Here is a 229133-nt window from a genome sequence, read left to right as displayed (position 1 = left end):
GGCCACGGAGACCCCGGTACGCCTCCTCACCGACGAGACCTGGCTCGCCACGGCGGCGGAGAGGAGTGGGATCCCCCTGCGCGCCCTGACCGCCTACGCAGGCACGGCTTTGCTCATATCGTCCGTCGATCCCGATTGTCGTCTCGATTGGGCGACCCTGGCCGGCATCGGTTACGTCGAGAGCCGTCATGGCACGATCGACGGCGGCGAACTGGGCGAGGACGGTCGCCCGACCGAGCCGATATACGGCCCTCGCCTGGATGGCACGCGATTCGACACGGTCCCCGACAACGATGGCGGAGCGCTCGACGGCGACGCGGAGGTCGACCGGGCGATGGGTCCGCTCCAGATCATCCCGACGACCTGGATGCTGTGGGCGTCGAGCGGCTGGGACCCGCAGAACGTGGACCAGCAGGCGGTGACGGCGGCGCGCTACCTCTGCGACGCTGGTGGTGATCTCTCGACCGAGTCGGGTTGGCGGGCGGCGATCGCCGCCTACAATCCGGCCCCAAGCTACGCGGGGAAGGTCGCGGAGGCGGCGTCCCGCTACGCGGCGGAAGCGGCATGATCCGCGCCGTACCGATTTCCGATCCGCCGGTCGCGCGGGTATCCTTGCTGAGCGCCTCCGGTTGTGACTACGCGGTCGGGTGCGCCATGGCGAGTTACCCTAGCGGCCAAAGGGATCTGACTGTAAATCAGACGGCGTAGCCTTCGGGGGTTCGAATCCCTCACTCGCCACAGAGGTGACGCCCCGACATCAACCGATGTGCGGGGCGTTCCGTGTACCGGGGCGTTTCGCTCGGTAGGCCCTCGCCCTCAGCCCTGCGCCTCCCGCCCCGGGAATCCGGCTAGCGAGAGCGGCGCTCGCCCGTTGCCGTCGCGGTCGAGCTGCTGCCCCGCGCGTCATGCTGCCAGTCCGGCGCGTTCCCTCGGCCGCGCGACGCGTTCGCCGTGTCGACGAATCCCCGGGGTCGCCCGGCCCTGGGCTCCAAGACCGCGAATCGTGCCGTCCTCGGCGAGCATCGTGGGCAGGATGCCGTGGTAGAGATTGCAGCGCAGGACTGACCGGTCCGTGCCCGAGCGGCGGATCGCGTCCTCGGTCGCCGCGTGGTCGCGGGCGAGCGCGAAGACCGCCCCGGGGGCAGCGCCGGCCGCACTCGGCTTTGGCGACCCCGGTGAGGGCGATCGGGCGCTCACCTCGCCACGACGGGACCGATGCCTAGGCTGGTGCCATGAGCGATCACGCCCCTCTCCTCGCCATTGCCCGATCGATCGCCATCGAGGCGGCACAGCTCGCCCGTCAGCGGCGGCAGGATGGAGTCGAGATCGCCGCGCTGAAGTCCTCTCCCGAGGACGTGGTGACGGCCGCTGATCGCGAGGTCGAGCAGCTCATCCGCCGTCGTCTCGCCCGGGCGCGGCCGGATGACGGATTCCTCGGAGAGGAGTCGGGATCTAGCGGAGGGACGAGCGGCCTCACCTGGGTGGTCGACCCGATCGACGGCACCGTCAACTACCTCTACGGCATCCCGTCCTATGCGGTCAGCATCGCCGTGGTCGAGGGCGAGCCTGATCCGGCCACATGGACGGCGCTCGCCGGTGCGGTGGTCAATGGCGCGACGGGCGAGGTCACCACGGCGAGCCGTGGCGGAGGCGCGGAGCGGGACGGCGTCGCGGTGCGGGTCGTCGCGCCGACCTCGCTCTCGCTCGCGCTCCTCGGCACCGGGTTCGGCTACGACGCAGGCCGCCGAATGCGGCAGGGTGCGGTGGTGCAGGAGCTGCTCGGCTCGGTGCGTGACATCCGTCGCATCGGCTCCGCGGCCCTCGACCTGTGCTCGGTGGCGACGGGGCAGCTGAACGCTTACTACGAACGAGGGCTGAACCCCTGGGACCTGGCCGCGGGGGCCCTGGTCGCCCAGGAGGCGGGGGCTCGAGTGGCGGGGCTGGACGGTGCGCCGTTCGGATCCGGTCTGCTCATCGCTGCACCGGATCCGCTGTTCGGCGAGCTGGAGGATGTGCTGCGCCGACTGCGCGCGGACGAGGTGTAACCGCTCTCCGCCGTCGGGCTACGCAACGCTCCTGCGTGAGGACTCCCCTCGGCGCAGTTCCGCACCGCGGATCGCCGAGCGGCGGGCGATGAACGCGCCTGTCGGGGCCGGGCTCTGGCCGGAGAGCGGTCGTCATGGTTATCCTTTATGCATTCGTGATGTTCGCACAGGTTGCACTCACGGACCCGCGCGGCGTGTCCTCTCCGGAGGGCCGCTCGTCCCCTGCCCCCGACGAAAGATCTCGATTTCGTGAGCCCCGATTCGCCTGCCTCCGCTGCCTCCGCATCGACCCCCGGCGAATCGACTCCACCGCTGTCCCGCCGCGAAATCCGCGAGCGAGAGCGCGCCCTGGCCCTCGCGGCCGACGTGTCGCTGTCGAGCATGTCCAGCGGCGGCCTCAGTGCCCCCACACCAGATCAGCTGCGCGAGGCCGAGCGCCGAGTCGCCTCCGTCCGCAGTGCCCCAGCACCCGTGTCCGCCCCGCGCTCGGCCCCGCTCCGCCCCGTGCGCCGTGCCAGGATCGGTGGACTCGCCGCGCTCTCGTTCGTCGCAGCCATCGTGGCGGCGACCTCATTGCCGGCCACGTCGCTGCTGACCGCGGAGGACGTGCAGGCTCAGAGCCTGACCGTCCCGTTCGGTGCCGATTCTCGACGCGGCGCGCAGTCGTTCGTGGCGGGTGAGGTCAGCGCCGCGACGATCGCCCGCGACGGCTTCGGCGTGCACGAGCGTAAAACCCAGACCAACGTGGCCGACATTGTCCGTACCTCCGACGCCGGCTTCACGAACGACCCGAACGCCTCGATCCAGTGGCCCTTCGCGGTGGGCGTGCCGGTGGGGGACCGCTTCGGTTACCGCAACTGCGCGGGTTGTTCGGTCAATCACGGCGGGACGGACTTCAACCCGGGCGACGGTTCGCCCATTCAGGCCATTGCCGACGGCGTGGTGCGCACGGTGATCGACGGCGAGGGCTCGCTCGGCGTTCACGTGATCGTCGACCACGAGATCGACGGGCAGCTCGTCTCCAGCGTCTACGCACACATGCAGCACGGCACGGCGGCCGTGAACGAGGGCGACCCGGTCAAGGTCGGCCAGCTGCTCGGCCTGGTGGGTACAACCGGCATGTCGACCGGACCGCACCTGCACTTCGAGATCCGCTTGGATGGCGTGACGAAGGTCGACTCGTACCTCTGGCTGCAGGCCAACGCCGGGCGCTGAACCCTGACGCAGGGCTACCCCGCGCGCCTGCAGATCGAACGCTCGGGCTACTCCGTGCGCAACCAGACCGTCGTATCCGCGGGCAGCGCCGGCTCGTGCAGCCCCTCGGACGAGAGCACCACGAAACCGACGGGCAGCTCGACCGGGGCGTCACCGAGGTTCGCGATCACCGTGACGCCGCCGTTCCGGAAGGCCACCACGTCCTCCGGATAGCCCTGAAGCCACTCGACGTGGCCCGAGCCCAGGTCCTCCGCTCGGCGCACCGCGAGCAGGGAGCGGTAGAGCTCGAGCGTCGAGCCCGCGACTCCTCGCTGGCGGTCGCGAGCGAGTGGCGCCCAGTCGCTGGGCTGCGGCAGCCAGGAGTCACCAGTGCCACTGAAACCGTACGCGGGCGCATCGGCCTCCCACGGAATCGGCACTCGGCAGCCATCGCGGCCGTAGCGCTCGCCGCCGGTGCGGAACCAGGTCGGATCCTGACGCGCCGAGTCGGGCAGGTCGATCGCCTCGGGCAGTCCGAGCTCCTCACCCTGATAGACGTAGGCGGAGCCGGGGAGCGCGAGCATCAGCGCGGTGGCCGCGCGGGCGCGGCGGAGGCCCAGCGCCGGGTCGGGCAGCCCGGGCGAGCGAGGGCCGATGCCGTAGCCCTGCGGGTTGTCGGCGGTGAGCGCGAGGCGACTGGCGTGGCGCACGACGTCGTGGTTGGACAGCACCCAGGTCGAGGGGGCACCGACTGCGGCGAAGGCCTCGACGGAGGAGTCGATGATGTCGCGGAGGGCGCGCGCGCTCCACGGGGTCTCGAGGTAGGCGAAGTTGAAGGCCTGGTGCATCTCGTCGGGGCGCACCCAGCGGGCGAGCTTCGAGAGCGGCTGCACCCACGCCTCGGCGCAGAGCACCCGGTCGTCCGGGTACTCGGCGAGCAGAGAGTGCCAGTCCCGGTAGATCTCGTGGACGCCGTCCTGCGCCCAGTAGGGTGCGGTGACGGGTTCGTCCCCATCGGCCGGCGCCACTGCGCCCATCGAGCCGCTGTCCGTAGGCGGCGTGTAGTCGGGCAGCCCCTCGGCCTTGATCATTCCGTGCGCCACGTCGACGCGGAAGCCGTCGACTCCCCGGTCGAGCCAGAAACGCAGGACTCCGCGGAAGCGTTCGCGCACCCACTCGTTCGTCCAGTCGAAGTCGGGCTGCGAGGTGTCGAAGAGGTGCAGGTACCACTGGCCGGCGTTCCCCTCGGATTCCGTGACACGGGTCCACGCCGGGCCGCCGAAGACCGACTCCCAGTTGTTCGGGGGTAGCTCTCCCGACTCGCCGCGTCCATCGCGGAACAGGTAGCGCCCCCGCTCGGCGCTTCCCGCGGGAGACGCGAGCGCCTCCTGGAACCAGCGGTGAGCGCTGGAGGAGTGATTGGGGACGAGGTCGACGATGATCCGGATGCCCAGGGCGTGTGCGCGGGCGAGCATGGCGTCGAAGTCGGCCAGGGTGCCGAAGAGTGGATCGACGTCGCAGTAGTCGGCGACGTCGTAGCCGGCGTCCTTCTGCGGAGAGGTCATAAAGGGCGAGAGCCAGATTGCGTCGACGCCCAGCTCGGCGAGACTCTCGAGCCGCGACGTGATGCCGGGCAGGTCGCCGATGCCGTCGCCGTCCGCGTCCGCGAAGGAGCGCGGGTAGATCTGGTAGATGACGGCGGTGCGCCACCACTCGGATCCCCGGTGGTGTTCGGCCTGGGAGGAGGGGCCGGGGACGTTCTCGGGCGCGCCGGAGAGGGCGGAGTCCAGGGTCATGGTGCTCAGTTTATCGGGCACCGCCGACGGGCCGCTGGCGTCCCCTCCGCTGTCCCGTACAGTCGATGGGTGATGGAGGAGACGCCGGATGAGGCCCGGGCGCGGCGCCGCCGGGCGCTGCTCTGGGTGGTGCCGTTGCTGGTGCTGCTCGTCGTCGGCCTGATCGCGGCCACGCTCGCGATCGGCGGTGTCGCCCTGCGCGGTCTGACCGGAGCGGCGCTCGTGCAGCTCGTCCTCGCTGCCTAGGCGGTCGCGGTCGGGCCGTCCTCATCCTCGGGCGGCGGCGAGGAGGAGGTCCGCGCCCGCTCCTCGGATGCGTGCCCTGTCTCGGGGCCGGTCGCGCGGGCCTGCTCGTCGGCGCGGCTGACCGCCTCCGCGAGCTCGTCGGCGACCAGGTACCCCGGCGAGACGGCCTCGGCCCGGTAGGCAGCGCGGCCGACCATGTGCGCCGAGACGGGCACGGTCAGCAGCTGAAAGCCGATCACCAGCACGATCGTCCCCGCGGCGGCGAAGCCGGGGTTCCGGATGGCGACCGCGAGCATCACGCAGATCAGGCCGAGCACCTGCGGCTTGGTGCCCGCGTGCATCCGCGAGAGCAGGTCGTCGAAGCGCATGAGCCCGATCGCCGCGACGAGCGAGAGCAGGGCGCCAACCAGTAGGAGCACCGCGGTGAGCACGTCGAAGAACAGGTCCATGTCAGTCCTCCTCGCGGTTGGCCATGAATTTGGCGACGCTGATCGAGCCGAAGACGGCGAAGAGCGCGAGTCCGAGCGCGACGGGCAGGGTCCGCGCATGGTGATTGACGGCCATCTCGGCGCCGATCCCGCAGATGATCGTCGCGACAAGCACGTCGGCGGCGACCACGCGGTCGAGCACCGAGGGCCCGCGGAGGATGCGCACGAGCGCGAGCAGGCACGCGGCACCGAATACGGGCACCAGGATCCAGAACAGCCAGTCGATCACCGGACCGCCCCCGCCCCGGCCTCGAGCGGCCGGCTCACCCGCTGCACATCCTCGCGGGAGCCAATAGCGCGGACGATGCGCGCCTCCGTCCGCAGCACCGTGCGGCGAACCTCCTCGATCCGCTCGCCCTCGTCGTGGGTCACGCCGAGCACGTGCAGGTAGAGCACGTTCAGCTGCGGGTCGACGTCGATCACGAGGGAACCGGGCACGAGCGAGACGGCCTCGGTCGTCCACACCAGCATCCCCTCGGAGCGGCTGCGCAGGTGCACGGCGACGATGGCGTTGTGCACCGGGACCGGCAGCGTCAGGATCTGCCAGGACACGCGCACCGAGGCCACCGCGATGTCGGCCAGCAGGCGCAGGAGGAAGAGGAGCACGAACCACGGATTGATGCGGTTCGAGAACTCGACCGGCGGCAGGTAGAACACCCGCGTGATCAGCAGGGCGATCAGCAAGCCGGTGACGATCGACAGCACCGAGACGTCGTCCCAGAGCAGCACCCAGATGCCGACGAGGGTCGCGAACATCGCGACGCGGTTCCAAATGTCGACGCGGCGGCGGGGGCTCATCGCGGCCCCTCCTCTCCGAAGGACGACTCGCGGTAAACGGTCGCAATGTAGGTCGCGGGATCGGCGACCGCGTTCGCGGCGTGCTCACTCGCGTCGTAGAGCGGTCCGGCGCCGATGGTGAGTACAACTCCGACCACGACCATGCCCGCGGTGGCGAGCACCATCATCGGCGGCGAGTGACGGGTGCGGATGCTGCCCGTGTCGTGCGGGTCCTCCTGCAGCTGGTCGATCAGGGGGGACTCGTAGCCGGGCACCTCCTCCTGGCGGCGCCAGAAGACCATGTTCCAGACGCGGGCGACCGCGTAGAGCGTCAGTAGCGAGGTCACGGCCCCGGCGGCGATGACGGCCCAGATCAGCCAGGACGGCTGGTCGACGGCCGACTCCGTGCCGGCGACGAAAAGCCCCACCTTGCCGAGGAAGCCGGTGAACGGCGGGATACCGCCGAGGTTCATCGCGGGGATGAAGTAGAGCAGCGCGAGCAGCGGCGAGGCCTTCAGCAGCCCACCCAGGCGCAGGATCGACGTGGTGCCGCCGACCCGCTCGATCAGACCGGTCGCGAGGAACAGCGTCGTCTGCACCGTGATGTGGTGGATGACATAGAAGATCGTCGCGGCGTAACCGGCCGGGGTGCCCACCGCGATCCCGAACACCATGTAGCCGATGTGCGAGACCAGTGTGAAGGACAGCATCCGCTTGATGTCGGCCTGCGCGACCGCGCCGAGGATGCCGACGATCAGTGTCAGGAGCGCCACCACCAGCAGGACGTCGCTCAGCCTGCCGCCTGGGAAGAGCAGAGTCTCGGTGCGGATCAGCGCATACACGCCGACCTTCGTGAGCAGCCCGGCGAAGACCGCGGTGACGGGAGCGGGAGCCGTGGGGTACGAGTCCGGGAGCCAGAACGACAGCGGGAACACGGCCGCCTTGATCCCGAAGCCCAGCAAGAGCACCACGTGCAGGACCAGCTGCACGTCGGCGGGGAGCTCGGCGATCCGGATCGAGAGCTGCGCCATGTTGACGGTGCCGGTCGCCCCGTAGAGCAGGCCGATTGCCGAGAGGAAGAACACGCTCGAGACCAGGCTGACGACCACATAGGTCGTGCCGGCTCGGATGCGCGGCGCAGTGCCGCCCAGGGTAATGAGCACGTAGCTCGCGGCGAGCAGGATCTCGAAGCCGACGTAGAGGTTGAACAGATCGCCCGCGACGAAGGCGTTGAGGATGCCCGCCGAGAGGATCAGGTAGGTCGGATGGAAGATCGTCACCGGCGTTTCGCGGTTGCCGTCGACCAGGCCTTGGCCGACGGAGAAGAGCAGGACGCCCAGCAGCGTGATCGAGGTGATCACGAGCATCAGGGCGGCGAGCGGATCGACGACGAGCACGATGCCCCACGGCGGCTCCCAGCCGCCCACGTAGACGGCGTTGCCGCCTCCGTCGCCGGTGAGGACGAGAACGAGCATCACCGAGGAGATCACCAGCACAGTGGAGAGCGTGACGATGTTCACCGTGATCTGCGCGCGCCGGTGGCGGCCGAGGATCAGCGCGACGGCCGCTCCCAGGAGGGGGAGGGTGACGACGAGCGGGATCAGGGCGTTCATCGGTCCTCCTTCCTGTCATCGGTCATGGCGCTCTCCCCGTGCTTGGCGGCGGTGCCCTCGTCGCTGGATTCGAGCAGCACGTCGAGCGCCCGGTCATCGGCGGTCGTCTGCGCCGAGATGCCCGCCGCGTCCTCGCGGACGGAGGCGTCGGTCTCGTCGTCCTCCACCTGGTCGGCGTTGGCGAGGCGCCAGCGCCGGTAGATCATCGCGAGGAGGAAGGCGGACACTCCGAAGGTGATGACGATCGCCGTCAGGATCAGCGCCTGCGGCAGCGGGTCGGCCATCTCGGCGGCGATCTGCTCGTAGGAGCGGCCGTCGTCGGAGACGAACGGCGCGATGCCTGAGCGGCCGGCCATCAGCAGGATGAGGATGTTGGTCGCGTTCCCGACGAGCAGGAACCCGATCAGGATCCGGGTGAGGCTGCGCTCAAGCATCTGGTAGACGCCCGCGGCGTACAGCACCGCCATCACGACGACGAGGACGAGGGTGATGCTCACGTGCCGTCCCCCCGGCCTGGTCCGCCGATGACGGTGGAGCCCGTGGGGAGTGTGGTCTCGAGTCCGTCGACGGTGCCCTGGCCGGGGCCGGGGGTGCTGTCCGTCGAGTGCGTCACGCCGTCGCCCGAGGGGGAGCCCTGCTCGGCCTCCTCGCCGTGACGGTCCACCTCGCCGCCGAGGCTGCGGAGGATGTCCAGGGCGAGGCCGATCACGATCAGGTACACCCCGATATCGAAGAGGGTGGATGTGCCGAGGTGGAGCTCGCCGAGCACCGGCACCTCGAGGTCGAGCCAGCTCGACTCCAGCACCTCGAGGCCGAAGGCGAGGGAGGAGACAGCGGTACCGACGGCGAAGAAGAGGCCGAGCCCGAGCACCTTGCCGGCGTCGATCGGAGCGGCTTCGCCGAGTTCGAAGCGGCCGCCGGCGAGGTAGCGCGCGACGAGGGCGAGGCCGGCGAGCAGTCCGCCCGCGAAGCCTCCGCCCGGGGTGTTGTGGCCGGTGAAGAGCAGGTAGACCGAGACGATCATCGCGGGGTGGAACAGCAAGCGCACCAGCACCTCGAGCACGATCGAGCGGTTCTCGGGGCGGAGCGTGCGTCCCGCGACGAGCCAGGAGCCGCGGTCGCCCTCTCGCTCGGAGTCGTCGGAGGAGGCGGTCAGGTCCATCGCGCGATCGCGGCGGTCGCCCGCGCCCTGCGCCTCGAGGCGGGGTGCACCTCCGGCTCTGCTGGAGAGGAAGATCAGGCTCGCGACTCCGGTAGCGACGACGACCAGCACCGAGATCTCGCCCATCGTGTCCCAGGCGCGGATGTCGACCAGCAGGACGTTGACGATGTTGCGGCCCTTGCCCTCCTCGTAGGCGAGCCGGGGCAGCTCCGCCGAGATCGGCGTCGCGGTCCGGGCTCCGAGGGCGATCGTGGCGGCGAGAGCCATCACCGCTCCGACCGCGATGCCGATGACGGCACGCAGCCGCTTGCGCATCGGCTGGTGCTTCGCGGCGATACGGGTGGGGAGGCGGCGCAGCACGAGGACGAAGACCACCAGCGTCACCGTCTCGATCAGCGCCTGGGTGAGGGCGAGGTCGGGGGCGCCCTGCAGGGCGAAGAGGGCGACCATCCCGTAGCCGGTGGCCCCGGCAAGCAGCACGGCGGCGACGCGGTTGCGCGCGATCGCGCAGAGGAGCGCCGCGAGGATCATCACGGCCGCGACCGCGAGCTGTCCCGGGCTGTCCCAGAAGACGAGATCGCCGGGCCAGGTGCGGTTCAGGGCAGCCGCACCGCCGACGCCGAGTACGAAGACCGCGAAGATCACCGTGAGGTAGCGGGGGAGCGATCCGCGCTGCACGGACTCGGTGACCGTGCTGGCGACGCGGTCGAGCCAGCGGACCGTGGCCCAGTAGCCCTCGGCGGAGTCGATCCGGTTGGGCAGCATCGACTGGGCACGCGCGACGGCGACGCGCTTGGCGAAGAGGAGGAGGCCGACCGCGATCACGAGGGCGCTCAGACCCAGCGCGGGCTCGAAGCCGTGCCAGAGCGCGAGGTGGTAGCCGCCGTGGTCCGAGGCCTCCGCCGCGGCTGCGAGTCGCGGGTCCGCGTCGGGCGCCGCGGACGGGAGGGTGTCGGCGGAGACGGCCACGAGCGGGTCGAGCACGGAGGCGGCGAGCCCGCCGATCACGCTGGCGGCGGCGAGCAGCACGGAAGCGGCGGTGAAGGTCCACGGCTCGGCGTGCAGGTGCGTGTCCTCGAGGCCCTTCTTGCGGGCGAAAGCACCCCAGAACAAGCGGGCCGAGTAGGCGACGGTGAGGATCGAGCCGAGCACGAGGCCCACGAGCGCGACCCACGCCCAGAACGAGCCCTGCTCGATCGCCGAGATCAGGCTGGTGAACACCGCTTCCTTGGCGACGAATCCCAGCAGCGGCGCGATGCCGGCCATCGAGAGCACACCGATCAGCGCGGCCGCGGCGAGGACGGGCGCCTGTCGGCCGAGACCGCTGAGCTTGCGGAGGTCGCGCGTGCCGGCGCGATGATCGATGATCCCGACGGTGAGGAAGAGTAGCGCCTTGAAGAGCGCGTGGGCGATCAGGAGCGTCAGACCGGCCAGCGCCGCGTCGCGCGAGCCGAAACCCACGGCGACGGTGAGGAAGCCGAGCTGGCTGACGGTGCCGTACGCGAGCACGAGCTTGAGGTCGTACTGGCGGAGCGAGCGCCAGCCGCCGACGAGCATGGTCCAGACGCCGACGCTGACCACCACCGGCAGCCAGACGGAGTCGTCGGCGAAGCCCGGCGCGAGGCGCGCAACGAGGTAGATCCCCGCCTTCACCATCGCGGCCGCGTGCAGGTAGGCGCTGACCGGCGTCGGGGCGGCCATCGCGGCCGGCAGCCAGAAGTGGAAGGGGACCAGCGCCGACTTCGAGAACGCGCCCAGCAGCACGAGCACCAGCGCCGTCGACACGATCGGCCCGGAGGGAGCCGCGGCGACGATCCCGGAGAGGCTGGTGGTACCGGCCTGCACGATCAGGATCACGATGCCGACCAGCATCGCCAGGCCACCGAGTGTCGTCACCAGCAGCGCCTGAAGTCCGGCACCCCGGCTCTCTTTGCGCCCGCTGTAGTGGCCGATCAGGAGGTAGGAGAGAACGCTCGTCGCCTCCCAGAAGACGAAGAGGATGATCACGTCGTCGGCCGTGACGAGGCCGTACATCACTCCGGCGAACGCAGACAGGAGCGCCGCGAAGCGCCCGAGCGAGGGCTCGTCGCGGCTGAAGTACGACGCGCAGTACGCCAGGACGAGGGCGCCGACTCCGCTGACCACGAGGGCGAGGACGATCGAGAGCGCGTCGAGCCGGAAGGAGAGCGCGATGTCGAGAGCGGGAATCCACGGCACCGTCTCGCGGATCTCACCGCCGTCGAGGATTGTGGGGAGCGCGGTCGCGGTGGCGACGAAGCTGCCGGCCGGAACGAGCGCCAGCGCATAGAAGGTCGTCGGGCCGAAGCGATCCACCAGCCAGGGTGTGACGACGGCCAGCACGAACGAGATCACCAGGATGAGGAGCATCACATGTTCCTCCCACGGTTCACCCAGCGCATTCGTGGACCAAGAATAACGGAGGGCGTTCCGGCGGAAGCTGAGTGCGGGAAGGCTTGACCAGAGCCGTCGCGATCGGAGCGGGCCCTAGCGTGGGGGCATGGCCCGCTCCCTCCTGCCCGACCAGCTCTGCCGTCTCCGCGTCTATGACCTCGCGACCGCAGAGCCGAGGACCGTCTTCGAGTCCGACTCGGTCCTGGTCGAGGCGCCGAACTGGACTCCGGACGGGGCGGCGCTGATCGTGAACGGCGACGGCCGCCTCTTTCGGCTGCCGCTCGAGGGCCCGGCCGAGCTCGAACCGATTCCGCTCGCCGGGGTGCCGGCCGAGCTCAACAACGACCACGTGCTCGCTCCGTCCGGAGGCGTCGCGTACGTTTCAGCACGCGACGGGCACCTCTACGCGGTGCAGCTCGACGGCTCCGCTCCCGCCCGGCGTCTGACGACCGCGCGCGAGGGCGTCCGCTTCAAGCACTACCTGCACGGCATCTCGCCGGACGGAGCGACGCTCGCGGTGATCGGCGGCGGTGACGCCTCCGGCGGATGGCGGACTGACGTTTACACGATGTCGGCCGGCGGCGGCGCCCTCACCGCGCTGACCGACGACGCCTCCGCCGACGACGGGGTCGACGTCTCAGCCGACGGACACACCCTCGTGTTCACCTCCGAGCGGGCAGGAGGAGGCGCGCAACTCTTCCGCATCGGCCTCGACGGTTCCGGCCTCACGCGGCTGGTCGAGTCGGCCACCGTCGACTGGTTCCCTCACGAGTCACCGGACGGCGCTCACCTGCTCTACCTCTCCTACCCGGCGGGCACGACGGGACACCCGGAGAACGTCGACGTCGAGCTGCGGCTGCTCGAGCTGGAGGCCCGCGAGACCCGAGAGCCCGGGCGCGTGCTCCAGCGCCTCCACGGCGGGCAGGGCACGACTAACGTCTCCGGATGGGCGCCCGACTCCACCCGCTTCGCCTACGCCGACTACCCGCGGCGCTGAGAGCCTGAGTCCTTCCCGCGCATGCGCGGGAGGGGGATCGATCGAGGCTCGCGGCGGGTCTTGAATCACAGAATGACCATCGACAGCGCAGCATCCTCCTCCCTCACCCGCGCACCGCTCGGCGACTCCGGCATCGACGTGTTCCCGCTCTCGCTCGGCGGCAATGTCTTCGGCTGGACGGCGGGCCGGCAGACCTCCTTCGACGTCCTCGACGGCTACACGGCCGCCGGCGGCGACTTCATCGACACCGCCGACTCCTACTCCGCGTGGGTGCCCGGTAACAGGGGCGGCGAGTCCGAGACGATCATCGGCGAGTGGCTGTCGCAGCGCTCGGGCTCCCGCGACGACGTGGTGATCGCGACGAAAGTGGGTCGGCACCCGCAGTTCACCGGTCTCGCTCCCGATACTGTGCGCGCGGCCGCCCGCGCCTCCCTTGAGCGGCTCGGCACCGACCGGATCGATCTCTACTACGCCCACTTCGACGATGCAGCCGTGCCGATGGCCGACATCGCCGCCGTCTTCTCGGAGCTCGTCGACCAGGGCCTGATCCGCGCGATCGGAGTGTCGAACCTCAGCGCCGAGCGCATCGCCGAGTGGCTGCGCGTCGCGGGCGAGGAGGGGCTGCATAAGCCCGTCGCCCTGCAGCCGCACTACAACCTCGTCGAGCGGGGGATCGAGGCGGACCTGCTGCCGCTCGCGCGCGAAGCGGGGCTGGCCGTCGTCCCCTATTACGCCCTCGCCTCCGGATTCCTGACCGGCAAGTACCGCGACGGCTCGACCCCTGACGGTCCACGGGCCGATGGCGCCGCCCGTTACCTGGACGGCCGCGGCCGGCGGGTGCTCGCGGCCCTCGATGCGACGGCGGAGGCGCACGGAGCCGAGGTGGCGACGGTCGCGCTCGCGTGGCTCCGCTCGCAGTCCGGCGTCGTCGCTCCGATCGCGAGCGCCCGCGTGATGGAGCAGCTGCCCGCGCTGGTCGCCTCGGCGTCCCTCGAACTGAGCACCGAGGAGCTTGCGGCCCTCGACGAGGCGAGCCGAGCGTAGAGTCCGGCCGGTGACCGCGGGGGCAGGCCTCCCGCGGTCAGCGACGCTCCGCGGAGGTGCTAGGGTCTAACGGTGCCAAATCGCGGGCACGCCCCGAAAGAGGCTGTTCGGCCCGCAGGTGCGCCCCCTTAGCTCATTGGTAGAGCACTTCCTTGGTAAGGAAGAGGTAGTGGGTCCGATTCCCACAGGGGGCTCCGTTCCCCGCAGGCCAGGCCTGCGAAGAACGCGCGGCGGGGTAGCTCAGGTGGTTAGAGCACACGGCTCATAATCGTGGTGTCGCGGGTTCAAGTCCCGCTCCCGCTACAGCGAGAAGGCCCCGGTTCACGCGTCGAGCCGGGGCCTTCTCCGTTGCGCTGTCTCACGCTCTGACATCGGCGCCGCAGTGCTCGCCCTGTCCTGCGGTTCGAGTGAGGATCGAGGTCGATGATGCGCACGCCGTTGAGTTCGAGAAAAGTGATGCTGGCCACCCAGGCAGTACGCTTGTTCGCGTCGAGGAAGGCATGTGCCTGCGTGATGCCGTGGAGAAGGACGCTGGCCTGCTTGTAGACCGTCGCATGCAAGAACGTCGCTCCGAAGGAAGCCTGAGGTCGCGGGACCGCGGCCTCGAGCTTGCCCCGGTCGATCAGAGCCGCGCCATCTCTGTCGCCGTGCAGCGCGATGACCTGATCGACCGTGAGGAACAGGGTCACTTGTTCGCGAGCAGCGCGAGACCTTCCTTCCAGCGGTCGATCACGCTCCGGGCGAGAGAGCCTGTCTCGTCGGTGTCGGCGTTCTCGACGTGGGCCCGCCGCTCAGGCACGTCGCCGCCTTTGATCGCCCTGCTCGAAGAGAAGTCGAGCATGGTGTTGCGCTTCACAATCCGTTGAGACGGCTCGTCTACATCGAGGCCGCGACGTGCGTCGATCCAGGGTGCATCGACATGCGTGAGCTCGACCAGTTCTTCATAGCCCCGGTGCCCGTAGAAGTCGAGCACCGAATCCAGCGTCGCTCGGACGTCGTCGTTCACTTCCACGCGGGCGGGCAGGGACGCGTAACGGTTCTCTCGGAAAACCGATCGAACGACGGGCCCTTTCGGCCAGGCCTCGAACTCCTCGTCGAAGATCGGTCCACCGGTCCACGCCAGATGCCAGGCCTGCGCGAAGTAGACCAGTTTCTGGATTTTCATGCTGTCCCCACGGGGGACGTTCGCAGCGTTGGCGACGTAGGCGGCGACATCGATCGCGGTGGTCATGATCTCGGTTCCCCTCCTCCACCCGGTTCTTGGCTGACCTCGGATGCTGGAGTGGCCGCGCTCGATGCGAGGGGACCTGCTGCAACGAAGTCGATCGGATCACCTTATCGGCGGAACGACGAGTAGGGGCCGGCTGTGCGCTGATCGACAGCTCGTGGCACGCGCCCTCGCGGTGCTGCACGTCCAGAGCTGTGGCCGGTTCACGCTCGGCATCTGAGCGTCGTGTCGCTCTCCTCGGCGCTCGGGAGTGTCGGATCTCACAGCCACCCGTTCCGCTCCGCGATGCCGGCCCGCTCCAGTACCTCGCCGATCGGCCGGGTGTCGGCGAAGAAGCTCGCGGTCAGCTCGAGAGTCTCGCGCACGGTGAGGTCCTTGATCAGGCCCCCGGTCTGCAGGACTGCCGAGACGAGTCCGTGCGCGATCGCGGTGCGCGGCGCCCGCCCGAAGACGCGGACCTCGCCCGCGTCCGGGATCGAGAGGCCCAGGAGCATGTCGATGGTCGTGGTCTTGCCCGCGCCGTTCGGGCCGAGGAAGGCGACGATCTCCCCGGGTCGGACGGTGAGGTCCACCCCGGCGACGGCGGCGACGGAGCCAAAGCTCTTGGTGAGGGCGGTCGCCTGGAGGGCGAGGTCGGTCGAGGTCATGTCCTCAGCCTGCTGAGACGCCCGCCCGCGTGCCTCGGCCTTCCGTCACCACTGAGCCATGACATCCGTCACCCCCAGCGGCGACCGCTGAGCCTGACGCGCCTTCTTGAGCGGCGACCGCTCAGCGCGTATCGTTTCGCTTTGCGCCACTGCCTCGTGTGTCGCTGGATGGAAAGGTCGATGATGCCTGCAGCCCCCCGGTTCTCCGGTGTCCTCTTCGGAGCCGCGTACTACGTGGAGTACCAGCCGGAGGGCGTGCTCGAGCGGGATCTGGATCTCATGGCGGAGGCGGGCTTCACCGTCATTCGCGTGGGTGAGTCCGTCTGGTCGACGTGGGAGCCGCGTGAGGGCGTGTTCGACCTCGACTGGCTCGAACCGGTCCTCGACGCCGCCCACGCCCGGGGGATCAGCGTCATCCTCGGCACCCCGACCTACGCGATTCCGCCGTGGCTGCAGCGCCTGCACCCCGAGATCGCCGCCGAGTCCCGGACCGGAGTCCGGATGGGGTGGGGCGCCCGGCAGGAGATGGACCAGAGCCACCCCGCCTACCGGTTCTACGCCGACCGGATCGCGCGGAAAGTCGTCGCGCGGTACGCCGACCATCCGGCGATCATCGGGTACCAGGTCGACAACGAGCCCGGGAATCACCTGCCCCATAACGAGCACACCTTCCAGCGCTTCGTCGGCTGGCTGCGTGAGCGCTACGGCACCGTCGAGGACCTCAATCGCGAGTGGGGCCTTGTCTACTGGTCGCACCGCCTGTCCGACTGGGCGGATCTGTGGCGGCCCGACGGCAACCTGATGCCCCAGTACCAGCTGGAGTGGCGTCGTTTCCAGAGCACGCTGGCCAACGAGCTGATCGCCTGGCAGGCCGACCTCGTCCGGGAGTACGCGAGGGAGGACCAGTTCGTCACGACCTGCATCGCGTACTCCCAGGCGCAGATTTCGGACGACGAGATCGTCGCTCCGCTCGATGTCGTCGCCGGCAATCCCTACTACAAGATGCAGGGCGACCTCGATGCGACCGCCGAGGTCCCTCGCGAGAGGCCGTGGTGGGGGACCGGCGTGTGGGCCCTGTTCGAGTGGGGCGACCGCGCGTTCTCCTCCGCCCAGACGCAGTACCTCGTGACCGAGACGAACGCGCAGTCCATCAATGGCTCGTGGACGAACCATCCGCCGTACCCGGGCCAGATCAAGCAGGCTGCGCTCGCCCTGCTCGCCCGAGGAGGCCGGATGATCGAGTACTGGCACTGGCACACGCTGCACTTCGGAATCGAGACCTATTGGGGCGGGGTGCTCCCTCACAGTCAGCAACCGGGCAGGATCTACCGCGAGGTCGCCGATCTCGGCGCGACGCTGAAGGCACTCGGCCCGGCGCTGGACGAGTACGAGCCCGATGCCGACGTCCTGATGCTCTATTCCACTGACACGAAGTGGTCGTTCGAGTTCACCCCGCCGCTGGCGCGGGCCGACGGATCCCCGGACTCGCGCGCCTACCTGACGATCTTCGACGCGTTCTACCGCGGGCTCTTCGAGGCCGGCGCGCAGATCCGGGTTCAGCATCTGCGCCAGTTCGTCGCGTCCGACATCACCGAGCTCGTGCGACGCTACCCCGTGCTCATCGCCCCGGCCGTCTACGTCGCCGATGACGCGATGCTCGAGCACCTCCGGGCCTACGCGGAGGCGGGTGGCCACCTCGTCCTCGGCATCCGGACCGGCTACGCCGACGAGCTGGCCCGTGCGCGCCTCGCGGTCGCCCCGGCATTCCTGACCGACGCCGCCGGCGTTCACTACGACGAGTACTCCAACATCGATGCGCCGATGATGGTGCACGCGGAGGGCGACCTGGCGCTGGAGGAGGGGGCCGCGGGGACGGAGTGGGTCGACGTGCTGGAGGTCGACGACGCCGACGTCCTGCTCCGGTACGAGCCGACGGAGCTCGAGGCGGACGCGGCGGTGACCACCCATGCCTTCGGTGCGGGCCGGGTCTCCTCCGTCGGCACCGTGCCCAACCCCGCGCTCGGCCGCAGCATCGGCCGCTGGCTCGTGCCGGACACACAGAAGTCGCAGTGGCACGCGGGCGACTCGGTCAGCGTCAGCACGGGGACGACCGGACACTCGCGGGTCGTCTTCCTGTCCAACTGGTCCGCGGCTGCGACGTCAGTCACGACGCCGGCGCCCGCGAGAGACCTCGTGACCGGAGCGACGTACGCCGCGGGCGACTCGGTGCCGCTCGACCGCCGAGGTGCCGCCGTGCTCGAGATCGCGCTCGATGCGACCGAGTAGGACGCGTTCCGGAGCGCGATAGGCGGGAGCGGCCAGCGAAGTGGCGCCGGATCGGATGATCCGGCGCCACTTCGCTCCCTGGCTCAGCGACCGCCGAAAGCACCGGCTCCGATCGCGGCGACGAGCTGCTTCTGCGCGATTGCGACGACGATGACCACCGGAATGATCGTGAGCACGCAGCCCGCCATGAGGAGTTGCCACTGCGTACCGGTCTGACCCGAGAAGCCTGCGAGACCGATCGGGATCGTCCACTTCTCCGAGCTGTTCAGGATGATGAGCGGCCACAGGAAGCTGTTCCAGCTCCCGAGGAAGGAGAAGATCGCCAACACCGAGAGCGCTGGGCGGACCAGAGGCATGATGACACTGACGAGGATCCGCCCGGTCGAGGCTCCGTCGATCTTCGCCGCCTCCTCGAGCTCGGCGGGGATCTGCAGCATGAATTGCCGCAGAAGGAAGGTGCCGTAGGCCCCGAACAGACCCGGAAGGATGAGTGCCGTCCACGTGTCCACGAGCCCGACGGAGTCGAATCCCAGGTAGAGCGGGATCACCGCGATCTCGATGGGCAGTGTCAGCGTGATGATGAACAGGAGGAACAGAGCGTCGCGCCCGGGGAAGCGCAGACGCGAGAAGGCGAAAGCGGTGAGCGTCGCGATGACGACGCTCAGAGCTGTCGAGATCAGCGCGACGGTCAGGCTGTTCAGCAGGAGACGACCGAAGTCGACCTCCACCCACGCGTCGACGAAGTTCGACCAGAGGACCTCCGAGCCGATGAACTCGATCTGTTGCCCGAACACCTCGTTCGCCGGCTTCAGCGCGGTGAAAAAGGTCCAGAGGAGAGGGAAGGAGAAGATCAGCGCTACGGCCCAGGCGAGCGCTGTGTTGGCTGCGAAGGCCCACGGACGCAGCCGCCTCCGGCGGGTCGCCGGAGCCGGAGCCGAAGCCGAAGCCGGAGCCGCGGTCGAGAGGACGGTCCTCACACCGATCGAGGCCGGACTAGTCATAGTGCACCCACTTCTTTTGACCCCAGAGCTGGACGAGTGTGAAGACGGCGATGATGGCGAACAGCACGGTGGCGATCGCCGAGGCGTAGCCGAGCTGGTCGTAGGTGAAGGCCGTCCGGTAGAGGTAGAGCATGATTGTCGTGGTGCTGTTGCCTGGTCCGCCGCCGGTGATCACGTACGACTGAGCGAACGTCTGCCAGGCGCCGATGACCGTCAGCACTGTGGTGAAGAACAGCGCCGGACTGATCAGCGGCAGATTGATCGAGAACAGTCGCCGGATCGGCCCTGCCCCATCAATGCGGGACGCGGCCAGCACGTCCGGGCTCACCGAGTCGAGGCCGGCTCCGATGATGATCATGTTGTAGCCGAACGACTGCCAGAGCGAGACCATGATGACTGTCGCAAGGGCCCAGTTCCCGTCGCTGAGCCACGGGACGGGTCCGATGCCGACAGCGCCGAGCATGCCGTTCACCGCACCGTCCCGCTGCAGGATCAGCCGGAATACCGCGGCGTTCGCGACCATCGGGGACAGCGCCGGGATCAGGAAGACGACCCGGAGCCAGCTGCTCCCCGCCAGCCTCGTCTTGAGCCACAGGGCGATCCCGAGCGAGATCGCGATATTGAGCGGCGTATAGACGACGACGAAGACGGTCGTCACCACGATGCTGGCGATGAACTGCTGGTCATTGACGAGGCGCACGAAGTTCTCGAGGCCCGTCAGGTGCGTTCCGCCGAGCAGCGTGGAATCTGAGAACCCCAGGACCAGCGACGCGATCATCGGGATCACGATGAAGATCAGCAATCCGAGCAGTCCCGGGAGCACGAAGATCCAGCCGACCCACGCGGGTGAGCCGCCGGAGGGGCGTCGCCCCCGTGCGACCGGCACGGGGGCGACCTGACTCGGACTGTTCGAGCCGGAGTCCTGGAGACCTGCGGTGGTCACTGGCTCAGACCCGAGGCGACCTGCTGGAGAACCTCCTGCGCGCTGGCCTTGCCCGAGAAGGCGTCGGACTCGTACTGGGTCATCAGCGTGTTGAGCTGGCTGAGTTTGGCCGGTGTCGGCGTCGCGAAGGAGTTGTCCAGCAGCTGCTTCACGACGGCAGCCGTCTGCTCCGAGCCGATCGCCTCCGCCCAGGCGTCGAGGCTGTCGGGGCGGGCGACCACGGTCGCGCGTGACGTGGCCACGCTCTGCATCGCCTCGGCGCTGGTGATCGCCTTGATCGCCGAGAATGCCGCCGCCTTGTCGCCGCAGGTCTTCGTGATCGCGAATCCGGTGCCACCGACGTAGCCCCTCGAGTTCCCGTCGTCGCTCGGCACTGTGGCGACCCCGACAACGTCTTCGCCGAGGACCTCCTGCTCGTGCGGGAGGTCCCAGAGACCGTTCATGCTCATGGCGGCCTGACCGGTGCTGAAGGCGTCGATGTCCGGGAAGCTGCCGCCGGATGCCTCGAGCGGCTTGGCCACTCCCTGCTCGGCAGCCAGATCGACGTACCACTGGAAGCGCTTCACGAGGTCGGCGTTCTCCAGGTCGGCGACGCTGTCGTCCGAGACGTAGTTCTCTCCATTCGCGGACATCAGGGAGGTCACCGGGGTGATGCCCTGTCCGAGGGCGAAGCCCCAGACACCGTCCTTGGTGGTCGCCTTCGCGGCGGCCAGGAAGTCGTCAGACGTCCAGTCCAGCGCCGGATCCGGGACCCCGGCGGCCGCGAACAGTTCCTTGTTGTAGTAGACGACCTGGGGCGCCGCATCGTAGGGGATCGCATAGACCTCGCCGTCGACACTCAGCTGCTGGATCATGGCCGAGTTGTAGTCGTCGAAGTCCACTCCCGCGGCTTCGGCCAGATCGGCCAGAGGCTCGAGCCCGGCGACGTACGGGTCGACCTGGCCGTTCTGCAGCGTGACGATGCACGGCGCGTCGCGTCCCCGGATCACGGTCGGCAGCTTGGTGTAGAAGTCGCCGATCGGAGGGCCGGAGAACGTGACGGAGACCGACGGGTCCGCCGCCTCGCCGGCGTCGACGTAGGCGGACCACTGGTCTTGGTCGCTCTGCCCGCCGATCCAGGTGCCCATCTTCACCGTCGTGCCGTCCATGCCGGAGACGCCGGATCCGCTGGATCCCGCGGAGCAGCCCGCCAGGAGTGCGGCGGCCGCTCCCGCGGCCACGAGTGCGGCACCGCCGCGTCGGGCAGCGCTCCGCGTCGGGCGGATTGATCTGTGTGACTGCATGTGCTCTCCTTTGAGACGTGTGACCGATCGGACGGGGGATGCCGCGGCGACCCGACTCCCTCTGCTGACCAGAGGAGTCCGACTCAACCCGCGCATCGCAGAACGAAACGTTACGCTTTGGTTGAAGCGATGTTAGGCCGGTCCTGCGGGGTCGTCAAGCGACAGCCGCGGCACAGGACGCGCGGACCCGTGACTGCTCGTGGGATCCTGTTCGAGATCCCGACGTCAGCGACCGCGGGCGCACTGCACAGGATCCGCAACGGATCGGAAGTCTCCGGAGGAGGTGGTTCGCCATGGCGAGCTACAAGGACATCCAACGCGAGACCGGCCTCTCGCTGGCAACGATCTCGAAGTACTTCAATGGCGGGACCCTGCGGGAGGCCAATCGGACGGCGATCCAGGCCTCGGTCGAGGCTCTGGACTTCCGCCCGAACGCGTTCGCCGCGGGCCTGCGCCGTCAGCGGTCCCGTATCGTCGGTGTCCTCCTACCGGCGCTGGACAATGAGTTCCACCTGCACATCATCGCCGGAGTGGAGGAAGCGCTGCGGAGCGAGGGCATGAGCGTGATCGTCGCGTCCAGTCCTCGCGCCGAGGACGATGCGGTGGGGCTGTTGCTCAGTCGAATGGTCGACGGAATCATCGCCGTCCCGTCCGCACACGACGTGGAGCCTCTCGAGGAGGCCACCAGGAGGATCCCGGTCGTCATGATCGACTGGGAGGCGCGGCTCGACGCCGACGGCGTGTTCCTGGACAACCATCGCGCCGGCGCGATCGCTGCCCGCCACCTCCTCGATCACGGCCATCGACGCCTCGGGCTCATCGGCGGCGACCGCTCCGTCTCGACGATGCGTCTGCGCGCCGACGGCTTCATCGCCGAGACCGAGACCGTGGGAGCGGCCGGCGACGCCGTCTCAGTGGCCGTCACCGAGGGTCCTCTCTCGGTGGAGACGGGTCACTCGTCCGCGGTGCGGCTTCTGACGGCCCGCCCGCGTCCGACGGCCCTGTTCTGCTCGAACTCCGAGCTGACGCTCGGCGCTCTGATTGCGATCAACGAGTCGGGGCTGCGGCTCGGCGACGACATCTCCGTCATCGGGTTCGACCTGGTCGACGTCGCTCAGACGACGATCCCCCGGCTGACGATCATCGAGCAGCCCACGCGGGCGATCGCCGCGCACGCCGCGCAGCTCCTCGGGCGCCGGCTGAGCCAGGACCGGGTGCAGGACGAGAACCGGGTCGTCGAGCTGCTGCCGCCGCGCCTGCTGCCAGGAGGATCGGTCTCACGACTGCACTTCCGGCCGCACGCGGGCGCCTGACGACCGCCGTGCGGGCCGACCGTTGATCCGTGGATGACCGGCGATCCCGGTCTCGACGACGAGTCCGGCATCCGGTGAGCGCGCCGGATCGGCGCACGAGCGCTTCCTCATGCCCCCGACCGGGGCATCCGCCGTCGCGGACCCCCGAGGGAGCCGCCAGGGTCCGCGACCGCGCCTCGGCGGTCTGCGAAACGTTTCGCAAACACCGGGGAAAGGCTCAGACCGAGGAAAGGCTCAGACCGAGGAAAGGCTCAGACCGCGTCGCTCGCGAAGAGCACGTCGTCGGAGGCGACCAGGTCCTCGAGCGTCAGCAGGCGGTCGAGGTCGTGGCCCGCGGCCAGGGCGTTCGAGCGCTCGGCCGCGGTCTGCGGGGCGAGGCGCCCCTCCATTACGCCGCCGAGGGCGCGGACGGCGCACGCGGCGACCACTCCCTCCGGAGTACCGCCGATGCCGAGGACGAGGTCGACGCGTCCTGCGGGATCCGCCGCCTCGATCGCGACCGACACGTCACCCTCGCCGCGCAGCTCGAGCGCGACTCCGGCTCCGCGCAGCGCAGCGATCAGCCCGGCGTGCCGCGGCTTGTCGAGCACGACGACGACCAGCTCGGTCACCCGCTTCCCGAGTGCCGCTGCCAGGCGTGCGCAGTTCTCGGCCGGTGCGAGGTCGAGCGAAACAGCGCCCCGCCCAGCGTGCGAGCAGACCAGCTTGTCCATGTAGAACACGTCGCGCGGGTTGAACATCGTGCCGCGCGGGGCGAGCGCGATCACGCTCACGGAGCCGGGCAGTCCCTCCGCCGTGAGCCGGGTGCCGTCGAGCGGATCCACGGCCACGTCACAGGAGGGAGCGGCGGCGCGGCCGAGGCGCTCGCCGTTCGCCAGCATCGGCGCCTCGTCCTTCTCGCCCTCGCCGATCACCACGACCCCGTCGAACGGCGCCTCGGCCAGTACTGCGCGCATCGCCGCCACCGAGGCCGCGTCCGCCGCCAGCTTGTCGCCGCGGCCGAACCAGCCGCGCGCCGCCTCCGCCGCCGCGCGCACACTGGCCGCCACCGCCACCTGCAGCTCGTCCGAGTAGGCCGGGGACGCGATCAGTCGCACCTCGCTCATGCGCGGGCGGGCTGCGCCGTTGCGGTGCGGACCAGCCGCTCCAGGGTGCGCAGGCCGTCAGAGGAGAGCACCGACTCCAGGTGCCCCTGCACCGAGGCGACGTGCTCGCCGCGCAGAGCGTTCACGACGCCCGTCTCGGGATCGACCGAGACCTCGAGCCCCAACCGGGGCGTGCGCGCGACGCCGGGGGCGATGGAGGAGAAGGTGTTGTAGTAGCCGATCGCCGCGTCCTCGCCGAACACGTCCACCGCCAGCCGCACGCCCTGCCGGGGCGCGGGCAGCGGCTCGACCGGGAGCCCGGCCAGGAGCGACAGCATCTGGTGGCTGAGGCAGACGGCGAGCATCGGCCGCTTCGCGTCGAGGCGCGCGGTCATCAACTCGCGCAGGTGCGCGATCCGCGGTTCGGAGTCGTCACGCGGATCGCCGGGGCCGGGGCCGAAGACGACGAGGTCGTCGCTCAGCACGTCGGTGACCTCCGACCAGCGCTCGACTCGGGCCTCCATCCCGAGGTGGCGCAGCTGGTGGGCGAGCATCGTCGTGAACTGGTCCTCGTTGTCGACGATCAGCGCGGTGTGCCCGGTGAGACCGGCGATGTGCTCGGGCGCCTGCGGCCGCAGCCAGAACGAGGCGAGCCGCTCGTTGCGCGCCTCGAGCGCCTCCTGCACGCCCGGCTGCGCGTTCAGGTCGATCGCCGGCGGCACGTCGCGGTGCGGCAGCAGGCCCAGGGCGGACAGCACGCCGGACGCCTTCGCGCGCGTCTCGGAGACCTCGCCCTCGGGAGTGGAGTGGCGCACCAGGGTGGCACCGGCGGGCACGGTGAGGCGGCCGTCGGGGCGGAGATAGGCGGTGCGGATCAGGATGGGCGCATCGACCGTGTAGCCGTGCTCCTCCGGTTCGAAGAGGGCGAGCACGCCGGAGTAGTAGCCGCGCGGCTCCTTCTCGTACTCGGCAATCACGGCGCAGGCGTTCTCCATCGGCGAGCCGGTGACGGTGGGCGCGAACATCGTCAACCGCAGCACCTCCCGCACGTCGAGACCGGTCCGACCCTCGAGCAGGTATTCGGTGTGGCTGAGCCGCGACATCTGCTTGAGGAACGGGCCGAGGATGCGGCCGCCCTCCGGGCAGACCGCGCTCATCATCTTCATCTCCTCGTCCACCACCATGAAGAGCTCCTCGCTCTCCTTCACATCGGCGAGGAACGCGAGCACCTCCTCCCCGGTGGGCCCTGCGGCGGGGTGGCGGAAGGTGCCGCTGATCGGGTTCATCATGGCGACGCCGTCCCGCACCGAGACATGGCGCTCGGGCGTTGCACCCACGGCGGTGACCGTCTGCGCGCCGTCGACACCGGGAGTGTGGATCGCGAAGGTCCAGTACGCGCCCGACTCGTCGGTGAGCAGGCGGCGGAACCACGCCAGCACGGCCTCGATCGGGGGAGCGTCGGTCTGTGCGACGAAGGCGCGGCTGATCACGAAGTTGGCACCCTCGCCACGTCCGATCTCGTGCTCGATCACCCGCCGGACGATGTCGGCGTACTCGTCGTCCGGTACGTCGAAGCCCCGCTCCTGCACCGGAATCTCCCGCTCGGGCAGCAGGCGCAACACGTCCGCGAGCGGCACGCTCTCGCGCTCGCGCACCACGAGGTTGCGCAGCGGTGCTCCGTCGTCCTTCGCCGCGAAGCCGCGCTCGCGTACCTGCCGATACGGCACCAGGGTCAGCACGTCGTCGCCGTCGAGCGGGATGTCGGCCAGGCCCTCGACGTCGAGCACATCACCGGTGAATACGTCGACGGCGTCGCGGCCCTGGCGGAGGACGACCGCGAACGGCAGGGAGCCGTCGGAGGCGAGGATGCGGGAGAGGAGCGAGGTCATCGTGGTCCTTGAATCGGGTCGTGCCCCACCCGGGCCCTGACAAGCAGAACGACCGCCCGGAGGAGGCGGTCGCGTGCGAGGGGGTCTGCGCGTCGGTCCGCCTAGAAGGCGGGCCACCTGGGGCTTCGGATCGACGTGTGCACGCAGGGAGTCTAGGGGACGGCCGGGCGGCGGCCAAGCGGTGTCAGGCGGCCGGCCGCTCGGTCGTCTCGCCCCGCAGGGTCCGGAGCAGGAGGGTCGCGCCGGCCGTCGCGGCAGGAGTGGCGATGACCGCGCCTCCGGGGATGAGGAAAGCCAGGTACACGGCGATGCCAAATCCCAGCGCGACGGCACGGTGCTCGCGGAGGAGGCGCCGACGCTCTGCGAGGGAGAGGCCCCGGGCGTCGCCCGCGAACCCGGTGAGCTCGAGCGCGAGCGCCCGCCCGCCGACCAGGGCGCCGGCGACCAGGCCGACGATTGAGCCCACGACCGGCACCAGGCCGAGCAGCACCAGCACCACGCCGATCCCGAGCGAAGTGGCCACCAGCACGGCGGAGTCGCGCAGCGCGCGGCCGATCCCCTGCCAGAAGCCGCTCTCGTGCTCGTCGGGTACCCCGCCGAGGTCGTCCTCGACCCGACGCCAGATCCGCTCGTAGAAGGGATCACCGACCAGCAGAGTCACCGCAGCGAACAGGACCACCCCGAGGGCGATGACCGCGCCCACCACCGCGATCGAGAGCAGCAGGCGGACGGTGGACGCCGTCGCCTCCTCCCAGCCGTCGGCGAACGGGGTGAGCGCGATCACCGTGTCCTGCACCCGTGTGAGCACCAGCAGCAGCACGCCGACGAAGAGCAGCCCGACGATCAGCGGCGGAATCGCGCCGAGGAGCATCGCCCGCGGTGAGCGGACCCAGGTGCGGAATCCGCGCAGGAAGAGGCGGGCACCGAGGCCGAGATCGCGGAGGACGCTCATCCCCCGATCCTCGCAGGTCGGCTCGAATCGGCCCGAACCCCCGGACCCGCTCCACCGCTCGGACCCGCTTGACCGCTCAGGTCCGCTCGCGGGGAGGCCGACGAGCGAGGCCACGTCACGGCCGCTTGGGCGATGCGCAGGGTGATTCCTCGGTTCCTGTTCAGAACGAAGGAAGGATTTCGTCGAGGGTGCCCGGGTCGGCGAGAACCGGGCGGTGCGAGCGGATTCTTCCTGCGTTGGAAACGGATCAGACGGTCGAGCCGCCGCTGTCGTGCTCGAGGTCCTCGTCGAGGTAGGCGATCAGCGCGCCGCGGATGCCGAGGGTGGCGATGATGAAGGTCAGCCCGCCCAGGAGTACGGCGAGCCGGGTGTCGATCCGCTCGACGGTCTCGATCGGGTCGGTGATCAGCTCGCCGAACACCGGGACGGGCGCTGCGGCGGTGATAACGGTGAGCAGCGAGAAGAAAAGAGGAAGCGGATCGGGAGTCCGAGCAGGTTCCCCCGCTTCAGCGCGCCGTAGCGAGCGGGCGCACGGCGTGGTCGCCGCGGGCGCGACGACCGCGATCGCGACCTGGGTGATCGGGCACCGCTGAGGCCCCGACGACGGTTCGCGCCGAAATCCGAGAGGCACCATTTTGGTGTGGGATCCTGTCATCGCTCCTCCACAGCGTGCGCTGGACCGTCTCCTGTCCACACCCCGGGCGTGATCGGGGGTTGGCGGGACCTCGATGTCGGTACCGCCTGGTGGGCTGGTCTCCTCGACCAAGGGGTGCGGAACGTGGAGGAACGGATGGACGGCAGGAACGACCAGGGGTGCCCGCGCTGGTGCGCGGGCGAGCACGACGAGATGGTCGCGGTGGGGGAGCGGCTGCACCGCTCGGTGGCGCGCTCGCTCCCCGTGGTGCTCTGGGCGGGCGGAGGTGGGGCCGCGGCCGGGACGGTGCACCTGTCGCTGTGCCGCCCCGGGGCGTCCGGCGAGGACCGGCTCCGCCTCGAGGCCGACGGAATCGGCGAGGTCGACCTCGACCTCAGCGCGGGGGCGAGACTGGCCGGCGCGGTGCTGCGGCTACTCGAGGCTCTGTGAGGAGCGCGGCGGGTCGGGTGGCAGGAGATCCATCAGGTCGACCTCCAGTGCCTCGCAGAGGGCGAGCAGCGTGTGCAGTGTCGGATTCGCGGGTGACCCCGGCTTCGACTCGCCCTTCTCGAACTTTTGGTAGGTGTAGCCCGCGAGCCCCGCCGCGTGGGCGATCTTCTCCTGGCTGGCACCCTTGGCGATGCGGGCCCGGTGCATGTTGGTGCCGAGCTCGCGGGCGTACGTCGCCCAGTCGCGCTCTGGTGTGGGTGTCGACATGTCCGCCAGCTTCGAAGAAGTTCGGCCATCGGTCAGCCATACTCGGGTGGGAAATTGGCGGTGGCCATACTCGAATGCCTCTCGGGGCCGTCTCAGGGTGGTCTCAGGGCGGCCCCAGGGCCGTCTCCGGGGCCGCGGGGGGCACCGCGACGGCAGCGCCTAGTATGGCCGGGTGCCAGTGAACCCCGAACTCGTTGGGCGCGTCTTCGCGCCCACGGAGCCCTATCAGGTGGGGCGGGAGAAGGTGCGGGAGTTCGCCCGCGCCGTCTCCGCGACCTCCCGCCTGCACCACGACGTCGAGGCCGCCCGCGCCGCCGGGCACCCCGACCTCGTCGCTCCGCCCACCTTCGCCGTCGTCGTGCAGGAGTACACGCTCGCCCAGCTGCTCGCCGAGCCCGACGGCGGGATCGACTTCCGCCGCGTGGTCCACGGCGATCAGCGATTCACCCTCTCCCGGCCCGTTGTCGCGGGCGATGAGCTGACGGCGACCCTCTCGGTCGCGAGCATCAAGACGCTCGGAGCGCACTCGATGGTGACCACCGAATCGCGGATGGTCGACGCGGGCGGCGAGCACGTCGTCACCGCGATCTCCACCCTCGTGGTCAGGGGTGACGAATGAGCACAGCGCTCCCCACCCTCGACGGAGTGAGCGTCGGCGAGATCGTCGCCGAGGGCCGCTTCCCGATCGACCGCGGCACGCTGGTGCGTTACGCCGGCGCCTCGGGTGACTTCAACCCCATCCACTACCGCGACGACGTCGCCGCCGAGGTGGGCCTGCCGGGCGTCCTCGCGCACGGCATGCTCACGATGGGGACAGCGGTGCAGGTCGTCGTCGACTGGGTCGGCGACCCCGGACGTGTTCTCGACTATCAGGTGCGCTTCACCCGCCCCGTCGTGGTCGATCCCCGAGAGGGCGTCGCGATCGACGTCGTCGCCAAGGTCGGCGTCCTGAACGCCGAGGAGGGCTGGGCCCGCGTCGACCTCACCGTCTCGGTCGAGGGCCAGTCCGTTCTCGGCAAGGCCCAGGCGCGGGTCCGACTCGCGTGAGCTCCGCGCCGCACCTCTCCGCCCTCACCACCCTCCGCGTCGGCGGCCCCGCCGGACGCCTGGTCGAGCCGACCACCGAGCACGAGCTGATCGACACTCTCGTGGCCCTGTGGTCCGGCGACGAGCCGTGGCTGCTGCTGGGCGGCGGCTCCAACCTCCTCGTCGGCGACGACGGAGTCGAGGGTACGGTCGTGCGCGTGCGCACCAGCGGGATCGAGCGGCTCCCCTCGGAGGAGCCGGGGCGCGTGCTCGTGCGGGTGCAGGCGGGCGAGTCGTGGGACGGTCTCGTCGCGACGACCGTCGAGCGCGGTTGGGCGGGCATGGAGGCTCTCAGCGGCATCCCCGGCACGGTCGGAGCGTCGCCGGTGCAGAACATCGGCGCGTACGGCCAGGAACTCTCCGACACCCTGGTCGCCGTGGACTTCCTCGACGAGGGCGCCCGCGAGCCGGTGCGCCTGACGGCGGAGGAGCTGCAGTTCGCCTACCGCACCTCGGCGATCAAGCAGGGCCGTCGAGGCGCGGTGCTGGCGGTCGAGTTCGCGCTCCAGGAGGTCGGCGCCGCCGGCGACGGTACCCCGGTCGCGTACGGGCAGCTGGCGTCGGCGCTCGGAGTCCCGCTCGGTGCGCGGGTGCCGCTCGCGCGCGTCCGCGAGACGGTTCTCGCGTTGCGGGCGGGCAAGGGCATGGTGCTCGATCCTGACGATCCGGACACCACGAGTGCCGGCTCCTTCTTCACCAACCCCCTCGTCACGAGTGCGTTCGCGGACGGCCTACCGCTCACGGCGCCACGCTGGCCGGTCGAGCCGACGGCGCAAGCCCCCGTCATCACCCCGCTCGCGGCGGTCGAGGCGGGAGCGCCCGTCGGCCTCCCCGTGCCTCCCCGTGCCAGCGGGCTCGTCAAGCTCAGCGCCGCGTGGCTGATCGAGCACGCCGGCGTCTCCCGCGGATTCGCCCTGCCCGGCTCGCGCGCCGCCGTGTCGAGCAAGCACACACTTGCGCTGACTAATCGGGGCGGAGCGACAGCCGAGCAGATCGCGGAGCTCGCCCGTTATGTGCAGGGCCGGGTCCTCGCCGAGTTCGGCGTGCTGCTGCACCCCGAGCCCGTGGTCGTGGGCACCTCCGTCTGAGCCGTGCGGCGTCCCGCGGCCTCAGCTGTCGCGGCGGATCCAGCGGAAGCCGAAGCGGCAGGCGATCAGTCCGACCACGAGCCAGATCCCGAGCACCAGGGCGACGCCCCCGAGATCCCAGGAACCGTTCACCTCCGCCTCCTCGAATCCGCTCGGCAGGAACACGGCACGCATGCCCTGAGCGATCCACTTCAGCGGGAAGACGCTCGCGGTGTTCTGCAGCCAGTCGGGCAACGTCGTGAACGACAGGTACGACCCCGAAATGAACTGCAGCACGAGCAGCGGCGGCACGATCACGGCCGTCGCGCTCTTGCCGGAGCGCGGCAGGGCCGAAACGGCGATGCCCAGGATCGCGGACGTTGCGACTCCGGCCAGATAAACCCAGGCGAAGGTTGCCCAGCGTCCACCATCAGTGGGCAGCTCGACCGAAGACGGTCGCAGCGACGACGAGGAGCAGCACCGTCTGCGCGAGGCTCGTGACGAGGACCTGGCCGAACTTGCCGAGGAAGTAGCTGAACACCGGCAGAGGTGCTCCGGCGAGGCGCTTGAGGGTGCCGTCGCTGCGCTCCACCGCGATGTCGACTCCGAGGTTCTGCACTCCCGAGAGCAGGATCCCGGCAGCCGCGAGTCCCGGCACGTAGTACTCGGCCATCGGGATGCCTGGATCCTGCGGATTCGCCTGCATCACCGCGTTGTCGCCGAATGCCACCGAGAAGATCGTCAGGAGCAGCACGGGGAAGAGGAAGGTGAAGAAGACCTGGTCCGGGGCGCGGAAGTAGGAGCGGACCTCGTAGCGGGCTCGCGCGAGTCCGAGGCGGATCGTGCGCCCAGGTCCGGTCGGGAGCGTGCGGGGGCGGGTGGCGACGGCGCTCACGCGGGCTCTCCGATCAGGTCGACCGCGTCACGGTCTTCGCGGATGAGGTCGAGGTAGATGTCCTCCAGGCTGGGGCGGAGGACCTCGAGGGCCGCCGGCTCCCCGATCCGCGTGTGCAGCTCGGCAACTGTTCGTGCCGGCTCCGTTGTGCGCACACGCTGGAGCACCCCGTTCTCCTGCCACTGCACGATCGGGATGCGCGCCTCGTCCCCTCCGATCGCGCTCATCGGCCCAAGAGCCAGCAGGCGCCCGCCGGAGATCACGGCGGCACGATCGCCCAGGCGGGCCGCCTCGTCGAGGTAGTGCGTGGTCAGCAGGATCGTTGTGCCCTCGCTCTTGAGCAGGGCGATGAGGTCCCAGAAGGAGTGGCGTGCCTCGGGGTCGAAGCCGGTGGTCGGCTCGTCCAGGAACACCAGTTCGGGGCGGCCGATGATGCCGAGGGCGACGTCCACGCGACGGCGCTGACCCCCCGAGAGGCGTCCGATGCGCGAGCGCGCCTTCGCCGTCAGCCCGACCGCCTCGATGGTCGCGTCGACATCGCGCGGCCGCGGGTAGAGGCTCGCGAAGTGGGCGATCTGCTCGCGAACCGTCGCGTTGCCCGACTCGCCGCTGGACTGGAGGACGATGCCCAGCCGCGCCTTCCACGCGAGATCGCCGTGGTGCGGATCGACGCCGAGTACCGAGACCTCGCCGCCCGAGCGGTCGCGATAGCCCTCGAGGATCTCGATCGTCGTCGACTTGCCGGCGCCGTTCGGACCGAGCAGAGCGAAGGTCTCGCCGCGGTGGATGTCGAAAGAGACTCCCGCGACCGCTGGGGCGCCGCCGTAGTCCTTCCGCAGATCGCGGACTCGGACGGCGTGGTCTTCGCTCATCTCCACAGCGTGCCCTGTCGCACCCCTCCGGCGACAGTGATCCCCGATTTCCGCCCCCTTCTTGCCCTCTCCGCCCCGAGATGCCAGGCCCCCGTCACCTGTCAGAGGAGCGTTCGGCCGACCGCGGCCGATCGACGACGCGGGAGGAGATCGGCTAATCGGTACGAAACAGCTTCTGCAGCCTGTGCACGCCCTCGAGGAGCGCGTCGTCGCCGAGGGCGTAGGACAGGCGGAGGTAGCCGCTCGGTCCGAAGGCTTCGCCGGGGACGGTGGCGACCTCGGCCTGCTCGAGGATGAGGTCGGCGAGCTCAAGGGAGGTCGTGGGCGTGGTGCCGTTCCAGGTGCGGTTCAGCAGTCCGTTCACGTCGGGGTAGACATAGAACGCGCCGCCGGGGGTGGGGCAGTCGATGCCGTCGATGGCGTTCAGTTCGGCGACGATGGTGCGTCGGCGGCGGTCGAAGGCGAGGCGCATCTCCTCGGCCGGCTCCTGTGGCCCGGTGAGGGCGGCGATGGCCGCGCGCTGGGAGATGTTCGAGACGTTGCTCGAGAGGTGCGATTGCAGGTTCGCGGCGCCCTTGATCGCGTCGGCCGGGCCGACCATCCATCCGACGCGCCAGCCCGTCATCGCGTAGGTCTTCGCGACTCCGTTCACCAGGATCGTGCGGTCGCGCAGAGCCGGCACCGCCTCGACGATCGAGGTCGCGCGCTCGAGTGGGCTCGCGTCGTCCTGGTCGCCGGTCGCGTAGACGAGGTTCTGGTAGATCTCGTCGGCGATGATCCAGAGGCCGTGCGCCTCGGCCCATTCGCCGATCTCCCGGGTCTGCTCGGCCGAAGAGACGGCTCCGGTCGGGTTGGCGGGGGACACGAACAGGAGGACCTTCGTGCGCTCGGTGCGCGCGGCCTCCAGCTGCTCGACCGTCACGAGGTAGCCCTGGTCGGCGCCCGCGAACACGTCCACCTGCACGCCGCCGGCGAGCTTGATCGCCTCGGGGTAGGTGGTCCAGTAGGGGGCGGGCACCAGGACCTCGTCGCCGTCGTCAAGGAGGGTCTGAAACGCCTGATAGACGGCCTGCTTGCCGCCATTGGTGACCACCACCTGCGACGGGTCGACGGCCCATCCGGAGTCGCGCGCCGTCTTCTCAGCGATGGCTTCGCGGAGGTCCGGGAGCCCCGCGGCGGGCGTGTAGCGATAGTTCCGCGGGTCGAGCACGGCGGCCGAGGCGGCCTCGACGATGTGCTCGGGAGTGAGGAAGTCGGGCTCGCCTGCGGCGTAGGACACGACCGGGCGGCCCTGGGCCTGGAGGGCCTTCGCTTTAGCGTCGACCTTCAGGGTGGCGGACTCGGCGATGGCGGAGATGCGGGTGGAAATGCGCGTGGTGGAGGACACGACGGCCAGCGTATCCTGCGCGCGCACGAGCCCTAGAGGCGCCCCGCGGCTCGGCTGGACACGCCTTGCGGGTCCACGTACACTCATCCGAGGTAGTCGATCTCTGCCTCCATCCGCAGCGCCCTCGAGGGTCGCGGCGGGTCGGGCGGCGGGTCGGTCTCCTCCTCGGATGCTCGCAACGGCATCCATAGGGCGGTGGCTCAATTGGTAGAGCAGCGGTCTCCAAAACCGCAGGTTGCAGGTTCGAGCCCTGTCCGCCCTGCACATCGATGCCCGTCGCACGCGGTCCCCGCGACGTTGCGGTCATCGGTCCAGGGCCGCTCATGACGGGCGGCCGGCCACACCGGAGGTTCCGGTGCGGGAAAGGTGCGTGCAGGTGGCCGGGAAAGCAGTCGACGAGCCGAGCGAGGACGTCGTCGCGATCGCGAATCAGCAGCGAGCAGCGCGGCGCAATCCGTTCGCGCGCATCGCCCTCTTCATTCGGCAGGTCATCGCCGAGCTGAAGAAGGTCGTGACGCCCACCCGCAAGGAGCTGGGCAACTACGTCGTGGTCGTGCTGATTTTCGTGGTCATCATGATGGCGCTGGTGTCCTTCCTCGACTGGGTGTTCGCCCTGGCCGTGACTTACGTGTTCGGCACACCCGCCGCCTGACCCGAGAGCATCCGGGCCGCGCGAGCGGAGGGTGCCGGCGACAGCGGGACGCGCCCGAGAGGTGCGACCGATCGATCGAGAGAGAGTTGTGACGAGTGTCTGACAGAAACCGCGACGACGTCGACTGGGCGACGGCTGCCGAGCAGTCGTCCGAGGTCGAGGAGGAGCAGGAGGGCGACACGCAGTCGCAGGCCGAGGACGCCGTCGAGCCCGCCGAGCAGGGTGCGCTGAGCATCGTCGACGAGAACGAGTCCGAGGCCGACCTCGCCTCCGATCTTGAGGCAGCGCTGGATGCGATCGGCCCGGTTGAGGACCCCGAGGCGGACTCCGCCGTCGACGAGGCCTCGCACATCGATACCGTCGAGGAGGCCGAAGCGGCCCTCGAGGCGGTCGAGGACGAGGCCGAGGTTGCTGCCGAGGACGCCGAGTCCGCAGGTGAAGACCTGGCAGACATCGACCCGTACGAGGCCTTCCGCACCGAACTGCGCGGCAAGCCGGGCAAGTGGTACGTCATCCACTCTTACGCCGGCTTCGAGAAGCGCGTGAAGTCCAACATCGAGAACCGGAAGGTCTCGCTCGAGGCTGAGGATTACATCTTCGAGGTCCAGGTCCCGATGGAGGACGTGGTCGAGATCAAGAACGGCCAGCGGAAGATGGTCACCCGCGTGCGCATCCCCGGCTATGTGCTGGTGCGTATGGACCTCAACGAGGACTCGTGGTCGGTCGTTCGCCACACTCCCGGCGTGACCGGCTTCGTGGGCAATGCCCACAATCCGACCCCGCTGCGCTTCGAGGAGGCGTTCACGATGCTGAAGAGCCTCGTGGAGATCAAGGATGTCGCCCCCTCGAAGAGCACCGGCGCCAAGGGCCAGAAGCAGGCGCAGCGCGTGCTTCCGGCCGAGGTCGATTTCGAGATCGGCGAGACCATCACCATCAAGGAGGGCTCGTTCGCGGGTCTTCCCGGATCGATCAGCGAGATCAAGCCCGAGAGCGGCAAGCTCACCGTGCTCGTCTCGCTGTTCGAGCGCGAGACCCCGGTCGAGCTGTCGTTCGACCAGGTCACCAAGCTCTGACGCTCTGCCCGCACGCCGGGTGAACGCCCCCTCCGCAGTGACGGAGGGGGCTTTCACCGTTCCGCGCGCGGTCGCCGTGGGTCGATGCGGTAGCCGTGGGTCTCCGTGGTAACCCTTGTTCGATGTGCCGGGGATTCTCGCGGGGGAGCGCTCTCCTCCACTGAGCCATCCGCCGATGGTCGAGATCTCCTGCAGATCGCACACCTCCCTGCACATCGGACGGGTCCCTGCGGAGGGGACGCTCGGCGACGGACGGGCTGGTGTAAGCTCGGACGGGTTTTCGTGTCGGCGCCCCATCAGTGCGTGCGCCGGACGACCCTCCTCCACCGCGATCCGGCACCGTCGGATGCGCGGGAGAGCGGTCGGGAGCCCCCGACTGCTCGAACCCTGAGAAAAGGAATCAGAATGGCCCCCAAGAAGAAGGTCACCGGCCTGATCAAGCTCCAGATCAAGGCCGGCGCGGCGAACCCCGCGCCCCCGATCGGTCCGGCGCTCGGTCAGCACGGCGTCAACATCATGGAGTTCTGCAAGGCGTACAACGCGCAGACCGAGTCGCAGCGCGGCAACGTCATCCCCGTGGAGATCACCGTCTACGAGGACCGCTCGTTCACCTTCGTGCTGAAGACCCCGCCCGCGGCGGAGCTCATCAAGAAGGCAGCCGGCGTCGCCAAGGGTTCCTCGACCCCGCACACCGTGAAGGTCGCGAAGCTCACCCAGGCCCAGGTCCGCGAGATCGCCGAGGCGAAGCAGGTCGACCTGAACGCCAACGACATCGAGGCAGCGGCCAAGATCATCGCCGGCACCGCCCGCTCGATGGGCATCACGGTCGAGTAGCGCATCGCGCTACTCCACGGCGGCAGCCGCGCGCTTATAAGCGCGCCTCCGCAGCGGCAGACCGTGAGTCGTGACGGCGACCCCTCGATGGGATCGCAGCACACCACCAGAACTCCATCACCCCCGTGGGAGAGCCCGCCAGGCTCTAGAACCACATTCTCGTTTCAAGGAGAAACAACATGGCACAGAAGTCGAAGGCCTACCGGGCCGCCGCGGCCAAGCTCGAAGAGGGCAAGTTCTACAGCCCCGACGAAGCTGTCGCGCTCGCCCGCGAGACCGGTTCCGCCAAGTTCAACAGCACCGTCGAGGTCGCCCTCAAGCTCGGTGTCGACCCGCGCAAGGCCGACCAGATGGTCCGCGGCACGGTCATCCTGCCGCACGGCACGGGCAAGACCGCCCGCGTCATCGTGTTCGCGACCGGCCCGGCCGCCGAGGCCGCGCTGGCCGCCGGTGCCGACGAGGTCGGTGGCGCCGAGCTCATCGAGAAGGTCGCGGGCGGATACACCTCCTTCGACTCCGCCGTCTCAACCCCGGAGCTCATGGGCCAGGTCGGTCGTCTCGGAAAGGTGCTCGGCCCCCGCGGCCTCATGCCCAACCCCAAGACCGGCACCGTGACCCCGGACGTGGCCCGGGCCGTAACCGAGATCAAGGGCGGAAAGATCGAGTTCCGCGTCGACAAGCACGCTAACGTGCACCTCGTCGTGGGCAAGGCCGCGTTCACTGAGGAGCAGCTCCAGGAGAACTTCACGACGGCTCTCGACGAGATCCTTCGCCTGAAGCCGTCCTCCTCGAAGGGCCGCTACATCCAGAAGGCCGCCGTCTCGACGACCTTCGGCCCCGGCATCCCGCTGGACGTCAACGTCCTGGCCTGAGCCGAGCGCACGCGCTCACGTGAGGAGGGGGTCCGCTTCGGCGGGCCCCCTCCTTCGTCGTCCCGGCATACTGGACCCGTGATCCGCCGCTCCGCTCCGCCACGCCGCCCGTGACCGTCCGCCGGGCTTCTCCCGCCGACGCCGCCGCCCTAGCCGAGCTGGCCGCGGCGACGTTCCCGCTGGCCTGCCCGCCCCACACCACCGAGGAGGCGAAGGCCGAGTTCGTGCGCACGGTCCTCTCGGTCGAGCGCTTCCGCGACCACCTCGCGGACCCGCTCCGCTCACTTCTTGTCGACGACGAGTCCGGCGCGCTGACCGGTTACGCGATGCTGGTGCGCGGGGAGCCCACCGACGCCGACGTCGTCGCGGCGATCCGGCTGCGTCCCACCGTCGAGCTCAGCAAGTTCTATCTCCTCCCCGGCAGGCACGGCTCCGGAGCGGCGGCCGCCCTGATGGCCGCGAGCCTCGAGGAGGCGCAGGCGCACGGGGCCGCGGGCGTGTGGCTCGGCGTCAACGAGGAGAACGCCCGCGCCCAGCGCTTCTACGCGAAGCACGGCTTCGATGTCGTCGGCCGCAAGCGCTTCCTCGTCGGCGACCGCCTCGAGGACGACGACGTCCTCGAGCGCCCCCTCCCCACTCCGCGAGATGCCGCTGAGGGACGCGGCACGCCGGGCGGGGCGTACCGAAGTGGCATCTCGCGGCGGGGAGGACGGGCGGTCAGCACTCGGAGACGGTGAGGACGATCTTGCCGCGGGTGTGCCCTGTCTCGAGTTGCTCGTGCGCCTCGCAGGCGCGGGCGAGCGGGAAGACGCGGTCGATGAAGACCCGCACGTCCCCCGACTCCAGCAGCCGGGACACCACGCCGAGGGTCGCTCCATCGGGCGCGACGCGGTAGGTGGAGGCGCGCACTCCCGCCTCCGCTGATTCCTCGAAGAACCCGGGCCAGCTTCCGGTCGGCGCGTTCACGATCAGGCCCCCGGGCCGCAGGACCGTCAGCGAACGAGAGCCGGTGTCGTCGTGCACATTGCCGACGAGGTCGATCACCACGTCGACTCCGGACAGCAGTTCGTCGAAGCGCTCGGTCGTATGGTCGATCACCTGCGCGGCGCCGAGTTCGCTCAGCCAGTGCACGTTGCGAGTGGATCCCGTCGCGATCACTGAGGCGCCGAAGTACGCGGCGAACTGCACGGCGAAGTGGCCGACACCGCCGGAGCCGGCGTGGATCAGGATCCGCTGACCCTCGTGCGCCTTCGCGAGCTCGACCACCATCCCCCACGCGGTGAGGGCGGCGAGCGGGACACCGGCCGCCTCGACGTGCGAGAGCGTGGACGGCTTCCGCGCGAGCGAGACGCTGGGCACGCTGACGTACTCGGCGTAGGAGCCGGAGTAACGGGGCACCATCACGAAGCCGTACACCTCGTCGCCCGGCCGCAGCGGATGCGCCGGGTAGGGGCTCGCGACGACGACGCCGGAGAAGTCGTGCCCGAGCACGGCCGGATAGGAGGCGATCTGAGCGGCGACCCCCTGCCCGGCCCGTGTCTTCGCGTCGAGAGGATTCACGCCGGCAGCGACCACCTTCACGAGGAACTCCGCGTTGATGGCGGAGGGGGTCGACACAGTCGCGAGGTGCAGAGCGGACGCGTCGCCCGGCGCGTCGATCACCGCTGCCGTCATCGAGTCGGGGAGGACCTCCTCCTCCGGGATCTCGCCGATCGCAAGACCGTGTCCGAGCGCGCTGGTGTGCATCGTCGCCTTCCGTGTCACTGAGGCGTACGGGTGGAGCAGGGCCGAGGACGGCGCCCCCGATTCCCCGCATCCGACGCCGTGACCAGTCAACCGAGGCAATGAGTCGGTGCTGTTACGGGGGTGTCACCCTCAGGAGAAGATTGCCGAGCGGGGACGCGGCGCCCGATCTGGCACGATGAGGGAATGCGACGCCGACGTTCCCTCCTCCTCGGCGGCGCGCTCCTGGTTCTGGCGGGACTCGCGGTCCTCCTGGCGGCACGGATCAGCATCGGCACCAGCCGCTGGGTCTACGTCAGCGAGATGGGCGCACCGGATCTGCCGACGGCCGGAGCCTTCGAGGCCGCCCTGCTGCTCGTCGCGGCGGGCGGCGCGCTGATCGGTGCGGGAGCGTGGCCGGTGCGCGCACGGCTGCTGCCCGCCCTCCGCCCGGCCGGTGCGATCCTCCTGGCCGCTGCCTGCTTCGCGCTCGCCTCGCAGGTGACCTGCACGGCCGGCTGCCCGCTCCCGGTCGGCCCCGCGTTCCGCTGGCAGGATCTGGTCCACACTTCTGCGGCGGTGCTCGGCTTCGCGGCGGCGTGCGCGGCGATGCTCCAGCTGGCGACGGTGCGGGGGCGCCCGGTGCTCGCGCGGCTCTCGCTCGCGGCCGGGATCTCAGTGGCGGTCGTCGCCGGGACGGGCGGGATTCTGTCGCTGCTGCGTGTCTGGCTGCGGCTGGGTGGGACGCTCGAGTTCGTGGCGACGGCGATCGCGGTGCTGTGGCTCGCGTCCGTCGGCCTGGTGCTCGCTCTCGAGGACGTCAGCGTCGAGCGAGCCAGTCGCGCACGTGCCCGCGGATCCGGTCCTGCTGGGCTGCGAGGCCCGCATCGCGCGACGGCACCCGCTCGCAGTTCGCGTCCGGAAGACCTCTAGCCCATGCCTGCGCGACCTCGACCGGATGGACGGGGTCGCGGTCGGCCGCAATGACCAGGGTGCGCGCAATCACCTCGCCCAGCTCCGCGGAGTCTCGGTAGGCGGCGTTCCGCGGGATCTCGGCGAGGCGGACCGCGCGCTCCGCGGCCTGCGGCGAGCGGAACTGCTGCGTCAGCGCCTCCGCGGACGCGGGGGACACCGCGGCGGCACGCGCGAACAGGCCCGATGCGCGGAACATCCGCTCGCCGCGCTTCGCGCCGTGGTCGTGCAGCAGTTGCGCGATGACGGGGAACACCGTGAGGTTCTCGGGCAGCGGCTCGGACGTGAACGCGGGGCGCACGAAGACGGCGCGGTCGATCGGCAGCACCCGGCGCACGGCCAGGCGCAGGGCGATCGCGGCGCCCATCGAGATGCCGAGCACTGTGAGCGGCTTGTGCGCGGCTCCGGCCCGCACGACCTCCTCGGTCACCTCGTCGGCCAGCGTCTCGAGGGCGAAGTCGCCGGCCGCGCCGAGGAGGTCGGACGCGCCGTGGGCGCGGATGTCCGGCGCGATGACCTCGCTCCCGGCGGGTAGGGCCGAGCGCAGCAGCCCCAGCGGCTGAGAGCGGTCGCCGCCCAGGCCGTGCAGGAGGAGGACCGTCACCGCGCGCGCGTCCGCTCGTGCAGCTCGGCCATCAGCATCCCGGCCAGGCGCACCAGCATGTGGATCTCGTCCTCGTCGCGGTCGACCCAGCGGGCGTTCGGCTCGCCCTCGATCGGCACGAAGTCGCGGTGCTGCTCCCAGACGACGAGTGTGCGCTCGGCCCCGAGCACGTACTGCTGCCAGAACACCTGCCGCAGGTAGTGGCGCGGAATGCTGCGCCACGGCTTCGTCGTGGTCTTGATCTCGCAGAGTTCCAGCCGGCCGTCGTCGCGCAGGCCGATGCCGTCGGGGGTCGCGAGGTGGCGTCGCTCCTGGCTGGCGTGGAAGAGGGTGCTGCTCGGTTCGATCGCGTGCTCGCTGCGCACCCAGGCCGCGATCTCGGGTTCGCGGGCGCGGCCGTGCTCGGTGAAGGCGTTGCCGCCGAATCCGGTGCCGTAGAGCTTGTCGAGCGCGGCCTTGCCGATGGCGGCGGGGGAGGAGAGGCGGGCGACGTCGGTGGCGGTGATGCCGCGCGAGCGGGCGCGGAGCCAGGCGATGCGGTCCGAGGAGTCGGCGACGACCCTCCGGAGATGCGGGGGCTCGGCGTCCGTGAAAACGGGCTGCGTCTCCCAGGGGAAGGAGAGCTGCAGGTCGGGCACCGATTCATTGTCTGCTCCCTGCGGCGCCCGGTCGAATCGGCACGCCGACCGGGGGACCTCTCGTGCGGATCGATCGGCGCGCAGCGACGGGTCAGGCGGCGAGGAAGGCGTCGACGTGCGTGGGGGAGAGCAGGTGGCGCCGCACCATCAGGGCGGCGCCGCGCACGCCTCCGCCCTGGGCCGCGGCCTGCACGATGTCGAGCGAGCGGGTCGCCAGCGGCAGGGAGCGGCGGTAGACCACCTCGCGCACGCCGGCGAGGACCTCGTGACTGGCCTGGGCGATGCTGCCGCCGACGACGATGACGGAGGGATTGAGCAGGTTCACGCAGGTGGCGAGTACTTCGCCGATGTCGCGACCGGCCGCGCGGGTGAGCTCGACGGTGGTCGGGTCCCCGTCGGTCAGCAGGGTGACGACGTCGGAGGTGCTGGCGGCGTCGATCCCGGCGTCGGCGAGTCGCCGGGCGATCGCCGAGCCACTCGCGATCGCCTCCAGGTCGGCTTCGCCGCGGTCGCCGGGGACCTGCACGTGCCCGAGGTCGCCCGCGGCCCCGAGGGCTCCGCGTTGCAGAGCGCCGCCGCTCACGATCCCTGCGCCGATGCCGGTGGACACCTTCACGTAGAGGAGATCGTCGACATCGGCGTAGTGGTCCGCGTGCTCGCCGAGGGCCAGCAGGTTCACATCGTTGTCAACCAGGACGGGTACCGGCAGACGGCGTGCGACGAACTCGGGGATGTCGAAGCGGTCCCAGCCGGGCATGATCGGCGGCTTTACGGGGCGTCCGGTAGCGTGCTCGACCGGGCCCGGGACGCCGACGCCGACTCCGGCGAGCGGGCCGGCCTCGGCGGTGTGCTCGGGCAGGGCGGCGGCGACGTCGAGGGCATGGCCGAGGACAGCGAGGGGTCCGTCGGCGATCGCGATGATCTCGCGGCGGCGGGCGAGGACCGTGCCGTCGAGGTCGGTGAGGGCGATGACGGCGTGGGCGGCGCCGAGGTCGATCGCGAGGAGACTGCGCGCCCGGGCGTCGAAGGCGACGCGGGCCGCGGGGCGGCCTCCGGAGGATGGGGCGTCGTCCTGCCGGGCGATGAGGCCGGAGGCGGTCAGCACGTCGAGCTGGGCCGAGACGGCCGCGCGGGGCAGGCCTGTCTCGGCGACGACGTCGGCCCGTGTCCGGGGCGCCCCGTCGGCCAGCAGGAGCAGCAGCTCACCGACCGCGCTGACGGTGGTGCGGCGGCGCGGGGACATGGCCAGAGTTAACCACAGCGCCCCTCCTTCTGTGCGGTGGAGGCGCGACTTGGCGGTCCTTACGGCCGAGTTTTGCTTGTCCATGAGCAAAAGTCCGCGTAGGGTTCGAGATACACCTCTCACCGTCGATCAGGAGCCCCACCGGTGGCCACACGCCCAGACCTTTCTGTTCAGCTGTACTCGGTGCGCGAGCCGCTCGCGGCCGATCTGCCGGCCACCCTCGACCGGCTCGCGGGGATCGGCTTCACCACGGTCGAACTCTTCGGGTTCGTCGATCTGGCCGACGCCTACCGCGCGGCGCTTCCGGCCAGCGGACTGCGCGCTCCGAGCGCTCACGCGCGCCTCCTCGGCCCGCAGGGGGACGCCACCGTTGACGAGATCCTTGACGCAGCCGCGGCCCTCGGCGTCGAGACCGTGATCGACCCCTTCGTCGATCCGACCCGCTGGAGCACCGCCGACGAGGTCGCACGCATTGCCGACGAGCTCAACGCGCTGGTCGACTCCGCCGCCACCCGCGGCCTGGTGCTCGGCTACCACAACCACGCCTTCGAGTTCGAGAACCGGATCGACGGCCGCAGCGCCTTCGAGCACCTCGCCGGCCTCCTCGACCCGCGCATGGTGCTCGAACTCGACACCTATTGGGCGGCGGTCGGTGGCGACGACCCGGTCGAGGTGCTCGGCCGGCTCGGTGACCAGGTGCGCTTCCTGCACGTGAAGGATGGGCCGGTCTCGGCCGACATTCAGGAGCAAGTGCCCGCGGGCGAGGGCGCGATGGACGTCCCGGCGATCCTCGCCGCCGCTCCGCAGGCCCTGCCCGTGCTCGAATTCGACGCGTACGCCGGCGACATCTTCGAGGGCCTCGAGTCGGCCCACCGCTACGTCTCGGGGCTGGGCGCATGAGCGGCACCGGCCGCGTGGGCGTCGGCGTCATCGGCGCCGGGAACATCAGCACCGAATACCTCAGGAACCTCACCGTCTTCCCGGACCTCGAGGTTCTCGTCGTCGCCGACATCGATCTCGAGCGCGCGAAGGCCCAGGCCGAGGCGTTCGGCGTCCCCGCCTCCGGCAGCGTCGAGGACCTCCTCGCGCACGAGGGCATCGAGATCGTGGTGAATCTCACGATTCCCGCCGCTCACGTCGAGGTCGCGCGCCGTGTGGTCGAGGCGGGCAAGCACGTCTGGACCGAGAAGCCCTTCTCGCTCGACCGCGTCAGCGGAACCGAGCTGCTCGCCCTGGCGGAGGAGAAGGGGCTGCGCGTCGCGAGCGCTCCCGACACCTTCCTCGGCGCGGGCCTGCAGACGGCGCAGCGCATCATCGAGAGCGGAGCGATCGGCACGCCGCTCTCGGCCCTCACCCTCTTTCAGGGCCCCGGCCCGGAGTCCTGGCACCCGAACCCGGAGTTCTTCTTCGCCGAGGGCGGCGGGCCGCTGCTGGACATGGGCCCGTACTACATCACCACGCTCGTGCAGAACCTCGGCCCGGTCGAGAGCGTCACCGCCGTCTCGTCCCAGGCCCGCGCGAACCGCGTCATCGGCTCCGGCGCGAAGGAGGGCACCGAGTTCCCGGTGACCGTCCCCACGCACATCGGCGGGCTGCTCCGCTTCGAATCCGGAGCGTCCGCCCAGGGCGTGTGGAGCTTCGAGTCGAGCCTGCCGCGCACCGGCTTCGTCGAGATCAACGGCTCCGAGGGCACCCTCGTCCTCCCCGACCCGAACATGCACGACGGCGATCTCATGCTGCACCGGCGCGGGTCCGCCGAGCCGGAGCGCATCGCGGCGATCGGCTCGACCGCCTCCCGCGGCGCTGGCGTGCTCGAGCTCGCCCGCGCGATCCGGGCCGACCGCCCAGAAGCCGCCTCCGGAGGCTTGGCCTACCACGTCACCGACGTGATGCTCTCGCTCCTCGAGGCCGCCGACACCGGCGAGAAGATCCTCGTCGCCAGCACCGCGACTCCCCGCCCCGCCCTCCCCGAGAGCTGGGACCCGACCGAAGCGACCCTCTCCTGATGCCCGCGCCTCTGCGTGTCGGGGTGCTCGGCGGCGGTTTCATGGCGGCCGTGCACAGCCGCGCGGCCCGAAGTGCCGGAGCGGTGCTCGCCGGCGTCGCCTCCTCCAGCCCCGAAAAAGGCGAGCGGGCGGCGGCCGAGCTCGGCATCGAGCGCGCCTACCCGGACGCCCGGGCCCTGATCGAGGACGACAGCATCGACCTCGTGCACGTCTGCACGCCCAACGCCACGCACGCCGCGCTCGCGCTCGCCGCGATCGAGGCGGGCAAGCACGTGGTCTGCGAAAAGCCGCTCGCCGCGACCGTGCGGGAGGCGGAGGCGCTCGCCGCAGCCGCCTCCGCCGCAGGAGTCGTCGCGACCGTTCCGTTCGCCTACCGTTTCCACCCGATGGTGCGGGAGGCCCGCGCCCGCGTCGCGGCCGGCGAGACCGGTCGGCTTGTCACCGTCCGCGGGAGCTACCTGCAGGACTGGCTGCTGGGCGCCTCCGACGACAACTGGCGCGTGGACCCGGCCGCCGGCGGCCGCTCGCGCGCCTTCGGCGACATCGGCTCGCACCTGGTCGACCTGCTCGAATTCGTCACCGGCGAGCGGATCGACTCGCTCGCCGCGATCACGAGTACCGTGCACGCCGAGCGCGGCGGTCGCCCGGTCACCACTGAGGACGTGGCCGGCGCGATCGTCCGGCTCGAGGGCGGCGCGGTCGGCACGCTGCTCGTCTCGCAGGTCACCGCTGGGCACCGCAACGAGCTGGTGCTCGAGGTCTCGGGGCTGGAGGAGTCGCTGCGCTTCGAGCAGGAACTGCCCGAGACGCTGTGGGTCGGCCGGCGCGACAGCGCCGTCCTGGTGCCGCGCGATGCGTCGATCCTCGCGCCCGACGCGGCACGGCTCTCGATCGTGCCCAGCGGACATCCGATGGGCTACCAGGACGCCTTCACGGCCTTCGCCCGCGACACCTACGCCGCCGTGGCGGGCGCCGACGTGGAGGGTCTGCCGACCTTCGCCGACGGCCTCCGCGCGGCGCGCATCACCGACGCCGTGCTCGACGCGGCCGAGACGGGCGCCTGGGTGAGCGTTCCCGCCGGCGACGACAGGACGGAAATCGCCGCATGAGCAAGGAAAAGAAGACCTAGGCTGCCACCCATCCGGTAGCCCCCGCCCTCCCCTCGCGGCGGGAGGGGGCTAGGCGGTGGACTTGGCGGCGCGCTCGGACGTGAGGCGCGCCTGCTCGCGGCGGACCTCGGCGTAGCGGTTCTGCTCGACGCGCAGCCACTCGGGGACCTCGTCGAGCAGGGCCTGGATCTCGGGAGTGGTCAGGGCATCGGTCACGCCACCGCGGGCCAGGCCCGAGATCGAGACGTTCAACCGGGAGGCGATGACGGAGCGGGGGTGCGGCCCCTCCTCGCGCAGCTGCACGAGCCAGGCGGGCGGGTTCGCAACGAGCTCGTCGTACTGCTCGCGCGTGATCGCCGACTCCTGGAACTCCTCCGGGGTCGCGGGCAGGTAGACCTGCAGCTTCTTCGCCGCGGTCGCAGCCTTCATCGTCTGTGTCGCCTTGGCCATTCGGCAACCCTACCGGCGCGGCCCGCAGCACCTACCCTGAGGGCATGAGCGAGCAGCCCGAGACCGACGACCCGCAGGCTGCTCCCGAGGCGCAGGAGTGGCCCGACGGGGGGTCGGGCGCCGGCCCCTCCCTCGCCGTCGCCCTCGTGCCCGGCGTCACCCCCACCACATGGACCCGCGTCTGGGGGCAGCGCCGCAGCGATCTACCGCTGCGGATCACCGTCGTCGCCGAGCGCGAGCAGGAGGAGGCGCTGCTGGATGGCCGCGCGCAGCTCTCCTTCATCCGCGGCGAGGTCTCCTCCGCCGCACTCAGCTCGATCCACCTCTACGACGAGCAGCCCGTCGCCGTTCTCGGCCGCGAGCACGCTCTGGCGGCCGCGGAGGAGCTCGACGTCGCCGAGCTGGCCGGCGAGCACCTCCTCCAGGAGCCGGCGAACGTGCCCGAGTGGGCGGTGATCGCCGAGGAGGTCGCCGACGGCTCGCGGCGCCCGCTGCCGCGTATGGCCGGCCTCGACGACGCGGTCGAGCAGGTCGCGGCCGGAGTGGGCGTGCTGATCGTCCCGCAGTCGGTGGCGCGCGTGCACAGCCGCAAGGACGTGACCGTCGTCCCGGTGACCGGTGTCGCTCCCTCCAGCGTGCGGCTCGCCTGGGTGACCGAGGACAAGAGCGACGACGTCGAGGACTTCATCGGCGTGGTCCGCGGCCGCAGCGCGAACACCACCCGTGGCACCGCCGCGACCCCGAAGGTCGAGTCCCGCGCGAAGGCGGCGAAGGCACGAGCGCGGGAGGCGCGTGAGAAGGCCGAGAGGGCCGGAGGCGGTCGGAAGAAGCCGGCCCGGCCGAAGACGCCGGCGCCTGCGGTGCGGCGCACCCGCAAGCCCCGTGGCCGCTGAGCCGGTCTGGTCGCTCCGACCGGCACTCCCGGAGGACGCCGACATGATCGCGGAGCTGCGTGCGGTCGTGATGCGGCCGTCTCTCGAGACCCTCGGCCGTGACGACGCGCACCGCGTTCGGCACCGCTTCCTCGACGGCTACCGCCCCGAACTCACCCGCGTGATCGAGCTCGACGGCGCGTTCGCCGGGAGCATCGCGGCGCGCGTCGAGGCTGACGCGGTCTGGATCGAGCACTTCTACCTCGCCCCGCAAGCGCAGGGCCGCGGGGTCGGCGGTGCCGTGCTCCGGCGTGTGATGCGGGAGGAGGCGCGGCCGGGCCTGCCCTTCCGTCTCGACGTTCTCAAGCGCAGCGACGCCCGTCGCCTCTACGAGCGGCACGGCTTCCGCTTCGAGCGCGCGCTGGAGTGGGACGACATCCTGACGGCGCCGCCCGCGTCGACGCCCCCTCCGGAGCGATGACCGCGGCGGCCGTCGGCTCCTGCGTGCTGCTGACCCAGCGCGACGGACGACGTGGCGGAGCTGCACAGCTCGGAGTCCGGTTCCTCGGCCCTCTCGCCCCGGGCCCGGGGTTAGGGTTCCGTCATGCCCACGAGCGATGAGACCTGGACCCTGGCCGAGCACGACGTACCGGTGTACCGCAGCGGAGAGGGCGGCCGAGCGCTGATCCTGATCCACGAGGTGTGGGGCGTCGACGGGCATATCCGCTCGGTCGCTGACCGGTACGCGGCCGAGGGCTACAGCGTGGTCGCGCCGGAGCTGCTGGCCGAGAGCGGCCTGCTCGAGCAGCTCGACGAGGAGCAGCGCGCCGACTACGACCACCCGGTGCGGCGCTTGCCCCGCCAGGTCGAGCTGCGCACCTTCTTCGCCCCCGTTTTCACTCCGGAGCACGCAACGCGCACCGTCGCGATCCTCCGCGCCCTCGTCGAGCGGCTGCTGCGGCAGGAGGGCGCGACGAGCGTCTGTGTCACCGGCTTCTGCTACGGCGGCACCTTCTCCTGGGCGCTCGCGCTCGCTGAGCCCCGACTGGCCGCGGCCGTGCCGTTCTACGGTCATGTCACCGCCTCCGCGGAGGAGCTCGGCGCGTTGCAGGTGCCCGTGCTGGCATTCCTGGGCGACCGGGACGCTCCGCTCGTTGAGCAGGTCCCTCACATCCGGGAAGCCACCGAGGGCAAGGACGTCGAGGTCGTCGTCTACCCGGGAGCCGGCCACGCCTTCTTCAACGACGCGAACGAGCAGACCTACCAGGCGGAGGCGGCGACCGACGCGTGGCCGCGCGCGCTCGCGTTCCTGGGGGCGCACACGAGCTGAGCGAGCTGCGGGAAGCGGCCGGGGCAGCATCCGGGCAGGTCGCCTCCCGCGCTCGCTCGTCGGCCAGGTGCAGGCGGCCCTTCCCGGGCGGCGTCCGCGGTCGTAGGCTCGCGCTCATCCGCAACGGAAGGGCCGACGATGACCGCGACGAGAGAGACCGCCGCCCCACCCGAGCTCAAGCGGGTGCTCGGCCCGAAGTTGCTGCTGCTGTTCGTGGTCGGCGACATCCTCGGCACCGGGATCTACGCCCTCACCGGGCAGGTCGCGGCCGAGGTGGGCGGGGCCGCGTGGCTCCCCTTCGTGATCGCATTCGTCGTCGCCACCGTGACTGCCTGCTCCTACCTCGAGCTGGTGACGAAGTACCCGCAGGCGGCAGGGGCGGCCCTCTACGCGCACAAGGCGTTCGGAATCCACTTCGTCACCTTCCTGGTGTGCTTCACCGTGATGGCGAGCGGGATCACGTCGGCCTCCGCTGCGTCGGGAGCGTTCGCGAGTAACTTCGCGATCGGCTTCGGACTCGGCGACGGCGCGGGGACGCGGCTGAGCATCGCGCTGATTTTCATGGCCTGCATCGCGCTGGTCAACCTGCGCGGCGTCGCCGAGAGCGTCGGGCTGAACGTCGTGCTCACCCTGATCGAGCTCTCGGGACTGCTGCTGGTGATTGTCGTCTGCTTCTTCGCGGTCTTCGGAGGGCAAGCCGACTTCTCGCGGGTGGTCGCGTTCGAGGCGCCGGAAGACAAGTCGCTGCTGCTCGCTGTGAGCACCGCGACCTCGCTCGCCTTCTTCGCGATGGTCGGCTTCGAGGACTCGGTGAACATGGCGGAGGAGACCAAGGAGCCCAGCCGCATCTTCCCCCGGGTGATGCTCACCGGCCTGGGCATCACCGCCGTGGTCTACGTGCTGGTGTCCACGCTCGCCGTGGCGATCGTGCCGGTGGGGGAGCTGGCCGGCAACGACACTCCGCTCGTCACCGTGGTCGAGGCGGCAGCGCCCGACTTTCCGATCTCGACGCTCCTGCCCTTCATCTCGCTCTTCGCCGTGGCGAACAGTGCGCTGATCAACATGATGATGGCCAGCCGTCTGCTCTACGGGATGAGCCGCCAGGGCGTGCTGCCGCCGTTCCTGCAGAACGTGCTGCGCGGACGCAGGACACCCTGGGCCGCGATCCTCTTCACCACCGTGATCGCGCTGCTGCTCACCGCCTACGTGTCCCGCGACCCCGCCGACCCCATCGCCGTGCTCCTGGGAGGGACCACGTCGCTGCTCCTGCTCGCCGTGTTCGCGATCGTCAACGTTGCGGTGCTGGTGCTGCGGCGCCAGCCGGTGGAGCACCGTCACTTCCGGACCCCCACCGTGCTGCCGGTACTCGGCGCGATCGCCTGCATCTACCTGGTGCTGCCGATCACGTCCGGGCGCGACACGGCCCAGTACGGGATCGCGGGGGTGCTGCTCGTGATCGGCGTGCTGCTCTGGGTGGCGACCTTCATCGACCGCCGGGTCCGCGGGTATGCGCGGACCGCGGCGATCGACCCGGAGGAGCTCAACGCCGATCCGGAGTGAGAGGGGCGGATCGGCTTCCGCTGCTCCCCTTTCCGAGCGTCGACCGACGGTGGGGAAGCTGGCGGGTGAGCACCAGCACGATCAGGACGATGGTGAAGGCGATCCAGGATCCGGCGCCGAGCGGACCTGCGAGGATCGGGTCGACGGATTCCCCCTGTGCGGCAAAGAGGGTGACAAGCCCGCCGGCCGCGTTGAGTGCGCCGTGAGCGAAGACCGCTGGCCACAGCGATTCGCTCCTTATCCGAAGCCACCCGACAAGCACGCCGATCAGGGTTGTCGCAACGATCATCAGACCGACGCCGACGACGTTCGCTTCGCCGAAGTTGTAGCCCAGCAGGATGATCGGTGCGTGCCAAGCGCCCCACAGCACACCGGTCATGATGAGTGCAGGCCAGGTGCCGAGGGGCAGCAGTGCGGGAAGCAACCAGCCACGCCATCCGACCTCCTCCCCGAAGGCGAGTACCGAGTTCACTGCGGTACCAATCGGGATACTGAGGAGTTGCAGTGTCGCGATCGCCCACACCGGCACGGGAAGCGGTCCCCCAGTGGCGGCTTCCAGGGCAGCGCTGAATCCTGACAAATGGACGATATCGAGTGTGACGAAGCCCAGTGCTGCGGCGAGTCCGATCCCTGCAAGGAGGATGACGGGGACGAGGAGCGCGGCCAGGGCCGTGAATCCGATTGTTCGTTTCAGCGGATACAGTGGCCAGATCCCGAGTCGCCGCAGCACCGCGCCGGTCGCATGCTGTCGTTGCAGGAACACGACCGTCAGCGTCGCGACAAGGGGTGTGAACATCATCGCTGGCACGAGCACTGTGGTGAGCTCCGATGACAGTCCGCTTCCCGTGATCCACAGCGGGAGCGCCACCGCCCAGGCCAGTCCGAATGCGACCAGCACGAAGACCGCGATGGTCGGCCAGGAGGCGGCGGTGGACTCTGCTGTTCCTCCTCGCTGCACAGTCCGTGAACCAGCAGTCATCGAGCACCCATCCGAGCGTGGATGAGGTCGGCGACGCGCTCCGGGTGACGGCACTGCACCACGTACTCCCGATTGCCGCGAGTACGCAGGAGGAGAGCAGGGCGATTCCCGAGGATCAACCCGGTCGCGTTCGCCCTCCAGCTCAGCTCGATGTGATCGGTGACATCGATGCGAACTGTCGCGGTGGTGAGCACCAGTCCGACGGCGAGCATCGTGAGGGTGGCTGGCACTGCGCCTATCGCATCAACGAGAACGACTGCGAGGGCGACCATACCGCCGAAACTCAGCAGGAGAAACGCTCCCAGTACCTTCATCCAGACGGGGCCCTTTAATCGATCCGTCACGCTGGTAGCTCCTCTACTGTGTGTAAACGCTGTCCAGACATCCGGAGTCGACCACGGCCAGCCCAGTGCGGGCGCGGCGACAAGGCCGGGCAAGTGCTCCTGGATTCAGTCCTGATTTTCAGGCGCTGACGAAGAGTCACGACGCGACGTTGGCACGATGACTACTCTCGTGAGAGTGGTTCTGCGAGGCAGGCGGCATGCGATCACCTCGACCGCTAGAATTGTCAGCTTCTGTATCGTCGAGAGACAAGGGGATCGTGTCGTGATCTTCCGCCGATGTGAGGGTGGCGTGGACGTGATTCATGAGCGGATTCACCTGCTTCAGGCCTCCCCCGAAGGTTGACTATGGATGTAGTGGTCGAGGAGTAAGCCGACCTGATCGTCAAGTCCTCGCTTCACCAGCTCTCTCGGAGTTATTCCGAGAGAAAAGCCTTTTGAGTTCAACGGCTGTACCGACGGCGATAGGAGATCGACGTTTCACGCTTCCTTTCCCGGGTACGCTAGCAATCCACGGACCGGCAGTACAAGCTCGTTCTACCCCCAGCCAGGGTGTAGTGCTGATGTCCACCAGCTCTGTGTCGTGTCCGATACGGATTCTCCGGAGTGTCTCCGCTTCGTCGAGCAGATGCTTGGCGACTCCTTGAGGTCCTACTACTCAGCGCGAGAGGAATGGTGTCGGGTTTCTGATACTCATCTCGCTCACGTCGCTCCGTTTCGCCACGTCTGCGGCAGAACGCCGTCCGTCGCAGACAAGCGCGGGAGCGCTCACGGTCTCGGTGCTGGTGACGGCACTCGCCGCAGATCCGCCGACGGCGCATCGGGAGCCCACAGCGACGGCATCACAGAGTCATAGCTCGTCCATAGGAAACTCCCGATACTGGAGCTATGAGCACCCCGGCACCCTCGAAGCATCTCGCCCCCGCGCAGCGCACCCGCCTCAAGCGCGCCGACGGGACTCCGATCCGCGTTCTCGTCGTCGACGACGAGAGCACCCTCACCGACCTGCTCCAGATGGCGCTGCGCTACGAGGGCTGGGAGGTGCGCACCGCCGCCGAGGGCCGCGCCGCGATCACGATCACCCGCGAGTTCCGGCCGGACGTGATCGTGCTCGACGTGATGCTCCCGGACATCGACGGCCTCCAGGTGCTCCAGCGGGTGCGCGCCGACGGCAGCGAGACTCCCGTGCTCTTCCTCACCGCCAAGGACGCCCTCGACGACCGAATCGCGGGGCTGACCGCGGGCGGCGATGACTACGTGACCAAGCCCTTCTCGCTCGAGGAGCTGGTGGCCCGAATGCGCGGCCTCATCCGCCGGAGCACCCTGCTCGCGAACGACGCCGACGACCCCGAGGTCGTGATCGGTGATCTGGTGCTGAACGAGGACAGCCACGAGGTGCGCCGAGGCGGCGACGAGATCGAGCTGACCGCCACCGAGTTCGAACTGCTGCGCTTCCTGATGCGCAACCCTCGTCGCGTTCTCAGCAAGACACAGATCCTCGACCGCGTCTGGTCGTACGACTTCGGCGGCAAGTCGAGCGTGGTCGAGATCTACATCTCGTACCTGCGCAAGAAGGTCGACGCGGGCCGCTCGCCGATGATTCACACCGTCCGCGGCGCTGGCTATCTGTTGAAGCCCGCCGACCAGTGAGTCTCGGAGGCCGCCCCACGCTCGGCGACTTCGCGACCCGATCCGCACTCCGCCGCTCCCGCGGCAGCCTGCGCGCGCCGTGGACGCTGAGGCGGCGGATGGTCGTCGCCGTGGTCGCGCTCGTCGCGGTGACGGCAGGTGTCGTGGGGGCGGTCAGCGTGCTCTCGGCGCGCTCGATCCTCTACGGAAGTACGGACACGTCGCTGAACCAGTCGCTCAAGCGCCTCCAGGACTTCGACGGACCGAGCGGATTCGGCGGGCTCAGCGTGATCAACCGGGCAACGACCTGCCCGAGCGCAGCCTTCGGTAGCGGCCCGAGCCAGAACCTCAGCACGATCACCGCCGTCCGGGACTCCGACGGCTCCTTCATCGGCGCCTATGTCGACGCCGACGGAGTCTGCAGGCAGTTTTCGGACACCGCCGATTCCGTGCTCGCGGCGGCGGTCGCCGCGGCGGGCGACGAGGTGACGATCGAGTTGCCCGGCAGCCTCGGTACCTACCGCGTGCGCGCGGCGGTGATCGACGGCTCCATCGTCGTCGTCGGTGTCCCGTTGGGCGAGGTGGCCGAGACGCTCGCCTCCCTCGCCTGGGTGGTCGTGGTGGTGGTGCTGCTCGCGATGCTGCTGGTCGCCCTGGTCGCGACCGCGATCATCCGCGTGGCTCTGCGACCGCTGGAGCGGGTGGAGGCGACGGCGACACGGGTCGCCGAGCTGCCGCTCGATCGCGGCGATGTCGAGCTCGTCGAGCGGGTGCCGGAGGAGGACGCCGACATCCGCACCGAGGTCGGCCGCGTGGGCGCCGCCTTCAACCGCATGCTCGACCATGTCACCGGGGCGTTGGAGTCGCGGCAGGCGAGCGAGAACAAGGTCCGGCAGTTCGTGGCCGACGCGTCGCACGAGCTGCGGACCCCCCTCGCCGCAATCCGCGGTTACGCGGAGCTGCCCCGCCGCGGCGGCACTGAGCTGTCGGAGTCGGCCGCCTACTCCCTCGACCGGATCGAATCGGCCGCCACCCGGATGACCTCACTGGTCGAGGATCTCCTCCTGCTCGCCCGCCTCGACGAGGGCCGCGCTCTCGAAAAGGAGCCCGTCGACCTGACCCTGCTCATGATCGAGGCGCTCTCGGACGCCCATGCCGCCGGCCCCGACCACGAGTGGGACCTCGAGCTCCCCGAGCAGCCGATCGAGATCCGCGGCGATGGTTTCCGACTGCACCAGGTGGTCGCTAATCTGCTGCGCAATGCGACGGTGCACACACCTCCCGGAACGCGCGTGGTGGCGGCCCTCGCCGAGGAGATGTCGGACGGGCGGCCGATCGCGGTGGTGACGGTCACCGACTCCGGCCCAGGGATCGCCCCGGATCTGATGCCGGTGCTGTTCGAGCGGTTCGCCCGCGGCGACTCCTCGCGGGCGCGCACTACCGGATCGACGGGGCTGGGACTTGCGATCGTGGCGGCGGTCGTCGACGCCCACGGCGGGCGCGTGCTCGTCACGTCCGAGCCGGGGCACACGAGCTTCCGGGTGGAGCTGCCGGCGGGCTGAGCACGCGCGCGATGTGCAGGACGCTGTGCGCTGTGCAGGGGACCGTGCGCTGTGCAGGGGACCGTGCGATCTGCAGGACTGTGTGCGATCTTCAGGGCATCCGGGCCGGACGCCCCATCCTGCGAGCAAACCGTCTGCGAACGCAGCCCATCCCCTGCGAATCGCACCGTCCCCTGCGAATCGCACCATCCCCTGCGAATCGCACCATCCCCTGCGAATCGCACAGACCCCTGCAAAGCACGCAAAACCCTGCACATCGGACGGAGGCCGGCGGCAGCCGCCCTCAGACGGAGACGCCCAGCCGACGGCGCGCGTCGTCGAGCGTGCGCACCACGGCGACCACCTCGTCGAGCGGGTGCAGCGGCGACTCCGTGCGCCCCTCCGACACGTACTGCGCGACGTGCAGCGCCTCCCACGCCAGGCCCTGCCCACCCTGGAGCGGGGACTCGTCCGTCCACGATCCGCTCTCGGAGCCGCGGGTGAGCGTCACGCCGCTGGGCATCCAGAACGACGGGTGCACATCGATCCGGCCCGCCCGGCCCGCAACGCTCGCCGCATGGCGGGTATCCGCAAGCACGGTCGACGTTGCCACCGACTGCACGCCATGCGCGTGGCTGCCGACGATCGTCGCGGTCGCGTCGACGCCGGTCGACGTCAGGCTCCCGGCGACGACGGTGCTCTGCGGGGTGCCCGCGACCATCGAGACGAAGGAGGAGGCGTAGACGCCGACGTCGAGCAGGCCGCCGCCGGCCAGCGCCGGGTCGAAGATGCGGCTGGCGGGGTCGAAGTCGAAGGCCGCACCGAAGTCGGCTGTCACCACGGCGGGTGCGCCGACCGCCCCGTCCGCGAGCAGCTGCCGCACCACGTCCATGTGCGGCAGGTACCGCATCCACATCGCCTCCATCGCGAACACGCCCGCGTCGCGCGCGGCGTGCACGATCATCTCGGCCTCGCCAGGAGTCGGCGCGAACGGCTTCTCAACCAGGACGTGCTTCCCCGCGGCGATCGCGAGCAGCGCCTGACGGGCGTGCTCCGAGTGCGGCGAGGCGACGTAGACGACGTCCACCTCCGGATCCTCGACCACGGCCTGGTAGCCGGCGGAGGCCCGCTCGATCCCGAACCGACTCGCGAACCGCTCTGCCCGCTCGAGCGAGCGGGAACCGACCGCGACCACGCGCTGCCGGGTGTGCTTCTGCAGCGCCTCGACGAACGAGCCGGCGATCGAGCCGGGGGCGATCACCCCCCAGCGCAGGACGGGGGAGTCGAGGAGGGAGGGGAGTCGGGGTTCGGGGAGCGTTAGTGCCATGCGTTCACGCTAGGGCCCCGGCCCGGACGGGGAGTGCGCGGGGGGCCCTCTAGGGCGTGACGGCACGCGCAGTTGCGGGCGGAGGAGGTCGTCATGCCCGAGTGGTACACCCTGGGCGTCGTCGCCCTCGCGATCGTCGTGGTCGTCGTCTCCATCGTGCGGTTCCGGTTCAATCCGGTGCTGGCGCTGGCCGTCGGCGCCGCCGCGATCGGCCTGCTGACCGGGCTCGGGCCCGTCGACACCGTCTCGACGATGACCACCGGCTTTGGCGAGAGCTTCCTCGGCCAGTCCGTTCGCGGCGCCCTCACATCGGTGACCGTCGGCGTCTCCCTCGCCTCCGTCCTCGCCCTCGCCGCCCCCCTCCTCCGCTCCCTCTTCCTCAAACCCCCTCGCGAGATGCCACTTGGGTACGCGACACGCCGGGCGAGGCGTACTCAAGTGGCATCTCGCGAAGGCAACTCAGCCGACATGTGACGGAAACATGACACCTCTATCTTCCTGAGAGGGTTCACATCCGATTCGGAGGTCCAGACGCCGACGGGGGCCCGATCCGTTCCGTCACGCCTCGACAAGGGAAGAACTCCGCTTGAGATCTCGAACCGCCTTCGCCTCCGGATGCGCCGCGCTCGCGCTCGCCACCGGTGGCCTGTTGGTCGCCCCGCCGGCGACCGCGACAACCGCAGCCCCCGCCGACTACACCCGCGTGGACCTCGTGCGTCCGCCGTCCGCCCCGATCACCGTGCCGACCAGCTACCCGCAGCAGACTCCGCTGACCGAGGTTCCCGTCGACCCGACCGACGCCTCACTCCTGCGCGGAGTCACTCCCTACGACGCCATCGCGCCGCAGCTGAACGCGCTCGCCGCCCGCTCCGACCGCGTCTCGACCCAGGTCGTCGGGAAATCCGGCCTCGGCCGCGACATCTACCTGGTGACCGTTACCGCCGCGGAGACCGAGGCGGAGACGGCCCAGCAGACCCAGTGGCGGGACCGGCTCAAGTACGAGCCTGCCGCCGCGGCCGCCGACGCCGAGTTGATGGCCGACTACAAGGTCCCGGTGTGGTTCAACGGCAATATCCACGGCAACGAGTGGGAGGGCAGCGACGCGATCCTCGAGTACATCGAGGGCGTCGCCACCGCCGAGGACCCCGCGACCGAGGCGCTGCTGGAGGGCAACCGTCTCTACTTCACCGTCACCAACAACCCCGACGGCCGGGCCCTCGGCCAGCGCGCCGTCGCGGCCGGCTACGACCCCAACCGCGACATGATCACCGGAGCGACCAGCGAGGCGGCCGTGATCCGCGACCTCTCCAGCGTCCTCCAGCCCACGTACTTCATCGATATCCACGGCTACACCGGGATCCTGCAGGTCGAGCCCTGCGGCCCGCCGCACGGCGAGAACTACGAGTACGACCTGTTCCTCCCGCACGCCTACGCGACCGCGCTCGAGATCGAGCGCCGCGTGGTCGAAGCCGACGTGCCGGGCAACACCTACCTCGCCGAGGACGGCAGCGCCACCGCCGAGAACACCGGCACGATCCTGATCCCCTACCGCGACATCCGCGCGGGCTGGGACGACTGGCCGCCCATCTTCGCCCCGCAGTACGTCGCCTTCCAGGGCGCGATCACCAACACGGTGGAGTTGCCGCTCGGCCGCACGGCGAACGAGACCCCGGAGGAGGTCGCCCAGGGGCAGGCCAACGCGGACATCGACGTCGAGGTCGCCGGGATCGTCATGGACGCCTCCGTGGACTACATCGAAGCCAACCGCGACGCCCTGCTCAGCAACCAGGTCGCGATCTTCGAACGCGGTGCGACCGGCGCTCCGGCCGTCGAGATCCCGGCCGACGTCTCCGCGGCCGACCTGCCAGCGGGCACGCCGACCGAGTGGACCGAGATCTGGGACGAGACTGACGTCTACACGACCGAGTACCCGCGCGCCTACGTCATCCCCGTCGACGGCACGCAGCGCTCCGTCTCGGACGCCGAGACCCTCGTCGCGCAGCTCCTCGCCCACGGCGTCGAGGTCTCGCGGACCACGGCCGCGACGAGCGTCGGAGGAGTGTCCTACCCCGCGGGCACCTACCTGGTCGACATGCACCAGTCGGTGCGGGGCCTCGCCAACGTCCTCCTTGCCGACGGCAGCGACATCTCGAGCCGCGTGCCCGAGATGTACGACGTCTCGGCCTGGAGCCTGTCGCTCCTCTGGGGTGCCGACGTGCACGCGATCGGATCGACCAGCGACCCGCTCCCGGTCGTCGGCCTGGAGCCGGTGACCGCGATCGCGCCGACCGGCTCCGTCCCCGCGGGCGCCGACTACCTGGCCTTCGAGCCGCGCGGAGTCCTGGAGTACCAGGCACTCAACGCGCTGCTGGCCGACGGAGTCGCAGTCGAGCAGTTCGAGGACGGGACCGTCGCCCTCCGCGCCGATGCTGCGGGACTCACCGCCGCCGAGGCAGCCGCCGCCGTCTTCGGCGTCGACTTCACCGCGACCACCGCCGACCGCGTGCGCGCCGAGGACGGGAAGGCGCTCGACGCCCTCCGCGTCGCCTACTCCGGCACGAACGAGGACCGGGACGCACTGGCCAAGCTCGGTTTCGCCGACGCGGTCGCCGTCGATCCGGACGCGCTCAGCACGGGCACCGCCACCCTTGAGGGCGCCGACGTGCTCTACGTCGGACGCGCCCTCTCCTTCACCCCGGAGCAGGCCGCGGGCCGCGCCGTCGTCGAGGAGTTCCTCGCGGGCGGCGGCGATGTGGTCGGTCGCGGCGGTGCAGGAGCGGCGTTCGTCGCCGACTTCGGCCTCGCGACACTCACCGCGCAGACCGGCACTCGCGGCTCCAACGGCATCGTCTCGGTCGAGACGCCCGCCGGCGGAGTCCTCGGCGACTACCCCCAGGACACCGCGTTCGTCTCGCCGGCGCTGTGGTTCGCCGGCTTCGACGACTCGGTCGCCGTCGAGCAGAGCTATTCCGCTGAGGGCACGTTCGTCGCCGGGCACTGGGTCGACTCCGAGGGGCAGTCGCGGAGTGACGCGGCTGGGCAAGCCTCGGCCGTCTCGTTCTCGACGGAGTCGGGCACCGAGGGTTTCCTCTTCGGCACCTCGCCGGTGTTCCGCAACCATCCGGTCGGGGCGTTCAGCGACATCGCCCGGGCGTTGCTCGCCGTGGCGCCGGAGGGAGCGGCCGTCGAGCTGCCGGGGGCCGCGGAGCCCACGCCGACACCGACGCCGGAGCCGACCCTGACTCATTCGCCGGAGCCGACCGGTTCGCCGGAGCCGACCGCGACTCCCGAGCCCTCCATGTCTCCCGAGCCCTCCATGTCCCCCGAGCCCACGGCGACGCCGGAGCCCACGGTCGGTCCTGAGCCGACCACGGCCCCCGACCCGACCGCTACGGCCGCGCCGATCCCCGCGCCGACCGGACCCGGCGGACTCCCCTCCACCGGAGTGGAGACGGGCTCCTGGCTGCTGCTCTCGGGAGGTGCTCTCGCCGTCGGCATCGGCTCGCTCCTGATTGCCCGTCGCCGCCGCCGCGAGGACCAGGAGGCCTAGCCTTCACCGCGGGGAGGGAGCGGGCGCTGGCCGCCCGGTCCCTCCCCGTCCCTTTGTCCCGCACCGCCACCAGGAGGACCGATGCCGTCCCGCTCCACCCGCACCGCAGGGATCATCGTCGCCGCCCTCGGACTCGTCGCCGTCGTCCTCGCGATCGTGCTGCTCCTGCGGCCCGCCGACGACGGAGCCCCGTCCGTAGGCACCGCGTCCGCCGGCATCGCCTCCGAAGCGCCCGCCGCCGCTCCCGCCTCCACCGCCCCGACCTCCACCGCGGCCTCCGACGGATCCGCCGCCCCGGGTTCGACGCCCGCCATGTCGCCGTCCGCCGTGGCCCCGGCAGCCGGATCCGCCCCCGCATCTCCCGCCATCGTCACCTTCGCCGCCGCTCCCGCCTCCGTCGACTGCGACGGCGACCGCACCGCCACCGTCCCGCTGTCCCTGTCCTGGGAGACGAGCGGAGGTGCCTCGGCTCGCCTCGCCGTCGGCACTACCGACGCGACGGGCGGCGACCCCGTCGACCTCGCCGAGACCGACTACACCGCCGTCACCGCCGACTGCCGCGACTCCGAGACCCTGATCACCCTCGCCGTCCGCGCCCCCGACGGCACCACTGCCCAGCGCACCCTCGTCCTCCCCACCTCCTGACCCGCCCCGTCCTCGCCCCCTCGCGAGATGCCACTCCTGACGTCGACACGCCGGCGAGGCCGGTCATAAGTGGCATCTCGCGGAGGGCCCGCGAGGCCGGGTCCGGGAAGGCGATCGCGCGGCATCTCCCGACGCGAAGAGCCCCGGCGCGGCAGAATGGGCGCGATGACTTCCACACTCCCTTCCCTCGGCCTGCTCCTCGATGTCGACGGGCCCATCGCCAGCCCCGTCACACGCAGGATCTCGGTCCCCGAGATCGCCGACGACCTCGTCGCGCTCGCGAACGCCGGCATTCCGATCGTCTTCAACACGGGCCGCTCCGATGCGTTCCTGCGCGAGCGGGTGCTGCCCGCGCTCCTCGAGCGCGGCGTCTCGGCCCAGGCGCGCATCGTCTGCATCTGCGAGAAGGGCGCGGTCTGGTTCACCGTCGACTACCGCGGCACCTCGGAGCCGATCGTCGATGAGTCGCTGGCGATCCCCGCGCCGGTCGTCCGCGACCTCGAGCGGATGATCCGCTCCGACTACGACGATCTGGTCTTCTTCGATGAGACGAAGCGCGCCATGGTCTCCGCGGAGCAGCTGGTGGACCTGTCCAACGAGGACTACCTCGAGCGTCAGCTCGTCTTCGACGCCGATGCGCTGCAGATCATGACCGCCGCGGGCCTCGGAGTCGAACGCCGCGGCATCCGCTACCCGAACGAGGAGGGCACGGTCGACTTCCGGATCGACCCGACCGTCATCTCGACCGACATCGAGTCGAACCGCCTCGGCAAAGACCTCGGCGCCCAGCGCGCCGTCGAGCTGCTCGGCGCGACCGGCGCGATCCCGCAGCGCTGGCGCACCGTCGGCGATTCCCGGAGCGACTACGCGATGGCCGACTGGCTGTTCGAGCACGCCTACGACGTCGCCCACGTCGACGTACGGCCGGCGGAGGGTGTGCCCGAGAAGCCCTATCCGGTGATCGTCGTCGATGGAGTCGTGAACGACGCGGCCGGTGCCGCGGTGCTCCGTCGCTGGACCGAGCTCGTCGCCGACGAGACCACGCCCGAGGTCGGCGGCGGAATCTCGCTCCACTCGCGCGGCTGATCCGCCACCCCTCGCCGCCCACGGCAGGGGCCGTTAGCGTGCGAGCATGAGAATCGCAGTCACCGGTGGATCCGGCAAGCTCGGCCGCAGCGTCGTCACCCGCCTCCGCGCCTCCGGGCACGACGTGTTCACCCTCGACCGCGCGGGGGATCGCGGCGAGGGCTTCATCCGTATCGATATCGCCGATTGCGGTCAGGTCGTAGACGCCCTGCAGGCCGTCGGCGACCGGTACGACGGGATCGACGCGCTCGTGCACCTCGCCGCGATCCCCGCGCCAGGTCTGGTCCCCAACGTCGCCACCTTCCACAACAACATGATCGCGACGTTCAACGTGCTCCACGGAGCGATCCGCGCCGGCATCCGCAACGTCGTCTCCGCGTCCAGCGAGACCGTCCTCGGCCTGCCGTTCGACGTGCCGCCGCCCTACATCCCCGTCGATGAGCAGTACCCGGCGCGTCCGGAGTCGGTTTACTCGCTGACCAAGCACCTCGAGGAGCAGATGGCGATCGAGCTGTGCCGCTGGCACGCGGACCTGAAGATCACTGGTCTGCGCTTCTCGAACGTGATGGATGAGGCCGACTACGCCGAGTTCGCGTCCTTCGACTCCGATGCCACCCTGCGCAAGTGGAATCTGTGGGGGTATATCGACGGCCGCGACGGGGCGCAGGCGGTCGAGAAGGCGCTGCTGGCCGAGACGACCGGCTTCGACCGCTTCATCATCGCCGCGGCCGACACGGTGATGTCGCGCCCCAATGCGGAGCTCGTGGCTGAGGTCTTCCCCGGCGTCGAGTTGCGCGGTGACCTCGGGACGAACGACACCCTGCTCTCGATCGACCATGCTCGCGAGGTGCTCGGTTACGCCCCCGAGCACTCCTGGCGCGACTCCCGCCAGCCCTGATCATCCGGCTCGCAAAAACACGTCCGGCTCGCAGAATCCGTGGATTCCTGCGAGCCGGACGTCGTTCCGCGAGCCGGAGAATCAGCTCGGGATCATGTTGAAGGTGTCAGGGTCGGGCCCGGTGCGGTGGCCGCGGTCCAGCGCCGTGATGTCGGTCATCGCCTCGTCGTCGAGCTCGAAGTCGAAGAGCGCGAAGTTCTCCTCCACCCGCGTACGGGTGACCGACTTCGGGAAGACGATGTCGCCGCGCTGGATGTGCCAGCGGAGCACGACCTGCGCCGGGCTGCGGTCGACGTTGCGCGCGATGCGGGTGATGGTGTCGTCCTCCAGCACGAGGCCCTGCGCGATCGGCGACCAGGCCTCGGTCGCGATGCCGTGCTCGATGCCGTAGGCGCGGAGCTCCTGCTGCACGAGGTAGGGGTGCACCTCGATCTGGTTCACGGCCGGAACGATGGTTGCCTCGGCGCGGAGTCGGTTGAGGTGGTTGGTCTGGAAGTTGGAGACACCGATCGCCTTCGCCTTGCCGCTGCGGTAGATCTCCTCCATCGCCTTCCAGGTCTCGAGGTAGTCCCCCACGTTCGGCAGCGGCCAGTGGATGAGGAAGAGGTCGACGTAGTCGAACTGCAGCTCGCCGAGGGTGGTGTCGATCGCGGCGAGCGCGTCCTCGCGGGCGTGGAAGCCGTTGTTGAGTTTGCTGGTCACGAAGACCTCGGAGCGGTCGAGGCCGGAGGCGCGCACAGCCTCGCCGACGCCCGCTTCGTTGCCGTACATCTCGGCCGTGTCGATGTGGCGGTAGCCGACCTCGAGGGCCGTCAGGGTTGCATCCTTGGTCTCGGCGGGATCGATTTGGAACACGCCGAAGCCCAGCTGCGGGATCTCCACGCCGTTGTTCAGAGTGCTGGTGGGGACCGTTACGGTGTCGTCGCTCATCAGCGAATACGTCCTTTCGTCGGGGCGAGGGCGCCGTAAAGCCGCGCCATCGTGCCTCCAGTCCACCCCCCACTGCTCCCGGCATCAACCCCTTGCGGAGGCATCCCTCGCCGGGAGGGACGGCGAAGGCCCCCGGCACACAGTGCCGAGGGCCTTGGGGGAGCGCGGGTTATGCGCGGGACTTGCGGCCGGTGATCGCACCGTAGATGAGGAGGACGACGATCGCACCCACGACGGAGACGATGATGCTCACGATGTTGATGCCGTTCACGGCGTCCTGGATACCGAACAGGGTGCTGAGGAAGCCGCCGAGCAGCGCGCCCACGATGCCGAGGACGATCGTGATGATCCATCCGCCGCCCTGCTTGCCCGGGAGGATGAGCTTGGCGAGTGCCCCGGCGATGAGGCCGAGGATGATCCAGCTGATAATGCCCATGATGTTTCTCCTTCATGTCGTGCTCGGTCGGCCGTTCCGATGCGAGCGACGACGCCGGTGGACCGACGTCTTCTGAGTCGTGGAAGCGGTGGTCAGCGGAGGCGGCGCTGCACCTTGTCGCGGGCCTTGCTCGCGATGGCGGTGAGCTGCTTGGCCTCGCGCTTCGAGGTCTTCTTGAGCTTCTTGCGCGTCTTCTTCGTGGCCGGGTCGTTCCACACACCGAGTGCGAGATGGCGCAGCTCTTCGTAGCGGCCGCGGCCGGCGCGGGCGCCGAACACGTAGGCGGCGAAGGCGACCAGTGCCAGCAGGACGAGGCGGGGATTCATGCGGTGACCCTTCCATCGGAGAGCACAGGGCCGTGCTCGACACCTATTTGACTCTCCTGCGCAATCCGTGACAAACCGAGGCCCGACCATTGACAGGGCCCCCCTGCATCGTGTTCCGCGTGCGCGTGTAGCCGGTTCAGCCGCAGGCCGAAGACGTCTCGGCTGCGAAGCGAGCGTGGAGGTAGCGGCCGTAGCCGCCCTCGACTCGGTTGTCGCGGCGACCGGAGGTGACGACCTCCCCGCGGTCTGTCGCTCCGACCCGCGCGCCGCTCGCACGCAGTCGTTCGACGAGCAGGACGTCCTCGTGCAGGGGCTCCTGCCCGAACCCGCCCGCGGCCAGGTACGCGCTCGCTCGGACGCCGAGGTTCGCCCCGTGGATGCTACCGATCGACTCCTCCCGCGCCCGGACCTCGCGCCAGCGCGCGTAGGCCGCGGGGGAGAGATCGGCCAGATCGGGCCGGACCGTGCCGAGTAACGCGTCGTGGCGGCGGGCGTGCTCGACGTGGGCGGCCAGCCAGTCGCGGGGCACAACCGTGTCGGCGTCGGTGTTGGCGATCCAGACCTGCTCGGCGGGCGCGGTGACGGAGGCGAGGGCATGAGCGATCCCTGCGGAGCGGGCGGCGCCGACTCCGCAGCGAGAAAGCTCCAGCACGTCCGCCCCGGCGGAGCGAGCGCGCTGAACGGTCGCGTCCGAGCAGCCGTCCGCCGCGACGACGAGACGCACCCCGATGCCGGGCGCCCCGTCCGCGAGGTGGGTCGTGCTCGCCTGCACCGAAGCGATCAGCTCACCGATCCGCGCTTCCTCGTCGCGCGCGGGCACGACGACCAGCACCTGCTCGAGCCGGCTCACACCAGCCCCGTCCTGCGGGCGACCGAGCGGGAGTCTCGGGCGTGCACCTCGAGGACGACGTCCTCTTCCTCGTGCCGAGCGAGGCGGTGCAGGCCCAGCGCGGCCACCGCGGCCTGCACCGCATCGCCGTCGAGCGCGAGCCCGCCGATCGGATGCCGCCAGTGCACGGTGACCAGCTCACCGGCGGGGGCGAGGGCGTCACGGATGCTGCGCAGCACGTCGGGGAGCGCGTCGCCGAGGTAGTAGCCGACCTCCGAGAGCACGACCAGGTCGAACGGACCCGCCGGGACCCCGCGGGTGATGTCGTGGCGCTCGACCCGCACGTGCTCGAGCGGAGCGAGGCGACGGGCGGCGCGCTCGACGGCGGCGGCCGAGACGTCGATCGCGAGCAGGCGGTCGGCCCGGCCCGCCAGTGCCTCGGCCAGGACGCCGATCGAGGCGCCGATCTCGAGCACCGAGGCGTAGCGCTGCTCCGGCAGGCTCGCGAGCGTCAGCGCGCGCTTGCGCTGCTCGTACCAGCGGCTGGTGTAGCCCCACGGGTCCTCGTGCCGCGCGTAGAGCTCGTCGAAGTAGCTCACGTGATCCTCACCAGTAGGTCGTCGCCGGCGAAGGTGCGCAGGAAAAGCGGATGCAGAACTGCTGCGGTCCCATCGGGCGCGGGGCGCGTCTGGCTGGGGTAGCGGGAGCGGGCCCGGCGAGTGCGCTCGAGCAGCTCGTCGTCGAGGCGGAGGCGCACCAGGGCGTCCCACGGCACCTCCGGGTCCTCCGGCACGGCCCAGTGCCACAGCCAGATCGGTGCGGCGAGCAGCGGATGACCGAGCTCGTGCGCGATGTCCGCGCAGACCTCGCCGAGGATCCGGTGGTCGCGGTGCCCGTCGCCGGTCCAGGTCGAGAGCAGCAGCACGGAGCCGGGTGTTCCGCTCGCGCGCTCGCGCACCTCCCGGGCGATGCACTCGCGGTGCTCCGGAGTCGCCGAGTCCGGCACCTCGAGGAACGCGAGCCCGATATCCGGGCCGAGTTCCGCCAGCGCCGCGCGGGCCTCCCGGCGGCGCTCGGCGGCGAGGCCCGCGTCGCGGTCGCCGTGCGCCGCGGCCCCGTCGGTCGCGATGAGGACGTCGACTGCGAGGCCGAGCCGACGGGCCAGCGCGATCGTCCCGCCGCAGCCGAGGGTCTCGTCGTCGGCGTGCGCGACGACGACCAGCACTCGTCCGATTTCCTCGGGCAGGGTCAGCTCGGGGAGGCGGTCCCGTCGGCCGTCCGCGCTCCAGTGCTCGAGAGGTGTGCCCTCGAGTCGTCCGTCGAAGGGCCGGCTCACCAGTCGGCCGCCTCGCCCGAGGCGAGCACGGCGCGACCGAGGGCGGCGTCGTCGCGCTCGGCGTGGTGCTGGCGGACGTACAGCGCGAGGTCGGCGACGCGCTTGGCGTGCTCGGCGTCGAGGGCGAGCGGCGCCGGGCCGAGGGCACGCCCTGCGCGCAGCAGGATCTCCTCCACGGCCCCGGCGACGCTCGCGCGCACGCGCTTGGCGAGCAGTGAGCCCCGGGCGCCGTCGGCCTCTCCCGCGTCGATCAGCGCCGCCGCTTCATCCAGCGCTCGGCGTGCCGCCGAGAGCGCCGTGTCGATCGCACCGAGGTGCGCCAGGAGGTGCGGGTCCTCGCGCCGGGCTGCGGCGACGGTGGCGGCGACTCCGAGCGCTCCGCCGTGCCAGCAGGCGGCGACGCCGATCCCGCCCCAGGCGAAGCCGGGCCGCGAGAGGTACCAGCCGGCGGCTCCCACGGGTATCGCGCGGGCGCCGCAGAAGCGGACCGGGCCGCTGGGCACCTCCGTCAGACCGCGCGCGTGCCAGGCGCCCGCCTCCGGAACGGTGCTTTCGTCGCGTAACGCCACGGCGAAGAGCCGGCGTTCCCCGGAGGCGTCGCCCACGTGCGCCGTCACGAGCGCGGCGTCGAGGCGGTCGGCCAGCGAGCACCACGGCTTCAGGCCGTCGAGGAGCCAGTTCCCGCCGCTCCCGCGCGCGACGAGCGGATCCGCGCCGCCCTCGGCCGCGAAGACCCCCCCAGGTCGCGTCCGCGGAGACGCCGAGGTCTGCGGGAGCGAGCCCTGCCTCGCCGAGAATCGCGAGAGCGTCGAGGTGCGGCTCGACGGTGCGGGCGACGCCGAGATCGTGCCGGGCCAGGCGTCGCAGCAGATCGTGCAGCTCGGCGGTGCGCCCGGTGCCGGGGCGGGGAGCGTCATCGCCGAACCCCCGCGCGTACGCGAGCGCGCTGTTCACGTCGTGCGGGAGAGAAGGAGAGGGGTGCGGATCCATCGCCTTCGAATTTACGCAGTCGATCGGGTTGCGTCCGGCGATTGTCCCCGATCCGAGGGAATGCTAGGCGTTAGAAGTCGAGGTCGTTGATCCGGTGCAGAAGGGAGGCGAAGAGTTCGACCTCGCAGAGGTCCCAGTTGCGCAGTTCCTCGTGCATCAGTGCCTGGTTGGAGCTGCGGATCTCGCGCAGGCGCTCGGCGGTCGCGGGCGTCACCGACAGAATCGTGGCGCGGCCGTCCCGCGGGTCCGGCGTGCGCGCCAGCAGGCCCAGGCGGTCCAGCGCCGTGATCTGGCGGCTGAGTGCGGATTTGTCCATCTCGAGCAGCTCAGCCAGCACGCCCGAGTGCACGGGTCCGCGGCGCTCGAGCGCTGACAGCGTCTTGTAGCCCAGCGGCGTCAGCTCGGAGTGGAGCCGCTCGGCGCAGGAGCGCATCGACGCGCGCACGCGGTTGAACAGGGTGCTGAGCTCGCCCTCGACCGAGGCGATCGCGGAGTCGACGGTACGGGCGGAATCGGGAGACGGACCGGTCATGCCTCCAGCATCCCGGACGACCGGCCTCCGCCTCGACTTGCGCCCGCGCGCCGCACTGTCGTATTCTTCCCGGAGCCAAAGACCGCCGGTTTCCGGTGTGCGCACGAGCAGGGCCCAGGCCTCGCGGATCGCCACCGGACGAAGGATTCGCGAAGCGAATGGCCCGCGCAGGTGCAAGAGTTCCGTTCCGCCTCACCGCGATCCCGAAGCTCCGTGCCCCTGTGCCGGAGCTTTTTTCTTTGCCTGCCTTCGGGCTACCGGCACGAGAATTCACAGGAGTAGCCATGGCGAACAAGGAAGCCTCGGTTGCCGAACTCACGGAGAAGTTCCAGAGCTCGACGGCCGTTCTGCTGACCGAGTACCGCGGTCTCACTGTTGCTCAGCTCAAGACGCTGCGCAAGGACATCAGTGAGCACGCAACCTACGCCGTGGTGAAGAACACGCTGACCAAGATCGCGGCGAACAACGCCGGTATCTCGTCCTTCGACGACGAGCTCGCTGGCCCCTCGGCCATCGCGTTCGTGCACGGCGACCCTGTCGCCGTCGCGAAGTCGCTGCGTGCCTTCGCCAAGGCAAACCCTCTCCTCGTGGTCAAGGGCGGTTACTTCGACGGTAACCCGCTGACCGCAGAAGAGGTGGGCAAGCTCGCCGACCTCGAGTCCCGCGAAGTTCTGCTCGGCAAGCTCGCCGGCGCCTTCAAGGCCTCGCTGTTCGGCGCCGCATATCTGTTCAACGCTCCGCTCTCGAAGGCCGTTCGCACGGTCGAGGCGCTGCGCGAGAAGCAGGAGTCCGCGAGCTGACGTCTTCCCTGTCGGGGAAGCAGTGCGCGCGCGGTTCGTAGACAAAGAAAAACAAGGAGAAAAATCATGGCAAAGCTCACGCAGGACGAGCTCATCGAGGCCTTCAAGGAGCTCACGCTCATCGAGCTCTCGGAGTTCGTCAAGAAGTTCGAAGAGGTCTTCGAGGTCACCGCAGCGGCGCCCGTCGCCGTTGCCGGTGCAGCCGGACCGGCCGCCCCCGCCGAAGAGGTTGAGGAGCAGACGGAGTTCGACGTCGTGCTCGAGGGCGCCGGCGAGAAGAAGATCCAGGTCATCAAGGAGGTGCGCGCCCTCACCAGCCTCGGCCTCGGTGAGGCGAAGGCGCTCGTCGACGGCGCCCCCAAGGCGGTCCTCGAGGCCGTCAACAAGGAGGCCGCCGAGAAGGCCAAGGCTCAGCTCGAGGCCGCCGGCGCGACCGTCACCGTCAAGTAAGTTCCTTCTCCCGTCGCGGGTACCGGCTCCGGTCGGCCGCCTGCCAGGGTGACGCAGGTCCGCCTGTAGGCGCAGGGCGCCGTCTCTATCGGAGGCGGCGCCTTGCGCCATTCCCGGTCGTCGAATCCCCCGCGCCTTTAGGATCGAAGCGTGACTGCTCCCGATCTGCTCGCTGGGCTCCCCGCCCGCGACGTCCCGCCCAGCGAGGTCTCGCTCAGCGAACTGCTGAGCGACTTCGTCTCGGTGACGCACCGGATCACCCGCCTAGCCGCTCAGGCGACCGGCAACCAGGAGTCGCAGGCTGTGTGGCGCACGCTGTCGGTGCTGCTCTCGATGGGTCCGATGCGTCTGGGCGAGTTGGCCTCGCAGAGCCGCGTCTCGCAGCCCACGATGACCAAGATCGTGAAGAACCTCGTCGAGACCGGCTGGCTCGATCGGATCGCGGATCCTGTCGACGCGCGCGCGTGGCAGATCCGCCTCGCTCCCACCGGAGCCGATGCGCTGACTGCGTGGCGCACCGACCTCGGCGACGCGCTCACGCCAATCTTCTCCGATCTCACCCCGGAAGACCGCCGCGTCCTCGAGCGAGCCGTAGAGATCATGCACGATCGACTCGTCGTCGGTCCCCGCGACTGACGCCCCTCCCGCCCCAGTCCTCCGCGCGCCAGACTGGGCGGGTGCAGATGCGACTCGAGCTCGTCCCCCTTCCCGTCAACGACGTCGACCGCGCGGTGGCCTTCTAGCACGGAGGTCCTCGGCTTCCACCTCGACCACGACGTGCGGCCCTCCGAGGCGATGCGCGTCGTGCAGCTCACCCCTCCCGGCTCGGCCTGCTCGATCATGGTCGGCAGCGGGATGGGGCCCGGGCCCGAGGAGGGCCTCGTCCGCTCGCTGCACCTGGTCGTCGACGATATCGCTGTCGTCCGCGCGGAGCTGGCCGGCCGCTCGCTCGAGGTCAGCGAGATCCAGGATCTCGGCGGTGTGAGGTACGCGTACTTCGCCGACCCGGACGGCAACACCTGGGCGCTCCAGGAGATCGGGAGCAGGACGCCGCCCGCGTGAGGTCAGACCTCGGGCCAGCGAACCCGCACGTCGACGTCGGGGTGCTTGCTCAGCCACGCTGCGATGAAGGGGCAGCGCGGGACGACTGTGTCGCCCGCCACCGTGATCGCGGTGACCGCCGCGCGCGCGAGGATGCTGCCCAGCCCCTGGCCCTCCCAGGCGTCGTCGACGACGGTGTGGGTCAGCACTACCTCGTCGCCCCGCCGGGTGTAGGCGGCGAAGCCGGCCGGAGTGCCGTCGACCTCGATCACGAAGCGGGACTGCTCGGGGTCGTCGCGGACGTGGGGGGAGCCGGAGTCGGTGTCGCTCATGCTCCGATTCTCGCTCCCCGCGGCGCCGACGTGCTCGTTCGGACCACCAGCGAGGCGGGGATGAGCGTGTGCCGAGCCGGGGGAGGAGCCTCGCCGCGGCCGAGGGCAGCCAGCGCGTCGAGCACGAGGGCGACCGCGAGCTCGCCCTGCTGGCACGGATCCTGTCGGATCGAGCTGAGCCCGAAGAGCTCGGCGAGGGGGTGATCGTCGATCCCGATGACCGACACGTCCTCGGGCACCGAGAGCCCGAGCTCCCGCGCCGCGAGGATGATCCCGATCGCTATTTCGTCGGAGGCGGCGAAGATGGCGGTCGGCCGGGTCCGCGGATCGCCCAGGACCTGGCGACCCGCGCGGTGTCCGCCCGGGATGTCGAAGGTGGTGTGCACCACGTCCTGCGCGCCCGGCTCGAGTCCGGCGGCGGCCAGCGCTCGGCGGAAGCCGTCGCGGCGCTGGGTGTGCACGTGGAAGTCCGTCTCCTCCTCCGCGAGCCCGCCGATGTGGACGACCCGCTCGTGGCCGAGCGAGAGCAGGTGCTCCGTCGCGAGCCGAGACGCGGCGATGTCGTCGATGCTGAAGGTGGGGATGCCGGGAAGTTCGCCGCCGATGCCGACGATGGGCTTGCCCAGGGCGAGCAGCGCCTCCGTCTCGTGCGGCGAAATCTCGAGGGTGACAGCGACGATCGCGTCGACACGCTTGCGGACGAGGTAGTACTCGAACACGCTCCGGCGGGCGTCGAGGTGTTTATCAATGTTGTAGAGCAGGAGGTCGTAGCCTGCGGCGAGTAGCGCGCGTTCGATCCCCTCGATGATCCCAGCGAAGAACCATTGGTTGATGATCGGGATGATCACGGCGATGTTGTTGCTCCGGCCTGTCACCAGGCTCGAGGCATTGGCCGAGACGACGTAGCCCAGGCTTGTGGCGGCCCGCTCGACGCGCTGCTTCGTCCCGGCCGAGACGTAGCCGCGGCCGCTGAGCGCGCGCGAGACCGTCGCTTTCGATACTCCTGCGAGCTCGGCCACCTCTTCGATGCCTGGCACGACGTTCCTCCCGACCGTCCGGCGTCGGTGCTGGAAACGGTTCCAGGAAGTTATACCCCGAGCGCGGGCTGGGCGTCGCGCCGAGAGAGATGTCCAGCTCCGCGGGATGCCGAGATCGCCGTTCTGACGTCGAATCGTTATCTCAGAGAGCGCTCTATCGTTGATGTTGTGCTTTCATCGATTGTGTGGAAAGGTTTCCCTCCGTGGGAGACCACCCCCACGAAACCGGTGATTCGCGCGGAGTTCCTCCGGGCGTCGCCATCACCAGTACCCGAGTCGACGCGGCACACGCTTCGAGCCGCCACAGCCCCCCGATCCCGTCGGCGGGGAGCGGCCCCCTCGGCTGGTCCACCACTCAATGAGGAGGAAGTATGCGGTCATCCCTGCACCGCCGTATCACCGTCCCGGTCGCCGTTCTGGCAGCGGTCGGCATCGCACTCGCGGGCTGCTCCAGCAGCAGTGACCCCAACGACCCGAACGCCGGCGGCGGCAGCTCGGCCGGCACGGTCGGCACCGCCGACGGCGTCGTCAATGTCTACGGCACCATCAACGGCGACGAGGCCACCCTTCTCGAGCAGTCCTGGGCGGACTGGGAGAAGGAGAACAACATCGAGATCAAGTACACGGGCGACAAGGAGTTCGAGAAGCAGATCGGCATCAAGGTCCAGGGTGGCGACACCCCCGATCTCGCGATCTTCCCCCAGCCGGGCCTGCTCGCCGACACCGTCGCCTCGGGCAAGGTGCAGAAGCTCCCCGAGGGCGCGCTCGCCAATGTTAAAGAGAACTGGTCCGAGGACTGGCAGAAGTACGGGCAGGTCGACGGTACCCAGTACGGTGCTCCGCTGATGGCATCGGTCAAGGGCTACATCTGGTATTCGCCGGCCAAGTTCAAGGAGTGGGGCGTCTCCGTCCCCACGACCTGGGCCGAGATGCAGGCGCTCGGCAAGACGATCGCCGAGAAGACCGGCGGCCCCTCCTGGTGCGCAGGCTTCAACTCCGGTGAGGCCTCGGGCTGGCCCGGAACCGACTGGATCGAGGACGCCGTCCTCCGCGAGGCCGGCCCGGACACGTACGACTCCTGGGTCGCCGGTGACACACAGTTCACCGACCCCGCGATCAAGTCTGCGTTCGACTCCGTCGGCTCGATCCTCCTCGACCCGACTCTCGTCAATGCCGGCTACGGCGACGTGAAGTCGATCAACTCCACCGCATTCGGCGACGTCGCGCAGAACATGGCCAACGGCACCTGTGCGCTGACCCACCAGGCCTCGTTCTTCGAGGGCTTCCTCACCTCCGCGGGCGCCAAGGTGGCCGAGGACGGCGACGTGTGGGCCTTCCTCACCCCGCCGGTCAACGCCGACGACGCCCAGGCTGTCACCGGCGGCGGCGAGATGGTGGCCGCCTTCTCGAACGACGCCGACACCGCCAAGGTGCAGGAGTACCTCTCGAGCGCCGACTGGGCCAACAGCCGTGTCAAGCTCGGCGGCGTCATCTCCGCGAACAAGGGTCTCGACCCGGCCAACGCGGGCAGCGACGTCCTGAAGGACTCCATCGCGATCCTGCAGAACCCGGACACCACGTTCCGCTTCGACGCGTCCGACCTCATGCCGAAGGCCGTCGGCTCGGACAGCTTCTTCAAGGGAATCGTCGACTGGATCGACGGCACGAGCACCGACCAGGCGCTCGAGGAGATCCAGGCCGGCTACACCTCCTAGCAGCGGAGCAGAGCCGCCGCTCCCGAGTGGCGGTTCTGCTGTGACGGCCCGGTCCCCGAGATCCACGGATCCCGGGGACCGGGCCCCTCCTGAGTCCAGAGTCGCACTCGAAAGGGCGTCCATGTCCCCCATCACTGTCTCGGGGTTCTTCCAATGGCTGGCGGGGCTCCCGCCGCTGGCGCAGATCCCGCTCATCCTCCTGGCCTTCGCGGCTGTGGTGGCGTTGATCCTCTTCTTCGTCGAGATCGCGCCCCGTCGCGGCACCGGCTACACGATCCTCCGGCTCGCGGTCACCGTGCTCCTGCCGGTGGTGCTCCTGCTGGTCTTCGGCCTGTATAACTCCGTCCTCTGGGTCGCGGTCGTCGCAGCCGTCGTCGGCGGTGCGCTGTTCCTCCTCGATTTCCGGTCCCGCAAAGGCGCGGGCTACGGACTGCAACTCATCGCCTTCATGGCGCCGGCCGCCTTCTTCATCCTGATCGGCCTGATCTACCCGACGATCACCACCGCGATGAACGCCTTCATGAAGAATGACGGGTCCGGATTCGCCGGCATCGATAACTTCATCTGGGTCTTCACCAGCCCCGATGGCCTCACCGCCTTCCTCAACACGGTGGTCTGGGTGCTCCTGGCCCCGATCACTGCGACCGCTATCGGCCTCGCCTACGCCGTCTTCATCGACAAGAGCCGCGGCGAGAAGTTCTTCAAGCTGCTGGTTTTCATGCCGATGGCGATCTCGTTCGTCGGCGCATCGATCATCTTCAAGTTCTTCTACGACGTGCGCCAGGGCGAGCAGATCGGTGTGCTCAACGGCATCCTCACCGCCTTCGGTGCCCCGCCGGTCGACTGGCTGGGACTCGAGCCGTGGAACACGCTGTTCCTCGTCATCGTGCTGATCTGGACCCAGGCCGGCTTCGCGATGACCGTGCTCTCCGCCGCGATCAAGGGCGTTCCGTCCGAGCAGCTCGAAGCAGCCTCACTCGACGGCACCAGCGCCTGGCAGTCCTTCTGGAACGTCACCGTTCCGGGCATCCGCTCGTCGATCGTGGTCGTTCTCACGACGATCTCGATCGCGTCGCTGAAGGTCTTCGACATCGTCTCGGCGATGACCGGCGGCCGCTCCGACACCACGGTCCTCGCCTTCGAGATGGTCCGACAGTTCCAGCTCGGCGCCCGCAGCGGCTACAGCGCGGCCCTCGCCGTCATCCTGTTCCTGCTGGTGCTCCCGATCGTCGTCTACAACGCCCGCCAGCTCGCTAAGCAGAGGGAGATCCGATGAGCGTCACGCCCACTCCGATTCAAGTCCCGGTCGACCGCACCACCGAACGCGCGCTCGCCCGCGGCGAATCGAGGATCGAGGCGGCCAGCGGCAAGGTCAAGAAGGCGACCACATCCCGCGGAGCCACGCTCGCCGCGCTGATCATCGCCGTCATCTGGACTGTCCCGACCCTCGGCCTGTTCATCTCGTCGTTCCGCCCCGCGAACGACATCAAGACGACCGGCTGGTGGACGATCTTCGCCAACCCCGGCTTCACGCTCGACAACTACGCGAATGCCCTCAACTCGGGCGACAGCCTGACGCTGGGCAAGGCGTTCGTGAACTCGCTCGTCATCACGCTGCCCGCGGCTCTGATCCCGATCACGATCGCGAGCCTCGCGGCCTACGCGTTCGCCTGGATCGACTTCAAGGGCCGCAACACGCTCTTCGTGCTCGTCTTCTCGCTCCAGATCGTGCCGATTCAAATGGCACTCGTGCCGCTGCTCCAACTGTTCTCGGACGGCCTGCGCATCGGCGGGCTCTATATCCTCCCCGGTCTCGGAGTGAACGGGTTGGACGGCTCCTACGCCAAAGTGTGGATTGCGCACACGATCTTCGCCCTCCCGCTCGCGATCTTCATGCTCCACAACTTTATTTCCGAGATCCCGGGCGAAGTGATCGAAGCGGCCCGCGTGGACGGCGCCGGCCACGGGCAAATCTTCTTCCGCATCGTGCTGCCGCTCGCCGTTCCCGCGATCGCCTCCTTCGGAATCTTCCAGTTCCTCTGGGTCTGGAACGACCTGCTGGTCGCGACTGTCTTCACCTCCGGACAGGGATTGCCCATTACGAAGGCGCTGCAAGATCTCACCGGCTCCTACGGCCAGTCGTGGGAATTGCTGACCGCCGGGGCGTTCATCTCGATCATCGTGCCGCTCATCGTGTTCTTCTCTCTCCAGAGGTTCTTTGTCCGCGGCCTCCTCGCCGGCGCCACCAAGGGCTGACGGCCCGCGGGGGTGCCGTGGGCGGCGTTGTCGTCGTCGGCGGTAGCTCCGCTACAGCTCTCCTCCTCCGCCTTGCCCACGTCGCCCCCGCGGGCCGTCGGTAGTGCATGGAGGGGTGGGGTGCACGAACGAAGGCTCGGGTTCTGCTGCGCAGGGCCCGGGCCTTCGTTGTGTGGTGGCGCCTGTCGCGGCCGCCAAGAGAGGGGAGGGGTTCCTCCGGTGGTCGAGTAGGCGCGGGACGCGGTGTATCGAGACGCGGCGGCTGAGCGGGCGGGCGGGAGGGCTTGCACGACTTCGCCGTGGGCGGAAGCCTCGGACCGCGGCAACCAGCGGCGTTAGGGTCAAGCAGTGAGCAGGATGGGTGACGTCGCGGCAGGCGGCGGGATGCGCGGCGGGGCGCGCGGCGGGAGGATCTCGAGGAGCGACCCGGACAGTCAGCGCGAGATCAACGCGGCGGCACCCCGGGTGGACGACCTGCTCCGACGCATCGCGGGACTCTTCCGCGACCACCGGCCGAAGCTGACGCTCACCGTGATCCTCGTCCTAGCCGGTGCGTCCCTCACGGTCGTGCCGCCGCTGCTGACCCAGCTCGCCTTCGACCGCGGTCTCTTCCCGCCCGATGGACGTCCCCACCTCCCCGTGCTGCTCGAACTGGTCGGCGTGATGGTGCTGGTCTGGGCGCTCTCGGCGATCCTCGGCGTCTGGCAGACCTACCTCACCGCAACCGTCGGCAACACGGTCATGGGCGAGCTGCGCATCCGCCTCTTCCGCCATCTTCAGGCGATGGAACTCGGCTTCTTCACCCGCACCCGGACCGGCGTCATCCAGTCCCGCCTCGCCAACGACGTGGGCGGTGTGGCCACTGTGCTCACCAACACGGTCTCGAGCGTGCTCGGCAACACGGTGACGGTCATCGCGGCGGTCGTCGCGATGCTCCTCCTCTCCTGGCAGATGACGATCGTCGCCCTGGTCCTCACTCCGGTGCTCGTCATCGCCCAGCGCCGCGTCGGCCAGGTACGCGCCCGCATTGCGACCAAGACGCAGGAGTCGCTGTCCGAAATGACGGCGATCACGCAGGAGACGCTGAGCGTCTCGGGCATCCTGCTGGCCAAGAGCTTCGGCCGTCAGGAGTCTGAGGTGATGCGCTACGCCGACGAGAACGGCCGGCAGATCCAGCTACAGGTGCGCCAGCAGATGTCCGGCCAGTGGTTCTTCGCGATGGTGCAGATCTTCCTCTCGGTCATCCCCGTGATCGTCTATCTCGCCGCCGCCTGGCTGATCCTCGGCGGCACGACCGTCACCGCCGGGACCGTCGTCGCTTTCACCACCGTGCAGGCACGCCTGATGTGGCCGCTCCTGGGCCTGATGCGCGTTGCGCTCGACTTGCAGACGGCGGGCGCCCTCTTCGCCCGCATCTTCGAGTACCTCGACCTGCGCCCCGCGATCAGCGACCGACCGGACGCCCGCGACGTCGCCGGCCAGCTCGGCCGGGTCGAGCTGGATGACGTGGTCTTCCGCTATCCCGACCAGGCCGAGGACGCGCGGCCGACCCTCGACCACGTTTCTGTCTCGATCGAGCCGGGCGAATTCGTCGCCTTCGTCGGCCCCTCCGGCGCGGGCAAGACCACGATCTCGTACCTCGTCCCGCGCCTGTACGACGTGGCTGGCGGAGTGGTGCGCTTCGCCGGGACCGACGTGCGCGCGCTCCGGCAGGAGTCGCTCGTCTCCCACATCGGCATCGTCAGCCAGGAGACCTACCTGTTCCACGCGACGATCGCCGACAACCTCCGCTACGCGCGCCCCGACGCGACGCAGGAGGAGCTGGAGGCGGCCGCCCGCGCCGCGAACATCCACGCGACAATCATGTCCTTCCCCGACGGCTACGACACTCTGGTCGGCGAGCGCGGCTACCGGCTCTCCGGAGGCGAGAAGCAGCGCCTCGCCATCGCGCGCGTGCTTGTCAAGGACCCGGCGGTCCTCATCCTCGACGAGGCGACCAGCGCGCTGGACACCGTCTCTGAGCGGATCGTGCAGACCGCCCTCGACGACGCGGCTCGCGGCCGGACTACCATCGCGATCGCCCACCGGCTCTCGACGATCGTCGGAGCCGACGTCATCCACGTGGTCGAGGGCGGCCGTATCGTCGAGTCGGGCAGTCATCGCGACCTGCTCGGCCTCGGCGGGCTCTACGCCTCGCTCTACGCGCAGCAGACGGAGTCGTCCCTGCAGGGTTGAGCGTCCTGCGCCGTCGCCGGTCGGCCTACTCGCAGGCCACGCCGTCGCCGTCGCGGTCGAGCTTGCGGCTGTAGCCGGGGTCGCCCGTGCGGATCGGTGCGGCGCCCGCCGCGCGAACCGCGCCGCAGTTCGCGTACGACACGGAGCCGCCCCCATTGGGTACTGCGGCGGGCGCGGCGGCGGCTGGAGCGGCGGCGGATGTGGCGGCGGCGGATTTGGCTGCTGACTCCAGCTCGGCGATCCGGGCGTCGCGGCTCGCAAGGGTTGTGGTGGATGTGGCGGCCTCGGCGGTCATCGTGTCGACCTTCTGCTGCAGGCCGGCTGCTGACGCCTCGGCGGCGCTGCGCTTCGCGTCGACCTCGGCGAGCGCATCGGTCTGCTCCTCGAGTGAGTCTTCGGCACTCGACAGCTGCTGCTGCACGGCGGCAAGCTGCTCCTCGAGCTCGGTCGTGTCGGAGGCGCCGCTCGCGCCGCCCATCGCTGTGCCGACGAGGAGGGCGCCGACGCACGCCCACACCAGGGCCACGAGCGGAACCCGGCGGTGCTGACGGTCCCGCCTCCGCATCTTCGCCTTCACGGGCGGAAGGGGCGGCGGCCAGACGGTGGCGGACGGGCTGGGGTCGGTCATGGGGTACTCCTCGCGGCGGTCGAGCGCCCCTGATACTGGGGGCGATTGAAGCATCCAACCGTCAGCTGTCGGTCACAGCAAGGTGGTTCCACTCAGCCCGGGCCGATCCCGTCAGCGCAGGGGACTGTCGACGCGCACAACGTCAGCTGAGAGCACTCCTCATCCACGATGGTGGATGAGGACGGCTCTCAGCTGACGTTATGCGCGACGGAGGTGGTCACTCCGCCGGACGGTCGGCGAGCATCTGCTCCATCAGTGAGATCTCGGCCTCCTGAGCCGTGACAACGGAGGAGGCGAAGTCGGTCGCGACGGCGACGCGACTGCGCGCGAGAAGAGCATCCGCCATGTCGATCGCGCCGCGGTGATGGGCGATCATCAGTTCGAGGAACATCCGGTCGAAGCCGCGACCCGAGGCGTTGCTGAGAGACGCTATCTGGTCGGGGGTGGCAAGGCCCGGCATGTTGGCAGGCACGACGCCGTCCTCGGTGCCCATCCCCATCGACGAGTGCGCGTCGGCGGCACCAGCCAGGGTCGGTCGGCCCATCCAGGTCATCGACGGCTCGGGAGCGGCCTGCGGCAGGCCCCACGCGTTCAGCCAGCCGAAGAGCTGCCCGGCCTGCTGCTGCTGGGTGAGCAGGATGTCCTTCGAGACCGTCAGGACGTCGTCATCGGTGCTGCGCTCCTGGGCGATCATCGCCAGCTCGGCGCCCTGCAGGTGATGCACCTGCATGTCGCGCGCGAAGCCTGCCTCCGCGCTCGTGCTGGAGGGCGTCGCCGCAGAGGCGAACGGGGCGAGCGCGCCGAAGAGGTACCCGCCGGCCGCGCCGAGGAGCAGAGCGACCACGGCGACCGCGGCGACGAGGATCCGACCCCTACTGCTTGCCGGGCGCATCGATCCCTCCGGTGCAGGGGGCGCCGGGCTCGGGGGCGCTCGAGGATTGCCAGAAGCGCTCGACGAAGGCGTCGAGGCGCGGGTCGTCGGGGGAGTCGAGGGCGACCTGGGCGTCCCAGGCGCTCAGGACGATCGGGGAGTCGAGGCCCTCGTAGGGGGAGACGACGGAGTAGGTGTCCGGCATGGCGGCGATCAGCGCGTCGACCTCGCTCTGTGGCAGCTCGGGGTCGTATGTGGCCCAGACCGCGCCGTGCTCGAGATCGTGGACCGCGTTCTCGTTCGGGACGGGCTGGTCGTAGACGCCGCAGTTCATCCACACGGCATTGTGGGGTCCGGCGGCCGGCGGGGTTTGCGGGTACTCGACGGCGCCGGCGACGTGGGTCGCGTCGTTCTCGAAGGTCTGCAGGCCGTCGATCTGGCGAGCCTCGACGATCTGCTGGTTGCCGAAGACGGTGACCGCGACGATCCCGCCGACCGCGAGAACGGCCAGGGCCGAGAGTGACCAGATCCAGATGCGGGAGCCGCGCTTGCGGCGATCCTGCTCTCGCTTGTAGGCCTCGAGCTTTTCCTGTCGGGCGCGATTCTTGGCGGACATCGTGTCTTTGGGCACGGCGGCGTCTCTCGTTCTGAGGGTGGAAGGCGCCTGGTGGCGGGCGCAGGCGCCTGAGAGGCGCTCTCAGAGGATAACGAGACAGGCTTCGGATCGGATCACTGCGAGCCGTGGGAAGCCGGGCCGCCCGCTCCCCGATCGGCACGGACGATCGGGGGTGGGTCAGGGCGCGAAAGTGAGCCAGAGCAGCAGGCCGTTCAACACGATGAGGAAGACGGCGGCCAGGGCGGCGGCGAGGGTGGTGAACCAGCGGTTCGTCTGGTCGCCCATCAGCCGTCGGTCGCGGGTGAGGATCACGAGCGGCACCAGCGCGAAGGGGATACCGAACGAGAGCACCACCTGGCTCAGCACCAGTGCGCGCGTCGGATCGAAGCCGATCGCGAGTACGAGCAGCGCCGGGATCAGGGTCACCAGCCGGCGGGCGACCAGCGGCACCCGCACCCGCAACAGCCCGTGCATGATCTCGGCACCGGCGTAGGCGCCGACCGAGGTCGAGGCGAGACCGGAGGCGAGCAGGCCGACCGCGAACAGGGTCGCGACCACGGGTCCGAGCGCCGCGCCGATGGCTGCGTGCGCGCCCTCGAGACTGTCCGTCCCGGCGACGCCGGCGAGGGAGTGGGCGGCGAGGAGGAGGATCGCGAGGTTCACGGTGCCGGCGATGGCGAGCGCGATGGTGACGTCGATCCGCGTGGCGACGAGGATCCTCCGGCGGGCTCCGACGCCCTCGACGTGGCCGAAGCGATCGCGGGCGAGCGCGGAGTGCGCGTAGATCGCGTGCGGCATCACGGTCGCACCGAGGATGGAGGCCGCCAGCAGCACCGACTCCGAGCCCTCGAACCGCGGTACAAGACCGGCGACGGTGGCGCCCGCGTCCGGCGGATCGACGACGACGCCGACCGTGAAGCCGACCGCGATCAGTACCATCAGCCCCGTGATCACCCGCTCGAACGGCTGCGCCCCGCCCCGTGTCTGCACGAGCAGCAGCACCAGCGAGACCGCGCCGGTGACCAGCCCACCGGCGAGCAGCGGCAGTCCGAAGAGCAGGTTCAGCGCAATCGCTCCGCCGATCACCTCGGCGAGGTCGGTCGCCATCGCGACGGTCTCGGCCTGCAGCCAGTAGGCCCGGCGTCCCCAGCGGCCGCGGAGCCGGTCGCCGAGCAGCTCCGGCAGGCTGCGGCCGGTCATCAGGCCGAGCTTCGCCGAGAGGTACTGGATGAGCCACGCCATCAGGTTGCCCAGCACCACCACCCAGACCAGGAGGTAGCCGAATCGGGCGCCCGCCGTCATATTGCTGGCCACGTTCCCCGGGTCGAGGTAGGCGACTCCGGCGACCAGCGCCGGACCGAGCAGGCGGAGGAGAGGGATGTCGCCCGGACGCCGCGGCGGTGCGGCGATCGGTGAGGTCATTCGGGGTCCGTTCCGGGTCGACGGCGGCGCTCGCGGACCCCCACGATAGGGCACGGACACGGCGCGCGGCACTCCCTCCCGCGACCTCACCGAGAGCATGCACCGACCCCGTCACACGCCCCGACCCGGTTGGTACGCTGGCGAAATGACCCTGGACCGCGCTTTGCCCGCACGTCCGGACACCGGGATGGCCTACGCCGATTCGGTGCTCGACCTCATCGGCGACACTCCGCTGGTCAAGCTCGGCCCGGTCGCTGCCGGCGTGCAGGCCACGGTGCTGGTGAAGGTCGAGTACCTCAACCCCGGCGGCTCGTCGAAGGACCGCATCGCGACCCGCATCATCGACGCCGCCGAGCGTGACGGACTGCTGAAGCCGGGCGGCACGATTGTGGAGCCGACCAGTGGCAACACCGGGATCGGGCTCGCCCTGGTCGCTCAGCAGCGCGGCTACCGCTGCGTCTTCGTGCTGCCGGACAAAGTGGGGGAGGACAAGCGCAGCGTCCTCACCGCCTACGGAGCGGAGATCGTCGTCACGCCGACGGCCGTCGCTCCGGAGGATCCCGCCTCCTATTACTCCGTCTCTGACCGCCTCGCCCGCGAAATCCCCGGCGCCTTCAAGCCCAACCAGTACGCCAACCTCAACGGGCCGCTCAGCCACTACGAGACCACAGGACCCGAGATCTGGCGGGACACCGCCGGTCGGCTCACCCACTTCGTCGCCGGAGTCGGCACGGGCGGGACCATCAGCGGGGTCGGGCGCTACCTCAAGGAGGTGTCGGAGGGCCGCGTGCAGATCATCGGCGCCGACCCGGAGGGCTCGGTCTACTCGGGCGGCGGCGGGCGGCCCTACCTCACCGAGGGCGTCGGCGAGGACTTCTGGCCCAGCGCCTACGACCCGAGCGTCGTCGACCGGATCATCGCCTCCAGCGACGCTGAGTCGTTCGCGATGACCCGCCGCCTCGCCCGCGAGGAGGGCCTGCTCGTGGGCGGATCGAGCGGGCTCGCCGTCTCGGTGGCGCTCAAGGCCGCCGCCGAGCTCGGCCCCGAGGACGTGGTCGTCGTGCTGCTGCCGGACGGCGGACGCGGCTACCTCGGCAAGATCTTCAACGACCGGTGGATGCGCTCCTACGGTTTCCTCGAGATGCGCGACGAGGGCACCGTCCGCGATGTGCTCCGCGCCCGGGCGGCGAGCAGCCAGGCCGAGCTGCCTGCGCTCGTGCACGCGCATCCCACCGACACCGTCCGCGACGCGATCGGCATCATGACCGAGTACGGAGTGTCGCAGCTGCCGGTGCTGACCGCCGAGCCGCCCGTCGTGATGGGCGAGGTCGTCGGAGCGGTGGACGAGCGCGAGCTTCTCGACCGCGTCTTCACCGGCTCCGCCTCGATGAACGACCCGCTCGGCGAGTGCGTCGGCGACGCGCTCGCGCTGATCGGACTGGGCGAGAGTATCGTCGCCGCCCGCGCGGCGCTCAGCGAGCGCAGCGCCCTCCTCGTCACCGACGAGGGCAAACCCGTCGCGGTCATCACCCGCCAGGACCTCCTCACCTACGCCACGGCCTGACGGCCGTCGACCTCGCACCTCCGACCCAGGGAGACCGCTCAATGCCCAAGAAGCAGCACTTCGACACCCGCGCTATTCACGCTGGCCAGGAGTTCGATCCGACCACCGGCGCGGTCGTGCCGCCCGTCTACCTCACCTCGACGTTCGTTCAGGACGGCATCGGCGGGCTCCGTGGCGGCTACGAGTACGCCCGCTCGGCGAATCCGACCCGCGACTCCCTGCAGGAGCTGATCGCCTCGCTCGAGGGCGCCGACGTCGCCTACTCCTTCTCCTCCGGACTCGCCGCCGAGGACACCCTGCTGCGCGCCGCGCTCGCTCCCGGCGACCACGTGGTCCTGGGCAACGACGCCTACGGCGGCAGCCACCGCCTGATCGACCGGGTGCACAGCGCCTGGGGCGTGCGCAACACGGCCGTCGACATGGCGAACCTGCGCGAGGTGCAGCGAGCGATCGTCCCCGGCGAGACCAAGATGCTCTGGGTCGAGACTCCGTCGAACCCGCTGATGACGATCAGCGACATCGCCGAACTCGCCGATCTTGCCCACGCGCACGACCTGATCGTCGTCGTCGACAACACCTTCGCCTCCTCCGCTCTGCAGCAGCCGCTGGCGCTCGGTGCCGACGTGGTCGTGCACTCGACCACGAAGTACCTCGGCGGCCACTCGGACGTCGTCGGCGGCGCGCTCGCGCTGCGCTCCGGGCCGCTCGCCGAGAAGATCGCGTTTCTGCAGTTCGCGGTCGGAGCGATCTCCGGCCCGATGGACGCGTGGCTCACGGTCCGCGGCATCAAGACTCTCGGGGTGCGGATGGAGCGCCACTCGAGGAACGCGCAGGCGGTCGCCGAGTTCCTGGTGGAGCACCCGGCGGTGACGGCCGTGCACTACCCGGGTCTGCCGGGTCACCCGGGCCACGAGCTGGCGAAGCGCCAGATGTCGCGATTCGGCGGGATGCTCTCGCTCGAGCTCGGCACCCCGCGTGCGGCTCGGAAGTTCGCGGAGTCGACCGAGCTGTTCCAGCTGGCCGAGTCGCTCGGCGGTGTCGAGTCGCTGATCGGCTACCCGAGCGAGATGACGCACGCGTCGGTCAAGGGCACGCCGCTGGAGGTCTCGGAGTCGCTGGTGCGGCTCTCGGTGGGCCTGGAGGACTCGTCCGACCTGATCGCCGACCTGGCGGCGGCGCTGCCGAAGAAGTAGGGCACGACGTCTCGGTGCTGCGCTCGGTTCCGCCACTGACAGGATCGAGCGCAGCACCTCTCCGCGCCACTGCCACCGCTTTGAGCGGCTTCGGGACCGTCCCCGTGCGGGCCTCCGTTGTCGTCGATGAGCTCTGACGGAGATCTGCCGCTCAGGGTGCTCCGGCTAGCCTGGACTGATGCATCCCGCTCTCGCCGCCATCGGTCGGCGCGTCCGCCCCCGCACGCGCCTGGCCGCGCTGGGCCGTCGAGTCCGCCCCCGCGCGCACCTGAGCGGAGTGGCCCGGGTCCGGTACTCCGTCCAGCAGCGCCTCGCGGAGCGTCGCGCCGCCGCGGTCGCCGCCCGGCCGATCGACCACCCGTCGCCCGCCCTCCGCCTCGAGCTGCTGCTCCTCTCGCTCGCCAACCGCTTCTCGCGCCGCTCCGCGGTCGATCCGGCCGGCGAGGTCGTCGTGACGATGACCACTCACGGCGAGAGGCTGCAGCGCGTGCACGTGGCGCTCGAGTCGATCGCCCGCGGTCAGGCCCGGCCCGCGCGCCTGGTGCTCTGGCTGGACGACCCGGCCCTGCACGCCGACCTGCCCGCGCCGCTGCGCCGCCTGCGCCGCCGCGGTGTCGAGATCCGCCTGGTCGACGGTTACCGCGTGCACACGAAGTACTACCCGCACCTGCTCTCCGGCCGGGCGGGCGAGCGCGACCTCGTCACCTCCGACGACGACATCGTCTACCCGCGCACCTGGCTCCGTGGCTTGCTCGACGCTCGCTCCCGCTACCCCCGCGAGACCGTGCTCTGCTATCGCGCCCACCGAGTGGGCGTCGTCGACGGTGCCGTCGCGCCCTACACGAGCTGGACGCCGGTCGCCGACACCCTTGCCGCGACCGACGTCTTCGGCACCTCCGTCTCGGGTCAGCTGCTCCCCAGCGCCCTGCTCGGCGAGATCGCGGCGCACGGCGACGCGTTCCGCGAGATCGCTCCGGACGCCGACGACATCTGGCTGCACGTGCGCGCCGTCGACGCCGGCTACCGGATCGCGCAGATCGAGCCGCGCGCCCAGCTGTTCCCGTTCGTGCCGCGCACCCAGCAGTCGGGGCTCTACCTCGTCAACTACTGGGACGGGGGCAACGACCGCCAGGTCCGCGCCGCGTACACCCCGGAGGTGACCGCGGTGATCGCGGCCGATGCCGCAGCACGGGAGGTCGGGGCCTGATGCGCCTGCTGTTCGTGAGCAACCTGTACCCCCCGCAGGTGCTCGGCGGCTACGAGATGACCTGCGCGCGAGTAGCCGAGGCGATGGCTTCCCGCGGCCACACCGTGCGGGTGCTGACCACGCCGACCTATCTTCCTCCTGAGCCCTCGGGAGTGGAGCTGCACCGCACGCTGAGCCTGCGCACCTACTTCCCGCTGCCGCGGACCGGCGGTGAGGTCGCCCAGCTGATGCACCACGAGAGCGCCGTCTCGCGCTTCGAGAACACCCGGATCCTGCTGGAGGAGCTGCGCGAGTTCGCGCCGACGCACGTGGTCGCGTTCAACCTGCTCGGCCTCGGTGGCCTCGCGCTGATCGACCTGCTGCGCACGGTCGAGGCACCGTGGATGTGGAACCTGGGCGACCGCATCCCGAACGCCCTGGTCGACGGGCTGTCCGAGCGCGTGCTCGCGGTCTACGGCGCTCAGGCCCCCGACCACTTCGACCGCGGCGAGATCGTCGCCGTCAGCCGATCGCTCGTCGACTCGATCGAGGCCGGCGGCCTGAGGCTGGGCGAGGTCGAGGTGATCGGTCGCGGAGTGAGCGTACCGAGCGACTCCGCCGAGCCGAGGCACTACCGCGAGGGCGGGATCACGAGGTTCACCTTCGCCGCGTCACTCGGCGAGCACAAGGGCGTCGGGTTGGTACTGGAGGCGGCCGCGGCGCTCGCGGAGGAGACGCGCGACTTCCGCGTCGACCTCTACGGCGACGGCGATGTGGCCTGCTGGAGCGCGCGGGCGGCGGAGGCGGGCCTGGCTGGTGTGGTCGAGTTCCACGGAGCGACACCGCACGCCGAGGTGCTCGCCGCACACGGGCGCGCCGACGCCTTCCTCTTCCCCACCTGGGCGGGCGAGGCGTTCGGCGTCGCGCCGGTCGAAGCCGCAGCCGCGGGCGCCGTTCCGATCGTGACGGCGGCCAGCGGAGTCGCGGAGTTCCTCATCGACGGCGTCGACTGCATCAAGATCACCCGCTCCGCACCTGCCCTCCTCGCGGCGATGCGCGACGTCACGACCGGGGCGATCGACCTCGAGGCGCTCGGCCGCCGCGGCCGGGAGGCGGCCCGCGGACCGCTCTCGTTCGAGCGTTCGGTCGAGCTCATCGAGGCCTCGCTCGAGCGCCGCTTCCGGCCGGGCCTCGCGGAGCGCGTCGCCGACACCACTCTCGAGGCAGACATCATGGACAAGGATCAGCGGGCGATGGACGTGCTCCACCGCCGCTTCTCCGGACGGGATACCGACGATGACCAGTGACCACGACTTCCTCCAGGACCCGGCCGCCGCGCCGACCCGGTTCGGACGCGGCGGCCTCGCCCTCCGCGACGCTGTGTACCGGCTGGTCTCGCCCTGGTTCGAGCAGGCGCGGCTGCGCACGGAGGAGTTGCGCGGCGAGACCGCGGCCCTGCGCGATGAGGTGGCCGGGCTGCGCGGCGAGGCAGCCGGGCTCCGCGGCGAGGCGGCCGGGCTGCGCGGCGAGCTGGACGCCGCCCGGGCCGAGACAGAAGCGTTGGGCGAGGAAGCTGCGGGGCTGCGCGCGGGGCTCGACGAGCTCAGTGCGGTCGTGGCCGAGCTCCGCGGCTCGATCGCGGAAGGGCAGGACCGGGCGGCGGAGTCCGAGGCCGTGGTCGCGGAGCGCGCAGCGGGCCTCGAGGAGCGCGTGCGCGGATCGGAACTGGAGCTGCGGGCTGTGGCGCGACGGTTGGCGGAGGCGCTCGACGGAGCGTGAGGCGGAGCTGCGGGCCGTGACCCGGCGACGGGCGCGGGCGCTCGATCGGGTGTAGCCGCGACGGTTTGCACGTAATTTGTTGGCGTGTTATGACGATTGACGAGCAGTTTCTCACGCTGATAGAAGCGCAAAGGTCCTGGTCTAGCCGGGTTTCCCTCGCCTGAGCGGCGTCTCTCGCGTATGCGGCGTTTCGCGCCGGGACAGGCGACGACCTCTCGACTTCTGCTTTCCTCGGATTCGTCAACAGACCATCCGGAAGGAACCTCCCTGAATGACCTCACCCCCTCTCTTTCCTCCCATCGTCGGATCGCTGCTGCTCGCCGCCTCCTCGGTCGTAGCGGTCGGCGTCGCTCCGGCGAATGCTACTGAGCAGACCAAGTTCTGCCGTGATGGGCGATACTGCGCTTGGGAGGACGACAAGAAGCAGGGGCAGATCTTCAATAACGTCGTGACAATGAGCTATGTCGGTCACTCGTGGAACGACCGAACTTCGAGCATCACGGCGGACGAATGATGCGTGCTCGTATCCTCCCGCTCGGGTGCGCGCTGCTCCTGCTCAGTGGATGCTCGTCCGGCGCAGATGACGGTGTGCATAAGCCGTCGTCGATCGAGTTCGTGCCGAATGCCGCTGTGCTCGAGGAGGCGACGGAGACGGTGCAGGAGCCGCTGGACGAGTACGGACCGAACGCGCACGAGCGGCAGCTGCTCGAACGGGGGTCGGACCTGCTCGCAGAGGACTGCGTTCGCGCGGCCGGTTACGACGTGAGTTTCCCGAACGTGCTCGACTATCCGCCCTCCACCATGTGGTCGCTGAAGTATTTCGGCGTGTGGACGAAGGCGAGGGCGCTGCAAGGAGGTCTCGGGATGGCGCCAAGTGCGCTCGCCGAGGCACGTCAGCACAACGAGGCCTTGTACTCCGATAAGACGCATCGCGCGATTTTACAGTGCGTCGGCGTCGACAGCAGAAGCGAGGAGATCGCGTCGCTGAGCTACCGGACGCCCGAGGAGTCGATTCACGAGCGGGGTCGGAAGGCGACCTGGAGCTGGGCGAGCGACGACCCCATCTGGGCGCACGCCCAGTCCGAGTTCGGCGCCTGCCTGTCCGGGAAGGGCTATGCCTTGGACGAGCAGCGGGCGGTGACCTCTCCGAAGATCGCCGATGCTGCGGACAGTGAGGCGGGTACCCGTGCTGCGCTGGATCAGGTGGAGTGCTTGTCGTCGACGGGTGCGGCGCAGACGTTCGTGGATGTGGTCGCCGCATATCAGGTGGCATTCATCGCCGAGAATGAGGCGGCGCTGGTGGAGGACAAGAAGGAGACGGATAAGCGGGTCGCGTTCGCGGAGAAGGTGATCAGTGAGCACGGCGGACACTGACGAAGGCCCGACGCTCCGACTCCGTCCCCGCCCCTGGGTGATCGTCGTTGTGCTGGTCCCCGTGATCGGCGCGATGGCGGCCGCCTTCCTCCTGGGGCAGGCGTTGCGTGCCCCCGACGCGACCGCCTTCGGCAACGCGCAGCGGACGCTGACGACGACGGGCACGGTCGAGAAGCGCACGCTGCCGCTTCCGTCGGCGCTCGGCACGGTCGGCGGCAGCACGGCCGTCAGCGTCCAGGCCGTCGCCCCCTCCGGGGCGGCGGCCGCGCAGATCACGGCGGCGCCGCTCGGCGTGGGCTCGGCCGTGGTCGACGGCGCACTCCTGTTCGCCGTAGCGGAGCGGCCCGTGTTCGCCCTGGCGATCGACGGACCGCACTATCGGGATCTCGCCCAGGGCGACGAGGGCGAGGACGTCCTCGCCCTCAATGGCGCACTCGCCGGCCTCGGCTACGCGGCGGATTCGGAGGAGGACACCTACGACTCCGCGACCGTCGCCTCCCTGGCGGCCTTCTACGAGGACCGCGGCTACCGGGCGCAGCGCGGGCCCGACGTGGTCTCGGCGGCTCCCGCCTCAGCGCTCCCCTCGGCAGCGCCGAGCGGGACGCAGCCGACGCCGGCCCCCACCACCACCGTGCTCGGCCCGCGCGGCGGCCGCCTGCCGTTCAGTGAGATCGTCGACCTGGACCGGTCGGACTTCACCGTCGCCACCGCGCCGTCCCTCTACTCCGTGATCCCTGGCGACGGCACGGTCATGACCTGGACGGTGCCGCCCGACCGCGTCATCGCCCGGGTCGACGTCGCCTCCGCCGACTCCCTCGCGGTCGGCGCTGCCGCGTCCATCGTCGATCCCGCCTCCACCAAGCACGCGACCGGGACGATCGAGAGCATCGGGCCATTCAAGCCCGCGGTCGACAAGTCGGCTCCCGGGCACGACGTCACCGTCCTCGTCTCGGCCGAGACGCGGACCTCCCTCGCTGCCGGGTCATCCGTCACCGTGACCTTCGGCGACCGCGGCGCCGAGCGGATCGCCGTTCCGGCCACCGCACTGCGGCAGGACGGCGCCACGAGCTTCGTGGACGTCGACCGGCCGGACGGCCGCCAGCGGGTCGACATCGAGGTCCGCGTAGTCGCGGACGGCTGGGCGCTGCTCGACGGCGAGCCCGCGCTCTCGGTCGGCGATACCGTCGTGATCGGCTGACCGGTGCCTGTCCTCGAATGCTCCGGAGTCGAGCGCCGCTTCGACGTGAACAACCACCCCCTGCGCGGGGTCGACCTCGTCGTGCACCGCGGTGAGTTCGTCGCCATCACCGGACCCTCGGGATCCGGGAAGTCCACGCTCCTGAACATCCTCGGCCTACTCGACCGCCCGAGCGAGGGCCGCTTCCTCGTCGATGGGATCGACACGGCGGTGATGGCGGACCGGCAGCGTGACGAGCTCCGCGCTCGGCGGTTCGGCTTCGTCTTCCAGGACGCCCACCTGCTGCCGGGCCGCACCGCCGCCCAGAACATCGCGGTCGGTGCCCATGCGGGGCGGATCGACGAAGACGCGATGACGGAGCGGATCACCGAGGCTCTCGCCGCGGTCGGGCTCGCTCATAAGGCGAACGCGCGCGTCGACCTGCTCTCGGGAGGAGAGCGTCAGCGCGTGGCGATCGCTCGCGCTCTGGTCCACCGGCCGAGCGTCCTCCTGCTCGACGAGCCGACGGGGAGCCTCGACGAGGAAACCGGCGACCGCATCGTCGGCCTCCTCGAGACGCTGCGCGAGGGCGGCCTCGCGCTCGTGGTCGTCACCCACGATACGAGGCTGGCCGCTCGGGCCGATCGGAACCTGGCCATGCGGCGTGGACGCCTCGAGGGTCCGGACGCATTAGCGGACGAGAGCGCCGCCGCCTCCCCGCCTCCTGCTCCATCACGCGATGCGCGTCGGCACCGCGTGCGCGCTCTGATCGCGGACACCGTGCTGGGCTTGCTCGCCGCACCTGCACGAGCGCTGGTCGCGGTCGCGATCGTCGCGATCGGGGCGGGCGGCTTCGTCGCCGCCGACGCGCTCGCCGTGACGGCTGCGCGCCAGGTCGATGACACGGTCCGGAGTGCTGCCGGCGACCTCGTGCGGCTGACGTCGAGCGGAGCGAGCGGGGACGTGACCGAAGAAGACGCTGAGCGCCTTGCGGGCGTCGAGGGCGTCCTGCACGTCGGGCTGCGCTGGGACGTCGCGGGTCTTCGCGCGCCGGTCCAGCGGGCTCCGGAGGCGGTGCTCGACCCCAGCGCCGAGAACGTCTCCGTCGTCGCCCTCGGGGCCGACGCGGTGGGAGCCCTGGGAATCACGACGGAGCCGGCGTCGGCTGGTGGGCTGCTCTCGGCTCCGGAGCCGGTCTCCGGTCGGATCGCTCTCGTCGGAGCGGAGGCGGCGGAGCGGCTCGGCATCGTTCCGGGGGCCGAGGGAGCCACCCTCTCGATAGGGGGCAGATCCTTCAGCGTCGTGGGCGCCATCACCGCTGTCGGCCCGGCCGCTGCCGACCTGAGCCGGGCGATCGTCATCGGCCGGGAGGCGGTCACCATGATCTCGACGGGAACCCAGCCGGGAATACTCCTGGCCTCGACCGAACCAGGGCTGGCCAGGGCGGTCGCGGACATCGCTCCCACGGCTCTGGATCCGGCTGTTCCGACCACCTTCCACGCTGAGACGACCGCCGATCTCACGCAGCTGCGCAGCAGGATCAACGCTCAGCTCGAGCAACTGGTCCGGACGACGGGGACAGTGCTGCTGGTCCTGGCAGGGCTTGGTGCATTCGCTACCGCGTGGAGCGGAGTCAGCTCGCGGAGGGCCGAGATCGGTCTTCGCCGGGCACTCGGAGCATCTCGCACCGCGATCGGCGCTCTCTTCGTCCTCGAGAGCGCGATGACGGGACTCCTCGGCGGCGCTCTCGGCACCGCGCTCGGGATCGGGGTCGTCCTCGCGATTTCGACGGGGCAGGGCTGGTCTCCCGTCGTCACGGTGGCGGTCCTCTGGCAGGGACCGCTGCTGGGAGCGCTGGTCGGGGGAGTCGCGGCGAGCGTGCCTGCCGCAAGATCGGCGGCCGTCGATCCGGCTCGGGAGCTGCGCAGCTGATCGTCCGCCTCCTGCCACACTGGGCGGATGAGCGCGCTCCGGGTGGTCGTCGCGCCGGACTCGTTCAAGGGGTCCGCGAGTGCGGTCGAGGTCGCGCGGGCGCTCGCCGAGGGGTGGAGCGCCGAGCGTCCGGGCGACGAGGTCGTCCTCGCGCCGATGGCCGATGGCGGAGAGGGCACGGTCGAGGCCTTCGGGCTGGCTGTGTCGGGAGCGCAGCGGCACTCGACCGTCGTTCCCGGCCCCGATGACCGCCCGGTCAACGCCGACTGGCTGCTGCTGCCGAACGGCGCCGCCGTGGTCGAGCTCGCGTCCGCGAGCGGAATCAGCCTGCTCGATCCCCTCCGCCCACTCACCGCCCACACCCGCGGCTTCGGACGAGCGATCGCCGCCGCGCTCGATGAAGGAGCGCACTCGCTGCTGCTCGCGATCGGCGGCAGCGCCTCGACCGACGGTGGCGTCGGCGCCCTGCGCGAGCTCGGCGCCCGCTTCACCACCCTCTCCGGTCACGACCTCGGCGACGGAGGTGGGGCACTGATGGAGCTCACCGGCGTTGACCTGCGCGGGCTCCGGCCGCTGCCGCTCGGGGGCGCCGTCGTGCTCAGCGACGTCACGGCTCCGCTGCTCGGCGACTCTGGAGCGGCTCGCGTCTTCGGGCCGCAGAAGGGGGCAGGGCCCGAGGATGTGCTTCGGCTCGACGGCGGCCTCCGGCATCTCGCGGCGCACCTCGACGCCGACCCGGACGCGCCGGGAGCCGGAGCGGCGGGCGGCACCGGATTCGGGCTGCTCGCCTGGGGTGCGCGGCTGGCCCCTGGCGCCGACGCTGTCGGACGGGCCGTCGGGCTTCCGGCGCTCCTCACCGGCGCCGACGTCGTGATCACGGGGGAGGGGCGCTTCGACGCCCAGTCCGCGGCGGGCAAGGTTCCCTCCTACGTCCTCGGACTCGCGGAGGCGGCCGGTGCGCGGGCGCTGCTCGTCGCCGGCGCGATCACCGCACCGACCACCGGCTTCTCCGCGGCAGGGTCGCTGACGGAGGCTGCCGGCTCGGCCTCCGCGGCGCTCGCAGACCCGGTCCGGTTCCTCGGCGCCGTCGCCAGGGTGTGGGCTGCGCGCCTGCTCTGACTTCCCATCGGTGTCGGTGGTCGGGCGTACTCTCCGGGCATGCCGACACGCCGCACGGCGTTGTACCCAGGGAACGGATCTGTCTCATCCACAGCTGTGGATGGTTCGTCCCGATCCGCGTCCTTGCGCGGTTCCACGGGCTCCGGCCTGTGGATGAACGGGGGAGGAACCGGTGGATAACTACACGGCTGTAACTACTACGTCTAGTGGGCTGACGCCGGGCCCCCCACTATATGTAGTATTGACGAACGGGTCGGAGCGAGAGCTCCACCGGCCCCCTGAACCTCCTCCTGCTCCTCCCACCACCTCCTCCCCGACCCCGCCCGAACCCCGGGCCACCGGCCGCGGAGCGGCACCGGAACACTCCCCTCCGAAAGGCGACACACATGGCTGTGACGGTCTACACCAAGCCCTCCTGCGTCCAGTGCACGGCGACGTACCGCGCCCTCGACAGCAAGGGCATCGACTACGAGGTGTTCGACCTCTCCGTCGACGAGAAGGCCCTCGAGGCCGTGAAGGCCCTCGGCTACCTTCAGGCGCCGGTCGTCATCACGGACGATGATCACTGGTCCGGCTTCCGCCCCGACAAGATCGCGACCCTCTAAGGCGCACGGGCGGCGATTCGCGGCGTTGTCGGCGGGCGCCGTAGCGCCGCTACGGCTTCCTTCTCCGCGTTGCGACTCACCACCCGTGCACCTCAGAGGGGGGTCGGCGGGAAGCGGATGAACGAGGGAGGGCGGATGAGCGGGCTGGTGTACTTCTCGAGTAGTTCGGGGAACACGCACCGGTTCGTCGAGAAGCTCGGGCGGCCGGCGCAGCGGATTCCGCTCCACGCCCGGCGGGACGGAGCGGCGCTCGACACCCTCCACGTTTCTGAGCCCTACGTGCTCGTCCTCCCCACTTACGGCGGCGGCAACGGCGCAGGCGCGGTCCCCAAGCAGGTCATCCGGTTCCTCAACGATCCGTGCAATCGCTCCCTGATCCGAGGGGTCATCGGCGCCGGCAACACGAATTTCGGCGAGGCGTACTGCCTCGCCGGGGACATCATCGCCCGCAAATGCGCGGTACCGCACCTCTACCGCTTCGAAGTATTCGGAACACCCGACGACGTCCGCGCCGTCGATGAAGGATTGGACTCGTTTTGGACGCAGCAGTGATCGACGCTCCCCGCGACGCCGCACAGATGGACTACCACTCGCTCAACGCGATGCTGAACCTGTACGGCCCGGATGGAGAGATCCAGTTCGAGAAGGACCGCGAGGCCGCTCGCGAGTTTTTTCTGCAGCACGTCAACCAGAACACCGTGTTCTTCCACACGCTCAAGGAGCGACTCGACTACCTGGTCGAGAAGGAGTACTACGAGCAGGCCGTGCTCGATCAGTATTCGTTCGAGTTCATCCAGCAGCTCAACGACCTCGCGTACTCGAAGAAGTTCCGCTTCGCGACCTTCCTCGGTGCGTTCAAGTACTACACCTCCTACACGCTGAAGACCTTCGACGGGAAGCGCTACCTCGAACGCTTCGAGGACCGCGTCGTGATGACCGCTCTCGGCCTCGCGCAGGGCGACGAGACGCTCGCGACCGCCCTCGTCGAGGAGATCGTCGCCGGCCGCTTCCAGCCCGCGACACCCACCTTCCTCAACACCGGTAAGGCTCAGCGCGGCGAACTCGTCTCGTGCTTCCTGCTCCGCATCGAAGACAACATGGAGTCGATCGCCCGCGGTATCAATTCCGCGCTCCAGCTCTCCAAGCGCGGCGGCGGCGTCGCCCTCTCGCTCTCGAACATCCGCGAGGCCGGTGCCCCGATCAAGCAGATCGAGAACCAGTCCTCGGGCATCATCCCCGTGATGAAGCTCCTCGAGGACAGCTTCAGCTACGCCAACCAGCTCGGAGCGCGCCAGGGCGCGGGAGCTGTCTACCTCTCGGCGCACCACCCCGACATCCTCCGCTTCCTCGACACCAAGCGCGAGAACGCCGACGAGAAGATCCGCATCAAGACGCTCTCCCTCGGCGTCGTCGTGCCCGACATTACGTTCGAACTCGCGAAGAACAACGAGGACATGTACCTCTTCTCGCCCTATGACGTCGAGCGCGTCTACGGCATCCCCTTCGGCGACATCTCCCTCTCGGAGAAGTACCGCGAGATGGTCGACGACCCGCGCATCAAGAAGAGCAAGATCTCGGCGCGCGAGTTCTTCCAGACCATTGCCGAGATCCAGTTCGAGTCGGGCTACCCCTACATCGTGTTCGAGGACACGGTGAACCGGGCGAACCCGATCAAGGGCCGGATCAACATGTCCAACCTCTGCTCCGAGATCCTGCAGGTGAACACTCCGACGACCTACAACGAGGACCTCTCCTACGCGCAGGTCGGTAAGGACATCTCCTGCAACCTCGGCTCGCTGAACATCGCGCTGACGATGGACTCGCCCGACTTCGGCCGCACCATCGAGACCGCGATCCGCGGCCTCACCTCGGTGTCCGACCAGTCGCACATCGCCTCGGTCCGCTCGATCGAGGACGGAAATGACAAGTCGCATGCCATCGGCCTCGGCCAGATGAACCTGCACGGCTACCTCGCCCGCGAGCGGATCCACTACGGATCCGAGGAGGGCATCGACTTCACCAACATCTACTTCTACTCGGTGCTGTTCCACGCCCTGCGCGCCTCCAACACCCTCTCGATCGAGCGCGGCACCACCTTCGAGGGGTTCGCGGACTCGACGTACGCCTCGGGCGCGTTCTTCGACACCTACACCGAGAAGGAGTGGGCGCCGGCCACCGAGCGCGTCGCCCGCCTCTTCGCCGACGCGGGCATCGCCGTCCCCACCCAGGACGACTGGCGTGCGCTCAAGGCCTCCGTCATGGAGCACGGCATCTACAACCAGAACCTGCAGGCCGTTCCGCCGACCGGATCGATCTCGTACATCAACAACTCGACGTCCTCGATCCACCCGATCGCGTCGAAGATCGAGATCCGCAAGGAGGGCAAGCTCGGCCGCGTCTACTACCCGGCGCCGTTCATGACGAACGACAACCTGGAGTACTACCAGGACGCGTACGAGATCGGCTACGAAAAGATCATCGACACCTATGCCGCGGCGACGCAGCACGTCGACCAGGGCCTCTCGCTCACCCTCTTCTTCAAGGACACCGCGACCACCCGCGACGTCAACCGCGCCCAGATCTACGCCTGGCGCAAGGGCATCAAGACGATCTACTACATCCGCATCCGCCAGCTGGCACTCGAGGGCACCGAACTCGACCAGTGTGTCTCATGCATGCTGTAGAGCCCTCTCTCACCCGCATCACCCATCCGCAGTAGCGAGAAGGAATCATGACTCCCCCCGAGAAGCTCAAGCTCGTCGACTCCGTCCAGGCCATCAACTGGAACCGGATCCAGGACGACAAGGACGTCGAGGTGTGGAACCGCCTCACGAGCAACTTCTGGCTGCCCGAGAAGGTTCCGCTCTCCAACGACATCCAGTCGTGGAACACGTTGACCCACGAGGAGCAGCAGCTCACCATGCGCGTGTTCACCGGGCTCACCCTTCTCGACACCGTGCAGGGCACCGTCGGCGCGGTCTCGCTGATCCCGGACGCCATCACCCAGCACGAGGAGGCTGTCTACACGAACATCGCGTTCATGGAGTCGGTGCACGCCAAGTCGTACTCCTCGGTGTTCTCGACCTTGTCGAACACCCAGGACATCGACGAGGCCTTCCGCTGGTCGATGGAGAACCCGAACCTGCAGAAAAAAGCGTCCATCGTGATGGACTACTACCGCGGCGACGACCCGTTGAAGCGGAAGGTCGCCTCTACGCTGCTGGAGTCGTTCCTCTTCTACTCGGGCTTCTACCTGCCGATGTACTGGTCCTCGCGCGCCAAGCTCACCAACACGGCCGACCTCATCCGCCTGATCATTCGCGATGAGGCAGTGCACGGGTATTACATCGGCTACAAGTTCCAGAAGGGACTCGAGCGGGTCGACCAGGCCAAGCGCGACGAGATCAAGGACTACACGTTCTCGCTGCTCTACGAGCTCTACGACAACGAGGCGCAGTACACGCAGGACCTCTACGACCAGCTCGGCCTGACCGAGGACGTCAAGAAGTTCCTGCACTACAACGCCAACAAGGCGCTGATGAACCTCGGCTACGAGCCAATGTTCCCCAAGCAGGCGACCGACGTGAACCCGGCGATCCTGTCGGCCCTCTCGCCCAACGCGGACGAGAACCACGACTTCTTCTCGGGCTCCGGCTCCTCCTACGTCATCGGCAAGGCCGTGACCACCGAGGACGAGGACTGGGATTTCTAGGCGCCGACACTTCGTCCGGTCCTCCGCGGCGAACGGCCCTTCCCCTCGCGGGTGAGGGGCCGTTCCTCGTTCCCGAGGACGGCGGCGAGACGGTCAGCCGTCGAGGAGCGCTGCTCGGATCGTGTGGAGCAGCGCCGGGGCGTGCACGGTCACGGTTGTCCACAACCGCTCGTTGTCGAGGGCGGCGTAGTTGTGGGCGGCGATGTTCCGCGTGGCTCGCAGTCCTTCGACCGCGTCGCCGGGCAGCTGCGCGACGACGGCGGCGGGCAGATCGCGGTGCACGAACTCGGCGAGAGTGATCAGGGCGAGCGCGCCGATGTCCCTGCTGTCCGACACAGGGCGGATGAACTCATCCTCGCCGTCGCGCGCGGCACGATCGAGGCGGGAGAGAAGCCGATCCGCCTCGAGGATCAGCCGGGAGCGCTTGTCGGTGTCCTCGGCGGGGCGTCGGGGGCGGGCGGTGAAGCGGTCCTGCGTCGTCCCTCCCTCGTCCGGCCCGGTCACAGCGGGACCGCCTCGCGGCGGATCGCCGCCACGATGTCGTCGTCCGCGCTGTCGATCACGACGTCCACCGGGAAACCGAGGAGCGCCTCGGCTCGACCGCGGAACGCGGCCAGTCGGAGGAAGTCGACAGAGGGATCCGCCGCGACGAGCAGATCGATGTCGCTCCGCTCGTCGTCCGAGCCCCGGGCCGCCGATCCGAACACCCGGACATCGCTGAGGCCGTGCTCTGCGGCGAGTTGGCGGACGTCGTTGGCGAGGTACTCCAGAGCGATCGACGGGCGGAGTCGGGCGGCTCGGAGGAGCCGCTCGAACAGCTCCGGGCTCGGACGGCGTGCGCCGGCTTCGATCGCGGCGATGTTCGGCTGACGCAGGCCGGCGGCGGCGGCGAGTGCCGTCTGGGACATCGAGACGTCCTCTCGGGCGCGCCTGAGGACTGCGCCGAGGGGGAGTTGGTCGAGGATCACGACCGCATCATATCGTCGTGGTATGTCGGAGAGGCAGGCGCATCACCATCCGCGGGAAGCCGTTCAGCACCGACGTCGTGTCGGCTGCCTCCGTGAAGCCGGCGCGTTCGAACAGCGCACGAGTGCCGACGTACGCCATCGTGAGATCGACCTTCGCGCCCGCGTTGTCGACGGGGTACCCCTCCACTGCCGGAGCTCCGTGCGCCCGGGCGAACTCGACCGCCCCCTCGAGCAGCGGATGCGAGATGCCGCGCCCGCGGAAGCCCGGGCGAACGCGGATGCACCAGACAGTCCAGACGTCGAGGTCATCGACGTGCGGGATCTTCCGGTTCGTCGAGTAACTCGTGTCAGCCCGCCGGTGCACGGCCGCCCAGCCGACTACGTCGTCGCCGTCGTAGGCGAGGGCGCCTGGCGGCGGATCCTCCGCGACGAGCGCGCGCACTCGCTCGCCGCGGGCCGGACGGAGTAGTGCGCGGTTCTCGGCGAAGGAGCGGAGGCGGTAGCTCAGACACCAGCACACGCTCGCGTCCGGGCGCTTGGGGCCGACGACCGCGGCGACATCGGCGAAGACGGAGGCGCGGCGGACCTCGATCGGCATGGTGGCAGCCTGCCACCGGCCAGCAAGGGCGGCAAGGCGTGCACAACGCAGGAAGGATCGCTCCCGCGCCCGTGCTGACCGGCCTGAGTCGCGCCTCTGCTCGCATCCATCCTGCGTTGTGAACCGGATGGCCTCGCCGATTCACCACTCCGCCCGATGAATTGCACCAGCGCCCCCTGTTGGACGCCGCCCGGTCGTGGCGCCTACCGTGGACGAGGTATCCAACGAAGGAGCACTCCCTGTGAAGCACGTCCCCCTCGGCAACTCCGGTGTCGATTCCCCGAACGTCGTCCTCGGCCTCATGCGCATCCCCGAGATGAGCGACGAAGCGATCCGCGGACTGGTCGGCGCCGCCCGCGACTCCGGCATCGACTTCTTCGATCACGCCGACGTGTACGGCGGCGAGCTGCACCGCTGCGAGGAGCGTTTCGCCGAGGCGATGCCGCTCACGCCCTCGGAGCGCGAGCAGGTCGTCCTGCAGACTAAGGCCGGCATCGTCCCGGACGGCCCGTACTTCGACTTCTCGTACGAGCACCTGATCGCCTCGGTCGAGGGCTCGCTGAAGGCGCTGCGCACCGACTACATCGACGTCCTCCTCCTGCACCGGCCCGACGCCCTCGTTGAGCCCGACGAGGTGGCCCGCGCGTTCGACGAGCTGCAGGCCTCCGGCAAGGTGAAGCACTTCGGCGTCTCGAACCAGACGCCCTACCAGATCGAGCTGCTGAAGAAGTCGCTGAACCAGCCGATCGTGGCGAACCAGCTGCAGCTCTCGATCACTCACGCGCCGCTGATCGCGCAGGGCGTTGCGTCCAACATGGTCGGTGAGGACCAGTCGGTGATGCGCGACGCCGGCATCCTCGACTACTGCCGCCTGAACGACATCACCGTCCAGGCTTGGTCTCCGTTCCAAGCCGGCTTCTTCACCGGTGTCTTCCTCGACAACCCGGCCTACCCCGAGCTGAACGCCGCGATCGATCGCCTCGCCGGGAAGTACGACGTCCCCGCGATCGCCATAGCCACCGCCTGGATCACCCGCCACCCCGCGGGCATGCAGGTCGTGCTCGGCACCACGAACGAGCAGCGCGTGCGCGATGCGGCTCTCGGCTCCGATTTGCCGCTCACGCGGCCGGAGTGGTACGGGCTGTTCCGCGCGGCGGGCTACCTCGTCCCCTAGAGCTCCCACCCCGGAGAAATGCGCGTCGGCGCAGAGAGGCACGGACCCCCAGGTCCGTGCCTCTTCCCGTTCCCGCGAGATGCCACTTCGGTACGCCCGCCGCCGCGTGTCGTGTACCGAAGTGGCATCTCGCGGGGGGAGGGGCGGGAATAGGAACGGCACCCCTGCGTTGGACTTGAGCGTAACCGACTCAACTTCCCCAGGAGGACTGGTGCCCGACAACGACAGTGAGGCCGGACCGAGCTCGTTCGACGACTTCCTCGCCCGCTACCTCGATGGTGAGCGCGCCCGCGCGGCGCGGTCGATCGACCTCAGCCGATTCCTCACCGCCCGTACCCGCAGCATCCTGCAGTCCGCAGGACGCTTCGCACTCGAGCGCGGCCAGACCGAGCTCGACGCCCTGCACGTGCTCCGCGTGATCATCGACGACGAGACCGTCTCCCAGGCCGTGCGCCGCATCGGCATCGACCCCGCCGCCATCGCCACCGCCGCGGAGGCGCGCCTCCCGCAGGCCGACGACGCTTACGCCTCGCAGAACGCGGCGACCATCACGCCCAGCGCACAGCGTGCGCTGTTCCACGCCTACCAGGTCGCCCGGTCCAGCGGATCGACCTACATCGAGCCCGAACACCTCTTCTTCGCGCTCGTGCTCGGCCAGGACGCCCCCGCCGGGCAGGTCCTCGCCCGCGCCGGCGTCACGGCCGAAGCCCTCACCCAGGGCATGCGCGAGGCCGACGTGCAGCAGCAGGAGGCGCCACAGCCCGCCTCCGACACTCCGATGCTCGACACGTTCGGCACCGACCTCACCGCTCTCGCCCGCGAGGACCGGCTCGACCCGGTGATCGGGCGCGCTGACGAGATCGAGCAGACCGTCGAGATTCTGAGCCGCCGCACCAAGAACAACCCGGTGCTGGTCGGCGAGGCCGGCGTCGGCAAGACCGCGATCGTTGAGGGCCTGGCCCGCGCGATCGTGGCGGAGGAGGTCCCCGAGCAGTTGCGCGGCAAGCGCGTGATCTCGCTCGACCTTCCCGGCATGCTGGCCGGCACCCGCTACCGCGGCGACTTCGAGGAGCGCCTCACCGGCACGATGAACGAGATCGCGGCGCACGCCAGCGAGCTGATCGTCTTCATCGACGAGATCCACACCGTCGTCGGTGCGGGCGGCGGTGGCGAGGGCGGCATGGACGCGGGCAACATCCTCAAGCCCCGGCTGGCCCGCGGCGAACTGCACCTGGTCGGCGCGACGACGCTGAAGGAGTATCGCACCATCGAGAAGGACCCGGCCCTGGAGCGGCGCTTCCAGCCGGTCCGCGTCGGCGAGCCCGGCATCGAGGACGCGGTCGCGATCCTGCACGGCCTCCGCCCTGCCTACGAGGAGCACCACCGCGTGCGCTTCACGGACGAGGCCCTCCGCGCCTCCGTCGAGCTCTCGGCCCGGTACCTCACGGACCGCGTGCTGCCCGACAAGGCGATCGACCTGATCGACCAGGCCGGCGCGCGCCTCCGCCTGAAGCTGGGCGCGGGTGTCGACACCGGGGCGCTGCTCGAGCGTCTGGCGACGCTGGAGGTCGAGAAGAACGCGGCCGTCTCGGCCGAGCACTACGAGGAGGCGTCTCGTGTCCGCGACGAGATCACCGCAGTGCAGGCGGAGCTCGAGGCGGCCACCGGCAGTGCCCCCGCGGAGGCGGTCGTCGGCGAGAGCGACATCGCGGCGGTCATCGCTCGTGCCACCGGAATCCCGGTGTCGCGGCTGACGGAGGGGGAGCGTGAGCGCCTCGCGCACCTCGAGTCGGAGCTGCACCAGCGCGTCATCGGCCAGGACGACGCGGTCGCCGCGGTCGCCCGCGCCGTCCGCCGCAGTCGCACCGGACTCGGTGACTCCTCGCGGCCCGTCGGTTCGTTCCTCTTCCTCGGACCCACCGGCGTGGGTAAGACGGAGCTGGCGCGCACCCTCGCGGGCTCGCTCTTCGCCGACGAGCAGTCGGTGATCCGCTTCGACATGAGCGAGTTCGGCGAGCGGCACACGGTCTCGCGACTGGTCGGCGCCCCTCCCGGATACGTCGGCTACGACGAGGCAGGGCAGCTCACCGAGCGCGTGCGCCGGAACCCGTACTCGGTGGTCCTCTTCGACGAGATCGAGAAGGCGCACCCGGACGTGTTCAACCTGCTGCTGCAGGTCCTCGACGACGGCCGCCTGACCGACGGGCAGGGCCGCACGGTCGACTTCCGCAACACGGTCATCATCATGACGTCGAACCTCGGCTCGGAGTTCCTGGCCTCGCGATCGGGTGCGCTCGGCTTCGTCGCGCAGAGCGACGCGTCGGCTGAGGGCTTCGCATCGGAGAAGGACCTGCGCGATCGCGTGATGGGCCGACTCCGCGAGGCGATGCGCCCCGAGTTCCTGAACCGGATCGACGAGATCGTGCTGTTCCGCCGCCTCGGCCGCGAGCAGTTGCGGGAGATCGTGGGCACCGTGCTCGACACCACGCGCACACGTCTCGCTCCCCGTGAGGTCACGCTCGAGGTGACGGAGGCGGCCGTCGACTGGCTCGCCGAGAACGGCTACGAGCCGCAATACGGCGCCCGGCCCCTCCGCCGGCTCGTGCAGCGCTCGGTCGACGACCGGATCGCCGACCTCTTCGTCAGCGGCGAAGTGGCCGATGGAGGCGCACTCCGCGTCGACGCCATCGCCGGCGAACTCCTGGTGACCTCGGCCGCCTCCCTCCCGCTGCCCGCATAACCGCCGCCGCCCCCGCCGTCCGCGCCTCGCGAGATGCCACTTGGGACCGCTTCGCCCGGCGTGTCGCCTACCCAAGTGGCATCTCGCGGAGGGGGAGGGATGCGACCGAGGGGAGGAGCGCGGGTTGCCAGGGGGAGCCGGGCGGGATAGACACGGGAGCACGAGAACCGGAGGCACGATGTCACACCCGCGTTACTACGACCCCGTGGGCAAGGCGGTCCGGGCGCTGCTCGTGCTGAGCCTGGTCTGCTTCGGCCTGGCGGTGGGCTTGTTCGCCCTCGACATCGTCATGCCCGGCACGATGACGGACACGCGGCGGCCCTACGCCGAGGCCAGCGGGGCGCTCGCGTCGTTCGGGGTCCTGGCGCTGATCGTCTACTTCGCGACGGTCGCGATCGTCGGAGCGATCCGGGGTCGCGGCTAGTAGCGCCCTCCTCGGCTCGCAGAAACGCGTCCGGCTCGCGGGATCCGAGGATCTGCGCGTGCCGGACGCGTTTTCACGAGCCGAAGGTGTGGGTCAGGGGCACTTCTTCGCGCTGATCGTCACCCTGAGGGTGGCGTCGGCTGCGACGGGGGAGCCGCCCGACGGCTCCTGCCCGGTGACCTGTCCGGCGTCTGGTGCCTTCGGGTCCTCGGCGCAGGCGAGCGTGATCTTCGTGAAGCCGGCGGCTCCGAACGCGTTCTTCGCCGCCTCCAGACCCTGGCCCGTCACGGTCGGCACCGTCTTCTGGTTGCCGGAGCTCGTGAACACGGTGATCGCGGATCCCGGCGCCGCGCTGCCGGACGGGGTCGCGCGGGTGACCGTGCCGGCCGCCGCGTCGCTCGCCTCGGAGCCGCCCTCAATCAGGCCGAATCCTGCGGAGTCCAGCTTCGCCTTCGCGTCGGCGACGCTGAGTCCCGCCACATCGGGGACGGACGCCTTAGGCTCCATCTGGAGCGAGCCGTCAGCCTTCGGGAACGCATCGCCGCCATACTTGGCGTCGGCCACCTGCATATAGGGCATCCAGATGCGGTGGCGGGCGCGCGCCACGGGGCCGGAGGGGAACGTGACGTTCCGCTGGTTGACGAAACCATTGACGTTCACGACGCCGACGACGGTCGCGACCTTCGTGCTCGCGCCGCTCATCCACGTCGCAAGCGCGTTGTCGGTCGTTCCGGTCTTGCCGATCAGGGGAGTGCCGTCGCGAGGGTTGCTCTCTGTGGTCGTTCCCCCGTCGAAGGTGGATTGGAGAGCGACCGCTGCGGTGGCGGCGACGTTCGGTTCGATCGCCTGGCGGCAGTTGTTGCCCGGGACTGGCAGCGAGGTCTCGCTCGAATCAACGATCTTGTCGATCGCGATCGGGTCGCAGACGGTCCCGCCCGCGGCGATGCCGGCGAAGGCCGACGCCATCGTGAGCGGAGCGATCTCCTCGGTGCCGAGGACCGCGGATCCGTTCTCGCCGAGGGTCTCGCCGTTGGCGCGGTGCACGCCGAACGACTCGGCCGTGCCCTTGATGGAGCAGAGGTCGAGCTTCTTCGCCATCGCGACGAAGCCGGTGTTCTCGGAGTTCTTCGTGTTGAACGCCGCCGTCCAGAATCCGCCGTTGCCGCCCTCGTCGTTCTTCGGTGACCAGCCCCGAGCGGACCAGGTGCCGTCGGCATTGCAGCTGTCCTCGAAGGTGCCCCAGTCGGAGCGGACGCGAGCGTCCACGGTCTCGTTGAGGCTGTGCCCCTCCTTGAGCCACTCCATCAGCGTGAAGATCTTGTAGGTGGATCCGGGCTGGAATCCGGCGGAGCCGCCGTAGGCGAAGTCGGTGTTGTAGTTGACGCTCGTCGCACTCCGATCCTCCGCCAGCACCTCCGGGTCCTGGGAGTAGGTCTTGTTCTGCGCCATCGAGAGCACGCGGCCGGAGCCGGGCTGCACGCTCACGACTACCGCTCCGACGTCGAAGTTCGACATCGTGCGCGGGACCTGCGCGTCGAGGTTCTTCTGCGCCGCGTTCTGCAGGTCCAGGTCGAGGCTCGTGTACACGTCGAGGCCGCCGCGGCGGAAGTTGCTCCAGCGGGTGTCCTCGTCAGCGCCGAAGATCTCGTTGTTCTTCAGCACGTTGGTGACGTAGTCGCAGAAGAAGCCCGCGTTGCCGGCGGTCGAGCATCCGGTGCTGGGCTGGGTGATACGAGGCTCGATCGCCGTCGCGACGGCGCTGTCGTGGTCCGCCTGCGAGATCTTCCCCTCGTTGAGCATCTTGCCGATGATGTAGTCGCGGCGGTCCTTGTTGCGGGCGTAGCCGTTCGCCGCGCCGTTGTCGGCGTTGTCGGGCTGGTCGATCCTCAGGACGGACGGATTGTTGACGATCGCGATCAGGCTCGCGGCCTGAGCGATCGAGAGGTTCGCGGCCGTCGTGTCGTAGTAGTAGTTCGCGGCGGACTCGAGACCGTAGGTGGTTCCTCCGAAGAACGCGATGTTGAGGTAGCCCTGGAGGATCTGGTCCTTCGTGTACTGCTTCTCGAGGCCGATGGCGAGCTTCATCTCGCGGAGCTTGCGCTCGGGCGAGGTTCGGGTGGCCTCGTCGATCGCGGCGGCACGCTCGCCGTCGTCCGTGATGTTGCGGACGGCCTTCTCGACGAGCACGTTCTTGACGTACTGCTGGGTGATCGAGGATCCGCCCTGCACGTCGTTGCCGAGCACGTAGGTCTGCGCGACGGCGCGGAGGGTGCCGGGGAGGTCGACCCCCCGGTGATCGTAGAAGCGGGGGTCCTCCCCCGAGACGGCGGCGTCGCGGGCGGCCTGCGCGATCTGGTCGAGCGGCACCTCGACCCGGTTCTCGACGTAGAAGGAGGCGAGCAGCTGCGACGACCCGTCCGATCGGGTCGCGTAGATGTTGCTCTTCTCGGAGAGCTTGTCGACCTCGAGGTAGTCGGGGAGGCCGGCGAAGACGCCGATCGACTGGTTCGCTGCGACTCCCGCGAGTGCCACCGCGGGGGTGACGGTGGCGGTCACGAGGACTCCGGCCACGACGCTCATGCCCAGGAAGCCGGCGATCGCTTTGATCACGCTTCCGGTGGTCCTTCTTTCGGACGCCACACTTTCTCCTTCGCGAATCCCCCCGGATACTGCGACGACCGCGGCCGACGCCCTGACCGCTTTCTGCGGCAGGTCAATCTCGACAGACTAACCCGAGAGCCCCGGAAGACGAAGGCCCGACCGGGCGCCGGAGGGCCGGGAGGAGACGCCGGAGGGCCGGAAAAGGACACTGGAGGCCCGCAGACACGCCGATCGGGATCCGGGGAGTGCGTTCTCCTAGGCCGTCCGCATGGCGAGCGCCTCCTCTGATCCCCGCCCGACCGACGGGACGGCACCGCAGACCGTGCCGGCCCCGCAGCAGCGCGCTGCCGCTACAGCGCCCACGGGCGCCCTGTCTGACGCGCTCGGCTTCCTCGCGTTCATCGCAATCCCTTTCCTGCGCCTACCCGCCGCCCGAGCTCAGGCTCCGACGGGCCAGACGTAGTCGAGCCCCGACGGTGTATCGGGGAACAGCGGCGCGTAGTGCTCCTCGTCCTTCGTGAGGAGTTGGGAGCGGTGGGAGCGGTGCAGGCGCTCGTCGCCGAACCACGGCGGGAGCGGGTAGTCGCCGGCCAGGTAGGCGGCGAGGTCCTCCGGCACGGCCGCGAGCGCGTCCTGCGTCTTCGCGAGGCAGGTGTCGACGAAGCCGCGCCGTGCCCACTCGGCGCAGGTCTCGCGTTGGTAAGCCATCAGCGCGGGGCGGTACCCCCGCCACATCCGCGTGACGGGGTGGTTCTGCCAGCCGTACCCGGGCACGGTCAACGCCCGCATCACCTGCAGCGTCTCGACGCGCTGCTTCCCCAGCCGCTTGCTGTCGAGGGCGCGGAGGCTGCGGTGGAGGTCGGGGTAGGGGAGGAAGGTCTGCACGTCTCCCAGTCAACAGCCGTCCGTTCCCCTCCGGCCACCCTCCCGTCACGCCGATGTCGCCCGCCGCGCGTAACGTCCGGGCCATGACCGGACTCCCTCTTCTCGCTACCGACGACGTGCAGCTGCGCTGGGCGCGGCCCGAAGTCCTCGACTCCGCTCGGCACCGGATGCTGCGCCTGCTCACCCTGGCCGAGCGCCTGCGCTACGAGGCGACAGGGCGGCGCGAGGTCCGCGACAGCTTCCTCCTGGGCCGGGTGCTCGTGCGCGAGCTCGCCGCGGAGACGCTCGGGATCGATCCGCTGGCGGTCGCGGTGGACGCGCGCTGCGAGCGCTGCTCCGGCCCGCACGGGCGCCCGGTGCTCCGCGGGGACCACCGGGGCCTGAAGCGGATGCGGATCAGTATCGCGCACTGCGAGGGCGCGGTTGTGGCGGCCCTGGCGAGGGGACGCGATGTCGGGATCGACGCGGCGCGCACCCGGAGCGTCCGCGACCGGGTGACCGCGGGCGTGACGACGGCGGAGCAAGTGCTCGCCGATCTGCGCGCGCAAGCGGTCGCGAAGGCTGACGGGCGCGGCACCTCGAGCGTCGAGCCCGTGCGCTTCCGCACCCGCGAGGGCGCCACGGAGGCGTGGATCGAGGGATCGAGCCGCTACTTCGCGGTCTCGGAGCCGGCGGTGCACTCGGCGCTCGTCGTGGCAGTGGCGCTCGCCCAGGAGTGAGTGCGGGGCGCGGCGTGCGATCGAGGTGACCGGCGAGAGGCTGAGACACGCGTCCCGGCGGCTCCGCCACGTCTTTTCTCCCGGGCGAGGTCGTCGAAAGCCGTTCTGTCGTCCGGAGCCGTTCTGTCGTCCGGCCGTGAGACTGGCGTAGGCTAGCTCCGTTAGCGAGCGCTAGGAGGCGCGATGACCCTCGCAGTCAACGATCACGGACGCAGCTCGAGCCTGGCCGCGCTCGAGGAGCTGCTCGCCGGTGCTGCCGACCGGGTGCCCGGGCTCTCGCGTCTCACCGCGGCCCTGCGTCGCGTCGAGAGTTCTGGAGCGGATGTTCTGAAGCTGATCGAGGGTATCGCCGACGCGGCGACGGCGGCGCCGCGGGCGACCTCGGGCATTGCGACGCGGGAGCAGGAGGCGGCGCTCCGAGCGGCGGGATCGTTCGTTGGAGAGATGCCGCCGCTTGAAGAGCGTGCTTCCATACGGTCGCAAGCGGCGTGGGCCGGCCTTCGCGGGCGGTCGCTCAGCACCTCCGACGTCGCCGCTCTTCTGCAGGTGAGCACGAGCCGCGTCAGGCAGCGAGCGGCCGATCACACTCTGTACGCATTTCCAGGGCAGACCCCGCACCGCTTCCCGGAGTTCCAGTTCACGCAGTCCGATGAACTTCCCGGCTGGACCGAGCTTGCGCGGAGGATACCGGACGATGCGCACCCTCTCGCCGTGTTCCGCATCGTCACCGAGCCCTCGGAGGAGCTGTTGCTCGAGGGCGGGCCGGTCAGTCCGCGCGACTGGCTCGCGAGCGGCGGCGACTCGGCGAAAGCCGTCGAGGTGCTCACGAACGGCTTCCTACTTCCGTGAGCGAGCGGCTGCCGGACCCCGACCGGTCCAGGTTTCCCGCTCTCTCCGTCGGCCACGTGCGGCGTCTCGGAACCGACGTGACCGTCGGCCGGATTTACCCACGCGGAGGCCCGCACCCGATCGACTGGAATCGGTTCCGGTCGTTCGGGCCGACCGGGTCGCGGTTCGACCACCACCCTCTTCCGCAGGGGCACCATCCCGATCACGGCGTCATGTACGTGGCCCCCACGCTCCCGGACGCCCGCGGTCGGCAGATGCCCGCCCTGCGCACGGCTCTCGTCGAGTGCTTCCGCGATCGCGGAGTCATCGAGCGCTCGAAGGACGACCCCTACTTCGTCACGATGCGGCCTCGGCGCGCACTGTCCCTGCTCGATCTCGCGGACTCGAGCTGGATCACCCTCGCCGGGGGCAACGCCGCGATCTCCAGCGGTTCCCGGGGGGCAGCGCGGAAGTGGGCCGTGGCCGTCTACGAGACCTATCCGGACATCGACGGCCTTCTCTACGCCTCCTCCAACCTGCCCGCCGCCCGGTCGATCTCGCTGTGGGAGCGCGCAGCAGACGCTCTGCCGCCTCGTCCCGACTTCCACGAGCCGCTGTCGCATGCCGTCCTCGATGCAGCGCTCGAGAGCTTCGCGAGAGAGACCGGGCTCGACCTCGTTCCCTGAGAGACGGAAGCCGCAGGTTCGGTAAAGCAGGAGCCGGCGCCGCGGTCAGCGCGGGGCCCGCAGTGAGCCGAGTGGGCCCCCGTGCAGCGGCTCCGTCTTTCAGCGGACGCGGGCGGTGCGGTCGGGAGCTAGCGTGACGTGCAGGCGGTGCGGGGTTTTGAGGAACACGATGTCCCCACATCCCCCTTCCTTAGGGGGCTTAACTGTGGTTGCAAGAAGCTGGAGGTTCGGTTAATATCAACGCACGGTGTATGCGGAATCCTCATTATCCGACCTCGATCACATGATCGACCGACCCAACCGGGGCGAGTAAGCAAAACCCACGAAAAAGGAGGTGATCGAATGAATAAAGACATGGATCTCGACATCGAGCTGATCGCAGATGCTTCGGAACTCGTCGCACTGGCGAACATCAGCTGACGATTCCGAATCAGCGGGGCGGACGCTTACGTCCGCCCCGCATCATACTCACTACCGCGCGGGGCGATCATGGCGCTAATCCAGAGCACAAACCTGACCGTCCGATGGGATAACGGGAAAGCGGTTCTAAGCAATCACGGAACGAGAGACCGACTCGCTGTCACGGGTGACGTCCTAGCCCTTATCAACCGGCTTGCGAGGCCTGTTGACTTCGAAGCCCTCCTCGCCGAGTATCCCGAAGACAATCGACTCGCCATCAAGAGTCTCCTTGATGTTCTTCTCAAGTTCGGATTCGTAGAAGAGACAACCACCGCCAATCAGACAAGAAGTAAATGGGCCGAAGCGTTCGGCCCCGATGCCCTCGCATTTCATCACGCCACTCTAGACGTCGGATTTGTCGCCTTCCGCTCAGAAAGAGCTTCCGACATTACCCAGAATTTCGGGCAGCGCGAACAGCCCGCTCGAGTCAAGAGCTACCCGGAAGCTGCGCGTCTTTATCTCCCCCGGCTCCGACCCCCGCTATCAATGCAAATCGATGAAGCATTTGCAAAGCGACGAACCCATAGAGATTTCAGCGGAAGCCCGGTGAGTCTAAGCGATCTCGCTACCATTCTCGAACGCTCCTTCGGCGTCACGGGATTTCAGGATACCGGACCACTGGGGACGCAACTTGTTAAAGTGAGCCCTGCCGGCGGATCTCGGCATGACGTGGAAGCTTATGTTCTCGCGTTCAATGAGGCTTATGCAAAATTGGTTTTTTGCCGAGTGAAAAAGATGAGTCCGCGGACGGCGTTGAAGGCATCTCGGAAGGTGCGCAGTGGCCGCCGGTAGTCGGTGTGGAATATCCGCCAGGTCTTGATGCTAGCAATTGTTCTCTCGATCACGTAGCGGTGGGTGTTCACGAAGCGATTGTGGTGTTTGGCGTAATTTGGCAGATGTTCTTCGCTTGGCCTCTTCTTTATTGGTGTGACCATTCCGGTGCCTTGATAGCCTTTGTCGGCCAGCGTGTTCGAGAGGTTAACGGTGTCGGCCAACCCGGTTTCTCGAAACGCGTGGGCATCGTGATGCTTGCCCGCGATCGGATCCGAAATGTGGATCAACCGACCGGAGAGATCGGCGAGGACCTGGCAGTTGTGCCCCGTGGTCATGTGTTTCCCGGAGTACAGCTCTGGCGCGTCCGACCAGGACCAGCACGGCAGGAGCGTGCCGTCGATGACGGCCGTTGTCCCGCGGAGCGCGGCCTCGACGTCCGGTTGCTCGTCGTCTATCACGACATTGAGCATCGCCTCAACCGACGCGATCGTTCGCGACACGGTCGACTGACTGACACCGACCACATCAGCGATCAACTGCTCGGTCACATTCTGGCGATAATAGAGAAGAGTGACCCGCAATGCTCCCTCGAGGGAAAGTCTGCGCGGACGTCCTCGCCGCCGACGCCACATGAACTCGTTCTCGATCCGTTCGGCGAGGATCGCGTAGTGCTCGGCCGTCATTCCCGTAGTAGACTGTGTGCGCACCGGCTGGTTCCTTTGCGAAGAGTTTCTGTTAAAGGCTGCTCTTCAATCAAAGCGGATTAGCCGGTGTTATTCGTGACCGACACGCGCAAATCCATCTCGATCAATCGTATTTTGCATAAGCCTCTTTGTCCCGAACACTTGGTTGCCGAAGCGACGTGGTGTCGTTCCTGACCCCCGGAGGTCGAGTTCAAGGATTCGCGCCCCATCTGGACAGTACCGAAGTTTTTGTCATCCAGCTTTATGGGCAGAAGAAATGGAGCGTTTGGGAAACCATCATCCCGCGCCCCTCGGCCGGCTACGCGCTAGATCCGCAAACATTGAGGCTTATGCAAAATTGGTTTTTTGCCGAGTGAAAAAGATGAGTCCGCGGACGGCGTTGAAGGCATCTCGGAAGGTGCGCAGTGGCCGCCGGTAGTCGGTGTGGAATATCCGCCAGGTCTTGATGCTAGCAATTGTTCTCTCGATCACGTAGCGGTGGGTGTTCACGAAGCGATTGTGGTGTTTGGCGTAATTTGGCAGATGTTCTTCGCTTGGCCTCTTCTTTATTGGTGTGACCATTCCGGTGCCTTGATAGCCTTTGTCGGCCAGCGTGTTCGAGAGGTTAACGGTGTCGGCCAACCCGGTTTCTCGAAACGCGTGGGCATCGTGATGCTTGCCCGCGATCGGATCCGAAATGTGGATCAACCGACCGGAGAGATCGGCGAGGACCTGGCAGTTGTGCCCCGTGGTCATGTGTTTCCCGGAGTACAGCTCTGGCGCGTCCGACCAGGACCAGCACGGCAGGAGCGTGCCGTCGATGACGGCCGTTGTCCCGCGGAGCGCGGCCTCGACGTCCGGTTGCTCGTCGTCTATCACGACATTGAGCATCGCCTCAACCGACGCGATCGTTCGCGACACGGTCGACTGACTGACACCGACCACATCAGCGATCAACTGCTCGGTCACATTCTGGCGATAATAGAGAAGAGTGACCCGCAATGCTCCCTCGAGGGAAAGTCTGCGCGGACGTCCTCGCCGCCGACGCCACATGAACTCGTTCTCGATCCGTTCGGCGAGGATCGCGTAGTGCTCGGCCGTCATTCCCGTAGTAGACTGTGTGCGCACCGGCTGGTTCCTTTGCGAAGAGTTTCTGTTAGAGGCTGCTCTTCAATCAAAGCGGATTAGCCGGTGTTATTCGTGACCGACACGCGCAAATCCATCTCGATCAATCGTATTTTGCATAAGCCTCATTGGGTGAGCCGACGATGGAATTCGTTATGAATCCAGGCGATGTATTATACCTTCCCTGGGGCACCCCGCATGTCGCGTCATCAGTCGACCAGATGTCGTTTCATCTCTCTGTTACTACTAAGCCGCGCTCGCTCTCCGAACTTCTTCAAGACATAGTGAAAGATGTTACCGAAGGCGATGAATCGTTCTCCGAACAGCCGACGCTAAACGAATCACGGGCCCACGACGTGACCGAAGTGCTCAGTCGCGCCGTCCAGCGGCTTGTGCTCAAGCTCGATTCTTTAGATCTATCGACGATGTCGAAGCGAGCGATCGTCACTGCCTCGAATCAGATCGGTACAGGACACATCAATTTCTTTGAGGCTATGGCGGAGTCCGAAGCTTCCCTCGGCGAATTGACCAGTCTAGTGAGAGCCGAAGGGCAGGCCGCCCTTGTCATTGAAGATGCTCGGGACGGCAAGGTAGACGTAAAAGTGGGCCTTCGCACTTTTCGCATGGACGACCGTGCGATTCCTGCTCTTCAAATCCTTCAACGAGATCCCGTCATCACCGTGGCGGAGTTGAGTGCCCATGTTGGCGATTCTGCGGCGGTGGCGCTTGTCCAAACGCTACTCCGAGTCGGATATCTGAAGTCAGTCCGCCCCTGAGTTGACGTCAGACGCCTCACCTTCAGCACCCGTGGCTCGCAGTGTCGTTTTCATAATCTACTTGATGGCGAGACTGATCTCGATTGCGGGGGCGGCAGCAACCACACTTGTCGTTCCCGTGATCGTCTACACCGCTACCAACTCCGCTGCCATCACTGGCCTTGTCGCAGGAATCGGCGGAGTGAGTTATTTCGCTTTTGGCATACCTGTCGGCCACATAGTCGATCGCTGGCCGCGCGGACCCGTCCTTGTCATATGCAATCTTTTTCGGGGGCTAGTTTTAGCCACAATACCGCTCGCTATCCTTCTTGACGGCTTCAGCCTTCCTCTTCTCGTTACAGGTCTGGTCGCGACCAATGTCTTGTTTGTCGCAACCGATGCCGCGAACGCGGGAGCTCTGTGGACGATCGTAGGAGTGAAACAATTGCAGCGGGCAAACGCACTGGTCTCGGGATCTGCTGCACTAGTGGAGATCGCGGCGCCTTTGGCTGCAGGAATAGCCCTCGGAAGGATAAGCGCCGAAGACGTCTTCTTCGTAGAAGCCTTCGCCATGGTGGGCTCCGCATTCTTGCTCTGGTCTATTCGTGGCCGTCTCGACCCTGCAACGAGGGAGCCGAGGGAAAAGCTGACTTGGCCAGCCGTCTTTTCCGGCTTTGTCTTTGTATGGAAGACTCGCCTAGTAACGCAGACAACGGCAGCAGCGTTATTTTTCGCTCTCTCAGAAGGCCTCATCCTCGGACAACTCATCGTGTTGATCTCAGTGCGTTATGGACCCGAACAGGGCGCTTCGGTCGTTGCTCAGGTTTATACAGCGATCGCTCTAGGGTCGGTCCTCGGGTCTTGGGTTCTTACGAAAGTTCAGTTCGCTCGGAACTCGGCGTTCATCTGTTCAGCTGCTTTCTTACTTGCGGCTATCTGTTTGGTAGGCGTGGTTTTGGCAACGTCGCAATTAACGCTGATTGTGTTCATGGGGGTGTGGGCAGTTCCTTTTGTGGTCGTCTTTGTCGGCGCTGCCTCCTTGCGTCAGAGTCTTGCGGAGGATCGTCTACAGGGACGGGTGGCTATTGCCGGAAGACTGCTCACTCTTGGGATCGGAATTCCTATAGGGGATGGAATTGGTGGATTGGTCTCCGAGTTAGTTTCTGTCAACTTAGCCTATATGGTTGCCGTTGCGCTTTCTGTTAGCGCGAGCGTGGTATTCGCAGTTCTGCATGTGAGAATCTTGGCTCGTGAGCGATTCGTCAATGAATAGGCTCCCATCCGGAGTGCGGTGTCCTCCTTGTCGTATATCTATATCGGCAGAATCGGTATTGTCCCCCTGGCACAGGCCCGCTTTCCGTCAGCGAGACACGGATTCTTCCAACCGTATGGTCGTCGACAACTTCTGCTAGCAAAAGAGAGTGCAGTGTGTCGACGAGCCCGCGAAGTGGGAGAATATCGCAATGCGACAGCGTGCGGCTACTCATGAAAAGCATTGTGCCATTTTATCTCGCCGCGGTCCACTGTAGCGGGAAAAAATGGCACAATGCTTTCGGCCCGTCGTGATGCGAGCGATCTCTGTGCGAGCGTCTCTTGCTCATGGCCCCACCCCCACCACAATCAGCTCGCTTACGGAGTTATCTCGTCGCCTGGGGCGATTGCCGGGAAGGGCCCGATCCCGAGCAAAAAGCGGAGGATCCCGTCGGTCGGTACGCGCAGGGCGGGGCCCGACCCCAGCTCCCACTCGGCGTCGGTCGGAGCGAGGGTTCGCCCGCGGACGGCGGCGCGGATCGCGAGCGGTGCGCGCTGCAGGCGGTCCAGCGCCACGGCCCCGGTGACGCGAGATGAGAGCGGGACCGGCGCGGGAGAAAGGGCGAGCTCGACACGGACGACCTCGACCAGCTCGGCGACCGATCGGGGCCCCTCGCCCGAGCGGCGAGCGGTGGCGAGAGCGGCCAGGGCCGACGCGAGATCGGCGGGCGGGGGAGGGGTGGCGGCCTCGCGGGCGCCCATCCGCGTCGCGAGGCGCTGGCCGGTGCTGCTCGAGAGCCGCACGATGAGGTCTCCGAGCAGGGCGTCCCGAGAGACGCGACTGGCCACCTCTCCCTCCGCAGTGGAGGGGGAGGGGGCCAGGACGGCGAGGCGGTCGAGCCTCTCGGCGACGAGGGGGCGCCAGTCGTTGCTGACACCAGTCTCGTCGACCGAGAGCCCCGTGCTCAGCGGCAGGAACCGCGACCAATCGGGCACGACCGCAGGGCCTAGCGTCCGCCCGAGCGGCGCTTGTTGTAGACGTCGAAGGCGACCGCGAGCAGGAGCACGAGGCCCTTGACCGCCTGCTGCCACTCGATGCCGATACCCATGATCGACATGCCGTTGTTGAGGACGCCGATGATCAGACCACCGATGATCGCACCGCCGATGGTGCCGACGCCGCCCTGGACGGCCGCACCGCCGATGAACGCGGCTGAAATGGCCTCGAGCTCGAAGCCGTCGCCAGCCTTCGGTCCGGCGAGGTTGAGCCGCGCGGTGAAGACGAGCCCGGCCAGCGCCGCCAGAACACCCATGTTGACGAACAGCCAGAACGTGACGTTGCGGGTCTTGATGCCCGAGAGCTCCGCGGCGTGCAGGTTGCCGCCGATGGCGTAGACGTGACGGCCGAACACCGAGCGGTTCATGACCACGCCGTAGATCAGGACGAGCACGGCGAGCACGATCAGGGTGACCGGGATGCCCTTGAAGGTGGCCAGCGCGAACGAGAAGGCGCCGATCACGACGGCGACCAGGACGAGCTTGGTGACGAACCAGGCCCCCGGCTCGACGCTCTGCGCGTACTTCTGCCGGCCGCGGCGGGTGCGCACGGACTGCACGGTGAAGGCGACGATCGCGAGCGCGCCGATGACGAGCGACAGCGGGTCGAGCTCGGTCTCGCCGAAGAGATCGGTGAGGAAGCCGTTGCCCAGCGCGCGGTACTCGGTGGGGAAGGAGCCGATGTTCGCGTTGCCCAGGACGACGAGCGCCAGACCGCGGAAGATCAGCATGCCCGCCAGCGTCACGATGAACGCCGGGATCCCGACGTACGCAATCCAGAAGCCCTGCCACGCTCCGACGGCCGCGCCGATCAAGAGGGAGAGGACGATCGACAGCCACCACGGGAGACCCATGGTGACCGCGAAGACGCCCGAGATCGCTCCGACGAACGCCGCGACCGAGCCGACCGAGAGGTCGATGTGCCCGGCGACGATCACCATCACCATGCCGATGGCGAGGATCAGAATGTAGCCGTTCTGCACGATCAGGTTGGAGATGTTCTGCGGGCGGAGCAGAATACCGCCGGTCATCACCTCGAACAGCAGCACCACCACGATCAGGGCGATGAAGATGCCGTTCTTGCCGAGGTCGCCCAGCACGTGGCTGAGGCGCTTGGTGAAGGCGTTCTCCGTGGGCTTCACCTGCGCTCCCGCCGCGGTGGACGGTTCGTTCTGCAGATCGGTCATCGTTGCTTCTCCTGAGTCATGAGGGTGAGGACCGCCTCGGGCGTCGCCTCGGCGATGGGCAGCTCGCCCGTGATCCGGCCCTCCGACAGCGCGTAGACGCGGTCGCAGATGCCGAGCAGTTCCGGCAGCTCGGAGGAGATGACGATGATCCCCTTACCCTGCGCCGCGAGCCGGTTGATGATGGTGTAGATCTCGTACTTCGCTCCCACGTCGATGCCGCGGGTGGGTTCGTCGAGGATGAGGACGTCCGGGTCGGAGTAGATCCACTTCGACAAGACGACCTTCTGCTGGTTACCGCCGGAGAGCTTCCCGGTCTTGGCGAGCACGGTCGGCGACTTGATGTTCATGCTGCCGCGATACTCGTTGGCGACCTCGAATTCGCGGTTGTCGTCGACCAGTCCGCCGCGGGCCACCTTGTCGAGCGAGGCGAGCGAGATGTTTCGCTTGATGTCGTCGATCAGGTTGAGGCCGTAGTGCTTGCGATCCTCGGTGGCGTAGGCGAGGCCGTGGGCGATCGCCTCCGAGACGTTACGGATCTTGATCTCTTTGCCGGCTTTGAAGACCTGACCCGAGATGCGGCTGCCGTAGGAGCGGCCGAAGAGGCTCATTGCGAACTCGGTGCGCCCGGCGCCCATGAGGCCCGCGATGCCGACGATCTCGCCGCGGTGCACGGTCAGGTTGACCTTGTCGACCATGACGCGGTTCGGGTCCTGAGGGTGGTGGGCCGTCCAGTCGACCACGCGCAGGATTTCCTCACCGATGTGCGGAGTGTGGTCCGGGTAACGATGGTCGAGGTCGCGGCCGACCATGTCCTTGATAATGCGGTCCTCGGTGACGTCGTCGTGCGCGATCGTCTCAATGGTCTTGCCGTCACGGATGACCGTGACGGTGTCCGCGATCTTCTTGATCTCGTTCAGCTTGTGGCTGATGATGATCGACGTGATTCCCTGCTCCTTGAGGTGCAGGATCAGGTCGAGCAGGTGGTCCGAGTCCTCGTCGTTCAGGGCCGCAGTGGGCTCATCGAGGATGAGCAGCTTGACCCGCTTGGAGAGCGCCTTCGCGATCTCGACGAGTTGCTGCTTTCCGACTCCGATGTCGAGGATCTTGGTGGTCGGGTTCTCGCGCAGACCGACCCGGGCCAGCAGCGATGCGGCCTCCTGGTTGGTCTTGTTCCAGTCGATCAGACCGCCGAAACCGCGCACCTCATTGCCGAGGAAGATGTTCTCCGCGATGGAGAGATAGGGGCTGAGCGCCAGCTCCTGGTGAATGATGACGATGCCCTTCGCCTCCGAGTCGCGGATGCTGGCGAACTGCATCACCTCGTCCTCGAAGACGATGTCGCCCTCGTAGGTGCCGTGCGGGTACACGCCCGACAGGACCTTCATCAGCGTCGACTTACCGGCGCCGTTTTCCCCGCAGATTGCGTGGACTTCGCCGCGCTGTGCGTTGAGCGTGACGTCCTGGAGCGCCTTTACGCCCGGGAACGTCTTGGTGATGCCGCGCATCTCGAGGATGTTCGTAGTCACGCCGCCTCCCTTCCTTCGTAGAGCCGGGCCCCCTCTCGGAGGCCCGGCGCAAGTGTGCTCGTCACCGCAGGTGACGCGAGTTCAGACCGTTTCCGTCCCCGGAACCGTCCCCGCGGTTCTCAGCGGGGTGAGCTGAAAGGCGGAGAAGGGAGCGATACCGGAGGTATCGCGACCGACGACAACGCCGCAGATCGCCCCGCTGAGGGCCGCGTTCGGATCAGCCGTTGACTTCGGCGTCGGTGTAGTAGCCGCCATCGACGAGGACGGACTGGATCTGGTCCTTGGTGACGATGACCGGGTCGAGCAGGAAGGACGGGACGACCTTCTTGCCGTTGTCGTAGGTGTCGGTGTCGTTGACCTCGGGCTCCGTGCCCTCGAGGACGGCCTGGGCCATCGTCACGGCCTCCTTGGCGAGTTCGCGGGTGTCCTTGTAGATGGTCGCGTACTGCTCACCGGCGATGATCGCCTTGACGGAGTCGAGCTCGGCGTCCTGACCGGTGATGATCGGGAAGTCGGAGCCGACGGTGTAGCCGGCGTCGGTCAGAGCCGAGATGATGCCGCGGCTGAGGCCGTCGTAGGGCGAGAGGACGCCCTGGACCTTGGAGCCGTCGGAGTACGTCTTGGTGAGGATGTCCTCCATGCGGCTCTGGGCGACCTCGCCGTCCCAGCGAAGAGTGGCGACGGTGTTGAAGTCGGTCTCGCCGGACTTGACCACGAGGGTCTTGTCGTCGATGTACGGCTTCAGAGTGTCCATTGCGCCGTTGAAGAAGAAGGTGGCGTTGTTGTCGTCGGGGCTTCCGGCGAACAGCTCGACGTTGAAGGGTCCGGCGGGGGCGGCGGCGGCCTTCGCGCCGGTGAGGTCGGTCAGACCGAGGCCCGCGAGGAGCGAGGTGGCCTGCTGGACACCCACCTTGTAGTTGTCGAAGGTGGCGTAGTAGTCCACATTCTCGGAGTCGCGGATGAGGCGGTCGTAGGCGATGACGGGGATGTCGTTGGCCTTGGCCTCTTCGAGGACGCTTGTGAGCGTGGTGCCGTCGATCGACGCGACGATCAGGGCCTTGGCGCCCTTGGTGATCATGTTCTCGAGCTGCGAGACCTGAGTGGGGATGTCGTCCTCGGCGTACTGCAGGTCGACCTGGTAACCGGCCTCCTCGAGCTGCGACTTGACGTTGTTGCCGTCAGCGATCCAGCGCTCGGACGACTTGGTCGGCATCGCGACGCCGACGAGGCCGCCGTCACCGGATCCCGAGCCCGAGCCGCCACCGGTTCCGGAGGAGCAGGCGGCGAGAGAAAGGATCATCGCTCCGCCGGCGATACCGGCGATGAGAGCGCGCTTCATTGTGGTCACTGTGATTCCTTCGTCATTGAATGCAGTGGATGCAGGGCCGCCCTCGGAATCGGGGCGGAGATGTGATGCCATGTGAGCGATCACATTGCGTCATGCTAGCCCCGCCGGTGCCCTTCGTGTCAACGCTGACGTCTCGACTCGGTAACGGGCGCGGGGCTCGCCGATCAGGCGCGAGCGGCGCGGGCGCTGACCGAGCGGGGAACGGCCGTGGACCCGCGCACGACCAGCTGCGGCGCGATGGGCGCGCCCGCCTCCGGCCGCCCGCCCTCGATCAGGCTGAGCAGGGCGGCCACGCACCGACGTCCCAGTTCGACGAAGTCCTGGCGGACGCTGGTCAACGGCGGCCAGTAGAACGCCGCCTCCGGGATGTCGTCGAAGCCGATCACGCTGACGTCTTCGGGGACGCGGACGCCGCGCTCGTGGAACGCGCTCATCAGCCCGAGCGCCATCTGATCATTGCCGGCGAAGACCGCGGTGAAGTCGATGAAGCGCGAGAGCTCCAGGCCCACGCGGTGCCCGCGCTCGGCACTCCAGTCGCCCAGGATCGGCGGGCGCAGCGGGACAGAGCGGTGATCGAGTTCGGCGAGGTAGCCGCGCATCCGCGCCTCCGCTTCGATCCAGTCCTGCGGTCCAGCGAGGTGCACGATCTCGGTGTGTCCGAGGTCGATCAGGTGGCCGGTGGCGATGCGGGCGCCCGCCATCTGGTCGACGTAGAGTGCGTCGTCGCGGTCGTCCTCGCTCGTCTGCAGGGTCACGTGCGGGATACGCAGCGCAACTCCGGACAGGATGTCGAACACCCGGATCTGCGGGGCCACGACCACGAGTCCTTCGACGGCCTGGTTGAGCAGGTGGCGGATTCCCGCCTGGATGGACGCGCCGTCCGTGCCGTCGACGTTCGCCGTGACGACCAGGTATCCGGCGTCGCGCGACGCGACTTCGATGGCTTGGATGCTCGACGCGGGGCCGTACTGCAGACTCTGCGACGAGAGCACCCCGATCGTGCGGGTGCGGCTGGTGACCAGCGCCCGCGCGGCGAGGTTGGGGCGGTAGTCGAGTTCGGCCATCACGTCGAGCACGCGCTTCTTGGTCTCGGCGCGCAGGCTGGGATGGTCGTTCAGGACGCGGGAGACCGTCTGGTGCGAGACCCCGGCGGCGCGGGCGACGTCGTAGATGCTCGGCGCCCGCGACGCGGGCTTGTCTTCCGGCATCGGGGCACCGCGGCTCTCTGTGATCGGCGCCTCCGACGCTGGACCGGGGCGCCCTCGCGGGCGACTCGCCCGTCCGCGGGCGCGTGTGAGCACACTTTACGTGCCTCCGAGCGAGGCCGATATAACGAAGAATCCTCGGTCTGCGGCGCGCCAATTGCTCGAGGTCCCGGGCGGGTCAGCTCTCGAGAGCGTGCCGCACCGCATCGTCCACGATGTGGCTGACGTGAGTGTCGGCGACGGAGTAGTGCGCCTCGCGGCCGACTCGCTCGACCGCGACCAGACCGGCGGCCCGGAGGGTACGCAGATGCTGCGAGACGAGGGGCTGCGAGAGCCCGGTGCTCTCGGCGAGGTGCCCGACCGTCGATGGTTCGGCCGCGAGCGCCCGTAAGAGGCGCAGTCGTGAGGACGAGGAGAGCACCTTGAACAGCTCGGCGGCTGGTTCGAGGTCCTCGGTCATCTGCACATCCAATCAGACGTGCAGGCGATCGGCCGGTCAGCACGGAGCCTCTGCCCTGCCGCATGTGCACCTGTGGAGTGGGTATCGGCCAGGCCGACTTCGGCGTGGGCGCGAACCAGCAGTCGAGCACGGCACTGTCCTCGGGAAACATGGCGTCCGTTCCTGGCGAGAGCTAGCCGACCGTGACCGCAGCGGCGGACGGGCGGGTGCCCTGCCGCATCCAGACGAAGAAGCCGACCAGGGTGAACGCGCCGTAGAAGACGTACATCAGCCCGGATGCGTAGTAGCCGGCCGAGAACAGCAGCGGCACGCCGACCAGGTCGACCGCCACCCAGATGAGCCAGAACTCGACCCAGCCCTTGGCCATTCCGTAGGTGGCGAGGACGGAGCCGACGAAGATCCACGCGTCGCTCCAGACCGGCTCGTAGGAGCCGAGCGCGCGGAACACGGGCGTCAGCACCGCGATGCCGCCGACCATGCCGAGCACCAGCAGGCCGCGTGTGCGCCAGGACGCCCAGCGCGGCTCGATGAGGGTCGCGGAGTCGTCCGGGCGGTGCGTCCACCGGTACCAGCCGTAGATGCTGACCAGGATGAACATCACCTGCCGCCCGGCCTGGCCGAGCAGGGTGACGGGGTTCGGCGTGCCGAACAGGGCACCCATGAAGACCGTGAACAGCAGCACGTTGCCGACCAGGCCGACGGGCCAGGCCCAGACCTTCCTCCGCATCCCGCCAAGAGCGCTGAGCAGCCCGAAGACGTTACCGATGACCTCCCGCCAGAGCACGGTCTGATCGCCGAGGACGATCTGCGCGTCGAACAGCCAGTGCACGAGGTCCACGAGGCCTTCTTCCTGAGTCGGGGTGCCGGGTGGTGCAACCCTGCCCCAGGCCGGGCCATTCCCGGTACGGGCGGATGCGGACACCGCGCGCCGACCCTGAAAGCGCGGGCCGCAGCGAGAACGCGACAGGCGTCCTCTCTCCTCGCCAGGAGCGAGCGTGCCGACGTCGTTGTTCTCACTTCTGCCCAGAAGTGAGAGTAAGGAAAGCCATGTTCTCACTTCTGGCTGCAAGTGAGAGTAAGAACTACCCTTGTTCTCATGAGCGAATGGCCGCCCGTGCACTACGAGACCTTAGCCTGGGCGTCGAAGACGCCCCGCGAACTCCTCACGCGACGACAGTGGGAGGCCAGCAGGGGCGAGTACCAAGCGGCTGTCCCGCCCTTGCTCGCGGAGGTCCCGGTCGAGATCAGTCCGGCCGTCGTCGCCGAGGCGGCGGACGCATCGGCGCTGCTCACTCGGTTCGACGCAGAGGTCGGGTTCTCTCTGCTCCCGTTCGCCTCCATCCTGCTCCGCAGCGAATCGGCGTCGTCCTCGCAGATCGAGAACCTCACCAGCGGTGCGCGGGCGATCGCGGAGACTGAGATCGGGGAGCGGGACAGCGGCAACGCGTCCCTCATCGTCCGCAACGTCCGCGCCCTGCAGGCGGCCCTCGCACTCGCGGACCGCCTCGACTCTCGAAGCGTGATCGACCTGCACGCCGCGCTGCTGGCCGATCACCGCCCCGAACTGACCGGCCGCTACCGGGACGAGCAGGTCTGGATCGGCGGATCCGGCGTCAGCCCCCACGGGGCTGCCTTCGTCCCTCCTCGGCATGAGCGGGTGGAGTCGGCGATCGAGGACCTGATCGCGTTCGTCGCCCGCACGGACGTCCCCGCCCTGACGCACGCCGCACTCGCCCACGCGCAGTTCGAGACCATCCACCCGTTCCCCGACGGCAACGGCAGGACCGGCCGCGCCCTCGTCCAGGCGATGCTCCGGGCAGCGCGCCTGACGACGACGCTGACCATCCCCATCTCCGCCGGTCTCCTGCACGATGTGGACGCCTACTACGCAGCGCTCGGCGCCTACCGTGAGGGCGACGCCGACGCCATGGTTCTCGCCTTCAGTGCCGCCTCGGTTTTCGCTGTCGGCAACGGTCGCGTCCTCGTCGCCGACCTCGAGGAGGTCCGTGCGGGGTGGATCGACCGGATCGGAGGCCTGCGCCCGCATCACTCGGCCAGGCGTGTCGCGGACCTCGCGCTCGAGCAGCCCGTGCTGTCCTCGACCCTGGTGGCCGAGCGGCTTGGGATCTCCGCAGCGGGGACTTACCGCGCTCTGGATGCACTCACCGAGGTCGGCGTCCTGCGCACTGCGAACTCGTACCGGCGGAACCGGCTCTGGATCGCCGACGACGTCATCCGGGCGCTGGACGCCTTCGCCGACCGTGCGGCCCGGCGCTCGCGACGAGGCTGACGCCCAGCAGCACCGCGGCGACCGTAGGCTGGCAAGATGACGTCCCGGGTGCGACTCCTGCTGGCCTCCTCGCACCCCGGGCCGACCGTGACCGTCACCGTGCTGGCGACCGTGATCGCCTCAGCGTCCGGGCATCCGCTCGGGCTGGTCGTGCTGGTGGCGCTCGCCGTGCTGCTCGGGCAGCTCTCGATCGGGCTGGCGAACGACTGGATCGACGCCGACCGCGATCGGGCGGTGGGGCGCACCGACAAGCCGGTCGCGCAGGGGTTGATCGGCGTGGGCACGGTCCGCGGGGCTGCCCTGGGTACCGCAGCGGCGGCCGTGCTGGTCTCGCTGCTGCTGGGGCCGGTCGCCGCGATCGCTCACCTGGTGCTGGTCGCCGCGGGGTGGGCCTACGATGCGGGGCTCAAGCGCACGCTCTGGTCGGTCGCTCCGTTCGTGGTCGCCTTCGGGCTGCTGCCGGTGGTCGCGGTCGCGGCGGGCGACGGAGGACTCCCTGCCTGGTGGGCGATGGCGACCGGAGCGGTGTTCGGCATCGCGATCCACTGCACGAACGTGCTCCCCGACCTGGTCGACGACGAGGCCACGGGCGTTCGCGGATTCCCGCACCGTCTCGGGCTGCGGCTCTCGGGAGTGGTCGCGTTCGGTTCTCTGGTGGTTGCGGCGCTACTCGTGCTCGGCGGTCAGCTCGTCGGCGACCAGCCCGTGCGCGGGACGGGAGTGGTGCTCGCGGTGCTCGGGACGCTCGCGGTGATCGTGCTCGCCGCCGCCGGCATCCGCCTGGTGCTGACCGGGCCGCCGACGCGGACGCTGTTCCGGCTGGTCATCGCGGCGTCGCTGGTGCTGGTGGTCGAGCTCGGGCTTGCGGGCGCGCGACTGATCGGCTGAACGGCCGGGCCGCCGCTCAGGACCAGCGCATCGCGTAGACGCGGGCGAGCAGATCCGAGGTCGGCAGGGCGAGCGCCGTGCGGAGGAACGCCTCGCGGCCGCGGTGAGCGAGCACACCGAGCGGACGTCCGAGCGCCATGTTCGCCTCCGCCTGACGCGCCGCGCGACGGGCCGCGATGGTGCGGCGCCGAGCGAAGTCGGGCCAGGGTCCGCCCTCGCCGCGGTGGACGGCACCGGCGAGCAGGGGAGCGAGCTCTGCGGCGTCGAGCCAGCCGAGGTTCATACCCTGCCCGCCGATCGGGCTGATCTCGTGAGCGGCGTCACCGATGAGGACGACGCGGCCGACGCCCATCCGCTCGGCCTCGCGACGCCGCACCCCGAAGCCGCTGAGCATCGTGCAGGTCGCTGGATCGGCCTCGGCGCCCGTCCGGTCGCGGACGGTGACGGCCAGGGCGAGCGCCGCCTCCTGGTCGGGGGCTTCCTCCGGCCGCCACGCGGGAGCACCGAGTGAGCGGTCGGGGCCGCTCAGCGCGACGTAGCGGCGCCTCCCGCCCGGCAGCGGGAACGACTCGACCACTCCCGCCGGGCCGACGTCGACCAGCGCGGTGCCGGTGAGACCGGCGGGCTCGGGGTCGGTGAAGTCGCCCATCACGTAACGGTCGGGATAGTCGCGGCCGGTGGTGCGGATCCCGAGTAGCTCGCGGACGGTGCTGCGAGCGCCGTCCGCGCCGACGACGAAGGCGGCGGAGACCGAGACCGGCTCGCCGCCGGGCCCGGTTCCGGTCACCTCGACCCGGGAGCCACGGCGCAGCAGGCCGGTCAGCGCGAGTCCGGGGCGAAGCGCCTCCGGAGCCGCCGCCTCCAGCCGCTCGCGGAGGATCGCCTCGGTGCGGTGCTGGTCGAGCGTCACGACGTAGGGATGCGTCGCGGAGGCGCTCGCGAACGAGAGCGTGCCGAGGGTGCGCCCGCGGCTGCGCGCGACGCCCTCGCGGACGCGGGTGGCCTCGGCCAGCACGGGCACATCGGCGCCGACGGCGGCGAATGCGTCGAGCGAGGGCGGGTGGATGCCGATCGCCCGCGAGCCGTGCGGCACGGCCGGACGCCGCTCCCACACCTGCACGCCGACTCCGTCCCGCGCCAGGAGCGCGCCGAGCAGAAGCCCGACCGGACCGCCGCCGACCACGAGCACGTCCGTCTCCGCTGTCACGGCACGAGCCTAGGCAGCGGTGGCGCGTCGGGCGAGGGGGTGCGCTCGGCCGCCGCGCGTGCTCGCGTCCGCGCGAGCGCTGTGCAGCGTCCGCCCGGCCGCGTCACTCCGGGCCGACGACCAGCTCGTCGTCGGCGGCGCGCGAGACGCACGGCATGATCCAGTCGCGCTGCTCCTCGGGGGTCAGCACGAGGTCGCGGTGCTCCGCCGTGCCGCGGACCAGGCGGAGGCGGCAGGTGCCGCAGGTGCCCGACTCGCAGGAGGAATCGACATCGATCCCCCAGGAGCGGAGCGCTGTGAGGAGCGAGCGGTCGGCCGGGACCTCGACGGCGGCGCCGGTCGGCTCCCAGACAGCGGTGAAGGGGGACGCCCGGCCGCCGAGGGCGTCGACGCCCGCGAAGTCCTCCACGTGGATCCGGCTCGGGCGCCAGTGCACGGTGAGGGCGAGGACGTCGTCGATCAGGGCGGACGGACCGCAGCAGTAGACGCGGGCGTCCTCGTCGGGCTCGGCCACGAGCGGCCAGAGGTCGAGCCGGCCGTGAACCGAGCTGTGGTGCACGAGGGAGCCGTCGGCCGAGAACTCGTCGAGCCAGGCGGTGTCCTCCGGGGTGCGGCTGAGATAGACCACCTGCACGGCCGAGCCCCGCTCGCGGAGCTCGGCGGCCATCGCGCGGATCGGGGTGATGCCGATCCCGCCGGCGATCAGGAGGTACCGGGCGGCGGGCTGGAGCGCGAAGGTGTTCGCGGGAGGCGCGGAGGCGAGCACGTCGCCGACGCGCACGTCGTCGTGGAGACTCCGGGATCCACCCCGGCCCTCCGGCTCGCGGCGGACCGCGATCGTGTACTGCGGCGGCTGCGCGGATCCGGGCTCGACGAGGCTGTAGCTGCGGCGATCACCGGACGGAGTGGTGAGCGTGAGGTGCGCGCCGGCCGAGTAGCCGGGCAGCGGCGCGTCGTCCGCGCTGCGCAGGACCAAGCGGGTGACGGCCGAGGTGAGCGCCTCCCGCTCGGCCACCACGAGTCGCAGCTCAGCCACGGAGCACCAGCTCGTCGCCGACAGTGAGCGTGCCGCCGTCGAGGACCTCCGCATAGACGCCGAGGAGTTCGTGGCCGTAGGTGTCGTGCAGCAGCCGCGGCACCGGCAGATCGCGCCGTCCGGTGCCCGGCTCGACCTCGGTCGCGGCGCATCGCTCGGTGGCCTTCGTGATCCGCAACCGCAATCCGCCCGCGGTCAGCTCGCGCCCCAGCAGATCGAGTTCGCTCCAGGCGGGCAGCCCCTCGAGGTGGATGTTGCCGCGGAACCGCAGCGGGTCGATGCTCCGGCCGGCGCGATCGGCGAGGTCGCGCACGCTCGCCAGATTGATCAGCGAGACGTACTCCATCTCGACGTCGGAGCTGCGGGCGGAATCGGTGAAGCGGCGACCCTCGTCCTGTGCGATCACTGGCTCGACGCCGGGTGGCAGGTCGAGCACGCGGGCGGCGAAGGAGCGCAGCGCGGCGCGCCCCTCCTCCGTGCCGAGATCGGCGGTGAGAACCCGGTGCCCGCGGACATCGATCGTGAGCACGCCGCTCTCGGGGTCGAGGTGCGTGCTCAGGCCGGCGAGGCGGGCCTCGGCGACGAGCACGAAGTACTCGCGTTTGGAGATGCCGTGCCGCATCCCCGGCCGGTAGGCACCGCCGGGACGGGCGAGCGCGATCGTGCGGTCGAAGGGGACGCCGCGGCCGGCCGTGAGCGCGACACAGGGGAGGGGCTGCGGAGTCAGACCCTTCACGGGGTAGACGAAGAGGCCGTCCACGCGTGTCGTCATGGGTCCATCCTGGCGTATCGCGGCGGGCGGTCGGGCTCGACCGCGGGGCCCGTGGCGCGGGTCAGGACTGGAGCGAGAGGCCGACCAGGGGCGGGACGACCAGCGCGCCGAGCTCGACGATTGCGACGCTCGCGCCGACACCGAGGGTGATGGCCGAGAGCAGCCGCGGGCGGTCCCGGCGCACGACGCCGATCACGCCGACGAGCGCGGTCGCGGTCGCGAGCACCAGCATCATGACTCCGAGAGCGGCGAAGAGCGCGCCGATCTGGGTGGTGTCGAGGCCGCCCCGATACGCGAGGACCGGGACGGTGGTGGTGAGCGCCGTCCGCGCGACCTGCGCGAGGACGAGCACGATCGCGAGCACCAGGCCGATGATGCCGACGACGTCGCGGGGTCGGGGCTGCGGGTGGGGGTGCGGGGCGGAGGCGGTCACGCGGTCGAGCCTAGGTGCGGGTGCGGGCGCGGGGCGAGCGTGGTTCCTGCGGGGTCGGGCGCTCGCTCTCCCCTTGCGGTCGGACCGCGACGCCCGCACGCTGGGGCTATGACCGGATGGAGTGTGCTGGAGATCGTCGGAGCCGTGGTGGTCGCCCTCGCGCTGATCGGACTCGCCGTCGCCGTCGGAGCGGGCGAGGAGATCGCGTTCGTCGCTGTGCTCGTCGCGTTCGCCGCGGGGGTTTCCGGACTCGGTCTGCACATCGCCGGCCGAGAGGCTCGCTACCGCCGCGACAACCGCTGAAGGGTCAGCGTCCGAGGTGCAGCACGCCGGTGGTGATCAGGCCGCTGCGCGTCGTCCATGCCCAGCTCCTCCACCAGCGCGCGGTCATTCCCGTCGACGTCGCCGCCGAAGTAGGGCGGGTCGTCGCTCGCAACCGTCGCGACCAGGCCCTCGCGGAGCATCGCGGGCAGCGGATGATCCGCCATCGTGTTCACCGCACGCAGGGCCGCGTTCGACACAGCGACGCGAGGAGCGGTGATCACGTCGCCGGAGCGGTGGAGCCGACCGCCCTCCGGGGACGGCGCAGCAGCCGCAGTCCGGTCGCCAGCTGCCACGCGGTGACGGTGTAGACGGAGGCACGCTCCACCACACCGTCGGACAGCAGATCCACGCCGGGCACGCGCGTGTCGACCCTGACGCGGCGACGGCCTCGGCTGCGAGGTAGTCGGAGTCCGACTAGCGCCGGAGCGACCACCACCGGCGGCGGCGCTCGGGTTCGGCCTCAGCGCGCGCGAGGGCCGCCGCGGTGCGGGCGGCGCGGCGCTCGGACCAGGCGGTGACCTCCGCGTCGACGTCCCGGAGCGGCGTGACGACGGGCGGTCCGCCGAGCAGCTGCCGCCGCGCCTCGATCACCCGCGTGTTGAAGTCGGCGAGCTCGGCGCGCACCTCGTCCTCGCGGTGCAGGCGGTCGAGCCGCTCGTGGAGCGTGCGGTCCTCGGAGCGGAGGAGGAAGGCGGCCGGGCCGATCCCGGTCAGGTTCTCGCGCTCGATCTTGCGGCGGATCCACCAGTCCGGGTCGTGAGCCGCGCCCAGGTCCGGCAGCGGCTTGCCCGAGCCCGGCAGATCGTCGACATCGCCCCGGCGGATCGCGAGCTGGATCGCCGTCTCGACGAACACCGCCCGTTCGCTCGGGTCCTCCGGCAAGACGGGCTGCTCCGGCTCCTCCCCGACCGCGCCGCTGACCCGGTACCGGGCGGCCCGTTCCTTCGCATCCGACATCCCTCCACGCTAGAACGCGCTCCTCGGCACGGGCAAGCGCCCGCGGCGACAGGGGACGGCTGCGGCTGCCCACCACGACAAGGGCGGGCAGCCGCAGTCACAGCGACGCCGCGCGGCGCTACAGCAGCGCTGGAGGAATCGCGGTGATCAGCATCACTTGCAGGGCGGCGACTTCTTGTACCAGACCTGGTGGGCACCGTTGATCAGCCGGATCGCGACCAGATCCGCTCCTGTCTCGACGCCGGAGGCCGTCCCCGGCTGCGCCGAGCCGTTGTCGCCGTGAATGCTCCCGTCCGAGTTCTGGAACACGAGTCCCGCTGATCCGGGACTCGAGACGATCCGGATCGCGTCCGCCGAGTCCTTGACGGGCTTTTCGGAGGTCTTTCCGGTGCCGGCGTTGTAGACGTAGAGGCCGTCGGACTTCTTGTACCAGACCTGATCCTGGCCGTCGACGGTGCGGATGGAGACCAGGTCGGCGCCGGTGTCGACTCCCTTTTCGGTGCCCGTCTGAACTGCGCCGTTGTCGCCGTGGATGCTCCCGTCGGAGTTCTGGAACACGAGCGCCGCAGACCCGGAGCGGGAGATGATCTTGATCGCGTCGGCCGAATTCGCCACGGGCTTCTCGGAGGTCTTTCCGGTGCCGGCGTTGTAGACGTAGAGGCCGTCGGACTTCTTGTACCAGACCTGGTCCTGGCCGTCGACGGTGCGGATGGAGACCAGGTCGGCGCCGGTGTCGACTCCCTTTTCGGTGCCCGTCTGAACTGCGCCGTTGTCGCCGTGGATGCTCCCGTCGGAGTTCTGGAACACGAGCGACCCCCGCCCGGACGTCGAGATCACCTTGATCGCTTTCGCCGAGTCCTTGACCGGTCCGGAGACAGCGCCGCTGCCCGCGTCGTACTTGTACAGCCCGTCGGACTTCTTGAACCACACCTCGGCATTGCTGTTCGTCCGAATCGAGACGCGGTCGACCTTCGTGTCCACGCCGGAATCGGTGCCCTTCTGGGCAGTGCCGTCGTCGCCGTAGATCGTGCCGTTCGAGTTCTGGAACACGAGGTCCGCCGAGGTGCTGACGGCGACGACCTTGATCGCGTCCGCCGAGTTCTTCACCGGCCCGGAGGTCTGGCCCGAGCCCGCGTCGTAGACGTAGAGGCCGCTGTCGGCGGAGGGGTCGGCCGAGACCGGAGCCGAGGCCGAGAGCGAATCCGACGTCGCCGCGAAGGTGCTCTTCCCGCCGCGGGCCGGGACCGAGATATCCGGAAGCGTGATGAGCCCGTCGGAGCCGGTCGTCCCGGTGTAGGAGGTCTTTCCATCCGCGAAGGTGTAGCCGTCGGCGAGCTTCACCGTCACGGAGCGGCCCGGGTCCGCGGTCGTTCCATCGGTCGTGCGCTTGACCTGCACCCCGGTGATCGTGCCGCAGGCGGTCCCGCTGTACGAGGACCGGGTGAAGGCGAGCGTCGGCGATCCGGAGGCGGCGGCGGCGGGCGTGGCGGTGGTGACGGCGACCGCGGGGACAGCCCAGGCGGCTCCCTTCACCAGGGTCCGACGCCCGACTCCGTTCTCAGTGGGGATGCTCCAGCCCTCGCTCAGGGTGATGGTGCGGGTGGTGGTCGGCTTCTTCATGCAGTACTCCGATGTGCTCGGTGATCAGGACGCTTCACATCGTGGGGATACTCCGGCGCCGCGAAGGAACTGGAAAGCCGATCGGAGAGGATCCGGGTCGTTCTCCGAGAGGATCCGGTAGCGAGGCGCCCTCTCGCGGGGGCGGCCGTCGCGGCCTGCGCATCATGAGGGGAGCACCCGGAACGGCTGCTCTGTCCTGATCCGCCGCACGGAGGTCCGAATGCCGTCCTGTCACGACGTCCGGCGGGAGAGCGGAATGTCCCTCGTCCGGGAGGAGGCCGCGGAGTGGCTGGCCGCGAAGAACTACTGCGTTGCGGTCACGTCGTCGAATCTGCGTGTCGTGGGTGACTGGGTCGTCATCGACGAATTCTCGCTGGGCCGCTTCTATCACAACGCCCCGTCGCTCATCCGGCATTCGAGCGGGAGCGGAGTAGCGCTGCTGATCGTGGTGGACGGGGGCGTGCATGTCACCCGGGGCGCGGAGAGCTGGGACCTGGACAAGGGCGACGCGCTGGCGATGCCGCGGGACTGCCGCGTGGAGCTGCGCAGCGTCGGACCCTACGGTGTTGTCGAGGTGGAGCTGGGGGAGCGGTTCACCGGCCGGTACGCGGTCGAGAACGGCACCGTCCCGACCCGCATCTCGGCCGAGACGGGGACCCTGCGCCTCCTCGTGAGCGCGAGCTCCCTCACCCTCACGATCGCCTCGAGCATCGACTGCTCCGAGTGGCAGCACCTCAGAGACGTGAATCGAGGCGGCGGCAGGAGGGGCGCTGCGCTGCGCCGACTACGGCAGCGAGGTCGCCGGGCCCTACGCCGCACTCCTGCGCAGGGCTCGGGAGACGATCGGCCGCCGCGCTGCGGAGGCGGACTTCAGCGTGACGGCCCTCGCCACCGCGCTCGCCGTCTCGCCCGCGCTACTGCATCGCGCGTTCGCCGCGATCGGCAGCACTCCTCTCACCGAGATCCGGCGCGAACGAGTGGCCGCGGCTCGTCGGATGCTGGATCGTCGGCGCTCGCCGTCCGCCGTCGAGCTGGAGAGGGTCGCAGCACTGTCGGGCTTCCGCTCGCTGCGGGCGCTGCGCACCGCCTCTCGCGCGATCGACCTGAACCGGAGCGGCTAACGCCATCCGCTCCGCCGTCCGCGACCGCCGCGTGAGGGGGTGCGGGTCCTCCTGCATATGGCGCCACCGCGCGCACGACGTCCCGGATTCAGGCACGCTCGACATCGTGACGACGACTGAGCGTGATTCGATCATCACCCCCCTACAGCCCCGGGCGAGGCACACCTACGATGCGCTCGTGAACGCTACGCGTGAACTCGTGCGGGAGCATCGCGGTGCCTGGCCGGCGACGAGCGACGTCGCGGAGCGGGCAGGTGTCTCCATCGGGAGCCTCTACCGCTACTTCACCGACATCCGGCACCTGATGGCGACCGTGCACAGCGAGGACCAGGTGTTCCAGGCGCACCGCGAGCTGCTCCGAGCCGCCGGTGCCGCCGCGCGTCGACGGCCGAGACCCGGCGCGCGGCAGCAGGCGGAGGCGGCTCTCGAGGCCCTGATCATCGTGCTCAGCGAAGACCCGGATCCGGAGCTCGCCGCGGCCATCTGCGAATAGGTTCGGAGCTGCGACGGGTCCCGGGAGCATCGGGGTGGTTCAGCTGTGGCGGAGCATCCGGGAGAAGTAACGGCAGCACGGCGGCCGGGCGCTGTGGCCCGACCGCCGCGCTGATGTCCGTGCGCTGCTCGTCTCAGCAGGGATAGGCGCGCTCCCGTCAGCTGCAGGCGGGGGACTTCTTGTAGGCGTACAGTTCGGCGGTGAGTGAGACCAGGTCGGCACCCTTGTCGACATCGGAGGCGGCACCGGGCACAATCTTGCCGTCGCTGGTGCGGACAGTGCCGTCCGTGTTCTGGAAGATGAAGGCGGCCCCTCCGTTCGACGAAATGAGCGTCTGCGCCGTTGCCGAGGAGTCGAGCGGACCCTTGGTCGAGCCGTCCTTATAGTTGTAGAAGTAGATGCCGTCGGATTTCTTGTAGCAGTAGAGTTCGTTGGTGATGGAGACGAGGCCGGCGCCGGTGTCGACTCCGCTTGTGGTGCCTTTGACGATTCCGCCGTCGCTGGTGTGGAGCGAGCCGTCGGAGTTCTGGTAGATGAAGGCGCCGCCTCCGTTCGTGGAGATGAGTTTGATCGCGTCCGAGGAGTCTTTCACCGGTCCACTGGTGGCTCCGGTCTTGTAGTTGTAGAAGTAGATGCCGTCGGATTTCTTGTAGCAGTAGAGTTCGTTGGTGATGGAGACGAGGCCGGCGCCGGTGTCGACTCCGCTTGTGGTGCCTTTGACGATTCCGCCGTCGCTGGTGTGGAGCGAGCCGTCGGAGTTCTGGTAGATGAAGGCGCCGCCTCCGTTCGTGGAGATGAGTTTGATCGCGTCCGAGGAGTCTTTCACCGGTCCACTGGTGGCTCCGGTCTTGTAGTTGTAGAAGTAGATGCCGTCGGATTTCTTGTAGCAGTAGAGTTCGTTGGTGATGGAGACGAGGCCGGCGCCGGTGTCGACTCCGCTTGTGGTGCCTTTGACGATTCCGCCGTCGCTGGTGTGGAGCGAGCCGTCGGAGTTCTGGTAGATGAAGGCGCCGCCTCCGTTAGTGGAGATGAGTTTGATCGCCTTCGCCGAATCTTTGATGGGACCGGTGCTGTCCTTGGCGCTGTTCTTGTAGTCGTAGAGGTAGATCCCGGTCTTGTCCGACGCGGTCGACGAGACCCGCGCGGAGGTTGTCAGCGAGTCCGAGGCCGCCTTGAACGCGCTGTCGCCGCCCGTTGAGGGGACCGTGATGTCCGGGAGTGTGACGAGGCCGTCGGTTCCGGTCGTGCGCGAGACCGTGGTCGAGCCGTCGGCGAAGGTGTAGCCGTCGGCGAGCCGCACGGTCACGACCTTGCCGGGGTCGGCGGTGCTGCCGTCGGTCGTCCGCTTCACCTGCACCCCGGTGATCGTGCCGCAGGCCTTGCCGCTGTAGGAGGACTGCGTGAAGGCGAGGGTGGGCGAGCCCGAGGCTGCTGCGGCGGGGGTCGCCACCGACAGGGCCAGCACCGGGACGGTCCAGGCGCTGCCCTTCACCAGGGTTCTGCGGTGGACCCCGTCTTCGGCGGGAATGGTCCAGCCGTCGTCGATGCGGATCTCGCGGGGAGTGCGGGGGGTCGAGTCGTTCATAGGGCCTCCAGGGCTTGTCGAATGCGGACGGCCCTCATGGTTCGCGGTGGACACGCGTCGGCGGAACCGTGGAGGCGGTGATCGGGACGATTCCGCAGAGAAGTCGGGAAGAAGCGACAGCCGAGCGGCTTCTCGGCAGGGCATGGCCGTTCTCTCGGGTGACGGCGACCTCCGTCTCGCCGCCGATGCCCGCTGGCGGAAGAGAAGGCCGTAGACATGGAGAAGTGGGGGCTGTCGAACCGGGATGGTTCGGCGGCCCCCACTGATCTGTGGTGGTAGCGGTCAGCTGGTTCTACGGAGTGGTCCTTCGGCGTTCCAAGCCGACCGATTGAGTGATCACGCTCCGGATCGAATCGTCCTCAGCAGGCCGGCTTCACATAGGTGACGTAGGAATCATTGTTCGCGGGATTGATGTCGGCGACCGCAGAGGTGACACCGGTGGCGATTGCCGTCGTCGTGCCGAGCTGGTGGAGCGTGCCATCGGGGGCAAGGGAAGTGAGGTTTCCGACGACGGTCGAATTCGCGGGCACGGTGTCCGAGGTGTCGACCTTCCCCGTGCTCAGATTCTTGCGGTAGAGGCTCGTCCCGACGATGTAGGTGACGTAGGTCTCATTGTTCGAACCGATTTGGGCGACTGCAGACGTGACTCCGGTCGCGATCGCGGTCGTCACTCCGAGCTGGTGGAGGGTGCCGTCGGGAGCGAGTGAGACGGTATTTCCGACCACGATCGAGTCCTTGGGGACGGTGTCCGGATCGCTGACGGCCCCCGTGCTCAGGGTCTTCCGGTAGAGGCTCGTTCCGACGATGTAGGTGACGTACGTCCCGTTGTTACCGCCGATCTCTGCCAGGGCAGAGGTGACGCCGGTGGCGATCGCAGTCTTCTCGCCAAGCTGGTGCAGGGTACCGTCCGGGGCGAGCGAGACGGTATTGCCGACGACGGTGGAGTCGGCGGGGATGGTGTCCGTCGTGTCGGAAGTCCCCGTGTTGAGGTTCTTCCGGTAAAGGGTGGTGCCGATGATGTACGTGACGTAGCGGTTTCCGTTGTTTCCCACCTGGCTGACGGCCGACGTGACCTTCTTTGCTACCGCAGTCGCGTTGTCGAACTCGTGGAGGGTGCCGTCGGGAGCAAGGGACGCGTAGTTACCCACGACAGTCGAGTCGCCGGGGACCGTGTCCGGTCCGTCGACCGAGCCGGTCGTGAGGTTCCGACGGTACAACGATGACGTCGAGGTGCTCGAGACGGGTGCCGACGCGGAAAGCGTGTCGGACGACGCGCCGAAGCTGCTGTCGCCGCCCTTCGCGGGGACCTTGATGTCCGGAAGAGTGATCAGGCCGTTCGCGTTTGTCGTCCCGGAGTAGCTCGTCGTGCCGTCTGCGAACGTGTACCCGTCGCTGAGGGTCACGGTCACGACCTTGCCCGGGTCCGCGGTGGTCCCGTCAGTCGTGCGCTTCACCTGCACGCTCGTGATGGTGGCGCAGCCGGTGCCGGTGTACTTCGCCTGCGTGAAGGCGAGTGTCGGCGAGTCGGATGCTGCGGCGGCCGGTGTGGCCACGGACATGGCGACGACGGGGACGGTCCACGCTGCGCCCTTGACGATGGTGCGGCGGTGGACGCCGTCCTCGGCGGGGATGGTCCAGTCGGAGGAGGCGATGATGAGGTCGCGGGTCTTCTTGGTCATGCGGTTGGTGCGCTTTCTCTCTGCGGATCGGACAGAGAAGAGTGTCTCCACGGGGTAGAAGCCGCCCACGGGATCGGGCTGTCCCCTTCGCGTCGACGTCCCTCGTGCTTCGCGTCGATGTCCACCCCGGCCCGAAGAGCAGGCGACAAGCAGGGCGGATCGGAATCCGACCGCGTAGGCCTGGCGGTGGCGCTCGACACGGGTCCGGTCGAGGCGCCGGTTCGTGTTGGCGTCGTCTGTACATCGTGTTTGCGTACGTTTCGCGCGGCGCTAGCCCCGATAGGGCGGAATCGAGGAGGCGCTCGGGTGATCGGGCGCTCTGTTGTCCGAATGCACACCCGAAAAGAAAGTTCGAGCATCTCATGCCGAAGAAAACCCGCGACGTCATCGTCGCTTCATCCGACTGGACCGTTACCTCCGCCGATGGCGTCCACCGCCGCACAATCGTGAAGGGCGCCGCTTGGACCGTTCCGGTTGTGGCGATGTCCGTCGGTACGCCGGCTGCTGCGGCGTCGAATTCGCCGACGCTGGCATTTACCCAGAACTCGTACAGCGGCAACGCGTGCGAAACGATCACGGGCGTCCAGGTGAAGCGCACGACCGACGGCACGACGGCCGACGCGGGAAAGGTCGTGACCGTCACCCTGAAGGACGGCTTCACCTTCGCCGACGGAACGACCACCTATTCCGCCACCACCGACAGCTCCGGCCTCATCACCCTTCCGAACATCAAGGTGCCCACCGGAGAGAAGTCGACCACTTTCACCGCCACCTCGGACTCGCTTTCCGGCTCGGCACCTGCGACCTCGACGGCGTACGCCGTGCGCCGGTACTATCACGCTCCTGGAGCGTCGACGGGCTCAAGCAGCCTCATCCGCGCTGGTTATAAGGGTGCTACGGCCTACGGTGATCAGATTTTCCTCACGTCGGACGGTCAGCTCCTCAACGGAGCCCCGTCGGGCTCTCCCGAGGTGATCGGAACGAACGTCACCTCTGTCTCGCAGGTCGAGTACGACTCGGCCGACAATATGTTCTTCAACTACGTGACGAAGAGCGGCGAGGTCCGCATTTACAAGAGGGACTCGGGCAACACAACCGGAGCAAGCAGCCTCACGAAGTCGGATGAGAAGAATGCCACCGCCTATGGTGACGGTATTTATCTCACGTCGGCCGGGGCTCTTTACTTCAGCTCGCAGGCCATCGGCACCGATGTCGCGTCCGTTTCTCAGGTCAATTACGCCTCAGATAACTCGATCTACATCGACTACGTCACGAAGAGCGGGGAGGTCCGCCAGTTCTACAAGAAGGGCGACCAGACCACCGGCTCGAGCAGCTCTGTCACGACGGGCAAGACGGGCGCCACTGCCCTCGGCGACAACTTCTACCTCACTTCCTCCGGAGATCTCGTCTCCGCCACCACGACTATCGCAACCGATGTCACGTCCGCTTCTCAGCTGGCGTACGACAGCGCGAACGGAATCTACATGGATTACGTCACGAGCACGGGCGACGTCTACCTTTACTACAGGAAGTCCGGCGACTCGACCGGCACGTCGACGAAGAAGGCGTCAGGCTTCAAGGATGCCACCGCGCTGGGAGAGTCGATGTTCTTGACCAACGACGGCAAGCTCTACAACGCAGGAGAGCTCATCGCCACCGGAGTCACGTCTGCATCGCAGATCGCTTACGATTCGAAGGATGGTCTCTACATGAACTACGTGACCTCGAATAACCAGAGCTGCTGATCGTCGAAGCCGCAAGGAGAGTGGCGTCCGATCGAATCGGGCGCCACTCCCTCGTTGATCGCCTCGGTCGGCCCATTGGAGGTGCCGGAGCGCTCGACGTGGGCTTCCACCTGTCGGGTGACACCAGCGGCATCCCTCGGTATGAGGTGAAGTGTTCCCTGTGAGAGGTGATTCTCCTCCGGGTAGTCCGAGTGCGGTGTGAATCGATCGGCGAAGACCGAGCCGTCCCCGGGGCGAGCGGAGGACAGGGATCCATCGGTTTGCTTGAGCGGAGCAGAGAAGAAGGCTGATCCCCTTCAGGAGGGACCAGCCTTCTTGTACCGTTCTTCGATCACGAAGTTGTGGCCGCGTGATCGAATATTCTGCTGCTTACGCGCAGGTCGGCTTCTTCGTCACGTAGGTGAGGCGGTAGCCGCCACCTTCGATGAAGGTGAATCCGGCGGACGTCACGTTCTTCTGGTAGACCTTGTCCGACTGGTAGAGGTCGCCGTTCGAGGCGAGGAACGTGCCGTCGCCGATCGCGGTGGAACCGCCGGGGACGTTCTTGGACGACTCCTTCGCGAGGTTGGTACCCTGGCGGAACGCGCCCTTCTCGGTCGTCCAGTTGATGCGGTAGACGCTATCGTCGGTGTAGTTGAAGACAGCGGACTTCACGCCGGTGTCCAAGACCTTGTTGTCGCTGTACAGGTCACCGTTCTCGGCAAGGAAGACTCCATCGCCGAGAGCTTTCGAACCGGTGGGCACGTTGGTGTACTCCTGCTCTGCCAGGTTGGTGCCTTGGCGGAACGCGCCTTTGTCGGTCACATAGTTAAGCCGATAGACGTTGTCTTCTGCGTAGTCGAAGTGCGCCGAGGTCACGCCGCTCTTGTAGAGGGTGTTGCCCTGATAGATGTTACCGTCGGAGGTGAGGTAGAAACCGTCGCCGAGAGCAGTGGCGCCGTCCGGGACCTTCGTGAACTCCTCACGCTTCAGGTTGGTACCCTCGCGGAACGAGCTGGTGGCCGTCGTCCAGGACAGGCGGTAGGTGTTGTTGTCCGCATAGACGAAGTTCGCGGTCTTGACACCCGTGGCGACGACCTTGTTTCCTTCGTACAGGTCACCGTTCGGAGCCAAGTAGTAGGCGTCCCCGATGACCTTCGAGTCGGCGGGAACGGACTGGTAGGAGTCGTCCGGCGCGATCCCGGTGCCTCCTCGGAAGGCCACCGCGACCGTCGCATTCTGGATCTTGACGGGAGCTGTTGTACGTGTCGAACCCTGGGCTGCCTTCATGGACACGGTCTCGTTGTAGTTCGTCGTACTGCGAATGCCCGACAGAGTGACCTGGCCGCTACCGTCTGCCGGGAACGACTTCGTTCCGGTAGTGCCGTCGCTCCAGGTGAGGCCTTCCGGGAGAGTAACGCTGATCATGGTCCCGGCCGCGACCGGCGTGGTGCCATCAGTGGTGGCTTTGACGGTGACGTCCTTCAGCGTTCCGCAGGCATTCAGCGTGTAGGGGCCGTTGGTGAACGCGATGGTCGGCGTGTCGGATGCTGCGGCGGCCGGCGTCGCCACAGAGATGGCGACGACGGGGATGGTCCACGCGGCGCCCTTGACGATGGTGCGGCGGTGGAGGCCGTCCTCGGTGGGGATGGTCCAGTCAGCGGAGGAGAAGATGGCTGGATTTGTGGTTTTCTTCGGCACGGTGCGCTCGAACTTTCTGTCGATGTGGGTATGGACATCGAGCAGTGTTGTGAGCATGGGCCGCCGGGGAGGCGGTTCTTCCGGGTTTAGAGGCGAGGTTGCCGGAAGTGGCGGGAGGGGACCGAGCGGGAACTTCCACTCAAGGCAGGAAGATGTCCGAGAATTCTCCAGGGTTGCGGGTGGCCAATGGATGTGAACCCGACAACAGTTGTGATCGTCGGGAAGCCCTGGTTGAGGTGCCCCATTCTTTCTGGACCACCGCGGAATTGGTAGGATTACCGCGATGACCGAAAGGAAGGCCCGGGATGTCCAGTTCCCGTGGGAAGTATTCTCCGGAGTTCCGCGCGGAGGCAGTGCGCGAGGTGATTGATAGGTCGCGATCCGTCGCGGACGTCGCTCGAGAGCTCGGACTGGTTCCGCAGACCCTCACTAATTGGGTGGCTGCGCATCGCCGAACCCGTGCTGGCGGCGAAGAAGAACTGACTGTTCAGGACAGGGCGCGAATAAAGGAACTCGAACGGCGGGTCCGCGAACTCGAAGAGGAAAACCTGTTTTTGGGAAAAGCATCCGCGTTCTTCGCGAAGAAGTTCCGCTAGCCGCCAAGCTCGAACTCATTCGCCGCGAAGAACGCGACCCCAGCCGCACGCTATCAATCCGCGGACTGTGCCAGGCGGTCGGCGTCAATCGATCTAGCTATTACGAATGGCGCGATCGCAAGACCTCCGCAACCGCTGAATGGCGTATAGGTATCACCGAACTCATCCGAACAGCCTTTCAGGCCTCCGATGGCACCTACGGCTACCGCCGCATCACCGCGCAGCTGGCGCGGTGGGGCCGTCCAGTCGCCCACGAGACCGTCCGCCGGCTCATGCGCGCAGCAGGACTGGAACCCTGCCAGCCCAAGCCCTGGCGGCCGGTGACCACGACCCCAGGCGATCCGACTGACATCCCCGACCTCGTCAAGCGGGACTTCACCGCAAACCGACCCGGCTGCAAATGGGTCGGTGATATCACCTATATCCGCACCTGGGAAGGATGGGTCTACCTCGCGACCGTCCTCGACTGCTATTCAAAGAAGGTCGTCGGGTACGCCCTCGCCGACCACATGCGTACCGAACTCGTCAGCGAAGCTCTCGAAATGGCGGCAAGGAACCAGCCGAACCGGGCCGCGAAAACGATCTTCCACAGCGACCGCGGCTCCGTTTACACCTCCGCCGACTTCGGGAAACTCGCGAAGAAGCTCGACATCAGACAATCGATGGGCCGGACGGGAGTCTGCTGGGACAACGCGTGGGCCGAATCATTCAACGGAACACTGAAGAACGAGCGCTGCAATCGCACTCAATATCCGACAAGAGAGAAAGCGATCCGCGACGTGACACGGTACATCGAACTGCGTTACAATCAACAACGACTTCACTCGGGGCTTGACTATCGGACCCCGAACGAAGCCGAGCAGGCATGGATCACCGAGAACCTCGCCGCGTAGACAACTATTCAACTGGTCCAGGAAACGTTGGGCAGCTCAGGTCCTTCCTTGCGGGAAGAAACCAGGTTTGATGCGCGTGTGACGACTTTGCTCGGGACAAGGGTGACGCGGTCCTGGTCCGGTGCCGCCTGAATCGGATTTCCAGGTGGAGGCCCGCACCGGGGAGCCTGTCCGCCATAACGAACACGATGCTCCGGGCTCGCTGATCCATGCCCGAGTCCTCCCTGGGCAGCACTCCGGTCCGATCGATGGTCACCGGCTCCCGCCGTTCTGCAGCACGTTCGGTCGAGTGGCCAGCGGCGAGGGTTCATGTCCAACGGCGGCGCGCGCCGCGAGCGGTGGAGATCGAGCGGTCTGGGGAGCCCGGGAGGGCGATGATCCGCGCCACCGCCGTAGACGCATGCACCCGCGCCAAGTGGAGCAGCGACCGGGAGCTGAGGCGTCAGGTCTGACCCGAAGAGCTGCGAAGGAACGGATCCGGACGGCTTCGCCAGCCACGCACATTGGCTGGGGGCGTCGTCGTTGAGGCTTGCCCGCTGCTGACCCTCTGGTTCCCGCTTCATGCGAATGCGGCGACGGACCGAGTCCGCCTCGCCCCGGTTGGCGGCACGTAGGCCTGGGCATTCAGGACGCTCGCTCGATCGCGTGTCTCCTGAATCCCGCGTCCGGTCGGTCCCGTCGATCGTCTTCTCGATGCAGGGAACGGAGGCGCCCACGAAGCTCTGACGGCCCCGACCTGACGCCCTCGCGGGGGCCAGCCGCCCGGCGGCGCCTGCTGAGGGCCCAGCACGCCCTTGCGACCCATAACGGCAGACGCGCCAGCGCTTAGCGGTCATTGTTCCGGCCTGAGAGTGCTTTGACCGGGGAGCGCTGGCAACACTGCCTCTTGTCCGTATACACCCGAAAGAAAGTTCGTACATCTTTCGACGGCGGAGCGGGTTGTCGATAGGGTTCGGTTGTTGGCTTTCGTGTTGTCATCGAGTTCTCGCCCGATGGGTTTCTTCGCGGGTGTTGTTGCGGTGGTGCCTTGATATCCGGGGTCGGCTCTCCATTCCGCGTTGTCGAGGATCGGTTCCCAGCCGCAGAGCGTGATCGCGGCCCGGTCGTGTCGGGCGCCGGGCACGGGGTTTGACACGCACAACAAGCCGCCGTCGAGGTCGCACGCGATCTGGACGTTCAGGCCCTGCCGGTGGCGTTTCCGGGAGTAGTTCCCCCACGCGCTGGCGAGGTTCCCGGTCGGCACGTCCGTGCCGTCGACCAGAAGGACCCGACCGATCCCGGCCTCGGTCAGAGCTACACCGGACAGGCAGCACGCTTCCTCGATCAGCGGGACGATCCGGCGGTAGATCCGTGACACGGTCGGCTGTGAGACGCAGACCAGGTCACTGACCGCCATCTGGTTCAGGTTCTGCCGCACCAGCACGAGAGTCACGATGATCTGTTCCCGCAGATTCAGGGTCGCCACTCTTCCCGTCGACGTCGCGCGGGACTGCATGATCTGCCAGATCCGGGAAACGAGTTCCGTGATCTGCTCCGAATCAAGTCCTGTAGTAGAGTTGTAGCGCATCGGCTTCTTGCTCCGAGAAATAGAGATTGTAGGAAATCCTATTCTTTCCCGCGAGAAGCCGATGCCTTCACAGCGACATGCGCCAATCAGAGCTTATGAATAACGCTCTAAGAGGCTTATGTAAAATTCGGGTAGGGCTTCACCAAACCCCTGGTCAGAGGCCTGTTCGCTGGGCGCGCCAGGGAATTTTGCATAAGCCTCTAAGTCTCAGCTTTATCATCAATGAAGAGGTGCTAAAGGTGAGTGGTACCGATCCAACACACGCAGTACTTGAGCGACGAGGTAGCCCCGTGCCGGAGTCGGCGCAAGGCTGACGACGAACAATTTCGCGGAGCGTGCGGGAGTATCGATCTATGGCATTGACTACTCATTCACAAAACGCCGCCCCTGCGAACACTGCTCAACCTGGACCATCCGGTCGTCCCAACGCACCATTACTTTGTTCCATCCCCGGCGCTCGGGAGGAGTGAGGGGGGATTGCATGATTCGCGACGAACGAGAAGAAGGTCGAGTTCCACGGCGGGAACTCGACCTTCTTCTTGGTTTAGTTACTTGCGCTGATATCTTCTTGCGCAACATAACCACTGTGCATTCGACTGAATGCTAACAGACATCCTTAGACCACCTTATGCACAGGCAGGCGACTTCTTGTAGTACAGAACTGCTGCGGAGTCCTCCGTGCGGTACGCGTACAGATCCGCCCCTACCTCAACGTTGGTCTCGGTACCAGGGATGATTTTGCCGTCAGAGAAGCGAATCGTTCCATCTTCGTTCTGGAAGGCGAAGTTGGTACCGTCAGTGATCATCGATTTAGCGGTCTTCGAGTTATCAATAGGCCCACTCGTTACCTTAGTGGTGGTATTGTACTGGTAAATACCGTCGGCCTTCTTGTAGTAGACGATCGCCTCGTTGTCGACCACGCGAATGGTAACAAGGTCCGCTCCAACAACGACGTTTTTGTCCGTGTTAGGGACCGGGCTACCATCCCTAAACCACAAGGAACCATCTTCATTCTGATAGACAAGGTTCTCTCCGACGACCGTAATCGACTTGGCGTTCTTCGAGTCAGATGTCGGAGTGTTCGGGTCGCCGAGAGGACCCGATGTCTGCTTCGTGGTCGTGTCGTAGGCGTAAATTCCGTCGGTCTTCTTGTAGTAGACAATGGCCGAGCCGCCCTCTACACGAATGGCGACCAGGTCCGCCCCCACGACCATATCCTTATCGGTGCCAGAGATTATCTTTCCATCGCTGGTCCTAATCGATCCATCTTCGTTTTGGTAGACGAAATTGGTACCGACGGCCTTGATCGACGTGGCAGTCGATGAATCTGGGATGGGACCCGAGGTCTCTTTAGTGGTGTTGTTATACGAGTAGATGCCATCGGATCGCTTGTAGTAAAATACCGCCGCCCCGCTCTCAATCCGGGTGGCGACGAGATCTGCTCCGACGATGACGCCGCTCTCCGTGCCGGGGACAACATTTCCGTCAGCGTACCGTAGAGAACCATCCTTGTTCTGGGAGACGTAGTTGAGCCCGGCGGTCTCGATGGAAGTCGCCGTCGAAGACTCCTTGATCGGACCAGCGGCCGCCTTGGTGCTCGTGTTGTAGCTGTAGATGCCCGTCTTTGCAGTTGCAGTGCTCGACACCGGGGCGCTCGTGGTCAGCGTGTCTGACTTCGCAGCGAAAGTACTATCGCCACCCTTGGACGGCACCTTGATGTCCGGAAGCGTAATGAGGCCGTTGGCATCAGTCGTTCCGGAGTAAGTCGTCGTTCCGTTAGCGAAGGTGTAACCGTCCTTCAACGTCACCGTCACGGTCTTGCCCGGATCTGCGGTGGTGCCATCCGTTGTGCGCTTGACCTGAACGCCAGTGATGGTTTGGCAGGCAGTTCCCTTGTACGAGCTCTGTGTAAATGCCAGGGTCGGCGTCTTCGACGCAGCAGCAGCCGGCGTAGCGATCGAAACGGCCACAACTGGAACGGTCCAGGCGGCGCCCTTCACGATCGTGCGGCGGTGAACGCCATCGGCGGTAGGAACGGTCCAGTCGGACGAAGCGACGATCACGTCGCGGGTCTTCTTTGGCATGTGATGCTCGAACTTTCTTTTGGATGTGTACGGACAAGAGGCAGTGTTGCCAGTGCTCCGTGCCCGAAGCACTCTCAGGCCCGAATATCGGCCGGAAAGCGCTGGCGCGTCTGCCGCTACGTGTCGTGAGGACAGTCCGGGCTCGAAAACATGACCCCGAAGCACACCCGGCAGCCCGGCTGCGTTCGGATCGACATCGCCACGACTTCGCGTTCGCGTCCGCCCCCTGCATCCCTCGCCAGGATGGGGCGTGATCGAGGGGGCGCGCGGCCGATCGGCTGCCCTGAGGGCAGGAGTGCCGAGTGCTGCGCAATCCAGGACAGGCAGAGTCGGTGGACCGCCGCGGTGCCGTGCACGGGGAGCCCGCGATGCAGTGGATGGCGGGTCTCGGCTACGACGTGATGAGCGAGTCGCCGCGGATGCAGGAGGGCGGCGACGTCATCCGGGGCCGCACCTTCGCGGTCGCGCGTCTCTGGCACGACGCCTCCGCTCTCAGTCGGCGGGCCGGCGGCGGTGGGAGTGCGACCAGTCTGGTTGTGGAGGGGCGGACCCGGGTGACGCGGGGAGCGACGTCGATCGAGGTGGGCAAGGGGGAGGGCTTCATCGGCACGCTCGACGGGGCGACGACGGTCGAGGTCGAGAATTCGGTCTGCTCGATCGAGTTGCGGGTGAGCGAATCGTTCTTGCGGCGCTACAGCGTCTCGGTGGCTGACGGGCTGCACTGGCTCGGTCCCGACCTCGACTCCCTCCCGTGGTTGCTCTCTCTTGCCCATGCGACGCTCGCCTCCCGCGGGAGCGCCGCAAGATGACTTGGGCGTTCACCCGCGCGGCGCTCGAGAACCTGATCGCGGCAGTGCTGGTCGAGGTGAACGAGCCGCTGTCCGACTCGATCGTGGATCGCGCGCTGGAGGAGATCCGCCGCTCCTGCACCAATCCGTCCTTCGACGTCACAGCCCTCGCGGCGACCCAGCGGATGACGCCGCGCTGGCTCCAGGCCGCTTTCGCGGCTCTTCGCAGTTGAGGGTGTAGCCGTACGAGTGTGGGGTCGGCGCGTCGTGGCCGGGAGTGGGGTCGAGGTCTTCCGATGATGGAGGTTCCTACGCCAGCCATCAGAAAGACCTCGACGTGTCTCACGCTACCTTCGACGACCCTGATCTCACGACCTTCTGCCGCCTGGACGAGCTCGGCCTTCGTGTTGTCGGGCAGCATCTTGCGCCCGATCGGGCGGTGCTGGAATGTCGGGTTGTTGACCCTGATCCGTGGTGCGTGAAGTGTGGTGCGGAGGGCGTGCCTCGGGACACGGTGACGCGGCGTCTCGCGCACGAACCGTTCGGTTGGCGACCCACGACCCTGTTGGTCCGGGTGCGCCGCTACGCATGCACGGGCTGCGGCCGGATCTGGCGACAAGACATCACGAAGGCCGCGCAGCCGCGGGCGAAGCTCTCCCGCCGCGGCGTGCGGTGGGCGCTGGAAGGCCTCGTCGTTGGGCACCTCACCGTCGCCCGTGTCGCGGGCGGCCTCGGGGTGTCGTGGCATACCGCGAACGCGGCTGTTCTCGCCGAGGGGAAACGGGTCCTGATCGATGACCCGACCCGGTTCGAGGGCGTGACCACGATCGGTGTCGACGAGCACGTCTGGCGCCACACGCGCCGCGGAGACAAGTACGTCACGGTGATCATCGATCTCACTCCGATCCGCGCGAAAACTGGGCCTGCCAGGCTGTTGGACATGGTCGAGGGGCGCTCGAAGGCCGTGTTCAAGCAGTGGCTCGCCGACCGACCCGACACCTGGCGGGCGAGGGTCGAGGTCGTCGCGATGGACGGGTTCACCGGGTTCAAGACCGCGACCGCGGAAGAACTGCCCGACGCGGTTCCGGTGATGGACCCGTTCCACGTCATCCGCCTCGCCGGCGACGCCCTGGACCGCTGCCGGCAACGCGTCCAACAACAGTCGACGGGGCACCGCGGCCGTTCCAGAGACCCGCTCTACTCGGCACGCCGGACCCTGCACACCGGCGCCGACCTCCTCACGGACAAGCAACACGCCCGCCTCAAGACGGTGTTCGCGGTCGACGAGCACGTCGAGGTCGAGGCGACCTGGGGCATCTATCAACGCATGATCGCCGCCTACCGCGACCCGGATCGGACCGCCGGGAAGACGGCGATGCAAGCGCTGATCGACTCGATCAGCGGCAAGGTCCCACGAGCCCTGAAAGAGCTGGTCACCCTCGGCCGCACGATGAACGCCCGCGCCGCCGACATCCTCGCTTACTTCGACCGCCCCGGCACATCGAACGGCCCCACCGAAGCGATCAACGGCCGCCTCGAACACCTCCGAGGGTCCGCCCTCGGCTTCCGCAACCTCACCAACTACATCGCCCGCAGCCTGCTCGAAACTGGCGGCTTCAGACCCCGACTACACCCTCAATTACGATGAGCCGCTTTCGCCGAACGGGCGCTCACTTCGCGCCTGGCCATTCGCCTCGAGCGGACCCGCGTCGGCCGTCAGATCCTCGAGGCGCACTGAGGGCTGGGAGCCTTATTCACGCGGCTTTTCGCGAAAGTCGAGTGCGACGACCGCGGAGATTATTTGGGTGAAGGTGGGAAAGGGGCGTCGGTAGTCGGTGTGGAGGATTCGCCAGTTCCTCAGGTGGGCGATCGCTCGTTCGATCTGGTAGCGGGTCGAGATCACGTCTTCAGTGAATCGGCGTTCCCATTCGAGGGTGTCGCGGTCGGGATTTTGTCGGCCTAGGTATTATTCCTAGGCCGATGTGGCCTTTATCGCCAAACCAGTTCTCTGAATTCATGCCCTCGAACGTGCCGCTGGCGCGAAGCGCTGCGATGTCGTCCCGGTGTCCGTCCACGGGGTCGGAGATCCAGGCGAGACGACCGCAGAGGCCACCTGCTCCGGCGAGCGAGAGGCTGCGTGTCCGCCCTCGGCGTCGCTGCCGCATGAATTCGTTTTCGATCCGTTCGACGAGGATCGCGTATTGCTCGGCCGTTATTCTTGTAGTAGTCTACTTGTGCACCGGCTGGTTCCTCTGCGAAGAGTTTCTGGTGGAAGTTGCTCTTCAATCACAGCGGACCGGCTGGTGCTATTCGTGGCCGACACGCACGATTTACCATCGATCAATCGAATTTCGCATAAGTCCCAAGGTGACGACGAGAGAACCAAAGAGCCCGAGGATCGGTGGCCAATCAGGCGCCAACTCACGGCGGCGTCGTCAAGCGTGGTTCGTGACCGAACCCTGCGGTAGCCCAGTCAGGTTAATAAACGCGGCCGGGCTTCGGTTGTCAAGTTTTGCTTAGCTGGAGTCGCGGTGGCCGAAGTGGGACGTGTCGGGCTTGTCGTGGGGATCGAAGGGGAGACGGCAACGCTGCCGATCAATGCCTTCGTCGGTCTCATCATCACCGGGTGCTCGCATCAGAAGCAGGCCCTTCGTGGCCGTTCCGACCCTCCTCGCGGCGCCCCGCACCGCGCCGCCACTTCGCGTCCGCGTCGTTGGGACGTCGTGTTCACGTTCGTTTCGCGCGACGCTTGCGGCGATAGGGCGAGATCGAGGAGGCGCTCGGCCGATCCGGCGCTGTGGAAGCAAGGGGACCGGGTGCTGCGTCGACCAGGGGAGACCGATTCGATCGATCGCCGTGTGGCCGTGCAGGGGGAGTCCGCGAAACGGTGGCTGGCGGCGCTCGGGTACGAGGTGACGAGCGACTCTCCGCGCGTGCGAGCCGGCGGCGACGTCATCCGGAGCCAGAGCTTCGCCGTCGGACGGCTCTGGCACGACGCCTCCCGCCTCACTCGGCGTGGGGGCGGAGGCGGAAGCGCGATCAGCCTGGTGGTCGAGGGGAGGATCCGCGCCACCCGAGGGACCACGACGATCGAGGTCGGGCAGGGGGAGGCGTTCCTCGACGCGCTCGACGGCGAGACCTGCATCGAGGTGGAGCACTCGGTCGGGTCGATCGAGTTGCGGGTGAACGAGTCCTTCCCGCAGCGCTACGGCGTCGCTCCGATCGAGGGTCTGCAGGCGCTGGGAGCCGACCTCGCCTCTCTACCGTGGCTGCTCAGCCTGGCGAACGCGATGCTCGCCTCACGGGAGGACGGCGGAGCGACGACCTGGCCGTTCACCCGCACGGCGCTGGAAAACCTCGTCGCGGCGGTCATGGTCGAGGCGAACGAGCCGCCGCCCACGACGATCACGGATCGCGCGCTCGCCGAGATCCGCCGATCCTGCACCGACCCGACGTTCGACGTGGCAGCGCTCGCGGCCAGCCAGAGCATCACCTCACGCTGGCTCCAGGCCGCGTTCGCCGCGCGCGACCTCACTCCGCGCCAGGTGATCCGGCGCGAACGCCTCCGCACCGCCCGCTGCCTGCTCGAAGCGCACCCGGGCATCGCCCTGGACGACGCCGCCGGGCGCGCCGGCTTCCCCTCCGCTCGGGCGCTGCGGGAGGCGCTGCGGGCCGACGGCGTCCCGGTGCCGCGAACTCTTGCGCCGATAGGGCTCCGCGATCGGGGAGCATGAGCAGCGTGCAGCGATGATGAACTGCGGTGGAATAAAGGAGGATCCCCGGCAGTCGTGGAAGAGTGCGAAAAGACTCACCGACCGGGGGTGAACGGGCAGGACGACTCGGATAGCTTTGTCGCAGACAGAGCACCTGCTCCGTAGAATCCCGATGTCTCGTTATTCCCTCATCCCGGGCAGGCCGATTGTCGGGGAATCGCCTCAGCCCGACAGTGGCGGGTGTGTCTCGTGCCGATCACTCGCTGAGGCTTATGCAAAATACGATTGATCGAGATGGATTTGCGCGTGTCGGTCACGAATAACACCGGCTAATCCGCTTTGATTGAAGAGCAGCCTCTAACAGAAACTCTTCGCAAAGGAACCAGCCGGTGCGCACACAGTCTACTACGGGAATGACGGCCGAGCACTACGCGATCCTCGCCGAACGGATCGAGAACGAGTTCATGTGGCGTCGGCGGCGAGGACGTCCGCGCAGACTTTCCCTCGAGGGAGCATTGCGGGTCACTCTTCTCTATTATCGCCAGAATGTGACCGAGCAGTTGATCGCTGATGTGGTCGGTGTCAGTCAGTCGACCGTGTCGCGAACGATCGCGTCGGTTGAGGCGATGCTCAATGTCGTGATAGACGACGAGCAACCGGACGTCGAGGCCGCGCTCCGCGGGACAACGGCCGTCATCGACGGCACGCTCCTGCCGTGCTGGTCCTGGTCGGACGCGCCAGAGCTGTACTCCGGGAAACACATGACCACGGGGCACAACTGCCAGGTCCTCGCCGATCTCTCCGGTCGGTTGATCCACATTTCGGATCCGATCGCGGGCAAGCATCACGATGCCCACGCGTTTCGAGAAACCGGGTTGGCCGACACCGTTAACCTCTCGAACACGCTGGCCGACAAAGGCTATCAAGGCACCGGAATGGTCACACCAATAAAGAAGAGGCCAAGCGAAGAACATCTGCCAAATTACGCCAAACACCACAATCGCTTCGTGAACACCCACCGCTACGTGATCGAGAGAACAATTGCTAGCATCAAGACCTGGCGGATATTCCACACCGACTACCGGCGGCCACTGCGCACCTTCCGAGATGCCTTCAACGCCGTCCGCGGACTCATCTTTTTCACTCGGCAAAAAACCAATTTTGCATAAGCCTCGCTGCTGACCGATTGTCAAGAGAAAGGGACGTGCATGACTCACCGTGACCGCCTCCGCACCGGCACTCGTCGCCGAAAAACCAGTCTCGCCTCGATGGCCGCCGTTGTGGCGCTCAGCGCGATCGGCGCCTTCGCCCCGCCCGCGAACGCGCAGGTACCTGTCCGGTTGCAGACCCCGATCGTCGCGGGGAGTACTGTGCTCACCTCGGAGGGGCGCTGCACGGTCGGGGCCGTCCTCAAGCGATACGGAGCGGGATCCTACGTCTCGCCCATCGCCGCTGCGACCCGGTATCTCGTCGTGGCCAAGCACTGCGCGGACCGCATCGGAAGCCAGTTCACGATGAACGGCGCGGTGATCGGATCCGTCACCTGGATGTCGGGCACCAATGATGTGGAACTGGTGCAGGTCCCGCCCGACATTCCCCCTCCGCAGGCCTGCCCCAGCTACGGATGCTTCGTCGATCGCGTGCCCAGACCGCGAGCGATGGGACAGGTCGTGATGGGCCCCCTGAACAATGAGAGACGAGTGTCCATGCTTGCGCCGGGAAGCCCGGCCCCGGGTGAGCGGTTCTGCACGAGCGGCAGCAGTACCAACACGAACTGCAACTGGGTGTCAGAACCGAACAGACCTGCATACTGGCACTCGCAGGAGGGGCTTTTGGCCCGCTCCACCAATGCCACCGGAGTGGAGGCCGGGGATTCCGGCGGGGCGGTGATCAGCCAGCAGGGCAACTTCTACGGCATCGTGCAGCGGGGAGGACGCTTTCTCGATCCGAACCTCATGCAGTATCTGCCGGCCGAAGTGATCTTTGAGCAGATCGGTTACGACTACCGTATCGCCCCTGGGTAGTGCCGAGGATCCGGCCGGTGCTGGCCGTCCGGTGAGGAGAGGTTCTTCTCGGCGGCCGCCGACACGCGGTTGAACGGCGGCAGGGAACTCCCGTTCGCGCGGACGCCACTTTCCCACAGTCGTGGAAGAGTGCAAGAAGACTCATCCGCTCGTGAGAAGCGATGCAGTCTCTTCGCTTAGCCTTCATCGTTGACGGAGCATTCGCTCGGTCGGTTCCCACTGGGCCTTCACTCTCCGTCAGGAGTGCATGGATTCTGGGGACCACGTCGTTTGCGCAGTGGTGTGCTTTTTCCGCTCGCGCTGTGCCGAACGTTCACAAAAAGAAAGCGACTAAAGATGACACGTCGTGCTCGACCCCCTGGATCTCTCCGCCGCCGAACACTGCCCCTGGGGCTGATGAGCACCGTTCTGGTTCTCACCTCGCTCGTGGCCTCCGCGCCACCCGCGAGCGCGCAGGTGCCCCTCAGAGAACGCACGCCGGTCGTCGCGGGAAGCTTCATCTTCAGCTCGGCGGGGCGGGGCTGCACGGTCGGGGCCGTCCTGAAGCGGTACGGACCGGGATCCGCGGTCTCGCCCGTTGCTGCCGCGACGCGATATCTCGTCCTGGCCGCGCACTGTGCGCCCCACATCGACTCGGAGTTCAGCATCAATAACGTTCCTATCGGAGCCGTCACCTGGATTTCGCCCACCGACGACCTGGAACTGGTGCAGGTTCCGCCCGATGTCCCGTCTCGGGGCTGCTTCAGCTATGGCTGCTTCGTCGGTGGCGCCACGCCGAGACCACGCGCTGCGGGACAGGTCATCATGGGTCCCCTGCACCGCGAGGCTCCGGTGCGGATGCTGCCGCCAGCTAGCCCGGCCCCGGGTGAGCGTTTCTGCACGAGCGGCGGCGTCAGCAGTGTGAATTGCAACTGGGTGTCGGAACCGAATAGACCCGCGGACTGGGGAAGCCAGAGGGGAGTGCTCGCCCGCACCCTCAATGCGATCGCAATGACCAGTGGTGATTCCGGCGGGCCGGTGATCAGCCAGCAGGGCAACTTCTACGGTATTCACACGAGAGGGGGGACCGGGCCGTACCCGAACCTACAGGAGTACATCCCCGCTGAGCAGATCTTCGAGCAGATCGGCAGCGAATACGGTATTGCTCCCGGATAGTTCGGCGAACCTGCGCTCTCGGTGACGTGACGCGGGAAGGCTGGGAAAGGCGGCGGCGCCCTGCGAAGGACGCGCCGCCGCCGTCTCCATGCCCTCCGGCCACCCCTTTCCCCGCAGTCGTGGAAGAGTGCAAGAAGACTCATCCTGTGGCGAGAAGCGGTGCAGTCTTGTCGCTTAGTCTTCGTCTCAGGCGGAGCATTCGCTCGGTCGATTTCCACTGGGGTTTGACTCTCGTCAAGAGCGCCCGGATTCTGGGAGTCACGTCGGTCGGACAGCGGTGAGTGATGTGTCGCTCGCGCTGCGCTGAACGATCGCAAGAAGAAAGTGATGAAGATGGTACATCGTCCTCGATTCCCCGGATCCGTCCGCCGTCGAAGAATATCGCTGGCGCACGTGGGTGCCCTCCTGGTTCTCACGTCACTTGTGGCCTCCGCGCCACCCGCTGATGCCGAAGTGCCGGTCCGACTGCGGACACCGATCGTCGCGGGAAGCTACGTGGTCGACTCGGAGGGGTTCGGTTGCACGGTCGGGGCCGTCCTTAAACGATATGGAGCGGGATCTCGCGTTTCGCCCGTCGCGGCGGCGACTCGATATCTTGTCCTTGCCAAGCACTGTAATGATCACATCGGGGGGCAGTTCACCATGAATGGCGCCGTGATCGGATCCGTCACCTGGAAGTCCGATGTCGACGACGTGGAACTGGTGCAGGTTCCGCCCGATGTGCCCTCTCGGGGCTGCTTCAGCTATGGCTGCATGGTCGGTGGCGCCACGCCGAGACCGCGCGCGGTGGGACAGGTCATCATGGGTCCCCTGGAGCGCGAGGCTCCGGTGCGGATGCTGCCGCCAGCTAGCCCGGCCCCGGGTGAGCGTTTCTGCTCGAGCGGCGGCGTCAGCAGTGTGAATTGCAACTGGGTGTCGGAACCGAACAGACCCTGGGACTGGGGAGACGAAAGGGGAGTGATCGCCCGCTCCACCAACGCGTTGGCCATGGACGACGGTGATTCCGGCGCGCCGATAATCAGTCAGCAGGGCAACTTCTACGGTATTTCCCAGAGAAAAGGGAATGGAGCGCACGTGAACTTGCAGCAGTACCTGCCTGCCGCGGACATCTTTGAGGAGATCGGCAGCGAATACGGTATCGCTCCCGGATAGTTCGGTGAACCTGCGCCCGGTGAGGTGACGCGGGAAGGCGGCGGCGGCGCCCTGCGAAGGACGCGCCGCCGCCGTCTCCGTCCCCTCCGGTCACTCCGCTGGGAAGCCCGGCAACCCGTCGATACTCACCGCGTTGTGTGCGGCCCGGTACTCGGCCATCCCGTGGGGCCCCTTCTTCTGGGCTTACGGGAGGAGCAGGTCCCGCTCGCCGACCGGCTCCATCATCGGCACGCCCCACCCGCAGGCATCGCTGATGCGGGTGAGGTCGACGGTGACGACCGCGCGAGTGCTCGGGTGCTCGGGATGCTGCGCGGCGACCTCGGCGAACGCCGCCGTCCCCGGCAGGTGCACCGTGCCGGTGCCGTGCAGCCGGACGATGCGCGGGCGCGGCCCGAATGACGCGAACATCAGGCACACGCGGCCGTTCTCGCGCAGATGTGCGATCGTCTCGACCCCGCTGCCGGTGTAGTCGACCCAGCCGACCCGCCGCGGGCCGAGGATCGAGAACGAATCGTGTCCGCGCGGGGACATGTTCACATGCCCGTCCGCGGCGAGAGGCGCGGTGGCGACGAACCACATCGGCTGCTCGCGGATCCAGGCGGTCAGGCTCTCCTCGATCTCGTCGTAGACGTGGGCCACGGTCTCAGGCGTCCCCGGCCGCGCGGCGCACCAGCTCGGTGACGGCTGCGCGGGTCTCGTCATCGGCGGAGGTGAGCGCGTACGCCGTCGGCCAGAGCGTGCCGTCGTCGAGCTGTGCGCTGTCCTGGAAGCCGAGGGTGGAGTAGCGGGTGCCGAACTTCGCGCCGGGCTGGAAGAAGACGATCGCCTTGCCGTCGGCGCGGGCGTAGGCGGGGAAGCCGTACCAGGTCTTCGGCAGCAGGTCGGGCGCGGTCTCGCCGACGACCTCGTGCAGCATCTGCGCGATCGGGCGTTCGGCGTCGGTCATCGCCGCGATCGCGGCCTCGGCATCCTTCCGGTCGGCGTCGGCCTTATCGGCGCTTCTCTGCCGTTTCGCCTCCGCCCGCAGCTCGGCGGCGCGCTCCTTCATCGCCGCGCGTTCGTCCTTCGAGAAACCGTCGTCGGAGGCCATGTCCGTCCGTCCCGTGCGTGTGCGCCTCGCCGTCGGAGGCTCCTCCGCCCATGCTCGCAGCGTCCGCGGGCCCGCACAACGGCGCTCGTCTCCTGGCAGAGCCAGCCGGTCGGCGCGACGGCGCCCTCCGGCCCGGCGGGCGAGACCACGGTCTGAGCGCGAGCGCCGCCGCCCGCGCCACCCGGGTCACGATCGTGCGATGCGCGGGAAAGCGCCTCCGACCAGCTCCTGGACGCCGTGCGAGCACGGTACGACCCCTCCGGACACCACCTCCCAATTGTCCGACGTTTGCTACGTCAGTGCTCCCCGGCTACGGTGGTCGGCGGTCCTCACGGACCCCGATGAACCGGTCCGCGCTCGCACGGCGTCCCCCAGACGCGTCGCGAACGTACGGTCAACGGGAGCGGAGGCGGCCCCGAGGCCGCCTCGGACGCACTCGCCTCCCTTCGCTGCCGCACACAGCGGCGGGATGCCCGCGGAGGCTCGACGCTGCGGTCCCACGCTCCCGACCCGGCACCACGAGATGAGCGCAGGGCATCGTCCCAGCGCGCCGACGGAGTGTACGTGCAACAGAACCAGCAGATCCTCAGCGAGCGCGGAGCGGGCGCGGATCCGGAGACTCCCGCGCTCGAGGCCCGCCACCTGTTCAAGGTGTTCGGCCGCAGGCCCGACGAGGTCGTCCGGCGCCTCGGCGACGGTGTCGACCGCAACGAGCTCGCCGGGCTCGGCACGGCCGCCGTGATCGACGCTTCGTTCACCGTGCGCCGCGGCGAGATCTTCGTCGTGATGGGCCTCTCCGGCTCCGGCAAGTCCACGCTCATCCGCATGCTGAACGGGCTCCAGGAGCCGACGGCCGGCGAGGTCCTGATCGAGGGTTCGTCCATCACGGGAATCTCCGGGGCGCAGCTGCGCCGGGTGCGCCGCTCGTCGGTGTCGATGGTGTTCCAGCACTTCGCGCTCCTCCCGCACCGCACTGTGCTCGAGAACGTCGCCTACCCGCTCGAGATCCAGGGCGTCCCGGCGGCCGAGCGTCGGGAGCGTGCGATGCTCGCGGTGGAGCGCGCCGGGCTGGCCGGCTGGCACGAGAAGACACCGGGGGAACTCTCCGGAGGCATGCGTCAACGCGTGGGCCTCGCCCGGGCGCTCGCGGCCGACACCGGCATCGTGCTGATGGACGAGGCCTTCTCGGCGCTCGATCCGCTGATCCGGCGCGAGATGCAGGAGCAGCTGATCGAGCTCCAGCACGAACTCGGCAAGACGATCGTCTTCATCACTCACGATCTGAATGAGGCCATGCTGCTCGGGGACCGCATCGCGGTTATGCGCGACGGCCGCATCGTCCAGATCGGCACTCCGGAGCAGATCCTCACCGACCCGGCGAACGACTACGTCGCGCAGTTCGTCCAGGACGTCGACCGCGCCCGCGTGCTCACCGCATCCGCCGTGATGGAACCGGCTCGCTCCGTGGTCACTCTCGCCGCCGGACCCCGCGCGGCACTGCGCAGCATGCGCGACCTGCAGACCTCGGCCGCCTTCGTGGTCGGCAGCGGCCGCCGCCTGCTGGGCACGGTGCGCGACAGCGACGTGATCGAGCAGGTGCGCCGCAGCTCCGGCGACCTGTCGGCCGTGCTCAGCTCCGATGTCGTCACCGTCGGCCCGCACACCGCGCTCTGCGAGGTGATCGCGCCGGCCGTCGAGTCGACGCTGCCGGTCGCTGTGGTCGACGCCGACGGGCGGCTGCTCGGAGCGATCCCACGGGTGACCTTGCTCGCGGCGCTGGGCAACCTGCCCGCGCACACGGGGGAGTATCCGGTGATCGAGCCGCCGGCCACCGTCTCGACCGAGGTCGTCACCGCGACCCTGCACGCGACGGGCGGCCCGGTCGACGACGCGGTGCTCGCTGCGGACGGGGGTGCACGATGACCGACCTCGGCGTCCGTCTCCCGCTCGGTGCCCTCGCCGAGGCCACTGTCGACGTCCTCACGCACACGTTCCAGCCCGTCTTCGACCTGCTGCGGACCGTCTTCGGCGCGCTCTACTCCGGCGTCGATCTTGTCCTCGCCACGCCTCCCTTCTGGGTAGTCGTTGCGTTCCTCGCCGTGCTCGCCTACGCCGTCCGCGGCTGGGTCTTCGCGGTCGGAACCGCCGTGGGGCTCCTCGTGATCGTGGGGGTCGACCAGTGGGACAACGCGATGGATTCGCTCGCCCTGGTGCTGGTCGCCTCCGTGATCGCCATCGTGCTGAGCGTGCCCTTGGGCGTGCTCGCCGCACGGAACCGCACGGCCTCCGCTGTCCTGCGCCCGGTGCTCGACCTGATGCAGACGATGCCGGCTTTCGTCTACCTGATCCCCGCGCTGATCCTGTTCCGGGTCGGAGTCGTGCCGGGCATCGTCGCGACGATCGTGTTCGCGATGGCGCCGGGGGTGCGGCTCACCGAACTGGGCATCCGCGGGGTCGACCCCGAGCTGGTCGAGGCGGGGGAGGCGTTCGGATCGTCGAACTGGCGGATCCTGCGACAGATCCAGTTGCCGCTCGCGCTGCCCTCGATTCTGGCGGGCCTGAACCAGGTCATCATGCTCGCGCTGTCGATGGTCGTCATCGCGGGCATGGTCGGCGCCGGCGGCCTGGGCGGAGACGTGGTGGCGAGTCTCAACCGGATCGACGTCGCGCTCGGCTTCGAGGCCGGTATCTCGGTGGTGATCCTCGCCGTCGTCCTCGACCGGATGACCGGCGCACTGGGATCGCCCTCACCCGAGAGGGCCGCCCGGGCGCAGAACCGGCGAGCCGTGGTGGCGACCCGGTCCGCCGTCGGCGTCGTCTCGATCGGCCTGGTCGCGTCTCTCGGTGCCGCCGCCCTCGCCGCTCCCGCCACCGCCGCCTCCGTCGAGAACGGCGACCGCCCCGACGTGACCCTCGCGGTGTTCCAGGGCTGGGACGAGGGGATCGCCGTCTCCGCTCTGTGGGAGGCGGTACTGGAGGAGCAGGGCTACGACGTCACCCTGCAGAGCGCCGACGTCGCTCCCGGCTTCCAGGGCCTGTCGACCGGCGACTACGACCTCGCGCTCGACACCTGGCTGCCGCTCACGCACGCGAGCTTCGTCGAGAAGTACGGCGACTCGATCGTCGACCTCGGCGCGTGGAACGACGAGGCGAAGCTGACCATCGCGGTCAATGAGAGTGCCCCGATCGACTCGATCGAGGACCTCGCCGCGAACCCGGGAGTCGTCGGGAACCGCCTCGTCGGCATCGAGCCCGGCTCCGGCCTGAACAAGACGACCACCGAGGACGTCATCCCGGGCTACGGACTGAAGGGCATGGACTACCTGACCTCGTCGACCCCGGCCATGCTGCAGGAGCTCTCCACCGCGACGGCCGCGGGCGAGAACATCGCCGTCACGCTCTGGCGCCCGCACTGGGCGTACGACGCGTTCCCGCTCAAGGACCTCGAAGACCCGAAGGGTCTGCTCGGCCGCGCGGAGGGCATCCACTCGTTCGGTTCGGCCGCGTTCGACGCGAACTATCCGACGATGAGCCGCTGGATCCGCGACTTCCGGATGGACTCGAAGACGCTCTCCTCGCTCGAGAACGCGCTGTTCAAGGGCTCGGGCAACCGCTCCGCCGCGCTGGCCGCCTGGATGGACCAGAACCGCCAGTACGTCGACACGCTCATCACCTGATCACCGTCATAACGAAGGCCGAGCGGCCGGAATCCTCGTCCTGAGGGCTATTCCGGCCGCTCGGCCTTCGTTATGCAGGCGTCAGGCGCTGGCCCGTCGGTCCGCCGCGACGCGGATGAGGACAGTGGCCGCCAGGACGACCACGGCGGCGACCAGCGCGGCGATCCCGGCGGGGATCGAGACGAGCTCGCCGGCGAAACGGCCGACGGCTACCCACGAGAGCCCCCAGACCAGCGAGAGCATCGGAGCGAGGCGACCGCGGCCGGTGACGGCGAGGAGCAGCCCGACCAGTGCGGCGACGGCCAGTACGACGACCGCCCAGACTGCGGCTCCCGGCCCGTCGGCGCTGCCGACCCCCGCGCCGACCAGCCCGGCCGCCACGTTCGCCGCCGTGGCCACGCACACCCAGCCGAGGTAGAGGCCGAAAGTCCCGTCGGTCACGATCGCGTCGACTCCTCCGGCGGAGCGGGTGGTGCGCAGGATCACGAAGATGCGGGCGAGGACCGCGAGCAGCAGGGCGATCACGAGGACGCTGAGCGTCAGGAACCCGGCCTGCACGACCAGGATCCACGCCGCGTTGAGGAGCAGGCTCGCCGCGGCCCAGTAGCCGAGGCGACGGTGGCGGGTGCGGGCGGTCTGCGAGGGAAGGAATTGCCAGATCGCGTAGGCGATCAGGCCGGTGTAGATGACGCTCCAGATCGCGAATGCCGGGCCGTCGGGAGCGACAGGAGTGGAGGAGGCGGTCAGCGCTCCACCGGCCGCGTCCTGGATCTGCGTGCCGCCGGCCGCGCCGGATCCGATGAACGAGCCGAGGAGGGCGAGCACCGCGCTCGCGGCGACGACGGAGTGCCGGATGCGGTCGGTGCTTCGGGTGGCGGTCATGTCGCTCCTCCATTAGTCAGCTGGCTGAGTAATGAGAGTAGCGCGATTCTGCTCCCCGTTCACGGGGGCTTGCGGCGCGGCCCCGGCCCTGGATGAGGACCGGGGCCGAGCCTCAGGCGCGGGCAGCCGCGTACTGCTCGCGGATCACCGGGCGGTGATCCGGAGCGGGCTCTGCCACCGAGGTGACCGCCCAGGCCGGGCGCGAGCCGGTCAGCGCCCACGCAGCCTGCACGGCGGCGCCGTCGGCCACGTACTCGCCGGGCGTCGGCACCTGCACGGGCACGTCGAACACCTGGGAGGCCGCAAGTTGCACGGCGCGGTTCTGTGCGGCCCCGCCGATCAGGAGGATGCGGCGCGCCTCCACTCCCTGCGCGCGCACCGCGTCGAGGCCGTCGGCCAGACCGCAGAGCATGCCCTCGATCGCCGCGCGGGCCAGGTTCGGCCGTGTGGTCGAGGCGATGGTCATCCCGTGCAGGCTCGCGGTCGCGTCCGGCAGGTTCGGAGTGCGCTCGCCCTCGAAGTACGGGACGAGCACGAGACCGCCCGCGCCCGGCTCCGCCTCGAGCGCCAACGCGGCGAACTCGTCGAAGTCGCTGCCGAGCAGGGTCGCGGTCGAGGCGAGCACGCGCGCGGCGTTGAGCGTCGCGACCAGCGGCAGGAAGCGTCCGCTCGCGTCGGCGAAGCCGGCCACGGTCCCGGAGGGGTCGCGCACCGGGTCGTCGGTCACCGCGAAGACGGTGCCGCTCGTGCCGATGCTGACGACCACGTCGCCGGGTCCGGCGCCGAGGCCGAGCGCGGCTCCTGCGTTGTCGCCCGCGCCGGGGCCGACGACGAGGCCGCTCTCGGTGCGGCCCGCCTCCTCCGAGGGGCCGAGCACGCGGGGGAGGAACGGGCGGTGGCCGAGGGCGCGCTCGAGCAGGTCGAGGTCGTAGCCGTCGGCTCCCCAGTAGGAGGTGCCGGAGGCGTCGGAGCGGTCGGTGGTCAGTGCGTCGAGCTGCGGTCCGCGGGCGGAGTCGGGGCCGTAGCCGAGCAAGCGCCAGGTCAGCCAGTCGTGGGGGAGTGCGACAGCAGCGACGCGAGCGGCGTTCTCGGGCTCGGCGTCGCGCAGCCAGCGGAGCTTGGTGGCGGTGAAGGAGGCGACCGGCACCGATCCGGTGCGCTCCGCCCAGGCCTGGGCACCGAGCTCCTCGATCAGCGCGGCGGCGGCGGGGGCGCTGCGGGTGTCGTTCCAGAGCAGGGCGGGGCGGATCACGGCGCCGTTCTCGTCGAGGACGACCATGCCGTGCTGCTGCCCGCCGACCGAGATCGCGGCGACGTCGTCGAGTCCGCCGGCGTCGGCGAGGGCGAGATGCAGCGCTTCCCACCACGCGGCCGGATCGACCTCGGTTCCGTCGGGGTGGCTCGCCCGGCCGGTGCGCACGACGGCGCCGGTGTCGAGGTCGCGCACGACCACCTTGCAGCTCTGGGTCGACGAGTCGATGCCTGCGACGAGCGTCATCACTGTCCTCTTTCGTTGGGGGGTTCGGGCGCGTGGGTGGCCGGTTCCGGATGCAGGAGAACGGACGAGATCCCGTGCCGGGGCAGGGGATCTCGTCCGTCTCAGGGGGTCCCGCGGTGGACCGCGGGATCAGGGGATGCTGGTCAGCTGCGGGCGCCGAGCAGGTGCTCGGTGGCCAGCTGCTGCAGGCGCACGAAGCCGAAGCCCTTGCCGCCGAGGTAGGCGTCGGCGTCGAACGACTCGTACGAGGCGGTGTCCGCGAGCAGGTCGTCGTACGACTCGCCCTCGTTCAGCGTCGGGGTGGACAGCTCGGCGACCTTCGCGGCGGCCAGTGCCTCCTGCACCTCGGGGTCGGCGCGGAAGGCCGCGGCGCGCTCCTTGAGCAGCAGGTAGGTGTGCATGTTCGCGGCGGCCGAGTCCCAGACGCCGGTCTCGTCCTCGGTGCGCGAGGGCTTGTAGTCGAAGTGGCGCGGGCCGTCGTAGCTGGGGACGCCGCCGGGGCCGCCGTTTTCGAGCAGGTCGACGAGTGCGAACGCGTTGTGCAGGTCGCCGTGACCGAAGACGAGGTCCTGGTCGTACTTGATGCCGCGCTGGCCGTTGAGGTCGATGTGGAAGAGCTTGCCGTGGTACAGCGCCTGGGCGATGCCGGCCGCGAAGTTCAGGCCCGCCATCTGCTCGTGACCGACCTCAGGGTTCACGCCGACCAGCTCGGGGCGCTCGAGGGAGTCGATGAAGGCGATCGCGTGGCCCAGCGTCGGCAGCAGGATGTCGCCGCGGGGCTCGTTCGGCTTGGGCTCGATGGCGAAGCGGATGTCGTAGCCCTTGTCGGTGACGTAGTCGCCGAGCAGGTTGACGGCCTCGCGGTAGCGCTCGAGCGCCGCGCGGATGTCCTTCGCAGAGTCGTATTCGGCGCCCTCGCGGCCACCCCACATCACGAAGGTCTTCGCGCCCAGCTCGGCGGCGAGGTCGATGTTGCGGAGGACCTTGCGCAGCGCAAAGCGGCGCACGTCGCGGTCATTCGACGTGAAGCCGCCGTCCTTGAAGACCGGGGCGCTGAAGAGGTTGGTGGTGACCATCGGCACAACGAGGCCGGTCGACTCCAGTGCACCCTTGAGGCGGTCGATCTGGGTCTGGCGCTCGGCGTCGGTGGAGCCGAAGGCGAACAGGTCGTCGTCGTGGAAGGTGAGGCCGTAGGCGCCGAGCTCGTCGAGCTTCTCGACCGCGTGCACGACGTCCAGCGGCTCGCGGGTCGGGCCGCCGAACGGGTCCGTCCCGTTGTAGCCGATGGTCCAGAGGCCGAACGAGAACTTGTCAGCGCGGGTGGGGGTCAGGGACATGAGATCCGAATCCTTTCCGGCGACGTCGCCGAATTGTTGTTGGCTCCAACATATCCCGTGCGAGCGGAGGGGCGCAACGCCTCCGGCAACGCCCGACCCGTCCGCCGAGCGCTTGTGCAAGCGCTTCGACTGTGCGTACAGTCGCTCGAGCACCACCGGTCGAAGCGCTTCGAAGCTCGGCCGCGACCGACGACGACGTCCGGCAGGAGGAATCATGGCGACCATTCACGACGTGGCCCGCGCTGCCGGAGTCTCGATCAGCACCGTCTCCTACGCCCTCTCCGGCAAGAGATCGATCGCCGCCTCCACTCGGCAGCGCGTGGACGACGCGGTGCGCCAGCTCGGCTACCGGCCGCACGCCGGGGCCCGAATGCTCGCCGGCGCGCGGACCCACATCCTCGCCCTCTCCGCTCCGATGCGCGGCGAGTTGCACCTGCCAACCCACATGCGCTTCGTCACCGAGGTGCTCGAGCGGGCCAGGGAGTCGGACTACGACGTGCTGCTGCTCGTCACCGACGAGGCTTCCAGCGGCATCGGCCGCGTCTCCTCGTCCTCGCTCGTGGATGGCATCGTCCTGATGGGTGTCGACGACGACGATGACCGCGCCGAGTTGATCCGCGCGGCGGGCGTGCCCGCCACCTTCATCGGAGTGCCTGCCGACTCCCACGATCTGGCCTGCGTCGACCTCGACTTCGCCGAGGCCGCCCGCCAGAGCGTGCGTCGACTCGCCGATCTGGGTCATCGCTCGCTCGGGCTGCTCGAGCACCCGCAGTCGTACACCGATCGCAACGCCGGCTTCGTCCGCCGCTTCGACGAGGCATTCCGCGCCGAGGCTGCGGCGCTGGGAGTCGAGATCGCCGTCGAGCGCCCGCACCTCGGCCGCCCGAGTGCGTCGGCCGCGATCGACGCGATCCTGGCCGCCCCCGTCTCGCCCACCGCCCTCGTGCTGCACTGCAACGAGCCCGTGGCGGAGGCGGCGATCGAGCGGGTCCTCGAGCGGGGCCTCTCGGTGCCCGGCGAACTGTCGATTCTGGCCGCGTGCGCCAGCTATGACGGGGGCGACCTTCCCGTGCCCACCAGTAGCCTTCCCCTCCCGTTCGACGCGATGTGCCGAGCGGCCGTCGCGCGGACCCTCGAGCAGATCGACTCCGGCCGCACCGTCGGAGTCGAGCTGCTTCCGCCCTCCTACGTCGACCGCGGGTCCCTCGCGGTCGCTCCGACCGGCGCCGCGGTGTCGGCGGTCCCGTCCGGCGCTCGCGTGCCGGCCGCCCTCTAGTCCTCCTCCTCCCTTCTGCACCGACTACCACTGGCCGCACTGTCCGCACTGTCCGCACTGTCCGCACTGTCGAAACGCTTCGACCATTCGCGCGAGAGAGCCCTCCCTGCTCCACCCCCCGCAGCACCACCGCACCGTTCGAAGGAGAACCACCGCAATGACGCTCCGATCCCGCTCCGCCTTCCACCGCCCGACCGCCGGTCTCACCCGGCGCAACCTGCTCGCCGGCGGAGTCGGCCTCAGCGCGATGTTCGCGCTGACCGCCTGCTCCGGAGGCGGCTCCGACGCCGGCTCCGAGGCACTGTCGACCACGGTCGACGGCGCCGGCCGCACCCTCACCCTCTGGGACTTCGAGACGCCCGACAGCGACCGCGGCATCGCCTGGCTCGCCGCCCGCGACATCTTCACGCAGGAGACGGGCGCCGAGATCGCCTACGAATTCAAGGCCTTCGAGCAGCTGCGCACCGGAGCCAGCCAGATCTTCAACTCGAACTCGGCGCCCGACGTCGTCGAATACAACAAGGGCAACGCGACCAGCGGGCTCCTCTCGAGCCAGGGCCTTCTCACCAACCTCGACGAGGCGGTCTCGTTCTACGGCTGGGACTCGCTCATCCCCGGCGCCCTGCAGACCACCGCGAAGTACGACGAGAACGGGATCATGGGGTCCGGCTCCTGGTATGGAATCCCCAACTACGGCGAATTCACGTTCGTGTACTACAACAAGGACGCCTTCGCCGCGAACGGCCTCGAGGTGCCCACCACCTACGAGGAGTTCACGGCTGTCCTGGACGCCTTTGTCGCGAAGGGGATCACTCCGCTGGCCGAGGCCGGCGCCGAGTACCCGTTGCAGCAGCTCTTCTACCAGCTCGCGCTGCTGAAAGCCGACCGCTCCTGGATCACGGACTACCAGACCTACACGGGAGAGGTCGACTTCGAGGACGCGGCATGGAGCTACGCCGCCGATCAGCTGAAGACCTACGTCGATAAGGGCTACTTCTCGGCCGACGCCTCCGGGCTGAAGGCCGAGGACGCGGGCACGGCGTTCATTTCGGGCCAGTATCCGATCTTCTTCTCGGGCTCGTGGTGGTTCGGCCGCTTCACGACCGAGATCACCGGATTCGACTGGGACACCTTCCTCTTCCCGGGCGCCGAGTTCACGATGGGTTCGGCGGGCAACCACTGGGTGATCCCGGAGACGGCGAAGAACAAGGATCTCGCCTACAAGTGGATCGACATCACGATGCGGCCCGAGATCCAGAACCTCATCGGCAACAACGGAGGCATCCCGCTGGTCGTCGACGAGAGCGCCATCACGGACGAGAAGAGCAAGGCGCTGCTCTCGCAGTGGAAGACGGTCGTCGCCGGCGACCAGCTCTCCTTCTACCCCGACTGGCCGACCGCGACCTTCTACGACGACCTCGTCGCCGCGACCCAGGAGCTGATCAACGGCTCCTCCGACCAGTCCGCCATGCTCGCCGACCTCCAGTCCACCTACGACGACGGAGTCGCCGACATCAAGTAACGCCACCCCGCCCCCTCCCCTCCGCGAGATGCCACTTATGAGGGCGACACGCCGTCGTACCCCGTCGTAAGTGGCATCTCGCGGCAGGACAACCCACGAATCCGTCCGAATGAGGAGTACCTATGACGACGACAGCACCTCGTCGCGCGGAGAGCGCCACAACGCCGCCCCGCGAGAAGCGCTCCGGCGGCTACTGGCTCTACCTGATCCCGGGGTTCGTGCTCTTCACGTTCATCGTGCTGATCCCGCTGGTCTGGAACGTCTACATCAGCTTCACGTCCTGGCGCGGCATCAAGCCGCCGACCTTCATCGGCCTCGACAACTGGGTCGAGCTCATGGGCGATGACCAGTTCTGGACCTCGTTCCTGAACTCGGTCTACATGATCATCGCGATGGTGATCGTGCCGACGATCCTCGGCCTCCTGCTCGCCGCGATCCTTTTCGACCTCGTCGGCAAGAAGTTCGGCGGGCGGCTGGCGAGCTTTCTCCGCGCCACCTACTACCTCCCGCAGATTCTGCCGACCGTCATCGCCGCGATCGTCATCGGTTGGATCCTGCGACCCGACAGCGGTGCGCTGAACTCGATCCTCGAGGCGGTCGGCCTCGGCTCCCTGTCGCACGACTGGCTGGGCAAGCCCGACACGGCGATGCTCTCGATCATGGTCGTGATGATCTGGGTGCAGCTGGGCTATCCGGTCGTGATCTTCATGGCGGCGCTGCAGCGGGTGGATCCGGAGCTCTACGAGGCCGCCGAGCTCGACGGGGCGAACTGGTTCCAGCGCTTCCGCTGGATCACGGTCTCGATCATCCGCCCCGAAATCTTCGTGGTCACCCTCACCTGCACCATTGCCGCACTGAAGGTGTTCGGCCCGATCTATGCGCTGACCCGCGGCGGGCCCGGCGACTCCACGATCGTTCCCTCCTACTACTCCTACACCGAGTTCTTCCAGAAGCAGCAGGTGGGCTACGGCGCCACCATCGCGACCGCGCTCACGATCGTCATCGTGATCCTCGCCGTGCTGTTCATCCGCGCGCAGGAGCGCGTCGAGCGCAGCGAAGGAGCCCGCTGATGTCGGCCATCGAAACCCTGCCCCTCACTCAGGCCGGCACGGGGGACGCGGACCTCGCGTCCACCCGTCCGCCCACGCCGGCGAAGGGAGCCAGCAAGCGGACGGTCGGCGACTGGGTGATCCTCGCGGTCGCGGTCGTGATCGGACTGGTGATCATCAGCCCCGTGCTGCTGATTCTGCTCAATTCGTTCAAGACCCCCGCGGAGTATTCGGCGAACGGCCCGCTCGCCTTCCCCACCGGTCTCTCCTTCGATGGCCTCTCGACCTTCTGGAGCCGCGTCGACTTCCCCGAAAAGCTCGGTAACTCGATCCTGATCTCTGGCTCGGTCGCGATCCTCGCCGTCGCCCTCTCGGTGCTCAACGCCTACGCGATCGGGATCGGCCGAGTGCGCGGTCGGAGCTGGATCATCGTCCTGTTCCTGCTGGCCAATATGCTCCCGCAGGAGGCCCTGCTCTACCCGCTGTACTACATGTTCAAGGCGGTCGGGATCTACGACACCCAGCTCTCCGTCATCGTCATCTTCACCGTGATCCAGTCGGCGTTCGGCACCTATCTGCTCTCGAGCGTCTACGGCACCTTCCCGAAGGAGATCCTCGAGGCCGCCGCTCTCGACGGCGCCTCGAAGTGGCAGGTGCTCACCCGGGTGATCGTCCCGATCTCGCGGCCGACTCTCTCCGTCCTGATGATCTTCTTCTTCATCTGGACCTGGAACGAGTTCCTCATCCCGCTGGTCTTCCTGGTCAGCGACGCGACGCAGACCGTGCCGATCGCGATCTCGAGCCTCCAGGGCGACAAGATCATGGACGTCACCACGACCAGCGCGAGCGCCCTCCTCGGCCTGCTCCCGACGCTGATCTTCTTCCTGATCTTCCAGCGCACCCTCACCCGCGGCATCACTGCCGGCGCGGTGAAGTAGCCTCTCTCCCTCCACCGCCTGCGGGGTCCTCGCTCGGATCCCGTCGGCGCGCCATCGAAAGGCACCCCATGAAGTTCACCGACGGGTTCTGGCAAACGCGGGCCGGATTCACGCCCCTGTTCGCTCAGGAGGCATACGACATCCGCTCCGACGGCTCCTCGCTCGAGGTGATTGCCCCGACCCGCGTCATCCAGGGCCGCGGCGATGTGCTCAACCGGCCAGCACTCACCGTCACCCTCTCCTCACCGGCCGAGGGAGTCGCGCGGGTGCGCATCGAGCACTGGCGCGGCACGGCGACGCGGCCGGGCTTCGAGCTGGTCGAGGGTGACGTCGGAGTGGCGGAGGTCATCGAGGAGGGCGGTGTGCTGCGCACCGGCGACCTCGAGGTCCGCATCGCGCAGGGCGCTCCGTGGTCGTTGGAGTTCTGGGACACCTCGACCGGCACGCGCCTCACCGGCTCCGGGCACAAGGCGCAGGGGTACCTGACCGGACCCGACGGAGCCGCCTACCTGCACGAGCAGCTCGACCTCGGTGTCGGCGAGCTGGTCTACGGGCTCGGCGAGCGCTTCGGCCCCTTCGTGAAGAACGGCCAGAGCGTCGATGTCTGGAACGCCGACGGCGGCACCTCCTCCGAGCAGGCCTATAAAAACGTGCCGTTCTACCTCTCCAGCCGCGGCTACGGCGTGCTCGTCAACGATCCCGGCCTCGTCTCGTTCGAGATCGGCTCGGAGGCGGTCGAGCGCGTGCAGTTCTCGGTCGGCGGCGAGGCGCTGGAGTACCTGGTGATTCAGGGCCCGACGAAGAAGGATGTGCTGCGCCGCTACACGGGCCTCGCGGGCCGCCCCCGCGTCGTGCCCGCCTGGAGCTATGGGCTCTGGTTGACGACCAGCTTCACGACGAGCTACGACGAGGAGACGGTCAACTCCTTTATCGACGGCTTCGCGGAGCGTGAGTTACCGCTCTCGGCGTTCCACTTCGACTGCTTCTGGATGCGCGAGTTCCAGTGGACCGACCTCGAGTGGGACCCGCGCACCTTCCCGGACCCGGAGGGGGTCCTCGCCCGCCTGCACGCGCGCGGTCTGCACACCTGTGTCTGGATCAACCCCTACATCGCCCAGGCGTCGCCGCTGTTCGCCGAGGGTCGCGAGAAGGGCTACCTGCTCCGCACGGCTTCGGGCGACGTCTGGCAGTGGGACCTGTGGGTCGCCGGCATGGCCCTGATCGACTTCACGAACCCGGAGGCGACCGCCTGGCTCCAGGAGAAGCTGCGCGTGCTCGTGCGCCAGGGAGTCGACTCCTTCAAGACCGACTTCGGCGAGCGGATCCCGTCCGAGGGAGTCGCCTGGGCCGACGGGACCGACCCCGAGGCCATGCACAACTGGTACACCCAGCTCTACAACCGCGCGGTGCACGAGGTGCTGGAGCAGGAGCTCGGCGAAGGCCGGGCCGTGCTCTTCGCCCGCAGCGCCACTGTCGGCGGGCAGTCGCTGCCGGTGCACTGGGGCGGGGACAACACCTCCTCCGCCGTGTCGATGGCCGAGACCCTGCGCGGCGGGCTCTCGCTCGCGCTCGGCGGGTTCGGCTTCTGGGCGCACGACATCGGTGGCTTCGAGGGCACGCCCGACCCCGGAGTGTTCAAGCGCTGGCTCGCGTTCGGCCTGCTCTCCTCGCACTCGAGGCTGCACGGCTCGTCCTCGGTGCGCGTGCCGTGGGCGTTCGACGAGGAGGCGGTGGAGATCACCCGCCTCTTCACTCGGCTGAAGCTCTCGCTGATGCCCTACCTCTACGCGGCGGGGGCGGAGGCGGCCCGCACCGGCGTCCCGATCATGCGGGCGATGGCGCTCGAGTTCGAGGACGACCGCAATGCCGCCCACCTCGACACCCAGTACCTCCTCGGCCACGACCTGCTCGTCGCTCCGGTGTTCACCGAGGACGGCACGGTCGAGTTCTACCTGCCGCGCGGGACCTGGACCAGCTGGTGGACGGGCGAGAGGATCGCGTCGACGGGGGAGTGGCGCCGGGAGATGCACGGCTTCGACTCACTGCCGCTGTATGTGCGTGAGGGCGCGGTGATTCCGGTGGGCGCGCGCGAAGACACGGCCGAGTACGACTACCTCGACGGGCTGCGGCTGCGGGTGTTCCCGGGGCCGGACGGAGTGACGCCGGTGCGCGTCGTCGCGCACGACACGGGGGAGGAGACGGTGTTCACGGTGACGCGCTCGCGAGGTGAGGTGACGGTGAACGGGCCGGCCGGGACGTGGGGGTGGGTCGCGGTCTGAGTGCGCCGCCGGTCCGTCCGCCGCCGCCCCCGCGGCTAGGCTGACCCCCGCAAGCAGAGGAGACCGCGGTATGCCCGACCACTCGACGCGCGGCAACAACCTCGACCGCGTCCGGCGGCACAATCTCTCGGCGATCCTCCGCCTCGTGCATCGCGGCGGCCCCCGCTCCCGCTCTCAGCTGACGCGCCTCACCGGCCTGAACCGCTCCACCATCGCCGCCCTGGTCAGCGAGCTGGTCGAGCTGGGCATCGTGCGCGAACGCGAGCCCGCCACGGCGAACCAGGTCGGCCGGCCGAGCCCCGTCGTCGAGGCCGATCCCGGAGTCGTCGCGCTCGCCGTGAACCCCGAGATCGACGCTGTGACCGTCGCCGTGGTCGGCGTGGACGCCACCGTGCGCCGCCGCATCCGCCGCTCCGCCTCCGTGCCCACCGCCGAGGCCGCTGCACGCCTGGCGGCCGAGGCGGTCGCCGAGCTGCTGGCGGAGCTCCCCGACCAGACCCGCACGGTCGGCATCGGCGTCGCTGTCCCGGGCCTCGTGCGCGACGCCGACGGTCTCGTCCGGGTCGGTCCCCACCTCGGCTGGGACGACGAGCCCTTCTCCCGCATGCTCGCCGAGGCCACCGGCCTGCCCGTCCTCTCGGCGAATGACGCCAACCTCGGCGCGCTCGCCGAGAGCGTGCTGGGCGCCGGTCGCGACGTCTCGCACCTCGTCTACCTCAACGGCGGCGCGAGCGGAGTCGGCGCGGGCGTCATCATCGGCGGCGCGCCGCTGCACGGCATCGACGGCTACGCGGGCGAGATCGGCCACACCCTGGTCAACAGCGCGGGGATCGACTGCCACTGCGGCGCCGTCGGCTGCCTCGAAACCGAGGTCGGGCGCGCCGAGCTGCTCACCGTGCTCGGCCTCGACGAGGGCGAGCGGCTGGAGGAGGCGCTCGCCGCCTCGGAGGATCCGGCCGTCCGGGCCGAAGTCGAGCGCCAGCTCGGTCACCTCGCGGTTGCCCTGCGCAATGTGATCAATGTGTTCAACCCCCAGCTCGTGGTGCTGGGCGGCTTCCTCGGCGCGCTGATCGGCGTCGCGCCGGGGTTCCTCGAGGAGCGGCTGGGCCGCGGCGGCCCGTTCCGCGTCGCGCTCGACTCCGTGCGCATCGTCCGCACCGAGCTCGGCGCCGATCTGCTGATGCTCGGCGCAGCCGAGCTCGCCTTCGAGCGTCTGCTCGCCGACCCGATCGCCACCCCGCTCCACCCCGTCTGACGCCGGGCGCTGCCCCGCCTCCCGGCACCTTTCGGCTCGCAGAATCCGTTCCGGCTCGCGGGAACCGCTACTTCTCACGAGCCGGACACGGTTCCACGAGCCGAAGCCGCTCCGTCCGCCGCAACCCCCCACGCGCGAACGCGAGGTGACGGCATCATGTCCGGATGGATTCCCGCCGCGACCATGTGTCGACCGAGCCCGCAACAGCGCGTCCCGACGCCGTCCAGCGCGAGCGGATGCGGGAGCAGGTGCCCTCCGACGACGTCGTTGCGCGGTTGCTCACGAAGGAGGCCGCGCACCGGGTCTCCCGCCGCTGGCCGCTGATCTCGGCCTCGCTCGCCCTCCTGCTCACGGTGCTCCTGGCTGTGCTGATCGCGTTCCGCCCCACGTCCGCCTTCCGCTTCGACGTCGAGTGGATGAACGAGATCGTCGAGCACCGCTCGCCCGCCTGGGACATCCCCGCCCTCGTCATGAACACCGTCGGCGCCGGCCTGGTGGGCACGACGCTGATCCCGCTGGGCATCGTCACCGTGCTGCTCGTGTTCCGGAGGCGGTGGGCAGCGCTCTACTACGCGATCGCGGCACTCGTCAGCGTCGGCGCCACCCAGCTCGTGAAGGAGCTGGTGGGCCGCGCCCGCCCCGCCGACATGCTCGTCACCAGCGACTACGGCTCGTTCCCCTCCGGCCACACCGCGAACGCCGCGACCACGGCGATGGTGCTGGCCCTGGTCTTCCCGCTGCTGTGGGTCTGGATCGCCGGCTTCCTCTCCACGGTGGCGATGATGGCGAGCCGCACCTACCTCGGCGCGCACTGGCTGAGCGACACCGTCGGCGGCCTGCTGCTCGGGATCGGCGTGGCCCTCGTGGTCTGGGCACCCCTGGCCGGCCGCCTCCGCTCCGAGGCCGAGCTCCCGCATCCGCCGATCTGGATCCGTCGCGCGAGCTGATGGCGCGAGGCCGGGCGTGGGCGTGACGGGCGGCGTCTCGCGAGGAGAGACCGGCGCCGATCAGGCGAAGGCGGCGAGGGAGTCGAGCTCGTTGAAGGTGTAGACGTGCAGGCCCGCGAGGCGCTCGCCGGCCGCGGACTCCAGGCGCGCGACGAAAGCGGACGGATCGAAGCGGCGGCCGCGGAGGAGTCCACCGGCCACCGACGTGCTCCGTCGCAGGAATCCGAGCGAGGAGCCGACCCCGATCCGTGCGCCCAGTGTCAGCAGCCGCGAGCGCTCGACCGGCCCCGGCACGCCCGCCCACAGATCCGCCGTGATCCCCTGCGCGCGGAGGCGGTCGGCGTAGCGCACCACGGCGTCCACGTCGAAGCACATCTGCGTGACGATCGAGCGGATGAAGGGGGTGCGCTCGCGCAGGTGCCGCTCGATGCTCTCGTCGGAGAGGTGCGGGTGGCCCTCGGGGTACCCCGCGATGTCCAGGGCCAGCCCGGGCGCGATCTCGCGGGCGTCGCGGAGGAGCTCGAGGCTCGTGGAGTAGGAGCCGGCCGCCGAGGTCGCGTCGCCCGAGATCACGAACGCCTCGTCGATCCCCGCGTCACCCATCCGCCCGAGCACCCGCTCCAACGCGCCGCGGCCCTCGACGTTGCGTGCCGCGAGGTGCGGCACCACGCGGAACCCCCGCCCGGCGAGCTCGACCGCGCAGTCCACGGTCCGCCCCGTTCCGTGCTTGGGCAGGCTCGTCACGGTCAGCGTCACGGCGGAGGGATCCGGGAACGCCCGCATCGCCCGCTCGCCGATGTCCTCGGCCGGGATGATCTCGAAGCGCGCGCGGGTCATCCGCCCAGCCTGCCACGCGCCCCGCGCGGGCGGTTCCGGTGTCGGTGGGTCGCCCTAGCCTGGAGGCGATCGCCGCCCGGTGGTCACGGAGGGAGTCGCGTGTACCTGGAATCCGGCCGCGTGGTCACGAGCCCCACCGACCTGGCGAACTGGGCGGCCTGCGAGTGGGCCGTCCTCCGCCGGTTCGACGCCCTGCTGGGCCGCGCTCCGCGCCTGGAGGCCGAGAAGGACGGGATGCTCGCGCGCACCGCCGCTCTCGGTGATGAGCACGAGCACCGCTTCCTCGCCGAGCTGAAGCGCTCGCACGAGGTCCTCGAATTCCCGCGCCCCGAGCCCGCCGACTACCCTGCGGCGGCCGAGGCCGCGGTCGCGGCGATGCGGGCCGGAGTCGATGTGCTCTACCAGGCCACCTTCTTCGACGGCGAGTTCCTCGGCTTCTCCGACTTCCTCCTGCGCACCGCCGAGGGCGCCTACGAGGTCTACGACACCAAGCTCGCCCGGCACGCGAAGATCCCCGCGCTGCTGCAGCTCGCCGCCTACGCCGAGCAGATGCAGGCGCGCGGCATCCGGGTGGGGGAGCAGGTCCACCTCGTGCTCGGCGACGGCTCCGTCACCACCCACCAGCTCGCCGTCGTCGCCCCCGTCCAGCGGGTGCAGCGCGCCCGGCTCCGCGCCGTGCTCGCCGAACGCCTCGCCGACGACGGGCCGCTCGCGTGGGGTGACCCGCGCTACCCCTCCTGCGGGCGCTGCTCCGTCTGCGCTCCCGAGGTGCAGGTCCACCGCGATCCGATCCTTGTCGCCGGGATGCGGCTCGACCAGCGGGCGAAGCTCGCGGCGGCCGGAGTGAGCACCCTCGACGCGCTCGCCGAACACGACGGCTCCGTCCCCGGGCTGGGCGCGGGTACGCTCGAGACTCTGCGAGCCCAGGCGCGGCTGCAACGGCGCTCCGAAGCATCGCCCGTCCCGGCCGTCGAGGTGATCGACGCCTCCGTCCTCGCCGCGTTACCCGCGCCTGATCCGGGCGACCTCTTCTTCGACTTCGAGGGCGACCCGCTGTATTCCGAGGACAACCGCGAGTGGGGCCTCGACTATCTCTTCGGCATGGTCGACGACCAGGAGCGGTTCACCGCGCTCTGGGCGCACGACCTCGCGGCCGAGCGGCGGGCGCTGCTGGACTTCCTCGCGCTCCTGCGCGCCCGCCGCGCCGAGCACCCGCGAATGCACGTCTACCACTACGCCTCCTACGAGCGCAGCCACCTGCTCTCGCTCGCGCTCCGGCACGGGGTCGGCGAGGAGGAGGTCGACGCGCTCCTGCGCGAGGGCGTCCTGGTCGACCTCTACCCCGTCGTGCGGCGGGCGCTCCGGGTGGGTTCGCGCAGCTACTCCCTGAAGAAGCTCGAGCCCCTCTATATGGGCGAGGAGGAACGCGATGCGGCGGGCGTGACGAACGCCGCCGACAGCATCGAGATGTACGTGCAGGCGCGTGCTGCGCTGGCCGTCGAGACGGCCGACGGGCAGCGCCGGCTCGACCTCGTTGCCGAGTACAACGCCTACGACTGCCGCTCCACTCTGCGGCTGCGCGACTGGCTGCTGGCGCTTGCCCCGCCGCGCGAGGAGCTCCCGCCGCTGCTCGAGGTCGAGATCCCTGTGCCGCGCGAGCCGCACCCGGTCGCCGTCGCCCTGCTCGCCCAGGTCGAGGGCGTGGAGCCGCGCGAGCGCACACCGGATCAGAGCGCCCTCGCCCTCGCCGGTGCCGCGATCGACTACCACCGCCGCGAGGCGAAGACCTTCTGGCAGGAGCACTTCGACCGCCTCCGCCAGCCGCTCGACGAGTGGGCAGAGACCCGCGACGTCGTGATGATCGACCGGGTCGAGGTCGTCCGCGATTGGGCGAAACCTCCGCGGGCGCGCACGCAGTCGCGGGAGCTGCGGATCCTTGGCCGCCTCGCTCCCGGCAGCCGGCTCGGCGTCGGCTCCTCGCCCTACCTCGTCTACGAGGCCCCGCCGCCGCCGGGTGCTCCCTCGCCCGGTCCGGGGTTGCGCGGCGCATCCGAGCGCTCCGAGATCCTCGCGGTCGACGACGACGGGGAGCGGATCGTCCTGCTCCTCAAGGAAGGCCTCAGGGTGGGGGAGGACCCGCACGACGATGCCCCCGTCGCCCTCGCTCCGGCACCGCCGCCTCGCGCCGCACCTCAGCCCGAGGCGATCGCCGAGTGGGGCGGCGAGGTCCTCGACGCTCTGCCCGCGATGCTGCCCGACCCGGCGCTCGACGTCCTGCGCCGGGTGCCGCCCGCCTCCGTTGCTCCGGTGCAGGGCGACGACGTGATCGGCGCGGTCGTCACCACGCTGCTCGGGCTCGAACGGGCGACCCTCGCCGTGCAGGGTCCGCCCGGCACAGGGAAGACCTACGTCGGTTCGCACGTCATCGCGCGCCTCGTGAATGAGTACGGCTGGCGGATCGGCGTGGTCGGCCAGTCGCACTCGGTGGTCGAGAACGTGCTCGGCGCCGTCGTCGGCCGCGGAGTCGATCCGTCCCGGGTCGCGAAGGTGCCCAAGGCCGGCACATCCGCCGAGGCGCTCGAGGCCGCCCTCTGGGCTCCGGTGAAGAATGCGGCGGCGCTCACCGCGGTCCTCGAGGAGGGCAGCGGCTGCGTCATCGGTGGCACCGCCTGGACCTTCGCCAACCCCGTCACCGTCCCCCGCCGCTCGCTCGACCTGCTCGTCGCGGACGAGGCCGGCCAGTTCTCGCTCGCGCCGACGATCGCGTCCGCCGTTTCCGCGCAGCGCCTGCTCCTGCTCGGCGACCCGCAGCAACTCCCGCAGGTGAGTCAGGGCGCGCACCCCGAGCCAGTGGACGAGTCGGCGCTCGGCTGGCTCGCCGACGGGCACGACGTCCTCCCGGCCGAGTACGGCTACTTCCTCGCGCAGACCCACCGGATGCACCCGGCGCTCGCCGCCGCCGTCTCCGAGCTCTCCTACGAGGGCGCCCTGCGGTCGCGGGCTCCCGAGGAACGCCTGCTCGAGGGAGTGGTGCCTGGCCTGCACTCCGTCCCGGTGGAGCACGCAGGCGACACCACCTCCTCGCCGGACGAGGCGCGGCGCGTGGTCGAGATCACTCTCTCCCTCGTCGGCCGCACCTGGGTCGACGAGCACGGCGAGCGGAGTCTCACCGCGGCCGATGTGATCGTCGTCGCCCCCTACAACGCTCAGGGCGGGCTCCTCCGTGCCGCCCTGGACGCCGCAGGACTCGACGAGACGCCGGTCGGCACCGTCGACCTCTTCCAGGGTCGCGAGGCGGTGGTCGCGATCGTCTCGCTCGCCGCGTCCTCCGGGGCGGACGTGCCCCGCGGCCTGGAGTTTCTCCTCCTGCCCAACCGGCTCAACGTCGCGATCTCGCGAGCGAAATGGGCGGCCTACCTGGTGCACTCTCCGGCGCTCGCCGCTTCGCTGCCCACCTCGCTGATCGGCCTCGAGCGGCTTTCCGGCTTCCTCCGCCTGCTCGAACGGGGCGAGGAGGTGCGGTGATGACGGATCCGGTGGCCGCACGAGACTCCGTGCCCCGATCTCGTCGGTACTCGGCGTGGTGGACGACGCGATCCGTCGCTACGGTGTCCCCATGAGAATCCTCCTGGTCGGCGCCGGCGGCGTCGGCGACGCCTTCGCCAAGATCGCCGCCCGCCGCTCCTTCTTCGAGCAGATCATCGTCTGCGACTACGACCTCGACCGGGCCGAGCGCACCGTCGCCTGGATCGCCGAGCGCCACGGCGTCGACGATCGCTTCGTCGCCGCCCGGATCGACGCCTCCGACGCCGAGAACGTCGAGACCGTCGCCCGGGCGCACGGGGCCACCCACGTGATGAACGCGGTCGAGCCGCGCTTCGTCCCCGCGATCTTCGCCGGCGCCCTGGCCGCCGAGGCCGACTACCTCGACATGGCGATGAGCCTGTCGACGCCCCATCCCGACGCTCCGCACGAGCGAACCGGCGTGATGCTCGGCGACGAGCAGTTCGCCGCATCGGAGGAGTGGTCTTCCCGCGGCCGCCTCGCCCTGGTGGGAATGGGCGTTGAGCCCGGCCTCTCCGACGTCTTCGCCCGCTACGCCTCCGATCACCTCTTCGACGAGATCGACGAGCTCGGCGTGCGCGACGGCGCGAATCTGGTGGTGCACGACGAGGACGGCCGCGAGATCTTCGCGCCCTCCTTCTCCATCTGGACCACGATCGAGGAGTGCCTGAACCCGCCGGTGGTCTTCGAGCGCGATCGCGGCTGGTACACCACCGCCCCCTTCTCGGAGCCGGAGGTGTTCGAGTTCCCGGAGGGCATCGGCCCGGTCGAGTGCGTGAACGTGGAGCACGAGGAGGTGCTGCTGATGCCGCGCTGGCTCGACGCGAAGAAGGTCACCTTCAAGTACGGCCTCGGTGAGCAGTTCATCGGCGTCCTGCGCACCCTCCACCTCCTCGGCCTGGACCGCACCGAGCCCCTGAAGGTCCGCTCGGCCGGCGGCCCCGTCCGGGTCTCGCCGCGGGACGTCGTCGCCGCCGCCCTGCCCGATCCGGCCGGCATCGGCCCGCGGATGACCGGCAAGACCTGCGCGGGTCTGTTCGTCTCGGGCGCGAAGGACGGCACGCACCGCGAGGTGTACCTCTACCACGTGAGCGACAACGAGTGGACGATGGCCGAGTACGGCACCCAGTGCGTGGTCTGGCAGACGGCGCTCAACCCGGTGATCGCGCTGGAGCTGCTCGCGACCGGCGCCTGGACCGGGACCGGAGTGCTCGGCCCGGAGGCGCTCCGCGCCGACCCGTTCCTCGAACTGATGGCCCGGCCCGAGGCCGACGGCGGCTACGGCCAGTCCTGGCACGTCCGCGAGGACTGAGCCGCCGCGACCCTAGGCTGAGCCCATGAGTGACGACGACGCCCTCGCCTCGGCGCGGGACGAGGCGCGAGTGGCCCTGGACGCCGCTCGCCGACTGCAGGCCGAGGCCGCCGAAGCGCTCGCGCGAGCGGAGGCCGCGGCCGCGGCTCTGAACGCGCCCGCAGCTACTGCGGATGCGGCGCCTGCCGCCCCCGCCCCCGGCCCGCTCCCCGAGAGCGCCGTCGACGCCGTGCGCACCGGCTACGCCTTCGCCGGCCCGGCCCTCGAACTCGGCGCCCTCGTCAACGGCGACGCTCGGATCGACGTCCCCGTCCGCATCCCGCTCGGGATGCTCAACCGGCACGGTCTCGTCGTCGGCGCGACTGGCACCGGCAAGACCAAGACCCTGCAGGTGCTCGCCGAGCAGCTCTCGGCCCACGGCGTCCCCGTCTTCGCCGCCGACATCAAGGGCGACCTGTCCGGCCTCGCCACCCCCGGCACCGCGAATGACGCGCTGCTCGCCCGCACCCGCGGTATCGGCCAGGATTGGCGGCCGGAGGCGGCGCCCGCCGAGTACTTCGCGCTCGGCGGCATCGGCACCGGCGTCCCCGTCCGAGCGACCGTCACCGGCTTCGGACCGCTTCTGCTGTCGAAGGTGCTCGGCCTCAACCACACGCAGGAGTCGAGCCTCGGCCTCGTCTTCCACTACGCCGAGAGCGCCCGCCTCCCGCTGGTCGACCTCTCCGACCTCCGTGCCGTGCTCACCTACCTCGTCAGCGACGAGGGCAAGGCGGAGCTCGCCGAGCTCGGCGGACTCTCGACAGCGACCGCCGGAGTCATCCTCCGTGAGCTGATCGCGTTCGCCGACCAGGGCGCCGACGTGTTCTTCGGCGAGCCCGAGATCGACACCGCCGAGTTCCTGCGCTCCGCCCCCGACGGGCGCGGCATCGTCAGCCTCCTCGAGGTCCCCGGAGTCGCCGACCGCCCGGCCCTGTTCTCCACGTTCCTGATGTGGCTGCTCGCGGACCTCTTCAACGACCTCCCCGAGGTCGGCGACCTCGACAAGCCCAAGCTCGTCTTCTTCTTCGACGAGGCTCATCTGCTCTTCCGCGACGCGTCGAAGGACTTCCTCGCGGCGATCACGCAGACCGTACGCCTGATCCGCTCCAAGGGCGTCGGCATCGTCTTCGTCACGCAGACCCCGAAGGACGTGCCGAGCGACGTCCTCGCCCAGCTCGGCTCCCGGGTGCAGCACCAGCTCCGCGCGCACACCCCCGACGACGCGAAGGCCCTCCGCGCGACCGTCTCGACCTACCCCGAGAGCGACTACGACCTCGGCTCCGTCCTGCAGGCGCTTCCCATCGGCGAGGCCATCGTGACGGTGATGGACGAGCGCGGCGCCCCGACCCCGGTCGCCTGGACCCGCTTGCGCGCACCGCTGGGCTCGATGAAGCCCACTCCCGAGGCCGACCGCGAGGCGAGCGTCCAGCGCTCCCCGCTCCTCGCCCGCTACGGCACTGCCCTCGACCGCGACTCCGCCCGCGAGATCCTCACCCGTCGGCTCGACGCCGCCGCCGAGGCCGAGGAGGCCCGCGCTGCCGCCGAGCAGCAGGCCGCCGACGACGCCCGCCGTGCGAAGGAGGACGCCGCGGACGCCGCCCGCCGCGCCAAGGAGCGCATCGCCGCCGAACGCGCCGCCGACCAGGCCGCAGAGCGCTCCAGGAGGCGCACGACACCGACCTCGCGCGGGACCCGCACCACCCGCCGCGACAAGACCGTTGTCGAGGAGGTCCTGGGCTCGAGCGCAGGCAGGACTCTCCTGCGAGAAGTGGTGCGCGGGATCTTCGGGACCGCACGACGACGCTGACACGGCTGAGACGATCCCCGGCCGATCCTCGACACGAGGCGCTAACGGGGTCGTGTTAGCGTCGGTAGCGTGAGTGCGAGCGGGACGACGCGGGAGCGGATACTCCGGGCGACGGTGGAGCTGCTGGCCGACGGCGGGCGCGATGCTGTGTCGACGCGGGCTATCAGTGCGGCGGCGGGGGTGCAGGCGCCCACCATCTACCGGACCTTCGGCGACCTGCGCGGGCTCCTCGACTCCGCGGCGGCCGCCGGATTCGCCTCGGCACTCGCCGACTTCGAGCGGAGCGAGGCACCGACCGACCCCGTCGACGCCCTCCGCGCCGCCTGGGACCACCACGTCGCCTTCGGGCTCGCCGAACCGCACCTCTACGCGCTGATGTTCACCGCGCGACCGGGGGAGGAGTCGGAAGCGGCGCGCCTGTCCCGGGGCGTCCTCCTCGACGCGGTCCGCGCCGTCGCGGAGGCCGGTCGCCTCACGGTCGACATCGAGCGCGCCTCGCGCCTGCTGCAAGCAGCCGCGCTCGGCTGCACCCTCACCCTGACCGCCCTCGCCGACCCCGACGACGAGCTCTCGTCCCGCTCCCGCGAGTCCGTCCTCGCGGCGATCACCACAGCGGAGGCAGGCCCCACCGACCCCGCGGCTCGCGCGGTCGTCGCGCACGCCGTCGCCCTGCGCACGGCGCTTCCCGCGATCGAGCGCCTGAGTGCGGGGGAGCGCCTCCTGCTCGACGAATGGCTGGGGCGCATCGCCGACTGATCAATCGTCGGCGGGCACCACGATGAGAGGATTTCGAGCATCGAAATCTGACGAAGAGCGTTATTCATAAGCATTTACCAGCCGAGTCGGTAAAGTTCGAGGCGGGTGACGGTGCGAATGAGGTTGGGAAGTTCTGTAAGACGTCCGCGATAGCCGGTCTTGAGGATTTTCCAGTTCTTCCAGTGCGCGATGCATCTTTCGACCGCCGAACGGATGGAGGAGATGTATCGGTTGGCTGTACGTGTGTTGTCATCATGTTGTCCGTGGTGAAATTTTTTCCGGGGAGTGACTGCGGTGGTTCCGACGTACGCTGGGTCCGCTATCCACTCGGCATTATCGAGAATCGGTTCCCATCCACACAGGCTGATGGTCGCTCGGTCGTGCCGAGCGCCGGGGGTCGGATCGGACACGCAAAGCAAGTTACCGTTCACGTCCGAGGCAACTTGCACGTTCAGCCCTTGACGGTGTCGCTTCCCGGAGTAGTTCGCTCTCCCCGTCACGGCGCGGTTCCCGGTGGGAACATCGGTGCCGTCGACCAGGACCACTCGGCCCTGGATAGCCGTCTTTAAACACACCCCCGACAAACAGCAGGCCTGCTCGATCAGCGGGACGATCCGCCGATATGCGCGAGAAATCGTGGGCTGCGACACACCGAACATATCCGCGATAGTCGCTTGGTTCACGTTCTGCCGCAATAAGATCAGGGTCATAACGACCTGCTCGCGAATGTTCAGCAGCACCGGGCGTCCCGAAACCTCACCCCTCCCCGTGACAATCTGCCATATCCGACAGATCAGCTCCGTCAATTGCTCCGCATCCAGGCCTGTAGTAGAGTCGTACCGCATCGGCTTCCCGTTCCGAAAATAGCGAGCTTTGGAACTTCTATTCTCCCGAATGGGAAGCCGATGCCTCGGAACGACACGCCCGAATCAGACCTTATGAATAACGCTCGAAGCTCGAAATTACCCCCGCCTTAGGGCCACTCAGCTCAGCGGGTGCGCGGGCTCAGCGGCTAGGGTCAGGAGATGGTTCCCGTGATGACACTGAAGCGAACTGGCAAAGTAGGGTCCGCCGCCGATGCAAACGACGGCATGAGCGACTCCGAACGCGCAGACCTTGCTCTTGCGTTCCACCAGGGCATCGGCAGGAAAACCGTCGACCCTGCGAAGGTCGACGCGGTCCGTCGGCGCCTGAGCGCTCGGAAGAACGCTGGTCGATAGCGAGCCCACGTGGGTACTGGCCGACGCCTCGCATGAGGAGGCTCTCAACCATTTCGTGTGTGCTGATCCTCCCAAATGGCTGTGGGACAAGCATCGGGGTCGTCACCACCCGAGCAAATGGGAACTTGCGACGGAAAGTGCCATTCGGGGGCTCCGTCTCCCCGTGCCGGAGGGCTGAGGTGCCCCATTCTTTCTGGACCACCGCGGAATTGGTAGGATTACCGCGATGACCGAAAGGAAGGCCCGGGATGTCCAGTTCCCGTGGGAAGTATTCTCCGGAGTTCCGCGCGGAGGCAGTGCGCGAGGTGATTGATAGGTCGCGATCCGTCGCGGACGTCGCTCGAGAGCTCGGACTGGTTCCGCAGACCCTCACTAATTGGGTGGCTGCGCATCGCCGAAGCAGTGCCGGCGGCGAAGAAGAACTGACCGTTCAGGACAGGGCGCGAATAAAGGAACTCGAACGGCGGGTCCGCGAACTCGAAGAGGAAAACCTGTTTTTGGGAAAAGCATCCGCGTTCTTCGCGAAGAAGTTCCGCTAGCCGCCAAGCTCGAACTCATTCGCCGCGAAGAACGCGACCCCAGCCGCACGCTATCAATCCGCGGACTGTGCCAGGCGGTCGGCGTCAATCGATCTAGCTATGACGAATGGCGCGATCGCAAGACCTCCGCAACCGCTGAATGGCGTATAGGTATCACCGAACTCATCCGAACAGCCTTTCAGGCCTCCGATGGCACCTACGGCTACCGCCGCATCACCGCGCAGCTGGCGCGGTGGGGCCGTCCAGTCGCCCACGAGACCGTCCGCCGGCTCATGCGCGCAGCAGGACTGGAACCCTGCCAGCCCAAGCCCTGGCGGCCGGTGACCACGACCCCAGGCGATCCGACTGACATCCCCGACCTCGTCAAGCGGGACTTCACCACAAACCGACCCGGCTGCAAATGGGTCGGTGATATCACCTATATCCGCACCTGGGAAGGATGGGTCTACCTCGCGACCGTCCTCGACTGCTATTCAAAGAAGGTCGTCGGGTACGCCCTCGCCGACCACATGCGTACCGAACTCGTCAGCGAAGCTCTCGAAATGGCGGCAAGGAACCAGCCGAACCGGGCCGCGAAAACGATCTTCCACAGCGACCGCGGCTCCGTTTACACCTCCGCCGACTTCGGGAAACTCGCGAAGAAGCTCGACATCAGACAATCGATGGGCCGGACGGGAGTCTGCTGGGACAACGCGTGGGCCGAATCATTCAACGGAACACTGAAGAACGAGCGCTGCAATCGCACTCAATATCCGACAAGAGAGAAAGCGATCCGCGACGTGACACGGTACATCGAACTGCGTTACAATCAACAACGACTTCACTCGGGGCTTGACTATCGGACCCCGAACGAAGCCGAGCAGGCATGGATCACCGAGAACCTCGCCGCGTAGACAACTATTCAACTGGTCCAGGAAACGTTGTGCAGCTCAGAAGGCCTTCGACTGCTCGAAGCGAACAGGCAGTACCACCAACTCGATTGTACATTTTGGGCAAACATTCACTCTCCGTGAACGCCTTCCGCTGGCACGCCTCGTCGACGCACCGGAACCGGCGCTTGCGCCACTGCCCCCGAACTGGTGCCGCACCCATCGGCGCATCAACCAATACCAGCGCCTTCCGCCCTCGAGACTCGGCGACCTGCCCGCACCCGGGCACCCCGCCGGCGACTCGACATCGATCACGAGCACGCCATCAACACGGCGTTCGAAGGCCACCGCGCGCAGGCCGCCGAGGCCGCCGAGGCCGACGAGCGCATCGCAGTGATCACAGTAGACAATAGAAGATGGGCACGCAGCGGCGCACCTCGTAACATCGGGCACGGGTCGAGGACTCCCGGGGAAGAGCTGCTTGGTCGCTACTGATCCTCAGGGCCTCAGTCCGCCTCAGCCCGTCACGACACGACCCCGCGCGTCACCCCCGGCCCCACCAGAAGTCCGAAGAGCCGCATTAGGTGCGGCCCGAGCAAGTGCACCGCCACGCCGGCGTAGCATGATAACGTGACTCAGAACATAAGCAACCAGAAAGGGAGCGGCTAATATGATAAACGAAATCGCAAGCGCAGTGGTTCTGCTTTTCCTGTTTATCCTCGTCGCTTTGGCGACTTCGGCCGTTCGCCAGCTACGCAAAATTGCGCAGGGCGTCTACCTACGGGAAGACAAAATGCCCTCCGAGAAGGACGACGACGTGATGGACACCGACTAGGTGCACCGCACCCCATAACTGAGCTGCCCAACGTTTCCTGGACCAGTTGAATAGTTGTCTACGCGGCGAGGTTCTCGGTGATCCATGCCTGCTCGGCTTCGTTCGGGGTCCGATAGTCAAGCCCCGAGTGAAGTCGTTGTTGATTGTAACGCAGTTCGATGTACCGTGTCACGTCGCGGATCGCTTTCTCTCTTGTCGGATATTGAGTGCGATTGCAGCGCTCGTTCTTCAGTGTTCCGTTGAATGATTCGGCCCACGCGTTGTCCCAGCAGACTCCCGTCCGGCCCATCGATTGTCTGATGTCGAGCTTCTTCGCGAGTTTCCCGAAGTCGGCGGAGGTGTAAACGGAGCCGCGGTCGCTGTGGAAGATCGTTTTCGCGGCCCGGTTCGGCTGGTTCCTTGCCGCCATTTCGAGAGCTTCGCTGACGAGTTCGGTACGCATGTGGTCGGCGAGGGCGTACCCGACGACCTTCTTTGAATAGCAGTCGAGGACGGTCGCGAGGTAGACCCATCCTTCCCAGGTGCGGATATAGGTGATATCACCGACCCATTTGCAGCCGGGTCGGTTTGTGGTGAAGTCCCGCTTGACGAGGTCGGGGATGTCAGTCGGATCGCCTGGGGTCGTGGTCACCGGCCGCCAGGGCTTGGGCTGGCAGGGTTCCAGTCCTGCTGCGCGCATGAGCCGGCGGACGGTCTCGTGGGCGACTGGACGGCCCCACCGCGCCAGCTGCGCGGTGATGCGGCGGTAGCCGTAGGTGCCATCGGAGGCCTGAAAGGCTGTTCGGATGAGTTCGGTGATACCTATACGCCATTCAGCGGTTGCGGAGGTCTTGCGATCGCGCCATTCGTAATAGCTAGATCGATTGACGCCGACCGCCTGGCACAGTCCGCGGATTGATAGCGTGCGGCTGGGGTCGCGTTCTTCGCGGCGAATGAGTTCGAGCTTGGCGGCTAGCGGAACTTCTTCGCGAAGAACGCGGATGCTTTTCCCAAAAACAGGTTTTCCTCTTCGAGTTCGCGGACCCGCCGTTCGAGTTCCTTTATTCGCGCCCTGTCCTGAACGGTCAGTTCTTCTTCGCCGCCGGCACTGCTTCGGCGATGCGCAGCCACCCAATTAGTGAGGGTCTGCGGAACCAGTCCGAGCTCTCGAGCGACGTCCGCGACGGATCGCGACCTATCAATCACCTCGCGCACTGCCTCCACGCGGAACTCCGGAGAATACTTCCCACGGGAACTGGACATCCCGGGCCTTCCTTTCGGTCATCGCGGTAATCCTACCAATTCCGCGGTGGTCCAGAAAGAATGGGGCACCTCAAACGCCTAAGAGCGTTATTCATAAGGTTGTTTACCAGCCGAGTCGGTAGAGTTCGAGTTTTGTGATGGTGCGGATGATGGCGGGGAGTTCGCTGAGGCGTCCGCGGTAGCCGGTGGCGATGATTTTCCAGTTCTTGAAGTGGGCGATGCACCTCTCGACTGCGGATCGGGTTCTGGAGATTTCCCGGTTCGATTTCTTGGTGTTGTCGTCGAGGGTGGTGCCGTGGGGTCGTTTGCGGGGAGTGGTCGCGGTGGTGCCGATGTAGCCCGGGTCGGCGATCCAGTCCGTGTCATCGAGGATCGGCTCCCAGCCGCAGAGCGCGAGAGCGACACGATCATGACGGGCGCCGGCGACAGGGTCTGACGCGGCGAGGAGGCCGCCGTCCAGATCTGCGGCGATCTGCACATTGAGGCCTTGTCGGTGCCGCTTCCCGGAGTAAGTCGACCGACCCGTTTTCGCGCGGTTCCCGGTGGGAACGTCTGTCCCATCGACCAGGACGACACGGCCTCGGACAGCTTCTTCCAGGGAAATCCCTGAGAAGCAACAGGCTTGCTCGATCAGCGGAACGATGCGCCGGTAGATCCGCGAGACGGTGGCTTGGGAGACGCCGTGCAGGTCCGCGGCGGCGGCTTGGTTCAGGTTCTGTCGCAACAGCAGCAACGTCAGGATGACCTGCTCCCGCAGGTTGAGAAGCGCGGGGCGGCCAGGCAACGATGGACGCCCGGACAGGACCTGGAATATTCGAGCCACCAACTCCGTCACCTGCCCAGAGGTCAAACCTGTAGTAGAGTCATGGCGCATCGACTTCTCGCTTCAAGAATGGTGTGTAGGAACTTCCATTCTCTCCCGCGAGAAGTCGATGTCTTCACAGCGACACGCGCGAAACAGACCTTATGAATAACGCTCTAAGAGCGTTATTCATAAGGTCTGATTCGGGCGTGTCGTTCCGAGGCATCGGCTTCCCATTCGGGAGAATAGAAGTTCCAAAGCTCGCTATTTTCGGAACGGGAAGCCGATGCGGTACGACTCTACTACAGGCCTGGATGCGGAGCAATTGACGGAGCTGATCTGTCGGATATGGCAGATTGTCACGGGGAGGGGTGAGGTTTCGGGACGCCCGGTGCTGCTGAACATTCGCGAGCAGGTCGTTATGACTCTGATCTTATTGCGGCAGAACGTGAACCAAGCGACTATCGCGGATATGTTCGGTGTGTCGCAGCCCACGATTTCTCGCGCATATCGGCGGATCGTCCCGCTGATCGAGCAGGCCTGCTGTTTGTCGGGGGTGTGTTTAAAGACGGCTATCCAGGGCCGAGTGGTCCTGGTCGACGGCACCGATGTTCCCACCGGGAACCGCGCCGTGACGGGGAGAGCGAACTACTCCGGGAAGCGACACCGTCAAGGGCTGAACGTGCACGTTGCCTCGGACGTGAACGGTAACTTGCTTTGCGTGTCCGATCCGACCCCCGGCGCTCGGCACGACCGAGCGACCATCAGCCTGTGTGGATGGGAACCGATTCTCGATAATGCCGAGTGGATAGCGGACCCAGCGTACGTCGGAACCACCGCAGTCACTCCCCGGAAAAAATTTCACCACGGACAACATGATGACAACACACGTACAGCCAACCGATACATCTCCTCCATCCGTTCGGCGGTCGAAAGATGCATCGCGCACTGGAAGAACTGGAAAATCCTCAAGACCGGCTATCGCGGACGTCTTACAGAACTTCCCAACCTCATTCGCACCGTCACCCGCCTCGAACTTTACCGACTCGGCTGGTAAATGCTTATGAATAACGCTCTAAGAGCGTTATTCATAAGGTCTGACTCGGGCGTGTCGTTCCGAGGCATCGGCTTCCCATTCGGGAGAATAGAAGTTCCAAAGCTCGCTATTTTCGGAACGGGAAGCCGATGCGGTACGACTCTACTACAGGCCTGGATGCGGAGCAATTGACGGAGCTGATCTGTCGGATATGGCAGATTGTCGCGGGGAGGGGTGAGGTTTCGGGACGCCCGGTGCTGCTGAACATTCGCGAGCAGGTCGTTATGACCCTGATCTTATTGCGGCAGAACGTGAACCAAGCGACTATCGCGGATATGTTCGGTGTGTCGCAGCCCACGATTTCTCGCGCATATCGGCGGATCGTCCCGCTGATCGAGCAGGCCTGCTGTTTGTCGGGGGTGTGTTTAAAGACGGCTATCCAGGGCCGAGTGGTCCTGGTCGACGGCACCGATGTTCCCACCGGGAACCGCGCCGTGACGGGGAGAGCGAACTACTCCGGGAAGCGACACCGTCAAGGGCTGAACGTGCAAGTTGCCTCGGACGTGAACGGTAACTTGCTTTGCGTGTCCGATCCGACCCCCGGCGCTCGGCACGACCGAGCGACCATCAGCCTGTGTGGATGGGAACCGATTCTCGATAATGCCGAGTGGATAGCGGACCCAGCGTACGTCGGAACCACCGCAGTCACTCCCCGGAAAAAATTTCACCACGGACAACATGATGACAACACACGTACAGCCAACCGATACATCTCCTCCATCCGTTCGGCGGTCGAAAGATGCATCGCGCACTGGAAGAACTGGAAAATCCTCAAGACCGGGAGGCTTATGCAAAATTCGGGTAGGGCTTCACAAAAGCCCTGGTCAGAGGCTCGTTCGCTGGGTGTGCGAGGGGATTTTGCATAAGCCTCCGGCTATCGCGGACGTCTTACAGAACTTCCCAACCTCATTCGCACCGTCACCCGCCTCGAACTTTACCGACTCGGCTGGTAAATGCTTATGAATAACGCTCTAAGTAGACGATCCTTGCGAAGGAGCAATAGTTCCGCTATCTTAAGCATTAACACTTCGGTCGGAGCTCAACCTGACTGGTATTTCGGGGGTTTGATGCAACGCCACAATCAAAAAATTAAGATTCGACTAAATCTCAACTTAATCTCCGTCGAACCGCCCCGAGGGAAACAATCTCATGAAGAAAATCCAACTCGTCGTCATCACGTCTATCTTCGCGGGTTTTGCTCTCGCGGGATGCTCTCGAATCGTCGAAGAAGTCGGGCCCAAGGCGAATATACCAGTGGCGTCAAGTGGCAAATTCAGCGGTCCGTACTCTGACCTGTTCGACGCAGCCCTCGCCGACGCGCAATCAGAGGTCGAGAAGCTTGCGCTCGAAGACGAAGTAATTAGCGACCAAGAGTACGCATACTTCCAAGGCGAAATTACGTCCTGCTTGGCTGAACTCGGTTTGAGCGCAAGTTTTGCCGCGGATGGTCGCCTCAATTACGCCAACCCAGACGACGTCTCACAAGACAAAATTCAGGCATGCAGCGCCAAGAACGGCATTACAATTTTGGCTATCCGTGACGCGATGGAACGCAACCCAACTCGGCTTGACGAGGCGCAGATCATGGTTGACTGCTTAAAGCAGGTCCAAATCGTCGACAAGACATACACGGCGGCCGACTATGCAAACGGTGTCGATTTAGATCGAATGGTGGATACCGACGAGTTTAAAGGTTGCAGCGACGATCCTTTGAACTACGCTTCAACGGGCACCAACGAACAACGCTAATGCGAGTGCGTAAGCGGCTCAAGGTCTCGAAATCTGTCATTGCTACCGCGGGGATCGCCATATTCTGCTCAGGACTAACCGCGGGCATTCTGACAACTTCGATCGAACCGCCCATCGAACTCAGCCCAGCGCGAACAATCGACACCGCTTTCGCAAGCGCATCTGAAATCACCGATGAGCGGGAGGTGGACCTGCAACTAGCTACCTCGCCCCCGACCAATATCGTTACTAACCGCGGCGGTACTATTACTGAACTCGATTGCAGGCCTGGCGCCGGATTGGAGTCGGGAAAGAGCAACTTCGCCCTTGACGGGCAACGGCTCCTGAACCTCGCAACCACTATGCCCCTCTGGCGGAACTTCTCACAAGGGGATGAAGGCGACGATGTCCGCGCCGTAAAAATAGCGCTACAAGGCCTCGGATACTCGTTAAGTGAAGATGCGACGTGGGACAGCACCGGTTCCCGAGCACTGCGAACAGCCTTCAAAGAGATCGAGGCATCCCCGCCGCCAGACAATGGGTCTTTCGACCAATCGATAATTGTGTGGATTCCCTCAACACCAAGCGCGGTCGCGTCCTGCGACAGCGCGCTCGGTCGACAACTTGCTCCGGGCACTAGTCTTGCGTCGCTACCGCCCACAATTGAGTCCGCGAGCCTCACAGCCTCACCAGATGAGGGTCTACCGGGCGCCCGGGTGATCAATATTGAAGGAAAAGAGTTCGAGCTGTCAAGCGGTCGAGTTCAACAAGACCTTCCGCTGCTTCAAGCAATTCAGGGATCCGCAGCCTACGCGAGTCTTGAAGCGAGCGAAACGAGAATTTCTTTCTCGTCGCACCTAAAGGAGCCGATCAAAGCACTGAGCATTCCGCCTAGCGCTATTCATGATCTCAACGGAAGCGATGGCTGCGTGACGACAGAACTTTCCTCCGTACCGGTAAAAATAATCACAAGTCAACTCGGCTTCACACTAATCCAGCCGGTCGAAGAATTAGAACGGAACCTTATTTACATCACGCCCGCCAAACAGACTCCTTGCATTCCATGATCAAAGTTGCTTTGAATGACGTGGGTCAAGCCTTCGTAGACAACGCGTTTCTCTTTTGCCACCTAAGCACCACCCTCGTCGCCGGCGAGACCTACGCTCTTACTGGACCCTCTGGCTCCGGAAAGAGCTCACTACTGTCCATCATTGCCAATCGGGAGAAGCCGACGGTCGGTGAAGTCGAATGGACCGGCATCGAGACGCAAGCCTGGGTCTTCCAGAATCCGCACGGCGTATCTCGACGTACAGCATTAGATCACGTTGTCCAGCCGTTTCTAGCGAGGGGATTCGGTAGAAATAGCGCAGAAGAATTGGCGAGAGCTGAACTGCAGCGATTTGGTCTTCATGCCGCAGGCGATCGTCTTTTTCAGGAACTCTCCGGCGGAGAGGCTCAGCGGCTCATGCTCGCGAGAGGAATGGCAACAGCCCCCGACTTGTTCCTAGTCGATGAGCCAACTGCGCAACTCGATCTTCGAACCGCCAACGCAGTAAACACTAGTTTGATAAACTTGGCCGGCAGAAACACCATTGTCGTAATCGCGACGCACGATCCCGCTACCCGCGATAGCTGCTCCAAGGAAATTCGTCTGGGTGATTATACGTGATGCGCGCATCATCAATTTTATCCGAGGCCTGGCGGAACATCGTAAGCGGAACCTCGAGAACACTCTTAGTAGGAGGTTTCTTGGCGGCGCTGATTGCTACCGGATTCACGATAGATGCTTCGACCATCTCCTTGTTGATCCGTGACGCGGATAGATTCCATAACGCGGGTGCGAGTGTACAAACCATTTCCGTTGAAAATGGAATATCTGGGGCGAAGTGCGAGTCCCTGAACGGAAGCACTGAACTCTCAGCCGGCGCGATACGGCCCGCAGATACAAATATTGTCGCGTCAGCATTGCCAAATTCAGCCCTTCCGACTTTCGAGGTATCTCCTTCTCTTATTCACCTCCTAATGCCGAAAATCGATCGTGATATGCCGGGCGGAATTTTTCTTGCTCAGGACGTTGCGGAGACTCTCGGCGTGGTAGCGGGCGACTCGTTCCCCTCGACAGAAGGACTTGCGCGCATTGCTGGCGTTTACTCCTATCCTAACGACGGGCGAAGGTCGGACCTCAGATATGCGGTCCTCGTCCCCATTTCTAGCCGTTCCTCTTTTAGCGAATGCTGGGCCGAAAACTGGCCCAATTCGGGAGATTCCCTTCAACTGCTGCGATCAACAGTCACGCTCGAAGCGAGTACTGCTGGAACAGCGATTGACGTGAGTCAACTAAATAGCTCATTAGGCCGCGTAAATCCCGCTCCGGCACTGTTCGAAAGTCGAGCCACAGAGTCTGCGCCGTTGTTCGTGGCATTGGCATCCTTTCTTGGGCTAGTCCTGGCGAGCGGATTGCGGCGCGTTGAGTTTGCCTCTTCCCTTGAGATCGGGATCAGCCGCTGGGGTTTGCTAGCAATTATTGTGGTTGAAACCGGGGCGAGTATTATCTTTGCCCTGGTAGTTGCTTCCGCGATCGCCTTATTACTTACCATGCTGGTCAGCGCTGGCCTTTTTTTCACTTTCGCACAACTTTTTTTGCGCGACCTCGTCATGGCAGCGAGTTTCGCGCTTCTGGGAAGCTCGGCAGGCGTGATGTTTACGAACCAGAATCGGCTATATAAGTACTTTAAAGCTCGGTAAGCCGGTACTCACGGTGCGAGGAGCAATCGCCGTGCTGGGCTGCTCGACGCACCCATGGCCCGGCTCGCCCGAATGTGGTTTTCATACGCATGCCGGGTGGTCTTGCGCGGAGCAGTATAGCTCTGCTAGATTAAATGCGCGAGGGGAATCACCTTCGATTCATCGAAGAAGGGGATACGAATGGGTAAGAAGACAAAGGGTTTGGTCGCGTCTCTCGTTGTTGTCGGTTTCCTGGCAATGACTCCAGCTACAGCAGCTTCCGCAGCAACTCACGTTGAAAACGTTGGTGGAGGCGTTTGGCAGTGGGGTGACGAGCACGATCGAGCCTACTCGAACTACTACCACGAGTCGAAGACGCACAGTGCAACGGTATGCGACGGCACCATCGCCAACGACTGCTACCAGGACGTTCAGATCAGGGGTATCTGGGCGCGCGCCTCGACATCCGATTCGCTCCTGAACGTTGAGAAGGCGTATTGGAACACCTACTAGGTTCCATGCGGTCTAGAGCGGTCGAACAGCGCCGAAGGTGCGGCAATCTGTTTTCTGGGGCTGGGTCATAGCTATTATGCCCAGTCCCAGAAGCAGCTGTTTCCGCAGATTCAGGATCGCCACTCGTCCCGTCGACATCGCGCGAGACCGCGTGATCTGCTAGATTCGGGAAACGAGTTTCGTGAGCTGCTCCGAATCAAGTCCTGTAGTAGAGTTGCAGCGCATCGGCCGCTTGTCCCGAGAATAGTGACGTTTGATAGCTTCTATTCTCTCGCACGAGGGGCCGATGCCTTTCGAGCGATACGCGCCAATCGGGCTTATGAAAACGTTCAAGCTAGTCCCTGCCGGGGTAGCTGTTGGAGAACTCGCCGATGCGAATCTGGTAAGCGCGTGTGCTTCTCGTGCGCAGGTGCAGCTCGAACGCGTGCGTGACGACCTTGAGCACCGCGTAGGGGTCAGCGCCGTGGACGAGGATGTAGACAGCGGGAATCTCGCCCCCGCTAGCTGCCGCGAGCCGTGGGACCACATTGCCGTCATCGGGGAGGTCAGCGACGCGCACAGCTACCACATGCAACTCATGGTCGGTCTCACCGCCGCCGATGTCAATGCCGAGGATCAACCACACATCGGGATCTAGGCCGACGATTTCCTCAAGCTGAGGTCCGGTGCGTCTCTGATCGAGTTGCGCCGTTCCAGACCAGTCCGGGTATGTCACTTCCGCATCGCCCCAGATGTATGGTTCGTTCACGATCATGCCTGGCTCTCCTGTCCGTCCGATCGTCCTCCGGACGCGAAAAATCCCCGAGATCGACAAGTCTGACCCTACAGACCTCGGGGGCGGGTGGTGCTAGTGGTCGAAAGAGGGTGAGCGCCCTGCATCTGCTTCCTCGTGATCGTTGTCGCGTGCCTCGTTGGGCCGTAAGCGTACATCGGCCCGTTCATCTGCAAGACCGGCGCGATGGTCTTCCAGCCGTAGGTGTTGCTCGTCTTGTAGTGCGCGGGCGTCGGTGCAAGCACGCGGGCGTCGATGGTGCCGCCGTTCGCGTAGCGCTCTCCGCCGAATGCTCCGAGCCGTCCGCCTGCCGCCTCCCAGGGGGCGAGGTTGCGGCGCTCCTGCCCGGGTCGGCCGGAGATGAAATCCGCTCAGCGCTTTTCCGGCTCCGCGAACTTGTAGATCGACCCGGCTCGGCCCTTGTAGATGCCCGTCGGGAACCCACCCATCGCGTACGACTCGATGCCGCCGTCCGCGTAAGCAGCGAGGCCACGGTTAGCTTGGGGATCGGCCCCAGGTTGTCCGCGTAAGCGGACGGAGCGGCGCGATGTGCGGAACCTCGGAACCTTCAAGCTCGAACTGAGTCATGGCCGTCGCGGCGGTCTCCGCAGCATCCGAGACATCCAGCGAGCCAGCCGACGCGAGAGCAACCGCTCCGGGAAACCCCATCGCCGAGGATGTCCTTCGTAGAGACGCCCGCTTTAGCAAGATCTTTGATCGCGTTAGCTACTTCAGTCGCGGAGAAGACCGGGTCTGCCCGGCGATCCTGTCGCGAGGGGCGCCACACTCAAGCGACAACGCTGCTCAGCGCAGGCGTGAACCTGCGGGTGGTCTCGGAGCCGTTGGGGCGAACGTCTGTGGCGGGGACGCTGACGATCTACGAGCGCACGATCAAGTCGCTGCAGCGAGCCGTGGCCGAAATGCTGGGTGACCAGTGTGCTCGACGCTCCATTTCGTAGGCGATGCGAAGCTACCGACTGTGGCTCCTGCTGTGCCGCCCGCGCTCGGCGGAGCTGTTCGGGAACGCAGAAACGGTGCCCGTGCTGGCGAGAGCTACGGACACCGTTCGCGGAGGATGGGGGATTCGAACCCCCGAGGGCTTTCACCCAACACGCTTTCCAAGCGTGCGCCATAGGCCACTAGGCGAATCCTCCTGGCGCGACCGGAGCCGCGACTCATCGATACTAGCCGGTGTCGGAGCCGCGCGCTGACCACGAGCCCGCGGAGCCCCGCGCTCGGCGGCGCGCGTCGTCGGTTACACTGTCACCTGGCTCCCCGCGTGGCGCCATCCAGGCCAACTCCCCCAGGGCGGAAACGCAGCAAGGGTAACCGGGCTCTGGCGGGTGCGCGGGGGGTCTTCTCCTCTTTAACAGGGGTGCTGCGGTCGCTTCACCGGGCTGCTGCCGCCCCTGGCGAATGCTCCTCCACAGCCCGCACATGCGCACGCACTCCCCTCGCTGGCCTCTACCCAGCCAGGCGGACGGACCCCCTCGCTAGGCTGGTCCCGATGGTTCAGAGCATCTACATCTCGTCCGCCGAAGGTCATTCGGGCAAGTCCACCGTCGCCCTCGGCGTCCTCGATGCGCTCAGCAGTCAGGTCCAGCGGGTCGGTGTCTTCCGTCCGATCGCCCGCTCCACCTCCGAGCCCGACTACGTGCTCGAGATGCTGCTCGGCCACTCCGACTCCGGCCTCGCCTACGAGGACTGCATCGGCGTCACCTACGAGGACGTGCACGCCGACGGCGAGGCGGCCCTCTCGCGCATCGTCGAGCGCTACAAAGGCGTCGAGGCGCAGTGCGACGCCGTCGTGATCCTCGGCTCCGACTACACCGACGTGGGCAGCCCCACCGAGCTGGGGTACAACGCCCGCATCGCCGCGAACCTCGGCGCGCCGGTCCTGCTCGTGCTCACCGGCCGCGATCCCTCCCACAGCGAACAGCTCGGCCAGGCGCCCGCGCGCACACCGGAGGAGATGCGTCAGATCACCGAGCTCGCATCCGTCGAGCTGCGCACGGCTCACGCGAGCCTCATCGGAGTGATCGCCAACCGCGCCGATCCGGCCACCGCGGCCGACGCGATGGCGGCGATCCGCGAGAGCATCCCCGCCTCGGTGCCGGTGTGGGCCATCCGGGAGGACCCGTTCCTCGTCGCCCCGAGCCTGTCCCGCCTGGTCGAGGCGGTCGATGGAGTCGTCGTCGCGGGCGACCCGGAGCTGCTCGGCCGCGAGGCGCTCGGCGTGGTGATCGCCGGCATGTCGATGGTCAACGTCCTCCCGCGTCTCACCGAGGGCGGCGTGGTGATCGTCCCCGGCGATCGCCCCGACGTCGTCCTCGCCGTGATCATGGCCTACGCCTCCGGTACGTTCCCCACAGTTACCGGCATCATCCTCAACGGCGGGTTCGAGCTGCCGGAGCCGATCGTCCGGCTGATCGAGGGCGTCGACAGCCGCGTGCCGATCGTGATGACCGAACTCGGCACCTACGACACCGCCGTCCGCGTCACCGCCGCGCGCGGACGCCTGGCGGCCGACTCGCCGCGCAAGCGCGATACCTCGCTCGCCCTGTTCCAGGAGGCGGTCGACGTCGTCGAGCTGCTCACCCTGCTCGACGTGGGCCGCTCCGAGGTCGTCACCCCGCTGATGTTCGAGTACGGCCTGATCGAGCGCGCGCGCATCGCCGACCGCCACATCGTGCTGCCCGAGGGCGGAGACGACCGCATCCTCCGTGCCGCCGCGACGGTGCTCAAGCGCGGCATCGCCCGGTTGACGATCCTCGGCGAGGAGGCCGAGATCCGCGCCCGAGCGGCAGGCCTGGGCCTCGACCTCGACGGCGCCCGCGTGCTGAGCACACTCGACCCCGAGCACCGAGCCCGCTTCGCCGAGGAGTACGCCCGCATCCGCGCGCACAAGGGCATCACTTACGACCACGCCTACGACACGGTCACCGACGTCTCCTATTTCGGCACGATGATGGTGCAGCTCGGCCTGGCCGACGGCATGGTCTCCGGAGCCGCACACACGACGGCGCACACCATCCGCCCCGGCTTCGAGATCATCAAGACCAGCCCGGGCGTCTCGGTCGTCTCCAGTGTGTTCCTGATGGCGCTCGCCGACCGGGTCCTGGTCTACGGCGACTGCGCGGTCAACCCCGACCCGACCGAGGCGCAGCTCGCCGACATCGCGATCTCCTCCGCCGAGACCGCGCAGCAGTTCGGCATCGACCCGCGCATCGCGATGCTCTCCTACTCCACCGGCGAGAGCGGAGCCGGCGCCGACGTCGAGAAGGTCCGCGCAGCGACGGCGCTGGTGCGCGAGCGCCGACCCGACCTGCTCGTCGAAGGCCCCATCCAGTACGACGCGGCGGCGGATGCGGCGGTTGCCGCCTCGAAGATGCCCGGCTCCCAGGTCGCCGGCCGTGCGACGGTGTTCATCTTCCCCGACCTCAACACGGGCAACAACACCTATAAGGCCGTGCAGCGCTCGGCCGGCGCCGTCGCCATCGGGCCGGTCCTCCAGGGCCTGCGCAAACCGGTCAACGACCTCTCGCGCGGTGCGCTCGTGCAAGACATCGTCAACACCGTCGCGATCACCGCAATCCAGGCGGCGACCCAGGCCATCGTTCCGCCCACCGCCGCCATTCCCGTCGTGCGCTAGCGGCCACCGCGCCGCCGACCCGCCCCTGCCGACCCCGATCCCCCAGGAGTCCCCTCATGTCCGTCGTCCTCGTCATCAACAGCGGTTCGTCATCGTTCAAGTACCAGCTCATCGAGATGACCACGGAGGAGACGCTCGCGAGCGGCCTCGTCGAGCGGATCGGCGAGGACGTCGGCCGCACCAAGCACACTCGCGACGGGGAGTCGTTCGAGATCGAGGCGCCGATCCCCGACCACACCGCGGGCTTCGATGCGATGATCCGCGCGTTCGGCGAGCACGGCCCGAGCCTCGACGCCTTCCCACCGGTCGCCGTGGGCCACCGCGTCGTGCACGGCGGCAAGCGTTTCTTCGACCCGACCGTCGTCACCGACCTGGTGAAGATCAACATCGAGGACCTCGCCGACTTAGCTCCGCTGCACAACCCCGCCAACCTCGAGGGCATCGAGGCGGCGCAGAAGGTGTTCCCCGAGGTCCCGCACGTCGCCGTCTTCGACACCGCCTTCCACCACACCATCCCCGCCGCGGCCTCGACCTACGCGCTACCCGCCGAGCTCGCCGAGAAGCACCGCGTCCGCCGCTACGGCTTCCACGGCACCTCGCACAAGTTCGTCTCCGAAGCCGCCGCCGCCTACCTCGGCCGCCGCCGCTCCGACCTCAAGACGATCGTCCTGCACCTGGGCAACGGAGCGTCCGCCTGCGCCGTCGACGGCGGCATCTCCGTCGAGACCTCGATGGGGATGACCCCGCTGGAAGGCCTGGTGATGGGCACCCGCTCCGGCGACCTCGACCCCGCCGTCGTCTTCCACCTCGCCCGCAAGGCAGGCCTTTCTCTCGACGAGCTCGACACCCTCCTCAACCGCCGCAGCGGACTACTCGGCCTCACCGGACGGGGGGACATGCGCGATGTCCAGCAGGCTGCCGAGGCCGGTGACGAGCAGGCCCGCGCTGGACTCGACGTCTACTACCACCGCCTCCGCCACTACATCGGGGCCTTCTACGCCCAGCTCGGCCGCGTTGACGCCGTCGTCTTCACGGCCGGAGTCGGCGAGAACGTCGCCGCCGTCCGCGCCGGCGCCCTCCGCGGCCTCGAGGGCCTCGGCATCGAACTCGATCCGGAGCGCAACACCTCCACCGACCGCGGCGCCCGCCGGATCTCGACCGACGACTCCCGCGTCGCCGTCCTCGTCATCCCCACCAACGAAGAACTGGAGATCGCCCGGCAGTCCTTGTCGGTCGTGTAGCGGCGACGCCGCTCCACGACCCGCGGTCGGCTTCTCGAAGGGCTGCGTTCCGTAGAGCGGGTCGCGTCAGGCTGCCCGGAATCGCTCGCACGCGATTCCGGGCAGCGGCCCTCTGCCGGACGCTGGATCGCCTCTTGCTGGTCGAGAAGCCGCGGCGCCGCGGCGGATCGAGAGCCGGGGTCAGGGCAGCAGGCGGGCGTCGCCGGAGTAGAGGTTGAAGCCGGAGGCGCGGCTGAAACCGATCAGGGTGAGGCCGCTGTCTCGGGCCAGGTCGACGGCCAGCGACGACGGGGCGCCGACCGCGGCGAGCAGCGGGACGCCCGCCATCACCGCCTTCTGCACCAGCTCGAACGAGGCGCGCCCCGACACCTGCAACAGCGTCCCGCGCAACGGCAGCCGCCCTTCCCGGAGCCCCCAACCCACTACCTTGTCCACAGCGTTGTGCCGCCCCACGTCTTCCCGGAGCACCAGCAGCGCGCCGTCGGAGTCGAACAGCCCCGCCGCATGCACGCCGCCGGTCCGCTCGAACACCGCCTGCGCCTCGCGGAGCCGGTCCGGGAGCGAGACCACCAGCGCTCGCTCGACGTGCAGTTCGTCCTCCGCGACGCTCCACGCCGAGTCCGTGGCGACCGCCTCGAGCGACGCGAGCCCGCAGACTCCGCACGAGCTCGTCGTGTACACCGACCGCTCACGCTCGAGTAGCACGGCCTCTCGTCCGCCGCGGACGCTCGCGTCGACCACGTTGTAGGTGTTCTCGCCCGGCCCGGAGCCGCTGGCGCAGTAGCGCATGGCCGCGAGCTGCTCCGCCTCCGTGAGCACTCCCTCCGATACGAGGAACCCGGCGACGAGGTCGAAGTCGTCACCGGGCGTGCGCATGGTCACGCTGAAGCGGCGCCCGCCCACGCGGATCTCGAGCGGCTCCTCGACGGCCAGCACGTCCTCGCGACGGCGGGGCGGATCGTCGGCGCGGACGGCGATCAGGCGGGTGCGGGCGACACTGCGGCTCATGGCTCTCCTCAGGCGGTGAGGGTCATCCTTCCACCGAGAACCGAGAGCGTTGCCACTGCGCGGACGTACGATGCAGGAATGGTCGATGACGCCGAGCCCCGCGAGAGTCCGATCGACGAGAGCCGCCTCTCCGTCCGGTCCCCGAAGAAGCGGGCCGTCGGCATCCCCGGCGTCGCTCACGCTCTCGAAATCTCGCTGAAGCAGATGGGTCCGCTCCGCAGCGCCGAGACGCTCCTGCGGGTCAACCAGAAGACCGGCTTCGACTGCCCGGGCTGCGCCTGGCCCGAGAGCGACAAGCGCCACGTCGCCGAATTCTGCGAGAACGGGGCGAAGGCCGTCGCCGAGGAGGCGACGCTGCGCACCGTCACGTCGGCATTCTTCGCCGCGCATCCCGTCTCGGAGCTGGAGGAGTGGGACGACTTCGCGCTCGGCCAGCAGGGTCGGCTCACCGAGCCGATGCTGCTGGAGGAGGGCGCCACCCACTACCGCCCTGTGGGCTGGGACGAGGCGCTCGATCTCGTGGCGGAGGAGCTGCGCGCGTGCGCGAGCCCCGACGAGGCGATCTTCTACACCTCCGGTCGCACGTCGAACGAGTCGGCGTTCGTCTACCAGCTGATGGTTCGCGGCTTCGGCACCAACAACCTGCCCGACTGCTCCAACATGTGCCACGAGTCCAGCGGCTCCGCGCTCACCGAGACGATCGGGATCGGCAAGGGCTCGGTGAGCCTGCGCGACGTGGAGCGGGCGCCGCTGATCATCGTCGCCGGCCAGAATCCGGGCACGAACCACCCGCGGATGCTCACCGCCCTGGAACGCGCCAAGCGCGCCGGTGGCACGATCGTGGCCGTGAATCCGCTGCCGGAGGCGGGCCTGCTCCGCTTCCAGAACCCGCAGACCGTGCGGGGGACACTCGGCGACGGCACCGCCCTCGCCGACCATTTCCTCCAGGTGCGGCTCGGCGGCGACCAGGCCCTGTTCCAGGGCCTCGGCAAGGCGCTGCTCGAGGCGGAGGAGGAGCGCGGCGACGTCTTCGACCACGCCTTCATCCGAGAGAGCACGGGCGGCCTCGGCGACTATCTGCACGGGCTGCGGGCGGTCGAGTGGGACGAGATCGAGCGGGCGAGCGGGATCGACGAGGCGCGTATCCGCACTGTCGCCGAGCTGATCGCAGCGTCCGAGGGCACCGTCGTCTGCTGGGCGATGGGCCTCACGCAGCACGCGCACTCCGTCGCGACGCTCAAGGACGTCGTCAACGTGCTGCTGCTGACCGGAAACATCGGCAAGCCCGGCGCGGGCGTGTGCCCGGTGCGCGGTCACTCCAATGTGCAGGGCGACCGCACGATGGGCATCTTCGAGCGGATGCCGGACTCCTTCCACGACGCGCTCGATCGCGAGTTCTCCTTCTCCTCCCCGCGCGAGCACGGCACCGACACGGTCGCCGCGATCCGGGCGATGCGCGACGGGAAGGCCCGCGTGTTCGTGGGGCTCGGCGGCAACTTCGCCCGGGCGACGCCGGACAGCGCAGTGACGGAGGCGGCGATGCGCTCGCTCGCGCTGACCGTGCACGTCTCGACCAAGCTCAACCGCTCGCACGTGGTCACCGGCCGCCGCGCACTGATCCTGCCGACCCTGGGCCGCACCGACTCGGATGTGCAGCGTTCGGGCGAGCAGCGGGTCACCGTTGAGGACTCGATGAGCGCGGTGCACGCCTCCCGCGGCCGCCTGCGCCCACCGAGTCCGGTGCTGCGCTCGGAGGTGTCGATCCTCACCGGCATCGCGGAGCGGCTGCTGGCCGGCCGCGAGAACGTCCCGCAGGTCGACTGGTCGGGGCTGCGCGACGACTACCGCCGCATCCGCTCGCACATTGCGAACGTGGTGCCCGGCTTCGAGGGGTTCGAGGCCCGGATCGACGTGCCCGGCGGGTTCGTCCTCCCGAACCCCCCGCGCGATTCGCGCCGCTTCGATACCCCCTCCGGGCTCGCGCGCTTCACCGCGAATCCGCTCGAATACCCGCGAGTGCCCGAGGGGCGGCTGCTGCTGCAGACCCTGCGCTCGCACGACCAGTTCAACACCACGATCTACGGCAAGGACGACCGCTATCGCGGGATCCATGATGGGCGGCGCGTGGTGTTCGTGCACGCCGATGACGTCGCCGAGCTGGGCTTCGCGAACGGTGCGCTGGTCGACCTGGTCTCGGAGTGGCCCGACGGGGTCGAGCGGCGGGCGGAGTCGTTCAGAGTCGTCGCCTACGACACCCCTCGCGGGTGCGCGGCCGCCTACTATCCCGAGACGAACGTCCTCGTGCCTCTGGATTCGACCGCGAAGATCAGCAACACGCCGACCTCGAAGTCGGTGGTGATCCGCCTCGAGCCTGCGGCGTAACGGCTCACCAGGGCAGCGGCAGCAGGCGCACGGAGTCACCCGCCGCCGCTCCCGGGGCGGGCACGACGGCGACCGCCTGTGACGCGGCGAGTCCGGTCAGCATGTGCGAGCGGATCCCCGCCGCCGCCCGCCAGCCGTCCTCGCTCCGGGAGACGGGTACGAGGACCGTCGTCCCCGGGCGGCGGAGCGGTTCGGCGAGGACGCCGCGGTGCAGCGGGCGGGGGACGGCGCCGGACGCCGCGTCGAGCGCCGACGGCAGGAAGGAGAGCGCGGCGAGGAGCGCGGCGAGCGGATTGCCCGGCAGCGCGATCACCAGCGTCCCGCCCGGTAGTACGGCCGCCATCGTGGGGTGACCGGGGCGCATGTCAACGCCGTCGATGAGGATTAGCGCCCCGACCGTCCCGAGGGCGCGACGCACCGCGTCGACCCGGGAGCGCCCGGTCCCGCCGGTGCTGAGCAGGATCGGCGCTGAGCCCGTCAGCAGCGTCCGGGCGATCGCGTCCTCATCGTCGCCGCGGCGCACGACCTCCCCAACGTCTCCGCCCGAGAGCTCGACGAGCGCGGGCAGCAGCGGCGTGAAGGCGTCGCGCACCCGGCCCGCGGGCGGCATCCCCTCCGTGTCGACCTCGTCGCCGGTGAGGAGGAGGTCGACCGCGGCGGGCAGGCGGACATCGAGCGCGTCGACTCCGGCGACCGCGAGCAGGGCGAGGTGCGCGGGAGTGAGGCGGGTTCCGGCACCGACGAGGACAGCCCCTCGTGCAGCCTCATCGCCCGCGCGCCGCAGGTGGCGGCCGGGTGGGAGAGGTGCCCGGGCCGTGAGCACCTCCTCGCAGATCTCGCCCTGTTCGGACGGCAGCACCGCGTCGCTCCAGTCGGGAACGACTGCGCCGGTGACGATCGGTGCGGCGGTGCCGTCCTCAAGCGCCCAGGGACCGCGGCCGCGCACGGCCCAGCCGTCCATGGCCGAGGAGTCGTAGTGCGGGAGTGGCCGGGTCGCCGCGACGTCGTGATCGAGGACCGCTCCGCGGGCGGCGAGGAGTGGGACGGTCGCGACCCCCGAGCGCGCCACGGTCTCGCCCACGATCCGCCTGGCCTCGTCCCAGTCGATCGCCTCGTGCCGGTGCGCGCTCATCCCGTCCATTCTCCCGGGGCTCGGGGCGGGTCCGCGCGGGACCCGGCCCGCGCACGACCCGGCCCGTCGCTCAGCCCAGGTAACCGTTCGGGTTCAGCACGAACTTCTTCGCGGCACCCTTGTCGAAATCGGCGTACCCCTGAGGAGCGTCGTCAAGGCTGATCGCCGTGGCCTGCACCGCGTCGGCGATGTGCACCCGGTCATGCAGGATCGCCATCATCAGCTGCCGGTTGTACGTCATCACCGGGCACTGGCCCGTGGTGAAGGAGAGCGATTTCGCCCAGCCCAGTCCGAGCCGGATCGAGAGCGAGCCCTCCTGGGCCGCCTCGTCGACTCCGCCCGGGTCGCCCGTGACGTAGAGGCCGGGGATGCCGAGGGCGCCGCCCGCCGCAGTGATCGACATCAGCGAGTTGAGTACCGTCGCTGGCGCCTCCGTCCCCGAGTCGGCGCCGTTGCCGTGTGCTTCGAAGCCGACCGCGTCCACTCCGCAGTCGACCTCCGGCACGCCGAGAATCTGCTCGATCTGGCCCGCCGGATCGCCCTTCGAGACGTCGACCGTCTCACAGCCGAAGGAGCGCGCCTGCGCCAGCCGCTCCTCGTTGAGGTCCGCGACGATCACGACGGCCGCTCCGAGCAGCTGCGCCCCGACGGCCGCAGCGAGGCCGACCGGACCCGCCCCCGCGACGTACACGGTGGAGCCGACCCCGACGCCCGCGGTCACCGCGCCGTGGAAGCCCGTCGGGAAGATGTCCGAGAGCATCGTCAGGTCGAGGATCTTCTCGAGCGCCTGGTCGCGGTCCGGGAACACCAGCAGGTTCCAGTCGGCGTAGGGGACCATCACGTACTCGGCCTGCCCGCCGACCCAGCCGCCCATGTCGACGTAGCCGTAGGCGCTGCCCGGGCGGTCCGGATTCACGTTCAGGCAGATGCCGGTCTTGCGCTCTTTGCAGTTGCGGCACCGGCCGCAGGCGATATTGAAGGGCACCGAGACGATATCGCCGACCTTGACGAATTCGACGTCGGGGCCGACCTCGACGACCTCGCCGGTGATCTCGTGGCCGAGTACGAGGTCCGGCGGAGCCGTGGTGCGGCCGCGGACCATGTGCTGGTCCGAGCCGCAGATGTTGGTGGACACGGTGCGGAGGATCGCGCCGTGGGGCAGCTTCCGTCCGATGTTCGCCGGGTTGACGCCTGGTCCGTCCTTCAGCTCGAAGGTCGGGTAGTCGATGTCGATGACCTCGACCACTCCGGGGGACTTGTAGGCGACGGCTCTGTTGCCTGACATGCGGTGCTCCTTCACGTGGCGGTCCGCGGCGCGCTCGGCCGCGGGAGTCCCGCGTCGCCGCTCGTTTCAGCCGCGACGTCGGGGCTCTGGCGAACCGTACGCCAGGAGTCTGGAGCCGGATAGAGCGCGGGGGAGTAGCGTTTCAGGACGCGTGCGAGCGCTCGTCCACCGCGCGGTGCGAGGTCGTGAGCGCGGCGTCGAGCGCGTCCCGGCTCCCACCGCTCAGGCCCGCTGCGTAGCCCGCGAGGAAGGTCGTGAGCGGAGCCGCGGGCCGGACCACGGTGTGCGCCGCGCGACCGGCGAGCGCGAGCAGAGCGTCCGGGTCGATGGGGACCGCGCCGAGGCCGAGAGCGGCGCAGAGTTCGGCCCACCAGGCGGCGAGGATCTCCTCGGTCGGGCGGGTGTCGTCGGGGCCTGCGGTAGTGGAGCCTGCGGAAGCGGAGCCTGCGGCGTCGGAGTCGAAGGTGTCGTCCATCCGCTCAGTGTGCGCCGAGCGGGCCCGAGAGGTCGATCCCGTGCCGGAGCGCATCGGTGGGCGCGTCAACATCGTCGGTCGAGCCTGCGGGCACGCTGACGAGCCGCAGGGGCAGCCCGCGGAGGAGGGCGCGCACCGAGGCGCCGTGGGGATCGCCGAGCGCGGCGAGCGCGTCGACGAGCGATCGACGCCGGTGCACGCCGAGGAGCTGCTGGGCGCGACCGTCGGTGTCGACGGCCAGAAGGGAGTCCTGCACGGCGCTCGCCGCGTCCTCCAGCAGCCGCTGCACCGCGGGACCGGGCGCGACGAGATCGGCGGCGAGCACGACGACCCACTCCGGAGCGTCGGGCCGGTCGAGCAGGGGCAGCGCGGCGGCCAGCCCCGCGACCGGGCCGCCGAACGGGGGATCCTCCTGGACGTGCTCGGCGCCGTCGAGGGCCGACGCGAGGGCCTGCGGTCCGGCGACGACTCGCCGCTCAGCGCCGTGAACGGCTGCGAGGGCGGTGCCGAGGAGGGTGGAGTCGCGGTGCGGCAGGAGCGGCTTGATCGCGCCGCCGAGCCGGGTCGCCCGTCCGCCGGCGAGCACGATCGCATCACAGCGGGGGAGCGGCGGCGCAGGAGGCACGCCTCCGAGGTTACGCGGGTACCGGTCTCCGCCGCCCGGCTCCGGTGTCGGAGGTCGCGGCTACTCTGGTCGGGTGGTAGCAGCCCTATATCGCCGGTACCGGCCCGAGACGTTCGCCGAGATGATCGGCCAGTCCCAGGTGACGGATCCGCTCATGACCGCGCTGCGCACCAACCGCGTGAACCACGCGTACCTCTTCAGTGGTCCGCGCGGCTGCGGCAAGACCACCTCGGCGCGCATCCTCGCCCGCTGCCTCAACTGCGCCACCGGCCCCACCGACACTCCCTGCGGCGTCTGCGATAGCTGCGTCGAGCTCAGCCGCGAGGGCCAGGGGTCGCTCGACGTGGTCGAGATCGATGCGGCGAGCCACAACGGAGTCGACGACGCGCGCGATCTGCGCGAGCGCGCCATCTTCGCCCCGGCACGCGACCGCTACAAAATCTTCATTCTCGACGAGGCGCACATGGTCACGCCGCAGGGCTTCAACGCCCTGCTCAAGATCGTCGAGGAGCCGCCGGAGCACGTGAAGTTCATCTTCGCGACCACCGAGCCCGACAAGGTGATCGGCACCATCCGCTCGCGCACCCACCACTATCCGTTCCGGCTCGTGCCGCCGGCCCAGATGCTCGACTACACGCAGTCGCTCTGCGAGCGCGAGGGCGTGCACGTGGCGGCGGGCGTGCTGCCGCTCGTGGTCCGCGCGGGCGGCGGGTCCGTCCGCGACACCCTCTCTCTCCTCGACCAGCTGATGGCCGGCTCCGAGGCCGAGACCGTCGAGTACGAGCGGGCCGTCGCGCTGCTGGGGTACACCCACGGCGCCCTGCTCGACGAGGTCGTGGACGCGCTGGCCGAGCGCGACTCGGCCGAGGCGTTCGGAGCGGTCGACCGCGTCATCCAGACGGGTCAGGATCCGCGCCGCTTCGTCGAGGACCTGCTCGAGAAGCTGCGCGACCTGATCGTCGTCGCGGCCACCGGAGGCGCGGCCTCGGCCGTGCTGCGCGGCGTCTCGCAGGACGATCTCGACCGCATGGCCGGGCAGTCGCGGGCGCTCGGCCTGGCCGAGCTCTCGCGCATCGCCGATGTGGTCAACGACGCGCTCACCGAGATGACCGGTGCGACCTCACCGCGCCTGCACCTCGAGCTGATGATCGCGCGGACCCTGGTGCACGGCACCGGTGCGGGGATCGCGCCCGCTCCGGCGCAGGAGGAGCGTCCGCGTCGCGTCGCCGCACCGCGTCCCTCCGCCGAGACCGCGCCTCGGTCGCCCGAGCCGTCGCGCACGCCGGAGCCCCACCACGCCTCGCACGCCGCCGCTCCGGGCTCGGTACCCGAGTCGATCGCTGCCGCGCCGCGGACGGAGGCGCCCGTTACCGCGTCCGCGACCGTCGCCGCACCGCCGGTGAAGGCGCCCGAGGAGACGGCGGCCGAGGAGACGGTGCCCGAGGCGCCCGAGCCCGCGACCGAGGGCGCGGTCACCCTCCAGCGAATGAAGGACACCTGGCCCGAGATCCTCGAGGTCGTGCAGAAGGCGAAGATGACCGCCTGGCTGGTCGCCTACACCGCCCAGGTACGCGCCCTCAACGACGACGTGCTGACCCTGTCCTTCCCGAGCCAGAACGACGTCGAGTCGTTCAAGATGCCAGGCACCGCGGGTCAGCCCGGAGTCAGCGAGCACCTGCGGCACGCCATTCAGCAGGTTCTCGGACTGCGGGTGAAGTACATCGCCCGTGTCGAGCCGCGAGCCGCCGCTCCCGAGGCCGAACGCGCCGCCGTCGAGGCGCCGGCCGCACCCGCCCCGGCAGCCGCGGCTCCGCCCGACTCCGACGGCTGGGCCACAGTGGCGATCCCCGCCGACCCGACTCCGGCGGCAGAGGCCGCGACCCCCTCCGCACCCGTCGAGGCGCCCGCCGCGGCCGCGGAGCCCGAGCGCGCGGCCGCTTCTTCGTCCGCCCCTTCTTCGTCCGCCGCCCCCTCCGCCGAGCAGCCCCCCTTCGACGAGGAGCCGCCGGAGGAGGACATGCCCCCGGTCGAGCCGCCGATGCCCGACTCCTGGGCGACGGTCGCGCCCCCCGGCGAGCCCACCGCGCCCGAGCCCCGTGCCCCCGTGCGCCCGACCCCCGTCGCCGAGCGTCCGGCTCCCGCACCGCGTCCGGCCACCCGCACGACCCGATCGGCCACCGCCGACGGCCGCCAGCGCTACGGCGAGGCGGTCGTGCGCGAGATCCTCGGCGCCCAGTTCATCGAGGAGCAGCCCCACACGCCGCGCGGCCCCCGCGTGACCGGCGCGTGAGCCGCATCCTCCGTCCCGCCGGCCCCACCCCCGTCCGCCCCACTCGAGAGGAGGCGACCGCATGTACGAAGGCATCGTCCAGGAGTTGATCGACGAGCTCGGCCGACTCCCCGGCATCGGCCCCAAGTCCGCCCAGCGCATCGCGTTCCACATCCTGCAGACTGAGACGTTCGACGTCACCCGCCTCGCCGAGATTCTGCTGGAGCTGCGTCACCGGGTGCACTTCTGCGACATCTGCGGGAACGTGGCGGAGGAGGCGACCTGCGGGATCTGCCGCGACCCGCGTCGCAGCCGCACGGTCATCTGCGTCGTGGAGGAGGCGAAGGACGTCCCCGCGATCGAGCGCACTCGCGAGTTCCGCGGGCTGTACCACGTGCTCGGCGGCGCGATCAGCCCGATCGACGGCATCGGCCCCGACCAGCTCCGCATCCGCCAGCTGCTGCAACGCCTCGCCGACGGCGAGGTGCAGGAGGTGATCATCGCGACCGACCCCAACCTCGAGGGCGAGGCGACCGCGACCTACCTCTCCCGCATGCTCAGCACTCTCGGCATCCGCATCACCCGACTCGCCTCGGGTCTGCCTGTCGGCGGTGACCTCGAGTACGCCGACGAGATCACGCTCGGCCGTGCCTTCGAGGGCCGCCGCCTCGTCGAGAATTGACGCGACCGCCGACCACTCACGTGACCGGCCCGGAGTGCGGGCGACCGGTAGACTCGCCCGTCGGGTCGCGACGGCCCTCCAGCCACTGACCCGGGAGCAGCACGTGAGCCTGATCGTCCAGAAGTTCGGCGGGTCCTCCGTCGCTGACGCGGAGAGCATCAAGCGGGTCGCGAAGCGCATTGTCGCCACCAAGCAGGCGGGCAACGACGTCGTCGTGGCCGTCTCGGCAATGGGCGACACCACCGACGACCTGCTCGAGCTCGCCCACCAGGTCACTCCCCTCCCAGCGCCCCGAGAGCTCGACATGCTGCTCTCCTCGGGCGAGCGCATCTCGATGGCGCTGCTGGCGATGGCGATCAAGAGCATGGGCTTCGAGGCCCGCTCCTTCACCGGCAGCCAGGCCGGCATGATCACGGATGCGCAGCACGGCGCTGCCCGCATCGTCGACATCACACCGGTCCGCCTGCGCGCGGCGCTCGATGAGAACGCGGTCGTCATCGTCGCCGGGTTCCAGGGCTTCAACCGCGACACGAAGGACATCACCACCCTCGGCCGCGGCGGCTCGGACACCACCGCCGTCGCGCTCGCCGCGGGCCTGGGTGCCGACACCTGCGAGATCTACACCGATGTCGACGGAGTCTTCTCCGCTGACCCGCGCGTGGTTACCAAGGCCCGAAAGCTCGACCGCATCACGAGCGAGGAGATGCTCGAGCTCGCCGCCGCCGGCGCGAAGGTGCTGCACATCCGCGCCGTCGAGTTCGCCCGCCGCCACGGAGTCACGCTGCACGTGCGCTCCTCTTTCAGCCCCAACGAGGGCACCATCGTCTACAACGCCGAGACCGACGGCGCCGAGCAGAACGGACAAGCCGTGGAAGAGCCCATCATCGCCGGAGTCGCCACCGACCTGAACGAGGCGAAGATCACCGTCGTCGGCGTCCCCGACATCCCCGGAAAAGCCGCGCAGATCTTCACGATCGTGGCGAAGACCGGCTCCAATATCGACATGATCGTGCAGAACGTCTCGGCCGCGGCCACCGGACGCACCGACATCTCGTTCACACTGCCCAAGGCCGACGGCCAGACCGTCCTCAAGGCTTTGGACGCCGAGAAGGACGAGGTCGGCTTCGAATCGCTCCAGTACGACGACCAGATCGCCAAACTCGCGCTTGTCGGCGCCGGCATGCGCACCAATGCGGGCGTCTCGGCGAAGCTGTTCCGCTCCCTCTACGAGGCGGGGATCAACATCGAGATGATCTCGACCAGCGAGATCCGCATCTCGGTCGTCACCCGCGCCGACACTGTGAACGAAGCCCTGCGCGTCGTACACACCGCCTTCGGGCTCGATGCCGAGGACGAGGCCGTGGTCTACGCCGGTACCGGGCGCTGACGGCCGACCCCCGTCTCGATCCGGCCGTTCCTCCCGGGCGGCCGACCCGACCGGTACCCTCTCCCTCGATCCCCCCGCCACGAGCGGCCCGCGCCGCACGGACGAAAGAGCACAGCATGAGCAGCACCCCCCTCCACGTGGGCGTCGTCGGCGCGACCGGCCAGGTCGGGAAGGTGATGCGCCGCCTCCTCGAGGAGCGCGAGTTCCCCGTCGCGTCGATCCGCTTCTTCGCCACCGCCCGCTCGGCGGGCACGACCCTGCCGTTCCGCGGTGAGGACGTGGTGGTCGAGGACGTCGAGACCGCCGATCCGTCCGGGCTCGACATCGCCCTGTTCTCCGCCGGAGCCACGGGCTCGCGCGCTCAGGCGCCCCGCTTCGCTGCGGCGGGCGTCACCGTGATCGACAACTCCAGCGCCTGGCGGATGGACCCCGAGGTGCCGCTGGTCGTGAGCGAGGTCAACCCGCACGCCATCGACCAGGCGGTGAAGGGCATCATCGCGAATCCGAACTGCACCACGATGGCCGCGATGCCGATCCTGAAGGTCCTCGACCGCGAGGCCGGGCTCACCCGCCTCATCGTCAGCACTTACCAGGCCGTGTCCGGTAGCGGGCTGGCCGGAGCGAACGAACTGGCCGGTCAGGTGCGCGCCGCCGTCGCCGACGAGCACCTGCTCGACCTGGTGCATGACGGCTCGGCGGTCGCCTTCCCCGCGCCCGAGAAGTACGTCGCCCCGATCGCCTTCGACGTCATCCCCTTCGCCGGGAACCTCGTCGAGGACGGCTCGAACGAGACCGACGAGGAGAAGAAGCTCCGCAACGAGAGCCGCCGCATCCTCGAGCTCCCCGAGCTGCTGGTGTCCGGTACCTGCGTCCGCGTGCCCGTCTTCACCGGCCACTCGCTCTCGATCAACGCGGAGTTCGCCGCAGCTCTCAGCCCCGAGCGGGCGCGCGAGCTGCTGGCTGAGGCGCCCGGCGTCGTTCTGCGCGAGGTACCGACTCCGCTGGAGGCCGCGGGCACGGACCCGAGCTATGTCGGCCGCATCCGCGCCGACGAGGGCGCTCCGGAGGGCCGTGGCCTGGCGCTGTTCATCAGCAATGACAACCTGCGCAAGGGCGCAGCCCTGAACGCCGTACAGATCGCGGAGCTGATTGCGGCGAAGCAGCCCGTCTCCTGATCCGCGGGGGAGGGGCTGCTGAGTCCGGCCGCCCCTCCCGCGTGGAAAAGTCGTGAAATTGATGGGCGCGTCCGCCCTCTCCCCGCCGTGGCGCGCCTGGGCGAGCGTAAACTCGTCTCTCGTGAACTCCTCGGAACCGGTCGACGTCGCCCTCATCGGTGGGGGCATCATGAGCGCCACTCTGGGCGCCCTGATCACCCAGCTGCAGCCCGACTGGACGATCGCCGCCTACGAGCGCCTCGGCGACGTCGCGCAGGAATCGTCGAACCCGTGGAACAACGCGGGCACCGGTCACGCCGCCCTCTGCGAGCTCAACTACATGCCCGAGGCGGCCGACGGCTCCGTGGACCCGGCGAAGGCCATTCAGATCAACGAGCAGTTCCAGATTTCGCGCCAGTTCTGGTCGAGCCTGGTCGAGTCCGGCGACATCCGTGAGCCGTCCAGCTTCATCAACCCGGCGCCGCACATGACCTTCGTGCACGGCGAAGCCAATGTCGAGTACCTCCGCAAACGCTACGAGGCCCTCAAAGACCAGCCGCTGTTCGCCGGCATCGAGTTCACCGAGAACATCACGACGATCCACGAGTGGGCGCCCCTGCTGATGGAGCAGCGGCCGGCGGGCGGCGGCCCCTACGCCGCGACCCGCATGCCGGCCGGAACCGATGTCGACTTCGGCTCGCTGACGCACCAGCTGTTCGATTACGTCGTCGCCCACGGCGGCACGCTCGACACTGGTCGCGAGGTCACCGACATCACCCGCCAGAAGGACGGCACCTGGCGCCTCGATCTCAAGCAGCTCGTTGGCGGGACGCCCCAGCGAGTGACCGCCCGCTTCGTCTTCGTCGGCGCCGGCGGGGGCGCGCTGCATCTGTTGCAAAAGTCCGGCATCCCCGAGATCAAGGGCTTCGGCGGCTTCCCCATCTCCGGGCAGTTCCTCCGCACCGACAACCCGGAGCTGGTCGCCCGGCACACAGCCAAGGTCTACGGCAAGGCGGCCGTCGGCGCGCCCCCGATGTCAGTGCCCCATCTGGACGCGCGCGTCGTCGACGGCGAGTCGTCGCTCCTGTTCGGTCCGTACGCCGGATTCACGCCCAAGTTCCTCAAGCGCGGCTCGTGGCTCGACCTGCCGCTGTCGATCCGGCCGCACAACATCGGCCCGATGCTCGCGGTCGCCCGCGACAACCTCGACCTGATGAAGTACCTGATCGGCGAGGTGCTCGCCGGCCGCGGCAAGAAGATGAAGGCCCTGCGCGAGTTCCTGCCGACCGCCCGCGATGAGGACTGGTACCTGATCACGGCCGGCCAGCGCGTCCAAGTGATGAAGAAAGACGAGAAGAAGGGCGGAGTGCTGCAGTTCGGCACCGAGGTCATCACCGGGGGGGACGGCACGATCGCCGGGCTGCTCGGTGCTTCGCCCGGAGCGTCGACCGCCGTGCCGATCATGCTCGACATCGTGCAGAAGTGCTTCCCCGATCGGATGAAGGCCTGGGAGCCGCGCATCCGCGCACTGGTGCCGAGTTACGGCTCGACGCTCAACGATGCGCCCGAGAAGGCCGAGCGGACGGTCAGCGCGACCGCCGAGACGCTGGAACTCTCCGCCTCGGTCTGACTGCGTGCGCGTCGTTCGAACGTATGTTCTAATAGCTGCATGAGGTGGAACGGGCAGTCGATCGGTACGGCCGACGAGGCCGCGCTGCCCGGGCTGGTGAAGCTCACCGATCTGGTGCGGACAGTGCGCACGCCGGAATTCGACGGAATCACCTTCTACGAGGTGCTCGCGAAGTCGGCACTCAACCGGGTGCACACCTCCTCGAAGATGCCGTTCGGCTGGACCATCAATCCGATGCGCGGCTGCACGCACGCCTGCACCTACTGCTTTGCTCGGCCCACGCACGAGTACCTCGAATTCGACGGCGGGCGCGACTTCGACTCGCAGATCGTGGTGAAGGTGAACGTCGCCGAGGTCCTCACGCGGGAGCTCGCCAAGCCGAGCTGGGAGCGCCACCCGGTGGCCCTCGGCACCAACACCGACCCGTACCAGCGCGCCGAGGGCCGATACCGGCTGATGCCGGGCATCATTGCCGCGCTCGCTGCCTCCGGCACCCCGATCTCGATCCTGACGAAGGGGTCCCTGCTGCGGCGCGACCTGCCGCTTCTCCGCGAGGCCGCGGAGCACGTTCCGGTCGACCTCGGTGTCTCGATCGCCGTCTACGACGAGGAACTTCAGCGCTCCGTCGAGCCGGGGGCGCCCACGGCCGCGGCTCGATTGGCAACGGTCACCGCGGCACGGGAGGCGGGATTCGAGTGCTCGGTGTTCCTGATGCCGATCCTGCCCTTCCTGACCGACACCCGCGCGCACCTCGACGAATCGCTCCGAGCCTGCCGTGAGGCCGGCGCCAGCACGATCATGTACTCGACCCTCTACCTCAAGCCCGGAGTCAAGGAGTGGTTCCTGCAGTGGCTTGCGCAGGAGCACCCCGAGCTCGTCGACCGCTACCGCTCCCTCTACCCGGGCCGCGCCGCCTACGCCCCGCTGGAGTACCGCCGCTGGCTGTCGGAGCGCATGCGCCCGCTGATGCGGGCACACCGGCTGGAGCGCGGCGAGGAGGATCCGGCGACCGGATCGGTCCGCTCCTCTGCGCTGGGCTCGCTCGGCACCCTGCGAACCCTCGGTGGTGAGCGCCGCTCCCTCGAGCACGACGGTCTGCTCGTCGGCGAGCTCGGTGCCGAGCGCGCCGCGATCCTGCCGGGCGTCGGGCAGCCGACGCTGTTCTGAGCCGGTGGCGCAGCAGGCCGCGGCTAGGATCGTCCGCATGATCACCCGCTCCGGTGAGCCCTCGGGCTCCTGCGCCCGGAGCGCTCGCGACACGGGCCCGCGCCCGGTCCGCCTTGGCCTGCTCGACCCCGACGAGGACCAGCTCGCCGAGAGCGGCGCGTGGATCCGCTCGCACGCCCCGGACTTCGAGGTCGTCGTCGCCGCGTGCACCTGGCTCGATCTCGTCACGAGCGACGTGTTCCCCACTCAGGTGGTGGTCATGGCCACCGAGTTGCGCGAGCCGATCTCGATCGAAGCGCGGATCCGTACCTGCCGTGCCGCGGGCGCCGCTGTGGTTGTGCTCTCGGACAGCGAGGACGACGAGGTCCACGAGCGCGCGCTTCGCGCCGGAGCCGTCCGTCACCTCGCGAAGTCGCGTCCGATCGCCGAGGTGATGGAGCAGACTCGCGCCGCTCTCGAGATGCGCTCCGCCGACCTCTCGTCCGCGCAGTGGCGTCCGCTGCCGTCCGGGGTCGCCGCGCAACAGCGCCCTCGCCTGAGCGCGTGCGAGCTGGAGGCGTTGCGCCTGTACGCGTCCGGCTCGAGCACGCCGGAGGTGGCCGCGAAGATGAATGTGCGGTTCGAGACTGCCAAGACGTATTTACAGCGCGTGCGCCGCAAATACGTCGCCGTCGGCCGCCCCGCGAGCCGGCGCGCCGATCTGATCCGCCGAGCCGGCGAGGACGGGTTCCTCCCGTGAGCGCCGCGCACTCGCCACGGGGGAGTCTCCTCCGCACCAACCTCGAGGAGACCTGATGGCCAAGCTGTACTTCCGCTACGGCGCGATGAACAGCGGGAAGAGCACGTCGCTCCTGCAGGCCGCGCACAACTACGAGGAGCGGGGCCACCGGGTGCTGCTGGCCAAGCCCGCCGTCGATACGAAGGGTGACGAGCTGATCGTGTCGCGTTTGGGTGTCACCCGTTCGGTGGACGTCCTGTTCGAGCCCGACGGCGATCCGGTGGCCGTTTTCACCGCCGCGCGGGCCCGGGTCCTGGCCGAGTCGGCGCGCGATGTCAGCGCCCTCCTCGTCGACGAGGCACAGTTCTTGCCCGAGTCGCACGTGGACGATCTGCTCCGGATCGCCATCCTCGAGAACGTCCCCGTGCTGGCCTACGGCATCCGGACGGACTTCCGCACCGCCGCGTTCCCGGGCAGCCGACGGCTCCTCGAGATCGCCCACAGCCTCGAGGAGCTGAAGACGATTTGCCGGTGCGGGCGCAAAGCGATCTTCAACGGGCGCGTCGTCGACGGCCGTTTCGTGTTCGACGGTGACCAGGTCGCAATCGACGGAGCGGCGGTCACTTACGAGTCCCTGTGCGGCGCGTGCTACCTCCAGGAGAGCCGCGGTCGGCTCCGCGGCTAACCTGAGGAGCATCTCTCGCCTGGCCGACACCCATCGGAAACGAGGAAGTAGGTAGCCTGGCGACGTGACAACACCGGAAACGGAAGTACGCCTTTCGGAGCAGCAGGAAAGGTCGGGGAAATCGATGACGGCGCAAGGGACATCGCCGAAACGTCGACCGTCGTGGGAGCAGGACTACCGGCGACGGCTGTTGATCACGGACATCGTCGCGATCGTCCTCTCCGTCTTCGGGACGCAGCTCTTTTGGTTCGACCTGAACCTCAACTCCGACGTGGGCTTCCAGAACCCCGCAGACATCGCCGTCAGCTACACCTGGGTGTCCGTCGCCCTCTCGGTCGGCTGGCTCCTCGCCCTTCAGGTCTTCGACACCCGTGACCGGCGGATCGTCGGCACCGGCTACGTCGAGTACCGCCGCGTGGTCGACGCGTCGATCTGGCTCTTCGGCATCGTCGCGATCATCGCCTACCTGTTGCAGATACTGCTGGCGCGCGGCTACATCATCACGGCGTTTCCCGCCGGGATCGTGCTCATCTGCGTCGGCCGTCTGGTCTGGCGCTCGTGGCTTACCCGACAGCGCCGCTCGGGCCGCTTTTCGAGCCAGGTCGTGCTGCTCGGCTCCCGCGCGAGTGTCCTGCACACCGCGCGTGAGCTGCGCCGCGGCAGCGAGGCGGGCTACAAGCTCGTCGGCGCCGTCTCCACGTCGGTCGGCGGTGCGGCCGCCCTGGAGAGCGAGCAGGAGCTCTCGGGCCTCGCGGTCCACAGCTTCACCGGGATCGACGGGGTCCGCGCGGTGATGGACGCCACCGGCGCCGACACCGTGGTCGTCACCAGTTCGGACGAGCTCGCTCCGCAGCGGATCCGCGAGCTCAGCTGGACGCTCGAGCCGGGGCGCGAGCACCTGGTTGTCGCGCCGAGCCTCACCGATATCGGTGGCCCCCGCATCCACACGCGCCCGGTCGCCGGTCTGCCGCTGATCCACGTGGAGACCCCGCGGTTCGACGGACGCCAGCGTTTCGCCAAGCGGCTGTTCGACATCCTCGCCTCGACGATGCTGATCATCCTCAGCGCGCCGGTCCTCGTGGTCGTCGCCGCTCTGGTCACCATGACCAGCCCGGGGCCGGTGCTCTTCCGCCAGGAGCGCATCGGTCTGAACGGAGCGACGTTCGAAATGCTCAAGTTCCGCTCGATGGTTGTTGACGCCGAAGCCCGTCTGGACGCTCTCGCCTCGCAGCAGCGCGCCGAGGGGAACTCGATCCTCTTCAAGATGGCGAAGGACCCGCGCGTCACGCCCGTCGGTGCGATTTTGCGCCGCTTCAGCCTCGATGAGCTGCCGCAGTTCCTCAACGTCTTCCGCGGCGACATGTCGCTGATCGGCCCCCGGCCGCCGTTGGCGCGCGAGGTCGAGCAGTACGAGGAGCACGTGCATCGCCGCTTCCTGATGAAGCCGGGCATCACCGGCCTCTGGCAGGTCAGCGGTCGCTCGAACCTCTCGTGGGAGGACACCGTCCGTCTCGACCTCTACTACGTCGAGAACTGGTCGATGACCGGCGACATCGTCATCCTCTTCAAGACCGCGCGCGCTGTGCTTGCCCGCGACGGAGCGTACTAATCGCCGCCGTCAGGGCCCGAGAGCCCCGCACACTGTCCCTCTCGATACTCGAGACCCCGTTCCGAGTCGTCTTCGGCGACGGCGTCAGCGATGAAGACGCGGCGCGCATCGCCGACAGCTGGGCGTCCTGCGCCGCGGAGCCGGACGGCGCGGCGCGGGACGTCCTCGCCGAGGTGGCCGTCACTCCCTCCGCCCCGCTCGATGACTCGCCGCGGGTCTCGAGCACCACTCTCGCGCAGCTGGAGGAGTCGCTCACCTCGACCCTCACCGTCGAGGCGATCGGCGCGCGGCGTGGCGACCTGCTGATGCTGCACGCGTGCGGGATCGCCGACGACTCCGGCCGCGTGCTCGCCTTCGTGGCCGCCTCGGGCACCGGCAAGACCACGATCGCCCGGACGCTCGGCCTCCGCTTCGGCTACGTGACGGACGAGACCGTCGCAGTGGCCGCCGACGGCCGCGTCCTTCCGTACCCCAAGCCGCTGTCGGTGAAGCCACTGACCGGCTCCGCGCCCAAGGCCCAGGTCGCCCCAGCGTCCCTCTCACTGCTGCCGGTCCCGAAGGCACCGCTACGGCTCGCGGGAGTCGTCCTGCTCGAGCGTCGGGACGGAGTCGGGGCCCCGTTCCTCGAGCACGTCGACCCTATGGAGGCGATCGAGGACCTCGTGCCGCAGACGTCCTACCTCTCGGCTCGTCCGCGCCCGATCACCGACCTCGTCCGCAGGCTGACCAGTCTCGGCGGCGTCCGGCGTCTGGTGTACTCCGAGGCCGACAGCGTCGTGCCGCGGGTCGAGGAGGTGTTCGCCACTCTCGGCGCCCCGGCTCCGACGATCTGGAGCGAGGTCGTCGCCCTGCCGCTCGAACCGCTCCACGAGGCGCGCCCCGGCTCGGTCCGGCGCGCTCCCGCCGACGACGCGGTCGCCCTTCCCGACGGACAGCTCCTGGTGTTCTGCGACGACACCCTCGTGCGTCTCTCCGGCATCGGGCCGCTTGTCTGGCGGCACCTCGGCAGCGCAGTGGACGTCGACGGCCTCGTCGCCGCAGTGCTCGACGAGGCCGGTCCGCCGCCTCCCGGGGTCGATGCCGCGGCGGTGGTCGAGGCGGCCCTGGTCGAGCTCGAGGGCCTCCGCGTTATCACGAGAGGGACTTCTCCGAGGCTCACCCCCGACGGGTGGCACGTATGACGCGCCTCGCGTCGAGGGTGATGGAGCCCTGTGCCAGACTTCGGAAGAACATGTCCACGGCGTCCGCCGCGTGATCCGTACCAGCGAAGGAATCTGACTCCGTGGAACTTCGAGACGTCCTCCGGCTGCTTCGTGACCACTGGATCCCGATCGTTGCGGCGATCCTCCTCGGTACCCTCGTCGCCTTCGGCTGGTCACTGACGCAGAAGCCGCGTTACGTCGCCGACTCGCAGGGTCTCGTCTCGGTCGCCACCGGGGGCGGGGGCAGCGATGACAGCCAAGCGATCTACACCCAGCAGATCGCGCAGACGGTCGCCAAGTCGAACCTCGCGACCTACATCCCCATTGCCACCTCGCGCGATGTGGCGCAGATCGCGATCGACAGCCTCGGGCTCGACGTCTCGCCCGCCACGCTGATCTCGGCGATCACCGTGCAGCCCGACACCGTCGCTCCGGTGATGAAGGTCAGCGCCACCGCCTCCACGCCGGAGGGCGCGCAGAAGCTCGCCGACGCGTGGGTCTCGGCGATCGCCACGAAGGTGCAGCAGGTCAACCAGGAGACGGGAGTGGGCGACACCGTCACCCTCACCGTCCTGCAGACCGCCGCACTTCCGTCCGCACCGGCGTTCCCGAATCTGCGCCTCGTCCTCGCGGTCGGCGCGCTCGTCGGCCTCGTGCTCGGCCTGATCTACGCGTTCGTCCGCAACACCCTCGACCGTCGCATTCGCACCGCAGAGATGGTCGAGCGCCTGTTCGATCTGCCCGTGGTCGGCACCCTCCCCGTCGACAAGCGCCTGAGCGAGACCAACCGCATCGTCCCCGAGGCCGACACCACGGACTATGTGAAGGCCGACGGCAAGCACGCTCTCGCGGAGTCCCTTCGCGAGCTGCGGACGAACCTGCAGTTCATGAACATCGACAGCCCGCCGCGGATCATCGTCGTGACGAGCCCGCTGCCCTCTGACGGCAAGTCGACCGTGACCGCGAACCTCGCAGTCACCCTCGCCGCGTCCGGTCAGCGCACCGTCGTGGTGGACGGCGATCTTCGCAAGCCCACCGTCGCCAAGTCCTTCGGCCTCGTGCCCGGTGTGGGCCTGACCGATCTGCTGATCGGCAAGGCCGAGCTGCAGGACGTCCTGCAGCCGTGGGGCCCCTCCGGCAACCTCTGGGTGCTCGGCGCGGGCTCGATCCCGCCGAACCCGTCCGAGCTCCTCGGCTCCAACGGGATGGACATCCTTCTGCACGAGATCGCCCGCGAAGCCATCGTCATCGTTGACGCACCGCCGCTGCTTCCCGTGACCGACGGCGCCATCCTCACCGCCCGCACCGATGGTGCGCTCGTCGTGATCTCGGCCGGCAAGACGACGACGGATGAACTCGGCAAGGCGATCCAGAACCTCGAGCGGGTCAGCGGGCACACCCTCGGCGTGATCCTCAACCGTGTGCCCGCGCGCGGTCAGGTCGGCCGAGGCTACGGCTACTACTACACGAGCTACTACGGCTCCGAGCGATCGGGCGCCCGCCCGGACACGGCCGTCGAGGCCGAGCCCGCGCCGACCTCGGCCTGAGCGTTCCGCGATGATCCTGTCCGGAGACGACTCCGCCCGCCCCGCACGACGGAGCTGGCGACCGGACGAGCCGGTCGCCGCCTCCGCCGCCCCGGTCTTCACTGTGCTGTCCGTCTGCACCGGAAACATCTGTCGGTCGCCGATGGCCGAACAACTGTTGCGCGCTGCGCTCGGCGATGCGACCTCCCCGAACGGCGGTCCGCTCTTCGCGTTCACCAGCGCCGGAGTGCGGACCCGCGCCGGGCTGCCGATGGACGCGATGTCGGCGCGCTTCTCGGCGCAGCACGGCGGTGACCCGGCCGCTCACACCAGTGCTGTGCTGGACGAGGCGGTCGTCGGCGGGGCCGACCTTCTGCTCACGATGACCCGCGACCACCTGGTCGACGCCTCCCGGCGCTTCCCGTCGCTCCTGCTCCGCGGATTCACTCTGCTCGAATTCGCGCGAGTACTCCCGTTCGTGGTACGTGAAGTGCCGCTGCCGGCCATCGAGGATCCGGCGGCGCGACTCCGCGCCGTCGTGCGGCTGGCCGCCGCCCATCGTGGGCGTGCCCCGCGCGGTGAGGGCGACGACATCGAGGACCCGATCGGCCGGAGCGAGGCCGTGCACGAACGCGTCGCCGCGCAGATCTCGGCCGCTGTCGCCGACGTCTCCCGTGATCTGAGAGCATTGGCGCGGCGGTAGTCGCGCGCCACCGGCGCGCCGACGCCTCGCCGCATCACATCGCTCCCTCCTCACCGTCGCGACCGCGACACGAGCCTGTCACGATTCGGAGACCCCCTGTGAAGCTTTCTGTCATCGGCTGCGGCTACCTCGGTGCCGTCCACGCCGCCGCCATGGCCGAACTCGGCCACGACGTCATCGGCATCGACGTGGACCAGAAGAAGATCGACGCTCTCGCCGCCGGCACCGCGCCGTTCTTCGAGCCGGGCCTACCCGAGCTGCTGTCCTCCGGGGTCGCCTCCGGCCGCCTGCGCTTCTCGACCGACATGGCTGACGCAGCCGGTGCCGCGGTGCACTTCGTCGCCGTCGGCACGCCCCAGAAGCCGGGCGAGAACGCCGCCGACATGACCTACGTCGACTCGGCGATCGACGGCCTCCTGCCGCACCTCGGCGCCGAGTCCCTGGTGGTCGGCAAGTCGACCGTCCCCGTCGGCACCGCTGCGCGCTTGGCCGAGCGGATCGCCTCCTCCGGCGCGACCCTTGCCTGGAACCCCGAGTTCCTCCGCGAGGGCTTCGCCGTGCAGGACACGATCAGCCCCGACCGCCTGGTCTACGGCGTGCCCGAGGGCGCAGCCGGAGTCGCGGCCAAGGCGACCCTCGACGAGGTCTACGCGACCGCGCTCGCCGCCGAGACCCCACTGGTGGTGACCGATTACGCCACCGCCGAGCTGGTGAAAGTCTCGGCGAACGCCTTCCTCGCCACCAAGATCTCGTTCATCAACGCGATTGCCGAGATCGCGGAGGTCACCGGTGCCGACGTCACACAGCTCGCCGACGCGATCGGCTATGACGTGCGCATCGGCCGCCGCTTCCTCAATGCCGGCATCGGCTTCGGCGGCGGCTGCCTCCCCAAGGACATTCGGGCCTTCTCCGCGCGAGCCGACGAGCTCGGTGTGGGCGGCTCAGTCGCCTTTCTCAAGGAGGTCGACGCGATCAACCTGCGCCGCCGCCAGCGTGTCGTCGATCTCGTCACCGAGGGCCTCGGTGGGTCCGTCACGGGGCGCCGAGTCGCGGTGCTCGGCCTAGCGTTCAAGCCCGAGTCGGACGACATCCGTGACTCGCCGTCTCTCGACGTGGCTATGCGCTTGCACGACCTCGGCGCCGTGGTGGTCGCGACCGACCCGGAGGCGATCGAGAACTCGCGCCGCCGCTGCCCCGAGCTCAGCTATACGAGCGACGTCGACGAGGCCCTGACCGGCGCCGACGCCGTGGTCGTCGTCACGGAGTGGAAGCAGTTCCGCGCCCTCGATCCGGCTGCCGCCGCTGAAAAGGTGGCCAACACCTTCCTCGTGGACGGACGCAACTGCCTAGACCCCGCGGCCTGGCGCGCAGCCGGCTGGGAGTACCGCGGCCTCGGTCGCTGACCCGCCCGGGCCGTCGGCCGCGCTCTCAGAGCACGCGGCTCGGCTGATCCGCCACAACGCCGGAGGTGCCGCGGAGGGGGATGTGCGCGAAAGCGTCGTCTCGCTCGGCAGCCCTCCGGCGTCGCTGCGCATGGACGATGATCCGCAGCAGAACCCCGGCCAGAGCACCGAGCAGGGCTCCCGAGGTGTTCATCACCACGTCCTGCAGGCTTGCGAAGCGGGACGAGAGGAAGAGCAGCTGTCCGGTCTCGATCAGCGAGCTCACCAGGGCGCCGACGACGACCGCGATCCACGCCGACCGGGGGCGCAGGTTGAGCGCGAGGAGCAGGCCGAGGGGGACGAACAGGGCGATGTTGGCGCTGGCCTCGAGGAAGGCGTAGTCGACCCGGGGCAGATGGTGCCGGGAGAACCACGAGCCCACTCGGCCGAGGTCGCCTCTCATCCCGCTATCGACGGGCGTCGGCCAGAAGGCGATCATCGCGAGTGCGATCAGGTAGGGCACGCCGATGGCGAGGGTGAGGCGGCTGAGCGACCGAGTCACGGTGCTCCTCTCGTCGGGCGTCGGGCAGAGGCGACGACGGCGGCGGAAGCTCAGTCTGACCTGTGGCCCCTGGGATAGGGCCGGGAGGCGCAGGGGGACACTGTGAGAGGCGCGGGAGAAGACGTCAAGGGTCGCGGGGAGGCGGGAAGCGACTCCGTAGGCTCGCGAGCCGCGAGGCAGCCCGGCCTGGAAACGACGAAGCCCGGCCGGATCATCGATCCTGGCCGGGCTTCTCACCGGTCGGGGTAGCGGGATTCGAACCCACGACCTCCTCGTCCCGAACGAGGCGCGCTACCAAGCTGCGCCACACCCCGGCGTGCTCGTCACGGAGAACCGCTCACGAGCCTCGACAATAGTAGCCGATTTCCGGGGCGCTGTCGGACATCCCTGTCAGGCGGAGGGAGCGGCGGAGGGAGCGGCGGAGGGAGCGGCGGAGGGAGCGGCGGAGGGAGCGGCGGAGGGAGCGGCGGGGGGAGTGAGCGTCACGAGCGTCACCTCGGGGCGGCACGCGAAGCGCACGGGCGCGTAGATCGACGTGCCGACTCCGGCCGAGACGTTGAGGTAGGCGCTGCGCCGTCCGCTGTCCCATGTCGTCGAGCCGGCGACCTTATCGCGCGGGATGTCGCAGTTGGTGACGAGGGCGCCGAAGCCCGGGACGCAGACCTGGCCGCCGTGGGTGTGTCCGGCGAGGATCACCTCGGCTCCGCGGGCGACGAAGTCGTCGAGGACGCGCTGGTAGGGCGCGTGGGCGACGCCGATGCTGACGCCCGCCGGTCCGTCCTCCGAGCCGCGCAGCTCGTCCACGGCACCGGCGACGAGGTCGATGCGGTCGAGGCCGATGTGCGGGTCATCGACGCCGAAGAACTCGATCCGCGTGCCCTTCACGGTGATGCTCTCGGCGCGGTTGTTGAGATCGATCCAGCCGAGTCCGCCGGAGAAGAAGCCGGTGAGGCCCTCGATGTCGAGGTCGGCCTCGTGCTGCTTCGGATTGGTGGAGGGACCAAGGAAGTAGCGGAGCGGATTCTTGATCCGCGGGCCGAAGTAGTCGTTCGAGCCGTTCACGAAGGCGCCGGGGATCCCCGCGAAGGGCTCGAGGGCCCGGCGGATGCCGAGAACGCCGTCGCGGTGGCCGAGGTTGTCACCGGTGTCCACGACGATGTCCGGCGCGAGCGCGAGGAGCGAGCGGACCCACTCCTGCTTCTTCGACTGCCAGGGGGCCATGTGCAGGTCCGATACGTGCAGGATGCGGATCGGCTCGGCACCCGCGGGCAGCACCGCGAACGAGGTGCGGCGGACGGTGAACAGCGTCCGCTCGATGCCGATGCCCCAGGCAGCCGCGAGGGTTCCGGCGGCGGCGATGGTCGCGAGGGCGGTGGTGAGGGGGCGGCTGCTGCGTCCAGTCATGGGTCCTTCTCTCGCGGGTCGGCCGCGAGCGCGACCGCGTTCATTCTGCCGGACGCTCCCGGCAGTGGCGCCCTGGCTCAACCACGGGGCGCGGGGCGGGCGCTCATCAGCAGGGTGACCTCGGCCCCTCTCGAGAGGCGGGAGCCGGCGGGGTCGGTGCTGGCGCCGACAATCCAGGTGTGTAGCGCGTTGTCGGGGGTGCCGGTCCTGCCGATGTGCGGAACTCCGTTGCGGGGGGCGGAGAGCGCCCCCGTTCCTCCGGTGACCACCTGCTGTAGCGCGTACCCGGCGGTCGCGGCGACCTCCGCCGACATGCCCTGGCTGCACTCCGAGGCGGGCGGGGCGATATCGGCGCCCGTGCGGTCCACGATGCGGTCGATCGCGACCGGGGTGGTGCCCAGAAGGGTGGGCGCGAGTTTCTGGAGTTCGGTGCCGTCGGCGCGGTGCACGCCCATCGCGAGGGCGGTGTTGCGAATGCCGCAGAGGTCGAGCTGCTGCGCCATCGCGGCGAAGGAGGTGTTGATGGAACCGGTGGTGGCCTGGAGCGCCGTGGTGACTCCTCCATTGCCGCCCTCGTCATGCCCGGGATTCCAGGGCTCGCTGCCGTAGTAGACCCCGTCGGGCTCGCAGCTGTCGCGGAACGTCGTGTACGCGCGGCGGGTGCCGTCGACGCTCTCACCGAGCGAGTGCCCCTCCTGCAGCCACTCGGCGAGAGTGAACACCTTGTCGGTCGAAGCGACCTGGAATCCGGAGGAGCCGCCGTAGCCGAAGTCGGCGTTGTCGTTGACACTTGTGGACGTGGCGCCGGTCAGATCCGGATCGTTGGAGTAGTCCTTGTTCTGGGTCATCGCGAGGATGCGGCCGGTGCCGACCTCGACCGACACGCTCGCGCTGCCGATGTTAACGTTCGCCCGCGCTTGAAGGTCGCGTCGCGCTCGTCCTGGCTCGCCCCGAAGGCCGCTACTCCGGCAGTCTGGCAGCCGGTACTGGGCTCGGTGATCACGAGCACATTCTTGACGTACTGCTGCGTGATCGAGGAACCGCCTTGGACGTCACCGCCCATCGCCGTCGTCGCCGCGGCGCGCGCCGTGCCGCGTCCTTGACGAACGGCGAAATGTCGTCCCAGCCCACCTCTACCCGGTTCTGCGCGGAGAAAGAGGCCAGCAGTACGTCGCCACCGGAGGAGTCCTTCGCAGAGACGTTGCTCTTCTCGGCGAGGTCCCCGATCTCGAGGTACTCGGGGAGGTTGTCGAACATCTGGACCGTATTCCCGGCGGCCATGCCGCTCAGCGCGATCGCGGGCGTCAGCGAGGCGGCCACCAGGACTCTCGCGACGACGCTCATCGCGACGATGCCGATCGCGCCTCCGACGGCGCCCCCGATGGTCTTCACGACTCTGGTCCCACCCTGGCCCGACGTAGAATCAGCGTAGTCGCCGCGCTCGGACGAGCCGCGGCGCTCATCCCGCCGACGCGCGGCGCTCAGCAGTCGTCCCGCACCGGCCGCACCCGAGGAGAGCCATGTCCGTCCCGCGCTGGGAGTACATCACCACCCCGCTGATGATCCACAACACCACGGCGATCCTGAACACCTGGGGGTCGGAGGGCTGGGAGCTGGTCCAGATCGTGACCGGGCCCGAGGGCGGACTCGTCGCGTACCTCAAGCGCCCCGTCGCCGAGGCGGGCGCGTGATCGCCGAGCGGCTCGCGGAGCTCGGCATCGAGCTGCCCGCGGTGGCGGTTCCCGCCGGCGCGTACGTCCCGGCGGTCGTGCACGGCGGCCTCGTCTACACGGCCGGGCAGATCCCCTTCGTCGACGGCGCCCTGCCTCTGACGGGCACTGTCGGCGCCGAGGTGTCGCCCGAGCAGGCGAAGGACCTCGCCCGCACCTGCGCGCTCAACGCGCTCGCGGCGGTCGCGGACGCGATCGGCTCGCTGGACCGCGTGACGCGCATTGTGAAGCTCACCGGATTCGTCGCCTCGGCCGCGGGCTTCACCGGTCAGCCCGGCGTGATCAACGGCGCCTCGGAGCTGCTCGGCGACCTGTTCGGCGAGGCCGGTCGGCACGCGCGCTCGGCCGTGGGCGTGGCCCAGCTGCCGCTCGGCGCTCCGGTCGAGGTCGAGCTGATCGTCGCGTTCGACTGACGCAGCCGCCGCTCCTCTCCCGCCCGATGCGGTGGCGGGAGGAGCGGCGGTCGCCGAAGGCCCGTCGTCAGTCCGCGGCGATCGCCGAACTGATCACGGCCATCACCTGCGTGTCCGCGAGGGTCGTCGTGTCGCCCACGGTCCGTCCCTCCGCCACGTCGCGCAGCAGCCGACGCATGATCTTGCCCGAGCGTGTCTTGGGCAGTTCCTGCACGACGAAGATCCGCTTCGGGCGAGCGATCGCTCCGATGTGTTCGGCGACGTGCGCCTTCAGGGCGGCTTCGAGTTCGTCGTGCCCGTCGACGAGAGCCTCTGCCTGGCTCGCTTTCGCGATGACGAACGCGACCACGGCCTGGCCGGTCGTCTCATCCGCCGCGCCGACGACCGCCGCCTCCGCGACGACCGGGTGCGAGACGAGCGCCGATTCGATCTCGGCCGTCGACAACCGGTGGCCGGAGACGTTCATGACGTCGTCCACGCGTCCGAGCAGCCAGAGGTCGCCGTCCCGGTCTCGGCGAGCACCGTCGCCGGCGAAGTAGCGGTCGCCGAACTTCGACCAGTAGGTCTCGACGTAGCGCTCCGGGTCGCCCCAGATGCCGCGCAGCATCGCGGGCCACGGCTCAGTGATCACCAGGAGTCCGCCCTCGTCGGCGCCGACCGGTCGTCCGGATTCATCGACCACGTCGACCGAGATCCCGGGCAGAGCGACCTGGGCGGATCCGGGCTTGAGCGTGGTGACGCCCGGCAGCGGAGACACCATGATGGCGCCGGTCTCGGTCTGCCACCAGGTGTCGACGATCGGCGTGCGGCCGCCGCCGATGACGTCGCGGTACCAGATCCACGCCTCCGGGTTGATCGGCTCGCCGACCGATCCGAGCAGACGCAGGCTCGACAGATCGAAGCGCTGCGGGATCTGCCGGCCGAGCTTCATGAACGAGCGGACCGCCGTGGGCGCCGCGTAGAGGATCGTCACGCCGTGCTTCTCGATGATCTCCCACCAGCGGCCGGGGTGCGGGCTGTCCGGGGTCCCCTCGTACATCACCTGGGTGGCCCCATTCGCGAGCGGGCCGTAGACGACGTAGCTGTGGCCGGTGATCCAGCCCACATCCGCGGTCGACCAGTAGACGTCGGTCTCGGGGTGCAGGTCGAAGACGGCGCGGTGCGTGAAGGCGACCTGGGTGAGATAGCCCCCGCTGGTGTGCAGGATGCCCTTCGGCTTCCCCGTCGTGCCGCTGGTGTAGAGGATGAAGAGGGGCTGCTCGGCCGGGAACGGCTTCGCGACGTGGTCGGCGTCGACCGCGACGACCTCCTCGTGCCACCACAGGTCGCGCCCCTCGTGCCACGCGACCTCGTTGCCCCCGCGACGCACCACAAGGACGTGCTGCACGCTGTGCTCGCCCTCGAGTGCGAGCGCCGCGTCCACGGCGGGCTTGAGGGGCGAGACCGCGCCCTTGCGCCAGCCGCCGTCGGCGGTGATGACGAGCTTCGCCTCCGCGTCGTCGATGCGCGCGCGCAGGCTCTCGGCGCTGAAGCCGCCGAAGACGACGGAGTGGACCGCGCCCAGCCGGGCGACGGCGAGCATGGCGATGACCGCCTCCGGGATCATCGGCAGGTAGATCGCGACGCGGTCGCCGGCGCGGATGCCGAGGCTGGTCAGGAGATTCGCGGCTCGTTTCACGTCTGCCGTGAGCTCGGCGTAGCTGATGGAGCGGGAGTCGCCGGGCTCGCCCTCCCAGTGCAGGGCGACGCGGTCGCCGTGGCCGGCGAGCACGTGCCGGTCGAGGCAGTTGTAGGCGACGTTGAGCTCGCCGTCGTCGAACCACCTCGCGAACGGCGGCGCGCTCCAATCGAGGGTGCGGGTGAAGGGCCGGTGCCAGTGCAGGAGCTCGCGGCTGCGGGCGGCCCAGAAGGCGAGGCGGTCCTCCGCGGCTTCGTCGTGGAGCGCGGCGGTCGCTACCGCCCCGGAGGCGAAGTCGGCCGGGGGCGGAAACCGGCGGGTCTCGTGGAGGAGACTGTCGATGGCGTTCCCGTCGGCGGCCGGGGCATCGGGGGGAGTGGACATCTGCGATTCGCTCCTTCGCGAGTGAGACGTTCGCCGGCCCGCGCGGTCGGCGTCGAACTACCGTATCGCTCGGCTCCGACGCTCACGGTCGGGTTCGTGAAGCTGAGTGTCCGGCGGGCTTCGGATAAGAGTTCGCAGAGAACCGCATCCGGACTTGGCGAATCGCGGTCCGTCCCCTACAGTTACATACGGCCGAATGAACTTCGGCCCAGCGGCGCAAGCGATTCCCCCCAATCCAGCGCCGCCGAGGCGGCACCTGTTCCCCCCAATGGGTGCCGCCCCCTTCTTTCCGCCGGATCACGGTGGACGAACGCCCCCGCTCGAGCCCGGCTCGCGGGGGCGTTTCCTCGTCCGAGGGGCCTCCGCGCAGCGAGCGCGGCTCGTGATGCTCCTCCACAGGTCCGGACGAGCGCGTCTCTCTTCCGATCGACTGCCTCGACGCCCTGACGGGCGGCGGCGGCTTCTACCGTGCGGGGATGAGCCCTGACTTCGTCCCCCTCGTCCCACCCGAGCACCGCCGTGATTCGACGCCGGTACGCCCGGCCGCCGCCGCCCTCGGGCTGCTCGCCCCGCACGCCGCCGATCCCGCAGTGACCGACCTCTTCGTGAACGGTGGCGCGGGCCTGTGGGTCGACCGCGGCAATGGTGCGGAGCGAGTGCCGGAGTGGACGCTGGACGCACCAGGAGCGCGGCGGCTCGCGGTGGCGCTGGTCGCGGCCGGCGGGCGGCACGTCGATGAAGCAAGCCCCTGCGTCGATGTCCGGCTACGGCACGGTGTGCGGGTGCACGTCGTGCTGCCGCCGGTGGCGACCGGGGGAGCGCTGGTCTCGGTGAGGGTCCCACGGGCCGACTCCTGGACGCTCGCGGAGCTGCGGGCGGCGGGGATGCTGGACGAGGACGGGGTCCGGCTGCTGCGCCGCGCGGTCCGCGAGCGCTGGAACCTGCTGATCTCGGGGGCGGGCGGATCAGGGAAGACGACCGTGCTCGGTGCGCTGCTCGGCTGCGCGTCGCCCACCGAGCGGATCGTGGCGATCGAGGACGTCGGCGAGCTCCGGCCGGCGCACCCGCACGTCGTGTCGCTCGAGGCGCGGCAGCCGAATCTCGAGGGCGCCGGAGCCATCGGCCTGGATCGGCTCGTGCGGGAGGCGCTGCGGATGCGACCCGACCGTCTGGTCCTCGGGGAGTGCCGCGGCGGGGAGCTGCGCGAGCTGTTGTCTGCGCTGAACACCGGGCACGACGGAGGCGCGGGCACCCTGCACGCGAACTCGCTCGAGGACGTGCCCGCGCGGCTCGAAGCGCTCGGGGTCCTCGCGGGTCTGGGGCCCGAGGCGACCGCCCGACAGACGGTCAGCGCGATCGACCTGGTGCTGCACCTCGAACGACGCGGCGGGCGGCGGCGGCTCGCGGCGTCCGGGACGTTCGCGCTCGATGGCGACGGGCGGCTGCGGGTCGAGCGGGGGACGCTGCCGAGCTCATCGAGGTCGGGCGGGTGAGAGGCCGTGACGGCCTGGACGAGGTCGCAGCTGTGGTGCACCGGCTGGCTGTGCTCCTCGCGGCGGGAGTTGCTCCGGCGTCGGCACTTGCGTACCTCGCGGCTGCGGAGGGTGCGGACCGCGGCGACGCGCGGCGACGGCGGCTCCTTCGGGCGGTGTCGGAGGAGGCCGCGCGCGGCGGCGACGTGACCGAGGCGCTGCTGCGCGGGGTCCCGGCCTCGCGGCGGGGCGGCCGGCGGCGGCGCCCGGCCCGGTGGAAAGCCCCTGCACCGGATGCCGGTGAAGCGACAGCGTGGGCGGCGCTGGCCGCTGCGTGGCGCGTGGCCGCCGACTCCGGCGCGCCGGTCGTCAGCGCTCTCGGCGAGCTGGCGGAGTCGCTGCGCGAGCTGGCCCGCGCGCGCCGGGACATCGCCGTGGCTCTGGCTGGCCCCGCCGCGACGGGGCGGGTCGTGGGCGCTCTGCCGCTCGCCGCACTGGGTCTGGGTGGGCTGCTGGGCTTCGACGTGGTGGGCGTGCTCCTCGGGACAGTGCCGGGTCTGGTCTGCCTGGTCGGAGGCGCCGGGCTGATGGCAGGCGCGCACGCCTGGACGCGGCGGCTCGTGCACCGGGCGTTCCCCGACGATCCGGCGCCCGGCCTCGCCCTCGACCTCCTCGCGGTCGCGCTGGCCGGCGGGGGATCGATCGGTTCGTCGCGCGCCCGGGTGCTGGCGTCGCTCGCCGAATGCGGCCTCGACGCTGATGAGCGGGTTCTGGCCGACGCCGACCCGGTGCTCGCACTGTCGGTGGCGGCGGGCGTCCCGGCAGGCCGTCTGCTGCGGAGCGAGGCGGCGCTGGTGCGGGCTCGGGCGTCCTCCGGGGCGCGGGAGCGCGCCGCTCGGCTCGGCGTGACCCTGATGCTGCCGCTGGGGGTCTGCGTGCTGCCGGCGTTCCTCCTGCTCGGAGTGGCTCCGATGGTCGTCTCGGTGCTGCTCTCGACGTTCTCGGTCGCGGCGTGAGGCGGTCAACGGCTCCTCCACAGGGGCGGGATCCCGCTGTGATCCACAGATCGGCCGACAGCCGCCCCGGCGGGAGCACTGGTGCGCGATCCTCGGAGGACGGGGGCACGGAGCGGGGCAGAACGGAGCAGGACAGATGAGCAGCGACACGGCGATCAGCAGTGGGGGAGTCGCGCGGAGCGGGAGGGTCCGCCGGGGCCCCGGTGCGGGGAGTGGCCGGGCAGGGCGGAGCCCCGGCCCGGCGAGCGGCGGGAGTGTCGCGTCACAGGCAGGAGTCTGCGGCCACCTCTCGCTGGGCGGCTACGACGACCAGTGGCGTTGGCGCGGGAGAAAGGGGTTCAGCGTGCTGAGCGAGGAGGAGGGGTCGGCGACGGCGGAGTACGCGATTGCGACGATGGCTGCCGTCGGCTTCGCCGGGCTGCTGGTGGTCATCCTCAAGGGCGACGAGGTGCGGAGCATCCTTACCGATCTGGTGACCCGCGCGCTCACCGCAGCGGGATGAGAGCTCTCTCGCTCCTGCGGGCGCGGCTCGCGCCGGAGCAGGGGTCGGCCACGGCCGAGCTCGCCCTCGTGCTCCCGGCAGTGGTCGTGGTGCTGGCGCTGTGCCTGGGGTCGGTGGCGGCCTCGGCGCAGTACATCCGGCTCGTCGACGCCGCGGCGGACGCCGCTCGGTCCGCGGCGCGTGGTGACGACCCCGGCGTGCCGCTCGCCCGCGTGGTGGGGGCGTCCGTCTCGACGGGGGAGCAGGACGGACTGGTCTGCGTCGACGTCGCGGCTCGCCTGCACCCCGTGCCGACGCTGTCGCTCCCGGTCTCGGTCCGGTCCTGTGCACTGGGCGGGGGCGGCTGATGCGCCCGGCGCTTCGCGGGATCTGCGACGGGGACCAGGGATCGGCCGCGGTCGTCGCCGTCGGGGTTGTCGCAGGCACGATCCTGGTGACGGCCGCCGTGCTCGCCGGCTGCGGCGGAGTCGTCGGGCATCAGCGGGCGGTGGCGGCGGCGGACGCGTCGGCGCTCGCCGCCGCGGACGTCGCGTCCGGACTGCTCGCCGGCGACCCGTGCGGGCGGGCGGCGGAGGTCGCTCGCGCGAACAGCGCCGAACTCCGCCTCTGCACGATCGACGGAGGCGGAGCGAGCGTCGAGGCGGCGGTTGCCGTGGAGCCGCTCTCTCTCACCTTCACCGCGCGGTCGCGGGCGGGGCCGCCCCCATGAGCCGGGCGTCCTGCGCGAGGGTACCTCAGTCGGAGCTGAGGCGCTGGTAGCGGTACGCGGCAGCGGTCGGCAGGGCGCCCGACCCCTCGTCATGCTCGAGACCGCCGGAGAGGAGGTAGATGTAGCGGGAACCCGCGCGGGTGCCGGGGATCTCCAAGCGCGCGGCGGGAGCCGAGTCGTCGCCGTACCCGCGGCGGAGGGTCTTCCCCTCCAGTGGGCCGTCGAGGAGCTTGGCCGTATAGGCGGAGGTCGTGGTGGTGTGCGTCGTTGCCATGCCTCATCATGCGCCGATCGGCGCCGCGCGTCACCCCACCCCCAGTGGCCCAGGCAGGCGACGCGGAGGCCGTGGCCTGTATTGTCCCGGGGTTCCTGGGGTCCAGGGCCGGCGAGGGGACAGGACGCCCGGAGTCAGTGTGTATGGTGTGCCTGTCGGGCGGCCCCGCCGATGGGGACGCGTCGCCGTTCCCCGCACCACGTCGCCGCGCACCGTCTCCCCGCAGCAGGGGATGTCGGACCACTGGTCGTCCGACCCGACAGCACCAATCAAGGAGAACTGTGTCCGGCACGAAGAAGCTGGTGATCGTCGAGTCGCCGGCGAAAGCCAAGACCATCGCCCAGTACCTGGGCGACGGCTACGAGGTGCTCGCCTCCGTCGGTCACATCCGCGACCTCATCGAGCCGAAAAACCTCCCGCCGGAGCTGAAAAAGGGCCCGCTCGGCAAGTTCTCCGTCGACGTCGACAACGGCTTCGAGCCGTACTACGTCGTCTCCGACCAGAAGAAGAAAACGGTCGCCGATCTCAAGCGTGCCCTCAAGAATGCCGACGAGCTCTACCTCGCCACTGATGAGGACCGCGAGGGCGAGGCCATCGCGTGGCACCTGCTCGAGGAGCTCAAGCCCAAGGTGCCCGTGCACCGGATGGTCTTCCACGAGATCACGAAGGACGCGATCCAGAAGGCACGCGACAACACGCGCGACATCGACACCTCGCTCGTCGACGCGCAGGAGACCCGCCGCATCCTCGATCGCCTCTACGGCTACGAGATCTCCCCCGTGCTCTGGCGCAAGGTCGGCCCGGGGCTCTCGGCCGGACGCGTGCAGTCGGCGGCGACTCGCCTCGTCGTCGACCGCGAGCGCGAGCGCCTGGCCTTCGTCTCGGCGAGCTACTGGGACCTCGCGACCGTGCTCGCACCCGAGTCGGACGCTGCGGCAGGATTCGACGCGCGCCTGGCGCGGCTGGACGGCAAACGGATCGGAAGCGGTCGCGACTTCGACGACCGCGGAGAGCTGAAGGGCGATGTCACCGTCCTCGATGAGTCCTCCGCCGAAGCCCTTGCCGTCGCGCTGCGCGACCCCGCCACGACGGTGCGTGTCTCGAACCTCGAGTCCAAGCCCTACTCGCGGCGCCCCGCCGCCCCGTTCACCACGTCCACGCTTCAGCAGGAGGCGGCACGCAAGCTCCGCTTCTCGGCGCGCCAGACGATGAGCGTCGCGCAGTCGCTCTACGAGAACGGCTTCATCACCTACATGCGGACCGACTCGCCCGGGCTTTCGCAGCAGGCGCTGAACGCTGCGCGCACCCAGGCGGCCTCGCTCTACGGCGCGGCGACGGTCCCGGACAAGCCGCGTCTTTACTCCGGCAAGAACAAGAACGCACAGGAGGCGCACGAGGCGATCCGGCCAGCGGGCGAGACCTTCCGCACTCCCGACCAGCTCTCGGGCACCCTCCGCGGCAACGACCTGCGCCTCTACGAACTCATCTGGAAGCGTACGGTGGCCTCGCAGATGGCGGACGCGAAGGGCTCGACCGCCACGGTCACGCTCCTCGCCGAGCCGGCGGGCGACATCGCGCAGACCGTCGAGTTCACCGCCTCCGGCACCGTCATCACCTTCCGCGGCTTCCTGCTCGCCTACGAGGAGGGCCGCGACGAGGAGCGCCACGGAGCCCGCGACGAGAAGGACGCCAAGCTGCCTCCGCTCGAGGTGGGCCAGAAGCTGGTCGTGGCCGAGGTCGAGGCGAAGGGTCACGAGACGTCCCCGCCCCCGCGCTACACCGAGGCAAGCCTGGTCAAGTCGCTCGAGGAACTCGGCATCGGCCGTCCCTCGACCTACGCCTCGATCATCTCCACGATCGTGGACCGCGGCTACGTGACTCCGCGCGGCACAGCCCTCGTGCCCAACTGGATCGCCTTCTCGGTGGTGCGGCTGCTGGAGGACTTCTTCTCGGACCTCGTCGAGTACGACTTCACGGCCGAGATGGAGGGCGACCTCGACC

214 protein-coding genes, 6 tRNA genes, 1 other RNA gene and 3 pseudogenes (2 of these 224 only partly in view) are annotated in these 229133 nt (G+C 68.7%); 128 read left to right on the top strand and 96 right to left on the bottom strand.

The features are described from left to right. Both A6122_RS12185 and A6122_RS12180 read left to right on the top strand, forming a co-directional pair. On the top strand, positions 1-568 hold the 3' portion of the coding sequence (locus A6122_RS12185) for a lysozyme family protein (protein ID WP_068255337.1). It extends 167 nt beyond the left edge of the window; 568 of the gene's 735 nt are visible here — the last part of the coding sequence; the start codon falls outside the window, past its left edge; it ends in the stop codon at positions 566-568. A gap of 88 nt (positions 569-656) precedes the next feature. Beyond that, positions 657-738, top strand: a tRNA-Tyr gene (locus tag A6122_RS12180). Positions 739-903: 165 nt separating this feature from the next. Here the strand turns inward: A6122_RS12180 and A6122_RS16685 are convergent. Beyond that, complete coding sequence (locus A6122_RS16685) at positions 904-1197, bottom strand: Rossmann-fold NAD(P)-binding domain-containing protein (RefSeq protein ID WP_146085015.1); 294 nt, start codon at positions 1195-1197, stop codon at positions 904-906. A gap of 35 nt (positions 1198-1232) precedes the next feature. Here A6122_RS16685 and A6122_RS12175 point away from each other — a divergent pair, with 35 nt between their 5' ends. Both A6122_RS12175 and A6122_RS12170 read left to right on the top strand, forming a co-directional pair. Then, positions 1233-2045: an inositol monophosphatase family protein gene (locus A6122_RS12175; protein ID WP_068255326.1), complete on the top strand. Its 813-nt coding sequence runs from the start codon at positions 1233-1235 to the stop codon at positions 2043-2045. 249 nt (positions 2046-2294) lie between these two features. Next, the gene (locus A6122_RS12170; RefSeq protein WP_068255318.1) at positions 2295-3260 is read left to right on the top strand and encodes a M23 family metallopeptidase; all 966 of its coding nucleotides are present in this window, start codon (positions 2295-2297) and stop codon (positions 3258-3260) included. A 47-nt stretch (positions 3261-3307) separates the two neighbouring features. Here the strand turns inward: A6122_RS12170 and A6122_RS12165 are convergent, their stop codons facing one another. Then, complete coding sequence (locus A6122_RS12165; protein ID WP_068255312.1) at positions 3308-5035, bottom strand: glycoside hydrolase family 13 protein; 1728 nt, start codon at positions 5033-5035, stop codon at positions 3308-3310. Positions 5036-5104: 69 nt separating this feature from the next. Here A6122_RS12165 and A6122_RS16680 point away from each other — a divergent pair, with 69 nt between their 5' ends. Then, positions 5105-5281, top strand: coding sequence for a hypothetical protein (locus A6122_RS16680; protein ID WP_157593816.1), 177 nt, complete (start codon positions 5105-5107; stop codon positions 5279-5281). On the opposite strand, the gene mnhG is transcribed toward A6122_RS16680, so the two are convergent. The 6 genes from mnhG to A6122_RS12135 are packed head-to-tail and all read right to left on the bottom strand — an operon-like array spanning position 5278 to position 11709. After that, on the bottom strand, positions 5278-5730 hold the full coding sequence (gene mnhG / locus A6122_RS12160) for a monovalent cation/H(+) antiporter subunit G (protein WP_068255309.1): 453 nt from the start codon (positions 5728-5730) through the stop codon (positions 5278-5280). The two genes, A6122_RS16680 and mnhG, sit on opposite strands and share 4 nt — an antisense overlap. A 1-nt stretch (position 5731) precedes the next feature. Beyond that, the gene (locus A6122_RS12155) at positions 5732-5998 is read right to left on the bottom strand and encodes an MrpF/PhaF family protein (protein ID WP_308470755.1); all 267 of its coding nucleotides are present in this window, start codon (positions 5996-5998) and stop codon (positions 5732-5734) included. Next, positions 5995-6567 carry a Na+/H+ antiporter subunit E gene (locus A6122_RS12150; RefSeq protein WP_068255308.1) on the bottom strand — a complete coding sequence of 191 codons (573 nt, stop codon included), beginning with the start codon at positions 6565-6567 and terminating at the stop codon, positions 5995-5997. Before A6122_RS12150 ends, A6122_RS12155 begins: the two co-directional genes overlap by 4 nt. Continuing rightward, entirely contained in the window at positions 6564-8159 is a 1596-nt protein-coding gene (locus A6122_RS12145; protein WP_068255306.1) for a Na+/H+ antiporter subunit D, read from the bottom strand. The genes A6122_RS12150 and A6122_RS12145 overlap by 4 nt, the downstream gene beginning before the upstream one ends. Beyond that, a complete protein-coding gene (locus tag A6122_RS12140; protein ID WP_068255304.1) occupies positions 8156-8656 on the bottom strand; it encodes a Na(+)/H(+) antiporter subunit C in 501 nt (166 codons plus the stop codon). Before A6122_RS12140 ends, A6122_RS12145 begins: the two co-directional genes overlap by 4 nt. Then, complete coding sequence (locus A6122_RS12135) at positions 8653-11709, bottom strand: Na+/H+ antiporter subunit A (RefSeq protein WP_068255301.1); 3057 nt, start codon at positions 11707-11709, stop codon at positions 8653-8655. Before A6122_RS12135 ends, A6122_RS12140 begins: the two co-directional genes overlap by 4 nt. 130 nt (positions 11710-11839) lie before the next feature. Between A6122_RS12135 and A6122_RS12130 the strand changes: the two genes are divergently transcribed. The 4 genes from A6122_RS12130 (at position 11840) to A6122_RS12115 (ending at position 14077) form a co-directional block, all read left to right on the top strand. Continuing rightward, a complete protein-coding gene (locus A6122_RS12130; RefSeq protein ID WP_068255299.1) occupies positions 11840-12730 on the top strand; it encodes a TolB family protein in 891 nt (296 codons plus the stop codon). A 72-nt stretch (positions 12731-12802) separates the two neighbouring features. Beyond that, a complete protein-coding gene (locus A6122_RS12125; RefSeq protein WP_068255295.1) occupies positions 12803-13774 on the top strand; it encodes an aldo/keto reductase in 972 nt (323 codons plus the stop codon). A 122-nt stretch (positions 13775-13896) separates the two neighbouring features. Next, a tRNA-Thr gene (locus A6122_RS12120) sits at positions 13897-13968 on the top strand. A 35-nt stretch (positions 13969-14003) separates the two neighbouring features. After that, positions 14004-14077: transfer RNA gene (locus A6122_RS12115), tRNA-Met, on the top strand. Here the strand turns inward: A6122_RS12115 and A6122_RS16030 are convergent. The 3 genes and pseudogenes from A6122_RS16030 to A6122_RS12105 form a co-directional block, all read right to left on the bottom strand. Beyond that, the gene (locus A6122_RS16030; protein WP_167542386.1) at positions 14059-14463 is read right to left on the bottom strand and encodes a type II toxin-antitoxin system death-on-curing family toxin; all 405 of its coding nucleotides are present in this window, start codon (positions 14461-14463) and stop codon (positions 14059-14061) included. The two genes, A6122_RS12115 and A6122_RS16030, sit on opposite strands and share 19 nt — an antisense overlap. After that, positions 14460-15005: a Panacea domain-containing protein gene (locus tag A6122_RS12110; RefSeq protein WP_068255292.1), complete on the bottom strand. Its 546-nt coding sequence runs from the start codon at positions 15003-15005 to the stop codon at positions 14460-14462. Before A6122_RS12110 ends, A6122_RS16030 begins: the two co-directional genes overlap by 4 nt. 275 nt (positions 15006-15280) lie before the next feature. After that, positions 15281-15649 (bottom strand): annotated as a pseudogene (locus A6122_RS12105) (ATP-binding cassette domain-containing protein); the annotation flags it as partial. 183 nt (positions 15650-15832) lie between these two features. On the opposite strand from A6122_RS12105, the gene A6122_RS12100 reads away from it, so the two are divergent. Then, entirely contained in the window at positions 15833-17935 is a 2103-nt protein-coding gene (locus tag A6122_RS12100; protein WP_068257615.1) for a beta-galactosidase, read from the top strand. A gap of 83 nt (positions 17936-18018) precedes the next feature. Here the strand turns inward: A6122_RS12100 and A6122_RS12095 are convergent, their stop codons facing one another. The 3 genes from A6122_RS12095 to A6122_RS12085 are packed head-to-tail and all read right to left on the bottom strand — an operon-like array spanning position 18019 to position 21162. Continuing rightward, positions 18019-18936, bottom strand: a complete 918-nt coding sequence (locus A6122_RS12095; RefSeq protein WP_084416027.1) for a carbohydrate ABC transporter permease — start codon at positions 18934-18936, stop codon at positions 18019-18021. Further along, a complete protein-coding gene (locus A6122_RS12090; RefSeq protein ID WP_084416026.1) occupies positions 18929-19879 on the bottom strand; it encodes a carbohydrate ABC transporter permease in 951 nt (316 codons plus the stop codon). Before A6122_RS12090 ends, A6122_RS12095 begins: the two co-directional genes overlap by 8 nt. Next, on the bottom strand, positions 19876-21162 hold the full coding sequence (locus A6122_RS12085; protein WP_068255289.1) for an ABC transporter substrate-binding protein: 1287 nt from the start codon (positions 21160-21162) through the stop codon (positions 19876-19878). Before A6122_RS12085 ends, A6122_RS12090 begins: the two co-directional genes overlap by 4 nt. Positions 21163-21455: 293 nt before the next feature. On the opposite strand from A6122_RS12085, the gene A6122_RS12080 reads away from it, so the two are divergent. Next, positions 21456-22475 (top strand): LacI family DNA-binding transcriptional regulator, encoded by a 1020-nt coding sequence (locus tag A6122_RS12080; RefSeq protein ID WP_068255287.1) that lies wholly within the window; start codon positions 21456-21458, stop codon positions 22473-22475. Positions 22476-22726: 251 nt separating this feature from the next. Here the strand turns inward: A6122_RS12080 and A6122_RS12075 are convergent, their stop codons facing one another. The 4 genes from A6122_RS12075 to A6122_RS17375 all read right to left on the bottom strand — a co-directional run bounded on the left by A6122_RS12075 (position 22727) and on the right by A6122_RS17375 (position 27056). Continuing rightward, positions 22727-23581 carry a fructose-bisphosphatase class II family protein gene (locus tag A6122_RS12075; protein WP_084416025.1) on the bottom strand — a complete coding sequence of 285 codons (855 nt, stop codon included), beginning with the start codon at positions 23579-23581 and terminating at the stop codon, positions 22727-22729. Further along, a complete protein-coding gene (locus A6122_RS12070) occupies positions 23578-25449 on the bottom strand; it encodes an anthranilate synthase family protein (RefSeq protein WP_068255282.1) in 1872 nt (623 codons plus the stop codon). The genes A6122_RS12075 and A6122_RS12070 overlap by 4 nt, the downstream gene beginning before the upstream one ends. A gap of 184 nt (positions 25450-25633) precedes the next feature. Next, positions 25634-26401: an EI24 domain-containing protein gene (locus tag A6122_RS12065; protein ID WP_068255279.1), complete on the bottom strand. Its 768-nt coding sequence runs from the start codon at positions 26399-26401 to the stop codon at positions 25634-25636. 247 nt (positions 26402-26648) lie between these two features. Then, the gene (locus A6122_RS17375; protein WP_237358184.1) at positions 26649-27056 is read right to left on the bottom strand and encodes a hypothetical protein; all 408 of its coding nucleotides are present in this window, start codon (positions 27054-27056) and stop codon (positions 26649-26651) included. Positions 27057-27191: 135 nt separating this feature from the next. Between A6122_RS17375 and A6122_RS12055 the strand changes: the two genes are divergently transcribed. Beyond that, positions 27192-27485, top strand: coding sequence for a DUF6907 domain-containing protein (locus tag A6122_RS12055; RefSeq protein WP_146076684.1), 294 nt, complete (start codon positions 27192-27194; stop codon positions 27483-27485). On the opposite strand, the gene A6122_RS12050 is transcribed toward A6122_RS12055, so the two are convergent. Further along, on the bottom strand, positions 27468-27752 hold the full coding sequence (locus A6122_RS12050) for a helix-turn-helix domain-containing protein (protein WP_068255270.1): 285 nt from the start codon (positions 27750-27752) through the stop codon (positions 27468-27470). The genes A6122_RS12055 and A6122_RS12050 overlap by 18 nt on opposite strands. Positions 27753-27924: 172 nt before the next feature. On the opposite strand from A6122_RS12050, the gene A6122_RS12045 reads away from it, so the two are divergent. Genes A6122_RS12045 through A6122_RS12035 form a run of 3 tightly spaced genes read left to right on the top strand, consistent with a single transcriptional unit; the run spans position 27925 to position 29926 of the window. After that, positions 27925-28371, top strand: coding sequence for an FAS1-like dehydratase domain-containing protein (locus A6122_RS12045; protein WP_084416024.1), 447 nt, complete (start codon positions 27925-27927; stop codon positions 28369-28371). Beyond that, the gene (locus tag A6122_RS12040) at positions 28368-28799 is read left to right on the top strand and encodes a MaoC/PaaZ C-terminal domain-containing protein (protein WP_068255269.1); all 432 of its coding nucleotides are present in this window, start codon (positions 28368-28370) and stop codon (positions 28797-28799) included. Before A6122_RS12045 ends, A6122_RS12040 begins: the two co-directional genes overlap by 4 nt. Beyond that, positions 28796-29926, top strand: coding sequence for a UDP-N-acetylmuramate dehydrogenase (locus A6122_RS12035; protein WP_068255268.1), 1131 nt, complete (start codon positions 28796-28798; stop codon positions 29924-29926). The genes A6122_RS12040 and A6122_RS12035 overlap by 4 nt, the downstream gene beginning before the upstream one ends. Before the next feature lie 21 nt (positions 29927-29947). Here the strand turns inward: A6122_RS12035 and A6122_RS17750 are convergent. The 3 genes and pseudogenes from A6122_RS17750 to A6122_RS12020 all read right to left on the bottom strand — a co-directional run bounded on the left by A6122_RS17750 (position 29948) and on the right by A6122_RS12020 (position 33059). Continuing rightward, positions 29948-30800: pseudogene (locus A6122_RS17750) on the bottom strand (ABC transporter permease). After that, positions 30797-31672 (bottom strand): ABC transporter ATP-binding protein, encoded by an 876-nt coding sequence (locus A6122_RS12025; protein ID WP_068257602.1) that lies wholly within the window; start codon positions 31670-31672, stop codon positions 30797-30799. Before A6122_RS12025 ends, A6122_RS17750 begins: the two are co-directional and overlap by 4 nt. A 154-nt stretch (positions 31673-31826) precedes the next feature. After that, positions 31827-33059 (bottom strand): pyridoxal phosphate-dependent aminotransferase, encoded by a 1233-nt coding sequence (locus A6122_RS12020; RefSeq protein WP_167542385.1) that lies wholly within the window; start codon positions 33057-33059, stop codon positions 31827-31829. A gap of 189 nt (positions 33060-33248) precedes the next feature. On the opposite strand from A6122_RS12020, the gene A6122_RS12015 reads away from it, so the two are divergent. From A6122_RS12015 to A6122_RS11990, 6 genes are all read left to right on the top strand, one after another. Further along, positions 33249-33321, top strand: a tRNA-Trp gene (locus A6122_RS12015). A gap of 114 nt (positions 33322-33435) precedes the next feature. Then, entirely contained in the window at positions 33436-33711 is a 276-nt protein-coding gene (gene secE / locus A6122_RS12010) for a preprotein translocase subunit SecE (RefSeq protein WP_068208793.1), read from the top strand. A gap of 95 nt (positions 33712-33806) precedes the next feature. Then, entirely contained in the window at positions 33807-34784 is a 978-nt protein-coding gene (nusG, locus tag A6122_RS12005) for a transcription termination/antitermination protein NusG (protein WP_068255257.1), read from the top strand. Between the two features lie 405 nt (positions 34785-35189). Further along, a complete protein-coding gene (rplK, locus tag A6122_RS12000) occupies positions 35190-35618 on the top strand; it encodes a 50S ribosomal protein L11 (protein ID WP_068255254.1) in 429 nt (142 codons plus the stop codon). A 179-nt stretch (positions 35619-35797) separates the two neighbouring features. Further along, the gene (gene rplA, locus A6122_RS11995; RefSeq protein WP_068255251.1) at positions 35798-36490 is read left to right on the top strand and encodes a 50S ribosomal protein L1; all 693 of its coding nucleotides are present in this window, start codon (positions 35798-35800) and stop codon (positions 36488-36490) included. Between the two features lie 110 nt (positions 36491-36600). Further along, on the top strand, positions 36601-37227 hold the full coding sequence (locus A6122_RS11990; protein ID WP_068255248.1) for a GNAT family N-acetyltransferase: 627 nt from the start codon (positions 36601-36603) through the stop codon (positions 37225-37227). Here the strand turns inward: A6122_RS11990 and A6122_RS11985 are convergent. Beyond that, positions 37208-38164, bottom strand: coding sequence for an NADP-dependent oxidoreductase (locus A6122_RS11985; RefSeq protein ID WP_068257599.1), 957 nt, complete (start codon positions 38162-38164; stop codon positions 37208-37210). The genes A6122_RS11990 and A6122_RS11985 overlap by 20 nt on opposite strands. Positions 38165-38419: 255 nt before the next feature. Here A6122_RS11985 and A6122_RS11980 point away from each other — a divergent pair, with 255 nt between their 5' ends. Continuing rightward, entirely contained in the window at positions 38420-39145 is a 726-nt protein-coding gene (locus A6122_RS11980) for a DUF998 domain-containing protein (RefSeq protein ID WP_068255247.1), read from the top strand. Here A6122_RS11980 and A6122_RS17025 read toward each other — a convergent pair. The 3 genes from A6122_RS17025 to A6122_RS11965 all read right to left on the bottom strand — a co-directional run bounded on the left by A6122_RS17025 (position 39033) and on the right by A6122_RS11965 (position 41669). Then, positions 39033-39788, bottom strand: coding sequence for an alpha/beta fold hydrolase (locus A6122_RS17025; RefSeq protein ID WP_068255245.1), 756 nt, complete (start codon positions 39786-39788; stop codon positions 39033-39035). The genes A6122_RS11980 and A6122_RS17025 overlap by 113 nt on opposite strands. Then, positions 39785-40417: a YqaJ viral recombinase family protein gene (locus tag A6122_RS17020; protein WP_068257596.1), complete on the bottom strand. Its 633-nt coding sequence runs from the start codon at positions 40415-40417 to the stop codon at positions 39785-39787. Before A6122_RS17020 ends, A6122_RS17025 begins: the two co-directional genes overlap by 4 nt. Positions 40418-40517: 100 nt before the next feature. Next, entirely contained in the window at positions 40518-41669 is a 1152-nt protein-coding gene (locus tag A6122_RS11965; RefSeq protein ID WP_068255242.1) for an ROK family protein, read from the bottom strand. A 144-nt stretch (positions 41670-41813) separates the two neighbouring features. Between A6122_RS11965 and A6122_RS11960 the strand changes: the two genes are divergently transcribed. Genes A6122_RS11960 through A6122_RS11950 form a run of 3 tightly spaced genes read left to right on the top strand, consistent with a single transcriptional unit; the run spans position 41814 to position 44784 of the window. Then, the gene (locus A6122_RS11960; protein WP_068255240.1) at positions 41814-42569 is read left to right on the top strand and encodes a sugar phosphate isomerase/epimerase family protein; all 756 of its coding nucleotides are present in this window, start codon (positions 41814-41816) and stop codon (positions 42567-42569) included. Next, positions 42566-43675 carry a Gfo/Idh/MocA family protein gene (locus A6122_RS11955; protein ID WP_068255237.1) on the top strand — a complete coding sequence of 370 codons (1110 nt, stop codon included), beginning with the start codon at positions 42566-42568 and terminating at the stop codon, positions 43673-43675. The genes A6122_RS11960 and A6122_RS11955 overlap by 4 nt, the downstream gene beginning before the upstream one ends. Next, the gene (locus A6122_RS11950) at positions 43675-44784 is read left to right on the top strand and encodes a Gfo/Idh/MocA family protein (protein WP_068255234.1); all 1110 of its coding nucleotides are present in this window, start codon (positions 43675-43677) and stop codon (positions 44782-44784) included. Before A6122_RS11955 ends, A6122_RS11950 begins: the two co-directional genes overlap by 1 nt. Positions 44785-44853: 69 nt before the next feature. On the opposite strand, the gene A6122_RS11945 is transcribed toward A6122_RS11950, so the two are convergent. After that, on the bottom strand, positions 44854-45234 hold the full coding sequence (locus A6122_RS11945) for a DUF5997 family protein (protein ID WP_068255231.1): 381 nt from the start codon (positions 45232-45234) through the stop codon (positions 44854-44856). Between the two features lie 44 nt (positions 45235-45278). Between A6122_RS11945 and A6122_RS11940 the strand changes: the two genes are divergently transcribed. The 4 genes from A6122_RS11940 (at position 45279) to A6122_RS11925 (ending at position 48996) form a co-directional block, all read left to right on the top strand. Next, positions 45279-46127: a LysR family transcriptional regulator substrate-binding protein gene (locus A6122_RS11940; protein ID WP_084416021.1), complete on the top strand. Its 849-nt coding sequence runs from the start codon at positions 45279-45281 to the stop codon at positions 46125-46127. Positions 46128-46170: 43 nt separating this feature from the next. Next, complete coding sequence (locus tag A6122_RS11935; RefSeq protein WP_068255228.1) at positions 46171-46587, top strand: GNAT family N-acetyltransferase; 417 nt, start codon at positions 46171-46173, stop codon at positions 46585-46587. Between the two features lie 123 nt (positions 46588-46710). Continuing rightward, positions 46711-47436 carry a dienelactone hydrolase family protein gene (locus tag A6122_RS11930; protein ID WP_068255224.1) on the top strand — a complete coding sequence of 242 codons (726 nt, stop codon included), beginning with the start codon at positions 46711-46713 and terminating at the stop codon, positions 47434-47436. Positions 47437-47574: 138 nt separating this feature from the next. Beyond that, entirely contained in the window at positions 47575-48996 is a 1422-nt protein-coding gene (locus A6122_RS11925; RefSeq protein WP_068255222.1) for an APC family permease, read from the top strand. On the opposite strand, the gene A6122_RS11920 is transcribed toward A6122_RS11925, so the two are convergent. Together A6122_RS11920 and A6122_RS11915 are read right to left on the bottom strand one after the other, a co-directional pair. Beyond that, entirely contained in the window at positions 48977-49975 is a 999-nt protein-coding gene (locus A6122_RS11920; RefSeq protein ID WP_084416020.1) for a CPBP family intramembrane glutamic endopeptidase, read from the bottom strand. The genes A6122_RS11925 and A6122_RS11920 overlap by 20 nt on opposite strands. After that, a complete protein-coding gene (locus A6122_RS11915; protein WP_146085014.1) occupies positions 49972-50319 on the bottom strand; it encodes a hypothetical protein in 348 nt (115 codons plus the stop codon). The genes A6122_RS11920 and A6122_RS11915 overlap by 4 nt, the downstream gene beginning before the upstream one ends. 885 nt (positions 50320-51204) lie before the next feature. Here A6122_RS11915 and A6122_RS11910 point away from each other — a divergent pair. Then, positions 51205-51966, top strand: a complete 762-nt coding sequence (locus A6122_RS11910; protein ID WP_068255216.1) for a response regulator transcription factor — start codon at positions 51205-51207, stop codon at positions 51964-51966. Then, positions 51963-53507 carry a sensor histidine kinase gene (locus A6122_RS11905; protein WP_219817558.1) on the top strand — a complete coding sequence of 515 codons (1545 nt, stop codon included), beginning with the start codon at positions 51963-51965 and terminating at the stop codon, positions 53505-53507. The genes A6122_RS11910 and A6122_RS11905 overlap by 4 nt, the downstream gene beginning before the upstream one ends. A 283-nt stretch (positions 53508-53790) precedes the next feature. On the opposite strand, the gene A6122_RS11900 is transcribed toward A6122_RS11905, so the two are convergent. Then, the gene (locus A6122_RS11900; protein ID WP_068255213.1) at positions 53791-54813 is read right to left on the bottom strand and encodes a Gfo/Idh/MocA family protein; all 1023 of its coding nucleotides are present in this window, start codon (positions 54811-54813) and stop codon (positions 53791-53793) included. A 93-nt stretch (positions 54814-54906) separates the two neighbouring features. Between A6122_RS11900 and A6122_RS11895 the strand changes: the two genes are divergently transcribed. The 5 genes from A6122_RS11895 (at position 54907) to A6122_RS11875 (ending at position 60992) form a co-directional block, all read left to right on the top strand. Then, on the top strand, positions 54907-55287 hold the full coding sequence (locus A6122_RS11895; protein WP_068255212.1) for a GntT/GntP/DsdX family permease: 381 nt from the start codon (positions 54907-54909) through the stop codon (positions 55285-55287). 112 nt (positions 55288-55399) lie between these two features. After that, a complete protein-coding gene (locus tag A6122_RS11890; RefSeq protein ID WP_068255211.1) occupies positions 55400-58363 on the top strand; it encodes a M14 family zinc carboxypeptidase in 2964 nt (987 codons plus the stop codon). Between the two features lie 81 nt (positions 58364-58444). After that, complete coding sequence (locus A6122_RS11885; RefSeq protein WP_068255210.1) at positions 58445-59008, top strand: hypothetical protein; 564 nt, start codon at positions 58445-58447, stop codon at positions 59006-59008. Between the two features lie 165 nt (positions 59009-59173). After that, positions 59174-60094 carry an HAD family hydrolase gene (locus A6122_RS11880; protein WP_181026359.1) on the top strand — a complete coding sequence of 307 codons (921 nt, stop codon included), beginning with the start codon at positions 59174-59176 and terminating at the stop codon, positions 60092-60094. A gap of 46 nt (positions 60095-60140) precedes the next feature. Continuing rightward, positions 60141-60992: an NAD-dependent epimerase/dehydratase family protein gene (locus A6122_RS11875; RefSeq protein WP_068255205.1), complete on the top strand. Its 852-nt coding sequence runs from the start codon at positions 60141-60143 to the stop codon at positions 60990-60992. An 81-nt stretch (positions 60993-61073) separates the two neighbouring features. On the opposite strand, the gene A6122_RS11870 is transcribed toward A6122_RS11875, so the two are convergent. From A6122_RS11870 to A6122_RS11835, 8 genes are all read right to left on the bottom strand, one after another. After that, entirely contained in the window at positions 61074-61922 is an 849-nt protein-coding gene (locus tag A6122_RS11870) for an aldo/keto reductase (protein ID WP_068255199.1), read from the bottom strand. Positions 61923-62091: 169 nt separating this feature from the next. After that, a complete protein-coding gene (locus A6122_RS11865) occupies positions 62092-62358 on the bottom strand; it encodes a GlsB/YeaQ/YmgE family stress response membrane protein (RefSeq protein WP_068255196.1) in 267 nt (88 codons plus the stop codon). Positions 62359-62450: 92 nt separating this feature from the next. After that, a complete protein-coding gene (locus A6122_RS11860) occupies positions 62451-62684 on the bottom strand; it encodes a hypothetical protein (RefSeq protein WP_068255193.1) in 234 nt (77 codons plus the stop codon). Between the two features lie 136 nt (positions 62685-62820). Beyond that, positions 62821-63534 carry a glycosyltransferase family 2 protein gene (locus tag A6122_RS11855; RefSeq protein WP_084416019.1) on the bottom strand — a complete coding sequence of 238 codons (714 nt, stop codon included), beginning with the start codon at positions 63532-63534 and terminating at the stop codon, positions 62821-62823. After that, complete coding sequence (locus A6122_RS11850) at positions 63531-64112, bottom strand: class I SAM-dependent DNA methyltransferase (RefSeq protein WP_068255190.1); 582 nt, start codon at positions 64110-64112, stop codon at positions 63531-63533. Before A6122_RS11850 ends, A6122_RS11855 begins: the two co-directional genes overlap by 4 nt. After that, complete coding sequence (locus A6122_RS11845; protein WP_068255187.1) at positions 64109-64849, bottom strand: PIG-L deacetylase family protein; 741 nt, start codon at positions 64847-64849, stop codon at positions 64109-64111. The genes A6122_RS11850 and A6122_RS11845 overlap by 4 nt, the downstream gene beginning before the upstream one ends. Then, positions 64846-65766, bottom strand: a complete 921-nt coding sequence (locus tag A6122_RS11840) for an acyl-CoA dehydrogenase family protein (RefSeq protein ID WP_068255184.1) — start codon at positions 65764-65766, stop codon at positions 64846-64848. The genes A6122_RS11845 and A6122_RS11840 overlap by 4 nt, the downstream gene beginning before the upstream one ends. 143 nt (positions 65767-65909) lie before the next feature. After that, the gene (locus A6122_RS11835) at positions 65910-66371 is read right to left on the bottom strand and encodes a MarR family winged helix-turn-helix transcriptional regulator (protein ID WP_068255183.1); all 462 of its coding nucleotides are present in this window, start codon (positions 66369-66371) and stop codon (positions 65910-65912) included. A gap of 284 nt (positions 66372-66655) precedes the next feature. Between A6122_RS11835 and rplJ the strand changes: the two genes are divergently transcribed. The 4 genes from rplJ to A6122_RS11815 all read left to right on the top strand — a co-directional run bounded on the left by rplJ (position 66656) and on the right by A6122_RS11815 (position 68683). Continuing rightward, entirely contained in the window at positions 66656-67171 is a 516-nt protein-coding gene (gene rplJ / locus A6122_RS11830) for a 50S ribosomal protein L10 (RefSeq protein WP_055791018.1), read from the top strand. Between the two features lie 66 nt (positions 67172-67237). Beyond that, complete coding sequence (rplL, locus tag A6122_RS11825) at positions 67238-67621, top strand: 50S ribosomal protein L7/L12 (RefSeq protein ID WP_068255182.1); 384 nt, start codon at positions 67238-67240, stop codon at positions 67619-67621. A 150-nt stretch (positions 67622-67771) separates the two neighbouring features. Further along, positions 67772-68257, top strand: coding sequence for a MarR family winged helix-turn-helix transcriptional regulator (locus tag A6122_RS11820; RefSeq protein WP_237358183.1), 486 nt, complete (start codon positions 67772-67774; stop codon positions 68255-68257). A gap of 168 nt (positions 68258-68425) precedes the next feature. After that, positions 68426-68683 carry a VOC family protein gene (locus A6122_RS11815; protein WP_308471233.1) on the top strand — a complete coding sequence of 86 codons (258 nt, stop codon included), beginning with the start codon at positions 68426-68428 and terminating at the stop codon, positions 68681-68683. A gap of 2 nt (positions 68684-68685) precedes the next feature. Here A6122_RS11815 and A6122_RS11810 read toward each other — a convergent pair whose 3' ends face one another. Beyond that, positions 68686-68994: a GNAT family N-acetyltransferase gene (locus A6122_RS11810; protein ID WP_068255180.1), complete on the bottom strand. Its 309-nt coding sequence runs from the start codon at positions 68992-68994 to the stop codon at positions 68686-68688. After that, on the bottom strand, positions 68991-70031 hold the full coding sequence (locus tag A6122_RS11805) for a LacI family DNA-binding transcriptional regulator (RefSeq protein WP_068255177.1): 1041 nt from the start codon (positions 70029-70031) through the stop codon (positions 68991-68993). The genes A6122_RS11810 and A6122_RS11805 overlap by 4 nt, the downstream gene beginning before the upstream one ends. Before the next feature lie 371 nt (positions 70032-70402). Here A6122_RS11805 and A6122_RS11800 point away from each other — a divergent pair, with 371 nt between their 5' ends. From A6122_RS11800 to A6122_RS11785, 4 genes are all read left to right on the top strand, one after another. Further along, the gene (locus tag A6122_RS11800; RefSeq protein ID WP_068255176.1) at positions 70403-71746 is read left to right on the top strand and encodes an ABC transporter substrate-binding protein; all 1344 of its coding nucleotides are present in this window, start codon (positions 70403-70405) and stop codon (positions 71744-71746) included. A 121-nt stretch (positions 71747-71867) separates the two neighbouring features. Beyond that, positions 71868-73022: a carbohydrate ABC transporter permease gene (locus tag A6122_RS11795; RefSeq protein WP_068255174.1), complete on the top strand. Its 1155-nt coding sequence runs from the start codon at positions 71868-71870 to the stop codon at positions 73020-73022. Further along, the gene (locus tag A6122_RS11790; protein WP_068255172.1) at positions 73019-74002 is read left to right on the top strand and encodes a carbohydrate ABC transporter permease; all 984 of its coding nucleotides are present in this window, start codon (positions 73019-73021) and stop codon (positions 74000-74002) included. Before A6122_RS11795 ends, A6122_RS11790 begins: the two co-directional genes overlap by 4 nt. Before the next feature lie 357 nt (positions 74003-74359). Then, positions 74360-76237 carry an ABC transporter ATP-binding protein gene (locus A6122_RS11785; protein WP_068255170.1) on the top strand — a complete coding sequence of 626 codons (1878 nt, stop codon included), beginning with the start codon at positions 74360-74362 and terminating at the stop codon, positions 76235-76237. A 25-nt stretch (positions 76238-76262) separates the two neighbouring features. Here the strand turns inward: A6122_RS11785 and A6122_RS17370 are convergent, their stop codons facing one another. From A6122_RS17370 to A6122_RS11765, 4 genes are all read right to left on the bottom strand, one after another. Beyond that, the gene (locus tag A6122_RS17370) at positions 76263-76865 is read right to left on the bottom strand and encodes an excalibur calcium-binding domain-containing protein (RefSeq protein WP_237358182.1); all 603 of its coding nucleotides are present in this window, start codon (positions 76863-76865) and stop codon (positions 76263-76265) included. A gap of 217 nt (positions 76866-77082) precedes the next feature. Beyond that, complete coding sequence (locus A6122_RS11775) at positions 77083-77757, bottom strand: DUF305 domain-containing protein (protein WP_068255168.1); 675 nt, start codon at positions 77755-77757, stop codon at positions 77083-77085. Next, a complete protein-coding gene (locus tag A6122_RS11770; RefSeq protein WP_237358181.1) occupies positions 77738-78367 on the bottom strand; it encodes a DUF3105 domain-containing protein in 630 nt (209 codons plus the stop codon). The genes A6122_RS11775 and A6122_RS11770 overlap by 20 nt, the downstream gene beginning before the upstream one ends. 162 nt (positions 78368-78529) lie before the next feature. Next, positions 78530-79774, bottom strand: coding sequence for an Nramp family divalent metal transporter (locus A6122_RS11765; RefSeq protein WP_068255164.1), 1245 nt, complete (start codon positions 79772-79774; stop codon positions 78530-78532). 187 nt (positions 79775-79961) lie between these two features. Here A6122_RS11765 and A6122_RS11760 point away from each other — a divergent pair, with 187 nt between their 5' ends. The 14 genes from A6122_RS11760 to nrdF all read left to right on the top strand — a co-directional run bounded on the left by A6122_RS11760 (position 79962) and on the right by nrdF (position 95415). Continuing rightward, positions 79962-81338 (top strand): cystathionine beta-synthase, encoded by a 1377-nt coding sequence (locus A6122_RS11760; RefSeq protein ID WP_068255162.1) that lies wholly within the window; start codon positions 79962-79964, stop codon positions 81336-81338. A gap of 41 nt (positions 81339-81379) precedes the next feature. Then, a complete protein-coding gene (locus A6122_RS11755) occupies positions 81380-82531 on the top strand; it encodes a cystathionine gamma-synthase (protein ID WP_068255159.1) in 1152 nt (383 codons plus the stop codon). 178 nt (positions 82532-82709) lie between these two features. Beyond that, on the top strand, positions 82710-83738 hold the full coding sequence (locus tag A6122_RS17015; protein ID WP_167542383.1) for a glycosyltransferase: 1029 nt from the start codon (positions 82710-82712) through the stop codon (positions 83736-83738). Continuing rightward, positions 83738-85024, top strand: coding sequence for a glycosyltransferase (locus A6122_RS17010; RefSeq protein WP_068255158.1), 1287 nt, complete (start codon positions 83738-83740; stop codon positions 85022-85024). Before A6122_RS17015 ends, A6122_RS17010 begins: the two co-directional genes overlap by 1 nt. Then, positions 85014-85496 carry a hypothetical protein gene (locus A6122_RS11740; RefSeq protein ID WP_068255155.1) on the top strand — a complete coding sequence of 161 codons (483 nt, stop codon included), beginning with the start codon at positions 85014-85016 and terminating at the stop codon, positions 85494-85496. Before A6122_RS17010 ends, A6122_RS11740 begins: the two co-directional genes overlap by 11 nt. Positions 85497-85767: 271 nt before the next feature. Then, a complete protein-coding gene (locus tag A6122_RS11735; RefSeq protein WP_068255153.1) occupies positions 85768-86010 on the top strand; it encodes a peptidase inhibitor family I36 protein in 243 nt (80 codons plus the stop codon). Continuing rightward, positions 85971-86870 (top strand): hypothetical protein, encoded by a 900-nt coding sequence (locus A6122_RS11730; protein ID WP_167542382.1) that lies wholly within the window; start codon positions 85971-85973, stop codon positions 86868-86870. The genes A6122_RS11735 and A6122_RS11730 overlap by 40 nt, the downstream gene beginning before the upstream one ends. Beyond that, positions 86851-88068: a hypothetical protein gene (locus A6122_RS11725; RefSeq protein ID WP_068255147.1), complete on the top strand. Its 1218-nt coding sequence runs from the start codon at positions 86851-86853 to the stop codon at positions 88066-88068. The genes A6122_RS11730 and A6122_RS11725 overlap by 20 nt, the downstream gene beginning before the upstream one ends. Positions 88069-88071: 3 nt before the next feature. After that, positions 88072-89979 carry an ABC transporter ATP-binding protein/permease gene (locus A6122_RS11720; protein WP_068255144.1) on the top strand — a complete coding sequence of 636 codons (1908 nt, stop codon included), beginning with the start codon at positions 88072-88074 and terminating at the stop codon, positions 89977-89979. A gap of 27 nt (positions 89980-90006) precedes the next feature. Further along, entirely contained in the window at positions 90007-91098 is a 1092-nt protein-coding gene (locus tag A6122_RS11715) for a glycerate kinase (protein WP_068255141.1), read from the top strand. 386 nt (positions 91099-91484) lie between these two features. Next, positions 91485-91703, top strand: a complete 219-nt coding sequence (nrdH, locus tag A6122_RS11710; RefSeq protein ID WP_068255139.1) for a glutaredoxin-like protein NrdH — start codon at positions 91485-91487, stop codon at positions 91701-91703. A gap of 135 nt (positions 91704-91838) precedes the next feature. Then, positions 91839-92255, top strand: a complete 417-nt coding sequence (gene nrdI, locus A6122_RS11705) for a class Ib ribonucleoside-diphosphate reductase assembly flavoprotein NrdI (RefSeq protein ID WP_068255137.1) — start codon at positions 91839-91841, stop codon at positions 92253-92255. A 26-nt stretch (positions 92256-92281) separates the two neighbouring features. Continuing rightward, a complete protein-coding gene (gene nrdE / locus A6122_RS11700) occupies positions 92282-94387 on the top strand; it encodes a class 1b ribonucleoside-diphosphate reductase subunit alpha (protein WP_068257577.1) in 2106 nt (701 codons plus the stop codon). A gap of 47 nt (positions 94388-94434) precedes the next feature. Next, complete coding sequence (gene nrdF, locus A6122_RS11695) at positions 94435-95415, top strand: class 1b ribonucleoside-diphosphate reductase subunit beta (protein WP_068255135.1); 981 nt, start codon at positions 94435-94437, stop codon at positions 95413-95415. A 93-nt stretch (positions 95416-95508) separates the two neighbouring features. Here nrdF and A6122_RS11690 read toward each other — a convergent pair whose 3' ends face one another. The 3 genes from A6122_RS11690 to A6122_RS11680 are packed head-to-tail and all read right to left on the bottom strand — an operon-like array spanning position 95509 to position 96981. Continuing rightward, positions 95509-95919 (bottom strand): HepT-like ribonuclease domain-containing protein, encoded by a 411-nt coding sequence (locus A6122_RS11690; RefSeq protein ID WP_068255134.1) that lies wholly within the window; start codon positions 95917-95919, stop codon positions 95509-95511. Next, entirely contained in the window at positions 95916-96383 is a 468-nt protein-coding gene (locus A6122_RS11685; RefSeq protein ID WP_084416016.1) for an XRE family transcriptional regulator, read from the bottom strand. The genes A6122_RS11690 and A6122_RS11685 overlap by 4 nt, the downstream gene beginning before the upstream one ends. 7 nt (positions 96384-96390) lie before the next feature. Then, positions 96391-96981, bottom strand: a complete 591-nt coding sequence (locus tag A6122_RS11680; RefSeq protein WP_068255133.1) for a GNAT family N-acetyltransferase — start codon at positions 96979-96981, stop codon at positions 96391-96393. A 241-nt stretch (positions 96982-97222) separates the two neighbouring features. Between A6122_RS11680 and A6122_RS11675 the strand changes: the two genes are divergently transcribed. The 3 genes from A6122_RS11675 to A6122_RS11665 all read left to right on the top strand — a co-directional run bounded on the left by A6122_RS11675 (position 97223) and on the right by A6122_RS11665 (position 101319). Further along, the gene (locus A6122_RS11675; RefSeq protein WP_104261797.1) at positions 97223-98155 is read left to right on the top strand and encodes an aldo/keto reductase; all 933 of its coding nucleotides are present in this window, start codon (positions 97223-97225) and stop codon (positions 98153-98155) included. Between the two features lie 211 nt (positions 98156-98366). Then, the gene (locus A6122_RS11670) at positions 98367-100895 is read left to right on the top strand and encodes an ATP-dependent Clp protease ATP-binding subunit (RefSeq protein ID WP_237358180.1); all 2529 of its coding nucleotides are present in this window, start codon (positions 98367-98369) and stop codon (positions 100893-100895) included. A 178-nt stretch (positions 100896-101073) separates the two neighbouring features. Further along, positions 101074-101319 (top strand): hypothetical protein, encoded by a 246-nt coding sequence (locus A6122_RS11665; protein WP_068255129.1) that lies wholly within the window; start codon positions 101074-101076, stop codon positions 101317-101319. 93 nt (positions 101320-101412) lie between these two features. On the opposite strand, the gene A6122_RS11660 is transcribed toward A6122_RS11665, so the two are convergent. Both A6122_RS11660 and A6122_RS11655 read right to left on the bottom strand, forming a co-directional pair. Continuing rightward, positions 101413-103929 (bottom strand): transglycosylase domain-containing protein, encoded by a 2517-nt coding sequence (locus A6122_RS11660; protein ID WP_068255126.1) that lies wholly within the window; start codon positions 103927-103929, stop codon positions 101413-101415. 429 nt (positions 103930-104358) lie between these two features. Continuing rightward, entirely contained in the window at positions 104359-104805 is a 447-nt protein-coding gene (locus A6122_RS11655; protein WP_068255124.1) for an MSMEG_6728 family protein, read from the bottom strand. Between the two features lie 83 nt (positions 104806-104888). Between A6122_RS11655 and A6122_RS11650 the strand changes: the two genes are divergently transcribed. The 3 genes from A6122_RS11650 to A6122_RS11640 all read left to right on the top strand — a co-directional run bounded on the left by A6122_RS11650 (position 104889) and on the right by A6122_RS11640 (position 107038). Beyond that, the gene (locus tag A6122_RS11650) at positions 104889-105524 is read left to right on the top strand and encodes a 4'-phosphopantetheinyl transferase family protein (RefSeq protein ID WP_068255121.1); all 636 of its coding nucleotides are present in this window, start codon (positions 104889-104891) and stop codon (positions 105522-105524) included. A 183-nt stretch (positions 105525-105707) separates the two neighbouring features. Next, positions 105708-106373, top strand: a complete 666-nt coding sequence (locus A6122_RS17005; protein ID WP_068255118.1) for a hypothetical protein — start codon at positions 105708-105710, stop codon at positions 106371-106373. A gap of 212 nt (positions 106374-106585) precedes the next feature. After that, entirely contained in the window at positions 106586-107038 is a 453-nt protein-coding gene (locus A6122_RS11640) for a hypothetical protein (RefSeq protein ID WP_335720329.1), read from the top strand. A 594-nt stretch (positions 107039-107632) separates the two neighbouring features. Here the strand turns inward: A6122_RS11640 and A6122_RS17000 are convergent. Next, positions 107633-107830, bottom strand: coding sequence for a hypothetical protein (locus A6122_RS17000; protein ID WP_068255111.1), 198 nt, complete (start codon positions 107828-107830; stop codon positions 107633-107635). 368 nt (positions 107831-108198) lie between these two features. After that, positions 108199-108954 carry a transposase family protein gene (locus A6122_RS11630; protein WP_084415693.1) on the bottom strand — a complete coding sequence of 252 codons (756 nt, stop codon included), beginning with the start codon at positions 108952-108954 and terminating at the stop codon, positions 108199-108201. Between the two features lie 179 nt (positions 108955-109133). On the opposite strand from A6122_RS11630, the gene A6122_RS17745 reads away from it, so the two are divergent. After that, positions 109134-109331: a JmjC domain-containing protein gene (locus tag A6122_RS17745; RefSeq protein ID WP_418320014.1), complete on the top strand. Its 198-nt coding sequence runs from the start codon at positions 109134-109136 to the stop codon at positions 109329-109331. Here A6122_RS17745 and A6122_RS11625 read toward each other — a convergent pair. Next, a complete protein-coding gene (locus A6122_RS11625) occupies positions 109303-110058 on the bottom strand; it encodes a transposase family protein (protein WP_084415693.1) in 756 nt (251 codons plus the stop codon). The two genes, A6122_RS17745 and A6122_RS11625, sit on opposite strands and share 29 nt — an antisense overlap. 164 nt (positions 110059-110222) lie before the next feature. Between A6122_RS11625 and A6122_RS16000 the strand changes: the two genes are divergently transcribed. After that, positions 110223-110855, top strand: a complete 633-nt coding sequence (locus A6122_RS16000; RefSeq protein ID WP_084416012.1) for a JmjC domain-containing protein — start codon at positions 110223-110225, stop codon at positions 110853-110855. Positions 110856-110919: 64 nt separating this feature from the next. Next, positions 110920-112107, top strand: coding sequence for an MFS transporter (locus tag A6122_RS15995; RefSeq protein WP_237358179.1), 1188 nt, complete (start codon positions 110920-110922; stop codon positions 112105-112107). A 356-nt stretch (positions 112108-112463) separates the two neighbouring features. Here A6122_RS15995 and A6122_RS11615 read toward each other — a convergent pair whose 3' ends face one another. The 7 genes from A6122_RS11615 to pnuC form a co-directional block, all read right to left on the bottom strand. Next, positions 112464-113081, bottom strand: coding sequence for a hypothetical protein (locus tag A6122_RS11615; RefSeq protein WP_068255105.1), 618 nt, complete (start codon positions 113079-113081; stop codon positions 112464-112466). Positions 113082-113092: 11 nt separating this feature from the next. After that, entirely contained in the window at positions 113093-114328 is a 1236-nt protein-coding gene (mmsB, locus tag A6122_RS11610) for a multiple monosaccharide ABC transporter permease (protein ID WP_068255102.1), read from the bottom strand. Next, entirely contained in the window at positions 114325-115854 is a 1530-nt protein-coding gene (gene mmsA, locus A6122_RS11605) for a multiple monosaccharide ABC transporter ATP-binding protein (RefSeq protein ID WP_068255099.1), read from the bottom strand. The genes mmsB and mmsA overlap by 4 nt, the downstream gene beginning before the upstream one ends. A gap of 217 nt (positions 115855-116071) precedes the next feature. Further along, positions 116072-117193 carry a multiple monosaccharide ABC transporter substrate-binding protein gene (chvE, locus tag A6122_RS11600; protein ID WP_068255095.1) on the bottom strand — a complete coding sequence of 374 codons (1122 nt, stop codon included), beginning with the start codon at positions 117191-117193 and terminating at the stop codon, positions 116072-116074. Positions 117194-117366: 173 nt separating this feature from the next. Further along, positions 117367-118410, bottom strand: a complete 1044-nt coding sequence (locus A6122_RS11595) for a LacI family DNA-binding transcriptional regulator (RefSeq protein ID WP_068255088.1) — start codon at positions 118408-118410, stop codon at positions 117367-117369. 175 nt (positions 118411-118585) lie between these two features. Further along, positions 118586-118867, bottom strand: coding sequence for an ArsR/SmtB family transcription factor (locus tag A6122_RS11590; protein ID WP_068255080.1), 282 nt, complete (start codon positions 118865-118867; stop codon positions 118586-118588). Between the two features lie 172 nt (positions 118868-119039). Next, a complete protein-coding gene (pnuC, locus tag A6122_RS11585) occupies positions 119040-119705 on the bottom strand; it encodes a nicotinamide riboside transporter PnuC (RefSeq protein WP_068255076.1) in 666 nt (221 codons plus the stop codon). Between the two features lie 258 nt (positions 119706-119963). On the opposite strand from pnuC, the gene A6122_RS11580 reads away from it, so the two are divergent. Together A6122_RS11580 and A6122_RS11575 are read left to right on the top strand one after the other, a co-directional pair. After that, on the top strand, positions 119964-121157 hold the full coding sequence (locus A6122_RS11580; protein WP_068255074.1) for a Fic family protein: 1194 nt from the start codon (positions 119964-119966) through the stop codon (positions 121155-121157). Between the two features lie 36 nt (positions 121158-121193). Further along, positions 121194-122045 (top strand): UbiA family prenyltransferase, encoded by an 852-nt coding sequence (locus tag A6122_RS11575; protein ID WP_068255071.1) that lies wholly within the window; start codon positions 121194-121196, stop codon positions 122043-122045. A gap of 16 nt (positions 122046-122061) precedes the next feature. Here the strand turns inward: A6122_RS11575 and A6122_RS11570 are convergent, their stop codons facing one another. The 4 genes from A6122_RS11570 to A6122_RS11555 form a co-directional block, all read right to left on the bottom strand. Beyond that, positions 122062-123252, bottom strand: a complete 1191-nt coding sequence (locus tag A6122_RS11570) for an FAD-dependent oxidoreductase (protein WP_068255068.1) — start codon at positions 123250-123252, stop codon at positions 122062-122064. Positions 123253-123355: 103 nt separating this feature from the next. Continuing rightward, positions 123356-124288, bottom strand: a complete 933-nt coding sequence (locus A6122_RS11565; RefSeq protein WP_068255065.1) for a PDR/VanB family oxidoreductase — start codon at positions 124286-124288, stop codon at positions 123356-123358. Continuing rightward, a complete protein-coding gene (locus A6122_RS11560; protein ID WP_068255062.1) occupies positions 124281-125060 on the bottom strand; it encodes an MOSC domain-containing protein in 780 nt (259 codons plus the stop codon). The genes A6122_RS11565 and A6122_RS11560 overlap by 8 nt, the downstream gene beginning before the upstream one ends. Before the next feature lie 61 nt (positions 125061-125121). Then, on the bottom strand, positions 125122-125493 hold the full coding sequence (locus tag A6122_RS11555) for a hypothetical protein (RefSeq protein WP_068255061.1): 372 nt from the start codon (positions 125491-125493) through the stop codon (positions 125122-125124). A 108-nt stretch (positions 125494-125601) separates the two neighbouring features. Between A6122_RS11555 and A6122_RS11550 the strand changes: the two genes are divergently transcribed. Then, positions 125602-125796, top strand: a complete 195-nt coding sequence (locus A6122_RS11550; protein ID WP_068255060.1) for a hypothetical protein — start codon at positions 125602-125604, stop codon at positions 125794-125796. Here the strand turns inward: A6122_RS11550 and A6122_RS17495 are convergent. The 4 genes from A6122_RS17495 to A6122_RS11535 all read right to left on the bottom strand — a co-directional run bounded on the left by A6122_RS17495 (position 125775) and on the right by A6122_RS11535 (position 128394). Next, on the bottom strand, positions 125775-126038 hold the full coding sequence (locus A6122_RS17495; RefSeq protein WP_068255059.1) for a hypothetical protein: 264 nt from the start codon (positions 126036-126038) through the stop codon (positions 125775-125777). The genes A6122_RS11550 and A6122_RS17495 overlap by 22 nt on opposite strands. After that, on the bottom strand, positions 126035-126166 hold the full coding sequence (locus tag A6122_RS17490; protein WP_257722298.1) for a hypothetical protein: 132 nt from the start codon (positions 126164-126166) through the stop codon (positions 126035-126037). Before A6122_RS17490 ends, A6122_RS17495 begins: the two co-directional genes overlap by 4 nt. A 65-nt stretch (positions 126167-126231) precedes the next feature. Then, the gene (locus A6122_RS11540) at positions 126232-126774 is read right to left on the bottom strand and encodes a DnaJ family domain-containing protein (protein WP_068255056.1); all 543 of its coding nucleotides are present in this window, start codon (positions 126772-126774) and stop codon (positions 126232-126234) included. Between the two features lie 153 nt (positions 126775-126927). Further along, positions 126928-128394: a ligand-binding sensor domain-containing protein gene (locus A6122_RS11535; RefSeq protein ID WP_068255051.1), complete on the bottom strand. Its 1467-nt coding sequence runs from the start codon at positions 128392-128394 to the stop codon at positions 126928-126930. A gap of 875 nt (positions 128395-129269) precedes the next feature. Between A6122_RS11535 and A6122_RS16670 the strand changes: the two genes are divergently transcribed. Both A6122_RS16670 and A6122_RS16995 read left to right on the top strand, forming a co-directional pair. Then, positions 129270-129515, top strand: coding sequence for a helix-turn-helix domain-containing protein (locus A6122_RS16670; RefSeq protein ID WP_104261926.1), 246 nt, complete (start codon positions 129270-129272; stop codon positions 129513-129515). 178 nt (positions 129516-129693) lie between these two features. Further along, positions 129694-130008: a TetR family transcriptional regulator gene (locus tag A6122_RS16995; protein WP_167542378.1), complete on the top strand. Its 315-nt coding sequence runs from the start codon at positions 129694-129696 to the stop codon at positions 130006-130008. A 157-nt stretch (positions 130009-130165) separates the two neighbouring features. Here the strand turns inward: A6122_RS16995 and A6122_RS11520 are convergent, their stop codons facing one another. Then, positions 130166-131593 carry a ligand-binding sensor domain-containing protein gene (locus tag A6122_RS11520; RefSeq protein WP_068255048.1) on the bottom strand — a complete coding sequence of 476 codons (1428 nt, stop codon included), beginning with the start codon at positions 131591-131593 and terminating at the stop codon, positions 130166-130168. A gap of 359 nt (positions 131594-131952) precedes the next feature. Beyond that, positions 131953-133272, bottom strand: a complete 1320-nt coding sequence (locus A6122_RS11515; protein ID WP_104261924.1) for an autotransporter outer membrane beta-barrel domain-containing protein — start codon at positions 133270-133272, stop codon at positions 131953-131955. Positions 133273-133517: 245 nt separating this feature from the next. Here A6122_RS11515 and A6122_RS11510 point away from each other — a divergent pair, with 245 nt between their 5' ends. Next, positions 133518-135017: a hypothetical protein gene (locus tag A6122_RS11510; RefSeq protein ID WP_146085106.1), complete on the top strand. Its 1500-nt coding sequence runs from the start codon at positions 133518-133520 to the stop codon at positions 135015-135017. A 369-nt stretch (positions 135018-135386) separates the two neighbouring features. On the opposite strand, the gene A6122_RS11505 is transcribed toward A6122_RS11510, so the two are convergent. Beyond that, entirely contained in the window at positions 135387-136754 is a 1368-nt protein-coding gene (locus tag A6122_RS11505; RefSeq protein ID WP_068255042.1) for a hypothetical protein, read from the bottom strand. Between the two features lie 248 nt (positions 136755-137002). On the opposite strand from A6122_RS11505, the gene A6122_RS11500 reads away from it, so the two are divergent. Beyond that, positions 137003-138186, top strand: a protein-coding gene (locus A6122_RS11500; RefSeq protein ID WP_157593815.1) for an IS3 family transposase whose coding sequence is annotated in 2 segments (ribosomal slippage) — positions 137003-137255 and positions 137255-138186 — 1185 coding nt in all. Because the reading frame shifts where the segments join, the coding sequence is not laid out codon by codon here. A gap of 832 nt (positions 138187-139018) precedes the next feature. Here A6122_RS11500 and A6122_RS11495 read toward each other — a convergent pair. Both A6122_RS11495 and A6122_RS11490 read right to left on the bottom strand, forming a co-directional pair. Next, positions 139019-139651, bottom strand: a complete 633-nt coding sequence (locus A6122_RS11495) for a transposase family protein (RefSeq protein WP_167542377.1) — start codon at positions 139649-139651, stop codon at positions 139019-139021. Between the two features lie 728 nt (positions 139652-140379). Continuing rightward, entirely contained in the window at positions 140380-141837 is a 1458-nt protein-coding gene (locus A6122_RS11490; RefSeq protein ID WP_068255036.1) for a hypothetical protein, read from the bottom strand. Positions 141838-142169: 332 nt separating this feature from the next. Here A6122_RS11490 and A6122_RS11485 point away from each other — a divergent pair, with 332 nt between their 5' ends. The 3 genes from A6122_RS11485 (at position 142170) to A6122_RS11475 (ending at position 144273) form a co-directional block, all read left to right on the top strand. Continuing rightward, positions 142170-142646, top strand: a complete 477-nt coding sequence (locus tag A6122_RS11485) for a hypothetical protein (protein WP_104261923.1) — start codon at positions 142170-142172, stop codon at positions 142644-142646. After that, positions 142643-142858: a hypothetical protein gene (locus tag A6122_RS11480; RefSeq protein ID WP_068255033.1), complete on the top strand. Its 216-nt coding sequence runs from the start codon at positions 142643-142645 to the stop codon at positions 142856-142858. The genes A6122_RS11485 and A6122_RS11480 overlap by 4 nt, the downstream gene beginning before the upstream one ends. A 104-nt stretch (positions 142859-142962) precedes the next feature. Beyond that, a complete protein-coding gene (locus A6122_RS11475) occupies positions 142963-144273 on the top strand; it encodes an ISL3 family transposase (RefSeq protein WP_068255031.1) in 1311 nt (436 codons plus the stop codon). Positions 144274-144375: 102 nt separating this feature from the next. Here the strand turns inward: A6122_RS11475 and A6122_RS17740 are convergent. Then, positions 144376-144540, bottom strand: a pseudogene (locus A6122_RS17740) (hypothetical protein); the annotation flags it as partial. Positions 144541-145483: 943 nt separating this feature from the next. On the opposite strand from A6122_RS17740, the gene A6122_RS11470 reads away from it, so the two are divergent. The 5 genes from A6122_RS11470 to A6122_RS16660 all read left to right on the top strand — a co-directional run bounded on the left by A6122_RS11470 (position 145484) and on the right by A6122_RS16660 (position 150669). Continuing rightward, positions 145484-146359, top strand: a complete 876-nt coding sequence (locus A6122_RS11470) for a helix-turn-helix domain-containing protein (protein ID WP_068255028.1) — start codon at positions 145484-145486, stop codon at positions 146357-146359. Positions 146360-146751: 392 nt separating this feature from the next. Next, complete coding sequence (locus A6122_RS11465; protein ID WP_084415693.1) at positions 146752-147507, top strand: transposase family protein; 756 nt, start codon at positions 146752-146754, stop codon at positions 147505-147507. 99 nt (positions 147508-147606) lie between these two features. Beyond that, positions 147607-148362 carry a chymotrypsin family serine protease gene (locus A6122_RS11460; RefSeq protein WP_068255027.1) on the top strand — a complete coding sequence of 252 codons (756 nt, stop codon included), beginning with the start codon at positions 147607-147609 and terminating at the stop codon, positions 148360-148362. Positions 148363-148758: 396 nt separating this feature from the next. Beyond that, entirely contained in the window at positions 148759-149517 is a 759-nt protein-coding gene (locus tag A6122_RS11455; protein WP_068255026.1) for a chymotrypsin family serine protease, read from the top strand. 654 nt (positions 149518-150171) lie between these two features. Further along, a complete protein-coding gene (locus tag A6122_RS16660) occupies positions 150172-150669 on the top strand; it encodes a chymotrypsin family serine protease (protein ID WP_146076752.1) in 498 nt (165 codons plus the stop codon). 183 nt (positions 150670-150852) lie between these two features. On the opposite strand, the gene A6122_RS11445 is transcribed toward A6122_RS16660, so the two are convergent. Together A6122_RS11445 and A6122_RS11440 are read right to left on the bottom strand one after the other, a co-directional pair. Then, on the bottom strand, positions 150853-151308 hold the full coding sequence (locus tag A6122_RS11445; protein WP_308470769.1) for a pyridoxamine 5'-phosphate oxidase family protein: 456 nt from the start codon (positions 151306-151308) through the stop codon (positions 150853-150855). A 4-nt stretch (positions 151309-151312) separates the two neighbouring features. Then, entirely contained in the window at positions 151313-151759 is a 447-nt protein-coding gene (locus tag A6122_RS11440; protein ID WP_068255020.1) for a hypothetical protein, read from the bottom strand. A gap of 564 nt (positions 151760-152323) precedes the next feature. On the opposite strand from A6122_RS11440, the gene A6122_RS11435 reads away from it, so the two are divergent. Next, positions 152324-153682 carry a quaternary amine ABC transporter ATP-binding protein gene (locus A6122_RS11435; protein WP_237358178.1) on the top strand — a complete coding sequence of 453 codons (1359 nt, stop codon included), beginning with the start codon at positions 152324-152326 and terminating at the stop codon, positions 153680-153682. Further along, positions 153679-155436, top strand: coding sequence for an ABC transporter permease/substrate binding protein (locus A6122_RS17580; RefSeq protein WP_068255019.1), 1758 nt, complete (start codon positions 153679-153681; stop codon positions 155434-155436). Before A6122_RS11435 ends, A6122_RS17580 begins: the two co-directional genes overlap by 4 nt. A gap of 81 nt (positions 155437-155517) precedes the next feature. Here A6122_RS17580 and A6122_RS11425 read toward each other — a convergent pair whose 3' ends face one another. The 3 genes from A6122_RS11425 to xylA all read right to left on the bottom strand — a co-directional run bounded on the left by A6122_RS11425 (position 155518) and on the right by xylA (position 159153). Beyond that, positions 155518-156318, bottom strand: a complete 801-nt coding sequence (locus A6122_RS11425; RefSeq protein WP_068255018.1) for a tryptophan-rich sensory protein — start codon at positions 156316-156318, stop codon at positions 155518-155520. Positions 156319-156430: 112 nt separating this feature from the next. Beyond that, entirely contained in the window at positions 156431-157816 is a 1386-nt protein-coding gene (gene xylB, locus A6122_RS11420; RefSeq protein WP_068255016.1) for a xylulokinase, read from the bottom strand. Between the two features lie 143 nt (positions 157817-157959). Next, a complete protein-coding gene (xylA, locus tag A6122_RS11415; RefSeq protein WP_068255010.1) occupies positions 157960-159153 on the bottom strand; it encodes a xylose isomerase in 1194 nt (397 codons plus the stop codon). Between the two features lie 214 nt (positions 159154-159367). Between xylA and A6122_RS11410 the strand changes: the two genes are divergently transcribed. The 7 genes from A6122_RS11410 (at position 159368) to A6122_RS11380 (ending at position 168419) form a co-directional block, all read left to right on the top strand. After that, positions 159368-160429, top strand: a complete 1062-nt coding sequence (locus A6122_RS11410; RefSeq protein WP_068255008.1) for a LacI family DNA-binding transcriptional regulator — start codon at positions 159368-159370, stop codon at positions 160427-160429. Positions 160430-160586: 157 nt separating this feature from the next. Next, positions 160587-161951 carry an ABC transporter substrate-binding protein gene (locus tag A6122_RS11405; protein WP_068255005.1) on the top strand — a complete coding sequence of 455 codons (1365 nt, stop codon included), beginning with the start codon at positions 160587-160589 and terminating at the stop codon, positions 161949-161951. Between the two features lie 122 nt (positions 161952-162073). Next, complete coding sequence (locus A6122_RS11400; RefSeq protein WP_068255002.1) at positions 162074-163021, top strand: carbohydrate ABC transporter permease; 948 nt, start codon at positions 162074-162076, stop codon at positions 163019-163021. Continuing rightward, positions 163021-163938: a carbohydrate ABC transporter permease gene (locus tag A6122_RS11395; protein WP_084416008.1), complete on the top strand. Its 918-nt coding sequence runs from the start codon at positions 163021-163023 to the stop codon at positions 163936-163938. The genes A6122_RS11400 and A6122_RS11395 overlap by 1 nt, the downstream gene beginning before the upstream one ends. A gap of 68 nt (positions 163939-164006) precedes the next feature. Next, positions 164007-166217 (top strand): alpha-xylosidase, encoded by a 2211-nt coding sequence (gene yicI / locus A6122_RS11390; RefSeq protein WP_068254999.1) that lies wholly within the window; start codon positions 164007-164009, stop codon positions 166215-166217. 70 nt (positions 166218-166287) lie between these two features. Further along, positions 166288-167472: an ROK family transcriptional regulator gene (locus tag A6122_RS11385; RefSeq protein ID WP_068254996.1), complete on the top strand. Its 1185-nt coding sequence runs from the start codon at positions 166288-166290 to the stop codon at positions 167470-167472. A gap of 164 nt (positions 167473-167636) precedes the next feature. Beyond that, entirely contained in the window at positions 167637-168419 is a 783-nt protein-coding gene (locus tag A6122_RS11380; protein ID WP_237358177.1) for a phosphatase PAP2 family protein, read from the top strand. 60 nt (positions 168420-168479) lie between these two features. On the opposite strand, the gene A6122_RS11375 is transcribed toward A6122_RS11380, so the two are convergent. Then, positions 168480-169256 carry a methylenetetrahydrofolate reductase gene (locus A6122_RS11375; RefSeq protein ID WP_068254993.1) on the bottom strand — a complete coding sequence of 259 codons (777 nt, stop codon included), beginning with the start codon at positions 169254-169256 and terminating at the stop codon, positions 168480-168482. 99 nt (positions 169257-169355) lie between these two features. Between A6122_RS11375 and A6122_RS11370 the strand changes: the two genes are divergently transcribed. The 4 genes from A6122_RS11370 to A6122_RS11355 all read left to right on the top strand — a co-directional run bounded on the left by A6122_RS11370 (position 169356) and on the right by A6122_RS11355 (position 176734). Continuing rightward, positions 169356-172781: a TM0106 family RecB-like putative nuclease gene (locus tag A6122_RS11370; RefSeq protein WP_068254990.1), complete on the top strand. Its 3426-nt coding sequence runs from the start codon at positions 169356-169358 to the stop codon at positions 172779-172781. A 91-nt stretch (positions 172782-172872) separates the two neighbouring features. Further along, positions 172873-174132, top strand: a complete 1260-nt coding sequence (locus tag A6122_RS11365) for a saccharopine dehydrogenase family protein (RefSeq protein ID WP_068257556.1) — start codon at positions 172873-172875, stop codon at positions 174130-174132. Between the two features lie 25 nt (positions 174133-174157). Next, entirely contained in the window at positions 174158-175978 is a 1821-nt protein-coding gene (locus tag A6122_RS11360) for a helicase HerA-like domain-containing protein (RefSeq protein ID WP_068254987.1), read from the top strand. A 69-nt stretch (positions 175979-176047) separates the two neighbouring features. Further along, positions 176048-176734, top strand: a complete 687-nt coding sequence (locus A6122_RS11355; protein WP_068254986.1) for a TetR/AcrR family transcriptional regulator — start codon at positions 176048-176050, stop codon at positions 176732-176734. Positions 176735-176808: 74 nt separating this feature from the next. Here the strand turns inward: A6122_RS11355 and A6122_RS15985 are convergent, their stop codons facing one another. Continuing rightward, positions 176809-177579 (bottom strand): transposase family protein, encoded by a 771-nt coding sequence (locus tag A6122_RS15985; protein WP_084415932.1) that lies wholly within the window; start codon positions 177577-177579, stop codon positions 176809-176811. A gap of 623 nt (positions 177580-178202) precedes the next feature. Here A6122_RS15985 and A6122_RS11350 point away from each other — a divergent pair. Next, positions 178203-179386 (top strand): IS3 family transposase gene (locus tag A6122_RS11350; protein WP_157593813.1). Its coding sequence is split into 2 segments (ribosomal slippage): positions 178203-178455 and positions 178455-179386, totalling 1185 coding nucleotides; the frame shifts between segments, so codons are not numbered across the junction. Positions 179387-180255: 869 nt separating this feature from the next. Here A6122_RS11350 and A6122_RS11345 read toward each other — a convergent pair. After that, a protein-coding gene (locus A6122_RS11345) for an IS3 family transposase (protein WP_157593812.1) occupies positions 180256-181439 on the bottom strand; the annotation gives its coding sequence in 2 pieces (ribosomal slippage) (positions 180256-181187 and positions 181187-181439; 1185 coding nt in all). Positions 181440-181542: 103 nt separating this feature from the next. Then, positions 181543-182313, bottom strand: a complete 771-nt coding sequence (locus A6122_RS11340) for a transposase family protein (RefSeq protein ID WP_084416007.1) — start codon at positions 182311-182313, stop codon at positions 181543-181545. Positions 182314-182527: 214 nt separating this feature from the next. Between A6122_RS11340 and A6122_RS15980 the strand changes: the two genes are divergently transcribed. From A6122_RS15980 to A6122_RS15965, 7 genes are all read left to right on the top strand, one after another. Beyond that, complete coding sequence (locus A6122_RS15980) at positions 182528-183298, top strand: transposase family protein (RefSeq protein ID WP_084416006.1); 771 nt, start codon at positions 182528-182530, stop codon at positions 183296-183298. 128 nt (positions 183299-183426) lie between these two features. After that, on the top strand, positions 183427-184203 hold the full coding sequence (locus tag A6122_RS15975; protein ID WP_208855024.1) for a transposase family protein: 777 nt from the start codon (positions 183427-183429) through the stop codon (positions 184201-184203). Between the two features lie 283 nt (positions 184204-184486). Next, entirely contained in the window at positions 184487-185086 is a 600-nt protein-coding gene (locus A6122_RS11335) for a hypothetical protein (RefSeq protein WP_068254982.1), read from the top strand. A gap of 5 nt (positions 185087-185091) precedes the next feature. Next, complete coding sequence (locus A6122_RS16655; protein ID WP_146085103.1) at positions 185092-186132, top strand: hypothetical protein; 1041 nt, start codon at positions 185092-185094, stop codon at positions 186130-186132. Continuing rightward, entirely contained in the window at positions 186129-186734 is a 606-nt protein-coding gene (locus A6122_RS15970; RefSeq protein WP_104261919.1) for an ATP-binding cassette domain-containing protein, read from the top strand. The genes A6122_RS16655 and A6122_RS15970 overlap by 4 nt, the downstream gene beginning before the upstream one ends. 80 nt (positions 186735-186814) lie before the next feature. After that, positions 186815-187810, top strand: a complete 996-nt coding sequence (locus A6122_RS16650; protein WP_146085102.1) for a hypothetical protein — start codon at positions 186815-186817, stop codon at positions 187808-187810. A 180-nt stretch (positions 187811-187990) separates the two neighbouring features. Next, the gene (locus tag A6122_RS15965) at positions 187991-188302 is read left to right on the top strand and encodes a lactococcin 972 family bacteriocin (protein WP_084416005.1); all 312 of its coding nucleotides are present in this window, start codon (positions 187991-187993) and stop codon (positions 188300-188302) included. A 334-nt stretch (positions 188303-188636) separates the two neighbouring features. Here A6122_RS15965 and A6122_RS11325 read toward each other — a convergent pair whose 3' ends face one another. Together A6122_RS11325 and A6122_RS11315 are read right to left on the bottom strand one after the other, a co-directional pair. After that, positions 188637-189056, bottom strand: a complete 420-nt coding sequence (locus A6122_RS11325; protein WP_068254976.1) for a hypothetical protein — start codon at positions 189054-189056, stop codon at positions 188637-188639. Between the two features lie 1087 nt (positions 189057-190143). Beyond that, positions 190144-190228, bottom strand: a tRNA-Ser gene (locus A6122_RS11315). Positions 190229-190340: 112 nt separating this feature from the next. Between A6122_RS11315 and ffs the strand changes: the two genes are divergently transcribed. The 3 genes from ffs (at position 190341) to A6122_RS11300 (ending at position 193967) form a co-directional block, all read left to right on the top strand. Further along, positions 190341-190437, top strand: an RNA gene (gene ffs, locus A6122_RS11310) — signal recognition particle sRNA small type. Between the two features lie 144 nt (positions 190438-190581). Next, positions 190582-192726 (top strand): phosphate acetyltransferase, encoded by a 2145-nt coding sequence (gene pta / locus A6122_RS11305; RefSeq protein ID WP_068254973.1) that lies wholly within the window; start codon positions 190582-190584, stop codon positions 192724-192726. 56 nt (positions 192727-192782) lie between these two features. Then, positions 192783-193967, top strand: a complete 1185-nt coding sequence (locus tag A6122_RS11300; protein ID WP_068254969.1) for an acetate/propionate family kinase — start codon at positions 192783-192785, stop codon at positions 193965-193967. A 180-nt stretch (positions 193968-194147) separates the two neighbouring features. On the opposite strand, the gene fdhD is transcribed toward A6122_RS11300, so the two are convergent. Further along, entirely contained in the window at positions 194148-194975 is an 828-nt protein-coding gene (gene fdhD, locus A6122_RS11295) for a formate dehydrogenase accessory sulfurtransferase FdhD (RefSeq protein ID WP_068254966.1), read from the bottom strand. A 78-nt stretch (positions 194976-195053) separates the two neighbouring features. Between fdhD and A6122_RS11290 the strand changes: the two genes are divergently transcribed. After that, positions 195054-197357 carry an FdhF/YdeP family oxidoreductase gene (locus A6122_RS11290; RefSeq protein ID WP_068254965.1) on the top strand — a complete coding sequence of 768 codons (2304 nt, stop codon included), beginning with the start codon at positions 195054-195056 and terminating at the stop codon, positions 197355-197357. Positions 197358-197361: 4 nt separating this feature from the next. Here A6122_RS11290 and A6122_RS11285 read toward each other — a convergent pair whose 3' ends face one another. The 4 genes from A6122_RS11285 to mobA form a co-directional block, all read right to left on the bottom strand. Next, the gene (locus A6122_RS11285; protein ID WP_068254964.1) at positions 197362-198489 is read right to left on the bottom strand and encodes a molybdopterin molybdotransferase MoeA; all 1128 of its coding nucleotides are present in this window, start codon (positions 198487-198489) and stop codon (positions 197362-197364) included. Between the two features lie 70 nt (positions 198490-198559). Next, complete coding sequence (gene fdhA, locus A6122_RS11280; RefSeq protein ID WP_068254961.1) at positions 198560-199774, bottom strand: formaldehyde dehydrogenase, glutathione-independent; 1215 nt, start codon at positions 199772-199774, stop codon at positions 198560-198562. Positions 199775-199916: 142 nt separating this feature from the next. Further along, positions 199917-200249 carry a DUF6457 domain-containing protein gene (locus A6122_RS17350; protein ID WP_068254959.1) on the bottom strand — a complete coding sequence of 111 codons (333 nt, stop codon included), beginning with the start codon at positions 200247-200249 and terminating at the stop codon, positions 199917-199919. 4 nt (positions 200250-200253) lie between these two features. Beyond that, positions 200254-200874 (bottom strand): molybdenum cofactor guanylyltransferase, encoded by a 621-nt coding sequence (gene mobA, locus A6122_RS11270; RefSeq protein ID WP_237358176.1) that lies wholly within the window; start codon positions 200872-200874, stop codon positions 200254-200256. A 73-nt stretch (positions 200875-200947) separates the two neighbouring features. Here mobA and A6122_RS11265 point away from each other — a divergent pair, with 73 nt between their 5' ends. From A6122_RS11265 to A6122_RS11205, 13 genes are all read left to right on the top strand, one after another. Continuing rightward, positions 200948-203164, top strand: a complete 2217-nt coding sequence (locus A6122_RS11265) for a DNA polymerase III subunit gamma and tau (RefSeq protein ID WP_068254956.1) — start codon at positions 200948-200950, stop codon at positions 203162-203164. 61 nt (positions 203165-203225) lie between these two features. Further along, positions 203226-203825 (top strand): recombination mediator RecR, encoded by a 600-nt coding sequence (recR, locus tag A6122_RS11260; protein WP_068254953.1) that lies wholly within the window; start codon positions 203226-203228, stop codon positions 203823-203825. Between the two features lie 103 nt (positions 203826-203928). Next, positions 203929-205212, top strand: coding sequence for an aspartate kinase (locus A6122_RS11255; RefSeq protein WP_068254950.1), 1284 nt, complete (start codon positions 203929-203931; stop codon positions 205210-205212). A gap of 116 nt (positions 205213-205328) precedes the next feature. After that, positions 205329-206387 (top strand): aspartate-semialdehyde dehydrogenase, encoded by a 1059-nt coding sequence (locus A6122_RS11250; protein WP_068254948.1) that lies wholly within the window; start codon positions 205329-205331, stop codon positions 206385-206387. Between the two features lie 61 nt (positions 206388-206448). Continuing rightward, on the top strand, positions 206449-207996 hold the full coding sequence (locus A6122_RS11245) for a malate:quinone oxidoreductase (protein ID WP_084416003.1): 1548 nt from the start codon (positions 206449-206451) through the stop codon (positions 207994-207996). A 39-nt stretch (positions 207997-208035) separates the two neighbouring features. Next, positions 208036-209163 (top strand): Rv2578c family radical SAM protein, encoded by a 1128-nt coding sequence (locus A6122_RS11240; RefSeq protein WP_084416002.1) that lies wholly within the window; start codon positions 208036-208038, stop codon positions 209161-209163. A 37-nt stretch (positions 209164-209200) separates the two neighbouring features. Then, complete coding sequence (locus tag A6122_RS11235; protein ID WP_068254945.1) at positions 209201-209902, top strand: response regulator transcription factor; 702 nt, start codon at positions 209201-209203, stop codon at positions 209900-209902. A gap of 55 nt (positions 209903-209957) precedes the next feature. Beyond that, on the top strand, positions 209958-210566 hold the full coding sequence (locus A6122_RS11230) for a thymidine kinase (protein WP_068254942.1): 609 nt from the start codon (positions 209958-209960) through the stop codon (positions 210564-210566). A gap of 124 nt (positions 210567-210690) precedes the next feature. After that, a complete protein-coding gene (locus A6122_RS11225; protein ID WP_068254940.1) occupies positions 210691-212175 on the top strand; it encodes a sugar transferase in 1485 nt (494 codons plus the stop codon). A gap of 173 nt (positions 212176-212348) precedes the next feature. Beyond that, the gene (locus A6122_RS11220; protein WP_068254937.1) at positions 212349-213356 is read left to right on the top strand and encodes a hypothetical protein; all 1008 of its coding nucleotides are present in this window, start codon (positions 212349-212351) and stop codon (positions 213354-213356) included. A 101-nt stretch (positions 213357-213457) separates the two neighbouring features. Next, positions 213458-214924, top strand: a complete 1467-nt coding sequence (locus A6122_RS11215) for a tyrosine-protein kinase domain-containing protein (protein WP_068254935.1) — start codon at positions 213458-213460, stop codon at positions 214922-214924. Positions 214925-214934: 10 nt separating this feature from the next. Then, on the top strand, positions 214935-215606 hold the full coding sequence (locus tag A6122_RS11210) for an arsenate reductase/protein-tyrosine-phosphatase family protein (protein WP_084416001.1): 672 nt from the start codon (positions 214935-214937) through the stop codon (positions 215604-215606). Positions 215607-215704: 98 nt separating this feature from the next. Further along, positions 215705-217009, top strand: a complete 1305-nt coding sequence (locus tag A6122_RS11205; protein WP_068254932.1) for a UDP-glucose dehydrogenase family protein — start codon at positions 215705-215707, stop codon at positions 217007-217009. A gap of 25 nt (positions 217010-217034) precedes the next feature. On the opposite strand, the gene A6122_RS11200 is transcribed toward A6122_RS11205, so the two are convergent. The 5 genes from A6122_RS11200 to A6122_RS17345 all read right to left on the bottom strand — a co-directional run bounded on the left by A6122_RS11200 (position 217035) and on the right by A6122_RS17345 (position 220346). Further along, entirely contained in the window at positions 217035-217550 is a 516-nt protein-coding gene (locus tag A6122_RS11200) for a VanZ family protein (RefSeq protein WP_068254929.1), read from the bottom strand. 240 nt (positions 217551-217790) lie between these two features. Then, positions 217791-217864 (bottom strand) — tRNA-Pro (locus A6122_RS11195). 76 nt (positions 217865-217940) lie between these two features. Continuing rightward, complete coding sequence (locus A6122_RS11190; RefSeq protein WP_068254927.1) at positions 217941-218954, bottom strand: metallophosphoesterase; 1014 nt, start codon at positions 218952-218954, stop codon at positions 217941-217943. Between the two features lie 77 nt (positions 218955-219031). Further along, the gene (locus A6122_RS11185) at positions 219032-219838 is read right to left on the bottom strand and encodes a serine hydrolase family protein (RefSeq protein WP_068254924.1); all 807 of its coding nucleotides are present in this window, start codon (positions 219836-219838) and stop codon (positions 219032-219034) included. Between the two features lie 115 nt (positions 219839-219953). Beyond that, complete coding sequence (locus A6122_RS17345) at positions 219954-220346, bottom strand: hypothetical protein (protein WP_068254922.1); 393 nt, start codon at positions 220344-220346, stop codon at positions 219954-219956. A gap of 128 nt (positions 220347-220474) precedes the next feature. On the opposite strand from A6122_RS17345, the gene A6122_RS16990 reads away from it, so the two are divergent. Together A6122_RS16990 and A6122_RS11175 are read left to right on the top strand one after the other, a co-directional pair. After that, positions 220475-220645 carry a DUF4177 domain-containing protein gene (locus A6122_RS16990; protein WP_164861113.1) on the top strand — a complete coding sequence of 57 codons (171 nt, stop codon included), beginning with the start codon at positions 220475-220477 and terminating at the stop codon, positions 220643-220645. Next, positions 220642-221097: a RidA family protein gene (locus A6122_RS11175; protein WP_208855023.1), complete on the top strand. Its 456-nt coding sequence runs from the start codon at positions 220642-220644 to the stop codon at positions 221095-221097. The genes A6122_RS16990 and A6122_RS11175 overlap by 4 nt, the downstream gene beginning before the upstream one ends. 67 nt (positions 221098-221164) lie before the next feature. Here the strand turns inward: A6122_RS11175 and acs are convergent, their stop codons facing one another. Beyond that, positions 221165-223159 carry an acetate--CoA ligase gene (acs, locus tag A6122_RS11170; RefSeq protein ID WP_068254920.1) on the bottom strand — a complete coding sequence of 665 codons (1995 nt, stop codon included), beginning with the start codon at positions 223157-223159 and terminating at the stop codon, positions 221165-221167. A 476-nt stretch (positions 223160-223635) separates the two neighbouring features. Between acs and A6122_RS11165 the strand changes: the two genes are divergently transcribed. The 5 genes from A6122_RS11165 to A6122_RS11145 all read left to right on the top strand — a co-directional run bounded on the left by A6122_RS11165 (position 223636) and on the right by A6122_RS11145 (position 226858). Then, positions 223636-224652 (top strand): TadA family conjugal transfer-associated ATPase, encoded by a 1017-nt coding sequence (locus A6122_RS11165; RefSeq protein WP_084415998.1) that lies wholly within the window; start codon positions 223636-223638, stop codon positions 224650-224652. Beyond that, a complete protein-coding gene (locus tag A6122_RS11160) occupies positions 224649-225647 on the top strand; it encodes a type II secretion system F family protein (RefSeq protein WP_068254918.1) in 999 nt (332 codons plus the stop codon). Before A6122_RS11165 ends, A6122_RS11160 begins: the two co-directional genes overlap by 4 nt. 136 nt (positions 225648-225783) lie before the next feature. After that, positions 225784-226149, top strand: coding sequence for a DUF4244 domain-containing protein (locus A6122_RS17340; RefSeq protein ID WP_237358175.1), 366 nt, complete (start codon positions 225784-225786; stop codon positions 226147-226149). After that, entirely contained in the window at positions 226146-226496 is a 351-nt protein-coding gene (locus tag A6122_RS11150; RefSeq protein WP_068254915.1) for a TadE family type IV pilus minor pilin, read from the top strand. The genes A6122_RS17340 and A6122_RS11150 overlap by 4 nt, the downstream gene beginning before the upstream one ends. After that, positions 226496-226858, top strand: a complete 363-nt coding sequence (locus tag A6122_RS11145; protein ID WP_068254910.1) for an Rv3654c family TadE-like protein — start codon at positions 226496-226498, stop codon at positions 226856-226858. The genes A6122_RS11150 and A6122_RS11145 overlap by 1 nt, the downstream gene beginning before the upstream one ends. A 25-nt stretch (positions 226859-226883) precedes the next feature. Here the strand turns inward: A6122_RS11145 and A6122_RS11140 are convergent, their stop codons facing one another. After that, complete coding sequence (locus tag A6122_RS11140) at positions 226884-227132, bottom strand: hypothetical protein (RefSeq protein ID WP_068254909.1); 249 nt, start codon at positions 227130-227132, stop codon at positions 226884-226886. Positions 227133-227413: 281 nt separating this feature from the next. On the opposite strand from A6122_RS11140, the gene topA reads away from it, so the two are divergent. Continuing rightward, on the top strand, positions 227414-229133 hold the 5' portion of the coding sequence (gene topA / locus A6122_RS11135) for a type I DNA topoisomerase (protein ID WP_068254908.1). 1190 nt of this gene lie beyond the right edge of the window; the window shows 1720 of its 2910 coding nt (coding positions 1-1720); it begins with the start codon at positions 227414-227416; its stop codon lies beyond the right edge, outside the window.

It is taken from the genome of Rathayibacter tritici (assembly GCF_001641005.1).
Taxonomy (GTDB): domain Bacteria; phylum Actinomycetota; class Actinomycetes; order Actinomycetales; family Microbacteriaceae; genus Rathayibacter; species Rathayibacter tritici.
Note: the sequence above shows the minus strand (reverse complement) of the source record. Positions and strands in the feature narration are given on the sequence as shown.

Excerpts from the sequence above, each read along its gene's own strand:
- A6122_RS11630 (WP_084415693.1), bottom strand. The coding sequence starts at position 108,954 with ATGACGGCCGAGCACTACGCGATCCTCGCCGAACGGATCGAGAACGAG.
- A6122_RS11665 (WP_068255129.1), top strand. The coding sequence starts at position 101,074 with ATGTCACACCCGCGTTACTACGACCCCGTGGGCAAGGCGGTCCGGGCG.
- A6122_RS12125 (WP_068255295.1), top strand. The coding sequence starts at position 12,803 with ATGACCATCGACAGCGCAGCATCCTCCTCCCTCACCCGCGCACCGCTC.
- A6122_RS11955 (WP_068255237.1), top strand. The coding sequence starts at position 42,566 with ATGAGCGGCACCGGCCGCGTGGGCGTCGGCGTCATCGGCGCCGGGAAC.
- A6122_RS11290 (WP_068254965.1), top strand. The coding sequence starts at position 195,054 with ATGGTCGATGACGCCGAGCCCCGCGAGAGTCCGATCGACGAGAGCCGC.
- A6122_RS11140 (WP_068254909.1), bottom strand. The coding sequence starts at position 227,132 with ATGGCAACGACGCACACCACCACGACCTCCGCCTATACGGCCAAGCTC.
- A6122_RS11325 (WP_068254976.1), bottom strand. The coding sequence starts at position 189,056 with ATGATCGTGAACGAACCATACATCTGGGGCGATGCGGAAGTGACATAC.
- A6122_RS11225 (WP_068254940.1), top strand. The coding sequence starts at position 210,691 with ATGACGGCGCAAGGGACATCGCCGAAACGTCGACCGTCGTGGGAGCAG.
- A6122_RS11860 (WP_068255193.1), bottom strand. The coding sequence starts at position 62,684 with ATGAATCCCCGCCTCGTCCTGCTGGCACTGGTCGCCTTCGCCGCCTAC.
- A6122_RS11900 (WP_068255213.1), bottom strand. The coding sequence starts at position 54,813 with ATGGCACTAACGCTCCCCGAACCCCGACTCCCCTCCCTCCTCGACTCC.
- A6122_RS15980 (WP_084416006.1), top strand. The coding sequence starts at position 182,528 with ATGCGGTACGACTCTACTACAGGCCTGGATGCGGAGCAATTGACGGAG.
- nrdH (WP_068255139.1), top strand. The coding sequence starts at position 91,485 with ATGGCTGTGACGGTCTACACCAAGCCCTCCTGCGTCCAGTGCACGGCG.
- A6122_RS11380 (WP_237358177.1), top strand. The coding sequence starts at position 167,637 with ATGGATTCCCGCCGCGACCATGTGTCGACCGAGCCCGCAACAGCGCGT.
- A6122_RS11520 (WP_068255048.1), bottom strand. The coding sequence starts at position 131,593 with ATGAACGACTCGACCCCCCGCACTCCCCGCGAGATCCGCATCGACGAC.
- A6122_RS12085 (WP_068255289.1), bottom strand. The coding sequence starts at position 21,162 with ATGCAGTCACACAGATCAATCCGCCCGACGCGGAGCGCTGCCCGACGC.
- A6122_RS12080 (WP_068255287.1), top strand. The coding sequence starts at position 21,456 with ATGGCGAGCTACAAGGACATCCAACGCGAGACCGGCCTCTCGCTGGCA.
- A6122_RS11240 (WP_084416002.1), top strand. The coding sequence starts at position 208,036 with ATGAGGTGGAACGGGCAGTCGATCGGTACGGCCGACGAGGCCGCGCTG.
- nrdF (WP_068255135.1), top strand. The coding sequence starts at position 94,435 with ATGACTCCCCCCGAGAAGCTCAAGCTCGTCGACTCCGTCCAGGCCATC.
- A6122_RS11490 (WP_068255036.1), bottom strand. The coding sequence starts at position 141,837 with ATGCCAAAGAAGACCCGCGACGTGATCGTCGCTTCGTCCGACTGGACC.
- A6122_RS11250 (WP_068254948.1), top strand. The coding sequence starts at position 205,329 with ATGAGCAGCACCCCCCTCCACGTGGGCGTCGTCGGCGCGACCGGCCAG.
- A6122_RS11285 (WP_068254964.1), bottom strand. The coding sequence starts at position 198,489 with ATGAGCGCGCACCGGCACGAGGCGATCGACTGGGACGAGGCCAGGCGG.
- A6122_RS11150 (WP_068254915.1), top strand. The coding sequence starts at position 226,146 with ATGAGAGCTCTCTCGCTCCTGCGGGCGCGGCTCGCGCCGGAGCAGGGG.
- A6122_RS11375 (WP_068254993.1), bottom strand. The coding sequence starts at position 169,256 with ATGACCCGCGCGCGCTTCGAGATCATCCCGGCCGAGGACATCGGCGAG.
- A6122_RS17005 (WP_068255118.1), top strand. The coding sequence starts at position 105,708 with ATGACCCTCGCAGTCAACGATCACGGACGCAGCTCGAGCCTGGCCGCG.
- A6122_RS11300 (WP_068254969.1), top strand. The coding sequence starts at position 192,783 with ATGTCCGTCGTCCTCGTCATCAACAGCGGTTCGTCATCGTTCAAGTAC.
- A6122_RS11775 (WP_068255168.1), bottom strand. The coding sequence starts at position 77,757 with ATGCGCCCGGCAAGCAGTAGGGGTCGGATCCTCGTCGCCGCGGTCGCC.
- A6122_RS12150 (WP_068255308.1), bottom strand. The coding sequence starts at position 6,567 with ATGAGCCCCCGCCGCCGCGTCGACATTTGGAACCGCGTCGCGATGTTC.
- mmsB (WP_068255102.1), bottom strand. The coding sequence starts at position 114,328 with ATGACCGATCTGCAGAACGAACCGTCCACCGCGGCGGGAGCGCAGGTG.
- A6122_RS12095 (WP_084416027.1), bottom strand. The coding sequence starts at position 18,936 with ATGACTAGTCCGGCCTCGATCGGTGTGAGGACCGTCCTCTCGACCGCG.
- A6122_RS12165 (WP_068255312.1), bottom strand. The coding sequence starts at position 5,035 with ATGACCCTGGACTCCGCCCTCTCCGGCGCGCCCGAGAACGTCCCCGGC.
- A6122_RS12065 (WP_068255279.1), bottom strand. The coding sequence starts at position 26,401 with ATGAGCGTCCTCCGCGATCTCGGCCTCGGTGCCCGCCTCTTCCTGCGC.
- fdhD (WP_068254966.1), bottom strand. The coding sequence starts at position 194,975 with ATGAGCCGCAGTGTCGCCCGCACCCGCCTGATCGCCGTCCGCGCCGAC.
- A6122_RS12040 (WP_068255269.1), top strand. The coding sequence starts at position 28,368 with ATGAGCACAGCGCTCCCCACCCTCGACGGAGTGAGCGTCGGCGAGATC.
- A6122_RS11650 (WP_068255121.1), top strand. The coding sequence starts at position 104,889 with ATGACCGGACTCCCTCTTCTCGCTACCGACGACGTGCAGCTGCGCTGG.
- A6122_RS11765 (WP_068255164.1), bottom strand. The coding sequence starts at position 79,774 with ATGACCTCACCGATCGCCGCACCGCCGCGGCGTCCGGGCGACATCCCT.
- A6122_RS11590 (WP_068255080.1), bottom strand. The coding sequence starts at position 118,867 with ATGACCGAGGACCTCGAACCAGCCGCCGAGCTGTTCAAGGTGCTCTCC.
- A6122_RS11365 (WP_068257556.1), top strand. The coding sequence starts at position 172,873 with ATGAGAATCCTCCTGGTCGGCGCCGGCGGCGTCGGCGACGCCTTCGCC.
- A6122_RS12135 (WP_068255301.1), bottom strand. The coding sequence starts at position 11,709 with ATGCTCCTCATCCTGGTGATCTCGTTCGTGCTGGCCGTCGTCACACCC.
- A6122_RS11400 (WP_068255002.1), top strand. The coding sequence starts at position 162,074 with ATGACGACGACAGCACCTCGTCGCGCGGAGAGCGCCACAACGCCGCCC.
- nrdE (WP_068257577.1), top strand. The coding sequence starts at position 92,282 with ATGGACTACCACTCGCTCAACGCGATGCTGAACCTGTACGGCCCGGAT.
- A6122_RS12100 (WP_068257615.1), top strand. The coding sequence starts at position 15,833 with ATGCCTGCAGCCCCCCGGTTCTCCGGTGTCCTCTTCGGAGCCGCGTAC.
- A6122_RS11920 (WP_084416020.1), bottom strand. The coding sequence starts at position 49,975 with ATGACTGCTGGTTCACGGACTGTGCAGCGAGGAGGAACAGCAGAGTCC.
- A6122_RS16000 (WP_084416012.1), top strand. The coding sequence starts at position 110,223 with ATGGAATTCGTTATGAATCCAGGCGATGTATTATACCTTCCCTGGGGC.
- A6122_RS11425 (WP_068255018.1), bottom strand. The coding sequence starts at position 156,318 with ATGACCGCCACCCGAAGCACCGACCGCATCCGGCACTCCGTCGTCGCC.
- A6122_RS11385 (WP_068254996.1), top strand. The coding sequence starts at position 166,288 with ATGCCCGACCACTCGACGCGCGGCAACAACCTCGACCGCGTCCGGCGG.
- A6122_RS17340 (WP_237358175.1), top strand. The coding sequence starts at position 225,784 with ATGAGCAGCGACACGGCGATCAGCAGTGGGGGAGTCGCGCGGAGCGGG.
- A6122_RS11985 (WP_068257599.1), bottom strand. The coding sequence starts at position 38,164 with ATGACGGCAGCGGTGATCGACGCGCCGGGCGACGCGTCCGCTCTGCAC.
- A6122_RS11460 (WP_068255027.1), top strand. The coding sequence starts at position 147,607 with ATGGCCGCCGTTGTGGCGCTCAGCGCGATCGGCGCCTTCGCCCCGCCC.
- rplJ (WP_055791018.1), top strand. The coding sequence starts at position 66,656 with ATGGCGAACAAGGAAGCCTCGGTTGCCGAACTCACGGAGAAGTTCCAG.
- rplA (WP_068255251.1), top strand. The coding sequence starts at position 35,798 with ATGGCACAGAAGTCGAAGGCCTACCGGGCCGCCGCGGCCAAGCTCGAA.
- A6122_RS11735 (WP_068255153.1), top strand. The coding sequence starts at position 85,768 with ATGACCTCACCCCCTCTCTTTCCTCCCATCGTCGGATCGCTGCTGCTC.
- A6122_RS11790 (WP_068255172.1), top strand. The coding sequence starts at position 73,019 with ATGAGCGTCACGCCCACTCCGATTCAAGTCCCGGTCGACCGCACCACC.
- A6122_RS11455 (WP_068255026.1), top strand. The coding sequence starts at position 148,759 with ATGAGCACCGTTCTGGTTCTCACCTCGCTCGTGGCCTCCGCGCCACCC.
- A6122_RS11190 (WP_068254927.1), bottom strand. The coding sequence starts at position 218,954 with ATGACTGGACGCAGCAGCCGCCCCCTCACCACCGCCCTCGCGACCATC.
- A6122_RS17370 (WP_237358182.1), bottom strand. The coding sequence starts at position 76,865 with ATGACCGACCCCAGCCCGTCCGCCACCGTCTGGCCGCCGCCCCTTCCG.
- A6122_RS11540 (WP_068255056.1), bottom strand. The coding sequence starts at position 126,774 with ATGTCGGATGCGAAGGAACGGGCCGCCCGGTACCGGGTCAGCGGCGCG.
- A6122_RS11880 (WP_181026359.1), top strand. The coding sequence starts at position 59,174 with ATGACTTCCACACTCCCTTCCCTCGGCCTGCTCCTCGATGTCGACGGG.
- A6122_RS11935 (WP_068255228.1), top strand. The coding sequence starts at position 46,171 with ATGATCGCGGAGCTGCGTGCGGTCGTGATGCGGCCGTCTCTCGAGACC.
- A6122_RS11680 (WP_068255133.1), bottom strand. The coding sequence starts at position 96,981 with ATGCCGATCGAGGTCCGCCGCGCCTCCGTCTTCGCCGATGTCGCCGCG.
- A6122_RS11595 (WP_068255088.1), bottom strand. The coding sequence starts at position 118,410 with ATGCCGGAAGACAAGCCCGCGTCGCGGGCGCCGAGCATCTACGACGTC.
- A6122_RS15975 (WP_208855024.1), top strand. The coding sequence starts at position 183,427 with ATGCGGTACGACTCTACTACAGGCCTGGATGCGGAGCAATTGACGGAG.
- A6122_RS11865 (WP_068255196.1), bottom strand. The coding sequence starts at position 62,358 with ATGGGCATTATCAGCTGGATCATCCTCGGCCTCATCGCCGGGGCACTC.
- pta (WP_068254973.1), top strand. The coding sequence starts at position 190,582 with ATGGTTCAGAGCATCTACATCTCGTCCGCCGAAGGTCATTCGGGCAAG.
- A6122_RS12110 (WP_068255292.1), bottom strand. The coding sequence starts at position 15,005 with ATGACCACCGCGATCGATGTCGCCGCCTACGTCGCCAACGCTGCGAAC.
- acs (WP_068254920.1), bottom strand. The coding sequence starts at position 223,159 with ATGTCCACTCCCCCCGATGCCCCGGCCGCCGACGGGAACGCCATCGAC.
- recR (WP_068254953.1), top strand. The coding sequence starts at position 203,226 with ATGTACGAAGGCATCGTCCAGGAGTTGATCGACGAGCTCGGCCGACTC.
- A6122_RS11550 (WP_068255060.1), top strand. The coding sequence starts at position 125,602 with ATGACCGGATGGAGTGTGCTGGAGATCGTCGGAGCCGTGGTGGTCGCC.
- A6122_RS17010 (WP_068255158.1), top strand. The coding sequence starts at position 83,738 with ATGCGCCTGCTGTTCGTGAGCAACCTGTACCCCCCGCAGGTGCTCGGC.
- xylA (WP_068255010.1), bottom strand. The coding sequence starts at position 159,153 with ATGTCCCTGACCCCCACCCGCGCTGACAAGTTCTCGTTCGGCCTCTGG.
- A6122_RS11980 (WP_068255247.1), top strand. The coding sequence starts at position 38,420 with ATGCGACGCCGACGTTCCCTCCTCCTCGGCGGCGCGCTCCTGGTTCTG.
- A6122_RS11640 (WP_335720329.1), top strand. The coding sequence starts at position 106,586 with ATGTACGTGGCCCCCACGCTCCCGGACGCCCGCGGTCGGCAGATGCCC.
- A6122_RS11930 (WP_068255224.1), top strand. The coding sequence starts at position 46,711 with ATGCCCACGAGCGATGAGACCTGGACCCTGGCCGAGCACGACGTACCG.
- A6122_RS11395 (WP_084416008.1), top strand. The coding sequence starts at position 163,021 with ATGTCGGCCATCGAAACCCTGCCCCTCACTCAGGCCGGCACGGGGGAC.
- A6122_RS11625 (WP_084415693.1), bottom strand. The coding sequence starts at position 110,058 with ATGACGGCCGAGCACTACGCGATCCTCGCCGAACGGATCGAGAACGAG.
- A6122_RS11840 (WP_068255184.1), bottom strand. The coding sequence starts at position 65,766 with ATGACGCTCCCCGCCCCGGCACCGGGCGCACCGCCGAGCTGCACGATC.
- rplK (WP_068255254.1), top strand. The coding sequence starts at position 35,190 with ATGGCCCCCAAGAAGAAGGTCACCGGCCTGATCAAGCTCCAGATCAAG.
- A6122_RS11230 (WP_068254942.1), top strand. The coding sequence starts at position 209,958 with ATGGCCAAGCTGTACTTCCGCTACGGCGCGATGAACAGCGGGAAGAGC.
- A6122_RS11505 (WP_068255042.1), bottom strand. The coding sequence starts at position 136,754 with ATGCTCACAACACTGCTCGATGTCCATACCCACATCGACAGAAAGTTC.
- A6122_RS11950 (WP_068255234.1), top strand. The coding sequence starts at position 43,675 with ATGCCCGCGCCTCTGCGTGTCGGGGTGCTCGGCGGCGGTTTCATGGCG.
- A6122_RS11785 (WP_068255170.1), top strand. The coding sequence starts at position 74,360 with ATGGGTGACGTCGCGGCAGGCGGCGGGATGCGCGGCGGGGCGCGCGGC.
- A6122_RS12175 (WP_068255326.1), top strand. The coding sequence starts at position 1,233 with ATGAGCGATCACGCCCCTCTCCTCGCCATTGCCCGATCGATCGCCATC.
- chvE (WP_068255095.1), bottom strand. The coding sequence starts at position 117,193 with ATGAAGCGCGCTCTCATCGCCGGTATCGCCGGCGGAGCGATGATCCTT.
- A6122_RS12025 (WP_068257602.1), bottom strand. The coding sequence starts at position 31,672 with ATGAGCGAAGACCACGCCGTCCGAGTCCGCGATCTGCGGAAGGACTAC.
- A6122_RS11885 (WP_068255210.1), top strand. The coding sequence starts at position 58,445 with ATGCCGTCCCGCTCCACCCGCACCGCAGGGATCATCGTCGCCGCCCTC.
- A6122_RS12050 (WP_068255270.1), bottom strand. The coding sequence starts at position 27,752 with ATGTCGACACCCACACCAGAGCGCGACTGGGCGACGTACGCCCGCGAG.
- A6122_RS15965 (WP_084416005.1), top strand. The coding sequence starts at position 187,991 with ATGGGTAAGAAGACAAAGGGTTTGGTCGCGTCTCTCGTTGTTGTCGGT.
- A6122_RS11945 (WP_068255231.1), bottom strand. The coding sequence starts at position 45,234 with ATGGCCAAGGCGACACAGACGATGAAGGCTGCGACCGCGGCGAAGAAG.
- A6122_RS11795 (WP_068255174.1), top strand. The coding sequence starts at position 71,868 with ATGTCCCCCATCACTGTCTCGGGGTTCTTCCAATGGCTGGCGGGGCTC.
- A6122_RS11405 (WP_068255005.1), top strand. The coding sequence starts at position 160,587 with ATGACGCTCCGATCCCGCTCCGCCTTCCACCGCCCGACCGCCGGTCTC.
- nrdI (WP_068255137.1), top strand. The coding sequence starts at position 91,839 with ATGAGCGGGCTGGTGTACTTCTCGAGTAGTTCGGGGAACACGCACCGG.
- A6122_RS11870 (WP_068255199.1), bottom strand. The coding sequence starts at position 61,922 with ATGAGCGACGACACCGTAACGGTCCCCACCAGCACTCTGAACAACGGC.
- A6122_RS15985 (WP_084415932.1), bottom strand. The coding sequence starts at position 177,579 with ATGCGGTACGACTCTACTACAGGCCTGGATGCGGAGCAATTGACGGAG.
- xylB (WP_068255016.1), bottom strand. The coding sequence starts at position 157,816 with ATGACGCTCGTCGCAGGCATCGACTCGTCGACCCAGAGCTGCAAGGTG.
- A6122_RS11465 (WP_084415693.1), top strand. The coding sequence starts at position 146,752 with ATGACGGCCGAGCACTACGCGATCCTCGCCGAACGGATCGAGAACGAG.
- A6122_RS11245 (WP_084416003.1), top strand. The coding sequence starts at position 206,449 with ATGGGCGCGTCCGCCCTCTCCCCGCCGTGGCGCGCCTGGGCGAGCGTA.
- mnhG (WP_068255309.1), bottom strand. The coding sequence starts at position 5,730 with ATGGACCTGTTCTTCGACGTGCTCACCGCGGTGCTCCTACTGGTTGGC.
- A6122_RS11755 (WP_068255159.1), top strand. The coding sequence starts at position 81,380 with ATGCCCAAGAAGCAGCACTTCGACACCCGCGCTATTCACGCTGGCCAG.
- A6122_RS11810 (WP_068255180.1), bottom strand. The coding sequence starts at position 68,994 with ATGAGCGACACCGACTCCGGCTCCCCCCACGTCCGCGACGACCCCGAG.
- A6122_RS17375 (WP_237358184.1), bottom strand. The coding sequence starts at position 27,056 with ATGACAGGATCCCACACCAAAATGGTGCCTCTCGGATTTCGGCGCGAA.
- A6122_RS11560 (WP_068255062.1), bottom strand. The coding sequence starts at position 125,060 with ATGACGACACGCGTGGACGGCCTCTTCGTCTACCCCGTGAAGGGTCTG.
- A6122_RS11410 (WP_068255008.1), top strand. The coding sequence starts at position 159,368 with ATGGCGACCATTCACGACGTGGCCCGCGCTGCCGGAGTCTCGATCAGC.
- A6122_RS15970 (WP_104261919.1), top strand. The coding sequence starts at position 186,129 with ATGATCAAAGTTGCTTTGAATGACGTGGGTCAAGCCTTCGTAGACAAC.
- A6122_RS11965 (WP_068255242.1), bottom strand. The coding sequence starts at position 41,669 with ATGTCCCCGCGCCGCCGCACCACCGTCAGCGCGGTCGGTGAGCTGCTG.
- A6122_RS11760 (WP_068255162.1), top strand. The coding sequence starts at position 79,962 with ATGGCCTACGCCGATTCGGTGCTCGACCTCATCGGCGACACTCCGCTG.
- A6122_RS11210 (WP_084416001.1), top strand. The coding sequence starts at position 214,935 with ATGATCCTGTCCGGAGACGACTCCGCCCGCCCCGCACGACGGAGCTGG.
- A6122_RS17580 (WP_068255019.1), top strand. The coding sequence starts at position 153,679 with ATGACCGACCTCGGCGTCCGTCTCCCGCTCGGTGCCCTCGCCGAGGCC.
- A6122_RS11145 (WP_068254910.1), top strand. The coding sequence starts at position 226,496 with ATGCGCCCGGCGCTTCGCGGGATCTGCGACGGGGACCAGGGATCGGCC.
- A6122_RS12145 (WP_068255306.1), bottom strand. The coding sequence starts at position 8,159 with ATGAACGCCCTGATCCCGCTCGTCGTCACCCTCCCCCTCCTGGGAGCG.
- A6122_RS11535 (WP_068255051.1), bottom strand. The coding sequence starts at position 128,394 with ATGAAGAAGCCGACCACCACCCGCACCATCACCCTGAGCGAGGGCTGG.
- A6122_RS11740 (WP_068255155.1), top strand. The coding sequence starts at position 85,014 with ATGACCAGTGACCACGACTTCCTCCAGGACCCGGCCGCCGCGCCGACC.
- A6122_RS17000 (WP_068255111.1), bottom strand. The coding sequence starts at position 107,830 with ATGAAATGCGAGGGCATCGGGGCCGAACGCTTCGGCCCATTTACTTCT.
- A6122_RS11910 (WP_068255216.1), top strand. The coding sequence starts at position 51,205 with ATGAGCACCCCGGCACCCTCGAAGCATCTCGCCCCCGCGCAGCGCACC.
- A6122_RS11440 (WP_068255020.1), bottom strand. The coding sequence starts at position 151,759 with ATGGCCTCCGACGACGGTTTCTCGAAGGACGAACGCGCGGCGATGAAG.
- A6122_RS11715 (WP_068255141.1), top strand. The coding sequence starts at position 90,007 with ATGAGCGCGCTCCGGGTGGTCGTCGCGCCGGACTCGTTCAAGGGGTCC.
- A6122_RS11925 (WP_068255222.1), top strand. The coding sequence starts at position 47,575 with ATGACCGCGACGAGAGAGACCGCCGCCCCACCCGAGCTCAAGCGGGTG.
- A6122_RS11340 (WP_084416007.1), bottom strand. The coding sequence starts at position 182,313 with ATGCGCCATGACTCTACTACAGGTTTGACCTCTGGGCAGGTGACGGAG.
- A6122_RS11580 (WP_068255074.1), top strand. The coding sequence starts at position 119,964 with ATGAGCGAATGGCCGCCCGTGCACTACGAGACCTTAGCCTGGGCGTCG.
- A6122_RS15995 (WP_237358179.1), top strand. The coding sequence starts at position 110,920 with ATGGCGAGACTGATCTCGATTGCGGGGGCGGCAGCAACCACACTTGTC.
- A6122_RS12070 (WP_068255282.1), bottom strand. The coding sequence starts at position 25,449 with ATGACCTCGCTCCTCTCCCGCATCCTCGCCTCCGACGGCTCCCTGCCG.
- yicI (WP_068254999.1), top strand. The coding sequence starts at position 164,007 with ATGAAGTTCACCGACGGGTTCTGGCAAACGCGGGCCGGATTCACGCCC.
- A6122_RS12130 (WP_068255299.1), top strand. The coding sequence starts at position 11,840 with ATGGCCCGCTCCCTCCTGCCCGACCAGCTCTGCCGTCTCCGCGTCTAT.
- A6122_RS12055 (WP_146076684.1), top strand. The coding sequence starts at position 27,192 with ATGGACGGCAGGAACGACCAGGGGTGCCCGCGCTGGTGCGCGGGCGAG.
- A6122_RS12075 (WP_084416025.1), bottom strand. The coding sequence starts at position 23,581 with ATGAGCGAGGTGCGACTGATCGCGTCCCCGGCCTACTCGGACGAGCTG.
- A6122_RS11515 (WP_104261924.1), bottom strand. The coding sequence starts at position 133,272 with ATGACCAAGAAGACCCGCGACCTCATCATCGCCTCCTCCGACTGGACC.
- A6122_RS11360 (WP_068254987.1), top strand. The coding sequence starts at position 174,158 with ATGAGTGACGACGACGCCCTCGCCTCGGCGCGGGACGAGGCGCGAGTG.
- A6122_RS11940 (WP_084416021.1), top strand. The coding sequence starts at position 45,279 with ATGAGCGAGCAGCCCGAGACCGACGACCCGCAGGCTGCTCCCGAGGCG.
- A6122_RS11235 (WP_068254945.1), top strand. The coding sequence starts at position 209,201 with ATGATCACCCGCTCCGGTGAGCCCTCGGGCTCCTGCGCCCGGAGCGCT.
- A6122_RS17015 (WP_167542383.1), top strand. The coding sequence starts at position 82,710 with ATGCATCCCGCTCTCGCCGCCATCGGTCGGCGCGTCCGCCCCCGCACG.
- fdhA (WP_068254961.1), bottom strand. The coding sequence starts at position 199,774 with ATGTCAGGCAACAGAGCCGTCGCCTACAAGTCCCCCGGAGTGGTCGAG.
- A6122_RS11575 (WP_068255071.1), top strand. The coding sequence starts at position 121,194 with ATGACGTCCCGGGTGCGACTCCTGCTGGCCTCCTCGCACCCCGGGCCG.
- A6122_RS11835 (WP_068255183.1), bottom strand. The coding sequence starts at position 66,371 with ATGACCGGTCCGTCTCCCGATTCCGCCCGTACCGTCGACTCCGCGATC.
- rplL (WP_068255182.1), top strand. The coding sequence starts at position 67,238 with ATGGCAAAGCTCACGCAGGACGAGCTCATCGAGGCCTTCAAGGAGCTC.
- A6122_RS11335 (WP_068254982.1), top strand. The coding sequence starts at position 184,487 with ATGAAGAAAATCCAACTCGTCGTCATCACGTCTATCTTCGCGGGTTTT.
- A6122_RS17350 (WP_068254959.1), bottom strand. The coding sequence starts at position 200,249 with ATGGACGACACCTTCGACTCCGACGCCGCAGGCTCCGCTTCCGCAGGC.
- A6122_RS11895 (WP_068255212.1), top strand. The coding sequence starts at position 54,907 with ATGCCCGAGTGGTACACCCTGGGCGTCGTCGCCCTCGCGATCGTCGTG.
- A6122_RS11800 (WP_068255176.1), top strand. The coding sequence starts at position 70,403 with ATGCGGTCATCCCTGCACCGCCGTATCACCGTCCCGGTCGCCGTTCTG.
- A6122_RS16990 (WP_164861113.1), top strand. The coding sequence starts at position 220,475 with ATGTCCGTCCCGCGCTGGGAGTACATCACCACCCCGCTGATGATCCAC.
- A6122_RS11480 (WP_068255033.1), top strand. The coding sequence starts at position 142,643 with ATGACTTGGGCGTTCACCCGCGCGGCGCTCGAGAACCTGATCGCGGCA.
- A6122_RS11165 (WP_084415998.1), top strand. The coding sequence starts at position 223,636 with ATGAGCCCTGACTTCGTCCCCCTCGTCCCACCCGAGCACCGCCGTGAT.
- A6122_RS11875 (WP_068255205.1), top strand. The coding sequence starts at position 60,141 with ATGAGAATCGCAGTCACCGGTGGATCCGGCAAGCTCGGCCGCAGCGTC.